A 230,686-nucleotide genomic window follows, 5' to 3' on the forward strand; every position below is an offset into this window, starting at 1 on the left:
TGCGGTTTCTAGACGTTTAACTCAACTTGAAGAGCGTTTAGGAGTAAGGCTTTTAAATAGAACAACACGGCGAATTAGTTTAACCAGTGAAGGTGAGGTCTACTTTGAAAATGCGGTTCGTATTTTAAAAGAGATTGATGAAATGGAGCGTTTGGTTTCAAGTAGTCGGGCAGCACCCAAAGGGGTATTGCGTGTGAATGCTCCTTTAGGCTTTGGTCGTTCTTATATTGCGCCAGCGATTTCTACATTTGCCAAAATCTATCCTGATGTCGATGTCCAACTGCATTTAACTGACCGCCCGATTAATCTGCCAGATGAAGCCATTGATGTCTCAATCCGCTTTGGCGAAATACCTGATTCACGTCTAATTGCAAAAAAATTGGCATCCAACCGCCGTTTATTATGTGCATCACCTGGCTATTTAAAAACAGCAGGGCAACCACTCACTCCTCATGATTTAACGCAGCATCAGTGTATTGTGATTCGGCAAAATGATTCTGCTTATGGCAATTGGCGGTTAAGTCATGGCAAACAAGTTGAAACCGTTAAAGTTCATGGGCAACTGAGTACGAATGATGGTGCAGTTGCATTAAATTGGGCCTTAGAAGGCTATGGTATTTTGATGCGGGCAGAGTGGGACGTAGCAAAATATTTAAGAAGTGGTAGATTAGTTCAAGTGCTAGCGGACTATGAAACACCACCAGCAGATGTCTATGCGGTGTATTTAGAGAGACTGAATCTGTCGCCTAAAGTCGCGCACTTTTTAGATCATTTACGCCAATTTTTAAATCAGCATGTCGATGGGCCAGAGCCTCATTCAAGTTGGTAACGATGGTATTAACCTCAATTAAAAAAGCCAACTTAAGGTCTAAGTTGGCTTTCAACATCATTTTCTATTTAAACGCAAATGCAATAACCGTGTTGCTGAGGTGTGGCGAATTTCATCGGTCCGTGCATTAAAATATCGTTCAGTAATGGCTTCACCTGATAAGTCTTCGACCACTTCAAATCCCATCTGCTCCACGGCCTGATGTAAATCTATTGGTTTAAATTGACCTAGTAAAGGCTCTTTCAGCAAATGGGTAAATTGTGCAACGCCCATACTTCCAAATCGCTCAATACCGTTTAATTCCTGAAAATCGGTCGAATAGTCGAGTACCACTTCACTACCGTTTACAGCAAATTCAGCAATACTTTTTAAAGTTTGCAGCGTGGTTTCGGGGTTTAAATAGTGCGTTGTGCCTAACCATGAAAAAAATGCAGGAGCAGATGAATCGTAGAGACTTCTGTTTAATGCTTCTGAAATAGACTCTTTCTCAAAGTTAATCGCAACAAATTCAACGGTAGCAGGAATATTCCCTAACTTTTTTAGCTTAGTCTGTTTGGCCGCTTGAGTATCAGGATGATCCACTTCAAAAATTTTCAAAGTAGGGTAGTGGTGTGATTCACGTAGTGCAAAAGAGTCTAGGCCAGCACCCACTAACACATATTGTTGAGTATTTTGTTGAACGGCCTGATCAAGTAAATCTTCGGCATAACGAGAGCGACCGACCACTTGTCCAGTGAGTAAACCTAAAGTGCGGTTTAAAACAGCAGAATTCATGACTTTAACAATAAGTGGGCTAGAGAGAAGTTTTTTCCAGCCTTTACTGGTCAGATCAAAAGCATAAGGATCTGAAAATACAGGGTTTTGTGTATTTTGAAAATGATTGGCTCGTAATGCAGCAGCGGCTTCAGCAGTACGGCTTGATTGTCCTTCTTTCATCTTTATCCTGTTTTTTTATTTCTTGAAGATATTCAACGAAAAAGGCAGTGCATTTCATGAAAACCTAAAATACACTGCCTCTTTCTTACAACGGATTTGATCGAAATTACAAATTAGTAAGTATTCGTCGTTTGATACGTCACTTCATAATCTTTCAAATCTACTTTTTTCAAACGTTGTTTAAGTTTTTTCAATGACCAAGGCCACGCAGCAAAGTTACGACCGTTGGCATCAAGGTAATAACTCTTACATCCGCCACTATTAAATACGGTTGTTTGCAGGTGTTTTTGAACCAAGTCATTGTGCTTTTTAATCACATCAGATTTAACATTTAACTTGCTAATTCCTTTGTTTTTAATTTTCAATAAGCCATCTACGATATAGTCGAGCTGTGCTTCTGCCAAACCAATGAAAGAATCATAGACCAATACGTTTGGACCCAAAACTAAAAATGCATTCGGTACATTTTCAATATTGGTCCCTAAGTAAGCCTCTGGTGAAGTATTTTTCCATAAATCATTTAAACGTTGTCCTTTTTCATTAAACACACGTTTACCGATTGGTGGGTGAGATACTTCAAAGCCTGTACCCCAAATAATCACATCAACTTCGTGGCGTTCACCATTGGCAGCAACCACTGTGTTGCCTTCTACTTTCACTAAACCATGTGGAATAAGTGTGGTATTCGGTGCTTGTAGAGCAGGGTAATAGTTGTTAGCAAACAAGATACGTTTACAGCCGATATCAAAGTTTGGCGTTACGTTTTTACGTAGCACTGGGTCATTAATTTGCAATTTAAGTAATTGCTTACCCAATACATTTACTGGTTTGAGCGCAAGAGGGTTACGTAAACCAAAGTTAATTGCATTCAGTGTTAACGCTACACTTTTACGCCAGCTCGCCTGAATAGCCGGATATTTAGCAATCACTGATTTACTAAATTCGCCCAAGTCTGTATCTGGTTTTGGTAATACCCAAGGTGCTGTACGTTGGAACACAAACAGTTCTTTCGCTTTTGGTTGAATTTGTGGCACAAACTGAATAGCAGATGCACCAGTACCAATCACGGCAATGCGTTTACCAGTTAAATCATAATCATGGTTCCATTTTGCTGAATGGAACATTTCGCCTTTAAATGTTTCTAAGCCCTCAAGACGTGGAATTTGAGCTTCAGTAATTGGACCTGTGGCAAAAATAACGGTTTTAGATAAATATTGACCAGTAGTGGTGTCAAGTACCCACACATGACGTGAGTCATCCCACGCTGCGTTAAGCAACTCGTTGTTAAACTCAATTTTAGAGGTAACATTAAACTCGTTACTCACATCTTCCAGATAACTTAAGATTTCTGGTTGGCGCGCAAATAAATGGCTCCATTTTGCACTTGGTGCAAATGAGTAAGAATAAAGAGCAGAAGGTACATCACACCCACAACCCGGGTAGGTGTTCTCACGCCATGTTCCACCTACACGGCCAGCTTTTTCAATAATTTTATAATTGGTATAACCAACTTGATCTAGGCGAATGGCAGCAGCGATCCCTGAAATGCCCGCACCCACAATAAAAGTATCGAAAATATGGCTTGGTGATTTGACAGCTTTTTTTGCTGATGCATTTGTTTTCATTTGCGCAGTCATATGTGTACTACCTATAAATTTCTTATTTAAATAATTTGTACGATGTGCCAAGGAACTTGGTATACAAGCTTGGGGATGCACGTTTCATAAGCCAGAATAACTTCGCATCAATTTGAGGAATGGTATACATCTCATCCTGATCAAGGCGATTAAGGGTTAATCTTGCAACATCATCACTTGTGGTCAGCGCATAGTTCATCAGTGCATGGTCTGCCAGCTTTGAATAGCGTCCGGGAATTCGACCATTTTTAATGATATTGGTAGGTACCAGCGTCGGGCAGAGCACGTTCACCTTAATGTTAAACTTACGCAGTTCGGCAGAAAGCGTTTCTGAAAGCGCACGTACGCCAGCTTTAGTCACGTTATAAGCAGTCATTTCTGGGGCAGCCGTGTAAGATGCCGCAGATGCCACATTAATAATCGCGCCGTAACCTAACTTTTTAAACTTGGGAACAAATGCGTGACAACCATGAATAACACCCCAAAGGTTAATATTCATGACCCAGTTCCAGTCTTCTAGGCTGAGTTCGTCAAATTTACCACCCAAACCCACACCAGCATTATTAATGACAAGAGTTACAGGGTGCCCAAGCAAGATTTCAGCAGTTTCAGCGAGATGGTTAACCTGTTCAGCATTACCCACATCACAGCGCATAGCAAAAGCTTTGGCGCCTTCTTGTTCAAGAAGTTTTACTGTTTCTTCAGCAGCTTCGAGATTAATATCTGCACAGACTACGCTGCCACCACGTTTCGCAAGTTCAATTGCAAAACTTCTACCAATCCCACTGCCTGCACCCGTCACTACGGCATAAGCTTTTTGGCTTGGTTTAACTTTCTTTTTGCCAAATAAAATCATGATTCATCCATAAATAGCTTGAAGAGATACCAGCTACCTCTTTGATAGCTGGAAATGCAGGACGATTAAGACATGCGTACTGGTGGGGTAAATTCTTTAACAAAGTAAGGAGCAATTGCGCCGCCTTCGGTCAGCAATTTCTTTTTGTAATACTCAAGATATTCAGTTGTATCATGATCATTTGGATGAAAGTCTGGGCGTAAGTAGTCAAGAATTTGACCAATCGTACTGCCGAAAACTCCATCTTTTGGACCAAAGATTAAGCCTACACCGCGACGAGCATCTTTCCAGAATTTCAAAGTCAGCATCTCTTGTGGCTTTCTTAACACAGGCACAAATAATGTAGTCGCAGGGATTAAACCTAAAATGGTAAATAGCGCGAGGAAGAAACCAGACGCACGTAGTGCATAACTACCATTTAAAAGTTGATAGACATCGTAGGCAATATCTTTATGCTCAGACTCTTCAAGCATATGCCACATCCACAATGCACGGCTTTTTTCATCATCTGAATAGTAGAAGTTCTTTTCGTGCTTCATCATGTATTCAGCAAGTACCGCAGTAAAATGCTCAATACCTGCCATCATTGATAATTTGAGTGGCTGTGGAAACTTTAAGAAAACATACTTAAAGAAGTTTGAGCCAAGAAAACGATATAGCGCGACAGGATATTCAGCATCTTGAAGGGCATCGTTATATTCATTGTGCAATTTAGAATGAATTGCTTCTTGGCCAATCAACGACGTTACTCGCTGCTTTAATATTGGATCTTTGATAAATTCACGGTGATGGCGAGCGGTTTCAATCACCAGATCTTCGCCATAAGTTAAAAACACCGAAAGTGTGGCAAAAAACAAAGTAGCAAATTGATTGTCCATATAGAATCTGACATCAATTTCTTTACCATCAAAACCAATATTTAAATGTCTGATTGGAATTGAACTTTTGCTAGCAAAATCTGGTAGCTCAATTTCACGCTGAAATTTAAGCTTGTTGAATGATTTTTTAACTGCGGTCGAGATCATGGCGACACCCTGAGGCAAAGTAGTGGTGCATTTTGATGAAAATCAATAAACTCAATGATCAACAAAGCACTGTAAAATTCCATTTTCAAAAACAGATAATTCTCTGCATTGACTACGGTGTTGTTGCTCCGTTATTTGTTTGATTATTTGGCTGAATAACGGAAGAAGAACCGAGGCAGACAAGAGCTGCTGAATGACTCTTCTTTAATTTTTTCATATTAATCTGACATTATGTTCGGATTCAATTCGGGTAAATTCTTAAATATATAAAAGTATTTTATAGACATTCTTTGTGATAATAATTTTAAATAAATTGATTTTATCTTTTTGAAAAATAATAAATTAAATTTATTCCTAATCTCTGGAAATAATAAATTAAAACATCAATTGATTGATAAATTGAGATCTGTTTTTCTCAGTTTTTCACTTAAGTTTGACAACTATTCGGATTTTGTTTTTTTATTTCTACCTAGTCAGATTACATGCTAATCTGACTTTATGTTCGGATTATTAATTAGATCGTATGACTACGCGTAAACCACGTCAAACTCGAGCTAAAGTCACTGTCGACACGATTATTGAAGCAGGTTTTATTGCCGTGGCACTTCATGGACCGAGTGGAACCACGACACGTCATATTGCAGAAATTGCAGGAGTGAGTGTCGGGTCTTTATACGAATATTTTAAAAATAAAGAAGAAATTTATGATGCGATGAATCACTTTTTTGTTCGGGAAATTCTGGACATGATTACAGAGCTTACACCGACAATTTTACAGTTGGAGTTAGAGCCTGTCATCGAAATGATTTTTTATACTTTTAGTGATTTATTAAAGAAAAATAATGACCGTTATTTGACTGTTTTACGTTATGCAGGAGAATTGCAGTACGACAAATACATTCCCAAAATTGAACAGGCTTTAATGGAAGTGATCATGAAATATATGATGCATAATCCAAAATACCTAAAAATCAATAATTTGCCTGTAATTACCTATATTTGTATCAATAGTGGAATTTTTAATGTCGCACGGCATCTTATTTTGCCAAACCCTTATATTAGTTTTGATGAAATGGTGCAGGGGCTAACTACTATGATTATGAGCTATATCAATACAGAGATGGCTCGTTCAGAAGAGCACTGAGCAGAGTTAGAATTTTTATAAGTCCAAGTAACGATAAAAAGCCCTCACATAAACTTTATGTGAGGGCTTAGTTGCATTATGGCATGGTTGGAACTTCTTCAGGACGCATATCGAAAATCAAAATTTCGGCGTTATCACCATTGGTAAACGATAAGCTTCCACCGTCACGAATACGTGCTGCGTCGCCAGTATTAAAAGTTTTACCATTTACATCAACACGACCTTTGGCAACGTGTAGGTACACATAACGACCCTCAGGAATTACAAATTCAGCAGTTTCTTCACCATCAAAAAGACCTGAGTAAATATTAATGTCTTGTTTGATCGATAAAGTTTTCTCACCACCTTTTGGTGAGATGATCAAATGCAATTTACCGCGTTTGTCTGCTTCATCAATATGAACTTGTTGATAGCCTGGCTCTGTATTCACTTCATTTGGAACAACCCAAATTTGCAAGAAATGAACACCTTCTTGAGCTGAATGGTTAAATTCACTATGAGCAACACCACGACCTGCACTCATCAGCTGAATATCGCCTGGTACAATTACAGAACCTGTACCCATCGAGTCTTTATGCTCTAATGCGCCTTCAAGCACATAGGAAATAATTTCCATATTGCGGTGAGGGTGAGTACCAAAGCCTTTAGATGGAGCAACGTTATCATCGTTAATTACAAGGAGGTCCGAAAAACCGACTTGTTTAGGATCCCAATAGTTAGCAAATGAAAAGCTATGTTTTGATTGTAACCAACCATGATGTGCTGCACCACGCTCGTGAGATAAACGCATATCAAACATGATGTATTCTCCTCATTTAATTTTTTATCTGAGTGCATTTTATCGTAGCGTTTATGGGAATAAATCTCTGAAAATAGAAAGCTTGGTGTGATTTATGGAACGATGAAACTTGAACGTAATTTTGCTAGTCCACCAATAGGGTCAAAGGAGAAAAAATATTTTTTAAATAAGATGAAGATTTCTTTGAGATGAATTTTTACTTTTAAAGCTAAACATGCAACATAGAAATTAGTCGCTAAAGAAACAATTTTAAAGAAAAGTAAATTAACGAAAATAGTTCCTCTTTATTTCATTTAAAGCTTAGCAAATAAAAAGAAATTTCAAGCCGTATACACATTTGTCTATGCTCTATCTTTAAAATAACTTAAGAGTTAAAACCGATAAAAAGATAATATTAAAAATAACTAAAATAAGCTCTTATTAAACAAAGTTACTTTTCAATGGAAAAGTTTAGTATTTATTAGTTTTTTTAATGATATTTTTAAAATAACTTTTATTTTCAATAATTTGAATAAGAGTGTGTTATTGTAAATAAATGTGAAAATATTCACAAAGCTATAATTTTTTGTTAAGATCATTAACATTAAAAACATAGAGATAATAATAATGATCAATAAAGTATTAATAGTGTTGTGTGTGAGTATCGTCTTTGTATTAGGGTATTGGGCTTATTTAGATACTCAAAATAAAAGACATCAAGAGCTAATGCAGATCATACAAGAAGCTGAAAAAAACCTGCAAAGTATCGAACGAAATCCGAATCATGCTCATCACAGCAATTTAGCTTCTTTTCATATGCAACAATATATAGGCGAGAAAAAAATTATTTTCTAGCAATAACGAGCTATAAATTTCTAACTTTTTACAGTGTCATTGGTCATATCTTTTCATAAATTTTGATCATGTTTCTGTTGAATCTGTTAAACTTATTGAACGTATAGTAAAAAAGCTGCATAGGGGTTATGCAGCTTTTTTGTGTTTCAAGAGGGGCTGTGGTTGTTTGCTATGTATAAAGCTAGAAATCAAATGAGTGGCATATTTGTTGCTTCTTAAATTTGAGATTCTTGTTTATAGGACTGAACAGAAAAACAATATTGTTCAGCGACCTACATAGACGTAAATATTCCACAGTTCAGATTTTGCATAGAGGCTACTTATGGCGGCGCCCAATTCTTCGGCAGGCTGGTTAGAGCGTTTATTTAAGCTAAGCGACAATAAAACCACTTTCCGAACTGAAGTTCTTGCTGGTGTAACTACATTCTTAACGATGTGTTACATCATTATTGTCAATCCACTCATTTTATCTGAAACCGGCATGGATCATGGTGCCGTATTCGTTGCAACCTGTTTGGCAGCAGCAATCGGATGTTTAGTAATGGGGATCATTGCTAATTATCCAATCGCACTGGCCCCTGGTATGGGTTTAAACGCTTACTTTACCTACTCGGTTTGTATGGGGATGGGTGTGCCATGGCAAACAGCTTTAGCCGCTGTTTTTGTTTCAGGCCTTGTCTTTCTTGCAATTAGCTTCTTTAAAATTCGTGAAGCGATTGTTAATGCGATTCCAATGTCACTTAAGTTTGCAATCGGTGGTGGTATTGGTTTGTTCCTAGCACTGATTGCACTAAAAAATGCTGGAATCATTGTTGATAACCAAGCGACCTTAGTCGGTTTGGGCGATATCAAACAGCCTACAGTATTATTAGCGCTATTCGGATTTTTAATGATTGTGGTTTTACACCAGTTAAAGGTTCGCGGTGCAATCATTATTAGTATTTTAGTGGTTACGGCCATCGCTACTGCTTTAGGTTTAAATGAATTTAAGGGTGTAGTGGGTCAAATTCCTTCAATTGCACCAACATTCATGCAAATGGACTTTGAAGGTCTATTTACAGCAAGTATGGTCGGCGTCATTTTCGTATTCTTTATTGTCGACTTGTTTGACAGTACAGGTACTTTGGTTGGTGTTTCACACCGTGCAGGTCTTTTACAAGACGGTAAATTACCTCGTTTGAAGAAAGCATTATTTGCAGACTCTACTGCAATCGTTGCAGGTGCCGCATTAGGTACATCTTCAACTACACCATATATCGAATCAGCTTCAGGTGTAGCAGCAGGCGGACGTACTGGTTTAACTGCTGTTGTGGTTGCAGTCTTATTTATCTGCTGTTTATTTTTAGCACCTCTTGCTCAATCTGTACCAGGTTTTGCAACGGCGCCAGCTTTATTGTTCATTGGTGTGTTGATGATCCAAGGAATCACTCACATTGATTGGGATGATATTACTGAAGCTGTTCCAGCATTTTTAACCATTGTATTTATGCCATTCACCTATTCAATTGCTGATGGTATTGCAATGGGCTTTATTAGCTATGCATTAGTTAAATTATTCACGGGTAAGGCAAAAACTGTACCGTACATGGTATGGATTATTGCTGCGCTTTGGGTATTTAAATTTATCGTGTTTGGCGGTTAATATGATTTTTTATAATTTTCTTCTTGAGCTATCTTAGACATAGTTTTCAATAAGAAGAAAATTATAAAAGGGTGTGATTTTGACCACACCCTTTTTTCTTTAGACGTGGAGTTAATATGAATCAAGTCGAGCTGATTCGCGCCTTACCAAAAGCCGAATTGCATGTGCATATTGAAGGGACTTTCGAACCTGAATTAATGTTTGCAATTGCCCAGCGCAATCAGATTCAGATTCCTTACAAATCTGTTGAAGAAGTAAAGCAAGCTTATAACTTTCATAATCTTCAATCATTCTTAGATATTTACTATGCTGGCGCGAATGTTCTTGTACATGAACAAGACTTCTATGATTTAGCATGGGCTTATTTTGAGAAATGTGCCGAAGATCATGTCGTTCACACAGAAATGTTCTTTGATCCGCAAACCCATACAGACCGTGGTGTTGCGTTCTCAACTGTGATTAATGGTTTAAAACGTGCTTGTGTAGATGCCAAAGCTAAGTTTGGTATCAGCTCTCAACTGATTATGTGTTTTTTACGTCATTTAAGTGAAGAAGCTGCATTTGAAACGCTTGAACAAGCGCTGCCGTTTAAGCAAGATATTATTGCTGTAGGCCTTGATTCAAGTGAAGTAGGGCATCCGCCAGCTAAATTTGAACGTGTTTTTGCTAAGGCGCGTGAAGAAGGCTTCTTAATCGTGGCTCATGCTGGTGAAGAAGGTCCTCCTGAATATGTATGGGAAGCTTTAGATCTACTTAAAGTGAATCGTATTGATCATGGTGTGCGTTCTGAAGAAGACGAACAATTAATGACGCGTTTAATTAATGAAAAAATGCCATTAACGGTTTGTCCTTTAAGTAATTTAAAGCTATGTGTTGTTAAGGATATGAAAGATCATAATATCCGCCGTCTTTTACAAAAAGGCGTACATGTGACGGTTAACTCAGATGATCCTTCATATTTTGGTGGATATATGAATGATAATTTCTTTGCCATCCAGCAAGCATTAGACTTAAACAATGATGAATTGAAACAACTCGCAATTAATTCTTTTGAAGCTTCTTTCATTTCAGATGAAGAGAAACAAAAGTGGATTGCAGAAATCCAAAAAATCTAAATAAAAAAACCGCCTATCTCGGGCGGTTTTTTTATATATCAGGTTTATTTAGGCTGTTTGGTCATACTATTTAAAATATTGTCTTTATCAATAAAGTGATGTTTCAAGGCTGCAAGTACATGCCCTACAATAAGAAAACCTGCAAACCAAGAAATATAAATATGTAATGGTTTAACAACAGCTAAAAGCTCTGGGTTATCTTGCACTAAACGTGGAATTTCAAACAAATATAAAACAGGGGCAGGGTGACCAGCACTCCAACTAAACAAGCAACCCGTAACAGGTAAAGCAACCAAAATCACATAAAGGAATAGATGACCAACGTGTGCCAGAGTTTTCATCATCGGTGACATGGTGTCAGGTAGTTTTGGAGCTGGATGTGTATAGCGCCATAAAATCCGGATAATGACTAAAAAGATAATTGTGGTTGCAATGTTCTTGTGCAACGTAATCACATCACCTTTAAAGCTGCCATCAACGTCATAGCTTAAAAAATTTCCACTATAAAAGCCAATAACCCATGCGACGATGAAAATAATTGCCATCACCCAATGCAGAATTTGTGCTGTACGGGTGTAATACTGAGAGGAAGCAGTAGGCATAAAAGACCCTTTTTTTGTCGTTTTGATTTGTGATTTTAGGGGAAAGCACAGATTTTGAGAAATGTTTTATATGTGACAGAGCGTGCTAAAAACAGAACGTTTTACTCCAAAAAGCATTTGATGAGCTGAATTTCACTCGGCAAAATAGTTTGCATAAATGCATCAAATTATTTGTTTCTTCTAAAGTTGAGTTTAGGCACAATACGCGCTGCCAACGTTCAATCAAAGGAAAAAATGATGAAAAAATTGATGCTCGCTCTAGCGCCAGTTGTTTTAGCTTTAACAGCATGTGCAACAACTACAGGCACTGGTACAGGTGCTGCTTCTGCACAAACCACAACTCAACAATTAGGCGTTGCTGCGTTAAAGGTTGCTGTAAATGCGAAATGTATTACAGAGATTAATAATGTTGCAGCTTGGAAAACAGCAACAAAATATATGACTGCTGAGCAACGTGATAGCATCCAAACGAATGTGTGTGGTTGTGTGAGCGAAAAAGCTCCAAACAGTGTGACAGCAGTAGAATTAGCTGCAGCTGCACTTGATGTAAATACACGTGCTACAATCGTAAACCAAGTGGTTTCTAAAACTGTAAACGCTTGTGTGGCAGAAGCTTTACAAAAGTAATTAATAAATTATGTGTTAAAGAAGGCTGATTACTATTGATCAGCCTCTTTTATTTAAAGGTAGTGAGTTGATGTTTATTGCTGGTGTAGATGAGGCGGGACGGGGGCCTTTAGTAGGTTCGGTTGTGGCAGCAGCCGTTATTTTAGATCCGAATAATCCAATTTTAGGATTAAATGATTCTAAAAAATTAACTGAAAAGAAACGTGAAAAGTTGTTTATTGAAATACAAGAAAAAGCCTTAGCTTGGTCAATTGCTGAAGCAACTCATGCTGAAATTGATGAGCTAAATATTTTACAGGCGACTTTTTTGGCTATGCAACGCGCTGTTGATGGCTTGAAAACTCAACCTCAAAAAGTGATCGTTGATGGTAATCAAATTCCGAAAGGAATTATTATTCCTTGTGAAGCCATTATTGGTGGAGATGCAAGCCATGCTGAAATTAGTGCAGCAAGTATCTTGGCAAAAGTGACACGAGATCGACAAATGGCAGAATTAGATCAGCAATATCCGTTATTTGGTTTTGCCAAACATAAAGGATATCCAACCAAAGCACATTTTGAAGCGATTGCCGTGCATGGCGTGATTGATCAGCATCGTCGTAGTTACGCACCTGTTAAACGTGCTTTAGGTCTATAAATACAACCACTTAAAAAATTTAAAGCGACTATAAAGTCGCTTTAATTAGGGAGAGAACAACTTCATACTAACGATTGAAGTTTTTCTGTGCATAATTATCATCTTCATAAGAAACTTGATAATCTTGATCAAGATGTTGAAGGTGTTCATGCATTGCACGTTCATGTTGAATACGTTGATAAATTTCTTCGCGATGAACAGAAACCTCTTTTGGTGCATTCACACCAATACGAACCTGGTTTCCTTTGACGCCAAGCACAGTAACACTGACTTGATCCCCAATCATTAATGTTTCCCCGACACGGCGGGTCAGAATCAGCATGTTTATCTCCTTGCTAAACGCTTAAAACTGCAATATTGGTACCCAAATAAAAAGCTCAACCTCAGTTTTCAGTCAGATTCTAACAGAAATATGAGAACAAAGTCATATTTTGATAATCTCTGCCAAAAACTTTCCGTTTAATATAACAGAGCCGCTATAAAAAAAACTATAGCGGCTCTGTGTTTTCTTTGATTATTGTCGGACAAGTAAACATTTTTTAATGAATTCTTGACCGGTTGGTAAAATTAAGCGCGGGCGCTGCTTTCACCATGTTCACGATCCAAACCAAAAGCGGTATGTAAGCAGCGAACAGCAAGTTCAAGGTATTTCTCGTCGATAATCACAGAAACTTTAATTTCAGAAGTTGAAATCATAAGAATGTTGATACCTTCATCAGCAAGGGCAGTGAACATTTTGCTCGCTACACCTGCGTGTGAACGCATACCTACACCAACGATAGACACTTTAACGATGTCATCACGTGTTGAAACTTCACGTGCGCCAATATTTTTAGCAGTTTCGTTTAAGATTTTTTCAGCTTTCGCTAAATCAACACGGTTTACTGTGAATGTGAAATCTGTAGTGCCATCTTCTTCAACATTTTGCACTATCATATCGACTTCGATATTGGCATCACTTACTGGTGATAAGATTTTAGAAGCAATGCCTGGTTCATCAGGTACACCTAAAATCGTTAATTTTGCTTCGTCACGGTTAAAAGCAATACCTGCAATAATTGGCTGTTCCATAGTATCTTCTGCCTCAGTAGTAATGAGTGTACCAACATTTTCTTTAAATTCGTCGTCAAAAACGCCGTCGTCGTCATTATCAAAGCTTGATAATACACGTAAAGGAACTTGATATTTCCCGGCAAACTCTACTGAGCGAATTTGTAAAACTTTAGAACCTAATGATGCCATTTCTAGCATTTCTTCAAAAGAAATACGGTCGATTTTTTTGGCTTTAGGAGCAACGCGAGGGTCAGTAGTGTAAACACCATCTACATCAGTGTAAATCTGGCATTCGTCAGCTTTTAAAGCAGCAGCAAGAGCAACACCAGAAGTATCTGAACCACCTCGACCTAGTGTTGTGGTATTTCCATTAGCATCAAAGCCTTGGAAACCAGCAACCACAATAACACGGCCTGCATCTAGGTCATTGGTCATGACATCTGTATCAATAGACTCGATACGCGCCTTGGTAAATGCACTGTCAGTTTTAATACCGACTTGACGTCCGGTATAGGATTTAGCTTCCACACCAATCGAATTAAGTGCCATAGCTAACATGGAAATCGTCACCTGTTCACCGGTTGAAACCATTTGGTCTAACTCACGTGGGTCAGGTGTTTCGGTAATGGCTTTAGCGAGAGCAAGTAAGCGGTTTGTTTCACCACTCATTGCAGATACGACCACAACAACCTTGTGACCGTGATCATGCCAACGCTTCACACGACGAGCAACATTTAAAATGCGCTCGGGGGTACCCATAGAAGTACCGCCATATTTTTGAACGATTAATGCCATAGTTGTTCCATATAAGCCATGACCCTGAGAGGCTTTTCAGGGTCAGTTACACAAAAAGTGAAGTCTTATTTTTGTTCAAGCCATGCAGGCAATGCTGCGATAACTTGTCCAAACTTCTCGTTAAGTGGCGCGCCACCTTGTGCTAAGTCAGGTTTACCACCACCTTTACCACCTAACTCGGTTGCTAGATGTTTGATGATGTCACCTGCTTTTAGAGTTGCAGTGTATTGTGATGCAACTGAAGCAAGTAGGCTGACTTTGTCACCCTCTACACCAGCTAACACAATAACTGCATTCTCTAATTTCGATTTAACACTGTCGTGTAAGTTGCGAAGTGATTTTGCATCTACACCTTGAACAGTGGTAATAAGCGTTTGACGACCAGCAATGGTTTGTACCTGATCAATCAATTCTGACGCTTGGAAGTTTGCCAATTTCTGATTGAGCTGTTCAATCTGCTTTTGTAATGCAGAAACCAATTCAACATTGGCTTGTACACGCTCAACAGTTTGGTCTTTCTGTGCTTTTAATAAGCCATTAATGTGCTGGATATCAGCATCAGTTTTTTGTACTACATCTAGCGCTTTAGTACCTGTAACAGCTTCAATACGACGTACACCAGCAGCTACACCACCTTCAGAAGTGATTTTGAATAAACCAATATCACCTGTACGTTTAACGTGGATACCACCACAAAGTTCAATTGAGAAGTTTTTCTCATCAATAATTGAACCCATAGAAAGTACACGTACTTCATCACCATATTTTTCACCGAACAACATCATGGCACCTTTAGCTTTTGCAGCCTCGATATCAAGAAGTTCGGTTGTTACAGCACTATTTGCAATAATTTCTGCATTCACTAAGCGCTCAACTTGTTGTAACTGTTCAAAAGTTACAGGTTGGTCATTAGCAAAGTCGAAACGTAAGATATCGCTTGCAACTAGAGAACCTTTTTGTTGTACATGTGAACCTAAGATTTGACGAAGGGCAGCATGTAATAAGTGAGTTGCAGAGTGGTTACGTGCAGTTGCCTCACGAATGTCTGCTTTAACAATCGCTTCAACGTTTTGATCTGCTTTAAGGCTACCAACGGTCACAATACCTTGATGAACAAAGGCACCGCCTGACTTTTTAGTATCTTGAACTTCAAAAATACCAGTTTCGTTTTTGAAGATACCAGTATCACCAATCTGACCACCACTTTCAGCATAGAAAGGAGTTTGGTTTAAAACGATAAGTGCTTCATCACCTTCAGAAACTTCGTCAACTTGTACGCCATCTTTATAGATCGCTACAATTTGACCTTGACCAGTGGTGTTGATGTAACCATCAAACTGAGTTTCGCCTTCAACTTTTACAATGTTGTTGTAGTCGACTGCAAACTTACCAGCATCACGAGCACGTTGACGCTGTGCTGCCATTTCTACTTCAAAACCAGCTTCATCAATAATAAAGTCACGTTCACGTGCAATATCAGCAGTTAAGTCTGTCGGGAAGCCGTAAGTGTCGTAAAGTTTAAATACAGTGGCACCAGGAATCGTCTTATCTTTTAATTGAGCAAGCTCACCTTCAAGTAGTTTTAAGCCTTGCTCAAGTGTTTTAGCAAACTGTTCTTCTTCACGAATTAAAGTTGCTTCAATCACATCTTTACGAGCTGCAAGCTCTGGATATGCATCACCCATAACTTCAATTAAAGGTTGCAACATTTTGTAGAAGAACGTACCAGTTGCACCAAGTTTATTACCGTGACGCACAGCGCGGCGGATAATACGGCGAAGTACATAACCGCGACCTTCATTACTTGGATTTACACCATCAGCAATGAGGAAACAGCATGAGCGCGCATGGTCTGCAACAACACGTAAAGAAGGCTGACCTTGGTCTTCAATACCAATAATATTTGCAGCAGCTTTTAATAGGTGTTGGAACAGGTCAATATCATAGTTTGAATTAACATGTTGCAATACAGCAGAGATACGCTCTAAGCCCATACCTGTATCAACAGACGGAGCAGGAAGAGGGTGAAGCACGCCATCAGCAGTACGGTTAAACTGCATGAAAACGTTGTTCCAGATTTCAATGAAACGGTCACCGTCTTCTTCAGGTGAGCCTGGTAAACCACCCCAAATGTGATCACCATGGTCAAAGAAAATCTCAGAACATGGGCCACATGGGCCAGTATCACCCATTGCCCAGAAGTTATCAGATGCGTATTTTTCGCCCTTATTATCACCAATACGGATAATACGTTCTGGTGCTAAACCGATTTCTTTGTTCCAGATATCGTAAGCTTCGTCATCGGTGTGGTAAACCGTGGCATAAAGTTTATCTTTTGGTAAAGCAAGCCATTGTTCGCTGGTTAAAAATTCCCATGCGAATTTAAGCGCATCACGTTTGAAATAATCACCAAATGAAAAATTACCTAACATTTCAAAGAATGTATGGTGACGTGCAGTGTAGCCAACGTTGTCTAAGTCATTGTGTTTACCGCCAGCGCGTACACATTTTTGAGATGTAGTTGCACGCACATAGTCACGTTTCTCAAGACCTAAAAAGCAGTCTTTAAACTGGTTCATCCCAGCATTTGTAAATAATAAAGTTGGGTCGTTGGCAGGAACAAGAGAACTCGACGCGACACGTGTATGCCCTTGCGTTTCAAAGTAGCGCAAAAATGCTTCACGAATTTCAGCAGATGTCATTAAACGAGTACTCACAACCAAGTCACTCCATATTTTCGAATTTGGCTAAATGTATCAATGCCTGTTTGTTTTATGCCAAACCTTGCATGTGATACGGGGCTTATTTTTTAAAAACGCTAAATTGTAGCGGAAAAACCCCACCGAACCAACGATTTTAAAAGGAATATCTTACAAAACTGTGATTTGGCTAAAAATCTATATTCAATTGGCCTTGACGTGCTTTACTATATGCCTTCTTTAGTTTGTAGTTTTGTTGATAAGGATAGGTCATGCAACGTATCGCCATTAATGGGTTTGGTCGGATTGGACGTAATGTTTTACGCGCCTGGTTCGAAAGCCCAAAACAATTTCATTTTGAAATCGTGGCGATTAACGATATAGCAGATGTCCAGACATTAGTGCATTTATTTAAATATGATTCTACGCACGGCCGCTTCAATGGAAATCTAGATATATTCATTGAAAATGAAAAAGTTTTTTTGAATATTCAGTCAAATCAACGAACGCTAAAAGTTGAGGTTTTAAAGCAGAAACAACCTGAACTTTTACCATGGTCTAGTTTAGATATTGATGTGGTACTTGAGTGTACAGGACTGTTCCGTTCTCATGCGGATGCGACACGTCATCTACAAGCAGGGGCGAAGCGGGTCATTATTGGGGCTGCACCTTTTGATCATGTTGACGCAGCCATTGTTTATGGTGTGAACCATAATGAAGTCAAAGTGACTGATCAGATCATATCAAGTGTTTCATGTACTACGCAGGCTTTAGTTCCATTAGTCAAAATCATTGATGATGCTTTTGGTATTGAAACAGCACTTATGACAGAAATTCATGCGGTAACGGCAGATCAATCTGTTCTTGACCACGCACATCGTGATTTACGGCGTGCTAGAGCTTCAGGGCAAAATATTATCCCGACCACATCTAGTGCACTCGGCGCATTAAAGCGTGTTATGCCTAAAATGGAAGACCGTATTGATGGTTATTCAATCCGGGTGCCGACTATTAATGTGGCTGCAATTGACTTAACTTTTATCGCGCAATCTCCAATTACTGTGCATCACATTAATGAAATACTAATTAAAGCTTCTCAAACAGATTATGCAGAAATTATGGCGGTAACAGATGAGCCATTAGTTTCGAGTGATTTCAATCATTCACCTTATTCACTCATCGTTGATTTAACTCAGACGATGGTAGTTGGCCATCAAGCTAAAGTATTTGCTTGGTACGATAATGAATGGGGCTATGCAAATCGATTATTAGATTTGTGCGATTCTTTCTAAATATGATTTTAAATCATTTAAGGGTGTTAAATTAACACCCTTTTTATGGTTGTTAATTTCTAATATGAAAAGTTCAAATAATTAAAATTCTAAATATTAGTATTGTGTAAAATTATATCTATTTGTATGATTCGCAAACATTAAAATTTTAATTATAGAGTTCATATGAAATTTAACTCAAAAAGAATAAGTGGTTTTTTAATTTTTACATCTACTATTATTTTAGCTGCTTGCGGTGGTGAAGGCTCAGATCAGAATACCCATGATCAAGCCGAAAATAATTTAGAAAAAGAAGACAAAATTTACCAAGTCTATTATCAACCTTCTGATATTTCTTCAAGTATCTACAGTGATTCTTTTGAAATTACTCAATATTCAATTAAGAATAATGAAATCTTTTTTGCAAAGTCACATAACCAACCGCTAGAAACTGAACTTTTAACTGAACAGAAAGTTTTAAATAAAGGGACGTTACAAACACATACTGTGAAAAGGTTAACATCTAGCAGTTGGACTTATGAATTAACGCCTGATTTGAAAGAAAATTTAAAGTTTGAAATTGTGAAGTTGGATGGTGAAAATATCTTTGATCGTGTATTACCTGGCTATAAAGAAAATAAAAATTTAGAAACAGGCCTTCACAATCAACTTGATAAAAATTTAATAGATTTCTACCAAAATTATAAGAATGTTAGGTTTCCAAAAAATAGTTATTGTTATCGTTTAAAAGAAACTCAATGGAATCAATCTTATATTTCTTATATATCTAGTTTTAATTCAAATCCTTCGTTTAGTGAGAAAAAGCAGTCAATTATCGAAAGATATAATAACTTAGGCCAAGATAAAAAGTATTTTAGGCTTCTAAATTCGCAGTGGTATGGTTATAACTTAACTGTTTTAGAAAACTTAGAAACTGGTGATATTCAAAGCGCATTGGGAAATAATAATAACCAGTCTGCTTTTTTTATTAATTTTATATCAAGTAGTCGGTGGGATGCTGATAGAAATTTAGCGTATGAAAAGTCTCATCTGTATTCTATAGAAGATAACCCGCTTAATAATATGCATTCATTAATTGCTTTCAGACAAAAGATAAAAATCGCAAATCTTGAAAAAGGTTGCTTTGCGTTTAATACTCAAGCAGCTCAAGCTATTCAAAGATTAAATCTGGTTAACTGGCAACAAGGAGATAGCTCAGATATTGGCCCATTCTTTGGTCGAAGAACTTTTGTCTATGATATGAGTGAATGAGAATAAAGTATTGAATATTATTATTAATTCATTAAATCTTCTTTTTGACTTTAGAGTTTATTAAGAAAGATTTATGCAAATTGTCAGGTGCATGGCACAAAGTATCATGCTACACTAAGAGAAATCGGGTGTGTTCCCGATTTTTTTATGTGGGGTCGTTCCACGTTGATCAGATTTTAGGCTTGAAATATGACCATTTCAGAGACATGGTTGCTGCCTGACGGGGTAGCAGATGTATTGCCGGAACAGGCGCAAGTCATTGAAAAACTTCGCCGTGAAGCTTTAGATTTCCTCGCGGTACGAGGTTATCAATTGGTATATACACCATTTATCGAATACATCGAATCGTTGTCTTCATTATCAGAATCAAATCAAGACTTAGATTTAGTAACTTTTAAGGTCATTGATCAGCTCTCAGGCCGTTTACTCGGTGTTCGTGCTGATATGACGCCACAAGTTGCACGTATCGATGCACATGTAAGACCAGTTGAAGGCGTTGCACGTTACTGTTATTCAGGGACTGTATTACATACTAAACCACAAAATTTCAATGCCACACGTGCACCTCTCCAATTAGGTGCAGAGTTATACGGGCATGACAGTATCGAAGCTGATGTCGAAATGGTCGATGTTATGCTGGGGCTGATCGAGAATATCTACACTTTACAAGGCGCACATCTAGATTTGGGCCATGTAGGGTTGTTCCGCAGTTTAGTAAAATGTGCTGGACTGTCAAAAAATGAAGAGCATGAGCTTTCAGATCTTTATCAAAGAAAAGCGTTACCAGAGTTAGCTGAATTTACTCAAAACCTGAATATGGGTTCTGATTTCTATGCGCTTGGTCGCTATTCTAGTGATCTAGAAGCATTACAGTCGAATTTAAGTGCAAACATCTTACAAGATGCTGAATTTAAGTCAGCATTAGATGCACTTAAAACGACACATGCGCAAATTAAAGGCCGTTGGCCAAATCTCAATATCGGTATTGATGTTGTAGAGCTACGTAGTTATCACTATCACACTGGTTTGATGTATGCGGTCTATGCACCGAATCGTGCTGCGCCTTTAGCACAGGGTGGCCGTTATGATGGTATTGGTGAGCACTTTGGCCGCGCACGTCCTGCTACTGGATTTAGTTGTGATTTATATGCCTTAGGTGCAAATCAGTTCGCCGAAATCGAAACTGTTGTTGCTCCAAAAGGCTCAGAACAGGATTTACTCTCAGCAATTTCGAATGCACGCGCTCAAGGTTTACGTGTCGTTCAATTGTTAGGTAATGATGATTTAAGTTCTATTCCATATGCGACCCATCAATTCGTGTCGCAAAATGGACAATGGAATATTGAAAAGATTTAATCGCCAGCGGTAAATTTTTACTGGTGGTTTCCAATTTTAACAGCATGATGTAATGAGGCTATTATGGGCAAAAATGTTGTGGTACTTGGTACCCAATGGGGCGACGAAGGTAAAGGTAAAATCGTCGACCTGCTCACAGATCAAGCGGCTGCGGTAGTACGTTATCAAGGCGGACATAACGCAGGTCATACTCTTGTCGTAGGTGGTAAAAAGACTGTATTGCACCTCATTCCATCAGGCATTTTACGTGAAAACGTATTGTGCTTAATTGGTAATGGTGTAGTACTTTCACCAGCCGCGTTAATTGAAGAAATGGGAATTTTGGAAGCGGAAGGTGTTCCTGTTAAAGAACGTCTACGTATTTCTCCAAACTGTCCACTCATTTTGCCTAACCACATTGCACTTGATCAGGCACGTGAGAAGAAACGTGGTAATGCTAAAATCGGTACTACAGGTCGTGGTATTGGTCCTGCATACGAAGATAAAGTGGCTCGCCGTGCAGTGCGTGTTGCTGACCTTGTTCGTGGTGGTGCAGCGCTTGAAGAAAAACTCCAAGAAATGCTTGAGTTGCATAACTTCCAGTTAACTCAGTTCTACGGTGTAGAAGCTGTTAAATTTGAAGATGTATTGGCTCTTTGCAACCAATGGCGTGAAGTGCTTGCTCCATTAGTGATTGATGTTACTAAAGTGTTGCATGACTATCGCAAAGAAGGTAAGGCGGTAATGTTTGAAGGAGCTCAAGGCTCACTTCTTGATATCGATCACGGTACTTATCCGTATGTTACAAGTTCAAATACAACTGCTGGTGGCGTAAGCTCTGGTTCAGGTATGGGACCTTTACACCTTGATTATGTATTGGGTATTACTAAGGCTTATACAACACGTGTAGGTGCTGGTCCATTCCCAACTGAATTGGTTTACGATGCAGCGACTGATTCTGGTGACCCAATTGGTAAACACTTAGGCACAGTTGGTCATGAATTTGGTGCTTCTACTGGCCGTCAACGTCGTTGTGGTTGGTTTGATGCTGAAATTCTTCGCCGTTCTGTAGATGTAAACTCACTTTCAGGTATTTGCTTAACTAAACTTGACGTTTTAGATGGTTTGGAAGAAGTAAAAATCTGTGTGGGTTATGAAAATACAGATTCAGGTTGTGTAGGTTCTTCAGATGCAGTTTCTTTCGAATGCTTGAAGCCAATCTATGAAACTATGCCTGGTTGGAGCGAGTCGACTGTTGGTTTAACTAGTATCGATCAATTACCAGCAAATGCTTTAGCTTATGTTAAGCGTATTGAACAATTAATCGAATGTCCGATTGATATTGTTTCAACTGGTCCAGACCGTGCAGAAACAATTGTTTTACGTCATCCATTCTCTGCTTAATTAGCAAAGATTAAAAAGGCCTCCTAAAAGGGGGCTTTTTTATACCCGACTAAAGTGCAGTTTTCGTTTTATTAGATCCAGATTAAAACGTTATATATAGATCAGGAAGGATGGGCTCAGGATGAAGCTGCAACCAACTATTTCAAAAACAATTTTTTATTCTTTTTTATTTGCTATTGGTGGTTCACCCACGCTGGCAATGTTGATTATTTATGGACAGGAATATCATGAAGACTTCTTTATGACTGCGTTTATGAGCTTGTCGGTTTTGTTCGCATGTGTGTTAATTCCTGTCGTATTCATACAAAATAGTTATTTACTCTGGAAAAAGGAAAGTCCTAATCTTGAAGAGAAAGTTAAGACCTTAAGTCATGTTTATCTGGGTTTAAATGTAATCTGTTTGATTTTCTGGATTTATTTGATGACGTTATCTGCTTGATCGTTACATAAATACTATGATCATGGAGAAATGAGACATTCAAAGCGTGACTGGTATTTCTTATAATAAGTGCAAAAGAATAAACAGCTTTTTATCGATTTAGGTGATCCGTGTTATGAATAAAAAACTCTTTTTAAGCTTGTGTGCAGCAAGCGTGATGACCATTTCTGGCTGTGCAACCGTAGCGGACATGGCAGGTGCAGATACTGCAACCTTGAATGCTCAATCTGCTCAAGGTTTTAATAAGATGGTGCAGGAAGCACGTGGTAAGGGTGCTCTCGATACAAGTTCTAGTACATATAACCGTATTAATGCTGTATTCAACCGTTTAAAACCATATGCGAACCAGATGAATCAGACTGGTCAACCATTTGGCTGGCAGTTAGCGGTGTTGAAATCAGATACGATTAATGCTTACGTTGCACCTGGTGGCAAGGTAGTGTTCTATACAGGTATTGTGAATAAATTGAACCTGACAGATGCTGAAATTGCAGCTGTTATGGGACATGAAATGACACATGCTTTAGAAGAGCATGCAAAAAGCAAAATCGGTGCACAAGCTTTAACTGATTTAGCTCTAGGCATCGGTTTAAGCTATGCGGGTAATAACGTAGGCCAGCTTGGTACTGCTGCCGCTCAGTTAGGTACACAAGTGGGTGTGGGCTTACCATATTCTCGTAGCTTGGAAAGTCGTGCTGACCAAGGTGGTTTAATGTTGATGGCGCGCGCAGGCTATAATCCAAATGCAGCGATTACACTTTGGGAAAAAATGAATAAGCTTGAAGGTGGCGGTGGTTCATCATTCTTGTCTACTCACCCATCTAACTCACAACGTATTGGTGATATGCGTAAAAACTTACCTGCGGCAATGGCAGTTTATAATAGCCGTAAATAAGATATAAATTTTATATAGATAAAGAAAACGGATGCTTAAGCATCCGTTTTTTATTTAAGGAGCAGGGTTGGGCTGTTGGGTATGGATGGCCTCAATACCTTTTAGAACTTCACTTGGTAGTTCAATCTCAAATGCCTGAATATTTTCTTTGAGTTGATCTAAATTAGTGGCACCAATAATTGTGCTGGTCACAAAGAATTGTTGCTTAATAAAAGCTAAGGCCATTTGAGTTAAGCTTAGCCCATGCTTTTCTGCTAGCTGTGCGTATTGTTCAGTCGCCCATTCGCTTTGAGGGTTGCTGTAGCGGCTAAAGCGAGGGAATAGTGTTACACGAGCATTGGCGGGACGCGCACCATTTCTAAACTTACCCGTTAAGTAACCAAAAGCCAGAGGAGAGTAGGCGAGCAAGCCGACATCTTCATATTTAGCAATTTCTGACATACCTATTTCATAAGTGCGGTTAAGCAGGCTATATGGGTTTTGAACACTTACAAATTTACTGACACCTAGCTTTTCGGCCAAATGTAAAAATTTCATGGTGCCCCACGGGGTTTCATTTGATAAACCAATATAGCGAATGCGCCCGCGATTAATCTCTTCTTGTAGAGCAAGTAATGTTTCTTCTAGAGGTGTTGTGTCGTAATCATTTTCAGCTTGCTGATTGCCATAAGCGAGCGTACCAAAAAAGTTGGTATGACGTTCAGGCCAATGCAATTGATAAAGATCGATATAGTCCGTTTGGAAGCGTTTAAGTGAACCATCTAGAGCTTTGGCAATATGGTCACTGTTAAAGCGCGTATGGCCTTCTCGAATGTGTGTTCCTCCAAAGCCCGGACCTGCAATTTTAGATGCGAGAAAGACTTTGTCACGTTGTCTATGCTGGGCAAACCAATTACCAATAATCGTTTCAGTTGCACCATAAGTTTCAGGTTTTGGTGGAACGGAATACATCTCAGCCGTATCCCAAAAATATAAACCATGGGCCAAGGCGTAATTGAGTTGTTCAAAAGCTTCTTGTTGGGAGTTTTGCTCACCAAATGTCATGGTGCCTAAACAAATTTCTGGAAGTTTAAGGCCTGTGCGACTAAGTGGGTTAAATTGCATACAGCGGAATCCTTGGAAATTTTGAGTTAGCCTAACGGAGAATATGTATTCAACTTAAATCATAAAATTAGAATAGTTTGTAAGTTTTGTGTATTAACTCATTGTTGCATATAAAAAAAGCAAACCGAAGTTTGCTTTTTATTAAAAATTTAATGAATATTATTCTTCATCATCGTAGTCATCATCAGAAACAGTGTTTTCTTCTAATGATGCATCAAAAATAAGAATGGCTTTACCATCAGTTTGGATCATACCTTGATCTTCTAAGGTTTTGAGTACACGACCAACCATCTCACGTGAACATCCAACAATACGGCCAATTTCTTGACGAGTAATACGAATTTGACGACCATTCGGCAAAATCATTGCTTCTGGTTGAGAAGATAGATCGATTAAGCAACGTGCAATACGACCAGACACATCAATGAACGCAAGATCTGTCATTTTACGAGTCGTATTTTTTAGACGGCGAACTAATTGTGCAAAAACAGCATAGCTTAAGTCTGGGTATTGTTTGCTAAGTTCGTGGAAGTTGTCATAAGAGATCTCTGCAATTTCACAGACATCACGAGTTCGAACTTCGGCTGTACGTTGAGGGTTCGGTTCGAAAAGCCCCATTTCCCCAAAGAAATCGCCCGGATTTAAATACGCAACAACAATTTCACGTTCGTCATCTTCACGTAAAATAATTGAAACTGAGCCTTTTAAAATTAAATATAAAGATTTTGACTCTGTTCCGGCATCAACAATTGTGGTTCGTTTTGGATATCTGTTGATGTGAGCACGTTTTAACAATGCTTTAACGGATTCAGGTAGTTGCCCCGGAGATAAAGCATCTGTGCTGAGTTGTGAAAAATTTGAAGTCATGCTTAATATGTTCCGAATAGGGTAAACAATTCACACAAGCTCGAGATGAGCCATTACACAGAAGAGATGAAATTCCTTATCAACTCATTTTATGTTAGTGTACAAAACAAGGGCCTGTTGACATTTCACAGATGGTTGCAACATAAGACAATTCTTTTAGACGTACCAAATAAGAACTATGAAATTTAGCCATTCTAAATAAATAGATCTTAACAATGGAACGTACAAAATAACTTGGTCTTGCGCTATGCCTGCGCTGCTTTAATTGCAACTCAGATTATGGCTGAAATTTCACAAACTTTATTACAAAACTGGACAAAGGATTGCCATTGTCTGGGTTTTGCGTCTTATTTGGATTAATTTTTAGCTATAACGCAATCCATAGATGAAATGTCAACAGACCCTGCTTAAATTTATAATTTTTTTTGGGTAGTTGCAATGCAAACAAGTGTACATTGGCTAGAGAATGTTGCTTTTGAAGCGAAATCGGATAGTGGGCATAGTGTCATCATGGACGGCTCACCTGAGTATGGTGGTGAAAACCGTGGTCCACGTCCTATGGAATTGATATTAATGGGACTTGGTGGGTGTGCTTCGTTTGATATTGTGACTATTTTAAAGAAATCTCGCCAAGATGTGACGAATGTTGTATGTAATTTAAAAGCTGAGCGCGCTGACGCAATTCCGGCTGTGTTTACTAAAATCCACTTACATTTTGTGGTAACTGGTAAAGCTGTGAAAGAAAAGCAGGTTGCAAAAGCAGTTGAATTGTCTGCCGAGAAATATTGTTCAGCAAGTAAAATGCTTTCCGATGGTGGTGTTGAAATTACACATGACTTCGAAATTATTGAAGCGGAATAAGGCATTTTTTTGCTAGCTAGAAATTAAAAAAAGCTGACATTAGAGTTGGCTTTTTTTATTGTCAAAAATAACTAAAAAATAATAGGGAGAAGAAAGGTGAATATTCGTTCTGCTAAATCAAAAGATACTCAAGCTATATGTGATCTACTTAAACAGATGGGATACCCACAGCCTTTTGCTCTTATTCAAGAAAAGTTTGAGATACTCCATAATGACTCTAATTCACAAATTTTGATTGCTGAAGAGAGGGGTAAAATTTATGGTTTTTTATCTCTCTACTTTATTCCGCAAATTGCCTTACAAGGTGACTTTGCCAAAATATGCTATCTGTGTGTTGATGAGAATATGCGTAGCAAAGGTGTAGGGCATTTACTCGTAAAGGAGGCTGAGCAACAAGCCAGACGCCGAGGGTGTGATCGAATGGAACTGCATTCAGGAATGCAAAGACCTTTGGCACATCAATTTTACCTAAGAGAAGGCTATGTCGAAGCGCCAAAGTATTTTCGTAAAGCTTTAAATTAACGAGCTGTATTTAGAAAAAGCTGAGGATCTACCCGAGCATTATTAAGGCTCATGCCCCAATGCAGGTGTGGGCCTGTCACGCGTCCTGTTTTGCCTACTAAACCTAACGTTTCTCCTTGACGGATATGTTGGCCTTTCTCTACTTTAATTGCGCTTAAATGGCAGAACATGCTGACTAAGCCTTGGCCATGATCAATCAATACAGTTTGTCCATTAAAAAAATAAGATCCAGTTTGAATAACCACACCATCTGCGGGCGCAATAACTTTTTGCCCTACTGGCGCAGGAATATCTAAACCTGAGTGAGGCGCGCGTTCCTCGCCGTTAAAGAAGCGTTTTCTTCCAAAAGAGTTGCTAAATTTCCCTGAAGTCGGGCGTATAAATGTGGGTAGGGTTTGCCATGAGCTCTGTGTAAATGAGGTATACACATCATTTTGTTCTTTTGCTTCTTGAGCGTAGCGGTCTAATTGACTTTGATTAGGGTTCACATAATCTTGGTTCGTGACTTTAATCCGTTGTTCTGCGTAAGGATAAGACTTAACTTCTATTTGAATCGGGGCTTTATTTGTGTCGAGTTGAATACTGCCGATTGGAGTAGATAAAGGAATACCAAGTACAGCATAGCGCTGCTGACCTTCTTGGCTAATTAAAACAGGCTTTTGTTGAAAAGTGACCTGAGTAATATCAGTACTTAGAGGAACAACTGCAATTCCACCAGGTCGTCTGGAGTCTTGTGGGAGCTGAGCGATTGCCAGTGCCGAAGTAAAAAGACAAGTTGTTGTTAATATAATATGTTTAAAGTGCATTTTTCATTTCAAAACGAGTAGGAAACTAGCAAGATAAACTAAAGCTTAATTACTAAATTCTCAATGAAGACTTTGTGAAAAGCGTAGTAAGAATAAGCATGAATCTAAATATTCAAGCATTTTAATAAAATGTAGCTGAACTGTACTTGAAATATATACAAAACAATCCCATATTATAATGGAGTTTTACTCATTGTTGTTTTTATAACACTATGAAAAATATATAAAAATTCATTTGAAATTCGAAGAAGTGTTCCCATCTATTAGACAAGTACAAATTTGTTGTGAGGAATAACAAGAATGCGTTTTGAGAAATTTACAAACCGCTTGCAGCAAGCCCTCTCAGATGCTCAATCTTTAGCGATGGGTAAAGACCATACCGCTATCGCAGGTATTCATATTTTGTCTACCTTGTTAGAAGAGCCATCAAATATTAGTTTGTTGCAACAAGCAGGTGCACGGTTACCTGAACTTAAACAAAAACTTGAACAGGCTATAAAAGATGCGCCGACAATTGCCAACCCAACGGGTGATGTCAACTTAAACCCAGAAGCCGTTAAAGCGCTTAATTTGGCAGACAGATATGCGCAAAAGGCAGGTGATGAATTTTTATCAACTGACTGGGTTTTATTAGGTTTGGCAGAGACAGGCGAAACTAAAAATATTTTAAGTGCGGTAGGTGTAACTCCCGACAGCTTACGCAAAGTAATTGAACATATTCGAGGTAATGACAAAGTCATGAGTAATAATCACGAAGACCAACGTGACTCACTTAATAAATATACGATTGATTTAACAGAGCGTGCTTTATCTGGAAAACTTGATCCTGTCATTGGGCGTGACGATGAAATTCGCCGTACCATTCAGGTTTTATCGCGTCGTACCAAAAACAACCCTGTTCTTATTGGTGAGCCGGGTGTAGGTAAAACCGCTATTGTTGAAGGTTTGGCACAGCGTATTGTGAATGGTGAAGTGCCAGAGGGATTAAAAAATAAACGTGTTTTATCCCTTGATTTAGGTTCATTACTGGCTGGTGCTAAATATCGTGGTGAGTTTGAAGAACGTTTAAAAGCTGTCTTAAAAGACTTAGCAAAACACGAAGGCGAAATCATCCTGTTTATTGATGAGTTACATACACTCGTAGGGGCAGGTAAAGGCGATGGCGCAATGGATGCAGGGAATATGTTAAAACCTGCATTGGCTCGTGGTGAATTGCGCTGTGTGGGTGCGACGACCTTAGATGAATATCGTCAATATATTGAAAAAGATGCAGCTTTAGAGCGTCGTTTCCAGAAAGTACTGGTTGATGAACCAAGTGTTGAAGATACGATTGCAATTTTACGTGGACTTAAAGAAAAATATGCCACTCACCATGGTGTACAAATTTTAGACTCTGCGATTATTGCTGCGGCGAAAATGTCTCATCGTTACATCACCGATCGTCAATTACCAGACAAGGCAATTGATTTGATTGATGAGGCAGCTTCTCGTATTAAAATGGAGATTGACTCTAAACCTGAAGCACTTGATAAGCTAGATCGCCGTTTAATCCAGTTGAAAATGCAATTGGAAGCTGTGAAAAAAGATGAAGATGTCGGCAGTAAAGCTGAAGTCACTCATCTTGAAAAACAGATTGCTGAAGTCGAGAAAGAATACAATGATCTTGAAGAAATCTGGAAGTCTGAAAAAACTTTGGTAGAAGGTACTAAACAGGCTCAGGTGGAACTTGATAAAGCGCGTATTGCTTTTGAGAAAGCTCAGCGTGAAGGTGATTTGGCTGAGGCAGCACGTTTACAGTATGGCGTAATTCCAGAGTTGCAAAAACAACTGGAGCAAGATGAAGTTGCAGAAGAGAACGAAGAGCCAAAACTCATTCGTACTAAAGTGACTGAAAATGAAATTGCTGAAGTTGTTAGTGCTGCGACAGGTATCCCGGTTGCTAAAATGATGCAAGGCGAGCGTGAAAAACTTCTTAATATGGAAGAGTTTTTACATGACCGTGTTGTAGGGCAAGATGAAGCAGTTGTTGCAGTGTCTAATGCAGTACGCCGTTCACGTGCCGGTTTGTCTGACCCGAATCGTCCTAGCGGATCATTCTTGTTCTTGGGTCCAACAGGTGTTGGTAAAACTGAGTTGACCAAAGCACTTGCTAACTTCTTGTTTGACAGTGATGATGCCATGATTCGTATCGACATGAGTGAATTCATGGAAAAGCATTCGGTTAGCCGTTTGGTTGGTGCGCCTCCAGGATATGTGGGTTATGAAGAAGGTGGTGTTTTAACTGAAGCTGTTCGCCGTAAGCCATATAGCGTGGTGTTGTTTGATGAGGTTGAAAAAGCACATCCGGATGTATTCAATATCTTGCTCCAAGTATTGGACGATGGCCGCTTAACAGACTCACAAGGTCGAGTAGTAGACTTTAAAAATACGGTAATTGTGATGACTTCGAACTTAGGTTCACAGGATGTACGTGAGCTAGGTGAGGGTGCAACAGACGATGAAGTGCGTACCATTGTAATGAATGCGGTAAGTCAGCATTTCCGTCCGGAATTTATTAACCGGATTGATGAGCTTGTGATTTTCCATTCACTCAAAAAAGCACAAATTCGAGGCATTGCCGATATTCAGTTGGATCGATTACGTTCGCGTCTTGTTGATCGTGACATGAGTCTAACTGTAGATGATACCGCTTTTGATTTATTGATTGATGCTGGTTTCGATCCTGTCTATGGCGCGCGTCCATTGAAACGTGCGATTCAACAACAGATTGAAAACACATTAGCACAAAAAATCTTGTCGGGTGATTTTGTCGCAGGTGATACTATTCTAGTTAAAGGCGAAAATGGGCATTTAGTCTTCGATAAAATGAAACTCAGTTAAGCTTTTTCTGCTAAAACCGAAAAGAGAATATGGAAACATATTCTCTTTTTTTATGTTGAATCAGTTTTTATGGTTGATGTGAGTAAAGCAATTATGGCATCTGAAACTTTCTGAGTTAATGTCTTTAACTTTTGTTCTGAGTGACCAGATAAAAAATAACGATAATGATAAATATGCTGTTGGTAAGAAATGCAAATAAAAAAGGTGCCCACAGGTTTTTCTGGGGTTTCACTTCCGCCAGATTTTAATAGCCCAGTACAACTGACAATAATATCAGCTTGTTGAAATAAGCTTTGACCCAGCCTACACATTTCCTCTGTGACTTGCGGTGACTCTGCTGTGTAAGTCTCTATTAACTTTGGATCGATATTTAAAATACTAATTTTAATGCTTGGGTCGTAGCTAACTAAGCCACCTAGTAAAATATCTGCACCACTATTTTTATGAATAGAAAACTGACTTGTTAAATAACCCGAACTCGCACTCTCAATAAAAGCAATTTTGAGCTGGCGATCTTCTAATAGTTGGCAGCACTGCTGAAGCATTATTTCACCTCGAATGGTGTTTATTTATAAATAAAATCAATTTACAGATAAATTATAAAATTACAGTAAGTGATTTAGCAGTGTCGTACAAGTCTGAGATAAAAATCTATAAAACAACTTGAATATTCACTAAATGCTTGTGTAATAGTTCAGGTTTTAAAATGATCAATGTTAATTGTCGGGAAGTCTATTTATAACATTGCGACATGTTTAAAAAATTGTTAATTTTGTTCGATATAACGAACAATAACAATTTAGGATAAATGCAATGAACAATAAACAAGGACCTGCGCTGTGTATTTTAGGTTTTATTTCGCTAATACCCATCAATGTATGGGCTGCACAGCCTCTAAGTGAAGGGGCCTTAGCAACACAAACAGGGGCAGTAAATGCAGCTTTACCTGTGATTATTGCGAAAGCTCAAGACGATGCTAAGAAACCAATGATAGAACAACAACAAGCACGTCAGGTGTTAGGGGATAATTATTTACAACAAGTTCGATGGGATGCACTTAGAACAAGTGTACTTTCACCTTATCAAGAACAAAAACAAAATCATGTTATCGATAGTAAGGAAAAGAAGAAACTAGAAATGATGGCATTACCGGAAAGAGCAGACCGATTTACCAAATATGATTTTGAATCAAAAAATTTTCATGGCGAGGTTATTATTACCGTGAAGTAATAATAACCTCTAGTCTTATTAATATTGATCTAGACCAGGATGCTGAATTTTCCATGCACGGTGGATTTTCTGATTACGTTTAAAATCAGGGCCAATGGTTTCAGAAGTGATTTCTTCAACCTGAAAAATAGCTTCGATCTCTTCATCCATTTCAAAACCACGATAGTTGTTTGAGAAATAGAGCGTTCCTTCACTATTTAAACGGTTCATTGCACGTTTAATGAGTGAAACATGGTCGCGTTGGACATCGAAAGTACCGTAGAACTTTTTCGAGTTTGAGAATGTCGGTGGATCAATAAAAATAAGATCGTATTGTTCATGACCTTCTTTTAACCATTCAAAACAGTCACTCGCAAAGAACATGTGCTGTTCATCTGCATGATCTACAGTTAGGCCATTTAAAACGAAGTTTTCTTTTGACCAACTCAAGTAGGTATTAGATAAGTCTACACTTGTCGTGCTTGCAGCACCGCCTAAAGCAGCATGTAAGCTTGCTGTAGAGGTGTAGCTATATAAGTTTAAGAAGTGCTTACCACGAGCTTCTTGTGCGATACGTAAACGCATTTGACGGTGGTCAAGGAATAAACCTGTATCTAGGTAATCTGTCAGGTTAACTAAAATTTTAGCTTTACCTTCCTGAACGATAAAACGTTTTGAAGCTGTGCTTTGTTTCGTATATTGATTTGTACCAGTTTGGCGCGCACGTGTCTTAATGAAGATAGCATCGCGGTTTAAACCGGTAACAGCACGAATTGCAGCGAGTGCTAAATTAAAACGTTTTTTTGCTTTTTCAGGATCGATCGTTTTTGGTGGTGCATATTCCTGAACGTGTAAGCGATCGCCATATAAATCTACAGCGACATTAAAGTCAGGTAAGTCTGCATCATACAAACGTAAGCAATAAACATTTTCTTTCGTTGCCCATTTTTTCAAGGCAGTCATATTTTTTTGCAAACGGTTAGCAAAATCTTGAGCTTCTTCCATTTCAATAGGTTGAGCTTGCCAAGTTGCTAAGAATGGCTGAGTTACTTTTTCTGGCTTAATTGAACCAAAACGAATGTAAATCGGTAACTTACCATTCATTAAACGTAAAGTTTCAGGTGCTTCAAACGCTAAAACATCGGCTTGCTCAATTTGCGCTGCAATAATTGCGGCATATTGATTAGGGAAATGTTTTTGTAAAAGCGCAGATAAACCTAAGTATAGAGAGCGGTTAGATGCTTTATCACCTAAACGTTCACCATATGGAGGGTTAGTCACAATAAATGCAGTTTTGCCTTCAGCTGAAAAATCAGGCCAGTCCGCTAAAGTACGTTCTTCAATTTGAATTTGACCTAATACTTTTTCAAAGCCTGCCGCAATAATATTTTCACGGGTGGCTTTTACAGCTTCCCAGTCTGCATCGTAGGCATAAAACTTAGGTAAAGGTAATTCAAGCGCCTTTTCATGACGTTCTGCTGCTTCAGCTTTAAGTGAAAGCCAAAGTTCGCGGTCATGACCATGCCAGCCATTAAAGCCAAAACGGCGAACAAGGCCTGGTGCACGGTCAGTTAAAATCATTAATGCTTCAATAATAAATGTACCTGAACCGCACATCGGGTCGAGCACAATCTCTGGCTTACGTTGTTGAAGCTGAGCTTTTTGTAAAATTGCCGCAGCAAGGTTTTCTTTAATTGGCGCATCCGTCATATAACGACGGTAACCACGTTTATGTAATGAATCACCTGATAAATCTAGGCAATATGTATGCTCAGTTTTACCTGCTAAAACATATAACGTAATTTCTGGTTGTTTAGTATCAATGCTCGGACGACGACCTACAGCTTCCATAAAGGAATCGACAACACCATCTTTTGCTCTAAGTGTTGCAAATTGAGTGTTAACCTTAATTTCACGTTCAGCATGTAAGCGAATAGCGAAGGTACTTTGTGGTGCAAAAATAAGTGACCAATCAAAGCTAATCGCACCTTCATAAAGCTCTTCTGCTACATCACGCGCATCATGTGTATGTTCGAGTTCATAAGTATGAATAGGCAATAAAACACGAGAAGCAAGACGCGACCACATACAAATGCGATAAGCATGTTCAAGCGTTCCTTCAATGATTAAACGTCCTGCTTTACGTTCTGTCACTTTGGTGCCAAGCTGTTCTATTTCTTCTTGTAAGAGGGCTTCTAAACCATCAGCACAAGTAATCCAATAGTGGTTTAAACGTAAAGAGGTATTCATAAACTCGATTGACCAAAACATATAAATATTAACGATGCAAAGTTTAACTTATTTTGATGTGTAAAGGTTTTTAAATTATTGCAACCTATCATAATCCAACCAATAAACTGATTTTTAAAGATTAATACAGTAAAAGTGGTATGTATTTTGCTAAGTCAATCCTATCAATGGTTATTTATTTAACAAACACAGCTATTTTTTAACCATTTTTATTATTTTAGATTAATGGGGTAATTATAAATGAAAGACATGATGGGGAATGGTTTTGTTTCTAATGCAGATGCTTTCTCAGTAGCTACACAAATATATGTACGCATGCGTAGGGTGACAGGGCGGGTAATAGATGCCCTGTATGTGGTTCAAAATAAAGATTATGCAAAATATGTTATTGGGCTTGCACTAGAGTCGGACGACGACGAATTAAAACGATGCGTTGAACGATTAAAATCGTTGGTTGACACAATACCGGAGCTTTCTCAAAAAGAAAAAATTACTGTTGTTAACGATGATGAAGATTCAGAAATCAGTGCCGAAGACATTTATCGAGCACAAGTTCCACATCATTATATTGGTGCCTTGAGATAATCTAGATCAAGGTCCTAAATTTTCTGGTTAATTTAGGGCCTTATTCTGTAAAGTTCTTCTGCGAAAAGAGCGGAATTCAGCTACACTATGCACGTTTTCGCGATTCGACCCATAGGAATCCATTATGCATATTGCAGCGTTGCATCAACCGAGCCAGGTTCAGCTCAATCAAGACGGAAATTTAAAACATTTTTTAACCATTGAGGGGCTTTCAAAAGAAAACCTCACTAAGATTTTAGATACCGCACAAAGCTTTTTAGATGATAATAATAATTTAATTAACCGTCCGCTCTTAGAGGGATTGACGGTTATGAATCTCTTCTTTGAAAACTCCACCCGTACCCGTACTACTTTTGAAGCAGCAGCAAAACGTTTGTCTGCCAATGTACTGAACATTGATATTGCACGTTCAAGCACTTCAAAAGGTGAAACTCTACGCGATACGCTCTGGAACCTTGAAGCAATGGCTGCAGACATTTTTGTTGTTCGCCATTCATCTTCGGGTGCTGCACATTTTATTGCTAAAGATGTATGTCCTAAGGTCGCGATTATTAATGCAGGGGATGGACGTCATGCGCATCCAACGCAAGCGATGCTTGATATGCTGACCATTCGCCGTGAAACTAAAAAACCATTTGAAGATTTAAGCGTTGCCATTATCGGGGACATTAAACACTCTCGCGTTGCACGTTCGGATGTGGCTGCATTACAAACTCTAGGTTGTAAAGATATTCGTGTGATTGCACCGAATACATTATTGCCAGTGGGCTTTTCGGAATATGGCGAGCACGTTCGCTTATTCAACAAGATGGATGAAGGCATTACTGGTTGTGATGTGATTATTGCTTTACGTATTCAAAACGAGCGTATTGACTCTCCAGCATTATCTTCACAGTCTGAATTCTACAGAATGTATGGCTTAAACAAAGAACGTCTTGGTTTAGCTAAACCAGACTGCATTGTGATGCATCCGGGACCAATGAATCGTGGTGTAGAAATTGATTCAAGTGTTGCTGATGGAGATCAGTCGGTTATTTTGAAACAAGTAACCAATGGCATTGCAGTTCGTATGGCCGTATTGGCGTTATCGATGCAAGGCCAACTCCAAGAGCAAGGTTTAATTGAAGCGATTACGTTGTAAGGAATGGATCACATGAGTATTGTAAAAATTGAAAATGTACGTGTGTTAGACCCAATCCAAAAAACAGACAGCGTACAAACTGTATATATTGAAAATGGCAAGTTGGTTGCTCCAGTAGAGCAAGTGGAGCAAACCATTGACGGCCAAGGCAAATGGTTAATGCCAACCATGGTTGATTTGTGCGCGCGTTTGCGTGAACCGGGTCAACAACAACATGGGACATTGAAATCGGAAGGTAAGGCAGCACGTGCCAATGGTATTTTGCATGTTATTACACCACCTGATTCAAAGCCGATTGTACAAGACAACGGTGCTCTCATTCATGGCTTGATTGAAAAGGCATGGCATGATGGGGGCATTCACATGCATATCATTGGTGCTCAGACCCAAGGTTTAAATGGTAAGCAACCAGCAAACATGGCGGGCCTGAAAAAAGGTGGTTGTACTGCTGTTTCTAATGCGAATGCTGCTTTTGAAAATGACGATGTAGTTATTCGTACCTTGGAATATGCAGCGGGTCTTGGTCTAACGGTTGTGTTTTATGCTGAAGAGCCACAGATTGCTAAAGACGGATGTGCACACGAAGGCTTTATTGCTTCTCGCCAAGGTTTGCCAATGATTCCGGCAATTGCTGAAACTGTGGCGATTGCGAAATATTTGCTTATGATTGAAGCAACTGGCGTAAAAGCTCACTTTGGTTTGTTATCTTGTGGTGCATCGGTTGAATTAATCCGCGCAGCAAAAGCAAAAGGTTTACCTGTGACTGCCGATGTAGCAATGCATCAGTTGCATTTAACTGAACACTTAACTGATGGTTTCAATTCGCTAGCACATGTTCGTCCACCATTGCGTTCTGAGCAAGATAAAGAACTTTTACGTCAAGGTTTAAAAGAGGGCGTGATTGATGCAATTTGTACGCATCACGAACCTTTAAGCAGCTCCGCAAAAATGGCACCATTTGCTGAAACTCAACCGGGCATTACTGCTTTTGATACTTATGTATCTTTAGGCATTCAACTCATTAATGAAGGCTTATTTGAACCTTTAGAGTGGGTGGAGAAAGTGACTAGCGTACCTGCGCAGGTTGCCAATATGACTACGCGTTGGAAAGATGAAGCAGGATGGGTGTTAGTCGATCCTGAATTAAGCTGGACAGTAAGCAAAGACACGATTTTATCGCAAGGGAAAAATACTCCATTGTTGGGCCAAAACCTTAGCGGTAAAGTACTTCAAACTTTTGCTAACTGATAAAGCGGTTATTTAAAGTAAATTTAAAATATAAACAGGTAGATCAATAAGATCTGCCTGTTTTGTAAAGACTAGATGCAAATTTGTATATAAATTATTTAAAAAACAATAAAAGATTGAACGCAGATTAGAATAAAAAACTATCAGCAAAGAGAAGTATTTGAATAATCAAAAGTTGCTGGTTACGACGTATAAAATTCGGGAGAATAACCAATGTCGATAAACCCTATAGAACTGCTTAAAGAAAAAGTATCATCAACAATATTAGATAATCAGGATGGATACCTAGGCGAAAAATCGAATGCTTTATCTAAGTTTTATCCAATTTTACTTTCATTATTAGCTGCTAAACCTGATCTTATTGGACAATTAAAAAACAGTTTGGCTCCTTCGTTATCTGACCTTTTTTCTCATAATGACCAAATCAAGAATACTGTACTGACTCATTTAAGTGGTACAGCACCAAATAATGAAATCGAAAGCACACTCAACAGTGCAATTAAACCTAGTCTTAATGCAATTTCGGACGTTGCCGGAAATGATCAACAGAGTATTGTAAATTATTTACGTCAGCATGCAGATACTATTCGTTCGCATTTACCGGGATGGGCAGTAGGTCTATTAGCTCCTTTAGGACTTGGTGCAGGTTTATCTTCAGTTCCACATGCAACTTCAGCAGCCCCACCATTAGCTGCAGCCAGTGAAAAAACAGGAAAATCTCGTGGGTTCCTCCCTATTATTGCCTTAATTATTTTGGGTCTTATCATTGCTTGGTTGTGGCGTTCTTGTCAGCATAAAGAAGCTGTGCCAGCACCAGAACCAACGGCTGCCAGTGGTGTTGAGGCTACTACCGCAGCTGCACCTGCGAGCTTAAATTTAAGCACAGATGATAAAGGTGCTGTGAGCCAGTGTCAGGCAGGTATTGGCGATCAAGGATTCTTAGCAACACTACAAACTCAAGTTAAGCAGGTTTTCTCATCAACTCAAGACTGTAACGTTGATACTAGTCAAACATATGCAGCTGGATTTACAGATAAAGATGCACTTGCTGGCGTGCTTGGTGCCTTAAAAGGTGTGCCAAATGCATCTTTAGAATGGATAGGTGACAAAATTACTTTGAAAGCAGGTGATGCAGCAGCGTTAGCAGCATTAACCGCAAAAGTAAAAGCTCTTGTTCCTCACACTGAAGTTGTTTCTACTGCACCAGAAACAGCTGAACAATCTGTAAGTAATAGCTTAACTGCTTCGCAAACTGCTCTAGGCTCAATTGATCCGAATAATGTCGATGTAAATGCATTAGTAAAAGCACTTAACTTGCAAATCATTAACTTTGCGAGTGGCTCAAGCGATATTCCAGCAGACAACAAAGCTATTCTTGATCAAGCTGCAACACTTTTAAATAAAGTCAGTGGTGTGAAATTAAATGTGGGTGGTCACACTGACTCGACGGGTAATGCAGCAGCAAATAAAGCTTTATCACAACGCCGTGCTCAAGCAGTAGTCGACTATTTAACATCTAAGGGTGTAGATGGGTCTAAATTAGTTGCACAAGGTCATGGCTCTGATCAACCAGTTGCAGAGAACACGACAGAAGAAGGACGTTTTAAAAACCGTCGTATCGAGTTTTCAGTAGCTCAATAATGCTCTGATGAATTAAAAATTAGTTATTTTAATTTGAAAAAAGCTTCTCATTTTGAGAAGCTTTTTTGTTGAAACAAATAGTGTTGGATTGATATGAAAATCAGTTTGGTGGGAAGTGGGCGAGTTGCCTTTCATTTGGCAAAAGTACTTTTGGCTCAAGGTCATCACATCGTACAAGTCTATGCGCGTGATTTTGAGAAGACCCAGAAATTTGCAGAGAAAATCCAAGCAAAAGCCTGTCAGTCTCTTCGAGAATTTCAACCGACTGATCTTATCATTTTAGCGGTTTCAGATAGCGCGATTGCAGAGCTTGCAAAGCAGATTCATGAATTGCTTCCTGAAACACTTATGGTTCACACCTCTGGTAGCACAGATATTGAAGTTATCAGTCATGTGCATAAAAAAGCAGGGGTATTTTATCCATTACAGACATTTAGCTTTGAAAGAGACGTCGATTGGCAAGCCACACCATTATTTGTTGAAGCGGTAACAGATGCCGATCAAAAACTACTTTTAAATTTAGCAAATAGCCTAAGCAGTCGAGTATATCAATATACCTCAAAACAACGTTTAACTTTGCATTTAGCGGCTGTATTCGCTTGTAACTTTAGTAACTATTGTTTTGATATGGCAAAGCAGGTAGTAGATAAAGAGCAGGTCGACTTTAGCTTGCTCTATCCTTTAATTATAGAAACAGCTAAAAAAGCGACTGAAAATGATCCTAAGCAAATGCAAACTGGGCCTGCTGTAAGAGGAGATCAGAATATCTTGGCAATGCATCAAGACTTATTAGCTCAAGCAGAGCGGGATGATTTAAAACAGGTCTATCAACTTTTAAGTGATGGCATCGTGAAGCGCCATCACTCGGACTAAAGCTTGCTCAAAATTAAGGTTCGCCGTTATTGCCCCAATTTAAGAAACCCGCACGTTGATTTAAACGTTCAAAATATTGGTCGACATGCTTAAGTGTTGGATGGTCAAAAGGAGTGGCCTTCCAGCGCTGTACAGATAGACCAATTGGAATATCGGCCAAGCTAAATTGTGAACCAGCAACATAGGCTTGGGTTTTTGCAAGCTGTTGATCGAGAATCTGCATATGATGATTCCAGTCATCAATACCTTGTTGTAATAAGTTTGGATCTTGATGATCTGGTGAATGTCTCAACAGAGACATAATTGTATAAGTCCAGCTGTTATTCAGCTCGATTGCTTGCCAATCAATCCATTGGTCAACAAAGAATCTTTCTTTCGTTTGAGTAGGGTAAAGCTGATGTTCTTTATCATACGCATTTGCCAAATAACGGATAATACTGTTGGACTGCCAAAGAACTAAATCGCCATCTAAAACAACAGGAATTTGACCGTTTGGGTTTAATTGTAAATATTCAGGTGATTGAGCAGAGCGAAAGCCTCGTCCCCAATCTTCTCTTTCATATTCAAGATTTAATTCTTCGCACAACCATAAGACTTTGCGAACATTAATGGAATTATTACGTCCTAAAATTTTTAACATAGTATTTTCTGACTTCTCGTGAGTTTAAGTAATTAGTTGTTGAAGCGTTCATTTTTATATTTTTAACATGATTTATGAATATTAATAAGTCTAGAGAATAGCTAAAGTGACATTTAAAGAAAATTATAACGATTGAGAGCTTTTTATTTTAGGGGGGGGATAAAGGAAGATAATATACCTCAAGAGGGGGATGATGGTAATTAGAAGTAAAATAAGTATCTGCTTGTTACGTTGTCTGTATCCGCTTTTAGTAGGTAATAAAAAACCGCACTTCACTTCGGCGGTTCATTGAATTTTGTTTATTTACATTTGTTCTCTGGCTTGTCTAATTGCTCGCGCAGCCATTCAGAATCCTCCTGTAGATTTTCTTTAGTATATCCCATTGTTCTAACCTCTTCTGAGGCTGATTCATATTCTTTAAATCTACTTAAGATAAAGTCAAAAAGTTCAATATTTTCTTTCCATCCTTTGCAATCAAGAGCTTTGAGTTTATTAGACCTAACAAGATCTTCTTGCTCAGTTTTTGCTTCTGTGGAAATGATTTGATTTCTGTCCGATTGTGTTTGAATGTATCGTTCCATTAACTTGTAATATTTAAGTTCAAAGTCTTCTTGAGTTGAGGCAAAGCAGCCACTTGAGACAATTATGCAAATTAGAAATGCGAAAAGCTTCATTGTTATTTTCTGTCTAGTTAAAATGGTGGTTATTATTATATTTATATAACTAATAATTCAAAAGTTATTTTCATTTAAATCTTTATACTCAGTTAATTTTTAATTCTACTTATTCACTAGATTGGTTTTAAAATAAAAAAGGCCTAGTAATAAACTAGGCCTTTTTTATTATTTACTTTATCTTTTTAAAGATAAAGTCATTAATCTTATGACCTGACTCAATACCACGGCGTTCAAACTTAGTCACTGGGCGCCACTCTGGACGTGGATAGCTATTGCCTTTACCCGCCAAGTTTTCAAGGTCTGGACGGTTGTCTAAAATATCAAGCATCCATTCAGCATACGGTTCCCAGTCTGTTGCTGCGTGGAATGTACCACCCAGCTCAAGTTTCTGTTCAACCAATTGCATACGCTCGTGAATAACAAAACGACGTTTGAAATGACGTTTCTTTTGCCAAGGGTCTGGGAAGTAAAGTTGTACACAGTTAATACTGTTGTCTGGCATTTCACGTAAAACCTGAATCGCGTCTGCATCAAGTACACGTAAGTTTTTAAGTTCCGCCATACCTGCTTCATAAAGACACTGAGCAATACCAGGTACGTGAACTTCAATACCCACATAGTTGCGTTCAGGGTTTGCTTTTGCCATAAGCACTAATGAACGACCCATACCAAAACCGATTTCAACAGTTAAAGGACGTTCTGGATGTTCGAAGTGCTGACGTAAGTCACCAACAGGATATTCCAAAATTAAATCGCGATGTTGTTCTAATGCCGTGCGTTGAGACGTATTAAGTGGTGCTGAACGACGCATAAACGTCACAATTTCACGGTGTTCAGGCAAATTGTCTAAGTCTGCAATTTGCGTTTCTAACTGATCGATCGACATAACCTTGGCAATATTGAAATTCAAATGCGGTATTTTAAGTCTTCATGTGGTCAAGTCAAATGTTTCGGTGTTTTTCTTCATGTAGATGTCATGTTCAATATTTAATCTAAGAATCTATATAAATTTCAAATGAACATATTTACTCATGAAAACTTTTCAATTACGCACACTTTCTGTGCTATTAGGGGCACTTGGTGCTTTTACATATAGTCCTTGGGCACAAGCACAGCTCATGTTTAGTCAATATGTTGACGGCAGTAGTAACCGCAAAGGTTTGGAAATTTATAATCCAGATGGGACTACAGTTAATTTAGCCGACTATGAAATTCAACAATTTAATAATGGCGGTACAGCAAAAACAGCAACTTTCCGTTTACAAGGATCGTTAACCAGTAAGCAGAAGTTTTTGGTAGGCCGTTCTGAGTTGCAGGCTGAACTTGGTAGTAAAGTCAATCAGGTCGCTGCATTATCTTTTAATGGTGATGATGCCGTTGTGCTTGTGTACAAAGGCATACCTGTAGACCGTTTTGGGCGTATTGGTGAGCGTCCGGAAGCTGGATGGGGAACAGCCGTTTCAAGCCTCGGAAATAGTTTTAAGCGTATTGAAACTGAGAACCCAGTTTTAAGTATTGATGCAACCACTACATTTGATTTGGACCGTTCATGGTTGGCTTGGACAAACCGAAATGACTTTTCAAATTTATCGGGTTCTACAACACAGCCACCTGTTGAAACGGTGAGTTGTTCAAGCTCGGATACACCAATTGCTGATTTAGCAACCGCAGCACAAAACCAGACTTATACCGTACGTGGGGTGATTACAGCTGACTATCGTTATGCCAATGGCTTCTCTGGTTTTTATGTTCAGACACCAGACACAAAAGCACGTGCAAATGTCAGTAATGCTATTTTTGTTTATGTTCCAAATAGCAGCGTTGTAAAAGGTGGTCAAGTTGGCGATGAAGTTATTTTGCGTGGTCGTTTAACGACTTATCAAAATCAGCTACAGATCGATCAATTACAACAAGATATTCAAACTTGTAATAGCAATATGGTAAATCAGGTTCAGCCGATTAGCCTCGAACTTCCGTTTACTAGTTTAACAGGTGGTTCAACCCATTCTCCGCAGCGTTATCAAGGTATGTTGGTTAAATTACCTCAGACTTTAACGGTAAGCGAGAATTACAATTATGGTCGCTATGGTGAATTATCTCTAAGCTTAGGGCGTTTATATATTCCGACTAATTTATATCCGGCGTTATCTCCTGAAGCTAAAGCCCTTGCTCAGAAAAATTTATTGTCGAAAATTATTTTTGATGACGGCTATAACAATCAAAACCGTACTCCGTGGTTACCGACAAATTTTAGCGCTGCCAATACGCTACGTTCGGGTTATCAACTTAAAAATGCTGAAGGTATTTTAGAATATCGTTTTAATGGTTGGCGTGTGCAACCAGTGCTTGGACGCAATCAACCTGAAGTAATTACTCAAACAAACCCGCGTCAAAGTATCATTACCAAAAATGCCAATCACATCCGTGTAGCTTCATTTAACGTTTTGAACTATGACAATGGTGCAACTGGTTTCCCAACAGAGCGTGGTGCAACCACACAAGCTGAGTTTGATAAACAGCACCGTAAAATTGTGAGTGCTCTCAAAGAAATTGATGCTGATGTGTACGGTTTAATGGAAATTGCGAACAATGGTTATGGTCCGAACAGTGCAATTGCTCATTTAACCAATGCTTTAGGTAGTGATTGGAAATACGTTGTTCCTGAAAACTTAGATCGTTTAGGTGGTGATGCGATTGCGGTTGCTATTATTTATAACAGCAAGCGTGTTAAACCTTTGAATAAACCTGTTGTGCTTGATTTGGGTGACAAGAACCGAACAACATTGGCGCAAAGTTTCCAAGCAGTTCGTGGTAATAAAACGTTTACCGTTATTCCAAATCACTTGAAATCGAAAAGTTGTAGTGGGGTGGATGCTAGCTCTACTGATGCAGACCAAAAAGATGGTCAAGGCTGTTGGAACCCGACTCGTGTGAAAGCAGTAGATCAAATTGTGCAGTGGTTAGCTAAAAATCCGACTCAAGTGCCTAAGCAAAATGCTTTACTTGTAGGGGATATGAATAGCTATGCAAAAGAAGAACCTATTTTGTCATTTGAAAAAGCAAACTACAAAGTTTTGCTGAATGACGCTAAGGTAGGGCAAGGGACTCAGGCATATAGCTATGTGTTTGGTGTTGCGAGTGATACCAACGGCAATGGTGGAGCAGGTAACTTAGATCATGCAATTGCTGATGCAGCTCTATATCCAAAAGTAGTCAGAACCTTTGCATGGCATATCAATGCAGATGAGCCAACCGTTTTAGACTACAACGAAGAATATAAAACGGATGAGCAAAAGGCATTGTTCTATGGTGAAGATGCTTATCGTTCTTCGGATCATGATCCGGTAATTGTTGATCTGGATTTAAATGGTAAAGATTCAAGCCAGCCTGATGATGATAAGAAAAATGGTATTTTTGATTTCTTAACTGAATTAATGAATTGGATTAGCCAGCTTTTTAAACGTAATTAATAGAAAAATTGCGTGACGTAAATGTGTTTTATCATATTTTAAACAATCGTCACGCAAGACAACTTGCAAGGAATAAATTTTTCAAGAATATTAGATGGTGTAAGTATTTTATAAGTTTACGCTTTTTTACAATTAAAGAATTGTGCAAACCTTGCAGGTTTTCTAGAAGCAATTTAAAACGTTAATATGAGATAACAAGGATCAGATATGAAATTATATTATTCGCCAGGCGCATGTTCTTTAGCTGCACATATTATTTTAAATGAAATTAATGTTGATTTTGACTTAGAACGAGTAAATTTAAAAACACATAAAACAGAAAAAGGTGCTGATTATTACGAGATTAATCCAAAAGGATATGTACCAGCTTTAGAAATTAACCCTGGTTTAATGTTAACTGAGAACGTGGCGATTTTACCTTTCCTTGCTCAGCACGATCCTAAGCAGGATTTAATTCCGCCATCGGGTATGGGCCGTGCGAAAGTATTGGAATGGTTGGGTTATTTGAACTCTGAATTGCATGATGCTTATGCAGTTTTCTTTGGGGCACCGTTAACAAGTGATGAAAAAACCAAAGCTTATGCTGAAATCGACCGTCTTTTAAAATATATCGATAACTATTTGTCTGAATCTGATTACGATTATTTGGTAAATGATAATTTTGGTCCAGCAGATGCTTATCTATTTGTTTTAACAAATTGGTCAAACTCAATTGAGCATGACTTAACACTGTATAAGCACATTATTGCATTACGCAATAAAGTTGCTGAGCGTCAATCTGTACAAATTGCGATGCGTGATGAAGGCTTAATTTCATAAAAGATTTTAAGAGCCAAAAAAAGCCCCTAATCAATAGGGGCTTTTTTATACTAAAGACGATTAGTGTTGAGCGTCTTTTTTCACTTCAGCAGCGGTATTTTCAACAGCTTGAGCTGTATCAGCAGTCGCTTTACGTGCAGTCGCTTCTGTTTCAGCTGCAGCTTTAGCAGTCGCATCAGCAGCGTGATCGGTTGCAGCATCGATCTTCTCAGCAGCATTATCAGTTGCAGTTGCAATATCGTCAGCAGCTTTATCACCAGCAGATTTGATATCAGCACTTGCTTGTTGAGCAGCATTTTCTAAGTGTTCACCTGTAGTCGCGCCAGTTTCTGGAGCTTTATCTTTATTACAACCAACAAGGGCAACAGTCGCAGCAAGACCTAAAGCAACAAGTAATTTATTCATTGTGTTTTTCCTTCTAATTCATGGCATCCAAATATGGATGTCTAAAATATAAACATAAAGTAAATGATTAATAAAGATCGAAAATTGTTAAAAAGTTGTAACTCTAGTATTAAAAAAGCCTAGCATTTTGTAATGCTAGGCTTGAAATAAATAATAATGATTTTGACCGATTTTATTGCCCAGAACGGATGATGTAATCAAACGCTGAGAGCGATGCTTTAGCACCTTCACCTGTAGCAATAATGATTTGCTTGTAAGGTACAGTGGTACAGTCACCCGCAGCAAATACACCTTGCACATTGGTTTCGTTGCGGTCATTCACAATAATCTCGCCACGGTTGGTTAACTCAACTTCACTGTCTTTTAAGAAGTCAGTGTTTGGCAATAAACCAATCTGTACAAAGATCCCTGCAAGCTCGACCACATGCTCTTCATCAGTCGCACGGTCTTTATATTTAAGACCAGTCACTTGTGAACCGTCGCCTAACACTTCGGTACTTAAGGCATTCATAATCACCGTTGTGTTTGGCAAGCTATGCAATTTGTTTTGCAACACTTGGTCTGCACGAAGTTTGGTATCGAATTCAACCAGAGTGACATGCTCAACAATCCCCGCAAGGTCAATTGCAGCTTCAACACCCGAGTTACCGCCACCAATCACAGCAACACGTTTGCCTTTGAATAATGGACCATCACAGTGTGGGCAGTACGCGACACCACGGGTACGGTATTCTTGCTCACCCGGTACATTCATCTCTCTCCAACGTGCACCTGTAGAAAGGATCACAGTTTTCGATTCAAGTTTTGCACCGTTTTCAAGTTCAACTTCAACCAGACCATTTTCAGTCTGGTTGGCACCCGTGATTTTGCTGACACGTTGCAGGTTCATGATATCAACATCATATTCACGGACATGTGCTTCCATCTCGGCAGCAAACTTAGGACCTTGAGTCTTTTGCACAGACGTGAAGTTTTCAATGTCCATGGTGTCCATCACCTGACCACCGAAGCGTTCCGCCACGATACCCGTGTTAATGCCTTTACGTGCAGCATAGATCGCAGCTGTTGCGCCCGCAGGACCACCACCAATCACCAATACATCAAAAGCATCTTTGGCATTGAGTGCTGCTGCGTCTTTTTCAGCAGAGTTGGTGTCGAGTTTTGCCACTATCTCTTCAAGGGTCATACGACCTTGACCAATGTGCTCGTTGTCTTGGAATACCATCGGTACAGCCATGATTTTGCGTTGTTCGACTTCATCTTGGAAGAATGAACCGTCAATCATGGTTGCTGTGGTGTTCGGGTTATAAATGGCAATCAGGTTAAGCGCCTGTACCACGTCCGGACAGTTATGACAGCTTAAGGATACAAATACATCAAAGTTTGCTTTGAGGTTTAAACCTTTAATCTGGTTGAGCACTTCATCAGACACTTTAGGTGCATAGCCAGACACTTGTAACAGTGCCAAGATCAAAGACGTAAACTCATGACCCATAGGTAAGCCTGCAAAGAACACACGAGGTTGTTCACCTGCTTTAGCCACACCAAAGCTTGGACGACGTGTATTGTTACCGTCAAAACGGGCAGTCACCTTGTCAGAAAGCTCAGCGATTTCACTTACCAACTCTTTAATTTGAGCTGCTTTGTCTGATTCATCTAAAGCAGCAACTAATTCGATTGGACTTTCTAGACGTTCTAAGTAAGCTTTTAATTGAGTTTTAATGTTTTGATCTAACATCTGTTTTTACTCCAATGCATCCAAATTCTTTCAATAGATGCATAGTACGTGAAAACATAAAATAGGTGAAACAGTATGTTTTTATGTATTTGATCGGTTTTTTGAATTATCAAAAACATTCATAAATAAGATCAATAATCTATCTCTCAAATATGCTTTTTTATGTTTTGTAGTGTTTTAAAGTGAAAGTATTTAAAAATTTATATATGTTATATGGCTGTAAAGATTTTATGTCATAACATTAAAAGGTACTTTCATGTCATTGCAACGCGGCATTTATCAGCATTATAAAGGTAATCTCTATCAAGTTTTTTCTGTGGCAAAACACAGTGAGACTGAAGAAGAGTTAGTCGTTTATCAGTGTCTTTATGGTGACTATTCAACTTGGGTACGTCCTCTAGATATGTTTACAGAAACGGTTCAAATGGCTGATGGAAGTATCGTGCCGCGTTTTAAGTTAATTCAAAGCACTTAACGCAAACGATTTTTATATAAAATAACGATTTTAAAGGGTGAATATATGCCAAATACTTTTTTCTTACAAAGAGTTGCCGATTTATATGACACCTTTAAACGACATGATGCACAGCAGGCAGACCGTTTGCTGCGGTATCGTAATATTGAGGCGGAGTCTGCAAAATTACTATCGCAATTTATTCGGATGCAGCAAGCTAAATCAATTTTAGAAATTGGGACTTCAACAGGTTATTCTACTTTATGGCTTGCCGAGGCGGCACAAGCAACTCACGGTAAAGTAACCACGCTTGAAATTGATGCCAATCGAAGTAATGAGGCGAAACGCCATGCGGCTGAACTGGCATTAGATGAATTGGTTGATTTCTGGGTGGGAGATGCAGCCGACTATTTAAAAGAAGCTCAGGAAACTTTCGATTTTATTTTGTTAGATGCTGAGCGTCCTGCTTATGAGAATTATTGGCCAGATTTAAAACGGCTGATGAAGCCAAAAGGTGGCGTACTCATTATTGATAATGTCATTTCACATGCGGCTGAAGTCAGTTCATTCTTAGCTTTAATTAAAAAAGATGAAAATTTTATGAGCAGTATTTTACCCGTAGGCGCTGGTTTATGCATTGTAGTGGCAAGGTAAGCCATTTAAAAATATGATTTATTCATTCACAAAGGCCTGTTCAAAGCAGGCCTTATTTTATTAGGTTATGAAGCATTCACTAAAGATAGGCGAGTAAAGTGTAAATCGAATTCTAAATATTTATGTACAAAAGCAGCTTTGTCTGTTGATCGTAATAAGTTGTCATAAATAAATTCTGGTACAGGATGATAAAGTTCGCCTGAACCATCGCTATAAAATATTTTTAGATGACGTGAAGTCGCATTGTATTTCCATGAAGTGACTGCCACAGTATTCGCCATAAATTTTTCCCCTTTTATTTCATATTACTTAAGCTCAAAAAACATCGGTTATTTATTCGACATTACTCAAACTTCATGTAATGGGGAAGGGCATAATTGTAAAAGTATCAGTAGAAAATGTGATGTGCTTATTCAAAACAAAAGAACCATCCGATGAGGGATGGTTCTTTGAGTTTTTAAAATCTAATAAGAGATTAGATTTTACCAACTAGGTCGATAGATGGAGCAAGAGTAGCTTCGCCTTCTTTCCATTTAGCTGGGCAAACTTCACCTGGGTGAGCGTGTACGTATTGAGCAGCTTTTACTTTACGAAGAAGTTCAGACGCGTCACGGCCGATACCACCAGCGTTGAGTTCAACGATTTGGATTTTACCTTCTGGATCGATAACGAAAGTACCACGGTCAGCTAAACCTTCAGATTCGATAAGAACGTCGAAGTTTTTAGAAAGAGTCCAAGTTGGGTCACCAACTAATGGATATTGGATTTTTTTGATTTCTTCAGAAGTGTCGTGCCAAGCTTTGTGAGTGAAGTGTGTATCAGTAGATACAGCATAAATTTCAACACCAAGTTTTTGGAATTCAGCGTAGTTGTCAGCTAAGTCACCAAGTTCAGTTGGACAAACGAAAGTGAAGTCAGCTGGATAGAAGAATACAACAGACCATTTACCTTTAAGGTTAGTTTCGTTAACTTCAACAAATTGGCCGTTGTGGTAAGCAGTTGCTTGGAATGGTTTAACTTCAGTATTAATCAAGCTCATCATTGTCTCCATGATTGAGGTTTATATTTAAACTTGTTTACGAGATGTAGAATAAATAAAAATTCTTTATTGGGGAAATAGTATTTTTACATGACTAAAATCGGAAAATCGAATAAGTGATAAATTTACGATTTTTAAGTCCCCAAACACTGTATTCGATTTGACTGCAAAAACATGTAAATCAAATGACAGTTATCGTAAAAGAAACTTGCCTAACAACATGAAGTCTCGTTAGTCAAAATTCAAGGGTAAAATTTTAAAAAATTAAAAATATATAAAAAACCAACTGTTTTACCTTATGGTCATTAGAGCGTAAAATAGAGGATTGTTGTATTTTCAGGAAAATTTGTCTGTGCAGAATGATTTAAATATTGATCAGTGGGTGATGGCAAGAGATCGTTACCGTTTAAATCGTTTGCGTAAAGATAAAAAAGCCAATACAGCAGAGATTGAAAAATTATTTGAACAATCTAATGCCAAAGTAAGGCAGCGATTTGAACGTCTCCCTAAAATCAAATTGAATCAGGATTTACCTGTTTCTCAATATGCAGACCGTTTAATTGATGCGATTCAAAAGCATCAAGTGATTATTGTGGCAGGTGAGACGGGTTCAGGTAAAACCACTCAGCTTCCTCAAATTGCAATGCTAGCGGGCCGTGGTTTAACGGGGATGATTGGTCATACTCAGCCACGTCGTTTAGCTGCACGTAGTGTTTCTCAGCGTATTGCAGAAGAAGTCGGCGAAAAGCTTGGCGAGTCTATTGGTTTTAAAATCCGCTTTAATGAACAAGGTTCGCAGGACTCTATCGTACGGTTAATGACCGACGGTATTTTGCTTGCCGAGTTAGGTAATGACCGTTATTTGTCTAAATATGACACGATCATTATTGATGAAGCGCACGAACGCTCACTCAATATCGATTTTATTATGGGCTATTTAAAACAGTTACTGCCAAAACGCCCAGACCTAAAAGTTATCGTGACTTCGGCAACTTTAGATGTAAATCGCTTTAGTAATTACTTTAATGACGCACCTATTTTTGAAGTAGAAGGGCGTAGTTATCCTGTCGAAGTACTTTATCGCCCAATTTCAGAAATGAATATTGGTGGCAGTGATGACGATGAGTTTGATGATTTTGAAGAAAACCTTCCTCGTGCAGTTGTACAGGCCGTAGAAGAATGCTTTGCTGATGCAGAAGCAAAAGGTCACCCAGAACATGCCGATATTCTAATTTTCTCAAGCACAGAGCAAGAAATTCGAGAATTGCAGGAAACCTTGCAAAAGTACGGGCCAAGACACACCGAAATTTTACCTTTGTATGCGCGCTTAGCTGTTTCTGAACAACAAAAGATTTTTAGTCCGGCTGGAAAAGGCCGTCGTATTATTATTGCGACCAACGTGGCCGAAACAGCTCTTACTGTTCCAAATATTCGCTATGTGATTGATAGCGGTTTTGCTCGTATATCACGTTATAACTACCGTTCACGCGTACAACGTTTACCAATTGAAGCAATTTCTCAAGCCGCAGCTAATCAGCGTAAAGGGCGTTGTGGTCGTATTGCTCCGGGTGTGTGTATCCGTTTATACAGCGAAGAAGACTTTTTAAGTCGTCCTGAATTTACCGAACCTGAAATTAAACGAACCAACTTAGCATCTGTTATTTTGCAAATGCAGAGTTTAGGGTTAGGTGAGTTAGAAAACTTCGATTTTATTGAGCCGCCAGATTTCCGCCTAGTCAATGATGGCCGTAAGTTACTGATTGAGTTAGGCGCACTTAATGAGAAGAAAAACGAACTGACTAAAGTCGGTCAAATGATGGCTCGTATGCCAATTGACCCGCGACTCGCTCGTATGATTGTGGGCGGTGCTCATTTTGGCGTACTCAAAGAAATCTTAATTGTAGTAAGTGCTTTAGCTGTTCAGGACCCGCGTGAGCGTCCGGCAGATAAACAAATGCAAGCTGACCAAAAGCATGCATTATTCAAAGAAGCGGATTCAGATTTTCTGTTTTATTTAAAACTTTGGGAGACTTTAAATCCTAAAGGCGAAGCAGGAATGTCTGAAAATAAACGGCGTCAATTTGCCAAGCAGCATTTCTTAAGCTGGTTGCGTTTACGTGAATGGAAACAGACACATCAGCAATTGGTTGAGTTAGCCGAAGGCTTAAAACTGAGCTTTAATGAAAAACCTGCGAATTATGAAAACTTGCATCGTGCATTGCTGACAGGTTTATTATCCTTCATTGCCAATAAAACTGATGAACGTAATACCTTTATGGCGGTGCGTCAGCAAAAGGCCAAAGTTTTCCCTGCAAGTACGCTGCATAAAACCAATACCTCTTGGGTGATGGCTTTTGAGATGGTCGAAACCTCTCAAGTTTACTTACGTACTTTAGCCAAAATTGACCCTGAATGGATTTTGCTTGCTGCACGCGACTTATTGAAATATCACTATTTCGAGCCACATTGGTCTAAGAAAGCGGGAATCGTCAATGCGTATGCGCAAATTTCTTTATTTGGTTTAATTATTGAGCCAAAACGGTTAATTAATTTTGAGAAAGTTGACCAACCTGCTGCTCATGAGATTTTCTTACGCGATGCATTAACTACGGGTAACTTGGGTACAGTTCCACCATTTTTAAAACACAACTTACTTAAACTTGAAGAAGTAGAGCGAGTTGAAGATAAATTGCGTCGCCGCGATTTAGTGGTGGATGAAGAAACAATTTATCAGTTTTATGCGTCGAAAATTCCTGAGGAAATCGCGAGTCGCCGTAGTTTTGAAGACTGGCGTGCGACAGTAGAAGCAAATAATCCTCGTTATTTATTTATTGACGATGATGCGCTCTGGCTCAATGATCGGCCAACAACTCAGCAATTTCCAGATCATTTGCACAATGGTCAGCTACGTTTAGCAACGACATATCATTTTGACCCGAGCCACGACGAAGATGGTGCCACTGTTCAAATTCCTGTACAGGCGCTGCCTCAAGTTGATGAAAATATATGGTCATGGGGAATTCCAGGTTGGCGCCAAGATTTAATTGAGGCTTTACTCAAGGCTTTACCTAAAGACAAGCGTCGTAATGTGGTGCCAATTCCTGATACAGCTCGTAAGCTCATGCAAGGGGTTGATGCAGTACATTTACGTGAACATATTTTTAGTTATTTAGCTTTTGCCTTGCGTGGTGAGCAAATTACTGAAAAAGATTTCTCGTTTGAACGTATTGATCCATATTTGGTGCCTTTCATTAAAGTAATTGATGAAAAAGGTAAGCTGATTGCGAAAGGTCGTGATTTACCTGAGTTAAAAGCACGTTGCCGCGTAGAAACACATCGTCCAGTTAAACAGCAAAAAGGTGAGTTTAAAAACTTTCCTGAAAACTTTACTTTTGAGGCCTCTCATAAAGTCACGGGCGTTGTAGTAAAGCAATATCAGGCTTTAGTTCCGACCAAGGCTTTTGCTGACCTCGAAGCTAAAGATGAGTCGGGCATTGTTATTCAAACGTTTAACGATCAGGCTGAGGCGATTAAACAGCATCGTGAAGGGATTATTCGTCTAGTCCATATGCAACTTGGTGATTTAGTTCGTCAGTTGAAAAAGCAGATTTCAAAACCGCTCGCGTTGGCTTATTCACCTTTGGGCGATAAAGCTAAGCTTGAGCAGATGTTGGTCTATGCAACGTTGCAGATGGCAATTACGACTTTGCCAATTAACGCTGATGAATTTAATAAGCTGCTAGATCAGGTCAAAAAGCAATTTTTGAGTTATGGTCAGCAAGCACTTGAGCAATTAAGTGATATTTATATTCAGTGGCAGCAAATCCGTCGTCAGCTTTTAGTACTTGATTCAGGCGTGTTTGGACGCAGTATTGATGATATTGAAGACCAGTTAGATCTCATGTCACTTGGTAATTTTGTTTACTGCCAACCAGTCGATCTTTGGCAGGAATACCCGCGTTATTTAAAAGCACTGCTATTGCGTTTAGATCGATTGCCAAATAATCTACAGCGAGATCATGCTGCAATTGACGATGTCGATCCATGGATGGACAAGGTGTTTAAATTCAAAAACGATCCAAAAATCAAAGAATTGTATTTGATGTTGGAAGAATTTCGCATTTCTTTATTTTCTCAACCGATGAAAACCAAGATGCCTATTTCGCCAACTCGACTGCAAAAGTTATGGGATCGTTTGGGAATCAGTTAAGATAGATCGGGGTCTGTTTATGCTGTTGTTTAGCCTACAACGCAATTTATAAATGAAAGATTAACAGACCCTATTCATTTTTTTAGGAGTTTTACATGGGCATTCGTATCACAGGTACTGGGTTATTTCACCCAACAGAAATCATTTCTAATGAAGAACTGGCCGACAGTTTAAATGCTTATGTGGAACAATATAACCAAGAGAATGCAGAGAAAATTGCAGCAGGTGAGCTAGAAGAGTTACGTGGTTCTAGTGCTGAATTTATTGAAAAAGCGTCTGGTATTAAGCGCCGTTACGTGATTGAGAAATCAGGTATCCTCGATCCAAATCGTTTGCGTCCTCGTTTGTCTGAACGTTCAAATGATGAACTTTCACTTCAAGCAGAGTGGGGTGTTATTGCTGCGAAACAGGCAATGGAAAATGCAGATGTAACTGCTGAAGATATCGATGTTGTAATTTTGGCATGTTCAAACATGCAGCGTGCTTATCCAGCTGTAGCGATTGAAATTCAATCGGCACTTGGCATTCAAGGTTATGCCTACGACATGAACGTTGCATGTTCAGCTGCTACTTTTGGTTTGAAACAAGCAGCTGATGCAATTCGATCAGGTGCTCGCCGTGTTTTATTAGTGAACGTTGAGATTACATCGGGTCACCTAGACTACCGTAACCGTGATTGTCACTTCATTTTTGGTGATGTTGCTACAGCTTCTATTATTGAAGAAACAATTACTAAGACTGGTTTTGAAATCTTAGATATTCATTTATTTACTCAATTTTCAAACAACATTCGCAATAACTTCGGTTTCTTAAACCGTAGCGAAGATGCAGTGGTTGACGACAAGTTATTCCGTCAAGATGGCCGCAAAGTATTTAAAGATGTTTGTCCGTTAGTGGCTAAAATCATTAATGCGCAGTTGGAGAAAATGCAGTTAACTGCAAACGATATTAAGCGTTTCTGGTTACACCAAGCCAATGCCAACATGAATGAACTAATCTTGAAATATGTTGCTGGTAAAGAAGCTGATTTAAGCCGTGCACCAATTATTTTAGATGAGTTTGCAAATACCTCTTCAGCAGGCGTTATTATTGCTTTACACCGTACAGGCAACGAAGTGAATGATGGCGAGTATGGCGTGATTTCATCTTTCGGCGCTGGTTATTCAGTAGGTTCGATTGTTGTACAAAAGCATGTTGCTTAAGCTACAAGATTAATTAAAAAAACGCTCGTAAGAGCGTTTTTTTATGAGCGAAATAATATAAAAAAGCGGGCCAAAATTAGCCCGCTTAGATTGAATTAAAAGTTATTAAAACTTTTTGGTGTAGTTTACAAACAGGCGATCTTCATCAAAATCATTGCCATGTTTAACGTTGTAATCAATCCGAATGTATTGCAGAGCAACACCTTTTAAGAATGGCTGCTGAAACGCATAATTTAAAATCACATTCGACTCGGTTTCATGGTTTTTCTCACCATTGGCTGTTTTAAAGTCATGGCCATAAACATATTTCACCATCGCATTTAAACCCGGTACATAGTCTTTAAAGTCATAGCCGTACATGACATGGTAAGACTTTTCATCTTCTTTAAAGAATCCAGTTGCGTTCCAGTTAATGAAATACGTCTCTGGTAAGAAACCATCTGGTAATGGATAAGCCGACTCACCCATAATTTGTTGATAACCTAAACCAAATGTATGATTTTTTACTTTGAGTGTTTCTAGCACTCCAATGTTTTGCGCATCAATATCAAAAGTATTGCCATCATCTTTTGCATTGAAATATTTAAATTTAGAGGTGAGGGCAAAATTAGGTTGTTTCCAATTATGCTCAAGCCCTACATAGTGTTTGTTGTAGAGATCTTCTAAATTACCAAAGTAGTATTCGCCCTTTAAAGACGGCGTAAATTGATAGCGCAGATCTATGTAATTTAAGCCATCAGATTCTTTGGTCATTCCATTTGCCGTGAACGAAAACTTTTTAAAATCTTCTTCGTTTCGTGGTGAGACTTTTTCAACCCGACCAATTTCAGCATAGAGCTGATCTGAAAGTTGCGATTTAAGATTGGTTCCCCAATATGAAGCAAGCAATTGTCGGCTTGCATCCACAGCCGTTACAGGTAAATCGAGCCAGAGTTCACCGACACTTAAAAGGGTTTTGTCATATCCCAGTTTTAAAGTGGCGCCGTATTTTAAGAAGTCTGATGCTTGAGATTGTGTTTCCTTATTAAAAGGCAAAACCGTGTCTGCGACGTGTTTATCTGAACTTAAGCGAACTGCGTATTGAACAGAAGCATCGGCACCAATCGTAATGGGCTTATCTGCAATTTGCAGAGGGGTGTCATGCATTTTCGATTTATAAAATAATGATGCTGCCTGAGACCAACTGCCAGTATCTTTTAAGGCATCATTATCAAAATTACGGTTGATGTAGGCGTTTTTTAAAGTGAACTTCCATTCATCTTCACTTTGTTGAGCTGTATCTGCTGCCCATAAACTTGGGCTAGTCAATAAACCTAATAATGTGGCTATTGCTAAATTACATGGTTTAAAGCGGTGTAATAATTCCATAATCCATTTCCAAAAATATGCGCCAGTCCTCGGCGCATTTATGTTTACTGCTGGGTAAGCGTGTTTTGAGGGTTAAAAGTTGATGGCGTTTGTGCGGCAACAGAGGCTTTGAGATTAACCATAAATATTGCAAGTGCAGCAATCACACCTGGAATTGCAATCGCTAAGAAATTCATTTGGTGAGGAAGCTCAAGAGTGAGTAGGGCTCCGGTTAAAACTGGTCCAATAATCGCGCCAATACGGCCAATTCCAGATGCCCAGCCCATGCCTGTTGAACGAAGTGCCGTTGGATAGAACTGTGCAACGAAGGTGTAGAGTAAGATTTGTGAACCAATTGTGGCGGCACCAGCAATCGCAATCAGGCTATATAAAATAAATTGTGGACTATTGATGCCAAGCAGAATTAAAGCTGCTGATCCCACAATAAACATGATCGTAATAACAGGTTTTAAATGGAATCTGTCTGCTAAAGCACCGCCACCAATTGCACCGACCATACCGCCAATATTGAGTGCAAACAGGAATAGCATGCTCGCACCTAATGAGTAGCCCGCTTGCAGCATGAGTTTAGGTAACCAGCTTCCTAAGGCATACACCATGAGTAAGCACATAAAGAAAGCAATCCAGAACATAAATGTGCTGAAGGTACGGCCTTGTTGGAAAAGCGCACGGACAGGTGCATCTGTGGTTGTGCTTTCGTTTAACACCAGTTGTGTATTGGCGTTTACCTGCGTTTCTGGCGCAATTTTACAAACAATACTTTTTGCCTGCTCGCTATGGTTTGATTTCACTAAAAAGGTGAGAGACTCTGGCAAAAATTTCCAAATGAGTGGGAGCAATAACAGGGGAATACCCGCAATTAAAAACATGATTTGCCAGCCCATATCTTTAACCAGCCATGCGCCGAGTAGTGCTGATGTCATGCCGCCAATTGCATAGCCACTAAACATGATTGCCACTAATGTACTGCGGATTTTTTTTGGTGCGTATTCGGTCATAAGCGCAACGACGTTTGGCATAACGCCACCAATCCCAAGGCCTGCAATAAAGCGTAAAATAGCAAACTCAGTTGGTCCTTTGGCAAAGGCACCAATAAAGGTAAATCCACTAAATAAGGTGACACAAATCAGGATGGTTTTTTTACGTCCCAGTTTGTCTGAAAGTGTGCCGAAAATCATGGCACCAAACATCATACCGAATAGAGCAGCACTGGCGAGTAAACCAGCTTCTACCGCAGTTAATGACCATTGCTGCATTAACAGAGGAAGAGCAACCCCATAAATAACTAAATCATATCCATCAAAAATAATAATAAGTAAGCACCATATTAAAACTTTCCAATGAAAAGATGTAAAACTGGCTTTATCAATTAACTCATTAATATTTACCTTGCTCGTATCCATTTTCTTCACCTCCAATTTGTGAAGCATCGCGTTATTTTTTAATAAACTATTTTGTTATTGAGTTGGAGTCAAAAACCTAATTGATATATCTTTATGTCTTTAAGGTATTGTGCTTTTATTGATTTAATTATTTGAAAAATATATATTTATTTTTGTTGATTTAGCTAATTTTGTTGTATGTTTAAAATAGGGTTAAATATTGTATTATGAGAATTTTAAGGATTTTATAGATGTTTTTTTATAGATTTTATTGATAATAATCACTCTTAAAAATATCGTTAAATTTATATTATGAATTGAAGTGAAAATATAAAAACAAAATACTAAAGTCTATTATTTAATTATTTTAGAGATTCATCTTAAAAATGAAATTTAATTTATATTTAATAAAAATCGCCAAATCAGAATTAGCAAATTATTTGCATCCTGATTTGGCGATTGAGGCTTTATTTTAGTTTGGGTTTTTAGAGAAAAAACTTAATTTGTAGCTGGCGTTGAGCGTGGTGTGAGAATGAAATGGGCGATTACACCAATACAAATACCCCAAAAGACTGAGCTTAATCCAAGAAAATGCATGCCCGATGCTGTGGCTAAAAAGGTAATAAGTGCAGCATCGCGTTGACTATCATTTTTCATGGCAACAGAAATATTGGTGGCAATAGCACCTAGCAAAGCTAAACCTGCCAGTGCTGCAACCAACTCTTTAGGAAGTAAGCTAAATAGCATGACAATACTGCCAGCAAATAAGCCACCTAAAATATAAAAAATTCCGTTGGCGATTCCTGCGATGTAACGCTTTTCTTTCAGTTCATGTGCATCTTTGCCCATGCATAAAGCTGCGGTAATTGAGGCAAGCACAATCGTAATACCGCCGACGCAGGCAACAGCTAAAGAGGCAATACTGGTGACAGTAATAATAGGTTTGGCTGGGGTGTCGTAACCGCTGAGTTTCATTATCGCCATACCCGGTAAAAATTGGCCGGTTAGGCTGACTAAAATGAGAGGAACAGCAAGGTTGAGTGTTGAGTTCCATGTCCATTCGGGGCTAATCCACTGTGGAATAGCTAAATTAAAACTTACATCAACCGGATTCATTTTGCCCAAAATGAGGCTTAATAAAACTCCAGCAGCTAACACCCAAATCATGGTGTAGCGCGGCATTAAACGTTTGGCAATTAAAAAGACGATGAGCATACTAAAGACAATAAAAGGCATACTATCAGACGCGGTAAATAGACCAATACCAAATTGAAAAAGAATACCAGCCATCATGCCTGCAGCGACATCTTGGGGAATCCACTTTAGTAATTTATCGAAGTAACCTGTAACTCCAATTAAAAAAATAACGATGGCAGAAGTAATATAGGCGGCTACCGCTTCATTCAGTGAGACATTTGGAAATAGGGTAACTAACAGGGCAGTACCTGGTGCAGACCATGCGGTTATGACCGGCGTTTTATATTTAATTGAAAGATAAATACCTGAAACGGCGGCACCAATTGAAATTCCCCAAATCCATGACACCATCATATCGGTAGACACATGAGCACGCTGAGCAGCTTGGAAAAAAATAATCAGTGGGCCTGAGTAAGAAATTAAAACCGCAAGAAAGCCAGCAACTGTTGCTGATATGGACCAGTCATTTTTTAATGTCTTTAACAGGGTTGCCATGTGTGATTGCCTCCATGCAAATCATGTTATTTACCCAATCATGCAAAAAGATCAGGGTTAACCCTGATCTCCACCTCCGACTGAAATAACCGAGCCAGTCATATATGATGCTTCGTCTGATGCAAGAAATAAAATTGCATTGACTTGTTCTTGAATTGTGCCATAACGGCCCATAAATGTTCGATCTATTGTTTGATCAACCACTTGCTGCATCCAGTCTTTTTCATTTTGACTTAATGGATTGGCATTGCGTGGTACTTTCCGAGGTGGTGCTTCGGTTCCACCAGTCGCAACAGCATTGACACGAATTCCGTCTTTGGCATGTTCAAAAGCAAGCGATGCTGTTAAAGCATTTACACCACCTTTAGATGCCGAGTAGGGAATACGGTTAATGCCACGGGTTGCAATTGAAGATACATTTACTATTACACCCGCTTGTTGCTTAATCATGGCGGGTAGCACAGCGCGGCAACACCATAAAGTTGGAAACAATGAGCGATTGACTTCCTTAATGATCTCTTCTTCGGAAAACTCTTCAAAAGGTTTCATCCAGATCGCGCCGCCTACATTATTAATCAGGATATCTACCCGACCATAGTGTTCAATGGCTTTTGCAACAACCGCTTGTGCACCTGCATAGGTTTCAAGGTCGGCATTAATCGTGACAGCATCGCCACCTGCACTCTGAATTTCTTTGAGAACGTCTTCAACATATTCAGAGCGGTCCGCCATGACGACTTGTCCACCTTCAGCTGCAACTTGTAGTGCCACGCCACGACCAATGCCTTGAGCACTACCCGTTACAATCACGACCTTATCGGTAAATCTTTGACGGTTTGACATAGATAACTTCTCCACCTTGAATTAGTTTGCAGAGAATTTTTCAAACAAGAAATTAGCAGGTTTGATATTTTCAGTTTCTAACCAGCCACGGACAGCCTCTACCATTGGTACTGGGCCACATAGGTAAACATCGACGTCGCCACCGTTTAACCATTCACTTTCAATATGACCCGTTACATAGCCTTTGCGTTCATGGTTGCTCTCTGGGCTTGCGACCACAGTTCGATATTCAAACCATGGGAATTTCGTCTGCAATTCATTAAGTTTATCTAAAGCAACCAAATCAAAATCATTGGTTACGCCAAAGACTAAACGAACAGGTTGTTCTGAACCTTTTTCTTCAAGCACTTGTAACATCGACATAAATGGGGCAATCCCAGTACCGCCTGCGAGCATCAGTACTGGACGCGCTACATTACGTAAATAGAAGCTACCGAATGGACCAGTAAATGTCATTTTGTCGCCAGCTTTAGCATTTTTACTTAAGAATTCACTCATTTTACCGTTCGGTACGTTACGGACCACAAAGCCCGTTAAGCGATTGCCCGGTTTTGAGCTAAATGAATATGAACGTGTTTCGCCAGTTTCAGGAATTGCAACATTCACATACTGACCTGCAAGGAAATGAATATCCGGTTGGCCATCATCAAGTTGAATATCAAATGTGATGGTTGAGTCTGATAAGTTTTCAACGCGGGCTAAAGTACCTTGGAAGCTATGAATTTCTGTTTTGCAAACATCTGAAGATGCTTGAATCTGAAATACGGCGTCTGAAGTTGGTCGACATTGGCAAGCAAGAATATAGCCTTGCTCAGCTTCTTCTGGTGTTAATGCATCTTCAATATAGCTTTCTTCTGGCATGTCATAATGACCTGACTCGCAAAATGCGCGGCAAGTTCCACATGCACCATCACGGCAATCCAAAGGAATATTAATTTTTTGGCGATAGGCTGCGTCAGATAGGGTTTCGCCTTGAGCTACGTTAATAAAACGTGTAACACCATCTTCAAATTGAAGTGCAACATTGTGGTTTGACATGGCATGTATCCTACAAAATATTTGAAACTTTTACCCTCAGCCAACAGTCCGTTTAGCTGAGGGGGTATGTCTTAGAGGTGATAAATATCAATGATTTGATTGATGTAGTCATTTTTCAAAACGACATACTTGCTCAAGATTTTTGGTTGATCACCTGAAAAATCGATCACATAACGTGACATACCGAAATAGCTGTAATTTGTCTTGTAACGGAAACTCAAGGTATTCCAGTTAAAGCGAACAGTAACTTTATCTCCATCGCGATCGAGAACTTCAACGTTGGCAATATTGTGGCTTGTGCGTGTGTCTGGCATGGTTGCAGATGAGCGTTCGGTTTTAATACGGAACACACGATCTTCTAAACCTTGACGGTCTGGATAATAAATAAGTGAAATTTCAGATTGCGGATCTTCAGTTAATCTATCGTCGTCATCCCAAGCTGGCATCCAGAAAGAAGCTTCTGGCGCATAGCATTCAAGCCAGTCATCCCATTGTTCATCATCTAAAAAGCGAGCTTCACGATAAAGAAACTGAGCAATATTTTCTAAAGTTGCTTTGTCTTGAGTACTCATGCTGTTTCTCCCTGATCAGCAATTTCTTTCTCTGATGCAATCGCGTGTTTCATGGTCTTTAACCAATATTGATGCTGGGCCAGATACAGGCCTTCATCTTCAGTTTTAATCCCACTTAACATGGGTTTTAAACCAATCTCGTTTGCTGCATCGTCCGGTCCATAAATCCAGTGTTTTGAACCACGACACATGTCATTCCATTCAAGGGCAATACCTGCGTAGCCTGCCTGACAAGCGCGGAACTCTTCTAAATCGTCTGGTGTTGCCATGCCTGAAGCATTAAAGAAATCCTCATATTGACGGATACGGCGTGCACGAGCTTCAGGTGCTTCACCTTTAGGCGCGATACAGTAAATGGTGACTTCGGTTCGATTGACTGAAAGTGGGCGAAGTACACGAATTTGTGAACCGAATTGATCCATCAAATAAACATTTGGATACAGACAAAGATTACGTGAACGCTCAATCATCCATTTCGACATCGCTTCACCGTATTTTTCGGTGTATTCATCTGCTTTTGGGAAGTTAGGACGGTCTTCTGGGTTTGCCCATTGTGTCCAAAGCAACATGTGACCATTTTCAAAGCCATACGAGCCACCGCCTTGTTTACCCCAAGAACCTGCACTCATCGCGCGGATGTTATCGGCAGCTTGAGTTTCTTTACGGTGTTGAGTCGTTGCTGCATAGTTCCAGTGAACAGCAGAAACATGGTAACCATCGGCACCATTTTCAGCAGTGAGTTTCCAGTTGCCTTCGTAGGTATAGGTAGATGAACCACGTAAAACTTCCAAACCATGTTCAGACTGGTCAACAATCATGTCGATGATTTTGGTGGTTTCTCCCAAGAATTCTTCAAGTGAAGGAACATCGGGATTTAAGCTACCAAATAAGAAACCTTTGTAACTCTCAAAACGCGCCACTTTTTTAAGGTCGTGTGAGCCATCTTGGTTAAAACAGTCAGAATAGCCTGCTTCACTTGGATCTTTAACCTTAAGCAATTTACCTGAGTTGTTAAAAGTCCAGCCGTGGAAAGGGCAGGTATACGTTGCTTTATTACCACGCTTGTAACGGCAAAGTTGTGCTCCGCGGTGTGAACACGCATTGATCATGGCATTCAATTCACCGTTACGGTTGCGGGCAATAATGACCGGCTGACGACCAATGTGAGTGGTGTAGTAGTCATTATTATTTGGAATTTGGCTTTCGTGTGCTAAGTAAACCCAATTACCTTCGAAGATATATTTCATTTCGAGGTCAAATAGGGCTTCGTCAGTAAACACTGAGCGATGAAGTTTAAATTCACCTGTATCGATATTATCGACAAGTAATTCATCAATACGGTCAAGATGGCTAGTATTGATTACAGGAATACGTGGCATGTCCGTTCTCCGACTTTCCAAAAGTGTGGAAGTCACCAAGGCCTTAGCTACGGTCTAAAAGGTCTTGATATCCTAATATTGTCAATGAAGCGCATGAGTGCGCTGGGTGTTTAACCGTGAATTGATGAAGATGAATAACTGGAAGATTGGCAAGAAGGCTTGTTCACAAAGCAATTCATCACTTCATCGGTTTGTTGCTTGTATATACCTTAAAAGAATGGTTAAACTGTGTCTAAGACTGAATTTGCATTTTTTTATATCTTAAAGGTATGGATACCTTATGGAACTAAGACATTTACGGTATTTTGTGGCTGTTGTTGAAGAGCAGAGCTTTACAAAAGCTGCGGAAAAACTATTTATTGCTCAACCACCTTTGAGTCGACAGATTCAAAATTTGGAAAGTGAGCTTGGAATTCAACTGTTTGAGCGTGGAAGCCGTCCTTTACAAACTACACAAGCAGGGCATTTCTTTTACCAGCACGCCGTTAAACTTTTGTCGAATGCTGAAGAAATAAAAAGTATGACCAAGCGTATTGGTCTCATCGAAAGAAGTATGACCATTGGTTTTGTTGGGTCTTTACTCTATGGTTTGCTACCTCGAATCATTTATTTATTTCGCCAGCAGCAACCTCATTTGAATATTCAGCTCATGGAGTTAAGTACAACCGAACAGCTACAGGCATTAAAAGAAGGACGTATTGATGTCGGTTTTGGACGTTTAAGAATTAGTGATCCTGCTGTGAGACGAATTCTTTTACGTAAAGAGCGTTTGGTGGTTGCTGCACATACCAGCCATCCAATTGCACAGCGCACGGAAGGGGTATATCTAGCTGACTTGATTGATGAAAAGATGTTTATGTATCCCACTTCACCGAAACCCAATTTTTCGACCCAGCTTTTGAATATTTTTGCCGAGCATAGTTTGGTTCCAAAAAATATGCATGAAATACGAGAAATTCAACTGGCTTTGGGCTTAGTGGCAGCGGGAGAAGGGATCTGTATTATTCCGGCAAGTGCCGATACCATTCGATTTCCACACTTAAACTATATTCCGATTTTAGATAACGGCGCGGTCAGCCCAATTTTTATTACAGCACGGGCAATGGACAGAAGTGAAGATTTACAGTCACTGTTTGATTGTATTTATCAGGTTTATGACTTAGAAGGGATACCTTATCAACGGACAGTTTTTACACTCGATCAGAACCCGATAGATGATTCAAATGGCGTCGATTTTTAAATAACGGAAGTGCATAGCCTCAAAAGATGAAGCTATGCGTTGAAGTAGTTCAGAAAGCCCAAATCAGTTTTAGCCAGCTGGTATGGCCTTCGGGACGATATTCGACTTCGGTTTCTTTTAGAAATTTAGCTTCAATAGACCAGTTTTTATCGGCATATTGAATGCCAGGACCAATTGCAAAAGCCTGTCCTTTAAACCCAATGTTACTTCCGTTTACTTTGTCATCTGTGGTTTGTTTAAAAGCATAGCCTTCAACAGCCACTTTGAGTTTTGGGCTAATGCGATAACCCAAGCTATAGTCACCCGCAATGTATTGTCCAGACTGGTAGTCAGTCGCGTCGTTACGTGTATTCCAGCTATAAGACAGTTTAGTAGATAGATCTAAACCTGCTGCGTTGGCATAACTATAGGCAATAATCGGTCGAATGGTGTGATAGTTTTTCCCGAGATTAGCTTCAACTGGATGTGTCGTACTTGGAGTGTCATATTCACCTGTTGCCAGCACAGTTTCTAGGGCTGCAATCCAGTGATGATTTCCTTGATGCCAGCCGAGCATACCGCCCAAAATCAAGTCTCCGAGACCTTGGTTTGAGTCAGCCATTCCATTTACTTTGAGTCTTAGATCAACCAATGGCTGGGCTGCATACAACCCGAGTTGTCCATCCATAATTTTTTGATCGGTCATCCAGACCAACCGTGGAACCACGGCGTTGACATCAACATGGAACTGATCGGGACCATTTTGAAACTCTGATGCGTGATAATTTTGATAATAACTGAGTAGATAAACCCCGGCAGGTGGTAAGGCACCCGCCATCATACCTTCGGCACCTAAGGCAAAAGAGTCCGAGCCGTTTTCTGTCGCAAATGCAGAAGGAAGGTAAAGGGCGCTGATTACACCACATATGATTGCAGCAATTTTGTTATTCATAGAATGTCCTATTCTGTGTTGTTTGGCTTGTCACTAAAAAACGTTATTCCTTAACGGTCTTTAAAAAATTAAGTCTGTTTAATCTAAAAATTTGGGATGCAGAACTCCTGTGAGCCTTGTATTTTCTTTCTAAATTACAAATACAAAGCTCATTTGAAAAAGCGGAGTGCTTAAAAAATTATCTTTAAATATGTTTAAATAAAGCCGAACGCGATTGTCCAGCAGCACCATCGGCTGCACTTAAGAAGCGTTCAGTGTGAATGTCCCGTTCGAATAAGCGACTTTGCATGAGTGTTGAAATTGCCGAGTCGATCATGATTGGTGGGCCGCACAAATACGCTTTGTGTCCACCACATCGATTTTCAAAGTAATCGGCAACAGCCTCATGCACAAACCCAGTAAATCCAGTCCATTGGTCTTCTGGTTTTGGTGCATTCAGGGCAGGGATATAGCGAAAGTTCGGATAGTCTTTTACGAGCTGTTCAAACAATTCTCGGTTGTATAGCTCTGCCAAGTCTCGTGCTCCTTGGAAGAGGTAAATCGTGCGACTATCTCCAGACTCAAGTAAATCTAGAATCATCGATTGTGGACTTGAAAGACCTGAACCACCCGCAATGAAAATGGCATTTTGATCATCTGACTTGCGTACGAAAAATTGACCATAAGGGCCTGAAATATCAAGCTGATCGCCCGTGGCAAGTTGTTCATGCACATAAGTCGTCGCTGCACCGCTTTCAACTTTACGAATATGCAGCTCAACAATACCCACTTCACTTGGTGAATTGGCAATTGAAAACGCTCGAGTTCCTTCAATGTTTGGGAACTGGACATTGATATATTGGCCAGCTTGGAATTCGATTGGCCGATCTAGTTGTAGTCGGATTCCTTTAATGGTTGGCGATAAGTCTTTTATTTCAATTACGGTCGCTTGATAGTCTTGAACCAAATGACCTAAGAAATCTGGGTCTTCATCAACATCGGCTTCAATGATCATGTCGGACTGTGGTTTACAGCAACAGGCAAGCACTTTATTTTCATCACGTTCAATATCCATGAGCGCAAATGGCGAGGCTTCACCAACATCGTAAAAACCGTCGGTGACTTGAACCTTACATGTCCCGCAAGTGCCATGACCACAGGCAAAGGGTAACCAAACGCCTTGACGTAAAGCGGCATCTAAAATGGTTTGGTCTTCTTCTACTTCAATCGTTGTTCCGATCGGCTCAATGGTGACTTGATAACTCATGACACACCTCCGAATTAAACGTAGCTGTCGTTATAGCCATTTAATTCTGGCGTAACGAAACGAAGCAATGACTTATGCCCAAAACCAAGCTCTGCCAAGCTTTGTGTATTCTCTGGATTGATTGGTTGACCATCTAAAGTGTATTGCACTTTTGACCAATCAATTTTGGCAAAATCTGGATGTTGGGCAAAACCACCTGTAATTTGTTGCTCAATCAACTGTCCCAAAGTTTGTTGAGGTGAGGCAAGCATGGCATGTGCCGAGCAAAAAAGTGTGTGATGATCCCAACCCACGTAAAGTAAGAATTGATCGCCATAATTTTTTTGCAGATCAAGTGGTTCAAATTGATAGTTGTTGTGTATCGCGCGAACAGTCATGTTCAATCTCCTTATTTCCTATCAGGCAGCTTGATGACTGCCTGAACAATTCCTTGTACTTAAGCTGCGTTGCCTTTCCATTTTTTCCAGCGCTGTTGGTCTGGTGAGCCTTCAATATCTAGATTGTCGGCACCGACATTCATGCGGTAATAATCACGGAGCATAGTTTCGAGGTCACCGCCACCACAGTTACCTTGCAAAATTTGATTTACAGGTAGCCATGCTTGTATATATTTCTCAGGTTCGCGCTCGAAAATGTCATGACAACCATCTGAACAGGTGTGGTAGCGTTCGCCTTGGTAAATGGTATGGCGATAACTGAACTGAGTCGGATCATCGCCCATTTCGGTAAAAGTCATTGGAATCTGACAAACCTGACAAAGCTGTGGTAAACCTGCGCTGTAGAAGCGTTTACCCTCGGCTTCCATTTTGCGAGCCAGCTCCCATTTTGGACGGTAGTATTTATCGAAAGTGTCTGGATATTTAGCCGATAACCAATCCATTTCTTCGTCGGTTGGAATCCAAGTATGGAAACCAGCAGCATGACCAAAGTTATAGAAAATCCACCATGCCTGATGTGAGACGTGCTCTTTTTCTTTCACAATCACATCGCTATATTTCGGCATACGAATGCCATAGCGGCTTAAATCTTTAAATAGCGCACCGCCTGCCTGTTCAAAATAAACTTCCCAAGCTTCTTTCCAAGACATCACTTTGTTTGGCAGCATGTAATCCATCATCATGCCCACAATTGAAAGCAAACGCGTCCCACGCCAGAACCATTTATCAATCCATTCCTGCACAATCGGCACGTTGTCTTCATGTTGTTCGAGCAAGAATTTCACGATTTCAAGACCGAGTGTCATGTGACGCGCTTCATCTGACTGCGCACTAAAACCAAAGGTCACGGTTGCCATATCGCCGTTATAAGCTGCACCCGACATAAACGGAACAAACAGTAAGTTGGTAAGTACATATTCAAAAGCAAAACTAATGGCTAATAAAAATTCGAAAGGGCCAGCAGAACGGGCATCTTCAAAAAATGATTTAGGCACAGACAAATACCAAACGCGGTCATGCATGTGTGCCCAATCCTGAAAACCATCAAAGAACTTGTTGTAATGGCTCATGGCATGAATTTGAGTCTGTACATGACGCAGCTCATCAATCGACTGCATCTGAGATGCAATACGTGCTCCAATACCACTAAATTGGCGACCTACATGGGCATAGCCTTGATAAGCCTGATATTCAAGGGGGGTCACCGCTGTTAAAAAGAGTTTGATCGCATTTAAGTAGCGTTCATTGCTGACATTCATCTGACCATTGTTTTGAGCAAAGGCATCAAAAATGGCATAAAGTTTTTTCTCTTTTTCTGCCTGATATTTCCAGTAAGCATCCATAGTTAAACGGAATGGATCTTCCCATTTAGACCAGTCAGTAATTTTGATACCTTCAAACTCTTCATAAGGGAAGGCATCTTTACGGTCAGCATAGGAAAAGTCCCAGTCCAGATCACGGGTTAATGCGCGGTAACGATCTTTAGCATTTAATTTTTTGCTGGTTTCTTTCGTTTGAGTTGTCATGATTGATCATCCTTAAATCTTTGTTAAACAACGTCTATGTTGTGATTAATTCCAGTGAAGGCGGAAAGTATCGTCATCTTCTTCGACATTGCCGCCCAGCGTAATCATGTTGAGTTGTAACGATTGGATGTCCCAATCTTGGCCTAGTTTTTCAGATACGGTTTCAGCTTTAATCACCAAATCAGTTTCACTTTCAATTCGGATCATGGCGGGTAAATACTGAATTGAAGCTTCAGGGTTATCTTCTTCAATCGCTTCAAGGATGTAGCGTGAAGTATCGTTGTCTTGTAACGCGAGATAGACTTTAGACATGTTGCTTCTCCTTAAGCATTTGCAAGTTCTGGTTGTAGGCCGAGTTTTTTTGCACGTTCAATAACGGCTTGTTCTGCTTGATCAACTGCATCTGCTGTTAAGGCTGCTATTGCCCACGGTGTAAAAGCTGCTTTTACTTGAGTTAGAGACTCAGTGAACCATTCATTTAATAGCTGTTTGTTGTGATCGGACTCTGCTGCGGCAGTTTTAATGACGGTGTCTGACCACTTACGTAAATCACCTAAAGTATCTTTCATAAATTCAGTCAGCATGGCTAAGTCACGAGCATTTTGAGTGACTAACCAATGATCAAACTGTTGATAGACAAGCTCTGTCACAAAGCCGTCAATCACAAGGTTCTGTAATAAGAAAAGTTTGAAGTAGTCTTGCTCGGTGAGGCTTTCTTCACACAGACGGCGTAGGCCTTGCCATGCAGGGTGTTGCATCCAAGTCTGTTTTGCCTGTCGTAATGAATCGCCGCTATTACCATCTAAAGCTAAGCCAATCCGTGAGATGTACTGCGCTATACCTAAATGATCCATTGCGGCATAAATACAAGCTTGGGTTAGCACGGTGCCATAACCATAGGCACTGCCAGACATCATGTGTAAGTTTGCAGTTTGTTCAATGTGGCGAAATGGCAATAGGTACTCAATGACCTTAGCTTTGACTTCGTCAGACAAATGTTCTGCAAGCTGACGTTTTTCAAAAAAAGCAAAATTACTTTCGGCGGTGTCTTGTAACCGCGCACGGTGCTGAACATAAGTTCCATAATAGAATTGACGTGGATCTTTAAATGCATACCAATCTTGCATTTGCAGGGCAGTATGGGTTTTATCATTTAAGGTCTTTTCAGGTTTCCACAAAGGACGATAGTGAAAGTTAGTTTCTGCCTGTACATCGAAACTTACTTCTTGATATCGAGTTGCTGGCTTACTACCAAATCGTCTTTCGATATAGGCATAGTTCTGGCGGATAGGTTCGACATTTGACGTTTTGATTTCTAAAGTCATGGCTTTATCTCCTTATATTTTTACATCTGATCATCATGATCGTTGCTATTACGTTGCGTGCCGACTAAGGTTGCTTCAGTGCCATAGCGCCATTTTTCTTCCTGAGCATCATTAAAAGCTTGCTGCTCTTGGGTCATTTCAACCACTTGATTGGTCTTACAAAAATCATTAAATGCATGTTTAGGCAAAACCAGTTCCACAAATAGACTGGGGTCGTGAATGGCAAAATCGAATTCGATAAACTCTGCGTTTAAGTCGCCAGTAACCCGAATATATTTGGTTAATGCTTCGACTTGAGGTTGCGTCATGCTGTACTCCATCAAGACATGGTCTTGAAATTGATGAATGCTCCTTGCTCTCGCTATAAGCTTTACAAAAGCTATGCCAACTTTATTTTTACTATTAAAAACAATAAATTAGGATTTTTTATAAAAGTTCAGCATTTTTAAAATTCACCATTTCATGAATTTTTTTGAATGGTGAAATAGAGATATTCATGATTTGATGAAGAGGGTCGTAAAAATTTCTTTTTAAATTGTTTGGGGCTTTAAAAGGAGAGATTTAGAAATACTTTTTTAGTATGAAGTTATGTCTTTAAGGTACTAGGACATTTATCTGGTTCTTCGATAAGATGAGATAACACCCAAATGTGTTTAATGGATTAAAACAGATCACTCATGGCTCGAGTAAAATACGATACAACGGGACGATACGCAGATCATCCGCAAGAAATTCACGATTTGCTGTCTAAACTGCACTTTGATACTGCCCACGGCCAAATCTGGTTTGATGAATATCGGATGCTGCTTTTACACACCAGCATTATGGGATATTTGCGTAAAGACTTAGCACACATGATTGGGCTTGAGCGGACTAAGCGTTTCTTTATTCGATTAGGGTATCAAGCAGGGTTAAAAGATGCAGAAGTTACAACAAAAATGCGTCCCGATTTAAATGAACACGATGCTTTTATGGCAGGCCCACAAATGCATGCGATTCGTGGAATGGTGCAAGTACAGGCCAACCAGCTCAATTTAAGCCACGATAAAAAACAGTTTTATGCCGATTTAAACTGGCTTAACTCTTTTGAAGCCGATGTGCATTTAGAGCATTTTGGTCCGAGTGATGAACCTTCATGTTGGATGTTACTTGGCTATGCGTGCGGCTACAGTAGTTTTGCGACGGGCATGACCATTATTTATCAAGAAATAGAATGTAAAGCTTGCGGCGATGAGCATTGCCGTATTATTGGTAAGCCTTTAGAAGAGTGGGAAAATGCTGATGAACTGATTCAGTTCATGTCTCCCGAACCCATGGAAAAAGAACTGATTGCGTTGCAGGCTGAACTTTTTGAACTTAAAAAATCAATTTATAGCGACAGTGAAGCCGATTACCAATTATTTAGTTCTGTGGGTAAGTCAGCATCTTATAAACAGGTCTGTGCATTATTAACAAAAGCAGCAGGTTCGAAAGTTTCTATTTTGCTACAAGGTGAAACCGGCGTTGGTAAAGAAGCTTTTGCTCGAGGAGTTCATGCAAATAGCCAAAGAAAAGACCAACCTTTTATTGCAGTAAACTGTGCAGCGATTCCACCAGAGTTAATTGAGTCTGAGTTATTTGGGGTAGAAAAAGGGGCTTATACAGGAGCGCATCAATCTCGCTTGGGGAAGTTTGAACGAGCCAATGGTGGTACGATTTTTTTAGATGAAGTGATTGAGCTTTCTCCTCGTGCACAAGCAGCACTATTACGCATTTTGCAGGAAGGTGAATTTGAGCGAGTAGGAGATTCACAGACACGTATTTTAGATGTCCGTGTAATTACAGCAACCAATGAAGATCTTGAGCAGGCTGTAAAAACAGGGCGATTTCGCGCAGATTTATATTATCGCTTAAATATTTTCCCAGTGCAGATCCCGCCTTTGCGAGAGCGCCGTGAAGATATTCCTTTATTGGTTGAACACTTTCTTCATCGCTTTGAAAAAATGTACGGCAAAACCATTCAGGGTGTAAGTGAAAAGACCAAAGTTTTTATGCAGCAATATGAATGGCCGGGAAATATTCGTGAGTTGGAAAACTTATTAGAAAGGGCTGTTTTATTAACGGATGATCAGCAGCTGATTAAGTTAAATGCCATTTTCCCACAGATCAAGCATGACCCTGAGCAGGCTGTAGCTGTTGAAACTGACTTTGAGCAATTATTAAAGGCAGAGTTTAATTTAGAAGAACATGAGAAGCAGTTAATTTTAACGGCTTTAAAAAAGGCAAATCATAATGTGTCTGAAGCGGCACGTTTATTGGGAATATCTCGGGCAGCATTAGATTATCGAATTAAAAAATTTCAGCTTTGAGTCAATATCAACAAACACAAAATAAAGGCCTAACTTTAAACGTTAGGCCTTATTGATTATTGCACTTTCGCTGGGAAACCATCTTCTTCAAGTGCTTCGGTAATTTTATCGACGCTTTCACTGCTTTCAACAGTCACGATTTTGGTCGCTAAATCTACATCTACTTTTGCATTTGGATCGACGTCCTGAATCGTCGCAGTCACGCCACGAGCGCAGCCACCACAAGTCATATTTTCAATAAGTAGTTTCATGTTCATACTCCATCAAGAATGAGATATTTGTTTGGATAACACTGAGTCTAAACCTTGTCATGATTGTAAGGTCAAGACCAAATTTTTAAAAAAATATGCTTGACCTTCCCATGATGGGAATCTGTATGCTCAATACAGAATATTAAATTTTGCAGATTTGTAGAGGTGTTTGATGGACTCAAAAACCACAAAATTGCCAGCATATAGTGAAACACTTCCAATCGAAGGCATGACTTGTGCCTCCTGTGTAGGACGTGTCGAAAAAGCACTTAAGAAAGTTGAAAATATTGAGATTGCCAACGTTAACTTGGCAACAGAAAAAGCGGTTGTTTATTCAAATCAACCGATTCAGCGTGAAGCACTGGTTAAAGCAGTTGAACGAGCAGGTTATGATGTTCCTAAAGCTTCGCCAGTTGAGTTATCTATTGAGGGTATGACTTGTGCATCTTGTGTTGCACGTGTTGAAAAAGCCCTTAAAAAAGTAGACGGCGTTCAAGAAGCCACAGTCAACTTAGCAACAGAGCAAGCTTGGGTGCAGGCAGATGCATCAGTCAATGTTGAAGACCTAATTCGTGCTGTTAAAAAAGCAGGTTATGACGCGAAAGCATCTGAAAAAAATCAAGATGAGCAGCTCGACAAAAAAGCATCAGAGTTAGATCAGCTTAAAAAAGATTTGATCATTTCGATTGTGTTGGCCTTACCTGTGTTTATTCTGGAAATGGGTTCACATCTCATTCCAGCTTTTCACATGTGGATCATGGACACGATTGGTCAATACAATAGCTGGCTTTTACAGTTTGCTTTGACCACATTAGTTCTCGTTTTTCCAGGTCGCCGTTTTTACCAAAAAGGGATTCCAGCCATATGGCGTTTAGCGCCAGACATGAACTCGCTGGTTGCTGTTGGAACCTTAGCAGCCTATAGCTTTTCAGTTGTGGCAACTTTTATACCGCAGGTATTACCCCAAGGTACCGTCAATGTTTACTTTGAAGCGGCTGCCGTTATTGTCAGTTTAATTTTACTCGGACGTTATTTTGAAGCCAAAGCTAAAGGACGTACTTCGCAAGCGATTCAACATTTGGTAGGAATGCAGCCCAAAACAGCTCGTATTCAACGTGACGGTCAAGTGGTTGAAGTTGCTGTTGCCGAAGTGGTCAGTGGAACTATTGTAGAAATTCGGCCGGGTGAACGTGTGCCAGTCGATGGTGAAGTGGTTGAAGGGCACAGCTACATTGATGAATCTATGATTACGGGTGAACCTGTCCCAGTCGAAAAAGTAGTGGGACAACAGGTGGTCGGTGGTACGGTCAATCAAAACGGAACACTGAACATTCGGGCAACCGCAGTGGGTAGCTCATCTGTACTTTCACAAATTATTCGTATGGTTGAACAAGCTCAGGGTTCTAAACTTCCGATTCAGGGCTTAGTCGATAAAGTCACCATGTGGTTTGTACCTGTAGTGATGTTAATTGCTGCAATTACTTTCTTGGTTTGGTTTATTTTTGGGCCAGAACCTGCGCTCACTTTTGGATTGGTGAATGCCGTTGCAGTACTGATTATTGCATGTCCTTGTGCGATGGGACTTGCAACACCAACTTCTATTATGGTTGGTACTGGACGTGGTGCCGAGTTAGGTGTCTTGTTCCGTAAAGGTGAAGCTTTGCAGCTTTTACAAGAAGCTCAAGTAGTTGCAGTTGATAAAACGGGCACACTCACCGAAGGTAAACCGACACTCACTGACTTTAATGTGCAATCAGGTTTTGAGCGTGAACAAGTGCTGACTTTGGTTGCTTCGGTCGAAGCCAAGTCTGAACATCCCATTGCTCTTGCGATTGTTCAAGCAGCAGAGAGTGAAGGCTTAAACTTATTACCAGTAACAGCATTTAACTCGATTACAGGTTCAGGTATTGAAGCAGAAGTTTCAGGCCAGAAAGTACAAATTGGCGCAGACCGTTATATGCACCAACTTGGTTTAGATACCAGCTCATTCCAAGCGATTGCTGCTCAGTTAGGTGAAGAAGGCAAAACACCGCTTTATGTTGCTATTGATCAAAAACTTGCGGCAATTATTGCTGTGGCAGACCCCATTAAAGAAACAACCTATGCTGCGATTGAGGCCTTGCATCAATTAGGTCTCAAAGTTGCCATGATTACAGGAGACAACCGTCATACGGCGCAAGCAATTGCCAAAAAGCTGAACATTGACGAAGTTGTGGCAGAGGTTTTACCCGAGGGCAAAGTGGACACAGTCCGCCAACTGCAAAAACAGTATGGGCGCTTAGCTTTTGTTGGTGATGGTATTAACGATGCACCAGCCTTGGCACAAGCAGATGTCGGTTTAGCTATTGGTACAGGAACAGATGTTGCCATCGAAGCAGCTGATGTTGTGCTCATGTCAGGTAGTTTAAAAGGCGTACCGAATGCAATTGCATTAAGTAAAGCCACCATGCGAAATATACGTCAAAACCTGTTCTGGGCATTTGTATATAACGTAGCCCTAATTCCAATTGCAGCAGGTGCGCTATATCCAGCATTTGGCGTTTTACTCTCGCCAATGTTTGCAGCAGGGGCGATGGCACTTTCTTCGATTTTTGTTTTAGGCAATGCATTACGTTTAAAACGCTTTCATGCGCCAGTAGAGTAAGCGTGCTGAAAATCAACTTTTGGTTTAAGATCATGACAGCAGGTCTTAAACCAAATTTAATATTTGAGGTGTGAGATGAATATCGGTCAGGCATCCAAACATTCGGGCATTTCGGCGAAAATGATTCGCTACTATGAAGAAATCGGTTTACTTGAAGCAGCTCAGCGTTCTGCTTCTGGCTATCGCATCTATTCAGAAACAGACCTTAAAACTTTAAACTTTTTAAAGCATGCTCGAGAGTTAGGTTTTTCATCTGAACAGATGAAAGAGCTTATTTCACTTTGGAAAAATACTGATCGGCATAGTGCAGAGGTGAAAGCCTTAACCGTCAAACACATTGCCGAATTAAAGCAAAAAATTGCCCACCTACAAGAAATGGTTAATATTTTGCAGGCTTCTGCCGATGATTGCTGTGGCGACCAACAGGCTTCTTGTGCCATTTTAGATCATATTGAAAAAGGGGTGGGTGTAAGCTAAATCCCATAAAAATAAAAAGGTAAAATCATGATTTATACAGCTTCTTGTCTTTGTAATGGTGTTCAACTCAGCATTAATGCTGAATTAAATCCCATTATGGTTTGTCATTGTAAGCAATGCCAAAAAGCACAAGGGGCTGCTTTTGCAGCTATTACACAGGTACAGAAAACTGATTTAAACATTGTACAGGGTGAAAATCTTTTGCAAGCGTATTTTGCTTCTCCAAACAAAAAGAGAGTGTTCTGTAAAACTTGCGGTTCACCGATCTGGAGTGAACGTTTAGATAAGCCAGAAGTGGTACGCCTGAGGGTCGGACTTATTAATGAAGAAATATCGATGCCAGTCATCTCTCATGCTTTTGTCAATTCACAAGTGAAGTGGTATCCAATTTGTGATGACGCTCGCCAATATCCAAATGGGGTAGAAAACCCTTAAATATTAAGGTTAGATCGTATTTTGTTCATTTGTAAAAAAACGTGAACAAGACTAGTCATGAATAAATAATGTGCTATAACTGTACCTAAGGTAATCGTAATATCTCCTCGCTCCACAGGGAAACTTGGGACAGGGCAAAAGATACGATAAGACCTTACATATAGCTAGCAAAGAGCAAACAAGAGTTGGATAGACACAACGCTTACATTGCTCACCGTTGCAGAAAAGCCCGTGAAACGGGCTTTTTTAATGCCTGTAAAAAAGATATTTCTTATTTGGAAATATCTTATACTTTTAAACTATTTATGAAAAAGTAATGTAAAAATAATAAAATATTTCAAATATACAGACTTTTCTGTATTGCAATTTGTTTTTATTAAGGGTACATTTGGTTAACGGTTTAAAGTTCAAGTTTAATAATGAACTCATGGTCGTTGTGGGAGATCTAAGAGCCTGCATTTTCCCCAAGATGCGGGTTTTTTTTATGCCTGTAAAAAAGTAAAAATTGTAATCAGCTTAAATAAAAAATATCTAATTTACTGTTATCTAAAATATTTTAATTAGCCTACGATCTAAAGATTGCGTAGGCTTAAAGTTGTGAATACCACTTAGGAACGATATGCTAGACAAGCTTGTGCGCAAGCAAGACATGCTTTAGCACAAACTTGGCAGTGTTCATGGTCATGTTTACTGCATTCTGCTGCACAAAGTTGACAAGCGTTCGCACAAAGTTGCATGGCTGATTCTGCTAGTTCAGAGTTTCTTAGTTCTAAAGACGTACAAAGTTGACAGGTTTCTACACATGTCATGCAATGCTTGATACATTCACGCATCATGTGCACATGTTCTTCTTGCAAACATGCAGCTGCACATGTTTTGCAGGCAATCATACATTCAATACATGCTTGAATTGAGGTAGAGGTATTACAAAATAAAGAAGAGTTGGTTTCTTGTTGAGTTTCCATAAAAGTTCTCCTGTCGAAGACTATTATTAAAAAACAGAATATTGTTATCTCTTTTCATTTTATAAAATCATTTCTTTGGTGGGTGAGTTTGAAATGAAAGGTCTACAAACGCTCAATAGGGTTTAACCTCGTATAAGAATGTTACATCTAGCTACTTCAGTTATAAATTTCAAAACTACTTGCCCAGCATTAGATTTAAAATTTGATTCGATATAATACTTTTGGCTAATTTCTTATTGTGTGAAAATTGTGCAAATTATCAGTGTGAACTTTAAGGGCACACGAAATGGAAAACGTTAATCAATTTGCTCACGGAGCTGAGCATGAAGTCCACATACATTGCAAACGATCATTAAGCACTTTAATACTGAGTATGCTCGTATTAATTACAACTGGTCGTTAAAAGAAAAAGCACCTAAGGGTGCTTTTTCTATATGAGTTTAAAGTAAATACCTTTAATTAAGAGTCTATAAAGCCACGCCGTTTTTTGTAGGCTTTACGGTCATAAGAAGGGATGTTTGATTGCTGGAGATCAATCGCGAGTTGTTTCTTGCGTTGAAACTGGACTTCACTTAGAAGAGCAGCATAAATTTTGGGACGATCAGTTTTAAACTTTTCTACATCCAACGGAATCGTATCTTCATTCTTAACAATGTACAGCACAGAGCCATTGCCATTCGTTTCATAAACCGTCCAACCAACTCGTACAATGTAGAGTCCGGTTTTCTGATTCTTGCCTAAATAAGATTTAAAACCATCTGGATGAGGGCGAACATAAGCATTCATCATGCATCCTCCATCATCTGATTTATTTGATGAAAGCGACAATCAAAGAATTGATGGGGAACGGGACATCATATTCAGTAAAATCACGATTTCTAGTTGTTTATATATTGATCAATTTTCAAATTTCAAGTCAGAAAAAAGCGTTTATTAAATAAGCTAAATAAGGGTTAAATATTAAAAATAACGACTTATTTTTCTGTGAAAAAAAAGCTTGATTTAATTGTTTGGCGAGCAGAAAAAAATAGCGCTTATTCTATGTTTCTGTGATCGATTTTGCATATTTAAAATTATTGAAATAGTAAGTGAATTTGTAGTCAGGTAGAGTTAATTGTTTGTTTTAAAATTAAAAAAATAAACTTTAATATTTCTTGTTACAACCATTATGTCGACAATAGATATTCCTTTTTGACATATTTCGCCTAGCATAACTAAAGAGTTCGTTGCCTATGGTGTCATTTATGTTTATTGGACTTGTGGTCACCATTTTGTTGACTCCAGGCCCAACAAATACATTGTTAGCCTCGGCTGGAATACAAGCAGGGGTGAAGCAGTCTCTTAAACTTATTCCTGCTGAAGTGATGGGTTATCTCATTGCAATTACTTCATGGGGTGTTTTGCTTGAGTCAGTTTCACATTTTATCCCTTGGCTTCCTGCCTTATTAAAGTTAATAAGTGCAACTTTTATTCTCTACCTTGCATTTAAACTTTGGATAACATCAACAAACGACATCAAATTAGACAACCCACTGATTACGCCTAAGGCTTTATTTGTTGCAACACTTTTAAATCCTAAAGCTTTACTCTTTGCTTCTGCTATTTTTCCACATGCAGCATGGGAAGTGCTTCACGTTTATTTTGTGCATATTGCTATTTTTTTATCATTAATTACACCCATCGCATTTTTATGGATTGCTTTTGGAACCGTATTAATTTCAAACAAAGTAACTTGGTTAAACCAACGTAATTTACAACGTACGGCTGCATTTATTTTAACTTTTTTTGCGATGCCAATCGGCTATTCTGCGATTAGCTCATTTTAAACTTAACCCTTTATTTATATTAAAAAATTTAATTTTCAGGAGATTTTCATGACAAGATTAAAAGTAATTATCAAGGATCAGTTTGATAAAGAATCAATTGCTTTGGCAAAAGTTAGACCCATGAATGACCATGCGCTTGAGCTTCATAAAAGTGTTGAACATATTGAAATTAATGACGATATTATTTTACCCAATATGGATTTGCTCTATGAAAACCCTAAAGATGGCAAAATTTATCAGTTAATTGGTCCATTCAGTGAGGAATAACTCTTAAATTCAATTTAACAATAACCATGAGTAAAGTTTGTGTTTTGTATGATCTTAATAGAAGTCATTTAGTTAAGAGATGGTGAAAATTAAGCCAAACTAACGTATAGACACAATTAAAATATTGAACATCTAAAATGGTTATGGGACTATGCCTGTGTAAAAATGTGACCTAATCCACATTTTTGCATTTCAGGATTAAGTGGATTTCACTAAGCCCATTCCTTCAATGAGAAGTAGGAGTGGGCTTTTTTTATTCTTTGAATGTCTCATCTAGAGCTTGTTGAACAGCTTCAATACGTGATTTACACGCTTTATAAGCCGTAATAGATTCTTCAACAATCTTCATTAAATTATCGATATCCGGGCTTTCCTGAGATTCAAGTAATTCGGCATTTTTCTTCAAAATGTCATGACCATCTTTAAACGTTAACTCTTCATTCTTCATTTGGAATTACCTGCGTAATGTTGGCTTCAACCACACCATCTTGCATCTCAATAGCAATGGCGGGGCTTGAAATTTGATGTATAGAGTGAATCGCTTTTCCTTCTGATCTAACAATTGCATAGCCCTTGGCCTGAACATGTTTCGGGTTTTGCAAAAGAATTTCTTTCATCAAAGATTCGATTTGGGCTAATGAGAATTTAACTTGTTGCTGTGAGCTAAACTGAATACGTTCTTTCATCTGGTCAAGCAAACGATGTGCCGAGCTAAGTTGACTCTGTGCCGAAGATTTAATCTCATGAAGCAGTTGATCATTCTTGCTTTGATAGGTTGTGATTTGATGTTGAGAAAGCAGCTTAATCGTTTGTAAACTATCTACAGCTTCTTGTACACGCTCAATAATATGGTTTCGGATACCCGCAATGACTTTACTTGGTGTATCAAATGAGCGATGAGCAATTTCATCAAGAATAGTACGATCTTTCTCATGCCCGATACCTACCCAAATCGGTACGCTACGTTTGCAAAGTAGGGCGGCAAGTTCATAATCATTTAAATAAGCTAAATCATTCACCGATCCACCACCGCGAATAATCACAATCAAATCAGGTGGAAAGCTAAACGCGCTGGCCCATTGTCTTAAACCTGAACCTAAAGATTCAATCAAACTTGTTGCAGCCGTGTTTCCTTGAAAAGTAGCGGTGTGATACACAAAATGACAAACCCCATTTCGCTCAAGTGCATCTGCATCTTTTTTAAAGTCACCAAGGCCTGCAGCATTTTGAGGAGCAATGACTAAAACATTTTGAATATCAAAAGGAGTGGGAAGAAGTTTATTTTTATGGATTAAACCTTCTTGAGTAAGTCGTTCAATAATTTGCTGATAACGTTTAGCAATTTCACCCAATGTAAAGCTTGAGTCAATCTCTTCAATGTTGACCGAAAATCCATATTGAGGATCAAAACGTGCTCTAATTTTGATGAGTACATTTAAATCACTTGAAATCTCAATCCCAGTTTCACGTTCGAACTTTAAAACAATTTTACTCGCTGAAAATTTCCAGATTGTGGCTTTACAGCTGGCAATAACTTTATCAGTCTCTGCATCTTTTTCTGCGAGTTCTAAATAGTAATGACCGCCCTTAACATTTAAATTTCGAATTTCTGCTTTTACCCAAACTGGCTCATCAAAAGCCACACGTATGACTTCCTGAACTGTGCCGAGATATTCACTAAGGGAAAACTGAGGTTCAGACATACGAACTAAAAATTAAAGGGCCAAACTAGATAGTATAAAAGCCATCCAACCAAGGCAATTGTTGTCTATGAATATCGGGTTCTATTTAAAATAAATACAACAAATTAAAGAATTAAAAATTGAAATTGATAAGTGAATTTAGACTGAATGGTTAAAATGAAAAAATAATAAAAAGAGAATTGTTAATAATTACAACCGATTAAAAAATAAAGTTTGCTTTATAAAATAGATGAGCGTATAAAGCTTACTTCCAATTGCGGGGTGGAGCAGTCTGGTAGCTCGTCGGGCTCATAACCCGAAGGTCGTTGGTTCAAATCCGACTCCCGCATCCAAAAATATTATGCTCTGTGATGTACCACTTTTCATAATACGAAAATTATGAAAAGCAATTAGCTTATAAATAACCCTATATAAAGCTAAATATTAAATTCTAGACGAACTGTCCATACCCTAAATCTAGCGTTCTAATTACATACCGTAAAATCACATGAGCTCAGTGATGAGTGAATGATTGTGAATATAGTAAATGAGTGGCACATTGCCACAGCCGTAAATGGCAACGAAATTAATGTGAGGATTGTTCCTCATGTGCGTAAACAAAACTCTCTCGATGGATATCGTTGGGTCGAAGTTGGTAAAAAAATTCAACTTCAATCTGGTGAAGAAATTGAGTTAAACCAAGATGGTAAAAGCTTCTATGCCGGGTTTAATCAACTTTATCGTTTAAATACATATTGTTGATAAAACCATGGTAATAAAGCGAGAAAACCTATCTCTTTTAAAGGAGATAGGTTTTTTTATGTCTACAGGTTATATAAATAATTAAAGTTATAAAAAGGCTGAAGTGATTAAAAATAAGTGCATTATTATTTTAATTATATTTAATAACTAAATTAGCCTGCTCGCCAGAACTGGCGACCCATAACCTTAAAGTTTTTACCGTTCTCTTCTGTTACGCGTCGATCTCTAAATTTTTCATTTAAGCTATGCAAAATTAAAGAGCCATCTGCCTCTTTAAAAATCTGTTTAATCATTCCTTCGCCAGCAAAGTAAACCGCATAAATCTCGCCATCAATGACTTCTGTTTGAGAGATATCAATACCCACCAAATCACCGTCTTTAATGTAGTCGGTCATGCTATCGCCTTTAGCTTTAATAATACGCATGCATTCTTGAGCAACGCGTTTTTCTTTAAAGAATGAAGCAGGGAATGGAATTTTTCCATTAATAGCATCAAAGTGAAATTCAATAGATTCACCTGTCCCGCAAGAAAAGTTAGCTTCTACAACTTCAATCCAGACATATTGATCGGTAGATTCTGCACTTACTACAGTCGGGCTAAATACATCACTTTCTCTAAAAGAGTCTTCAGTATTCCCTGTCGTTAACCAATAACCATCCACTCCTAAAAATTGAGCAATTAAAGGAAGAAATGCGGATTTTAAATTTTTCCCTGACTCTAAAGCCTGATAGGCAGGTTGCGACATCTTTACAGCTTCTGCCACTTCAGCCTGAGTTTTTTTGGCTTTAATTCTAGAGTCTTTTAAACGGTCTTTAAGAGCCATAATGGTTACACCAGTAAACTTATAACAAATATATAACTTAAGTTATATAGAGTAAAACAACTATAGTTATTGACTAATAATAACTATAGTTATAATATCAGTTATATCTCAAGATGAATAGAGAAAATTTAAATGGTACCTAAGTCACTATTTATCGCTTTATCAAAGCTTTGAGATGGAAGCTAAATTTATTTTGTTTCTACAGGTAGCAGAATAAAAGGGAGATAGCTCAATTATTATTTGCAAACAGGCTATCAAAACAAAAATTGGAATAAAAAAAAGCCCGATTCCGTGGATCAGGCTTAATGTTCGTCGATAAAGGGTATCAAGAACATGAAGAATTTAACAAAGATTGTGAGACCTAACAAAAGTTTCCGATATACGGCAAAGCCTTATATGAACTTTTTGGTCAAAAAATTAAGGCGTGTAAAAAGCTTAAATCCACAAAATTTAATACTTTTTTACATTTTTAGAAAAGGAAATATTTGTTTATAAATTAGTGACTTAATTGCATATAGTTGGGTTCTTTATGATTGTTGTACCAGATGAAACGTTTTGAACACACATTTGTAGTCATAGCTTAGCTATATTGCTCAAAGAATGTATCAAAACCTCAAGAATAACAAACGATAAAGACGCCTTACTAACGAGTACATTGAGTTGGAGATAGTGAATGACTACAGCAATGCAGAACAGAGCTAAACAACTTAAAAATGCAAAACGTGGAGGGTATATCCCGACAATTGCCAAAGACGTAAACAAATATAAGGTACAAAAAATAAAAAGGGCACTTGAGGAGGCCAAGCAGATTGTAAATGAGCTTGAAGATGACGCATTCGAATTCGATGATCAAGTCTCTATGCAAAAAGCGATTGGTGCAATCACAGTGATTGAGTTGATTGAACAAGCCTTAAACGGTGCACACTAACAGGCTTTAGCATACAAACATTCTTTCTCGGACCCCTGAAATAAATGGGGTCAAGGATAAGTTCGTCTTGCAATTTAGCGCTGCTTTAAAGCGTTAGTGTTTTTTATTGACTGTAATAAAGAAAACGAAGGGATTAATAAACATTGAAAACCACAAGCTGGTCAACGTGATGAGTTTTCAAGTTTTACCCTTTAGCGCAGGACAAAGTCATGGAAACAGTTTCTAGCAGTGGGTTAGCCACATTTTTAAATTTTTATAGTATTGCAATTATGGTGGCTTTGGCAGTCAGCTTAGTTGTCGCAGTTGTATTGATGATGCGTTTTCCTCGTTCTCCACAAGAATGGATTTTTGCTCTCATCTGTACAGTAGTTTCAAGCCTGACAGGCGGCTCATTCATTATTATGAAATGGAACCTGCATGAATGGGTATCCGATATTTGGGGAATGATCACCCTATCTGGATTTTTCTTCATCTGTGGTTTACCGGGCTGGGCTATTGTGAGATGGATATTTAACTTCATCAATAAACAAGAAGGTAAAACGATTGTAGAGGTCATTAAAGACCTAAAAAAAGCAAAAGATGATCTCCAAAATAGCTAAAGACAGCTTTAAATATAAAGGTAGAATAAAATGAATATTGATCAATACTTAGAAAAAGTTATCAGCCGAGAAGGCGGATATGTTAACCATCCATCAGATCATGGCCATGCGACTAAATTTGGCATTACAGAAGCAGTCGCTCGATCGAACGGATATCAAGGCAACATGCAAGACTTGCCCTTAAGTATCGCCAAATCTATTTATAAGCAAAAATACTGGCTTGAACCACAGTTTGACCAGATTAATGCGATTAGCCCAGCTATTGCAGAAGAGTTACTGGATACAGCTATAAATTGTGGCATCAATTTTACAAAGCCTTTATTACAACGTGCTTTAAATCTGCTGAATAAGCAGGGGAAGGAAGGTTGGTCAAATCTTGTGGTAGATGGCCAGTACGGACCTCTTACTTTGCAAGCACTGGCTACGTACTTAAATAGACGTAATAAAGAGGGTGAAAAAGTACTCGTGCGCATTTTAAATATTATGCAAGGGCAGCATTATATTGAAATTACCGAGAACAACCCTAACTACGAAGATTTCTTTTATGGTTGGATATTAAACAGAGTAATACTCTAAAAATGTATTAGAAGAGAACATGTTTAAAGATCTAATGAGTTAAAAAGCCTAACCATGAGTTAAGGCTTTTTAACAAATAATAGGTCGAGCAATGCTTTATTGTGCGATAAGTAAAATGGCAAGTAGAAAGAAAATAGCACCACTAATTTTATTGAGCATCGAGAAATTATTTCCAGCTAACATTTTCTCTTTGAAAATCGAAGAAAAATTTGCGTAAACTAAATGAATTAAAAAACCAATAAAACAAAAGGTTAAAGAAAGAATTAAAAATTGATTTAAAATCTCTTTCTTGATATCAATAAATTGAGGGAAGAGTGCGATAAAAAATACGATTGTTTTAGGATTAAGCAAAGATGCGAATAGACCCTGATAAAACAATTTAGATTTACTTACAGCTTTATCTTTTTGTTGATCGGTCATTAACTCTTGGGTTGCAAGTTTTTTAGTGAAGTTTTTATATCCGAGATACATTAAATAAAATGCACCAATAAACTTTAAAACCGTAAAAATAGTAGGGTTGCTAGTAATAATAAGTCCTACACCGCTGGCAGAAATTACAGCAATTACAAACATACCAATAATTAAACCACTTATTCCAAACAAAGCAGTTTTGACACCATAGTTAATTGAATTTGTGACAGTAAATAAAACTCCCGGTCCTGGGCTTAATAGGGTAAGAAATGCTATTGTTATAAATACTAAAAGACCGCTCACGCTGATATATCCTATTTATCAATTGAGGCAAGATTGTGCGGTTACTTTAAATGAGAAAATAATCGTTGTATACAGAAGGTTATGTATATTTAAGCCTTAAATAGATTAAATATTTAAAATATAGTTTTGTATAAATAAATAGGGCATATAAAACTATAAAAGTGAAAGCAACATAAACACACAACGTTAAAAATTGAGCATGTTAGTATGCTAAGTCTATACCTCAAGAAATCTATAGTATGACGAAAAATGAACGGCAGTTTAAATCTGGCGAGTTTCAATTTTCCTTTTTAGCGTTTAAATATTGGGGTATATGGTTTTTAGCTTTTATTCTAATGTTATTTGCGATGTTACCTTGGGCTATTCAATGGCGCCTTGCTGACTTACTATCAAAAATAGCGTGGAAATCTTTAAGTTCTCGAAGAAAAACTACACTACGTAATTTACAAGCATGTTTTCCAGAAAAAACACCTTTGCAAATTGAGGCAAAAGCTAAACAGGTTTTTGTTGATACTTTAACGGGTGTATTTGAAGCTTTAAATGCTTGGTATTGCCCAAATTGGTTTAAAAGTCGTGTTCACATAGATGGTTTAGAAAATTTAACCAATAATCAGGAAAATGGCGTACTTTTATTAGGTACCCACAGTACGCTTTTAGATGCAGGTGGAGCGGCGTGTACTTTATTCTTTAATATGGACGTGGTTTACCGACCTCAAAACAATCCGTTTTTAGATTTTCTGATTCATCGTAGTCGTGCGCGAGTGTATAAAAACCAAATTGCTCGAGACAACATGCGTGGACTCATACAAAACCTTAAACATGGGCATGCGATATGGTATAGCCCAGATCAGGATTTTGGCTTAAAACAAGGCGTAATGGCATCATTTTTCGGTATTCAGGCAGCTACCGTTACAGCGCATCGCAGACTAATGGATATCTCAAAAGCAGCAGCCGTGCCTTTATATTTTTACCGTAGTGGTGATATTCGTAATCCGCAATATCATGTTTTAGTAGAACCTAAATTAGAAAATTTCCCGAGTGGCTGTGAAGTCAGTGACGCTGAAAGGGTAAACAAGATTATTGAAAACCAAATTCGCATTGCCCCTACACAATACATGTGGTTTCATCGACGCTTTAAAACACGTCCTGCTGGTGAACAGAAATTCTATTAATGGCGTCAGTAACTCAAGAATTAAAAGTACTTCTTTCAATTAAAATATAGAATATTAGATTTTTAATTGAAAGGATCTTTAATCAAATCAAGATGAAAGATGTTGAGTCAACACTATAAAATTTTTCTTGCTTTAATTATTTTGAATATCGATTGCAAATGATTTTGAAGCGTGTATAGTCGAGCATAACTAACAAAATATTCTTGTCATCATAAATTTCTATTTCGCAGTTTTATTTATAAGTCTTCGGTTCATTCAGATATTTAAGTTTTCACGTCTATTTTTTAGTTAAATTGGTTTCCCCAATAATAAGTTATAATATTTTAAAATTTAGGATAAATATATGTCTACTTCTACTGGTACAGTAAAATGGTTCAATGAAACTAAAGGTTTTGGTTTTATTGCGGCTGATGAAGGTAAGGATATTTTCGCTCATTTTACCGATATTCAAACACAAGGCTTTAAGGTTCTCTTAGAAGGCCAACGTGTTGAGTTTACTGTAGTACAGGGTAAAAAAGGCCCACAAGCTTCAAATATTGTGATTCTTCAGAATTCATAATTTCATAGAGCGACTAGAGTTGTTTTAAATATATTATTTAAATAGAATATGTTTAAGGCTAAAGCGCTTTAGATGAGTTTAAAAACCCACTCTATCTTGTGGGTTTTTTATAAGTTTTAATTAAACTTATCTTTAAAAATAAAAAGTAGAATAAAAATATGCTCTTAAAAGTGCTTCTAAATTTTTTTTAAAATATAAGTAATTAGGTGTATGGTACTAAAATGGATATTTGTATTGGCGGTATTTTAGACGGTCAAAAGATAGAAAATCATCATGATGTTTTTAAGATAGAAGAGCACTATTCAGACAATAGCTCTCAATATGTTAAACAGCATTTCCACTTATTTGGAAAAATTTTTACCTTTTGGGTGTGCGAAGATATTGATTTACAACAGGCAATCAGAAAAGCCGAGAGAATTTTAGCGAATAAGAAAGAAACTCTTTAGTTGTTTGAACTAGAACACTTCCGTGCCTTAATTTGGTTTAAAGATTTTCTTATTAAGTAATAGATATTTTTTATATTAGCTTAATAGAATTCGTTACAGAATTTTTTACAATACTCTTGTATATGTTACACAGCTTAACATTTTTTTTGTGGTATTTACTAACAATAGTAATACATTAGGCTTAATCTAAAGTTGTTTTATTTATTGCGCGAATAAAACAAAACCCACTTTAATAATATATCTTATTAAAGTGGGTTCTTTATTCAGACGGTCATCATTAATTCAATATACATAATTAAATTATAGATAATATTTGTTGTTATAAACCTCTCTTAAGAAAGGAAAACATTTTAAATGTTAAGTGCAGTACAACCTAATATTTGTTTTATTGGCAGTAGTAATCTAGCTTTAGCGTTAATAGGAGGGTTGGTTTTAAAAGGATTTAAAAAAGAAAAAATACACCTCATTGAAGAGAAAAAGATTAATGATACAAATGCTTTAAAGCAAAAAGAAAATGGACTAAAAAAAGCTGAAATTGTTGTTTTGCTACTAGAGCCTAAACAGTTAAAAGAGACACTTATACCGCTAAAAAAATGGTTAGCTAGTAAAATTATAGTTTCTATGATGGCGGGAGTAGATATTGCAAACTTGACTCGTTTTACGGGTTCGAAAAAAATTGTTCGTGTAATTTCAAATCCACCTGTGCTGACGCATACGGGGACACATGTGCTTATTGCTTCAGAGCAAATGGACCAGCTTGATAAAGACCTAATCGAAATGCTGTACTCTGCAACAGGTCAGACTTTTTGGGCGCCGTCTGAAACGCAGTCAGACGCAATTATTGCTTTGTCTGGTTCTGGGCCGGCTTACTTTTTCTATATTTTAGACAGCATGATAAAGACAGGGGTTTCTTTAGGACTTGATAAACAATTTGCTCTAGATTTAGCACTCCAAGCGGCTAGTGGCGCAGTTGAAATGGTCCGTAAAAGTAATGTCCCGCCAGCGGATCTGTGTGGCAAGGTGACCTTGGCTAACGGGATTACCGAATCAGCACTCAGAATGTTTGAGCTAGGAAATTTATCTGATGATATACGTTTAGCTATGAAGGCCGCATATCATCGTAGTAAAGAAATCACTTCAGAAATTATTACTGAGGTGAGTTAGCGCTTCTTTAGCAAACTAGGCCTTTAAAAAGTATTCCCAAATCACGAAGCCTAAGCCAAACCCAATAAACGAGTAGAGAGTAATAATAAAGAATACAAAACTGGCCTTATTTTTTTTCTTCAAAATGTTCATGGCGATGCCTCCAATTCAGATTAATTACATTTTGAAGAAGTGAAGGCTGTAATCATAGATACAGAATTTTTTAAAAAAAATATAACAGAGCTATGAGCTGTTATATTTTCTAGGTTTTCCCTTAATAAAGATTTTTAAATCAATAAATTAAGGAATTTCCTGTACGTGTTTAGCATTTCTATTCGATTAACATTAAATCGGCTGTATTAGCAGATTTGAGAGGGCGTAGGGCAAAGGTCGAACGGGTGTGGCGTATTCCTTTAATTGAATAAAGCTTCTTTCTTAAAAATCGTTCGTAATGGTCAGCATCTTTGACTGCTACTTTAACCAGATAATCATAGTCACCTGTGACGAGATGCGCTTCCACTACTTCAGGTATATCTGCTAATGCTTCACTGAAATTTTCTAGCATTTCGTCATCATGGCGCTCTAAAGTAATTTCAATAAAAAAGACTTCATGAATGCCAATCGCTTTTTGGTTTACGTTTACCGTATATCCTTCAATAATTTTTAAAGTTTCCAGACGTTTCAGTCGAGTCCAGCATGGAGAAGATGAAAGACCTACTTCTTCGGCCAGTTGAGCAACGGTTAAACGGCCATTTCCACGTAATGCAGATAAAATTTTCCGATCTATACGATCTAGTGTGTATTCTGTTCTGTTCAAAATATAAACCAAAGAAGAATCTTCTGATAAAAATTAATATACTTCATTTTTATGCTGTGAATGTTTAAAAATTTTAAAAAATACAGGAAACATTTTGAGTCAAAGGTACATACACTATTTCTATGCATCGAACCTTTCTGGATAGAGGTTGGGATGGAGCAAAGAGCACTGTTTCAGTAAGGGTGACTAAACAGTGCTCTTTGCGGATTTAATAAAAAGAACAAATATCCTTTTCTAAAGAATGAAATCCTCTAATGTATTAATTGCTGTTTCTAGTTGGTCGTAATGGTGAATTCTTTTATCCGCTACAGTCGAGCAGATAGAAGGATCTGGGTGAAAAAATATAGTTTTCATTCCTGCGTTATTAGCACCCTCAATATCGGCTTTATGATTATCTCCTACAAAAATACATTCATTAGGAGTACAGCCAAGTTCTTTACATGCATACTCAAATATCTGTCTATCTGGTTTTCGCATACCTACGGCTTCTGAGACGATAATTGTAGAAAAAAACTCTTTGAGACCGAGTGCATAAAAATTATTTTCTTGGAAGGGGGATTTACCATTAGAAACTAAGCCTAATTTATATCCTTTGTTATAAAGATTTTGAATTGTTTCTAGAACTTTCTCAAAAGGGCGGCAAAACTTATTAAAGTCGTTAATGTACGATTCAAGTAGGCTCTCAACACTAAAGTTTTTTATATTAAAATCTTCTAATAATTGAGAATAAACAAAATCTTTCCACACACTTCCATTGTTATCTAATTCGATAAATCTAGTTATAAAAGCTTGTTTATTTTCTTGTGATACCAATTGAAAAAAGTTTACTTGCCACTCAACAAATTTTATAAGGGATGTATTTCGGTCAAGTAGAGTTTGATCTAAATCAAATAAAATAATATTTGGCATTTTGGAGTGTTATAAAATTTTTAGATAAACACAGTATAGCTGTCTATTGGATTTAAGAATTTTCAATTTTTGTGCTTACTCTGTATTCAATCAAATAATAACTTTTATTTATCAATTGAAGAAAAACTAATCATTATTTTTTATCTAAATTTTCCTTTAATGTAATTCCATTACAAAGGAGGAGCAAGGTTATGATCACCCAGCATGATATAAATCAAAAACAATATCAAAATAAATCTCTCGACTATTTAAATAGCCAAGCTCATTCTGAAGGGGTTGAATTTAATAAATTTGTTAATGAAGTTCAGAAAATTGAAAAGGCTGTTATCCTTGATTTAGGCTGTGGTGGTGGGCATGTTTCCTACAATGTTGCTCCGCATGCCGACCTTGTTTTTGCTTACGATTTATCTCATGAAATGTTAGACACCGTGTCTAAGACGGCTAGCCAACGTAAATTAAAAAACATTTTTGTGCAGCAGGGCATTGCTGAGGACATGCCTTTTAGTGATCAGCAGTTTGATGTGGTCATTAGCCGATATTCTGCACATCACTGGCAGCATGTTCCGACGGCTATGAAAGAAATAAACCGCGTGCTTAAGCCTGATGGCATTGTTATTTTTGTAGACATTATTAGCTCTAGCTCGCCCATATTAGATACGTTTTTGCAGACGATCGAAACTATTCGAGACCCAAGTCATGTACGAAACTATAGTGTGAAAGAGTGGGTCTATTTTATCGAAGATGCAGGCTTTGATTTGGTGGGTTTAGATAAACAAACACTTTCGTTAGATTTTGATAGTTGGGTAAAGCGCATGAAAACGCCTGAAGATCAAATCAAAACTTTACGTTATTTGCAGGAAGGTTCATCTGACCTTGTTAAGAAGTATTTTAAAATCCAAAATGACGGTAGCTTTGAAAGCCATGTGGGCTATTTTGTCTTTAAGAAATTAGGATTTTAAAGCGCTGAAATGAGTAAGGGTTTTAGTAGATTAGAAATGGATTAAATATCACTAAAACTCTTTTTCCGAATAACTCGAATAATATTAAAGATGGTTATAAAACAAATTTAATATCATTCACTTGATAAAAATTAATCACCCAATTTTATTAAGGTGATTAAGTATTCAAAAGAGAGGAGGGTTATCCCATTTTCTTTATTATTAATAGACACTTATAAATAATTATTATTTAATACGCCCGCAATATTATCACTAATACTTTTAATAACTTTGTCGGGGAAATAATGCGTAATATTTTAGTAACGATTTTCACTTTATTCTTAGCAACATCAATTTATGCTGCTCAAGAGTCTAGAAATCTTCTAGAGCAAACTCAGTGTGAGAAAGCAGTGGAACTACATGGTTTTTTAAGCCGTGCTCAGCTCGATTGTAATTATCACTATTACTCAGAAGAGTTAAAGGATGCTGCCGCAAAATGTACTAAACATGACCTTGGTGAAAAATACGGTAGAGAGGTTATGAAATTTGGTATGAAGGAATTTGAGGAACGCAAGAAAGAGGATACACAGGGCCACTTTTGTCATAAGGTTTTAAAAGAGTTCCCAAAATATATTAAACAATAAAAAATAAGGTTTTAAAAACCTCTTCTAGCAAGCCGATAAAATGGATTTAATTATTCATTTTATCGGTGTATCCCCACATATAATTCCCTAATTAAACTAGATAATTAAATTTAAGAATCCACCCAATATCCGATTGACACTTGAAATCTCTCTTATTATTCTCTGCGGCGGAACGGAGGCGGGACGCTTAGTGCGTGCCAGTTCCTAGATGACTGGTCTGTCAACCCACCTCCGTTCTTTCATCATGATTTCATAAATGAATTAATTGTTTTTAAAAATAGTCTGAATAATATTTATAGCTTTTGAAAAGTTATTAAAAGGAATAGTCTTTTTAGAGAGTTGAGCATTACTACTCAAAAATTTTTCTAAACGTTTATCAAAACTATGTGAAAACCAAATCAGCTCTAATGTATTTTTTAGATTTTCTTTGGGTTTCTTGCGTGTAAATATAGACTTTAAATAACGTTGTAAAAGCCTTATTGTTCTTAAATAAAAAGGAACTTCCATTTTTAAAATTAAAGAGCATTCAAGAAGTAATGGAAGTAAGCGTTTATCGTAAGCTCCTTCTACAATCCAGCTATCTTGTAAGGCGATTTCTTGAGTACCACTTGAGATTGTTTCTTCCGAATTCTTTACAAACTCAGTTCCACTTATATTCCAGTAGATCTCATCAAACCCATAAGTTGATATCTTTAATTCATCAGCTAATTTCTTAGTGATAGTTGTTTTACCAGCGCCAGAAGGGCCTACAATACAAATTTTCATGGTTTATCTTTTTAAAGAGATATTTCAACAAAATGGTTATAAATAGAAACTAGACTAAAGTTTATAAGTCATTCATCTATTTTATCAAAGCTTAATAATTTTATTTTGTACAATAAAAACTCAATTATAATTCCGACTTGAAGGAAATAAACTCATGAAAAAACTTTTATTCATTTGTCTAATCGGTTTAGCAGTTACACAGGTTAATGCTCATTCTGGGGGTACAAACTCTAAAGGATGTCATACGAATAGCAAAACTGGTGACCATCATTGTCATTAAATAAGGGTATGAAAGAGTAAGCTGATTTCTGGTTTACTCTTTTTAATATCTTTAGTTTTATATTTTTTATGAATAATAAGAGGAAAAAGAATGGAAATGATATTGGGAGTATTTGGCTTATTGGTTTTATTTTTAATATTAAGTAAAAAACATAAGAAGAAAAATCTCACTAGTGAAAGATCAATAATCTATTTGGTTGATATTGTTGGGGAGCAATCCTATCAAGCAAATTTAAGAAAGATTGCTGGGCCTAAACAAGAAAAGTCAAAATATGTAGAAGTAATGGCTAGAGTTGTTTCTGAACCTTTTAATGCTTATGACAAGAACGCAGTTAAAATTGAAATTAACGGTTTAACAGTTGGCTATTTAAGTAGAAACGATGCCAAACTATTAGCTGGTAAAGTGATAAATAAGACTGTGCCAGCTTTAATTAATGGTGGTTGGCTTGATAACGATAGTGAAGGTAGCTATGGCGTAAAACTCGGTATTCAAAGTCTTAATGAATTAATATAACGAATTGCATTTTTAAGTTTTACTTAAATTTTAAAATCTAAAAAAATAAAAGCATTCTCTAAGGTATTAATAAATCTTTTTACTCATGTTTTTAAAGCTTTATTTGTAGCCAATATCACATTGACACCTAAAACCCCTCCGATTATCCTTTGCCTGCTGGCCACATTGCCAGTCGGCTTTGACAGGCCGCATACCCAAAGCACACGAAAAAGTCTCTCTTTTTTGTGGGCATCCCTGCGTGCCCCCTCTGCGGCGGAACGGGAGGGGGACACCTTCGGGTGTGCTGATCTTTTGGGTATCAGTCTGTCAACCTTCTCTCGTTTCGCCACCATTATTTGACAGTAATGTGGTGAAGCTTCTTTATACCCAAAGGAGTCCGCTATGCGTACTATTTCTTCTTTATTGGCCGTTGCCAAAGTCTCTTTATTCATACCACTCGAGCAATCTATAAAGCGGTTCAATCGACTCTAGGTTTTCTACAACCTTAGCTCGTTACGACTAAAAAATCATAGCAACAATAAAACCTGAGATAGCTTAGGCACATTTTTGTGCTGCTTTTGCATGCCTGTTTTTAGCACTCATTTTAAGAGTGACGGCATTTCTATCTCTTTTAGATACAACAAAAAATTATTTAAACGGTATTCCTATGCCAAATTTAGAATCTTCATTTAGAGCACTAAGAGTGCTTCATGTAGCAAAAAACTTATTTAATCAATATGGGTTTCATAAGGTCGGGGTCGACCAAATTATTGCAGAGGCCAAAGTCGCCAAGGCTACTTTTTACAACGACTTTCACTCAAAAGCACGACTCATCGAGATGTGTCTCACTTTTCAAAAAGACGCGCTCAAAGTAAAAGTGTTTTCCATTATTAATTCTTACCGTGAGCAAATGGTGCTCGATAAACTTAAGCAGATTTACCTTTTACATGCCGACTTAAATGGCTTTTATCATTTACCTTTTAAAGCAATTTTTGAAATAGAAAAGCTCTACCCAGTTGCCTATAAAGTCGTGATTGATTATAGAAACTGGTTGGTTAGCGAAATCTATAAGGTGCTTTTAACCTTAAAATCTACGGCTTCACTCCAAGATGCTTACATGTTCTTATTTATGATTGATGGGGCAATGGTTCAGCTTTTAGATAAAAATGTGGTAGATGAAAGAGGTCGGTTGTTGGATTATTTCTTTTTAAATTTTGCTTAAGCGACAAAACCTATCTAAGAAAAAGCCTCCAAACAAAGGAGGCTTTTCATTCTATATAAAAATAGCTGCTTAGCTTAATGTCGCAGGTTTTGCAGCCTGTGCCATTCCTTCAAAATATTGAACCGCAGGCGAGCGAGCCATATAAGCTAAAGCTTGCTCGGTGTCTCCCTCATGAATTGGGTTAAACTTTGGAGATACCCATCTTAACGTCGCTTTCCACAAATATTTAATGGTCGGTAAGTTGTCTGAGCGAGTGGCGGTTTTTTCAAATTCACGAATAATTTTAAAGTAGCCACGGCGCATCAATTTTTGAATATCTTCATGCTCTAAATCTTGCTTACCTAGACTACGGGCAAAGTCAGCAAGGAAGTAAATAAACAATGGGAAAACCGCCGCCATAATCACTTGGCGCGACACATAAAAACCAAATTTGTTTGTTAAAAGGTGCTCAAATAAATCGTAAGCAACACATCGATGTTCCACTTCTTCAGCCAAATGCCAACGGAACAAATCTGCCATAGCAGGGTCAGCTTGGTCCCAAGTCTTACTGTCTAGCGTCCATTGACCAATGGTTCCCGTAAAGTGCTCGATTGCAGCAATCACGCCCACTCGGAAAAGTAACCAATATTCATCAAGCTTTTCGCCTTTTAAAAAAGGTATGCCTAAAGGTTTGTCACCCAACAAAATATTAAAAACAAAATGGGCACGGTTGAGTGTTTCTTGAATGTCGTAACCATTTTCACGTAAGAAGTCCTGTGCTTTTTCATGTGCACGTGCATGAGCTGCTTCTTGACGGACAAATCCAATCACTTCTTGTTTTAGTGTTTCATCGGTAATTAAGGGCAGGGTTTTATTAAACACACGGCAAAACCAAAATTCACCAGCGGGCAAGAGCATGTTGATGCCATTGGCGACATGCGAGCATAGAGGATCATTCGGCATCCAACAGACCGATGATTCGGTAAAATCGAAATGGACCTTTCTTGCTTTAAGCTGATGATTCCCTGTGATCATATACGTCACCCTATTCATAATTGTTCATTTAATGCGAATGCACAATTTTTAGCATTAAGTAAAATTGATCACCATGTGCTTAAGGGACAAAATGAGACTCAAAAAGGTTTATAGAGATAAAAGCAGCTCTGTTAAAGATTGGGTATATTTAACACAACACGAGGGTAAGCTTTTTTATTTTAAATATGAGATAAATAAAAAAAGGCTCCTTTATAAAAAGGAGCCTTAGTTTTAGATTATTAGTAATAAACTAATTTTATTTTATTAGTAAAAAATAGCTTATTTATAAAAGCTAACTCTTTTATAGTTATATTTAGAAGTCTAGATCGCTTGCCACTGATCTTTAACTTCCTCTGAATTTTTATTCAGAATGACTTGGTCTTCTTTTACTTCCCCAATCCATCCTGTAGGAATAAGGTGATGTTGACCACTTTCGTCTCGGGTAAGCTTTAACTGATTTTCACCTTCGAGGTGATCGACTGTTCCTACTTTAGTGCCACAAGAAGCAATAACATCTGCGTGTTTTTTAATATCATTAATATTTAAAGTGTTCATTTTAGACCTCTTCTGTAGAAATAGAAAAACGGTAACAACTAAATTACTTTAAATAATGAACTAAATGTTGAGTTTTTAATAAACCTTACATGATCGGTTTATAAGTTCACTTAATGGGTGTATTTGAATAACAATGAAATAATTAGATATAAAACTAATAATATTTATCTTTTTATTACAATTTATATGTTTATTTAAACAGAAGTATTTAGATATGGTTAAATCAAGTCTTATAAATAATTATTTGCAATGAATATTAAAATACCTATAAATATGACGATATTAAGTATCTTGAGTGAATTTGAAGCTGCCTTAGCTGAAGAGAAAAGTAAGCTTCGTATAGATTTGCTCAATCAATTGGTAAGTTTAACTCACAATTTGCCTCACCCAGCTTCTGGCCAAACCTATCAACGTTGGCAACTTTTTGCTCAGATTGCTGGAGTCGACTTAAGTTTAGCTAAGCTTTTTGAGTCTCATTGCGATGCTTTAAGCATTTTGAGGGAATTAGATTATCAACAACAAATAGATGACCAGACTTGGGCTGTTTGGGCAGCAGACGGTGGACCAGCGCCATTACAAGTGAAAGATAGTCTTTGTAATGGCATAAAACCTTGGTGCTCTGGTGCGAAATTTATTCAAAAAGCTTTAATGAGTTATAAGGATCAGCAAGGGCAGGCGCAGCTTTGTATTGTTGACTTAAGTCATCCATCCATTACGACCGATTTAACCCACTGGCACGCTGTAGGCTTGCACGCAACACAGACTGCACAAGTTCATTTCGAGAATACGCCTGTTCAGATGGTTGGTCAGCCAAACAGTTATTTAAAACGCCCAGGTTTTTGGCATGGTGCAGCAGGTGTTGCGGCCTGTTGGTTTGGTGCCGCCGTTCGTCTAGCCGGTTTTTTACAAGAAAGCTGTCAGGCAAATCCGAATCCTTATAAAAAATTGTATTTAGGCGAAGTCGCTCAGCAGCTAGATATCACCAAACAGTATTTTCAATATGTGGCCAAGCTTATAGACCAGAAACCAACGCTAAGTCATGAGCGGGAAATTCGAATATTGCGTGCCCAAACAGAACAATGCTGTTTGAGTATTATTGAAAGAGTAGGGAAAGCCTTAGGCGCTCGTCCTTTTTGTGAGGATGCGACATTTGCTCAGCTCATGGCTGATCTGCCTGTGTTTATACGGCAAAGTCATGCTGCTTTTGACTATGAACAAATTGCAGAACTCTGTGTATCGGAGCAAAGCCTATGGGAACTTTAAAACATCCTTTGGTCGAAGACCGCGTTATTTTTGGTGAGGGTACGGCCAAAGAGCAATGGTTAGAGGCATTTAAAGAACAACCGTTAGCAGCTTTAGATCCTGAACTATTTCGCTCAAAAAGGGTCGTAATTGTTGCGCCACATCCTGATGATGAAATACTTGGCTGTGGTGGCTTAATGCAGCAGCTTGTTGCACTGAACTGTAAGATCCTAATTTTAGCAGTGAGTAACGGCACACAAAGTCATCCTAACTCTACAAAGTATTCTCCGGATCAGCTCAATATTCTTCGCCCGCAAGAAAGCTTGGCAGCCTTAAATTGTCTAGGGGTAGCAAAGTCAACCGAGCATATAGAACTTAATTTGTTAGATGGTCAGATTCATTTGCAAACCGAACAACTTTGGCAGAGTTTAGACCAGTTGGTTCAAGCTGACGATATTCTAATTTGTAGCTATGAATTTGATGGTCACCCAGACCATGAAGCAGTAGGTAAAACCGTACAAGCCTATGCAACCGCTAAGCAACTAATTTGTTTACACGTATTAATCTGGGCTTGGCATTGGGCAGAGCCTTTAGACCCACGCATTGATTGGCACCGAGCAAAAGCCTACCGCTTAACCGAAGAACAGCTAACAAAAAAACATCAAGCAATTTTGCAGTTTAAAACCCAACTTGAAGCAGATGAAACGACAGGTAATGCTGCGGTTCTCTCTCCAATTGCGATTAAACGTCTTTTAATGCCTTATGAGGTTTATTTGAGTGATTCATTCTCGCGTGTACTTTGAAGATTTATATCGTCATAACAGTGACCCATGGGGCTATGACGCTCATTGGTATGAAGCTCGTAAAAGACAAATTTGTCTCGCGCTGCTAACAAAACCCCGCTATCCAAAGGTTCTAGAAGTAGGCTGTTCAAATGGCCATTTAAGTTTTCATTTGGCACAAAGAGCTGAGGAGTTAGTGTGTATAGACGTCTCTGAGTGTGCCGTTCGTTTGGCTTCCGAGCGTTTAAAAGACTTTGAGCATGTCGTTATTGAAAACAGAAAAATACCCGAAGACTATTCAATTCAAAAATTTGATCTGATTTTAATTAGTGAGATGGCCTATTACTTATCCAAGGATGAATTACATCAGTTTATTGAAAAGTTAAAGCATAGTTTAAATGATGATGGTGAGATTCTGTGTTGTCACTGGCGTCATGAAATTCAAGATTTTGAGTTAAACGCCGAACAAGTGCATCAAACTTTTCAGCAACATTTCTCATTTCATCATTACCTCAGCTTAAACGACCCAGACTTTATGATTGATCTGTGGACGGCGAACACTTCCTCTTTAGCGCAGCAGGAAAAACTAAGATGAAAATAGGTATCGTTATTCCAGCGCATAACGAAGAGCACTATCTATCGGCCTGCCTGCAATCTATTCAGGTCGCCATAGATAACATCGGCGGTTATGAGGTAGAAGTGCTTGTTGTACTTGATAGCTGTACAGATCAGTCGCGGTTGATTGTCCAAAGCCATCAAATCAACTGGATTGAATGTAACTATGCATGTGTCGGCAAGGCGAGGGATTTAGGAATCCGTCATTTAATCGGGCGTGATGTAACTTGGATTGCATGTACCGATGCAGACACCGTGGTGAGTCCAGATTGGCTGCGCTATCAAATCCAGCACCAACCCACAGATGCAATTTGCGGCACTGTAACGCTAGACGATTTTAGTCATCTCTCTATAACGAAACAGCAAAAATATTTAGCGCACTATAAAGATCAGATGGACCACGAGCATATTCACGGGGCAAATTTAAGTTTTAGTGCAGAAGTCTATCTTTTGGTCGGTGGCTTTGAGCCTATTTCATGTCATGAAGACGTGTCTTTAATTAAAAAATTGATCAAGCATTGTTGCAATATTACTTGGAGTAATCTAGTTCGAGTAACCACAAGTAGTCGTTTAAATGGACGCGCACCTCAAGGTTTATCCTACTTTTTAAATAATCTCTAATGACCTAAATCATCACTTCGCCCAATATCGAAATATTCTTTAAGTTTTTAGGGTCATATTTAATATTGATAACGCTACCCACTTTATATTTATGTTGATCTTGCTTAGCAATAAGCACCTTTAGATTTTCAGTAATGACTTGGCCTTGCTCAGTTTGAAATTTCAATTTGATATAACATAAAGGGCGATATTGCACCTTAGCTAATGAGTCTTGAAAATATACGACCTCGGCAGAAGTCATCTTTCCTCGTTTATAAATTAAAAATCTTTGAACCTGACTTTTAAGAAAAAATGTCCAAGCAATATAGATAAACAATAAGCTAAACCAGACTGTTCCAATAAAAGTCAAAAAATCAGAAAATTTCACTCACTCAAACCAGAATTATTCGTTTAACGCCTTATTCTAAATGAACCGATAAGCCCGATCTAGTTTATATAATTGGTCTTCAACATAAGCAAATGAAGCTTTAAAATTAACGGATCATAATTAAATTTGGGCAGGGTATATAATTTAGTTGTTGTATTTATGACTACATATGTAAACAAACCTTATGAGAAACGTTCTTAACCCCTAAAATTCTACAAAAGAAATTTTAAAGGTGTATAGGTTTGGATTTTTTAAATTTTTTCCGTGATATTCGGGGTGAGTTAAGTCAATATCCTTGGCTAGAAATGTTGGTTTCACTCACGATTTTGATTTTATTTGCTGCAATAGCAAATTTTATTGCCAAACGCATTATTGTTCGGGGCGTTCGTCATTTAGTCACAAAACTCAAATCACCAAATCAGTCTATTTTCGCTCAGCATAGCGTTATAAAGAAATTTGCAAATATTGTTCCTGCCGTTGTGATTATGAACGGTATTGCAACGGTTCCTCACCTATCTCCGAAGTTTATTGCTTTTGTAGAGATGGCAGCGCAAGCATTCATTTTTCTTACACTCGCGCTTACGGTCAGCGAGCTGTTAAATATCTTTAATCTTATTTATCAGCGTAATCCAAAATCTAGAAACAAACCGATTAAAGGTTACTTACAACTGGTTAAACTCATTTTATTTGTTGTCTGTGGCCTCATGATTTTGGGAACATTCCTTAAAAAGGATGTGTTCACTTTACTAGCTGGTTTTGGTGCGATGGCAGCAGTATTAATGCTGGTTTTCCAAAATACCATTTTGTCTTTGGTGGCGAGTGTCCAAATTGCCTCTTATGATATGGTGCGTATTGGGGACTGGATTGAAATGCCATCACTCAATGCAGATGGTGATGTAATTGATATTTCACTGCATACGGTGACTGTTCAAAATTTTGATAAAACCTATACCACCATTCCAACCAATAAGCTCGTGACCGATACATTCAAAAACTGGCGTGGTATGAGCAATTCGGGTTGCCGTCGAATGAAGCGTTCACTTTTTATAGATCAAAGTAGCGTTCATTTCATGAGTGATGAAGAGCAACAAAAGCTCAAAGACTTTTTATTGTTAGATCAATACTTAAATGCAAAGAACTCTGAAATTGAAGAATTCAATAAGCATTTAAGCAATCAATCTCGTTACAACAAGCGCCGTCTAACCAATATTGGTACATTTAGGGCCTATGTTGAATTTTACTTGCGTCAGCACAAGGGCATTGCTCAAAATCAAACTATTATTGTTCGTCAGTTACAACCGACCAGCCAAGGTTTGCCGTTAGAAATTTATGCATTTACCAACACAATTGCATGGGTTTCTTATGAAGCAATTCAGTCAGATATTTTTGACCATTTAATTGCGATTCTTCCCGAGTTTGGTTTACGTGTTTATCAAGCACCTTCGGGTCATGATTTGCAAAGATTGACGGCAGAAATTCACCCAAGTTAAGTTTTTAAGCTACAAATAACAGCGCTTCAACAATTTTCAAAAGCTCCCAGACAGGGGCTTTTTTAATTTACTTTCACAAAAGATTATCCGGCAAACCAAATATTCTGATGATCACACATGGGACTCAAATGTTTAATGCGTAGATTGTCTTGCTCAAAATTACCAATACCTCCAGCAATATCTAATATGCCCCCTAAGCCGATCTGCTGACCTTTATAACTTAAAGTGTTTTTTTCAGCATCCCACTGAGCGCTATGTTCTGGAAAGACAATGAGTATATCTTTCACATAAAGACATCCTTGCTTTAACTCCAAGTTTCCTTTTAAGCGTGCTGAACCAGAGAAACCATCGTACTGATAGGCTGGGAGTTTCACAGCATTTGTACTGTCGTTTGCTTCTTGCTGATGGCATCCTGCAACAAGGGCAAATACAACCGTGTAAAGCAATTTATTATTAATACCCAATTTTGTTCCTATAGGGATTTGCATATATTTGATAGTAATTGTCTAAAGTTGCATATCAATCTTTAGATTGTTAAAGAAGATTTCATTCTATTACCGCTCGAACTTAAGATTTAAAGACTAAACTTTCTTATTCATGGGCTTATAAAACTTTGGATTATTATATTTTATTTATTTGTATATTGTTATCTTTTTCATAAGTGATTTAAGGCACGATATGGCGTGTCATCCTCCAAAATAATAGGGCCAAGAAACTTACACCTGCACCGAGTGCACACACGCCAAGCCAACCTGCATAAGCATAAGTCGCTGTTGTGCTGATTGCACCCAATCCGCTACCTATCGCATAAAAGAGCATGTATAGACCAACAAGACGGCTATGCGCTTCTGGACGAGTGCGAAAAATCATACTCTGATTAGTCACATGCAGAGCTTGCCCGCCTAAGTCTAGTAATACGATGCCAATTACGAGTGCCCAGAGCGAGTGAGCCATGAGTGAAAGTGGACCCCAAGCGAGCAGTAATATTAACAGTGCTGCCAAGCTTGTGCGCTGAGCATATCCACGGTCGGCCCAGTAACCTGCACGTGCAGCAGCCAAAGCACCGACCACTCCAACGAGTCCAAAAGACCCAATTACAGTATGAGAAAAGCTATAAGGCGGGGCACTTAACGGCAGTACCAATGCGCTCCAGAAAATATTAAATGCCGCGAACATGAGTAAAGCTAACACACCGCGCACTTGGAGTACTTTTTCTTGGCGCAGTAACTTGAGCATAGAAGCCAGAAGCTGCGGGTAGCGCATGGCACTAGGTTGAATATTTAAATGAGGCAGACGTTTCCAAAGGGGCAAAGCGATCATGAGCATGATGAGGGCTGCGCAAAAGTACACGCCACGCCAACCTGCTACATCACTAATTCCCCCTGAAAATACACGGGCAAGCAGTAAACCAATGAATACACCACTTTGTGCAGTACCGACCACATGGCCTTGCTCATTTGGGAGAGCAGCACTTGCAGCATAGGCAATAAGCCCTTGAGTCATGGCTGTGCCGAGTAAACCTACTGCAAGCATTCCTGCCAAAAGAATAATCGTAGAATGGGCAAAGCCAACCGCTAACAATGCAGATACTAAGGCTAGTAACTGTAGGGCCATTAATCGACGTCGATTGACCAAATCACCCAACGGCACTAAAAAGATTAAAGCTAGCGCACAACCTATTTGTGTGGCCGTCACCACACCACCAATGGCGGCATGACTAACATTAAAGTCTCTTGCCAATATGTCGAGCAAGGGCTGCGCATAATAGACATTTGCTACGCTTGCACCACTTGCTATAGCAAACAGCAAAATTACGCCACGAGGCATGCTTGGAAGCGGTTTATTGCTTTCAGTGGTTGAGGTTGAAGATGCAAGAGAAGCTTTCATTGTCCTAAATCCATTCAATCTAGTTTTAAAATGCAACTAGTTGAATGTTAGATCGACTAGTTTTAAAATGCAACTAGATAACTTATTACTGATGATCGGTTAGGAAACTCAATGGCGAACTCTACACTGATAAAAGATGAACCTTGTCCTGTTGCGCGCTGTGTCAATCTCATAGGAGATCGTTGGTCACTGCTTATTGTGCGTGATGCTTTTGATGGAATGCGCCGTTTTGGAGATTTTCAGCGGAGCTTAGGTGTTGCGAGAAATATTCTCTCTGACCGACTTAAAAAATTAGTGGATGCTGGTGTTCTTGAAATGCAAGATGCTTCGGATGGCACGGCTTATCAAGAATATGTATTAACCGCTAAAGGGGAGAGTTTATTTCCCGTGATTGTAGCTTTACGACAATGGGGAGAGCACAACTTATTTGAAAGTGGTGAGCGCCATTCGCTGTTAATTGATAAAAATACAGGTCAGCAAATTCTATTTATGGCACCAGTCGTGGCAGATGGAACAGTGCTGAAAGCTTCTAATACTCAAGTGCAAAAGGTGAAATAAAAGAAGAGAAAACAAAAATAACCTTTTTTAACTTAAATTTGGGCAGATTAATTGATAACCTTGCGCGTCAAATTAAGGTGAGATTATGAGATTTATATTCCTCTTTATAAGCGCAGTTTCAATTCAATGTTATGCAGCATCAAAAGCAATTGAACTTCATTACTGTGAAACTGTGAAAAAAGCAGCGAGTGGCGTGATGGATGCTAGACAACATGAAGTGCCCGCTAAAGAGTTACATGACATCGCCAATCATCTTGAAGAGCAACAAGCCAAACAACTTTATCTAGAGCTTATCAAATCTGCATATTCTTCAAAATTATTTGAAGACCCTCTCATTAAGTCCAAAGCTGTCGAGAACTTCCAAACCACTTGGCATGAACAATGTTTAGCAAAAGAATTAGCTAAAAATATTTGAGGGTGGTGATGAGAAAAAGATTAATTGGAAGGCACTAATAATCACATAATTAGCTTTTAAACATCCAATCTAATAAATACAGTGTGATAGTTCAATGGCACGAGGTAGAGAAACTTAAAGCCTATTTTGAAAGAATACATCGTGAGATTAGAGATCTGCGGGGTATGCCAAATATGTATTTAAAGAGTTAATCTACCATTTGAGAGATTAAGAAAATAATCTTGCCTAGTTTGAAGGCACTGTAAGCGTGGAAATTGATTGTTAACACAAAAAACTTAATGAAAGTAGGGGGGCGTAAATCTGATGATTTGAGAAAAATTAGACAGTTCGCTGAGAGGTACAAAAGTTAATTTGGTGTATCTTGTAATTAATTCTTATATGAAATATAGCTGTATTTTAAGTCGGAAAATAAAACGTTTAAGGTTTTTATTTCTTAAAACTAAATAGAGCGTCAGCATTTTAAGAAATGCATAACATACCACACTTTTAGCATATTTTAAAAAATATAATATATGTGAATTTTGAAAAAATAAACAATTTAAATTATTGAAAAATAATATTTTTTGTTTTTATTAGGCTAGGTTTTAGTATGTAAAGTGTCATTGACAGCAGGGGTATTAGTAAATATAGTTATAGATAACTCTAGAGTTATTTGACAGCTAGGGTATTTTTATCTTAAGGAGCTTCCTTATGAATTTCTCATTTGGGTTTAATGGCAAAAAACAAAAAGATCATTTAGATAGTTCTGCAAAACTATTATCGGAAGCTGTTGAATCTTATAAAAAAGCTATGCAAGATGGTGTTACTCAGTATAATGATACGAGAAAAAAAGCTGAGGAGCAGATTAACCGTGGCGGAAGAATTACAAGACATCAAATCAATCTTTGATTTCTTTTATCTTGATAATACAAAAATAAAGTCCTTTTATGCACAACTTACTGGAAATGGTTCGCTAGCTACATTTAAAAATACGAGCAATATAACAGATATTCGTAAGTTTGAAGCGTCTGGAGGTGTTCCTGGAGTTGCAAATGGTAAAGGTGGTACTGATCATTCTGCGAGTTTAGGTTCTGAACACCAATATGATGCTACATATACAATGCCGAGGGAAATGATCAATCGTTTAGATCAACTCGGATTTATTCATAGAGAATTAGATGAAAATCAACTGGGAAATCTTGTTCTTTTAGAAGGTAGATTGAGTGTAGTTGATGTATCTGTAGTTAAAGAATTTATGCAACCAGCGGCAGATTTTATGCTTGGTACCATGCCAAATAAGACTGAAGCTCACAAAAGAAAAAAAGCAGAATTAGAAAAGTCTCTAAAACCAGCATTTAGTTTTATTAAAGAAGTGCCATATGCTTTGGAAGGAAAATTATTGGTTGAAACAGGGGAGTTAGGGGAAAATAATATACCTTTTTGTCTTGAAGTCTGGATGACATTAAGCCGAAACGAGATGTCAAATGCGGGTTTAGATATCAATTTTAAGCATGGCGAGTTTTTGTCAGGTAAATGGTATGTTCTAGGAGTACTTGATGCAGTTCCATTTGATAAATTCACGTATCATACAGAAAAAAATGAAATGAAAGAGTTGATTACTCAAACAATGACTATGCTTAAGGAGCAATTTGGTAGACCTGATACAGCATTCGGCATGACTCCTATTGCGATCTTTAGGGTGCTTAATCCTACCCCTAAAATTGTCGAGAAATAGATATTAAAAACTATTAAAGACCCACCATTAGGTGGGTTATTTTATATATATGTTTTTAATTTTAACTTTTTAGTAAGATTAAGGTTTTTTATATTTGTTGAGGCTTAATTGGACAATTTAACTGATAAGGTGGCTTATGGGCAAAAATAAATTCTACTTTTTCATTCTTAGGTAGTTCAAAAGTTAAAAAGATAGGTAGTTCGGGTCTATTTGCTAGTAAATTCAAAGAGACAGTTTTTTCAATTACTATAGGCTGATAAATTTTATTTTCTTTCGTACATAAGCTTATATGGCTTTTTAAGTCATTTTGTGTTAGTTCTTTAGTCATATTAACTTGATATAAATAAATAATATTTTCTTTATTGGTGTGCTTATCTACTTCAAAGGCTGAGAATGATTTATCTATTTCAATGAAATTATAAGTAGTTATTGATTTAAGATTTTTAATTTTAATAGTATATTCTTTTTTGGAAATACTTTTGGAGAAATCTTTAGTTTGATAAATGCAGTTTCCTTTTCCACAAATAAGCTCAAAATATTTATCGTTATCTGATTCTATATAGCTGATTCCAGTTAAAATAGTCTTTTCGCCTTCTTCTTCTCCTTCATTGTAGAAATTAATCCAATTATAAATAATAGCTAATAAAATTACGGGAAATATTAAGTTAAAGGCAGACCATAAGTTTAAAATTAATGGAAAGTTTAGTTCTTTAGCTTTCAGACTACCCTCTAAAATCTTAGAGGAAATTTGATTTCTTACTTTAATTTCATTAAATAGCATACCTTTTTCAAAAAATTTATGTTTTAAATATGCTAGAAAATAATAAATTCCTTTTAGTATACTATTTTTTGTTTTAATAATTTTAAAAAATAATAATAAAGTTGAAATTACAAGACCTAACCATAATATTTGATGATAAGAGTATAAGAAACCATAATATGCATAATCTGATACTTCTACACCTAAGTGAGCTGTGGAGAAACCAGTTGAATGCATTACTCCATCAAGGTAGCTTCTACCTGATACATACCAAAAGCCAATGATGATAGAGGTTAAAAAAACTAGATTAATTTTAAATTTCATAACTTTGATGTTTGCCATGTATAAACATGAACTTCCAAAATATTTTATAAATGAATTGCTAAAATTATGATATCTTTTATCAATAGATAAATTTTGCACTATATAATATAGTAAATTAGAGTATTAAAGCTACCCCCTTCAAATAGTATCTATTTATTATTATAGATAATAGATGTGTTAATTTAATTAGTTTTAAAAATACCTTTAAAATAATAGGGGAAAATTATGAAAGCAAACAAATTCATTCAAACTGTTTTCATATCATCAAGTATATTATTAATGGGATGTAGCAAGACGGTTACACAAGAAGACTATGACAACATGATGTCTGAAAAGGAACAAAAAATAGCTGAACTAGAAGAGAAAGTAGTGTAATTACAAGATCATATTGTAAGTTTGGAATCTAAAATAGAAGAAGTGAATAATCAATTTGAAAGACTTAAATATGAAAATTGGCGTGACGTTGTTCCTGAAGCAGAATCAAGCCTTGATGATTTGAATAGCGAAATAAATAATGGAGAAGATTACTCATTTTATTAAATAAGCTTACAGCATAATTAAGAAGCACCCTAGGGTGCTTTAGCCAATCGATTTACTGCAGCTTGAATAATATCGGGTAAAAGCTCTTTTTTTAAGTCCTTCGCGATCAGCAATAATTTTTACAATATTCTCACTATTTAGAATCCAACAATCACTTGGAATGAATTGGATTTGAGGTTTTCCATCAAAATGATCAATAGTTAAAAACATCCTTTTAAACTGCACCATTCTTGTAATCACTGCTCTTACAATCTCTTCTTCATTAAATTCTGGGCTGTCGGGTGTTACTCCTCCTAACCGAGCGATCTGATCATGTAAACTTCAATAATAAGTCATGATTTGATTGTGAGTTTCCCTCTCAAGTAAATCAAAAGAAGAGGGGGTATTCGTTTGGATAGATACCTCATTTTTTTCTGTTGAGTATGATGTGGGTGCACCATACTTAGGACATGCATAAGCAAGATTGCTAAATTTTTTCTTACATTCTTTACAATTAATTAAGGCCATTTTTTCTTTCTATAAAGTGGTTCTAGAATCTATAAATTTACTTTGAAATAGTTTCAGATTAATTTTCTTGGTTATGTCAGAATAATTTTAAATATTAGTTATTAAGATCCATTAGATAAGAAACAGTCGGGCGTAGCTGATTTTTTCTAATTGAGAATCAATAAAAAAACCACCTAATTCTTTCAAATTAGGTGGTTTTTAAATTTTGGAGCGGGAAACGAGACTCGAACTCGCGACCCCAACCTTGGCAAGGTTATGCTCTACCAACTGAGCTATTCCCGCAATGTGAGCACATTATAGAGTGTTTCATTAAAGTGTCAACACTCTTGTGATCTAATTGAACGTTTAATCAGCACGACGCCAAACTGTACCTTGGCGAGTGTCTTCAAGTACCACACCTTGGTCGAGTAGAGACTGACGAATACCATCTGCTTTCGCAAAGTCTTTTGCCTTTTTCGCATCAACACGTTGTTGAATGAAATCTTCAATTTCAGCATCAGACAAAGCAAGCGCTTCTTGTCCAATATCTGATTTTAAGAAATCATCTACATTGTGTTGTACCAAACCTAAAATGTTGGTGAGGTGACGTAATGTCGAATAAAGCACAGTCGCTTGGTCAGCTTGCTCTTCTTTTACAGCACGGTTTAACTCTTTGTTCAGTTCAAACAATACAGCCATTGCTTCAGCAGTATTGAAGTCATCACACATTGCATTGTTAAAACGTTCAATAAAGCTTTGATCAAGCGTTTCAGTTGTCGTTTGACCGTACACTTGTTGGTAAGCTTTAAATGAATGATAGAAGCGAGTTAAAGAAGTTTTTGCTTCTTTAAGTGCTACATCAGAGAAGTTCACAGGACTACGATAGTGTGAAGACACAATAAAGTAGCGGATCACTTCAGGGTGGAATTTCTCCATCACGTCACGAATCGTAAAGAAGTTGCCTAAAGACTTAGACATCTTTTCACCATCAACGTTAATGAAGCCAACATGCATCCAATAGTTTACATATTGCTCACCAGTCGAAGCTTCACTTTGCGCAATTTCATTTTCATGGTGCGGGAACATTAAATCTGAACCACCACCATGAATGTCAAAGTGATTGCCTAGGCAGCAAGTCGACATTGCAGAACATTCAATGTGCCAACCCGGACGGCCATTACCCCAAGGAGATGCCCAAGACGGTTCATTTTCTTTTGCATGTTTCCAAAGTACAAAGTCAAACGGATGTTTCTTTTCCACTTCTACATCAACACGCTCACTTGCGCCAGCTTGCATATCATCAAGCTTACGGCCAGAGAGGCGACCATATTTTTCAAATTTGGTAACTTCAAAATAAACATCGCCGTTTGAAGCAGGGTAAGCAGCGCCTTTATTCACCAGATTGCCAATCATATTTTGCATCTGGTCGATATATTCAGTCGCTTTAGGTGCTTCATCTGGTGCTAAACAGCCTAGGTTCGCTGCATCTTCATTCATTGCATCGATGAAACGAGTGGTGAGTTGTTGGATTGTTTCACCATTCTCATTCGCACGTTTGATGATTTTGTCGTCAATGTCGGTAATGTTGCGAATGTAGCGAACATTCCAGCCTTGGCTACGTAAGAAACGAATAATGTAGTCAAATGCAACCATAACTCGAGCATGCCCGATATGACAGTAGTCGTAAACGGTCATACCGCAGACGTACATATCGATGTGACCTTCTTTGCGAGGTACAAATTCAACTTTTTTTCGTTGCTCAGAGTTATATAAAACAAACGGTTGCATAAGGGTTTTCAAACACTCAACAAAAACAGTGTTACATCATAACTGATGCATCATTTTTCACAAAGGTTTATGCAAGAATTTTATAAGCTTGTGAAATCTTATACATTTAAAAACGTGTAGATGATTGAGTTATGTTAGAATGCCCCCAAATCTTTTGATTAAAATCACCGATCTTCACAAGAGATCAGATCAATTATTTTGAGTCAAACTCGTATGCCCAATCCTACAGATTTCCAAAGCAGCGCATTAGCAACATTGCGTATTGAGCAACAAGCCTTAGATGTGTTAGCAACACAAATTGGTGACAGTTTTAACCGAGCTTGTGAAATATTGTTACAGTGTAAAGGTCGTGTTGTGATCACTGGCATGGGTAAGTCAGGGCATATTGGCCGTAAAATGGCTGCAACTTTCGCCTCAACTGGTACTCCATCGTTTTTTATGCATCCGGGCGAAGCTGGGCATGGCGATTTGGGAATGCTGGTTCGTGGTGATGTTTTAATTGCGATTTCCAACTCTGGAAAAAGTGATGAAATCATGATGTTGATGCCTTTAATCAAACATCTTGGCGTTCCTCTTATTACGATTAGCCGTGATGATAAAGGCCCAATGCCACAAAATGCTGACATCGCTTTAACTTTAGGTGAGTCTGACGAAGCGTGCCCATTAGGTTTGGCGCCTACGTCGAGTACGACAGCAACTTTAGTATTGGGTGATGCACTGGCTGTCGCTTTACTTGAAGCGCGTGGTTTTACCGCAGATGATTTTGCTCGTTCCCATCCAGCAGGTGCGTTGGGTAAACGCTTACTTTTACATGTAAAACATCTGATGCATACAGGCGATGAACTACCAAAAGTTTCACCAGATACACCAATGAATCAAGTGCTTTATGAAATTTCTAATAAACGTTTAGGCTTGACGACAATTGTAGATGAACAAGAACATTTGCTTGGTATTTTCACCGATGGTGACTTGCGCCGTTTAATTGATAAACAGCAAGGTTTTGATGTGAATTTGCCTGTTTCAGAAGTGATGACAAAAAAACCATCAACGATTTCTCAAGAAGCACGTGCGGTAGAAGCTCTACAACAGCTGAACCTGAAAAAAATTAGTCAGTTTGTGGTGGTAGATGACCAAAACAAAGTGATTGGTGTAATTAGTATGCATGACCTTATTCAGGCAGGGGTAAATTAATCAATGGCATCTTATGCATTGTTAGAACAAGCACGTCATTTACAGGCATTGGTTCTGGATGTTGATGGTATTTTGAGTGATGGCTTCGTAACCTTAACCAATAGCGGCGATGAAATTAAATCATTCGATATTCGTGATGGTTTAGGAATGAAGCTTGCACAGCAAGCAGGCATGAAAGTTATCATTATTACAGGCAGAAAAAGTAATATTGTTGAAAAACGTATGTCTGATTTAGGCGTAGACCTCGTTTTTCAAGGCCGTGAAGACAAAGGCTCAGCACTTCGTGAAGCTTGTGCGCAGTTTAATATTTTGCCGTCTGATTGCTTATATATGGGCGATGATTGGCCTGATTTATCTGCTTTTGCAATCGCAGGTATGAGTGTTACTGTGCCAAATGGTCACGAAGAAGTACGTCGCCGTGCGCATTTGGTTACGCAATCGATGGGTGGGCGTGGTGCAGTTCGTGAAGTCTGTGATATGTTGCTGATCGCAAAAGGCATTTACCAAGAACTTCTTGAAAAATATCTTGCAGTACCGCATTAATAATAAGATTACTTAAAAAGGTAGGCTATTCCTGCTCATGGATACCAGAGTTTTATCAATTGTTGCTGTAGTGGTTGCTGCTATAAGTGGTGGTTACTACTACTATAGTGGCAAGGCAAAAAAACTAGACATTGGTTCTGCGAAGAATATGACATATTCAGCGCAGGGCGTCCATTTGACTCAAACTGATGATCAAGGCAATTTGTATATTCGTGCTGAAGTTCGTCAGCTTGAACAGGATATGCAACAAAAAACATCAAAGTTGGATCAACTTAATGCCTCGATGTATAAAGATGGCAAAGTTGATGCGACATTCTTTGCAAAACAGGCAAATGGCTACGATGATAACCGTAAAGTTATTTTATCGGGTGATGTGGTCGCAACTAAACTGGCACCACAAGGGAAGATTGAATTCCAAACTGATGAGTTAACCGGATATCCAAAAACCCGAGAAATTGAAACAGATCACCAAGTGGTTGTTCAATCTCCGCAAGCCGAGTTTGTCAGCAAAGGGTTAAAAGCTAATTTGAATAATGGTCAGTACGAATTTTTTAATATTCGAGGAAAGTATGCACCAAAGTCTTAATTTAAAACGTTCTTCAGCTTTCCTAAAACAAGCTGCGGTAATTACATTCGTTGCTTTATCATCTGCTTCGACTTTTGCTTTACCGTCTGACCGTAATCAACAAATTTCGTTAGTGGCAGACCGTGCAACTTATAATGAGAAAACGGGTTTAACGACTTATACGGGTAATGTCGTGATTGAGCAAGGGACGATGAAGCTTCAAGCCGACTCAATTGTTGCTACGCTAAACTCTAAACGTGAAATTCAAACGATTACTGCCAAAGGTAGACCGTCTAAATTTCAACAGCAAATTAGTGCTGACAAGGGCGTTGCACGAGGCGAGGGTCAAACCATTGTTTATAATGCAGATACAGGCATTATTACTTTGACTGGTGGTGCATATCTATATCAAGATGGTTCAAGCATCCGCGGTAACTCATTGAAATATAGTATGAACAAAGGTGATGTTGAAGCTCAAGGTTCATCATCAAACCGTGTTCAAATTATTATTCCGCCATCAACTTCAAAAAGTTTCCCAGGAGCGCGTGACTAATGCAACAAGCTCTTCAACCCCAAACTTTGTGTATTAAGCACTTAGCAAAAAACTATAGTAAACGTTGGGTCGTCAAAGACGTATCTTTTAGTATGCAAAGTGGACAGATTGTTGGTTTGCTTGGCCCTAACGGTGCAGGAAAAACAACAAGCTTCTATATGGTTGTTGGGCTAGTGCGTATGGACAAAGGTGAAATTCACCTTGATGATCTTGATATGTCCGATTTGGCAATGCATGAACGGGCACGTAAAGGAATCGGATATCTTCCGCAAGAAGCTTCTATCTTTAGAAAGCTGACAATTGCTGAAAATATTATGTCTATTTTAGAAACACGCAAAGATTTAAATAAACAACAGCGCCAACAACGTCTTACTGAATTGTTGAATGACTTTAAAATCAGTCATATTAAAGATTCATTGGGAATGAGTGTGTCTGGTGGTGAGCGCCGCCGTGCTGAAATTGCACGTGCATTGGCTGCTGATCCTAAGTTTATGTTACTTGATGAACCGTTTGCCGGTGTCGATCCAATTTCGGTAGGTGATATTAAAGATATTATCCAGACCTTAAAAGATCGTGGTATTGGTGTGCTTATCACAGACCATAACGTACGTGAAACTTTGGCGATCTGTGAACGTGCATATATTGTGAGCGAAGGTGCGGTAATTGCAGAAGGCACTCCACAAGAAATTCTGGATAACGAACAGGTACGTAAAGTCTACTTAGGTGACGATTTTACAGTTTAAATAAAAAAGTTAATCTATTTGGCTAAAAAGAGGTCAATGCTTCTTTTTAGCTTTTTTGTATTTAATTATTAAAAACAATAAATTATACGGTTCACTTGATGAAAAAATAATGTGTGAATTATTCCTGCATTTATGCTTCTTTATGCAAAAAAATATGTAGAATGTAAAAGCTTTTAAACGATAACAAACAAGATCAACAAGACAAGCATGATTGGATATAACCAGAGAAGAGTAAAAAGGACATGTAAAAAGCCAGCTTTCCTGAAAGGGTTGATGCTTTTAACTTCACTGCATGTACCTATGGTGATATATGCCGCTAAACCAAGTGAGCAATATCACACATTAAAAGACAACTTATCACAACTTTTTGCCCCTAAAAGTAGTGATGAATTTAAAGTCGCTAAGATGCAAGAGTTGAGTAATTTTAGGCTAGATCGTTCTAGAGTGCAGGAGTTTCCGACTGTTCAACTCAATGATAGAGCAGCTTCATCTTATTCAAATTTGCCATCAAGGAAAATGACTCTGCAGGAAGCGGTGAAAATCGCCATCCAGCGTAACCCTGATATTTCCCAAGCCATTTCAACTTTAGCTGGCCAAAATGCTGGTATTGATGTTGCGAAGGCAGGTTATTATCCTCAAATTTCAGGTGGTATTACCACAGGTGACTTGAGTAGTGGCGAGCGTGGTCGGCAGTTATTGACTTTAAACGCAACTCAAATGCTTTATGATTTTGGTAAAGTCAAATCAGGTGTATCGGTTGAGAAGGCCAAACTCCAAGTCGAACAGGCGAATGTGTTGGTCAGTATTGATGATATTGCACTTGATGTGGCTCAGTCGATTATCAATATTCAGCGCTATCTCCAATTAAATAAAATTGCCGAGCAGCAAATTGCAGGTATTCAACGAATTCAGGAAATCGCTAATTTACGTGCAAATGCTGGTATTAGTAGTCAGGCTGACCCGATCCAAGCTCAGTCTTATTTACAAGCTGCGCAGTCCGGCTTGATTGCACAGCAATCTTTATTACGTCAGTACCAACAACATTTAAGAACATTGTTGGGTGGTGATGTTTCACGTACAGGTTGGATTATTTCAGATGATTTGGTGAAAGTATCTGATTTATATGGCGAGCCTGAGTTTAATACCATTCCAAAAATGATCGCGGCACAAGCGGGCATTGAAGTGGCTAAAGCTCAAAAGGAACAGACCCGTTTAACACGTTATCCAACTTTGGCAGTGAAAGGCTCGGTGAGTCAGGCCATTAATGGAAAAAACCCAAACAATGATGAAGACGACGGTTTATATAGTTCCATCATGCTTGAAGCCACCAGTCAGTTTTATCAAGGTGGGGCAGTTTCTTCCCAAGTAAAAATGGCAAGTTATGCAGAGGAAGCCGCTAAATCTAAAGTGAATTCTGTGTATCTGGATGTGCTTGATCAGATCAGAACTAGTCGTGAACAAATTGAAAATAAACAACGTCAAATGCAGGTTTTAGCCAACCGCCAAGCGACAACAGTTCGTACACGCGAACTTTATCAAGAGCAGTACAAACTCGGTACCCGTTCATTGGTTGACTTATTGAATGCTGAACAGGCGATTCATAGTGCCAATTCGGAACTTGAAACTGCACGTTATGACATCTACAGCAGTATTGTTCAGTACATTGCAGCAACAGGACGTTCCCGCCAAGCTTATGACTTAAATAATATTTCAATTCAGGGGTTCGAAGTACAACCATGATGACAAAAATAAATTACCAGCCCTGGTTACAGGCGGTCTTAACGATTGCTAAACATTATAGAATTGAGCCTTCAGAAGAAAGAATTCGTTTACAACTTGACTGGAACCAAAATCAAAACCTTGATGATGTTTTGCAGTTAATGACCCGTCAGGTTGGACTCAATTTACGTAAAGTACCTTTTTCATTAGATTTACTTAATCCATGGCGTTTACCTGTCATGGTCGAGTTTAATGACGGACAAGTTGGTGTAATTGATAAGGCCGATACTCAAGGAAATGTCAGTATTCAGTTTAGTGGAGATCACGGCCTTTCCCAAAATTTAAGCTTAGATGTCTTAAAAACAACAATTAAGAATGTCTACATCCTACGTCCTGAAACGTCTATTCCCGATGCGCGTATTGACGAATATATCAAACCATACGAAGCAAGCTGGTTCTGGTCGATTGTTTTAAGAGACTGGAAACGCTACGTTGATATTATGTTTGCCTCACTAATTGCCAACGTATTGGCACTGGCAACCATTATTTTCTCAATGCAAGTGTATGACCGTGTTGTTCCATCTCAGTCTATCCCGACTCTATGGGTGCTGGCAGGTGGTGTACTCATTGCAGCACTTTTTGAGTTTACCTTGCGTATATCACGAGTGTACTTATCCGATATTATTGGTAAGCGTGCTGACTTACGGGTATCTGATCGTGTATTTGGTCATGCCTTACGCATCAAAAATAAAGACCGTTCAAAGTCTACCGGTAGTTTTATTTCCCAGATTCGTGAACTCGAAGGTGTGCGTGAACTGGTGACTTCAACCACCATTAGTGCAATTGCCGATTTCCCGTTCTTTTTCCTGTTCCTGATTATTTTTGCGATTATTGGTGGGAAACTGTTTTGGGTGATGCTGCTGGTTGTGCCACTTATGCTTTTGCCGGGTATTCTGGCACAGAAGAAGTTAGCACAACTCGCACAAGAGGGCATGAGAGAGTCTTCAATCCGTAACGCCATTCTTGTTGAAGCGGTACAAGGTATTGAAGACATTAAGCTATTACGTGCTGAGTCTCGCTTCCAAAACCAATGGAACCACATGAACGAAGTTTCAGCCGATATCGGGATGAGACAGCGTAAAATCGTCGGTACTTTAATGGCATGGACTCAAATGCTTCAGGGCTTAACCTATGCAATTGTGGTGTTGGTAGGATGTTTTGCCGTGATGGAAGGTGAAATGACTACAGGTGCGTTAGTGGCTTGTTCAATTCTATCTTCACGTATGTTGGCACCGATTGCACAGATTACAGGTGTTTTAGGTCGTTTACAGCAAGCAAAAGTTGCCAAACAAAGCCTTGATGAACTTATGCAACGTCCGATCGATCAGGCTGACCGTTCGCATCTGGTACACAAAGCAGTTTTAAATGGCGACTACGAATTAAAAAATGTCTTGTTCCAATATGGCGAAGAAGACCCAAAACCAAGTTTGGCAATCCGTCATTTAAAAATTCGTGCTGGTGAAAAAATTGCCATATTGGGGCGTAACGGTGCAGGTAAGTCGACACTGCTCCAGCTTCTATCTGGTATGCAAGTTCCAACTCAAGGCGCAGTACATTTAGATGGTCTGGATCTTTCACTAATTGATCCGTCTGATGTACGTCGTGATATGGGTTTACTTAACCAGAATGCGCATCTTTTCTACGGTACGATTCGTGAAAACCTCACTTTAGGCGCGCCGCTTGCAACGGATGAAGAGATTCTTCGTGCGTTAGTAGTGACTGGTGCATTACCTTTTGTTCAAGAGAAAAAAGAAGGGCTAGATCACCTGATTTTAGAAGGTGGTGTTGGTTTCTCTGGTGGTCAGAAACAAGCATTGTTACTGGCTCGTCTATTGATTCGTCAACCTAACATTTTATTGTTAGACGAACCGACAGCAGCCATTGATGACGTGGCAGAGAAACAACTGATTGATCATTTAAAAGGTTGGCTGGCACATCGGACCTTGGTCGTTGCGACCCACCGCCGCGCTGTTTTAGAACTGGTGGACCGCATTATTGTCGTGAATGAAGGCAAAATCGTGATGGACGGTCCAAGAGATCAGGTACTCAATCAATCAACAGCCCAACAAAAACAAGTGAGCCAAGGGGGTAATTCATGAGCGAACCACAACAAGAACAACAACTCACCCGTTCAATGAATGTATCTTATAGTGAGCCACCCTTACCACGTGCCAGTCTAGTGATCTGGATTGTGGGCATTGGCTTGGTTATTTTCTTTATCTGGGCCTGGGTATTTAAACTTGAAGAAGTTTCTACTGGTACAGGTAAAGTCATTCCATCATCTAAAGAGCAAGTCATCCAGTCTTTAGAAGGCGGTATCTTAACCAAGCTGAATGTACAAGAAGGTGACATCGTTCAAAAAGGCGAAATTCTTGCGCAGCTCGATCCAACCCGTTTTGCCTCTAATGTTGGTGAATCAAGATCTTTACTAATCTCTGCTCAGGCGACAGCAGCGCGTTTGCGTGCGGAAGTAAACGGTACACCTTTGGTTTTTCCTGAAATTGTGATGAAAGAACCAAAGTTAGTACAAGAAGAAACTGCATTATATCGCTCGCGTCGTGCTGATCTTGAACAAACCCTTGCAGGTTTAAGACAGGCGTTGCAACTTGTGCAACAAGAACTGGCGATGACAGAACCGCTGGTTGCTAAAGGTGCAGCAAGTGAGGTTGAGGTTTTACGTTTACGTCGTGAAGCAAATGATTTGCAAAATAAAATGAATGATGCACAGAACCAGTATTATGTGAAAGCGCGTGAAGAGTTATCGAAAGCCAATACCGATAGCGAAACGCAGCAACAAATTGTACTGGGTCGTAGTGACAGTTTAGACCGTGCAGTGTTCAGAGCACCGGTGCGTGGTGTGGTTAAAGAAATTGCAGTCACTACTCGTGGTGGTGTTGTTCCACAAAACGGTAAACTAATGACTATTGTACCGATTGATGAGCAATTGCTTATTGAAGCGCGTATTTTACCGCGCGACATTGCCTTTATTCGTCCGGGGCAAGAGGCACTGGTTAAGATCACGGCCTATGACTACTCAATTTATGGTGGTTTAAAAGGGAAGGTTACCGTTATTTCACCAGACACCATTCGTGATGAAGTGAAACAGGACCAATTCTATTATCGTGTTTATATCCGCACTGATTCCGACAAACTTTACAATAAAGAGGGTAAAGCGTTTGGTATTACACCGGGTATGGTGGCAACAGTAGATATTCGTACTGGTCAAAAAACAGTACTTGATTACTTACTTAAACCATTTAATAAAGCCAAAGAAGCATTACGAGAAAGATAATAAAAAAGCCCCGAGATTCGGGGCTTTTTTTATAGGTTTGATTCTATTAAATTCACGTTATAATTTGATTTTTATTATGCTTTATCTTATTTATGGCTTTTACGATTGCATCACAGATTACATTTGAAGAAGAAATTAAAAAAAGTAGATTTCAGGCGATCGCTGCGCCAGTAGAAAATGAACAGCAGGTTAAAGAATTTTTAGAATACAACAAGGATATCTCGACCACTCACCAATGTTGGGCTTGGAAAATTGGGCATAACGTACGCTTTAACGATGATGGTGAACCGTCAGGAACAGCAGGCCGTCCAATCTTGGCGACTATTGAAGGGAATGACCTGACGAATATTATTGTGATGGTTAACCGCTGGTATGGCGGTATAAAACTGGGAACGGGTGGCCTTGTTAGAGCATACGGTGGCTGTGCTGGACAATGTTTATTATTGGCTGAACGTATTGAACTCATTGCAAAGAAGACGATTCACTTTTCTTGTCATTTTAATGAGTGGGCGATATTTCAATATGAACTGAATCAACAACAGATTGAATATCAGGAAACCTACACGGCAACAGGGGTAGATATCGAAGCGAGACTACAGATACATCAAATTGAACCGCTCGCCTTAAAACTCAGAGACGTAACACGTGGTCGTGAAGAATTAAAAATTGAAGAGGAATTAACTGATGACTGATTCCTTACTGAAATATCGTGAGCAACATAAGCACCGCTTAAACTATATGCCATGGTTATATTGGACTTTAAAACCTAAAAACCGTGCTTGGGCTGAAGAGTGGCAAAAGGAATATCAAGCTTATTTAATGGATATGGAAACAGTTGAGATTGGTGAAAATTGTTTTATTTCACCGTTAGCACATATTTTTGCTGAACCAGGCCGCAAAATTATTATTGGGGATAATAGTTTTATTGCGGCTGATTGCACATTGCATGGACCACTCGAGATCGGCAATGAAGTCGCGATTAACCATCATTGTATTTTAGATGGGGGACGAATGGGCATAAAATTGCATGACCAAGTCCGTATTGCCGCGTATTGTCATTTATATGCATTTGACCATGGGATGCAACTAGACCGTCCACTTTACCAGCAGCCAGTTACGTCCAAAGGAATCGAAATTGAGCAAGATGTTTGGTTGGGTGCACATGTGGGGATCAAAGACGGTATTAAAATCGGTAAACATGCTGTAGTCGGGATGAATAGTATGGTGACTAAAGATGTTGAGCCGTACCATATTGTCGGCGGAAATCCCGCAAAATTTATTCGCTTAAGAGAATAATGCAGTCTTAAGAATGTAATAAAATGTTTGATCTTTAAACAAAAAAGTTGGTTTTTATACATAAACCTTAACATACCAATTTTTATCTATGTTAAGTTAAAGCTAAGTTTTAATAATAATCTCCAAGGCAATAGACCTGAAGAAGAGAGGCTAACATGAACCGTGTTATTGCGTGTATTGACTCATCACCGTGTATTAATGCTATTGCTGATGCAGCAGCATGGGTTGCTAAAGCGACCGGACGGGAACTTGTATTATTACAAATTCTGGACTATTACCCAGCCAGTTACCATCTTGGTGAAATTAGTGGGGTAATCGGCTTTGAAAGCAATGCAATGCTGCTAAAAGAGTTAGCTGAGCTAGAGCAAAAACAAAGTGAACTCGCGTTAGATTATAGTAATAATTTACTCCGCCATATTTCTGATCTTATTCAAGAAAAACACGGAATTACCAGTTCAAAAATTCAAGAAAAAGGTGATTTTTTAGAACAAAGTTTTAATCTCTTACATGAAAATGACATCGTTATTTTAGGTCGAGTCGGGGAAAGAGCAGCCGAGAAACACAAACCAATCGGTAGCAATGTTGAAAACTTCATCCGCGGTGCGAACTGTACTGTTTTGACCATTGGTGAAAACTTTAAAGTGCCAACACGATTTATCTTTGCTTATGAATATTCGCCAACTTGTCAAAAAATGATGCGCCGTATTGCCCAAAGTGACTTATTGCGAACACTGCAATGTCATTTGGTGTATGTAGGTGATCATCCAGAAATATTAAATGAACCAGAACATTATCTTAAACAAGCGGGTCTAGATGTAGTCACCGTTTACCGTTATGGTGATGTCGCACAAAATATTTTAGAGTACCAACAAGAACACGGTATTCAAATTATTGTGTTAGGGGCATTTAGTCATAGCAAAATTCACCAATTCTTCTTGGGAAGTATTGCGACAACTATATTCCGAAACGCGACTGTACCATTACTTGTGGCTAAATGATGAGATTTGCATATAGTTATCCGCAAATCTTGTGGATAACTATATGGAAAAGCAACAGTAATAAAAGTAATTAATTGATTATAAATAATAAAATAAAAAAGATGATTTTTTAACCATTATTTCACAATTGCAATTGCGAAGCCATCATGACCTTTTGAGCCAACTGTTTGCAGAGCTGTACAAGACAAGATTTGCGGATGATTTTCTAAAGCTTTAAACATTTCACGGATGCCTTCAATACTCGGTTTTTTATTCTCAGGATTTAAAATATCACCTGCACGAATTACATTGTCGAGTACGATAATCGTACCTGATCTTGAGAATTTCAGACTCAATTCTAAATATTCAGGATAACCCTGTTTATCTGCATCAATGAAAATAAAATCAAAAGGTTCAATAGATTGCGGATCAATCGCAGAAAGGATATCTGCAGCACGGCCAGCTCGAAGATCAACTTTTACAGGAAGATTGGCATGATCGATATTTTTCTGTGCCATTTCTGCGTGAGTAGCACGGCCTTCTATGGTGAGTAAGTAACCGTCTTCAGGTAAGGCACGGCCTAACCAGATGGTACTATATGCAGCAAAAGTTCCGATTTCTAAGACTCGTTTGCATTTATTCATTTGAATAAGCATCTGCAAGAACATTCCTTGGTTAGGAGCCACTGCAAGATGATTTGAAAAGCCGTGTTCGTCGGTATTCTTTAATGCATATTCGAGTCGCGGATCTTCGGGAATTAAATGTGAATCGATATATTGGTCAATGTCTGTCCACATCTGCTGCATAATCAAATTTACCTATATGTTGATCGGGCTATTTTAAACGTTTATGCATAGAGTGCAAAAATCTTCGTTTCAAGAAATTTTGGTTGATTGGGAAATGAACAATAAAAAAAACTCCTTTCAGTTGAAAGGAGTTTTTTATTAGAAATTACACATCGAACTGTTGCGGGTGAGGTCAGGTCCCCAAGTACGATAGCCTTGAGTATCGATATGAATCTGCCCGGAACTATATAGACCAATACCCATATTTAAGCTTTGACCATGCTGAGCCCAGAACTGACAAAGTTTAAACTTGGTATTTTCGATAAATGCATAATCTTGAGCTTGGGGGAACTCAGGACCAATACGGAAATCGATTGCCGAGTTAAATAAATGTTTAGATGAGCTTGCGCCACCTGCACATTCATTTAAAGGTAAATCTCGGTAAACCGAGGTCACTTCAAAGTCGGTAAGAACTTTTGCTGCAACTAAATATTTAAATACGCGTAGGGTAGATAAAGAATTTCCCCATAGCTCACGATTAGGTACAGCATATTCAGAGCGGCCACATTTTTGCCAATCACGTGCTGAACGTAATAACTCAAAGCTTGGCACAATACCTGCAACATTATTTCGGGTTAAGAATTTTTCGTATTCACGAACACGTTGGTAATTTTCACCAGAACTTAACCAACTTCGATAAGATGCAGGCTCAACTTTAGGGGGAATTGGGCGCTCGATAATAACGCGCTCTTGTGGAATAAAGATTCGTTTACCACTTGGAGAGGTTTTGCCTGTTGTTGTGTGTTGGGGAGAGCTGACACAACCTACCATAACCGCTGGGATTATGCATAAGGGCACCAGACTCTGCAAAAACTTCCGCATAAGAAAAATTAAGCACTTATAAATATTGCGGGTATTTTAATGCAAAACAGTGCACAAATTACGAGGAATTTGCAATGAAATGTTTGAATAGGGTATAAAAAAAGATCAGCGATTGCTGATCTTTTTGAAATTACTTTTCAAGATATTGTAATTTATCAGGTTTGCCGTTCCATTCTTCACGGTCAGCTGGTTGATCGCCAATTTGAGTAATGTTAGGCCATTTTTGAGAAAGTTCAGCATTTAATTCAATAAATACTTCTTGACCTTCAGGTAACTCATCTTCAGAGAAAATTGCATTTGCCGGGCACTCTGGTTCACATAATGCACAGTCAATACATTCATCCGGATTAATCACTAGGAAATTCGGACCTTCGTAAAAACAGTCTACAGGACAAACTTCTACGCAATCTTGGTATTTACATTTAATACAATTTTCAGTGACAACAAAGGTCATGGCGACAGCTACCTAAAAAATATGGTTTCATTTCGAATAGCTTATTTTAGGCAAAAAAGGGGTAAACAAACAATTGCTTTTATTGATATTCTTTATTCATGCATATGAAGATAAGTTAATACGTTGATAATCAAACATATCTTGTAAACCCAGCAGAGCGTAGTCTATAAAATTAAAATAATAATATATTTTATAAAACAATAACTTAAAAAATATTTTATTTAATTATTTAGATGTCATTTAAGTCAAGGCATCTATTTTAATAAATACCTTAACTTTTCATTTTTTGTTTTACAAATTTTGATTTACGGCTTTTTTGCTTAGAAAATCTTAAATTTTTAGAGCTAAAGCTTACATAGTAAATGAATATCTTCAGGTTCGAGCTGCCAAAGTTGTTGATCTGGAGCATTTAACGGTTGCGCGCCATGCTTCATATAGAAGTCTACAGTGCGTCGACTTGGGGTTGCTGAAATATACAGTTGGTCTGCACCGAGTTGCTTGGCTGACTCTTTTGCGGCTTGCATAAGCTTAGCACCAATGCCTTGACCTTGTTGGTCAGCATCCACATAGAAATAATGGAGTAATTTAGCGTGAGGATAGTCTGTTATCACTTGGTTTGAGACTACGCTCACGCCAACGAGCTTTTCAGAGGCGTCAAATGCACCTACAAATATTGAACCTTGTGCATAGAGTTGTTTGAGTTTAGGTGGGTCATTTTCTAGATGATATGAGTCCCAATTTTGTACATCAAAAAAACAATCAACCAATTCTAGCTTTTGCTGTTTTTGTATGTAGTTTTGAGTAATTAATTCACGGCGGCTAATCTGCTGCCAAATAAGATCAATTTCTGAACTTTGCAAAGATCTTAAGATCATATAAATATTATTCTCCGATATGAATAAGCAGACCTAAGCCTGCTTATTCGAACGTGCTTTATTAAGATTTGAGTGCAGCTTTTAACTCGTAGAGTTGTTCAAGCGCCTGACGAGGCGATAAGTTGTCGACTTCAATTTGCTTAAGCAAATCTAGAGCAGGGGATGAAACTTCGATCTCGACAACTTTCTCTATGATTTGTGAACCAGAGTTTGCATCTGGTGGAGCAAACAAATCATTTTGAAAGCTGGTTTGTAGATGTTGCTGCTGCTGTTTTTCTAAAATACGTAAACGCTTCTGTGCTTCTTTAATAACATTGGCAGGAATACCCGCCAATTTTGCGACCTGTAAACCATGACTTTGACTCGCAGGGCCTTGCTGAACTTTATGCAATAAAATCAGATTGCCATTCAGTTCTTGCGCCGTGACATGATAGTTATCGATTCCTGCTTCACTACCAAGTTCGGTCAACTCAAAATAATGAGTGGCGAATAAACATAAACATTTTACGCGCTTGGTTAAATCGACCACACATGCCCATGCTAAAGATAAACCGTCATACGTACTGGTTCCGCGGCCAACCTCATCCATTAACACCAACGACTGGTTGGTGGCATGGTGAAGAATTTGCGAAGTTTCAGTCATCTCAACCATAAAGGTAGATTTGCCTGTAGATAAATCATCGGCTGAACCAATACGGGTAAAAATTCGGTCAATTGGACCAAGTTTGACCGCTTTAGCCGGAACATAGCTACCGCAATAAGCAAGTAAACTGATTAATGCCGTTTGGCGCATGAAGGTTGATTTACCGCCCATGTTTGGACCGGTAATAATGGCCATGCGGTGTTGAGCATCAAGGAAAGTATCATTTGGGGTAAATGGTGCTTTATTTAATGCTTCAACGACAGGATGACGACCAGCCTGAATTTTAATGCCCGTTTCCGGAGTAAATTCAGGGCGTGCCCAATTGTTTAAACGTGCTTGATGAGCAAAGTTTGCAATGACATCAATTTGAGCAATTGCCGAGCTCATCATTTGTAGGTGAGCGATATTTTCGCGCAGGTTTTCAAGCAAAGCTTCGAATAATGCTTTTTCACGAGAGAGTGCACGCGACTCGCTCGACAGGACCTTATCTTCAAAACTCTTAAGTTCAGGGGTAATGTAGCGTTCAGCATTCTTTAAAGTTTGACGACGGATATAGTCGGCTGGTGCTTGTTCTGCTTGAGCACGAGTGAGTTCGATGTAGTAACCGCTTACACGGTTATAACCGATTTTAAGGGTATTAATGCCTGTACGTTCACGCTCTTTAATTTCTAGATCAATTAAGAATTGACCTGCATGATCACGAATTTGGCGTAATTCATCAAGCTCAGCATCATATCCTTCTGCAATTACATTGCCATCACGAAGTAATACAGGTGGGTTTTCAACAATAGCTGCCATCAAATGCTGATGAAGCGCTTTGAAGTCTCCAAGTTCTTCATCTAGTTGAACTAATAATTTAGATTTCTTCGCTTGAATGACTGGAGTTAACGCTGTTCTTAAAGCTGGAATTTGTGCGCATGCATGACGAAGTTGCACCAAATCACGTGGTCGCGCACTGCCTAGCGCAACGCGGCTAAGCACACGTTCAATATCGCCAATTTCTTTAAGCACTAAACGAACTGGGTTTTCGTGATATCCCTGAATGAGTTGCTCAATCGCATCTAAACGAGCATCAAGCAATGCAGTATCACGCACAGGTTGCATGAGTGTACGGCTTAATAGACGGCCACCCATTGCAGTTTGGCAATCATTTACCAGTTGAAATAATGATGTTCCGTGTTCAAATAATGGCTCGATAATTTCTAAGTTGCGACGTGTAATTGGGTCGAGCGCAATAAAGTCGGTACTTTGTTCAAGTTGGATTGAGCGAATATGCGGTAATGCAGTTTTTTGGGTTTCTTTTGCATAGTGAATAAGCGCAGCGGCAGCAGCTTTGGCTAAAGGTAATGGGTCTAAACCAAAACCTGAAAGGGTTGATACCGTAAACTGGTCACATAAGGTTTTTTGTGCATTATTTAGATTGAAGTCTACATTTGGACGTTTAGTAACAGGGCAATCTAAATGCTTTTTAATTTGTTCGATAATATTGGTGTCGACCAAATCTTCATCAATCAAGATCTCACTTGGCATTAAACGCGCAAGTTCAATAGGTAATTGTTCTGGCTTGTAATCTTGTTGTTGAACTTTAAAAATGCCTGCACTTAAGTCGAGTAAAGCAAAACCGATCTGGTTTTGATGAATGCACAATGAAACGAGATTAGATGATTGATAACTGCTGAGTAATGCATCATCAGTTAATGTACCCGGGGTCAGAATACGAACAACTTTACGTTCAACAGGGCCTTTGCCTGTTACTTCTCCAACTTGCTCGCAAATGGCTACCGTGCGCCCAGCTTTAACAAGTCGCGCCAAATAACCTTCGGCTGAATGATAGGGAACACCCGCCATTGGAATAGGTCGGCCACTGGCTTTGCCACGATGGGTTAATGTGATGCCTAAAAGCTTGGCTGCTAAATGAGCATCTTCAAAGAAGAGTTCATAAAAGTCACCCATACGGTAGAACAGCAACGCATGTTGATAGTCCGTTTTAACTTTGAGATATTGCTGCATCATAGGTGTGTGAGAAGATAAGTCAGCCATGATTTCAGCGCTATTCATGCGTATTAAACCCTTAAAAAATCAGTAATATTTTACGTTTGGTCATCTAACCAATTTCAAGTCTTTTAAAAATGAATGTCATTCAAGAAAAGAACACAACTGGATGAACTTTGAAAATTGGCATCCATAGTATAAAGCGAATTGGAGTCACTCCAGATGTGTAATGGTAACAAATTTGAGTTATTGAAAAAAAGAGTAGTGGAGCTCTGAAGTATAAGACCAATAAGTTGACTTCAAATTGTGGCTTAAGTGGTCTGAGGTCAAGTTTTTTTAAAGATACTTAAGCAATATGGTTTGCGTAACTTCAAACAAATACTGAAATATGTCGAATCAGAGTATGAATTGCCTACGTCAGTCATTGTCTCGTGCAAAAGTATGCTGAATATAAATAGAGGAGTCATTCATGGGTACGCGTTCAACCATTATGGATACCAATAGCTTTCGTCCAGAACATGCTGCTGAGCTGGACCATGCTACCCGAAAACTGACAGATAAAAGAAATAAAATTTTAGGTGAATCCTATCGCTTGTTTTATCGTAATCCCGTGCATCTGGTAAAAGGTCGGGGGCAATATTTATGGGATGCAGCAGGTCATCAATATCTGGATGTTTACAACAATGTTGCCAGCATTGGTCATTGTCATCCTGCGGTCATTGAGGCGGTAAATGAGCAAATGAAAATGCTCAATACCCATACCCGTTATTTACATGAAAATATTTTGGATTATACCGAAGAACTCTTACAAACCACTCCCGATGAAATTGACCGTGCCATGTATATGTGTACGGGTTCGGAAGCGAATGATTTAGCGATTCGTATTGCCCGTGAATATAGCGGTGGTACAGGAATTATTGTGTCTCAAGAGTCGTATCATGGGACCAGTAGCTTAACCTCAGGATGCTCTCCAGCACTGGGAACTGAACAACCTTTAGATGATACAACTCGCCTAGTTCCAGCACCTGATTATTATCGGATTCAAACTGATGATTTAGGTGAATGGTTCGCGCAGCAGATCCAGCAACAAATTGATGATATGAATGCAAAAGGCATCAAGTTTGCAGGTTTTTTAGCGGACTCAATATTTTCTTCTGACGGTGTCATGCCTAATCCTGTTGGGTTCTTACAAAAAGCGGTTGATGTCGTGCATGCCAATGGTGGTATCTTTATTGCTGATGAAGTACAGCCAGGTTTCGCACGCACTGGCGATTCTTTCTGGGGCTTTGGCCGTCACAACGTTGTACCTGATGTAATTACAACAGGTAAACCAATGGGTAATGGTGTTCCAGTGTCAGGGCTTTTAGCCAAGAGTGAAGTCCTCGCCGCTTTTAGCGATAAAATTCCATATTTTAATACCTTTGGTGGTAATCCTGTTTCTATGGCAGCCGCTCAGGCTGTACTTAAAGTGATTCAGGAAGAAGAATTGCAAACCCATAGCAAATATGTGGGAGGACTACTTCTAAAAGAACTCACTAAACTTATGGATAAACATGAAGTGGTTGGTGATGTACGTGGCGCTGGTTTATTTATAGGGTTTGAACTGGTTAAAGACAGAACCACTAAAGAGCCGAATAAAGCATTAGCTTTGAACCTTATTGAAGAGCTCAGAAATACTCATCGAGTTTTAACCTCAGTTGCAGGTCCTTATGGCAACGTATTGAAACTGCGCCCACCTTTGGCTTTCCAAACAAAAGATATTGATTGGTTAGTCGGTGCTTTAGATCAAGCCTTAACAAAATTAAAGTAAGACCTTTTATAAAAAATACCCTTCAAGTTGGATGTTAAATCTAATTTGAAGGGTATTTTCTTGTCTAATTTGCTCAGCTATTAAAATGAAGGCCTTTATTCAAGACCTGTATTTGGAATGTTTTAGTGTCTTAATTGACGTGGTGTAACACCAAACCAGCGCTTAAATGCACGAGATAAAGCGCTTACTTCTGAATAACCTAATAAGAATGCCATTTCTGAAATTGGAATATTTTTCTGCTTAATATAATGTTCGGCCAACTCACAACGGACCTGATCGACTAAATGGGTGAAGGTCAGTCCTTCATTTTTTAAACGGCGGGTAAGGGTGCAACTCGTTAAACCGATATCATGAGCGATTTTTTCAAGGTTTGGTTCACCTTCACTGAGTTCAAGTTGTATGTGAGAGCGTACTTGATCTGCAAGACATTGACTTGGTGAAGCGCGATTGAGTAGGTGCAACGTATCTAGAATCACTGTTAATAAAATAGAATCGCGTCCCGGCATAGTATGCTGGACGTCTTTTTTTGAAATGATGATGGAGTTAAATGGTTGATCAAAATAAACAGGCGCGTTAAATAATTTGCTATGTTCTTGCCAGAATTCAGGTCGAGTATGCTCAAAGTGAATTGCGCGTGGTGAATAATGAGGGCCCATCACTTCACGGATCACATTCATAAACATGCCCATGGTCAGTTCTGCATCTTGGCGTCGAGTTAAAATCGCGCCGTGTTGAACCTGATAATCTATGCGCCAGCTATCTCCTAAATCGACCATCCGATTGAGGGTATCTTTCTGATGCAAATAAAAGTTATTGGTCATGTTCATGAGTGCAGATTCTAAGGTGTTTGAGCAAAGACCAATGTACCCAATGAGCCCTAAGGATTTCGGTTGAAACTGTTGACCATAATGCAAACCAAAATTATCACAACCTGAAACCAATGCTGCCTGTTCTAGCACCTTGCAATAATTGGGTAGTTGTAAACTCAAAGTTGGGCTGATTAGAAGTTCAGGATTAATACCACTAATTCCTAAAACACGATCAACATCTGCACCTTTTTGATGAATAAACTCGCTTAATCCAGAGGCGGCTGCAGACAATACACCTTGATTACACATTTTTGAATCGACAAGATGAGCTGGATTGAGATGTAACATGTCAAGTCTCATGATATTTATTCCTAACTATTATTATATTAAGCAAAAGCCATACCAGTTTTTGCTTACGTCCATGATTTTTTGTGGTTAAAACTATTTATAAAATAATGGTTTATATGTTGCTGTTTTAAGTTTCAGATTTGACTCTTTAAGAAGACATCAATCATTGTATTTAATGTTGGGTAGCGAACTAAAAGAAGGCAGAAAATGCATTAGAGATAGGCAAAAAGGGCAGAACTAATACAAGAAATTAAGCGGCTTCTCATGCATACAACATGTATTGTAGGCATGAGAAAATAAGTGAAATACTAATTTTTTGTAGTTTTCGCCGTTTGCGCACCATAACTTAAACTGGCCATTGAAGGTCTAAATTGACCTGTATTGGCATCGCGACCTTGTAGTAAAAACTTAGGATTAGCGTGACCATAGCTCTGTACAGCCTGCTGAGAAAACTTTCCGATATCAGAAGTCGGACTGCGCAATCGGTTGATAATCAGAACCTTCTGAGTCGCCGCAAAATCTTGCATCATATTTTGATCGCCTTCACTGTCACCCGCGATAAAAATTGGCCCGTAACCATATTTAGAGACTAAAAAATGCTGGATGGTTGCGGTTTTGCCTTTACCTTGAGTTTGCGCATAGCCATGACGAAACTCGGGTAAAATTCGATTTTGTGTATCTCGTTCTAACTCCATGGCGTAGGCATTTTTTTCATTAATGTTATAGCCGATCTCTGGATTAGAAATAATTTCCTTAATTACATCAATAAAAGATGCCGAACAGACATAGACATCAATGCCATTGTCCTGAAAGGCCTTAAATAGATTTTGCATTTCACGGTATGGTCTTAAACCATTTTCCCAAGTGATTTTCACAACACCTGCTTGGCCCGAAAGCGCTGCTGGGGACGTCCATGTCACGGGTCCAATCGGTTGCTGCATTTGCCAAGCTACCGTTGCTTTCACCAAATTACGGACTTGTTGTTCGGTGAGCCCAGTAAATAAATAAGTGACCCACGGATATGCAACTTCATGATCAAACGTGTCTCCAATCGCCGCATATAGATATCTCATTTTAGTAATGAAATCGAGATAATGTGGATCTTGTTTAATTTGATCGAGACTTTGCTTGCCTTTTAGACCGCTATAGTGGTGGTAAAGCCATGAGTAGCTGGCAATAATATCTGGGGCAATTTTATCAATATTAACGGCTTGGCCTTGCTGGTTATTGTAGGTCGCTTCAAAATTTTGCGAGCTAATTCCTTTACGAATAATTTGATTAAGCTGTTCTGGCGTGACATTAAAGGCTAAATGTTCAAGCTGATAAATTAAAGTTGCTTCTTCGATGTCTAAAAATACCGAAGTATTGTCAAAGTCAGTGACAATATACGGGCGCTTGTCAGGATTATAGTTTGGGCTATCTTTTCCATAGGTAGCAATTAATTGATTCAGTTGGTCAAAGTTAAAAGCATCCCATTGACCTTTTTGGATATATTCCTTTTTGGGAATAGCGACTGCGGGAGATGTGCTTTGTAGAGGGTTATAGTTACATGCGCTTAGAGCAATCATACTTGCCAGACTACTGGTGAGTAATAGTGCTTTGGCAACTTTGCTCAGTTGATGGGTAGCTTGCATAAACCCTTCCTTTAAATTCTATAAAATTTAAAAACTAAAAATTGAAAATGAAGAAAAGCGATCTAAACCACTTTTCAAATTCCGACAGGCATTTGTCCGTTTAGATATTTTTTACAGAGACGCACAGTTTCATTGGACCATTGATCGCCAAGACTTTGAGCCATTTCTGTTTGTGCGTGAGAACCATTCCAAGCCATCATTTGAATGCGGCGTTGCATGATAAAAGTCGGGATCATTTCATATTCTTCAGACTGAATATGACCTACGCGTTCGTAGCCTTTTAACCAGTAATCAACCCAATGAGGCGCATTTGCATAGTGTTCATTGAAGCTAATCGCAGCGGCGAGATCATGCATAAACCAGCTCATGCCGCAGTCATCAAAATCGATCACACCGATACGTTCTTGTTGTAGTAATAAATTGGTTAAACGCAAATCGGCATGAATTAGGCCATAGCGTTCTTGGGTTTTACCAAAGAAATTTAAATCTTTCGAAATTTGTGTAATGGCTTCTTCAATCACGCTGTGATCTTGTGGTCTTAAATGAGGTGCATTTTTCCAGTTTCCCCAGTGTCCATCCGCACCGATCATGGTTTCATGATTCCAGACAATACGTTGAAAGTTTTTAGGCGCTTGCCATGTCTTACTATGTACGTGCAGCTTTGCAGTAATTTGTCCTAGTTGCTCAAATGCAGTGGGGTCAACTTCAACAGTTGGCATATCGCCCTCAACCCAGTTGAAAAGTACCGCATAACGATAAATATCATTCGATAGTTTTAAAGTGATGACGCGCTCACCAGATTGATCTGCAATCGCAACAGGAACTTGAATACCACTCGCATTTAAGGCATCTAACCATTCAAGCTCACTTTGTATATCGAGTTTGCTGTGGTAGTTGGGGCGGTGAATTCGAAGTGCATATCGGGCAGATCCAGTCGAAATCTGAAAGGTTGCATTTTCAGACTGACACAGCAGTTTGACCTGTCCTTGATAGTCTGATGGATATTGCTTAATTGCTTGTTCTGCCAGTATTTGTAATTGAACTTGGCTTAAAAATTCATTTTGTTCTACAGACATAACCCATCTCCTCAATTTAATTTTTAAACACGTTCTGTGTTGAGATGCCGTCGATCTTATAAAAGAAAAAATGAATCAACTTGACTTCAAGTGGTCGGGGAGATGTTTTGCTGTCAAGTTTTATGAATATCTTTTGCGCAACTATTGGTGGTGTAAATTTAGTCGATAAGGCAATACGACAATGAAAGAGTCTGAATTAAGCGTAGATGTTGGTGCTCTACAACAGGACGCAGAGTATTTTGCAAAACGTCAGTTAAAAAAGGGGGCAGTAGGTTGGTTACTTTTAGTGGGGCTAGGTGTCTCTTACGTCATTTCGGGTGACTTTGCAGGTTGGAATTTTGGGCTGGCACAAGGCGGCTGGGGAGGACTCTTTATTGCAACAGTCATCGTCGCGTTTATGTATCTTTGCATGAGCTTTGTGATGTCTGAGATGTCAACGATGTTGCCCACTGCCGGCGGTGGCTATAGTTTTGCCCGCGTTGCATTTGGTCCTTTTGGAGGCTACCTCACAGGGACTGCGATTTTAATTGAATATGCAATTGCACCTGCTGCGATTGCCGTATTTATCGGTTCATATTGCGAATCACTCTTTGGATTGGGCGGTTGGGCTGTTTATTTAATTTGCTATTTAGTTTTTATGGGCATTCATCTTAAAGGTGCAGGTGAAGCGCTTAAAATCATGTTTGGAATTACCGCCGTTGCTTGTATTGCACTGGTCGTATTCATTGTTGCGATGCTTCCACATTTTGACAGTGCACGATTGTTTGATATTCCAGTCAGCGCTCATGCAGGTGCAAGTCAATTTTTACCGTTTGGCTATATGGGAATATGGGCAGCAGTACCTTATGCCATCTGGTTTTTTCTTGCGGTTGAAGGGGTACCACTGGCAGCCGAAGAAGCAAAAGATCCAGTACGTTCGTTACCACGCGGTTTGATTGGTTCAATGTTGATATTGGCATCGTTTGCACTTTTAATCTTATTTTTGGGAGCAGGTGCAGCGGGTTCAAATGCATTAAAAAATTCGGGAGCACCTTTAGTTGATGCACTCATTGCGGTATATGGTCAGCACACATGGTTGGCAAGCTTTGTTAACTTTGTAGGTCTTGCTGGTCTGGTCGCAAGTTTTTTCTCAATTATTTATGCCTATTCACGTCAGATTTTTGCATTGTCACGTGCGGGATATTTGCCAAAAAACTTATCACTTACCAATGAAAATAAAGCGCCATATTGGGCCATTATCATTCCGGGCATTATTGGCTTTTTGCTCTCTTTGACAGGTGAGGGTGACTTACTCATTTTAATGGCAGTATTCGGCGCAACAATTTCTTATGTGTTGATGATGCTTTCACATATCAAATTGCGTTTATCTCGTCCTGAATTACCACGCCCTTATAAAACGCCTGGTGGAATGTGGACGTCTTGTATTGCCTTAGTTCTTGCTGCTGTTGCTGTAGTGGCAGGGTTAATGGTTAATCCAAAAGTTTGGTTATTGGCTGCGCTGATTTATGTCGGATTTATACTCTATTACTTGTTATACAGCCGTCATCATTTGGTGAAAGGTACGCCTGAACAAGAGTTCGCCATGATTGATGACTGAGTTTGATTGCGATAAAAATAAAGAGGCTTCGGCCTCTTTTTTAAGCTTTATATTTCTGTACAAAAGAATATAAAAACAGCAAGTAATACTTACTCAAGTATCATTTTAATATGATTGATATTTATACAATATAGTTACCAGATCACACGGATATGAACTCATGAAATTTCTAAAATTTCTAACTTTTAGCACCATTCTTACTTTATCCGCACATAGTTATGCGACAGTGGGCGGTGGACAAAAAATTGAAGTATTGGGCTATCAGCAAAAAGAGAAGAAACTTTATGTATTAAGACACTACGAAGATGGTCGAGGACGTCTACCACAACTCTATTATTATCTATTAAATAGTAAATCACCTGATAAACTGATTGAAGTTAAATCTCTCTATATCAATCCAAAAACACATAAGATTGATTATGATCAAGATAGTAGAGCATTTGATAAAGCTCTAAATAAAATTAAAAAGAATTTAACCCCATTAGTCGTAAGTAATAGTAAGACCTTAAAAATTCAAACATTAAAAACTCATCAGAATCAAGTATCGGCTTGGTTTGATCCTTCAGGAAAGATCACGCAATATAAAACAGAATATGTTGTAAAATCGCCGTCTTTACAAAGTAAGCCTCATGTTGCGGTTCATTACACCAAAGCTATAAAAATTTCCCAAAATTATAGCGTGCCTAAACACAATAAGAGGTTGGTTGTCGTTAAATATCTGGGGGTTCCAGAAGAAACAGGTTACGATATTGAAGACCCTGTTTTACTGCTTCCTGTGAAAAAATAAGTTTAAGAGCAAATTATTTTCTTGGTTCAAAGCGGCAGCAGTAGGGCATCACTATCTAGATGTTCACAATAATATTGCCGGCATTGGTCATTGTCATTTTGCGGTCATTGAAGCGCTAAATAAGCACAAGGAAATATTCACTTGTTACTTAGATTGATTCATTCAAGGTCGAGTTGGTCGTCATCTTTGGTGACTTTAATTTTTAACTTCTTATATTTCCGTTTATTGGGGTCAATTGCAGAATTTATAACTTCATCTGAAAAAGCTGAACATAACATCAATTTTGCATATGCTCGGTAACCTATCAAAATTCTTCGTAGTGGATAGTCTGTTCTTGTAGAGTAATAGTCGATTCTGGAGTTCAATTCTTGTAGCAGAGTCTGCTGTGACATTGGAATAATTTCTGTAAGAGGTGTATGCAGCATATAGTGATTTATCTACTGTAAGAAGAATTATTTTGAAAATGTTATAAATTTTAGATAAATCAATATTTATATTACATATCAAAGCATTTTAGATATGCAAAATATATATTTATTCTCTTTAAATTTAAGGAGATATGCTGCAAACATAAATTTTTGATGATGCTGTAAAGATAATAGTAACAACTCTTTTTAAAGCCACAGTGCACTATGTGTTATAGTCAATTTCGATTAATTATTGGCATTAAAATGGATATCTGTATTGGCGGTATACTTGATGGGAAAAAAAGAAAAGACGATCAAAATCATTTCAGAGTAGATAGTCATTATTCTGATCATGGCTCCGAATATAATAAAGAGCATTTTCATCTACATGGGCAGCTTCATACATTTTGGATAAGTGAAGAGATTGATTTTTGTGATGCACAAAGAAGAGTTGAATTAATATTAAATAAAAGATTAGAACTTGTTTAAATTAAAATAAATATATGTATTAGTATTTTTTAGATTCAATGTGGAAAATGAATAAAACGTTTTAATTAATATGATATTAAACAAAAGCTCTATTTAATATAGAGCTTTTGAGCTATCAATTATTTTATTCCTTTTTTTCTTCATTATTATTTTCTTTAGGATTATTTTCTTCTTCAGGCGATTGTACAGGTTTTTCAGTTTTATCCTCATTAGGTTGCACATTGGAATCATTTTGGTTTTGTGTGGTTTTTTTTGAAAATTCTTTGAAATCAGACATTTTAAACTTCTTAATAATAGTAAGGAAGCTTTATGGTAGGCCTTTAATTCGCTTACATTGCGGTGATTATGAGAACTCTATGTAGAGATATGTGCCTGAAAGTGCTTAATTCTCGACATAATGTTTCTTTGAACCAAATAGACTGTTGATATATAAGTGGAAGCAAATTTTAATCAAATACAAGAGTTAACATATAGCTAGAGAGCTATTGTTTTCAATGGTTTTTTGATAATTATAATTTATTTAAATATATTATTTTAATTTCTTAATTGTAGGAAATATTTTTAATTAAAGTGGGGGATTCGATCTGTAAATATATTTATACAACATAAAGATACAGTTTTACATGCATACTCAATCAAATTAATTAAAAAATGAGGGAAATATGGATGATGAAATGAAAAAATATTTTGATGTGGCTGAAAGTGTTTACAATAATATTCACTTTAAAAATCAGTCCTCTAAGGATTTAATTGACTGTCTGAATAGACTGTTAATTGAAATTAAAAAAGAAGCAGCTATAAACAATTTACAATTAAAATATCCTGTTATTGATTTTGAAAGTTGTTTAAATAGGCCAATGAAAGAGCGTATTGTTAAAATTGATTTAAGCCTTCTCCCTAATTTTGATAATGAACATGAATTTATTCTTTGGTTGGCGGGATTTGTAAAAAGTATTTCTGTATCTAGGAGTTATTATTTTTAAATAACGGTACGAAAATAAATATTTTTTAAATGTGTTGTATAAATATTTATTTGGCGTATACTCGATTTAACTAGAAAAAAAGACTTATTAGTAAATCCTCTTTTAGTATCGTAGTTTTATTCATAATCCTTCGTTTTTTTAAGATCTTAAACTCAATTCGTTATTATTTTTTCAAAGTTTAATGAGTCATAAAATGTGACTTTATATTATTAAAAATCAAAGGATATATTATGTCTAATACAGCAATCGGTACAGTGAAATGGTTTAATGAAACTAAAGGTTTTGGTTTTATTCAACAAGATACAGGCCCAGACGTTTTTGCACATTTTAAAGAAATCAGTAGCTCTGGGTTTAAAACCTTATATGAAGGTCAACGTGTTAGTTTTAATATAGCTCAAGGACAAAAAGGTCTTACAGCTACTAATATTATTGCCCAATAATATTTTGAAAATAAAAAAGCATCTTAGGTGCTTTTTTTGTTTTTAGTATATTAATCATAAAGATAATTTTAAATAAATTAAAAATATAAATTATTATAATGATAAACAACAATATCATATTCAGATACACTTGCGTTGTATCTATATAAAGGTAAAAGGACTATGTTAACTAAGTGCTAGATAATCATCTACACAACATTAAATAGGAGAGACTCTAATGTCTCAACAAAACCAAGTTAAAAGCGATCAAGACAAATCAAAAGAGCAACAACAGCAACAGCAAGATGGTAAAGAGTTTGAGCCTAAAAGCCCTGATCAGAATGCTGTAGAAAAAGTGGATCAAAATGATAAAAATGAGAAAAAATAATATTATAATAAATTTATTTTTTCTTAAATGATGGGTTGGTAGAAAGAATAATGATTCTTTTTGCCAATTTATAAAATTAAGAGGAATGTTTTTAATATGTCTTTTATTATAATAATTTTTATTTTGTTTGTTTTTGCTTATATTTTGTTTAAATTTTTTTCTAAAGTTAGTCTAGAACTTCCCGAAAGTACCCTAAAAATAGCTGGTAAAATATTTACAGAGAACAAAAACTTTTTTGAGCATGAAATAATTGTAACTTTATACCAAGAAGAACTGATAACTTTAGTCGGTAACCAAAATGGTGGTAGGACTAAGGTTTTTAAAAATGCTGTAATATGCCTAGAAAAAGAAACAGATAAAATTGCTGTCTATATAGATACTTTAAGAGTTGGATATCTTAATAAAATAAATGCCTCAAGTTTTGTTAATTTTTTAGAAATAAAAGGTTTCAGTGATAAGGATGCTTTTGAGGTTGATGCAGTTATAATAAGTGAAAAATCAAGCAAATGGAGTGTGAAGCTAGATATACCGTATGATATGAAAAAGTTTAGATTTGATAAGTATTAATTTTTAATGACCATTTAATAAATGTTGCTATAAGATATATTTTGGAACACTTTTTTAGTATTTAAAATAGAAAAAGAGATCATAATAATTATATCAATAATAAGAAGGACAAATGAAATGGAACTTAGAGCCGTAAAAATGCATAAAATGTTTAGAGATTTTCATGAAGAAAAGGAACGTGGCTATATAGGGGAATATGATGAAAAACATAACCTTGTAGCAATATATAATACGTTTAAAGAAAAAATGCAGAAAATAGAAGGAACTTATCAATGGGTTTTACCCTCATCGGGTGAGGTTTTTTTTGTTGAGGAAGATCCGCTATATAGTCGTTAGTGAATTTTGCCTCCTACTTTAAGCAGGGAAAGGCCTGTTTATAAATCCCAATTTAACAATAAGTTGCTAATTATTTATCCTTACTTTTTAATGATCTATTTTAAAACAAATGTCATTTTGTGTGCTTGACTGTAAGAGGGTTGGACACTATCCTTTGCGTGCTGGCCTACATTGCCAGTCGGTTTTGACGGACCGCTTCTCAGAGCATTAAAAGAGCTTTCTTTTAGTGTTTAGCCCCTCGTGCCCCCCTCTAAGGTGGAACGGGAGGGGGGACACCCTCGGGTGTGCTGGCCTCTGAGACCAGTCCGTCAACCCCTCTTTCGTTCTGCCACCATAATTTTAATGTTTCGGCAGAACTCCCAATAAAAAGGAGTTGGCTTTGCACATCCATTATTTCTTGGCTCTCAATGCCAAAAGCTATAACAACACAGCTTAAAAATTTAAAGCAGCTTGATCACCCTAAGGTTCTCAGGCTTTAAGTCATTACGGCTCAAAAAACTTATTTGAACAATAAAGCTTGAGATGTGCCAAGCACAGTCTTTACGGCTTTGCTGTGCCTTTTTTTCTCCCAGAAAGGGCACACGTTTTTTATCTCATTTATATACAACAAGAATTTTTATAACGGTAAAACTATGCCAAAGTTAGTTCTCTCAACACGCGCTATTCAAGTTATTAATACGTCGATTGATTTATTTCAGCATCACGGCTTTCATACGGTTGGGGTCGACAGAATTGTTAAAGAGTCAAAAATTACCAAAGCGACCTTTTATAACTTTTTTCATTCAAAAGAGCGGTTTATTGAAATTTGTCTGATCGTACAAAAAGAACGTTTAAAAGAAAAAGTGGTTTCAATTGTTGAATACGACCAAGGTTCAAACGTGAAGGAAAAACTTAAGAAACTTTATTTCTTACATACCGATTTAGAGGGACTGTACTATTTATTGTTTAAAGCCATGTTTGAAACAAAACTGACCCATCCAAAAGCCTATCAAACCGCGTTGAGATATAGAACGTGGCTCATTAATGAAATCTATAGTCAGCTTAGAGCATTCAAGAAAGATGCGACTTTTCAAGACGCTAAGCTATTTCTATATATGATTGAAGGCATAATTATTCAGCTTTTAAGTTCAGATGGGGCAGTCGATCGGGAAAAGGTGTTGGATTGTTTTCTCATCTCTATGATCAATCATCATTAGTTAACGAGCTCGCTTTTAAAAAGATCACCTCTTCGGACTCTTTCGGTCAATGTCGGCGCTTCTAGTTTCTTCGTTCCCATGCTTTATTTATCTCCATTCAAATGTTAATAAGATGAATACTAACCCCGAGGTGCGTACCTTATATGATCGGGAAATAAATATTATATTAAGGCTTATCTCTATTGGATCCAGAACTTTCGAGATTTTATTTACTCAGCTAATTTTGAATTTGGTTCCATCAATGTAAGTAATACTCTTTTTACATGACCAAACTCTTTTTTAGGGATGCAGCCATACAATTTACACAGGATGAAGAATGAATAATTTGAATTTTAAAACTCTAAAGAAGTATTGGCTGCGATTCGTGGGTATTGCTGTAATCGCGGGCTCCTTAGTATTGGCATTTGCTTGGGTTGCTGGTCTATTTGGACATCGCACCACAAGCAAAACTTTTTTGGGAGACTCATTAAATAACTTTGATCCCGGATATCGACGTGCACACGGTAAGGGTATTTGTTTTGATGGTACTTACCACAGTAATGGTGCGGCGGCGGCACTCTCTAAAGCCACTGTATTTGCCAAGTCTGATATACCAGCAATTGGTCGATTTTCTATTGGAAGTGGTAACCCGCATGCAGCAGATAATTCTACAGCAACAGTGAGTATGGCTTTATTACTTTCCGCAGCTGATCATTCACAATGGCGCATGAAATTAAACAACTTTCCCTATTTCCCTACGCGAAATGCTGAAGGTTTTTTAGCGCAGCAAAAAGCATTTAAACCAGTTCCAGCTACTGGCAAACCTGATCCAGCCCTTGTTGAGGCTTTCTTAAAAGAATATCCAGAAGCGCGTAAGTCTATTGAGCAAAAGGCGAAGATGCCATTAACCGGTAGTTTCAGTGGCGCAGAATTTTATGTCGTAAATGCTTTTATATTGCGGGCCGCCAATGGACAAGAACAGCCAGTCCGTTGGTCTATGCGTCCTCATTCAAAATTTATTAGTCTGACGAAAGAACAACGTGATCAAGCCGGCCATGATTTCTTATTTAAAGACATCAAAAAACGTTTAGCTGAAGGGCCGCTATATTGGGATTTAGTTTTGCAACTTGCCGAGCCGGGAGACCCAGTGAATGACCCGTCTCAACCTTGGCCAAAAGAACGCAAAGAAGTGATAGCAGGAACATTGGAAGTCAAAAATGTAACTGAACAGGTAAATGGTGTTTGCCGTGACATTAACTTTGACCCAACACTAGTTCCACCAGGAATTGAGTTATCAGATGATCCCGTACTCGCCGCACGAGCAGGCATCTATTCACAATCTTACAATGCTCGCTTACGTGAAATTGGATTTGGCAAAGCAACGGATGCCGTGGGCAAATAGGAGAGATCAGCCATGCAAAACAAATCTAACAATAATGCTCCACGTCATTTTAATTTGACTGCTCGAATACTACATTGGCTTATGGCGGTAGCGATTTTGGCCATGCTATTTATTGGTGTGGGAATGACAACCTCAATCACTTGGCGTCCGTGGTTAATCGATATCCATCGTCCTTTAGGAATCGCAATCTTATTATTGGTCATCTTAAGATTAATAAATCGACTCTATTTTCCAATTCCACCTTTGCCGCCGACTGTACCACGCTGGCAGGCGTTTATTGCCCACGCATCACATTGGCTGCTCTATCTTTTGATGTTTAGTTTGCCATTGCTCGGATGGGCTACGCTATCAGCAGGTAATTGGCCTGTAACTTTATTTCCGGGTTGGGATCTTCCACCTATAGCACCCACTAACTCTACACTTTACGCTTGGTTCCGTACTCTACACGGAATTTTGGCTTGGCTACTATTTGCTGTGGTTATTGGTCATCTGTCTGCTGCGTTGTTACATGCATGGATTTATCGCGATGGCGTATTCTCAAGTATGGCTTTAGGTTCTTCTAAACCATCAAGTAATGGATCTTCTGCTGAAAAGAAGAATGCTGATTGAGAGGAATTATTTAGCTCAGATCAGGCGGTTGAGAGGGAAAAGATTCTCGATTGTTTTTTTAATCATCTGCTTGAATCTAAAAATAATTTAAATAATAGAATGTATGGTTTGCTTGTTTTTTGTTAGATGAGCAGACCATAGACCCCGTGCAATAAGGTGAGTTCATTACTCAGCTAGAATCAAATCATCCGATCTAACTTTTTGTTTATATTATAAAAAAATAATATTTTGACTTTATTGGCATATTATTGCTATTTTATTTTACGTTAATCGTAAATTGATTACGTATTGCATAATTAAAATGAATTAATTTAAAGCATGTCATGGAGAAGGGAATACCATGAAAGAAGTTGCATTAAGTGATTTGATCAATCAGCAGAAAGTTGGAAGCTATCAAAAATTTATTCTGATCACCTGTTTATTACTCATGATTATGGATGGCTATGACATTCAGTCTATGGCTTACGCAGCCCCAATGATTATAGAAGAATGGGGCGTTCAAAAATCCATGCTAGGGATTGTGTTTAGCGCCAGCTTATTTGGTTTGTTTGTTGGATCATTTTTATTAAGTTCACTCTCTGATCGGTTTGGCCGCCGTCCCATCTTACTGATCTCAACCTTTATGTTCTCGGTATTGATGCTGGTGACGCCACATGTGGGCAATATTGAGCAATTGACTGCAATCCGCTTTGTTACAGGAATTTTTTTAGGAGGTATCATGCCAAATGTTATGGCTTATAGCTCCGAAATTGTTCCATTCAAATCTCGTATTTTCACCATGATGGTCATTTCTTGTGGCTATACGGTAGGGGCAATGTTAGGGGGCGGTATATCCGCCTTATTAGTTCCTTGGGGAGGCTGGCAGGCAATTTTCTATTTTGGTGGTATTGTTCCTTTAATTATTTTCTTTATCACATACTTTAAGTTACCAGAATCTTTATATTTTTTGAGTGAAGATAATAAAAATACTCCTAAAATTTTATTTTGGTTAAAGAAGTTCTATCCGGCCTTAACATTTAATTCAGAAATAAAAATTATTAATAACACTGAAGTTGAGGTTAAAAAGTCGCCGCTTGAGTTGTTTAAAAATCAGCGCGCGTTTTTTACCTATTCCATCTGGATCATTAGTATCTTAAATATGATCAGTCTATATTTTCTGGCGAACTGGCTCCCGACTTTGGCCAAAGAGTCAGGACTTTCATTAAATCAGGCATTGATGATCGGTTCCACTCTACAATTAGGCGGTACGATTGGTAGTGTGGTGATGGGCCTTAAAATCGATAAGACAGGATTTTATAAAGTATTAATTCCTGTTTTTTTGGTTGCAGTGATAAGTGTTGCTTTAATTGGCTATGCTGTTAGCCATATTGTTTTACTATTTATTATCATTTTTATTGCTGGCTTTGCCATTGTTGGTGGGCAACCTGCCATTAATGCACTGTCTGCCAGTTATTACCCAGTTTCACTTCGTACTACAGGAGTGGGCTGGAGTATCGGAATTGCCCGTTTGGGTTCGGTCATTGGGCCGTTATTTGGTGGGTATCTTTCTCAATTTCTGGTCATTACCCATTTATTTGTGATTGCTGCAATACCTTCGCTACTCGTCATTATTATGCTGATGATTCAAGCTAAGTACCGATCATAAAAACTATTACATCCATCATGCACATATTGACTGTAATTATGATCGGTAAGTAGATATAAGAAGTTGATTACTGCTACTTCATGAGCTATTTAACTCGATACCACGTTTGGTTTCGACCAATTGCAGAGATACCAATATATCCACGCGCGGTAAGTTTTTCGCCATCTGGGGATACTGTTAAGCTAAAGCGATAGGTTTTATCAGACTGTGGGTCGAGGATAGATCCCTTGTCATATTTATTTTGACCGACACTTTTTAAATTTTTGACGATGGTTAAACCAATCAAAGATTTATTTTTATAAGTACCTTCACACATCGTACATTTGTTGGCTTCACTTGGAACAAGTATTTTTTCGATGTTTGCAGAGAGGTTGCCATTTTTATCTTGGTTAAATCTTACCAGCGCCCTAGGCTGATTGGTTGCATCATCAATGGTTTTCCAAACACTGCCATGTAATTTGTCCGATGCAAATGAATGAACCGAATAAAAGCTAAGTAAAAGTAAGAGTAAATATTTTTTCATATCAATGTTTTCTCGAATTAAAAATAAATGGTTTTAAGGGCCAGAATTATTCATTTTAAATTTAACTTCACAATTTTCTTAGTATTGAATCTATAAGCTAAATAATATGCAAAGTTATAATCTATTTGTTTGGATATTATTTTGATCGGTTTTTTTATGCAATTGCGAGAATGGACAGAATGATTAAGCAAGGTTTAAAAGCAGATTATAAATTACTGATAATTTTTAGAAGTAGTGGGGTGAGTAAACTGCATACAGTTTGATAAATAATGACAAAATTTACGCTTAGGAGAAATAAAAAACATCCACTACTTTTTAAATTAATTAGATTGCGTGTAACTCATCACAAATTATAAAAATAATATGCAAATCATGTGATTAGTATAGATTGACACTGTGCAATATTAAGTCTTATAACTAAATAATCCTGAAAGCTGTTTCTTTAATAGGAACAGAAAAAACACAATATAAAGATGAATAGACATTAGAACAAAAAGTTAAGGAGAGAAGAAATGAAAGTCATTAGACATGCTTTATTTTCTCTGATGGGAATGTTGACAATAAATAGTGCGGATGCTGGCAATGCATCTACATCGTTAAGGGTCAGTTTAACCATTCTAGAAACTTGTGAAGTTTCCACACAAGGAAACTTAGATTTTGGTTCGGTTGAACGTGCTCAGCCAGTTCCTACTGCAAGAACTGATGTAACTGTGCAATGCAGCAAAAATACACCCTATCAATTGGCTGTAACCTCTGACAATAACTTTGAACTTAAATCTGCTAACAGCCCAGCATCTGTTGCATATGTACTGTATCAAGATGCGGGCTATACTCAAATTTGGGGAGGAGCGGCAGGTAAAATACCTTCACGAATCGCGACAGGAATGAAAGAAAATATTCCTATTCATGGAGCGATCATATCAACTACGAATGTTCAGGCGACTAAGTATGAAGATTGGGTTCGTGTGAATGTTATATATTAATCGTGAAAAACAAAATAATCATAAATATCAAAAACTAATTCATAAAAAATCTGTTTTTAGGGCAGAATAGAATATTTTAAAAAGCTACACCAAATTATGGTGTAGCCAGCTGCTTTGATAGAACTAAGCACCACGCATTAGTGCTGCTACTGCTTTTTCCAGAAATTGTAGAGTCACTGGTTTGAGCCAAGTACCGTCAGCAAGGCCTGGTTCACTTTGCATTGCTGTACGGATTTTTTCTTGAGTACTTGGGTTTTTGCCAGCATAGCCTTGTAGCATAGAGAGCCATTGTTGTGCCAAATGCTTTGCTCCATCACTATCAGGTGTGACCTCGGCATCAATCAATTTTTCAATATCGACCAATAATTGAGGCCATTTTTTCATCTCACGAATGTAATTTTCTTTTAGGAAAGTAAACTCATCGTCAGATAAATAACGGGCAAAAATACTCAGCTTACTCTCAGAAAAAGCTTTAAGTAAAAACTCAACAACTTCTGGCGTTACGCCTAATTTTTCCTGAAATTCAGGCTCGGCTGAGTTTATGGCATTTAGTTTAACTAACCATTCTGGGTTAGCTCGCGTATTGTGCTCAAGAGTTTTCATCCACTTACGAGCCAAGTCTTGAGCGGCTTCGCTATTAGATGGTTCGCCAGCATTAAATAGTGCATTTGCTGCTTGAGTTAACTCTTGCCATTCTTGGTGGCTTTTAGTGCCTGCTTGTAAGAAAGTCAGTTTTTCAAGCTCTTCTTTTGTAAAGTATTTTTCAAACATCGCTATAAGCTCCAGTGTTTTTAGCCAATCCTCCAAACCAAGCTCTTCACCACTTATGATCTGAGATTTAAGTTTGCTGAGCTGATTTCGCAATTTCTTTTGCTCTGTCAGCCTTTGATCAATTGCTTGAATCTGCTGATCAATAATCGGTAAAAGTGCAAGATTGGGGTCTTCAAGAACCGTATGGATTTCGGCTAACGACATTCCCAGTCCTCGTAATGCTTGAATCTGATGCAAACGAGTAATGTCTTTACGGGTGTATAGTCGATAACCAGCATCGGAACGGACCGAAGGCTGAAGTAAACCGATATCGTCATAGTGATGAAGAGCACGGACAGTAAGTCCTGTTTGCTTAGCCAATTCACCAACTTTTAACAGCATCTTTTTAGCTCCTTCTTCCTTAGGCGTGTTTTATGCTAGGGGCTTACGTTACGTGAGGGTCAACTACTTTAAATCATATTTTTCATTATTTTTGCTTTGGTAGATATCCGAATTTATTTGATCCGTTTTCGGAATATCTTAAGAGATTAGTTAAGCCAGTTTTTCTTGGATAAAAATGATTTCAAGCCATTCCCGTCATGGAGTGGCAATATATTTAACAAATCAACAGCAATCGATATTCACCATCTTTTTCAACAGGTGCTCGGTGAACACAAGGTAAAACCTTTTGAGTTGGATGATCTACTGCTAAACGCCAAATATGTCCCGTACCTAAATTTACAGGTTGAGCATTGGGTTTAGGCTGATAATGCAAATCAAAAAAATACTCTGCCAAAAAAGCTTCAAATTCAGCATCAGAGCCGTCATGTAATTCTTTGAGCTTTTCTCTAATTTCTGGAATTAAAACTTTTTGTTCAACTTGATCATTGGGCACAATATCGCTAGCAGCGCCGTGATAGGTACATAAGAATGTATCGGTTTCAATGGGGGAGCGATCAACATGGAATGAATATACATCGGTTGAAATGAAATCTAGTTCTTCATCGCGTTCATAATATTTAAGTAAATTAAGTACAGGTGATGCACCAAATTCAGTTAACAGCTCGATATCTTCTAAAATAATTGCTCTTGCAAGATTACCTTTTTCTGAAAGTTGCAGGACTAACAGGTCTTCAATAGAAACTTCTGTAATATTTTCTTTTAACTGAAGCTTATTCACAATTTCTTTAAAGTCGCCCACCAAATTTCTGTGCCAGCAAATCGCATTTGTCTCTCCTTGAAACTTTGTATTTACAAGTTCAGGGAAACTAGACACTTTTCTAATTTGGTTGCTGTCAGAAAATGCGTTCTTCATAGGAGAGTTAAATAAACCAGAAGCTGAGTCGCATAATATACACTGAGCTATCTATAGTGGCTAAATGATATTTCTCATTAAATAAGTTAATTGCTATTAGTATTGAAACCTTGTGTAGCCCAGTAGAGGCATGTATCGTTAGGGAACAATATTTTAAAATAATAGAGTGTTTGAAAAGCAAGTCTGTTCAATTCAAGCGCTGGACTGTACCACCACAAAAACAACACCGATCTCAGGAGGAGTCGTATAAACAACAAGGGAATAAAACATGAAGTTTTATTGGTGAATATTGATAAGGCAAATCAATGATCAAGATTGGGGTTTATGAAGAAATATTTTACGGTTGATTTATTTATGTTAGCTTCGTCTTACTTTAAAAAACACAAGAAAAATTACCGTACCGTAAAAGATCAGCAGCTTACAATCGCAGCAAAAGCAAACATCTTTATTTGTATTATTTTTTGTTTGTTTTGGACCATATATTTTGCATTTTCACAAATGTGGTTAATTGTTTATATGGACATCTTTTTTACACTGATCTCCATATTTAGCCTTTTTCTCATTTATATAAACCGCATTTCAGCGGGTATTCTCCTCTCACAATCGGTTCTTCTCGTTTTTCCAGTCGTTTTTTGCCTATTTTTTGATATAGCTACCGTTGATCGTCCACAGGTAGCTCATTTGTTTTTACCCGCTGGGGCGATATTGGGATATTTAAATTACCGCAGAGACCCAAGTTATTTACAATTCATTTTAATTTTATTGTCTATTGGGTGTTTTATATTTTTTAGTGGCAGCTCTTTTAATCTTGAGAGTGCTATACCGCTATCTGAAGATATTCGTGATCATGGCGGATGGATTGCAACTTGTGTTGCGACACTCATGATTTGCATTTCAATTTATACCATGCAATTAGAGATAGAAATAGAAAACAGCATGGTAAAAGACTTACGCTTAGCGCTTGCTAAACAACAGTTTGAGCTTTTTTATCAACCACAAGTCAATGCCTCTGAAACACTGATAGGCGCGGAAGCTTTATTAAGATGGCATCATCCTGTTTCAGGATATATTCCTACAAAAGATTTTATTCCATCGGCACAAAGTTTTGGCTTAATGCCAGAGATCGGGGAATGGGTATTGGCTCAAGCCTGCAAAGTTTTACAAGAGTGGAGTAAAAAAGCCGAGACCAAAGATTTTACACTTTCAATTAATATTAGTGCTGATCACTTTATGCAACCAAACTTTGAGAAAACTGTAATTGGGGTGATTCAGAAATATGAGGTCAATCCATCTCGGCTCATACTAGAAATTACTGAAAATATTGCTTTAACGAATTGTGTAAGCATGGTCGAAAAAATGAACTTTTTATCTAAACAAGGAGTTCAGCTTTCTCTTGATGATTTTGGTACAGGTTATTCATCTTTAAGCTATCTACAAAAAATGCCCATCAGTCAAATCAAAATTGATCGTAGCTTTGTACAGGCAGCTTTGGATGATAAACGCAGTAATAAATTAGTCACTGGTATTATTAAAATTGGACTGGATTTAAACCTTCGCGTGTTAGTAGAAGGCATCGAAACGACAGAACAATTTAGTGCTTTTAAAAGTAATGGATGTACTGAGTTTCAAGGCTATTTGTGGGGCTGTCCGATGCCTTTAAATGATTTCTTAGAACAGATAGCCCATTTCAAAAAATAGGCAAAAGGGTAATTAACAATCTTAATTTAACAGCAGAACTCTAAATATAAGAGATCTGCCTTACATTAAGTTTATTAATCAAACTTAGTAACGTCTGGTACTGACTCTAAATAATCAAAGAATTGCTGTATTTGTTCTTCTGTTACACGTGCTGTAGAAATAGGTGGTAACTCATCTCTACCAAAGAATCCAACTTCGGGTGTTTCAATACTTGGTGTGAGTTCACCATCAATAATTTCACACCAGAAGAAAGCCTTATACACATGTAAAAACATCGGAGGGTGTGGGTGCTTGGTTCTATCTGTTAAAGCCAATAACTTAATCGCCTTAACTCGTAAACCTGTCTCTTCAATAACTTCTTTTTCAGCATTTTCCGATGCTGAGTAACCTACGTCAGCCCATCCACCCGGAACAGACCATCGCCCATCTCCGATTTCTTTTGCTAATAATAATTTATTTTCTTTAAAAACAACTGCTCTGACATCTAATTTCGGAGTGGCATAACCTACATCTTGGAGCACGTTATTAATAAAATTTTCTGTTTTGATTTCTTTTAATTCTAATAAATACTCAATGTGCCCTAAGAGTTGTTCATAACGTTCTTTGTCATAAACATCTTTTGAATAATGTAAACCTGTTTGAGCAATACCAGTAATTTTATTTAAAGTTTCTAACCACTTCACTGAGTCATTCATTGCAACAGATGCCTTCAAGCTTATATCTTTTAGCTATGGTAAAACATACTCAGGCGAAGCACTATTAAACAGTTGTTAACTGAAATTTCAAGCAAAGCCTTGAGAGGTCTTTACGATCAATGATTCAGAAATTTTTTATCTAACTATTCATAGAGTCAATTGCTTGAAGTATTCCAGTAAACAATATTGCCAATTTTGATTCAGGCTGTGGTTCATTTCCATTTGCAGTAAATACTGCACAAACTTTATGACCTTTTTGAGTTTTCCCAATAACAGAAAAATTGATTACTCCATATTCGGAGCCACCTTTAAAACCAATTTTTTGCCAATTTAAATTCTTAAAGAGCGGATTTAAAGAACTGTTTAGAGCAGGGGCATCTTGTACATTTTCAAGAAGAGGGCAAATCTCATTGGCTGACATATACCATTCAACATCCTGCCAAGTAGGCGATTTTCCAATATTATTAACGCTCGGTAGTGGGAGGGGGTCTAGTTCAGAGAGTACTTCTAAACGGGTAGATTTTGTCCCAATTTTATATTTATTTCTTAATTTTTCATTGGCTGGATCAATGAGTTGAAATAACTCTCTTGTCGTCAGTATCGGTGAGTTTCTTGGAGATAAAGCTTCTATAGTGGGCTTTTTTAATACCTCTATAAGGCTATCGGTTGCTGTATTATCACTTGTTTGTATCATTAATTGAGCAAGAATTTCTAGATTTACAGGCGTGCTAGCAGGTAGTGTTTGTAGAACTCCTGTGGGCAATGAGCGATTTTTTTCCTTAAGGTAAACAATATTTTCTCTTTTTAATTCACCTTTTTTTATAGCTTCTTCATAAGCCTTTAAAACGAGCAATTTAAAAGTAGAACCCACAGCCATTGGAGTTTTATCGTTTTCAATAACGATAGGTTTGTTATCTACCATAATTAAAAGAGATGTTTTACCGATTGCATTCTCATGCAGGCGTTTAACCATTTCATCTAGGCTAACTGTCTTAAAATGAGGAGCACTAAACCAAAGGCTACTAATTTGTCCTTGCTGGTCTAAACTAATTGAAACTGGTAATTCAGCTTTTTCGAAATAAATAAGCCCAGATCCATTAGAAATATTAATACTTTTTAGTGTTCCCAAAGATACTTTTAAATCATCAATGATTTTTTGAATTTGTACGATGGAAACTTTTTCTAAAAAATCGGCGTTGAATAAAGAGGGTTCTATAGGTTTATCTTCAAAAATGAGTAAAAGTTTATTAGATAAGTTATCCATTTTTTGTTCTTTAGCTGCGTGAGTAGTAGGAATAATAATAGGAGAAACACTCATGGACATGACGCCTATAGCAAAAAATAAAGCTCTAGTTTTATACATTTTCTTGGTTAGAAAATTCTTCATTGAATGTCCTCATTGATTAAAAAATCATAATTTTTTATAAATATTTTTAAACGAATAGGCTATTTTGAGCCATCAATATTATTATTACTAATAAAAATTCACTCTTCATATAAATTTGACTTAATCATGAGCGGTAAACCAAGACTACTTAATAAACTAGTTCGAGAATTTGGTACATTCTTAGTTTCTAAATTAACAAGCTCAATAAATTCTTTATTAAATTGTTTTCTAGGATATTTTTCTAAAATTTCATTTCTAAAAGAGACGGGGAGTCTATATAGACCGTCACTAATCACATCACATGATGCACCTTGCTGTAATAGCGTAATTTCTGCTGGGTCAGAGTGATCTATATAGCCGTTCATATGTAAGCAGATAGCATCTTTAATAACTCCACTTTTCTTCTCATCAAAGCTATGTTCTTTGGCCTTTAGTTCAAATTGTTTAGCACTTTCATAGGTAAAACAGTTACAACCTTTACTATGAATATGTTGCTCAGTTAAGCCAATATCATGAAAAAGTGAGGCTATTAAAAGTGACTCATCATCAAATTGCTGTTTTTGTATATGGCCTAGAGCAGCGCCCCAGAAATAGGTGCGCCATGAATGATTATAGATAGATATATCTGCTTTAGCCTCTAGTTCATCAAGCGCGACTTTAACCATTTGAGTATCTGGTATTACGATCTGATCGATATCAAAATCATGAGAAGTTTTGAATCGAAAGTAATTTATTTTTATAGAAGCCATAACACTTGGCAGCATAATTTTTTGAATTAACTTAACTTTCTCTTTGAAGCTGAGCTGACCATTTGTAGCTTGCATCCAGTGATACGAACCAATTCTTTTAGTTTTCATTATTAGATCTCATTTTAGAGTAATTACTCTAAAATATTATCATAGATGATTTTTTGCAAGTTTTCTCTTTTAAGACATCATTAGTCTTTTGATTGTTATGTTTTTTTAAGTATTAACAACTAACAGGAATCTCATAAGTTACAAATTCGTATTTTGGGCCTGTAGATTTTGAAACTACTTTCCCTCCTAGAGATTCTGCAATTTTTCGACTTGGAGCGTTAGCTTCAGCAACTGGATAAATAAAATAGTCTGGTTTAACAAAGTCTATTGCCCACTTAGCGACTGCTGATACAGCTTCTCTTCCATAACCATGATAATGATAATCTTCGCTTATCCATATACCTAACTCTGGATGAGGAGTTTGCATACGATGGAGGCCAACAAGGCCTATAAATATTTGAGTATGTACATCTCTTATAACAAATATAATTTCAGATCCAGTTTCGAAGTTTTTTAACCAAGCATTCCAAGTTTGATCAAACTCATGTCTTGGTTGAGGGTCCCACGCCATATAGCGTGTCAGAGTAGGCGTAATACAGTTATATGTCTCATCGGCATCTTCTGCCGTAAAAGGAGTTAGATTGAGTCTTTCAGTAGAGATGCTCACTTCATGTAAATCCATAATCTTCCTTATATAAATTACTTAAGTTTAATTGTTATTAAAAATATATTATTCATAGTAGGGTTAAAATAAATAATAAACTATCACTAATAATAGCTATAAAAAAATTTTAGTTTTGAATGTTAAAAATAGAGGAACACATTCATGAACTATCCATAAAATGTGTTTAAACACACTGATGGTATACTTTATTGGAATAGACAAAGATGGGAGAAAATAGTGTCTTACGCATGTCTATGTTGTGGTTATCTTACATTTGATGACTTAGCCTATGATTCGTTTGAAATCTGTCCAATTTGTTTTTGGGAAGATGATAATGTTCAAAATGAAGATCCTGATTATATGGGTGGGGCAAATGGCATTAGCTTAAATATGGCTAAACAAAATTTTCAATTATTTGGAGCAATAAAAAAAGAATTGATACCGTATGTCCGTAAACCTATTGAAAAGGAAATACCTTGATAAATAAATATACTTGTATGAATGGGATGGAATAAAATTATATATTTACATCCTATGTAATAAGGTTTTATCAATTTTATTGGAAATTCTTAAAGCAGAAAAATAGCCATTTGTCTTTATTTTAGTCTTTTATAAACCCCAATTTAACAATAAATTTTAATTATTTATCCTTACTTTTTAATGATCTATTTTAAAGCAAATGTCATTTTGTGTGCTTGACTGCAAAGGGGTTGGGCACTATTCTTTGCCTGCTGGCCTACATTGCCAGTCGGTTGTCGCAGACCGAATCAAACGAGCATTAAAAGTTTCATACTTTTAGTGTTGAGCCCTCGTGCCCCCTCTATGGCGGAACGGAGGGGGACACCTTCGGGTGTGCTGGCCTCGTTTGACCAGTCTGCGAACCCCTTTCGTTCTGCCACCATAATTCTAATGTCTGGCAGAACTCCCAATAAAAAGGAGTTGGCTTTGCACATCCATTATTTCTTGGCAGCCTTTGCCAAAAGCTATAACGACACAGCTTAAACGTTTAAAGCAGTTTGATCTCCGTAAGGTTTCAGGCTTTAAATTACTTCGTCTTAAAACTTAATCAACAATAAAACTTGAGATGTGCCAAGCACAGTCTTACGGGCTTTGCTGTGCCTTTTTTCTCCCAAAAAAGTATCTCATTTAGTAACAACAAGAATTTATAACGGTAAAACTATGCCAAAGTTAGTGCTTTCTTCCCGTGCCATACAAGTCATCAATAAGTCGATTGATTTATTTCACCATCACGGCTTTCATACCGTTGGGGTAGATAGAATCGTTAAAGAGTCAAAAATTCCGAAAGCCACTTTTTATAATTATTTTCACTCTAAAGAGCGATTTGTTGAAATCTGTTTGATCGTACAAAAAGAACGTTTAAAAGAAAAAGTAGTTTCAATTGCTCAGTACGACCAAGGTACAAACGTGAAGGATAAACTCAAGAAACTTTATTACCTACACACCGATTTAGAGGGGATGTATTACCTATTATTTAAAGCAATTTTTGAAACTAAACTGGCCTATCCAAAAGCCTATATAACGGCAGTGAGATATAGAACATGGCTGCTTAATGAAATTTATAGCCAGCTTATAAAACTCAAAACCGATGCTACCTTTCAAGACGCTAAGCTATTTTTATATATGATTGAAGGTGCAATTATTCAGCTTCTAAGTTTGGATGTGGCAATCGAGCGGGAGAGAGTGCTTGAGTGTTTTTTGCTGGGGTTCGGGTGATTTAATATAGAAATTTTAAAGAATATAGTTTTTACAGCGACATAGGTTGTCGTTTAAATTTCATCCTAACTTGTAGTTACTAAAGATCTAGATTTAAATAATATTATATGTTTTTAAATTTTATTTAAGTGTTAATAATCATGGGGCAAAGTTATGAACTTTAAACGGAAATTTTTTAGAAAAATTCCAGTAACAATTTCAGCTTTAGAGCAGACCTTTTTTATTGGAGTTCCATGTTCACAGTTTTCAAATGATGTTTTATATAAGTTAGGGATAATTGATAAGCAACTTCCATTATCAGAGGGAATAACATTTCTCCCTGCTAAAATAGGTAAGTTTTCTACTATAAATGCTGATGGGAAAGTTATTATACGTAAGGACTTGCCAAAAGAAACTTTTTATCAAGAAATTTTTTATACGTGGAAAGAATGGCATGGGCCAGATCAAATTGAAAAGGAAGGAAGTAAATTAATTGCTAGAGAGCGTTATCAACGTCAACGTTTGGATGCACCAGATGTTCGAGTAACTGTTTCAAATATTGATGATGAATTATTTTTTCTTATCAAGTGTGAACCTAATGAAGAACATTTGCTACATAAATTAAATCTAGCATTGGAAATATTTAATGAGTTTGATGTTCATATTAATTCAAGAAATGGTTTAATAACATTACCTCACAATTTAAAGGCAGTGGATTGGATCATTTTAAAGTCTGGAACAATAACTGCTGAAGAAATTCAAGAAGCTATAGAGAAAAGTATTTCTCAGAAACTTAAAAAAACTATTCGACCTGTAATTCTCCAAAGATTAAATTATATTAGTAGTTTTTCTCCAGATGAAACAGTAATAGGAGTAGCTGGATATAGTGGGTATATTATCCATAATTTCCCAAATTTAGATATTTCAGTTCTTGAATCAGAGTTTCCAGATAATGCGACTTATATTTTTGATTATAAAAAATGGGAACCGTTATCAAAATTATCTAAAACTGAAATTATTCGAAATGGTTTAGAAAAAGCTAGAGTTATCCATGATGAATATTGGGAAGAAAAAATTCGTAAATTACTTAATCCAAGAAGTGAGAGTAATGAGAATAATAAAAACTAGTTTACTTAATTTTTTGATTGGTAGATTTTTTAGTCGAGTTAAAAATGAGTTCAATATCTATAGAAGCTTATAATGCTATTGTAAATAGGGGAAAGATACCTGAGGTAACAGCTCCTCCTCCCATACTTGCGATATGGCCTGAACCTTTATATATACGTGATAAATGGTGGATGCGCGTATGTAAATTAATGCCAGATATGTCTTTGAAGTGGAGTAAATCACATCCACCTGAATTATTTGATAGTTTGGAGGTTGCTTTAAAAGTCGCTAGACAAAGAAATGCACAATTATTGGAAACTATTGCTAATTTAGCATTTAGCTTAGTTCAACAGCAATCAATTACAATGAAGGTAACGAAAGAGGTGCAGAAAAAAGAGAGATTAATTAATGAAGAAAGATTGATGTTGCAAGAAGCCAAGGAAAGGGCTTATAAAATGAAAAGAGCTGAAATTAATGATTTAATACTCCCTGATAAATCAGAAAAATTTCGACAAATATTACATAAACAACTTACGACTATGCCTTATCTTACAAGAGTGGTAGTCACTGATAAGAAGAAGAAATTTATTCTTGAACGATCAAAAAAAAATAAATTCGAATGGTCAAAACCAATTTTAGCTAAAGCAAAAACTTTAGAGTTTGCTTATAAAGCTACTATTGCCGAAGGTTTTGATTTAGATCCAGAAGCCCCTTGGGGGAAGACTAAGGCCACTATAAGAGATTTACTATTACCTAGCGCAAATAAACTTTTGCAACTCGCAAGTGTGCAGCGATTATTATCGGAAGCTAAGTTAAAAGGACAATATGTTTTAGTTTGTAATGGATATGTCTTTTGGTATGAGGAGAATGGCAATATTGGTTGGACTGTTAAACAAACAGATTCAAGTCTTAATGGAAAAAAAGGTAATACGTTATGGTTAGAAGGTGAAATTGAATCAAAAAATCATGGACGATTAATAATTCTACCTTATATAAAATCTAATGGTGAGCTTGTAAAAGGGCATACTAAAAATGGCCCCAATGATGGTCCTGCAAAACCAAGACATCCAAGCCAATATGTTTCTTTACCTTTTCATATCTTAAAAGATGATTTAATGATATGTCTATTGGGAGACTTGCCTTATGAATAACACCAATAAAAAATTGCTGCTTTGATTAAACGATCAGTTTATAGCTCTTAGATTGTCATGAAATTTTAACTTGATATTTAACAATGATAATTTTAGAATCCGCCCAACTAATTTTTAGGAGCTTCAATGTGAGTACTTGCTCGAGTGACAATAGTCGATCGGTAATAGTCTAAGTATCCACTGAAGTCCTGATAGACCTCTTTTTGTGGATGCAAGAAGAGGTTTTTTTATTTCCATCTTTTCATTTCTATTATTAACCGATGATCTAATCATGTTGGGTTCTAGTACTTGCATGTGCTCCATGACTTATGGGAGTGATGCCAATGTTATTTACTTTAAAGAAACGCTCACTTATTTCTGGTTTCTGTTTATTCACATTATCTAATGCAAGCTATAGTGGACGACCTATGGTTGTTGACGATGCCGCTCTTGTTTCTCCAAAAACTTGTCAGCTAGAAACATGGGCACAGCATAACTCTGACAGCAAAGAATATTGGGCAACACCAGCCTGTAATTTTGGTGGCAATTTTGAATTTGCTGTAGGGATGGGGAGAGTAAATGATGATACTGAGCATGTCAGTTATGCAACTCTACAAGGTAAGACCTTATTAAAGCCTTTAGAAACGAATGATTGGGGAATCGGCTTTTCTTTTGGCACTCAAATCAATACTAAGGATTCTTCAAAGAAAAACTGGACGGTTAATATTCCTTTAAGTCTTTCTATTTTGGATGATAAGTTTTTAATCCATGCCAATATGGGATGGTTACGTGAAAATACCACACATAAAAATCAAACCACGTGGGGAATTGGAACCGAAACACAACTTGCTCATCCATTAACACTCACTGCCGAAGTATATGGTAATGACCGAAATGATGCCTTTTACCAAACAGGTTTTCGATACATGGTTTATAAAGATTTTGTTCAGTTAAACGCAAGTTATGGCAACCAAATGTCTCATCATGATAATGTTTTTTTCTCTGTCGGATTTGTGTTTCTAACAAAGCCATTTTTACCTTAATGACTTAGAAATATCTTAACTATCAACAAATGTGACAGAATCTAACTTTTTATATCGTGTAAATAACGCTATCTTGTTTGGACTTGAGCACATCCTTTTGAAGTGTTCGTCTTTTCGTTAGATTTTTAGGTATTTAAAAAATGAATAAAATGCACGTAACTTTAGCGGTCATTATTGGTTTAATTGTTGGTGGTGTAATAGGCGCTCTTGGTTACTCTAAAACTGCTGCACGTTATGATGCAATGACGACAGCATGTGTCATGGTAAACCAAGCAGTTGAACATGGCATCTTGAAACCAGAACAAGTGAAAGAGCTTGGTGAGCTAACAGGACAAAGCCTTAAAAAAGATTATGAGTCAGTTGCCTCTAAATTTAAATTTTCTGAAAAGCAATTAGGTAATGCATCTGAAGGTTCTAATTGTAGTCAGTTTATTGTTGGGGTAAATGCCGCACAATAACCATTTAGAAGCCCACAGTAAGTGGGCTTTTTTATAATGTTTAGTTAGGGCAGCTACAATATTAACTGAACATATCATGTATAGACTGCTATATAATGATCAATTCAAAATCTGAAATATAAGCTTGCCTAAAGGCAGGCTTTTTGTATATGTAAACAAGTCTGCTAGGAAATATGAAACGCTATTTAAAACAAACTGAATCGGCTACGACTAATTGGACAACAGAGCAAGACTGCTTTTTGATCGAAAATAATTCTCTCTCAATTTGCGAGCTCATCGAGCATTTACCTTTTTCTGAAGAAGAAATACGAGTGCGTCGAGCTGTTCTGGGTTTATTGAGACGAGATAAGCAAATGAAAGCATATTAATTTTACCAAATGGTAAAAATAATATGAAAATAAATGTTTCAAACTTTCTCTATTCAACCATGCATTTTTGCGGATGAGTTATCAAAACCATAATTTTTTTCGGTATTTTATTGGTGCGCTTTACATAAAGCGCTAACTACTTACAAACAAGTCTAATAAGGTTACCTTCAATTACGCGAGTTTAAGCATAATCAAATACATAAGACATTCATAGATCAGAACTTTATAACAATAGGACGGAGAGAGGTTAATGCCAAAGTATCTAGCTGTAGCCGAAAAGGTTTATAAAAATATAAAAAAAGATGGCTTATTCACTGATGACATTACTCAGAACCTTAACTGTTTAATTAGTCAGATCCGAAAAGCCATCAAGGGAACTGAGTTTAAGCTCAAGTTCAACTATATAGACTTTGAAGAAAACTTAACGAAGCCATTAAGTGAATGCAAAGTTAAAATTGATTTGAGTGTCATGCCAAAGTTTGCAAACGAAGGTGAATATCTTCTTTGGTTAGCTGGTCTTATTGAGCGAATCACAGAAGGGGGAAAGCCTAAATTGCCACCAATTTCGCACTTTTTACCACCAGGTTTTAAAATGTCGAAAGATTCGTTTCCTGTAACTGTTGCTCCTCCAAAAGAAGAGCATGCAGACATGATTATCAATTATTTTAAATCTGAGGATTTTATGAAAACCAATAAAACTCCTTCATAAAAGAATATAGAAGCGAACGTCCACCTTGCTTCTATATACTGCTGGTTTAAACTCAGCGACCGCCTTCTGGGGCGGTTTTTTTTTGACTAAATATAATTGATAACTCAATTTTTTCTTATATTTAAACTCAGATCATAGACAAGATTAATTGTATGTAAATATGCATGATTTTTATGTTTTATAATAAATAACAATGATTTAAGTTTATATTGCAATAAAGGAAAAGATACATTTTTCACATAACCAATGTGCCAAGTAACGCAATTAAACATTTAGCTGTTCATAATCTTTAAAAAAAGAGAAAGTGAATGATATGAATGAAAATGCAGAGCTTATAAAATACATTGACGTTGCTGAAAACGTCTATGAACGTGTCTATGAAAATAATCAAGTTTCCAATAATTTGATTGTTAACCTCAACCGCATCATGGCGGAAATCAAAAAACAGGCCCAAGAAAAAGATCTGAAGTTAAAATATAAGTCGATTGACTTTGAATATTGCTTGAGTTTGCCTTTGGCAGATAGAGATATAAAAATTGACCTTAGTTTGATGCCTCACTTTGAACATCGTGATGAATGCATTTTATGGCTAACCAACTTTATTGGAAAAATTAGTGTGCCTAAAAAGATGACGAGACAAAAACTAAGTTTTCATTAAAATTTTTAGATTTAAAGCGATATATGAGTCATTACTAAAAAACTAATCGTATCTATGCTTAAATAGTTATGCTTTATTCCAGATCGATATTTTATAATTAGAAAATGACAGAGCGCTTTAAAATGAAAACGTTTGCATTAACCTTTGCTGTTTTAGCTTCGTTATCCACCTATGGTCTAGCCAACGACTCTACGGGTTACGTGGGTACGGGTGGGATTCAATATCTCAAAAACTCGCAGATTGCCATGCAAAGCGAAGATCTATTCATCAGTAAAAAACTGATTAAGGTCGACTATCTTTATAAAAACTTAAGTAATAAAGACGTAACGGAAACCATCTTATTTCCGTTACCGCGCATTGATAATTTTTTTGACTCTGATTTTGCTCACACCGAAGAACTTTTAAAAAGTTTTAAAATTGTGGTGGAAGGTAAAAATATAAAGCCGGAGATGCATGTCAGAACCTTTATTCAAAAAGATGAAAAATCTCCCCTGATTGATGCTACGGATGAGTTTAAACAGTGCGGTTTTAATGAAAAAGAGATGCTAAATCCGTGGACTCGTACTAACTATGATTATGAATATTATGTAGATAAGCTAAAACAATGTAAAAAGCCACAAATACAGAAAATTTTAGCCAATTTTAAAAAAGATGATGTGATTCCGTGGTCATCTCAAGTGATCTATAGTTGGAAGCAGACTTTTAAAGCCAATGGTTTGACTAAGATTCATCATGAATACAAACCTTTGGTCGGTGGCTCTGTAGCTCTCTATCCAGATGAATATAACCAGCAATTTTGTATGGATAAACAATTTAAGCAGGGCTTAAAAAAAGCCAGTGCAGAAAATTCGCCGTTTAGTGCTTTGGGTTATATTTTGATGACGGGCGCAAATTGGGCAAAACCAATTGAAAACTTTAAGTTAACCATTGAGCGCGATAAAGACGAACTGGTTTCATTTTGTTGGGATGGGCCAGTTAAAAAAATTAGTCCAACTCAATTTCAAATGACCAAGACTAAGTTTGTACCCAAAAAAGACCTAGATATTATTTTTGTGAGAGTTAGATAACTTCATACAAGCTTCTGGTTTGACCAAATTGCCTCAATAATATTGATTGTGTGTCATGAGCTAAACATGGCACACAATAAGAAAAAGATGCTCTATGTTGCTGTCAGTAGGATTCTGAGCGTAATGATTAATTAGAGCAGCTTCTTTTTAATCCAATAATCTAAACTGAAATAACGGCCGCCTCCAAGAACAAGCAGTGCGAGAAGCATGACTAAATACGTAACGGCAAATTCAATTCCATTATTTAAAATTACAAACGAACCACTAGACGTGAGCCAGTTGTAATTGCCGTAGGTTTGTAATATTTCACGAGCTTTCTCTAACTTTTCAGCCGAGGCCAAGACCTGCATGTTTGCAAAGGGTGCATTTGGATCAGCAATCGCTTGCCATCCATTTGGTATATGGACAGTAAATATGGCAACCAACATGGTAATCATGAGCGGGATGCTAATTAAGCGAGTAAAGAGGCCAAATGTTAATAGTATTGCACCTGCTAGCTCAGCCGTTGTTGCAAGTAATGCCATTACATACGGAAAGGGAAGTCCTAAACCTCCATCTGAGTTGCCAAACCATTCTACAATATCATTGAAGTGCATTAATTTATTTGTGCCTGCCATCCAAAATATAGGAACTAAATATAATCGAAGAGCCAGAGCTGCGATGCCGTCCGCATGTTGTAGAGTTTTACCCAGTTTTTGATAATATTGAGATAAGCCATAAATAAAATTCTTCATGATAATTTCACATCCGATGCGATTGAATATTAATTAGTCGGATAAAGACTGTATTTCTTACATAAAAAAATTTTTTATTTACGGTGTAATAAAAAAGGATTTGGTCCGTCTAACTATACGTACAAATGTACAAACCGAGAATTTATCTTTAAAGGAATACTAAAATGAACAAACTCAACTCAATGACTTCAGTGGCGGCATTATTAGCACTTTCAGTTGCTGGCGCTACACAAGTGGCGGTAGCAGCAACCCATACAACAACCGAAGCACATGCAACCAAAGCAGCAGATGGAAAATGCGGTGAAGCAAAATGCGGTGCTAGCAAAATGAAAAACCACGAAAAGTCTGCCGAAGCAAAATGTGGTGCAGATAAAAAAGCAGCTGATGGTAAATGTGGAGCAACCAAAAAAGCAGCGGACGGCAAGTGCGGTGCAGATAAAAAAGTCGCTGACGGTAAGTGCGGCGCTAAGTAAACAATCTGATCATGGATGATGTCGACCTTCTGGTAAGTGTCGGCATCGTTTCCAAAAGGAGAAATCACCATGATGGATTTGTCAGGCGTAGGACTGGGTTTAAGGCGTGATTTTATAGATTCGTTTTTAGATGCAAAAACATGTCCCGATTTTATCGAAGTTGCTCCTGAAAACTGGCTAGGTTTTGGTGGACGACACGCGAAATTACTCGCACAGTGTGTTGAAAAAGCTCCATTAATTTGTCACGGCTTGTCATTGTCTATTGGCGGTCCTCATCCACTCAATCTTGAATTTATCGAAAAAATAAAAAGCTTTTTAGAACAATATGATGTCTCAATTTATTCTGAACATTTAAGTTATACAAATGATGGCGGCTATCTATATGATTTGTTGCCAATCCCCATGACTGAAGCGGCTGTTCAATATGTCGCTGAACGTATTTTACGTGTTCAAGATATTTTAGGAAGACGATTAGTCATAGAGAATGTTTCTACTTATTTAATGCCCAATGCTGAAATGAGTGAAGCGGAGTTTATCCGTGAAGTCCTTCAATATGCAGACTGTGATTTGCTTCTGGATGTAAATAATGTCTATGTCAACAGCATTAATCATGGCAGTGATGCATTTGGGTTTATTCGGGACATGCCAAAAGAGAGAATCCGTTATTTACATATTGCTGGACATGAACAAGTTCAAAAAAATTTATTAATTGATACGCATGGCGCAGAAGTTTGTGATCGCGTATGGGAACTATTGAGATATACCTATCAAGTGTGTGGTGTGAAGGCAACTTTACTTGAGCGCGACTTTAATATTCCATCATGGCAAGAGCTAGAAGAGGAACTAGCCAAAATTAAAATAATTCAACAACAGGAGAGTGGCTATGAAGGAAAATCAAATATCCTTTCAGACCATGCAACAACAGTTTTGTGACTGGATTAGAGATCCTGATTTGGAATTACCTCAAGCTCTTCCTCCCGAACGAATGCATATTTATCGAGACTTACTTTTTAATAATGTCTGTTCATTTATTGATTTAGTTTATCCCGTGGCTCGTGCGATGTTGCCAGAGTTAAGGTGGCAACAATTACTCTCGGAGTTTTTTCAAAAAGCCCAGTGCCGCTCGCCTTTGTATAATGATATTTCTCTTGAGTTTAGAGAGTATTTGACAGATCAGCAGCACCCGATATTGCAAGAATATCCTTGGTTGGCTGAGTTCTTGCAGTTTGAATGGCTTGAGTTGTATTTAGACACTGTTGAAATTGAAAAAATAGCTTTGCAGGAAAACTGTGATTGGCAGTTAACTACAAAGGTATGGGTATTGGTTTATCAATATCCCGTTTATACGTGGACAACTTTAATGACTTCAGAACAGGCCGAGCCTATGCCTGGAGCAATTATGGTCTGGCGAGATGAACAAGACAAAGTATGTATTGAACAGCTTTCGCCTTTGTTTGCTATGGTAATTGAACAGTTGACTCAAAATGTAAAGTTAACTGACCAAGATATTCATACACTCATTCAATCTGTACTCACTGATTTGTCTGAACATGATATTTATCTGCAAATTCAAGAACTAAAAGCACTTTTAACTCGAATGCGATTGATTCAAGTTCCCCATGATTTTAAAGAGGTATAAGGATGACTTCAGCCGTGGCATCAGATCATGAAGAAATAGAAGATCAGTTGCATAATCCAGCCTTTTTACAAGACTTAAGACAGCAAATGATAAAATTTGCTTTTTTACAGCTTTCCTCGCTTCCGCAAGCTGAAGATGTGGTGCAAGAAGCATTAACAAGTGCTTTCCAACATTTAGGTTCATTTAAAGGACGTGCTGCGTTTAAAACATGGGTATTCGCTATTTTAAAAAATAAAATTATTGATGTGATTCGGCAAAAATCGCGTTTGGTCTCAATGACAGAATTATTTAAAGATGAGGAAAGTGAACTGAGTATTGATGCACTGTTTGATGCTTCTGGACATTGGCACAAATATGAAGCGCCTCAAGCATGGCAAAGCCCTGAAGAAATGATGGAGCAGGCAGATTTCTGGATAATTTTTGAAGCTTGTTTAAATCATTTACCTGCCAAATATGCTCAAGTTTTTATGATGAGAGAGGTGATAGAGCTGAGTTCTAATGAGATTTGTAGCAAGTTGGAATTGTCTATCTCAAACTTTAATGTGTTGATGTATCGGAGTCGTACCCGACTACGTGAATGTTTAGAAAATAAATGGTTATTGAAGGAGGATTGTTCATGCTGACATGTCGACAAGCCACTCAACTGTTGTCTGAAAAGCAAGATAGACCATTGTTATTACGTGAGCAAAGTGGTTTACGGCTACATTTATTGACGTGCCGTTCATGCCGCCGTTATTCAAAACAGATCAAAACAATTAGTCAGCTTTCTAAAGCATTTAAAAATTTGGATGGCTAATTTTATTTAAAAATTTATTTATTGCTAGCCTAATCACGCTAACAACTCCCATACTATAAAAGTAGAGGAGTTTTTTAAGACAGGATGACACGTGAATTTAAAGAATCTTGAAGCATTTTATTGGGTGGTGACTTTAAATAGCTTCAATAAAGCGGCGACTAAATTGCAAACCACACAGCCTGCGGTATCTCAAAAAATCACAGCTCTTGAAAATGAATTAGGTTTTAAAGTTTTAGATCGAAACTATCGGCAGTTTAAGCCGACTCATAAAGGCTTAACTTTATTTAAATACGCCGAAAAATTTATGCGCCTAGAAACAGATCTGGTCGCAGAACTGACAGAAAACCAGCACCTAACGGGTACTATTCGTTTGGGAGTTTCCGAAACTATTGTTTATACATGGTTAGTTGAATATATCGAAAAGGTTCAACAAGAGTTCCCAAAAATTTCAGTCGAAATCGTGGTGGACCTTACGCCTAACTTACAAGAAGGCGTTCGGACAGGCGACTTAGACATGGCTTTTTTGCTTGGACCAACTTTAGCTTTTGAATGCATTGAACAGACTTTGTGTGACTTTGAACTAAGCTTCTTGGCTTCACCGTCGTTTAAAGGTGGAGTTGCTCAAATGTCTTTTAAAACATTAATGTCGCATACCATTTTAACTTATCCAAAAATTACCTATCCCTATAAAGAATTAAAAGCACGAATGAAAGAGCAAGGGATTGATGAACCACTTTCAATTACCAGTTATTCATTGGCAACGCTGTTGCGTTTAGCCGAGCAGGGCTTAGGTATTGCTGTGGTGCCGACCTTAACAGCACTAAAAGAAATTACTGATGGACGACTAGAAATATTAAATACGCCTATTCAGTTAAAGACGTTTCATTTCACCTCGATCTACATTCAAGGAAACGATGTTGCCTTAAAAGAGAAATTAACCGAAGTTGCGGTTAAGGTCTCTGAATGCGCTATGAAAAGACTCAATGAGCAAATTAAAAAATAAGCTGTTTTTGTGTGTCTTTTATCCCTATTTTTTCTTATTTAAAAAAGCTGTTTTGTATGTAAAACCATAAAAGCAGCTTATTAACTTCAATAAGTAAAGCTTATCCTGATTTTTTAATAATTAATAAATCATTAAAAATCAAATATTTGAATTTTTAATTTTATGTAAAAGTCTTATTGTCCGTAGGGATTAGCTATGTTTTTATTTTAGACACAAGATTTGATCACCGATTGTGTTAATTGGGGAACAGGGAATCTTTGTCATTTTAAAGGATTAAAGAATATCGTTTGGGACAAAAAAATGGTGTTCTTGGTTCAACTTGAAAATAGCGTTGTTAAGCTCAAATGGATGAGGAACGCATTAATATGTCTTTACTGAAATCTTCTTTTTTATCAGATCGCCAATGGGCCATTGTGGCCTCGATCTTTATGATGGCGACCTCTGCAATGGGGCCCGGATTTTTAACCCAAACTGCTGTATTTACAGTCAAGTTAGGCGCGGCATTTGGCTTTGCCATTTTAGTTTCCATTTTGATTGATTATGTGGTTCAACAAAATATTTGGCGAGTGGTGACACTTACTCAAATGCGTGCATCAGACATTGCCAATAAAGCATTGCCGGGTAGCGGTTATTTACTAGCATTTTTAGTGATTTTGGGCGGGTTTTTCTTTAGTGTCGGTAACATTGCCGGTGCAGCTTTAGGTTTAAATGCGCTGTTTGGCCTAGACACAAAGTGGGGCGGTATTTTAAGTGGTGCATTAGCCATTTTGATTTTTGCATCAAGAAAAGCAACGCTTGCCATGGATAAAAGCATGATCGTGTTGGGATTGCTTAAAATCCTCCTGATTATTATCGTTGCTGTCATTGTGATGCCTCCAGTTGGGCAAGCTGTACATCAAACCTTTGCTCCAGATCAGATCGACTTTGCCATTATTACCACCATTGTTGGCGGTACGGTTGGTGGCTATATCTGTTATGCGGGTGCACACCGTTTACTCGATAAAGGTGCTGTTGGCCCTGAAAATATTGATGAAGTTGCTAAAGCTGCGACCAAGGGCATTGTTGTGGTCGGCATCATGCGCTATGTGTTGTTCTTGGCTTTTTTAGGTGTGGTGGTGAGCGGTGCAACGATTGATTTAGCTAGCCATGACGCCAATCCAGCAGCTCAAGCATTCCAATATGCAGCGGGTACATTTGGTTTTAAATTATTTGGTTTAATTTTCTGGGCAGCAGGGATTAGTAGCACCATTGGCGCAGCATATACTTCGGTGTCATTCTTTACTGCGTTTAAAAAGAACTTAACACCAAAGCAAACCAACTATACGACCATTACCTTTATCGCATTGGCTTTATTGCTCTATGTGTTATTGGGCGCAACTCCGGCAGGTCTACTCATTTTTGTAGGTGGTTTTAACGGTTTAGTGTTGCCAATTGGTCTTACAATTTTTGTGTATGTTGCTGCATGCCGTAAAGATTTAATGGGTAATTATAACTATCCAAAATGGTTGCTTATTTTAGGTGGATTAACATGTCTATTGACGTGGTGGATGGGCTATATGTCGTTTACGACTGTGTTTAACTATTTGACCAAGCTTTAAGCCAGACTGCGTGAAGTGATAAAGGAATAATGCCATGTTTGTAGATTTAAATAGTGATTTGGGTGAAAGCTTTGGCTCATGGAAAATGGGTAATGATGACCAGATTTTACCTGTCGTGACCAGTGCCAATATTGCTTGTGGCTTTCATGCGGGCGACCCACTCGGCATTTTAAAAACGGTTCGTAAAGCTGTTGAGCTTGGTGTGACTATTGGGGCCCACGTGTCTTACCCAGACCTTGTAGGCTTTGGCCGCCGTAATATGGATTTGTCACGTGACGAATTGATTGCCGATGTGCTTTACCAAATTTCTGCACTCGATGGCTTGGCTAAAGTGGCAGGCTCAAAAGTGCAATACGTTAAACCACATGGCGCGCTCTACAACACCATTGCCCATGACCAATCTCAAGCAGAAGCCGTGATTGATGCCATTAAAATGTATAACCCCGAATTGGTTTTAGTGGCTTTGGCAGGTTCTAACTTAGTCGAACAGGCACGAGCTGCGGGTTTAAAAGTTGTGTCTGAAGCATTTGCAGACCGTGCTTATAACAGTGATGGCTCATTGGTGTCCCGCCGTCTAGAAGGTGCGGTTTTACACGACTCGGCATTTGTTGCGAGCCGTGTGGTGTCTATGCTTAAAAATGGTGGAGTTGAGTCAATTGACGGTGTATTTACTCCAATTCAGGCCGACACCATTTGCTTGCATGGCGACACAGACGGTGCGCTAGAGATGTCGGCAGCCATTAAAGCCGAGCTTGTAAAAAACAATATTGAAATCCGCCCGTTTGTAAACAAAGCATAAGGATGAGCACCATGTATAAGGATATTAAAGTCGACCCAGCTCAGCTTGAAGCCGCTTTAGATGCGCGTTTAAAAATTCGTGCAGGTTTTGATAAACCGACAGCAGGCATGGCTGCGGGCATGACGCAGGTCAACATGATTTCGGTGCCAAAAGAGTGGGCATATGACTTTTTGCTTTACGCACACCGTAACCCGCAAAGCTGCCCAGTGCTTGATGTGCTCGAAGAAGGTATCTATGCAACTAAGCTTGCAGCAGACTCAGACATTCGAACCGACTTTCCGCGTTATCGCATTTGGAAAGATGGCGAAATGGTCGATGAAGTGACCGATGCGAGCGAGATTTACAACGCCCATCCTGATTTGGTGACTTTCTTAATTGGCTGTAGTTTTTCGTTTGAAACAGCTTTGCAAGAAGCGGGCATAGAAGTTCGCCATATTCATGACGATACCAATGTACCGATGTATCTGAGCAATATTCAGTGCCAACCGGCAGGGCGTATTTCAGGAAACATGGTGGTTTCTATGCGACCAATTCCATCGCATCAAATTAGTGAAGCGGTAAAAATTACCTCACGTATGCCAAGTGTGCATGGTGCACCTGTACATATTGGGCACCCAGAAAGCTTAGGAATTTTGGATGTAAATAAGCCAGACTTTGGCGATGCTTCTCGTATTGAAGCGGGTGAAATTCCAGTGTTTTGGGCCTGTGGCGTAACACCGCAAGCTGCCGTCATGAACTCGAAAATTCCTTTTGCGATTAGTCATGCACCGGGTCACATGTTTATTACCGACATTCCTGACCATGCTTGGATTGGCTAACTGGACTAAAGAAGAATTAAAAAGGATAAGCAAATGCGTTTTTTATCGGTAAACGCCGACTGTTTCCTGATTGAGCTTGCGAGCTTAGAGGAAACTTTGGCGTTGTACAATAAATTGCAAAATACGCAATTGAATGGAGTTAAAGACTTAGTCCCCGCTGCAAAAACAATTTTGGTTTTCTTTAATGAGATCGAAACCAATTTTAAAACGCTGGTTGCTTCAATTCAGAGTCTCAAAATTGATTCTGGATTTGAGCGTAGCGGCCAAGAAGTGATTGTGCCGATTTGCTATAACGGCGAAGACCTCGCTCAAGTTGCAGAGCTACAAGGGCTGACTGTTGCAGATGTGATTAGAAAACATCACCAAAGCGTGTGGAATGTGGCTTTTATTGGTTTTGCGCCGGGCTTTGCTTATATGAGCAGTTCCGATAAGCCTTTTACCGATATTCCTCGCTTAACGGTTCCGCGTAAAAAAATACCGTCAGGTTCTTTGGGCCTGGCTGGAAAATACTCTGGTATTTACCCGAAAGACAGTCCGGGTGGTTGGCAGCTGATGGGTACCACATCAGAAAAAATGTGGGATTTAGAGCGTAAAAACCCTGCGTTACTGTTACCGGGCATGACTGTATATTTTGAAGATGTGACGCATAATCCAACCATTGTGAATGTACCGCAGAAAATTACACGTAAGGTTGAGCTGAAACAATCGGTGCCACTATTTACGATCACTGCGCCAAGTTTACAAATGCTCATTCAAGATGAAGGGCGCTTAAACCAGACCAATATTGGGGTTGGCGTAGCGGGTGCAATGGATTTATCTGCCATGCACAGTGCTAACCGTATTGTCGGTAATCCAACCGATACACCTGTCATTGAAGTTTTAAATGGTGGCTTAAAAGCAAAGATGCAACATGCAGGTGTTATTGCGGTGGCTGGGGCCATCTCAAACATTCGTGTGAAATTTGCGGATGGTCAAACCGCAGACTTTGCAAGCTATCAACCGATTGATTTGGATGAAGGCGATGAATTTCAAATTCAACCACCAACAGCAGGCTTAAGAAACTATCTGGCCGTTCGTGGTGGTATAGACGTTGAACCAGTACTCAATAGTGCCTCGTTTGACAGCTTGGCGGTGTTAGGGCCAGAGCCTTTAAAACTTGGAGATACCATTTATCAAGGGCAAGTAAAGGCAACCAATATTAGCGTAAATGAAGTTGGTAAAACCGATTTGCCACAAGCTGGCGAAGTCGTTGAGCTAGATATTGTGATGGGCCCACGTACCGATTGGTTCGAACAAGACAGTATTGAACAGCTATGTCAGCAAGAATGGCTGGTGACCAATGAAAGCAACCGAGTCGGGCTAAGACTTTCAGGTGCACAGCCTTTAACTCGAAAAATTACCCATGAACTGGAAAGTGAAGGCACATGTATTGGTGCTTTGCAGATTCCACCGAGTGGTCAGCCCGTTTTGTTTATGAATGATCACCCTTTAACGGGCGGATATCCGGTCATTGGCTCTGTTGCTAAACACCATTGGGACTTGGTGGCACAGATTCCAGCAGGTTGCCGCATCAAATTTAAAAAAATTGCCGAATTTACAGATTTTGAGAATGAAAGATGAATACAGAAAAATTATTGATTGCTAACCGTGGTGAAATTGCCGTTCGTATTATTCATGCTTGCCGTGATATGGGAATTTCATCAGTCGCGTTATATGCAGATGACGATATTGGCAGCATGCATGTCGAACTTGCAGATGAAGCATGGGGTTTGGCTGGTGCGACTGCTAGCGAGACTTACCTAAATATTCCAGCCATTATCGAAGTTGCAAAGAAATCGAAAGCGACCATGGTGCATCCGGGTTATGGCTTTTTATCTGAACGTGCTGAATTTGCCCAAGCCGTGATTGATGCGGGCTTAAAATGGGTAGGGCCATCACCAAGTGCCATTGAAAAACTAGGCGATAAAATTGAAGCACGTAAAATTGCTGCTTCAGTCGGTGCGCCTTTGGTTCAGGGTACGCAAGATCCACTCAATAATGCAGATGAAGCTTTAGAGTTTGCCAAACAATATGGTTTACCAATTGCCATTAAAGCCGCATTCGGTGGCGGTGGGCGTGGCTTAAAAGTCGCGTGGAAACTCGAAGAAGTGAAAGAGCTTTATGAGTCGGCAGTACGAGAGGCAAAAGCTGCTTTTGGTCGTGGTGAATGTTTTGTCGAGCAATATCTCGATAAACCGCGCCATGTAGAAGCGCAGGTGATAGCAGACCAACATGGCAATATTGTGGTACTTGGTACACGTGACTGTTCATTGCAACGCCGTAACCAAAAATTAGTCGAAGAAGCACCAGCACCATTTATTAGCGATGAGATTTATCAGCAAATTTTAAGCTCGGCAAAAAATATTTGTCAGGCTGCAAACTATGTGGGTGCGGGCACAGTTGAATATTTACTGAGCCGTGACGGCAAGCTTTCATTCTTAGAAGTAAACACTCGTTTGCAAGTCGAGCACCCTGTGACTGAAGAAACCTCAAAAGTCGACTTGGTCGTTGAGCAAATTCGCGTGGCACAGGGCCATGAGCTTTCTATTAAAGAAACACCAAAAGCACAAGGCCATGCCATTGAGTTTCGCATCAATGCCGAAGACCCTGCACGTGGTTTTATTCCAGCGTTTGGTGTGTTGAGTTTATTTGAAGCGCCGTTTGGTAACGGTGTGCGAGTCGACACAGGTGTTCGCACTGGGTCATTAGTGTCTAGTCACTTTGACTCACTCATGGCAAAGCTGATTGTCAGTGGTCCAACCCGCGAAGTTGCAATTGCTCGCGCTAAACGTGCTTTAAAGCAATTTAAAATTGAAGGCGTGGCTTCGGTTTTAGACTTTCACCGTGCGGTACTTAATGAACCTGACTTTACCGAGGAATTTAATGTACATACGCGCTGGATTGAAAATGACTTTAAACAAGAATTAAAGCCAACTAAACGTGGCATTCCAAACCATCAACAACCAATGCTGCTGAGCTACATTGAAATTGATGGCAAGTTACACCGTTTAGGTTTACCTGCGGGTATGTTTGCACAAGGCCCAGCAACGGCAGCCCAAGCACAAACAGCCGAGCCAGAAGTGAGCGCTGAGCATTTACTTGCCCCAATTAATGGTGTGATTAGCGCTTGGAAAGTCGAAAATGGGGAGCAAGTGACAGAGGGCCAAGTGGTCGCCATTATGGAAGCCATGAAAATGGAAGTGCAGGTACTGGCACATCGCAGTGGTGTTATTCAGATTGGCGCAGAGAAGGGTGTGACCTGCCATGCAGAAACCGTGATTGCGAGTATTAATTAAGTTTTGAATAAATGATTTGACTCACTTAAGCATTAGTTTAATTGGGTCAAATCGAATGCTTATTTATTCACTCGGTTTGTTATTTTTCACAGTACTCGTTAACCATTTTCAGCTTGAAAATAAGCCCTAATTGTGAGATATTTATCACAGTTTAGTGATGTGAAAATTAATCACTGTATTGAAAGCTCGCTTATGCGGGCTTTAATTTTTAGCCCAGTTTAAGCATTTCTCACTTAATGAGCTGGCAGCATAAAAATATTTGAGAATTTGGCACTCACTCAAAGGCGAATTGAAGAAAGCGAATGAAAATTCTACCTTCATCTGAATATGATCAAATTCTAAAATACAGTGTCTATTGGCTCGTCATCTCGATCGTGATTGGAGTCGTCGCGGGGTTGGCCTCGACTTTAATTTTTGTTGCTTTTGATATTTCAAACAAAGTCAGAAGTCTGCATCACTGGCTCATCTACTTTTTGCCTTTTGTGGGTTTTGGTATTGGTTATCTCATTAAAAAATATGGATCACCGATTGAGCGGGGAACCCATTTACTGATTGATGAAATTCACCAGCCTAAGTCGTTTATTCCAAAACGAATGAGCCCCATCATTTTTATTACTTCAATTTTAACGCAGCTATTTGGTGGTTCGGCAGGACGTGAAGCGCCTGCGGTTCAGCTTTCGGGTGCCTTAATTGATCATTTGAGTCATATATTAAAAGTCTCGGAAGATAACCGAAAAATCTGTTTAATCGCCAGTATTGGTGCAGGCTTTGCAGGGGTGTTTGGTTTGCCTTTGGCGGGTGCAATCTATGGGTTAGAAATTACTGCTTTGGGTAATTTAAGATACTCAGCTATTTTTCCATGTTTTGTGTCGGCGCTGATTGCATCGGCCATCCCTGAGCTATTTGATATTGTTCATCCGCATATTTTTTATGTCATTAGTGAGTTTCCGGCCATTCATTTTGGCACGCTCATGAACTTAATTGTGGCAGGTCTGATCTTTGGTTTAGTCGCACGTTTCTTTATTGCGGCCATCCATTTTGCGAGTGACGTCTTTTATAAATATGTGCGTTATTTGCCATTAAGAACGATGGCGGGTGGTATTGTCATTATGCTACTTACGTTGTTCACTGCCCATCAGCAATACAACGGTTTGGGTACAGACAAAATCATTTCATCTTTTTATGTGCCGATTGAGTTTTACGACTTTTTTAATAAGACTATTTTTACCGCCATCACTTTAGGTTCAGGTTTTAAAGGTGGTGAAATTACGCCGTTGTTTTATGTAGGTGCGACGTTAGGGAATGCATTAGGGGCGATTTTAGACCTACCAATTTCATTGCTTGCAGGATTAGGGTTAGTCAGTTTGTTTTCAGGGGCGAGTAAGGCACCGTTAACGTCTATTATTTTAGCTGTTGAGCTATTTGGAATGAATGTTGCCACTTACGCCATTATTACTTGTTTGTTGGCAGCGTTGTTTTCTGGGAATTGTGGGTTATATCGCCGTAAAAAGTTGATGGATTGATAAGAAGAAGATGTAATGGACTTAAATGTGATTTATTTTGGAGAAGTTAAAATTTGTAAATTATTTAGATTGTGTTAGTTAATCTTTGCAGGACTAATTTTTCTTATGATTAGAATAATCTGTCTATGAGCAAAATAGATATTAAGAAAATTTTAAAAATTAATAGTGTTTTTTACAAATCATAGATATAATGACTACGCCTCAGATGTTTCGTCTGATTACTGATGTTACTCAATTTAAGGTATCTATTTACTGAACTTATTCAGTGCTAGTTTTCTAGCTTGTGGGGTGAAGGTAGGTTCCGTCCTATTTGTCCCAAATAATCCTGATAGTCGAAGGTAATAGTTTATATGGTTATCCATAGATACTTCGAGTAATAAAGTGGGTCTAAACTATAAAGCCGCATATATTATATGTCTTGTACATATATTTGGGTTGCCTTCGACTATATCAATTTTATATGAATACTAAGTTTGAATTTCTTGGAAGTCCAATAAAAGACATAGATCATCTTGCAGAAATTTTAGATCTAGATATAAATGATATCTTATTTGCTGCACAATTAGATGATGCTGATCGTTATACCTCTAGGTCTATTGCAAAACCAGATGGGCGAGAGCGAATAGTTTATAATCCTAAACCTATATTTCGTAAAATACAAAGAAGAATTAAAAATAGGCTCTTTACTCAAATTTCATGGCCCGATTTTGTATTTGGTTCAATTCCAGCAGATGAAAAATCTCATGATTTTATTGAGTGTGCTCAACAGCATTGTTTAGCTCAGTCAGTCTTGAAGTTAGATATAGAAGATTTTTTCGATAATATTACAATGAGATTAGTACAAGATATATTTGAAGATTTTTTTCATTATCCAGAAGATGTATCTGAAATTTTAGCTCAGCTTTGTTGTGTGGATTTAAAAGTACCTCAAGGAGGAATAACTTCTAGTTATTTAGCTTCTATTGCTTTATTTTCTTTGGAAGAAAAGTTGTTTTTAAGACTAAAAAGTAAAAAGTTAACCTATACAAGATATGTAGATGATATTACTATTTCCTCTAAAAATAGAGATTTTAATTATGAGTCTATTATTAATATAGTTGAGAATTTATTAAATAGTATAAATTTGCCACTTAATAAAAAGAAAATTGAAGTAAATAGATTTTCCTCGACTCCCTTAAAAGTTCATAATATTAGAATAGACTTTAAAGAACCAAAGTATGATAAATCTGAAGTAAAAAATATCAGGGCAGCAATACATAGATTATCTGAGTTAGCAAAAAAGCCTAATCATAGAACACATTATTTTTATCGTATAGATTTTAATAGATGTCAAGGACTAGTAAGTAAGTTAAGACGAGTTAACCATCCTTCTTATTTGAAGTTACAAGATAGACTGAATAAAATCGCTCCGATTCCTAATAATGCTGATGTTAAGTATATAAAAGATTCAATAATTGAATTAATAAAATATTTTCCTCAGCAAAAGGGAGAGGGAAGTTATGTTTATAATAAGAGATTTTTTAAAACTCAAAGTAGAATTGGTTTTTTAAAATCTCATCCTAAAAAGATATATAATGATTTGGCAGTCCAGTTAAATACAGAGCTGCAATTATATCGGATGAGGGAAAAGTAATGAGTAGTAAGTTAAAAAAAGAAGCTGATTTAATATATACCATTATAAATATATTGTGGGGAATAACAGTCGTCATTACTTTTATTTTTTTTATTGGCAATTTTTTTGAAAAAATTAAAGGTAAATATTCTTTTAGTATTACTAATGATGGTTTGATTCAATTTATAAAACTCAATGAGCATATTTTTAATTTTTTTGTTTTTTCGACAGCAGTAACAACCTTGTTGTTGGGATGGATTACTGTTAAAATTTATTTAAGTACATATTTTACTACACATGAAAATAATTTAAATAATCAGGAAGTAAATAGATATTCTACATATCTTCAGCACTATGATAATTTTTTAATGATGATTGATATAAAAATTAATAAATTAAAATACTTGTCAGTTACTAATATTGATAAGTTGTGTTTGTATAATTTTATCTTTCCAAACGTTAAAGATGGTGTTTTATTGGTTTCGGATGATTATAGAGAACTAATTAATTTACTTGATCAATCTATAGAACATTTAAATAAAAACTTGCCAAGAAAAATAGGTTATAGCGATCATATTGATTTTTTAATAAAACAAGCAAATAAAATGGGAGTAGAATTACCATATTATGAACGGAAATACTTTTTAAAAATTGAACATGAATTATATAGTTTAATTAACCATATAAATCATAATATAAGAGTTAATGAATTAAGAGAACCTAAATATAGTATATATTAAGTATATATTTTTTTAAGGAGAAACTATGGTGAAGTTGTACTAGTAAATCTTGAAGTATATTGATTTATTAGCCTTTCTTCATTTTACCACTATAATTATTTAGCAGAGTTTAGTTAGGATATTTCATATCTAAGCTTGTATTTAGTTTTATACTTAAACAAGTATACCCTACATATCAATATTCAATAAGTTTTTAAATCCTCAAAACTTAAAAATAATTAAAAAACCAACCGCTCTACTTTAATACGATTGTCATTTCCCACGCTTGACGCCAACAAAAGCGAATACTATCCTTTGCGTGCTGGCCACATTGCCAGACGGTTTTAGCAGACCGTTTTCATCTAGAACATCAAAAAAGTAATTTTTTGGTGGTGAACTCGTTCGTCCCCCTTCGTAGCGGTAGGACGGAGGAGGGACGCCTTCGGGCGTGCCAGTTCCTAGATGACTGGTCTGCTAACCCTTCTTCGTTCTGCCACCATAATCATTTAGCAGTGATCTGGTAGAACTTCTATTTCATCTAGGAGTCCGCTATGCGTACTAATTCTTCTCAATTTTTGGCCTTTGCCAAACTCTCTCTAGCCATACCGCTTAAACAGTCTATAAATCGGTTTAATCGACTCTAGGTTTTTGCGCCTAAACATCGTTACGACTAAAAAATCATAGCAACAATAAACCAGAGATAGGCGAGCACACCATTTTGTGCCGCTTTTGCATGCCTGTTTTTAGCACTCAATTTAAGAGTGACGGCATTTCTATCTCTTTTACATACAACAAAAAATTATTTTAAGCGGTATATATGAACAATTTAGAATCTTCCTTTAGAGCACTACGAGTGTTACACACAGCAAAAGATTTATTTACTCAAGATGGGTTTAACACGGTGGGGGTTGACCGAATTATTGCTGAAGCCAAAATTCCCAAAGCTACTTTCTATAACATCTTTCATTCAAAAGCACGACTGATCGAGATGTGTCTAACTTTTCAAACGGATGCGCTCAAAGTAAAAGTTCTTTCAATTATCAATTCATACAGAGAACTTATGGTGTTCGATAAACTCAAGCAAATTTACTTTTTACATGCCAATTTAGAAGGCTTTTATCGTTTACCATTTAAAGCAATTTTTGAAATTGAAAAGTGTTATGCAACAGCTTATCAAGTGGTTGTTGCTTATAGAAACTGGTTTATAAATGAGCTTTATAAGCTGCTTCTTACTGTAAAAACTACCGCTTCAATAAAAGATGCCCACATGTTTCTATTTGCAATTGATGGGGCAATGGTTCAGCTGTTAAGTGCCAATAGCGTAGATGAACGGGATAAATTATTAGATTACTTTTTATTTATGCTATCTGAGCATTCAACTTAAATCTTAAATAAAAAAGCCCGTGATTGGGCTTTTTATTTACTTTTTAGTAATAGGATCTATAAGTTGATTGATAATAATCCCTTTATTCAGATCACAAGTAGTATCAGGTTTAACGATCCAGTTGTAGTCATTCAAATTAAGGGGATAAGCTTCTCCACTACCATAAGCAATAGTGTCACCCTCTTTATATTGTTTTGAGTCAACAATTAAAAGATGCTTATTGCTATCCCAATGAGCATCTTTAGTTGCAAAAACGGGAAAGACTCGATCACTTGCATGCATTAAATATATACAAGAGCCCTCGATTTTGATCTGTGCCTCAGAATAACTTGCATTATCAGCACCGCCAGTGTATGCAAGTTTCGGTACAATAACCTTGTTTTGAGGCTGAGGAGGATTGGTACATCCATTAAGCAAGATGACCAATCCAATTTGAAGAGTAATTAAAATATTTCGTTTATTCATATTTAATATACTCAGGTTTATAAAACTTTTCCCCAAGTTTTAAACCTAAATGAATTTTAGACCCAGCATGTCGAAAGCTGGGCTTTTTTTGTGGATATTGGTCTATTAAAACTTAAGTTTTTTAAGTCCACGACTCACACCATTTTGTAGAGCGGCTTTAATGATAGGGCCAATAAAAGGAACGCGGCCTTTAAAGCTAATGGTGTAATCCAAACGAGTTCGATTATTTCCCAAGTCAGTAAATTTCATGACACCACGGTGACCTTTAATTGGGCTAATCCCGCTCGTAATTGCATACTCGATCAGTTCATTTTCTTTATAGACTAAATTGGTTTCTACAAATGAAGGGGTCAATGGAATAGACATTTTGCGCGCAGAGCCAACACCATTACGAGCGTCTTTTCCGTTGCTAATGCGAGTCACTTTAGCAGGAGCGAAAAGTTTACTTAGGTTTTCATGCTCACTTAAAGTCGCGAAGACCTTGTCTACGGGTGCATCAAATTCTTGTACGATGTTGATTTTTTGAGTTTTTAACATCTTATTCCCTCTAGAAATTATTTTGACATTGGTAATTGTCAGAATTTGGATGTTAGCACGCTTTGGGCAATGGGGGAATTCTTCTTCGTCGGAGTTATCTTAAGTCCGAAAAAAGCATTGCGATCAATCTACAATACTTTTTGGCCTTTTCTTAATTTTTTAAAGAAGGGCTGAATCACAGACCAGTTGGTTGAAACCCAGCAAATAAAGGAACCAGCCGTCACCATTGCTGTTCCTTGCCAAAAGCTTATAGAAAGTTGTGTTTGTAAAACAAACATTGCCAAAATAGACGAAATAATCGGGGTGAAATAAGAGGCCACCACAAGCACGGTAATGTTTCCATGAATGATGCCAATGTTCCAAGCAGCATAACCAAAACCCATGGCAGCAGATGCCACTAAAAGGGTGAGGAGAGCTGGAATATCCATTGAAGGAATAGTAAAGTGTCCCGAGACAAGCAGCTTGAACCATAGAGTGAGCGCGACACCAACAAAGAAAATAGAAATTGGATTTTGCCCATTACTTAATTTTTTGGTGAGTACACAGTAAAAAGCCCAAATGATGGCGCCTGCAAATGCCAAAATATAGCTAAGTGGGTTGCTATGAAAATTATCGACAATACTATTTAGACTAAAGTCACCGCTTCCAGTTTGAATATAAATAATGCCGAAAATTGAAAGCATTAAACCCAAAATAATAAGGAAATTAAACTTTAATTCCTTAAAAATAACAAAAGCTAAAACCGTTAAACTCGGCCACAAATAGTTAACAATACTAATTTCAATTGCTTGCCTTGTTGTCTGAGAATAAGCAATCGCAAATGAAAAGCACACCTCATAAGCCACGAACAGAATTGTGCCAAATATTAAGTATTTTTTAGAGATCTGTTTAAAGTCTGGGACTTTGAAAATGGCAAGCAACAGTAGCGCACTTAAAGAATAAATAAAGGTAACACCTAGCTCAGGCCCAATGGCGGCACTGACTTGCTTCATCAGACCGACCAGAGATGCCCACATGAGAATGGCACTTAAACCAATCAATGTTGCTAGATTTTTTGACATAAAATTCAATAAATAACGGTTAAAAAAGGGTAAAAGATGAAGTTGTACTAATGAAAGGAATCAATTTTCAAGCTAAGGAATATAGGACAAATTATATAAAATATAAACAATTAAATTTATTGATTGGTTGAATCTGCTATGTTTATTTAGCATTCATATGAGTAAAGAAATTTCGAATAAAACAACATTCTTACGAGGAAAATATGGAAGTCATTAAAACGGTTGGTGTTGTTGGAGCAGGTGTAATAGGTGCAAGTTGGACGGCCTTATTTTTATATAAAGGATTTAAAGTTAATGTTTACGACCCTTATCCTATAGATGAAGCGGTCTTTAAAAAAAGAATATCTGCAAATTTAAATGATTTATTGGCTTTAGACCAAAACGCTGAACACAGTTATTCTCCGCAAGATGTACTGCTTCATCTGGAAATTTTTAATAATTTAAAAGATGCAGTTTCAGATGTAGATTTTATTCAAGAAAATGCCCCTGAACGTCTGGATGTAAAACAACAGCTATATCAAGACATCACAGCATATTGTCCTGAACATACTCTTATTGCTTCAAGTTCATCGGGCTTAAAAGTGTCTGATTTTCAAAAAGAGGCCAAACATCCTGAACGTATTTTATTAGGTCATCCTTTTAATCCGCCTCATCTCTTACCTTTGGTCGAGATCGTTGGTGGTAATCTGACTGATCCTCAAATTTTAAAACAGGCTTCTGAGTTCTATAAACAGTTGGGCAAGAATCCAATTGTTTTAAATAAAGAAGTCAAAGGGCATGTCGCAAACCGTTTGCAGGCTGCGCTATGGCGAGAAGCTTTTTCATTGGTTGAACAAGGCGTGTGCTCTGCTGAAGATGTCGATGTCGCGATTACCAGTGGGCCGGGTTTAAGATGGGCGTTATTTGGCCCCTACATTAATATGCAGCTTGCCAACCAAAAGGGCTTTAAAGAGGCGATTCATCATTTAGGCCCACCTATGACAGAATGGTGGAACGATATGCATGCATTTCAACATTCAGACGAGACAACAGAGATATTGGAAGCAGAAACCAACCAGCTATTAGCACAATATAAAGATATCGATTTATATGAAACCAGAGATAAAGGTCTGGTCGATATATTAAAGCTCAGACATAAATTAGATTTGGATTAAGTAGACAATTTATAGTCCTGCTATCTAATTGTGTTGAGAATTAGCTTTCTTATACTTCTATGAAATGCACAATTTTTAGTGCAGCTTTTTATTTTGTGTTTTAAATCGCACTCAAATTGCCCAAGTTTAGTATTACTTTTAACAAAAACCGTAATACTAAGCTGGCATGTCCTTTGCATAGTCATAACTAATTAAAAGTGATCTAGGGTTCCGATACTTACAGTATGTCTGGACCGAGAGTTCACGGTTCCTAGCGAACTACACGGAGGGATAAAAGCCCGGGAGGAAGTCTAAAACTATCCGACAGGAGTAGCTATGAACACTGCAAGTTATCATAACCATCAGGCGATTTGGACCGAACTTTTACCCGGCGGACATCACTGGTCGGGTCGTATTCAAAAAGGAACCATTCTTAGATTTACATCGCTTGGCGCTCAGGCAAATGTTTCTTTGTTTTGTGTAAATGCTGCCGATGTGCTTGAACGTTTTAACATGCCCGACAGTTTAAAAGGGCAACATACTGCCTATTTAAAAGCTTCCAATGTGCTGTACTCAGACCTAGGCCGTGTCATGGCTTCGATTGTTCACGACGACCATGGTTGGAACGATGCACTTTGTGGCCCAAGTCGACCAGAGCAAATTGAAAAGCAATTTGGTGCGCGCACATTTCAAGATGCCCGCAATGATATGTATCAAAACGGCTTAGACAGCCTGCTCATTGAAATGTGTAAATACGGACTTGCCAGCCAAGACCTGAGTGCCGCGGTTAATCTATTTTCTAAAGTTGTACCAGACGAAAACGGCGCTTTGTCTTATGTCAGTTCTGACAATACTGATCAAACCATTGAATTGCGTTTTGAAATGGACTGCCTGCTATTTTTATCTGCCGCACCGCACGGTTTAGATACCAGCCAAAGCTATCAACCTGCCGATATTCAACTCAGTTTATTTAAAGCCAATTCACTAACAGACAACGATATTTGTCGTGATGCGTGTTCGCAAAATCAGCGTGCGTTTCAAAACACAGCCCGCTACTACGCGCTTAGCAATATTTAAATCAGGAGAAGCATCATGACAGTTTTACAATCATTTGAAAAAGCAGTTTTAAATGAAGTTTGTCCTGCGGGTGAAGCGTGGATGTGCGAGGTTAAAAAGGGCCAATATTTTCGAATTATTGACCTTGAGGGAAACCAAGCGGTCGATACTTTGTTTATGAGTGCCGAAAATCCAACTGAACGTTATAGCGCAATGGACACTTTGGCTATCAACCAACAAATCTATTTAGAAAAGGGCACCAAGCTCTATAGTAACTTTGGTCGTCCAATTGCCGTTATTCATGATGATAACTGCGGGCGCCATGACACCATTGGCGGTGCCTGTTCATGTGAAAGTAATACGGTTCGCTATGCACATGAAACGTACCCTATGCATAGTTGCCGTAACAACTTTATGTATGCCTTGGCAAAACATCCCATTGCAAAAAAGCATGGCTTAAATGTGCGTCACATCGGCCCAAACATTAACTTTTTTATGAATGTGCCAGTAACGCCAGACGGTCAGCTTAAATTTGATGACGGCATTTCAGGACCGGGGAAATACGTCGAAGTTCGGGCAGAAATGGATTTAATTGTTTTAATTTCCAATTGTCCTCAGCTAAACAACCCATGTAATGCCTATAACCCAACCAAAATTCAATTGGTTGTCCGTGAAGCGGAAGGGGTGTAAGCATGTTTAAAAAAGTTCTGATTGCTAACCGCGGTGCAATTGCCTGTCGCGTAATTCGCACCCTTAAAAAACTCGGGATCGCTTCGGTTGCAGTTTACTCCGAAGCCGACCGTGATTCTTTACACGTGACTTTGGCCGATGAAGCTTTTCTGATTGGTCCTGCACCTGCGCATCAAAGCTATTTAAATATTGAAAAAATCCTTGAAGTTGCAAAACAGTCGGGAGCAGAAGCCATTCATCCGGGTTATGGTTTTTTGTCTGAAAATGCCGAGTTTTGTGATTTGTGCGAAAGCCAAGGTATAGCTTTTATTGGACCAACTTCAAGCCAAATGCTCGATTTTGGTTTAAAACATACTGCGCGTGAGCTGGCTATTAAAAGCAATGTGCCTCTACTGCCGGGCAGTTCACTACTTACCGATGAAGCCGACGCCTTGACCGAAGCTGCCCATATTGGTTATCCAGTCATGCTGAAAAGTACCGCGGGTGGCGGTGGTATTGGCATGCGTCTGGTCTGGAACGAAACCGAGTTAAAAGATGCCTATCAAACCGTGTCTTATTTGGCGCAAGTCAATTTTAAAGATGCAGGTTTATATTTAGAAAAATTTGTACAACATGCACGCCATATCGAAGTTCAAATTTTTGGTGATGGGCAAGGGCAAGTTTTAGCGTTGGGTGAGCGTGATTGTTCGGTACAACGCCGTAATCAAAAGGTGATTGAAGAAACACCCGCGCCACACTTAAATGAACAGCAACGTGACTATCTTCAAAAAGTTGCGATTCAACTCATGCAGTCGGTGAACTATCGCTCAGCAGGTACGGTTGAGTTTGTTATGGACACCGAAACCCAAGAATTTTATTTCTTAGAGGTTAACACGCGTTTGCAAGTCGAGCACGGTGTGACCGAGCAAGTATTTGGTGTTGATTTAGTTGAATGGATGGTTACACTGGCAAGCGGTGACTGGTCAGCACCGACTAAAAAGTTAGAGCCAACAGGACACTCCATTCAAGTTCGTCTTTATGCCGAAGACCCAATTAAACAGTTCCAACCAAGTGCAGGCTTACTCACGCATGTTAAATTTGACCCGCAAGCCCGAGTAGAAACATGGGTAGAAACGGGTTCAACGGTGTCGTCTTTTTATGACCCCATGATTGCCAAAATCATTGTAACTGCTGCAACACGGGACCAAGCCATACAGGCAATGAGCGCTAGTCTTGCCAACACGCAAGTCGCTGGTATCGAAACCAATTTGGAATATTTGCAAAACATTATTGCTTGCAATGTGTTTGCTTTAGGTACTCAAACCACTCGATTTTTAAATACGTTTGAATGGAAAACTCAGAAAGTTGAGGTATTGCAGGCTGGCATTCAAACTGCCATTCAAGACGTAACAGGCCGATTAGGTTATTGGGATGTTGGTGTGCCGCCATCAGGTGCGATTGATCCACTCAGTTTAACTGTGGCAAACCAGCTTTTAGCCAATGAGCCAAATACCGCAGGGCTTGAATGTACCTTGCAAGGGCCAACTTTAAAGTTTCACTGCGACAGCCAAATTGTCATTACAGGCGGTGACATGCCTTCAAAACTTGATGGCGAACTTGTGCCGATGTGGCAAACCATCAATGTGAAAAAAGGCCAGATTTTAAAATGTGGGATTATCCGTTCAGGTTGCCGTAGCTATATAGGCGTGAAAGGTGGCTTTGAGGTTCCTGACTATTTAGGTTCACAGGCGACTTTTACTTTGGGGCAGTTTGGTGGGCACGCAGGCCGTAATTTATTAATTGGCGATATGCTGCCGATTACTGAATATTCCGCTCAATCGACTACAGCTTTAGCTCAAGCGCAAATTCCTAGCTTTACCCAAAACTGGGAAATTGCCGTGATGTATGGGCCACATGGCGCACCTGATTTTTTCACCAAACAAGATATTGATACCTTCTTTGCCAATGAGTTTGAAATTCACTATAACTCAAGCCGGACAGGCATTCGTTTAATTGGCCCAAAACCAGAGTGGGCACGTGAAGACGGTGGTGAGGCAGGCTTACATCCATCCAATATTCACGATAATGCTTATGCGATTGGGGCAATTGATTTTACGGGCGATATGCCAATTATTTTGGGTCCAGATGGTCCGAGCTTAGGTGGCTTTGTCTGTCCTGCGGTAGTGATTCATTCCGAGCTTTGGAAAATCGGGCAGCTAAAAGCAGGCGATAAGGTCAAATTTGTACCTGTGAGTTATGCGCAAGCAAAAGCACTCGATCAAAAATATCATCAAAGCTTAACTGCGGCTGATACAACTCGTATTGATTTCAACCCAGCCATTCAAGCAGAACCCGACACTTTAAAAGATGCAGTTTTAGCTACTTTAGAAGGTAAAACTGATTTACCAAGCGTGACCTATCGACCAGCAGGAAATAGCTATTTGTTGGTGGAATATGGTGAGTTAGTGCTCGACCTAAATTTACGTTTCCGTATTCATGCGCTCATGCAATGGGTTAAAGATCAAAACATTCAGGGTATTATCGATTTAACACCGGGTATTCGTTCACTACAAATTCATTTTGATTCAATTCAACTCGATCAACTGGAGCTTTTACAGAAACTTCAACAAGCAGAAGCCGAGTTACCCGATATTCAAAATATGCAGGTGTCTTCAAGGACTGTCTATTTGCCTTTAGCTTGGGAAGATTCGCAAACTCAACTTGCCACCGAGCGTTATACGCAAATTGTTCGCCCAGATGCGCCGTGGTGCCCAGATAACGTCGAGTTTATTCGTCGTATTAATGGCTTAGCTTCCAAGCAAGCAGTTAAAGATGTGGTCTATAGTGCGAACTATTTAGTAATGGGGTTAGGCGATGTGTATTTAGGTGCACCCGTGGCGACACCGCTCGACCCACGCCAACGTTTAGTCACCACAAAATATAATCCTGCACGAACTTGGACACCTGAAAATGCCGTCGGCATTGGCGGGGCTTATATGTGTGTGTACGGTATGGAAGGACCGGGTGGTTACCAGTTTGTTGGCCGTACTACTCAAATGTGGAGTCGTTATCGTAAAAATGCCGACTTCGAAGATGGCAAACCGTGGTTATTACGCTTTTTTGACCAAGTTAAGTTTTATGAAGTTTCTGAGGCTGAACTTCTGCAAATGCGTGAAGACTTTAAGGCGGGCCGACTACAACTTCGCATTGAAGATGGTGTACTCAACCTAAAAGAATACAACGAATTTTTAAAAACACATCAAGATAGCATTCAAGCCTTTAAAGATACACAGCAAGCTAACTTTGAGGCTGAGCGCCGCCGTTGGCACGAAGCGGGCTTGCAAGAATATATCTCTGAAAGCCTAGATGCTGTAGATGAGGGCGAAACCGTAGTTATTCCTGAAGGGGGGTGTGCAGTCGAATCACACATGCCAGGCTCAATCTGGAAAATCGAATGTGCATCGGGGGATATTGTTGAAGAAGGCGCAACCCTTGCGGTAATTGAGGCAATGAAAATTGAAATTCCGATTATTGCGCCAGAACGCATGAAAGTAGAAACCATTACCATTGAAAAAGGGCAAACCGTAAAAACAGGACAAGTGCTATTTACCTTGGCACCTGTGGCCTAAATTAAAAAGAGAGCATTAATATCAATGCTCTCTTTAAACCTTATGCTTCGGTCAAATGCTTTAATACTTTATGACCATGTTCAACAGCTTCTAATTTAATTTTTGACTCTGGGTTACCTGATAAAGGCGAAACGTCATAAAGCAAGTAAGTGGCGCTTAACTGCATTTGCGTATATTGAATTGAATATTGAACCGCTTTCAAAAAGCTATCAATTAAGTTTTCCCGATCATTCACCATATCGGCTTCTTTTTGCCCGACTGTCATACTAATAATGACTTTTTTATCTTTTAATTTGTCGCCTTGAGAGCCATAAGCAAACTGATAAGTAAAAACTTCATCAAACCATAATTTCAAAATTGCCGGCATATTAAACCAGAACATTGGATATTGCAGAATAATGGTGTCATGGCGTAGCAACGCTTCTTGTTCAGCGCTGACGTCAATTTTATAGTCTGGATAAAGCTGGAAAATATCTCGGACTTCAAGGTCCGGATAGGTTTTTATAAGTTCATTCACTATCGTTTTATTTGCAATTGATTGAGCGTAGTAGGGATGGGCCAAAATAAGTAAAGCCATAATAATGCCTTGTAGCTATAAAAATCATAGTCACTATAATTTTTATAGTATGGGTGTACAATAACTATCAAAGTTGATAGGTGGCGTTAAAAATGGCAAATACTGAAAATAAATGTGAAATCACCATGAATGGAAAAACGTATCCATGTCATATCAGTATGGCTATGGATTTGGTGGGTGGAAAATGGAAAGGTGTTATTTTGTATTATTTAAAAGATGGGCCAAAACGTTTTAATGAAATCAATCAATTAATGCCCACCATCACAGAAATGACCTTAAGCCTTCAACTTAAACAATTAGAGCAAAGTGGTTTAATCTCCAGAACCGTTTATGGTGAAAAAGCACCGATTAAAGTGGTCTATGAAATGACTGAATTAGGCCAGTCTTTTAAGCCTGTTTTAGAGTCTTTATCGGTATGGGCACATACGATGATTGGTTCTACTTATAGTCTAGAGAACAAATAAAAAAGACCGCTTATGCGGTCTTTTTAGAATCTTCATGCAAACTAAAATGTGTTTCGATACGGTTAATAAACTCTAGAAATTCATTGTTTCCATCTACATCTGTGCAACTTTCAATAATTTCCTCACAAGTGGTTGTGTGCCATAATTTCTCAATTAAATTAGTTTTTTTAACTGCAATATATTTTATTAATTCGGTATGTAATAAGACCTTCTGATCAGCATAATCATTAGGTGAAAAAACAACTTCTCCATTTGTTATGCGCGAAATAACATTTTTATGAAGATAATTTTCACATTCTCTTTTTTTCGTTAGATGGAAGACAACATGTGAATATCTTTTTTGAGTCTCTATATTCTTCTGATATTTATCACAGTTCTGCCCATCATTGTCTGAGTCAAAGAATACAGCCCATGGTTTTTGAAGCGTTTCAATTAATTTATAATTTACCCAATGTTTTAAATTATCGCTGCCACCGCTTATTAATAACTGAATATCCCTCGCTTTAATATAATCTCTTTGAATAAGAGAATTTTCTGCGAATTTTTGAAAAGATATGTTGTAGGAATACAACATCTGATACTCCCTCCACAAATATGTAACCTTTGCATTGTGTATCATTTATCGAGCCAAAAGGGTGTATTCCTAGATCATGACTAATCTTATCTAATATTTGGTTTGTATCTGCATGTTCTATAATGTGATTTTTATCAACTTTATTGATATAACGTAAGCTTGCCAGTGGTAATAAACCTGCTAATGCTGGTGTATGAGTTGTAACTAAAATCTGCGTTTTGGGAGATAGAGATAATTCTAATAATGCTTTGATAAGCATTTCTTGATAATTAGGATGTTGTGATGTTTCTGGTTCTTCAATTGCATATATTATTGACCTATTTCTAGCTTCTTTGAATTTTTTTTCAGCCTCAGCTCTGAAGAAATTTAATAAAATTAGTCTACGGACACCACTACCTCTTTTATTAACTGGTATTCCTAACTCTGATGTTAAAGTCATAGAAAAAATTGAATCCCATTTGGGATCTTTAGAAAAATTAGGTATCAAATCCTTGGCTAGGTTTGAATCCATTTCCCCAAGTTTATTTAACGTTCTCTTTGCTACATCTTCTACATTTGTCCGTATATATTCTTGTATTTCAGTTAACTTGGGCTGAATTTCAGAAAGAGCTGCTTTTATTGCTAATTTCATTGGATCTTGAACTTCGCTATCTTGATCGCTACTGTTTCTATCAGACTTAAATAATGCAAATATAGGTAAAAAACTTTTTATATTTTCCCATAAGTTTTTTGCATCTTCTTTGTTCAGTGAAATTTCTTTAGTTTGGAAAGTTAGAGCCTCGGAAGAAAAAAGAAACTTTCTTAAGCAGGTATTAGAGCGCTGGTCATCTACTTGAGTAATATCTAACCCTTTAGTTTTTATTAAGCTTTTTAACTCAGCATTTTTAAGTGTAATTAAACTATTTAGATCAGGATTTGATGGATAATTAGCGATAATTGAAACTTCGGTTGTGATTTTTTGATTTACACGGAAAGTTTTTTTGATCTCTAAAAATGAATCATTATTTAAAAGATATTCACTTTCTAAAGTAGTCTGAGAAGTGGCATCTAAACTTAAACTTTCAGGGAAGTCCTTAAATACACATGTGATAGAAGTATTTTGTTCTTCTGTAGCAAAGATGCACCGATCATTTTTCTCAAAACTTGAATTTTCAAAAAAAATATCTAAGGCTTCAAATATTGTGGACTTACCAGCATCATTTTTTCCTATAATTCCTGTTAAACATTCATCAATTAAAATTGTATGTTTTAAATGATAGCCCCTAAAGTTTTCCAAAACTATTGAAATTAATTCCATATGATTTTGACTTCATTATTTATTGTTAGATTAATCTAGCCTAAAATTTATACTATTTCTATCTAGTTAAATTATTTTATAAAAATTTTATACTTCTAAAATTATATATGCTGTTTAGCTTGATTTATTAATTTAGCCCCATCCCTGTGCATGGGGCTTTTTTCTGCCCAAAAAACACTCATAAATACCGCTCAAATCCATCAAAACCTACCTTAAAAACTGGCACATTTTCTGCATCTCTTATCAGTAATACAAAAACTGAATTTGGTAATACCAAACTAGAGGTGCGAAATGAACGATGTAAAACCTGTGGTTCAACCAAAGCCAACTTTAAAAGCCTTTTTAGTCGAATTGCTTAGTGTACGTGCAGGCGTATATATCAAGCAAAACAATCAGCCGCCTAAAACAAAAGGATAAGACTGTGGCAAAACAAAAGTTGGCTCGAATCAGTATTACCGTACCTGAAACGACACTTAACGCACTCGACCAAAAAATTGTTGAGCAGAACTATGAAAGTCGCTCGCAAGCCATTGTCGACATGATTAATAAACACTTAATTGCAGAGCAAGCACAGGCCAATGAAGTCATGGTGGGCACCTTAACGCTGCTTTATGACGCAAGCCAAATGACCTTGCGTAATCAATTGGTCGATTTACAGCAACAGTTTTTAGCACAGGTGATTAGCTCACTTCATATCCAGCTCGACCAACAAAAGATATTGCAAGTCATGTTAATGCAGGGCGCGAGTTCTGAGCTTAGACAAATTAGCCAGCAATTTATTGTGCTTAAAGGGGTAATCAAAGGACATCTAGAACTGATGGATGCCGTCATGCCGCCTATACAGCAAAATGACTAAATGAGGAGTAGCGTGTTGAAAAATTTATGGACAATTCAAGACTGGAAAACAGCATATCAAAACGGGCAAATCCATCTTGCAGATCTGATTGGCTACGTTGCAGAAATTAAAAATGATGATAATGCGTGGATTGAAATTGCATCGAACGAGCAGATTCAATCGCAAATTGATATTTTAAAAGACCAGAATATTGCTGACTTACCTTTATATGGTTTGCCATTTGCAGTTAAAGACAACATTGATGTCACTGGCTTTCATACGACTGCTGCCTGTAAAGAGATTCAATATTTAGCTAAGCAAGACGCTGCCGTAGTTGCCAAGCTAAAAAAAGCAGGGGCGATTGTGGTTGGAAAAACTAATCTCGATCAGTTTGCGACTGGACTGGTTGGCGTTCGCTCTCCATACGGTGCAGTAAAAAATAGTTTTAACCCTGAATATATTAGTGGTGGTTCAAGCTCAGGTTCGTCAGTGGTGGTCGCCAACGGTATTGTGCCTTTTAGTTTGGGGACAGACACGGCGGGGTCAGGCCGTGTTCCTGCTGGCCATAACAATATTGTGGGCCTTAAACCGACAAAAGGCTGGTTTTCTACCACAGGTCTAATTCCTGCCTGTCGGACTATTGATGTCATTTCTATTTTTGCGCTGCATATTGATGACGCGTGGACCGTTGCCAGTTTAATGCAGGGCTACGATGAAACAGATGAATATTCACGAGTGCATCCAGCCAATGTACCGACTCAGTTTTCTAAACGAAAAATAGCTATTCCAGCTCAGCTTGAGTTTTATGGTGATCTTGAATCTGAACAAGCTTTTTTAGTGGCAATTGAGCGCGTAAAAAAACTGGGTTATGAAATTGAGAGTATTGATTTCAGTGCGTTTAATGAGCTTGCTGCCGCACTATATAACGATGCTTGGGTGGCAGAAAGAACAGTTGCCGTTGAACGCATGACAACACGTGAAAAGGCTCATCCAGTCATTGCCCAGATTATTGCGCAGGCAGATAAATTCAAGGCAACAGATGCACTTCAAGCCGAATATAACCGCGCCGTACTAGCTCGAAAAATTAATGTGGCATTACAACCTTTTGATGCCTTGATGGTTCCGACAGCGCCAACCATTTATACCATTGCCGAAGTTGAAGCCGACCCATTGACTAAAAATGCACACATGGGGGCCTATACCAACTTTGTTAATTTTGCTGATCTTTCGGCTTTAGCTTTACCAAATGTACTCCGTGAAGACGGCTTACCAAGTGGGGTAACCTTTATTGCACCTGCTTGGCACGATCAGGCACTTGCTAATTTTGCGCAGCTTTGGCAAGCCAAAACATCGCTGAGTTTAGCTAAATCAACTCAACATTATCAAAAAAGTATAAACATCCACTCAAATCATTCAGTGCAGCTAGCTGTGGTGGGAGCGCACTTAACAGGCATGCCGCTTAATTTTCAGCTCACTAGTCGCAATGCCACTTTGCTTAAGAAAACCAAGACAGCAGATGCTTATAAACTCTTTGCCTTAAAAAATACCACGCCACCAAAACCGGGGCTGCAATGCGACGTGACAGGTACGTCAATTGACGTCGAAGTGTGGGATGTTCCCTTAGCAAATTTTGGAGCCATTGTGGCTGAAGTGCCTGCACCACTTGGTATTGGGAACCTGAAACTAAAAGATGGAACATGGATCAAAGGCTTTATTTGCGAAGCTTATGCCATTCAAGATGCAACCGATATTAGCCATTTTGGAGGCTGGCGAGCCTATATACAGTCACTCAATCAAACCGCTCAAAGTGTTAGTAAAAATGTTGGGGAAGTTTCTATATGATTAAAAAAGCGTTGTTATCCGTATCTATTTTATCGGCAGTTGTATTGGGTGGGTGTGACAATACCGCTAAAGTGCCCGAGGCCAAACAAGACACTCAGGCATCCACAAATACAAAACCAATTACCATTGGATATAGTGATTGGCCGGGCTGGGTGGCTTGGCAAGTGGCTATTGAGAAAGGCTGGTTAAAAGAAGCAGGCTTAAATGTAGAATTTAAATGGTTTGATTATTCGGCTTCTCTTTCGGCCTTTTCGGCAAATCAGCTCGACGCTGTGTTGGTCACCAATGGCGATAACTTGGTAACTGCTTCGGGTGGCACGCAAGGCATGATGATCATGGCAACAGATTATTCTGCGGGCAATGATGTCATTATTGCAAAAGAGGGCATTAATACCATTCAAGACTTAAAAGGAAAATCAATCGGTGTCGAAAAAGGCCTGGTTGACCATCTTTTGTTAGCAACAGCTTTGACTGACCATAACATTAAAGCGAATGAGGTGAAGCTAGTAAACTCAGCCACTAACCAATTACCCCAAGTGTTTAATAGCCCTGATATTTCCGCGATTGCTGTTTGGCAACCTGTTGCAGGTCAGGCATTAAAAGCAGTGGCAGGCTCTAAAATTATCTATACCTCTAAAGACAAGCCGGGTTTAATTTACGACACCTTAACAGTCAACATGAGTCATTTAACTGCTCATCAAGAGGAATGGAAAAAAGTCATTCAGGTGTGGGATAAAACCGTTAAATATATTAATGACCCTGCAACCCATGCCGATGCGGTTAAAATTATGGCAAACCGTTCAGGGGTCGACCCAAAGCAATATGAGTTGATGGTCAGCGGTACGCATTTATTAGATATCAATGCCAATAAAAAAGTATTTGCTAAATCTCAAGGTTTTGACTCAATTTATGGCTCTAGCTATCACGTCAATAAATTTAATGTCGAAAACGGTATTTATAAAACTGAACAAAATGTAGATGGGCTGATTTATCCAACACTCATCGAACAACTCAAATAAGCCCAATCAATAAAAAAGCCCAAGTTGAACTTGGGCTTTTTAATGCCTTTCTTATTTTTCTGTACTGACCTGAGTCATACGTGGAATTTTTGGTAAGTCTTGTAAAGCAGGGTCAAGCTCATCTTCTTCAGCGTGAACTAAATAATCTACCCGTGAACGGAGCTGTTTAAACTCAGGTGTACTCATCAAATCGAGTGAGCGTGGGCGAGGTAAATTAACTTCAATAATTTCTTTAATTTCACCGGGATTGGCTTTGAGTGCCACAATTCGGTCAGCAAGTAAAATGGCTTCGTCCATGTCATGGGTCACAAAAATAATGGTGATATCAATGTTTTGCCATAAATCCATCAAGTGCTTTTGCATTTTTTGACGTGTGTGTGGGTCGAGTGCACCAAAAGGTTCATCCATGAGTAAAATTTTTGGTTGATTAACCAGTGCTCTAGCAATTGCAACGCGCTGTTTCATACCACCAGAAAGTTGGTGTGGATACTGATTTTCATACTTTTCCAAACCAATAATATTAATCCATTCAAGTGCTTGCGCCTCTGCTGTCATTTGACTAGCGCCGCGCATTTGCGGACCAAACATCACGTTTTCTTTTACAGTTTTCCACGGAAAAAGGGTATAGCCCTGAAATACCATGCCACGTTCAGGGCATGGGCCCGTAATGCATTCGCCGTCTACTAAAATTTCTCCACTATGGTATGGGTCTAAACCTGCAATAACACGGCTCAGTGTTGATTTACCGCAGCCAGAAGGACCAATCACGCAAATAAATTCTCTTTTATGAATTTTTAAATCGAGCTTATTTAAAACAGTGCGTTCGCTTTGACCATGCTTAAACACTTGGCTCAGTTGTTTAGCTTCTAAAATAACAGGACGTTCATAAATTTTTTGAAAGTGTTCATGCGCGTTAAATGTTGAATCGTTCATTATTTTGCTCCTACTTTCCAAGTGAACATCCGCTCACCTAACTTCATTAATAGCCAATCACAGACCAGACCAATCACGCCAATAATCAAAATAGCTGCATAGACATTGTCAAAGTTTTGATAGCGAGCCTGTTGGGTAATAAACCATGTAATACCCGAGGTCGTACCGATCAACTCGGAAACAATTAAATAGGTCCATGCCCAGCCCAATAGCACACGTAAGTCGCGGTAAATATCAGGTAGGGCAGCAGGAATTACCACATGAAATAAACTTTTGAGCTTATTGGTGCCAAGCGTATAGCCAGCTTCAATTAAGCTTCGATCTACCATTCGGGTGGTATTGGCAATAATGAGAATTTGCTGAAATAGCGTACCAATCACAATAATCGCAATTTTAGGCGCGTCATTAATCCCTAAAATTGCCACTGCAAGTGCACCAAACGCAGGTGCAGGTAAGTAACGGAAAAACTCAACAAACGGTTCTGTTAATAGAGATATCCGCTTAGAAAAACCACACAAAATACCCAGTGGAATCCCGATTAATGAAGAGATAAAAAAAGCTGAAAAAACCAGTTTGATACTGTGCCATAAACTTTGATGAAACCACGGCGAATCAGGTTGTTCAGGTGGCGTGGTAAAGGCGGTGACCAAAGCCTTAGCGACTTCATGGGGAGCGGGTAAATAAATTGGATTGACTAAAATACCTTGTGGTGGTGCAGAATTTCGATTGACTGCATTTTGTGCTTCGAGATAGAACACATTTTTATCAATGCGACTTCCTACTTGTAAGTAAGAAACACTTCCCGAACTCGTGATTTGTACTTGAGGATGCCAAACAAAAGGTAAGTAACTGATTGCGCACCAAAGACATATTGGAATAACGAAAGAACAAATACTAAGAATCAGCTTGTTCTTTCGCGTAAATTCCTTTGCAACATAACCCATATTGAGAGCTCCCCATTTTTATCAGTATTACGATTTTCATAAAACGTAATATTGTTAAGCAAAATAGGTGCCATCTTTAAAGTGCTCTAGATGACTTAAGACGAGGGAATTAAAGTTTCATGTAAATACACCCAATAACACTTTTTATCTTCTACTTTGATGCAGGCTGTGGATGTACGTACTGTCTCGGTTTCATCGGTTTGCTGATGTTCTTGGTATTGCACCCAGCAATAATTTTCAAATTCGTATAAAGCTGTACTCTTAATAATGTCGATTTTTAAAGAAGGCTTCTTCCCGATATTCTGGCTAAATAAACTATTCACTTCGGCTAAACCAATACTCTGACCTTGAACCGTAACCATCTTAAAATTTTGATCAAAGCTATCTAAAAGCGGGCTCAGAGTTTGCTCTGCATTTTTTCCTGTAAATACATTTTCTATTAAAACATGTAGGTCAATGACACTTTGAAGGGCTTGATCCATTTGATTAGGCATGGGTTTTCTCCTTTAAAACGGGAATGAGTGAAATTAAACAGAGCAAAGCTGCAATTAAAAAAGTATGTTGATAACGAAGCAAATCGCTTGAGCTAGACATCAAGTTATATATCGAAATGAGAACGACAGTACCGACACTAAATGAAACTTGTCGATTAATATTCCAGAGCACACTTCCTTGTAATAAATCTTGGCCTGAAAAATCAATCAATGAGCTAATTTGGGCAATGTTGGCGCTCAGACCGCCACCCATACCCATCAATAAATAAGAAATCACTAAAAAGCTTAAAGGGCTTGTGTTTGAAATACAAAACAAAAGAAATATGCCAAAGCTATGTAGGGTTATTCCAATAATAAGAAGAGACTTTTTTCCTAACCGTTGATAGAGCAGGCCACCACTAATCATGGCAGTGAGTGCCCCAGTTGCATAGAGCAACATGAATAAACCAGTTTGTTTTGCATTAAAGCCAAAGTTAAGCTGTAAATTAAAAATATTGAGTAAATTAACGCCTGTAAAAATACCCGGAACGGCGTAATAGACAATAAATGCATTACGTAAATTTTTATTTTTTAATAACTCAAGATTAAGAACAGGATGGGAAATTTTTTTCGCATGTCGAATATAAAAAATAAGCAATCCGACTGAAGTTAGAAAACTAATTATAGCGAATGAGGCGTTATGGTAATCACTATAAAATGAAAAGGAGAGTAATAAAGATAACAGACTTATATTAAAAATAACTAACCCTTTTATGTCTGGTTTTTCACTCGCCACATTCTCTGTTTTTTTAATCCAGAACCATGCTAGGGCTGATGCAAGTAAAGAAAAAGGAAGGTTAGATAAGAATACCCATCGCCAATTCAATGAATCAATAATCACACCGCCAATCGCAGGCGAAAAAGCTGGTGCAATCAGAGCAATTGCCATAATTAATGTAGAAATGCGTTGGCGTTCTTGGTTGGGGAATAATGCATATACGAGTGCTTGCCCGACTGGAATTAATAAACCTCCAGCTACGCCTTGAATAAATCGCCAAAAAATTAAGCTATAAATCGATTCACTAAAGCCAATAAAGCAAATGCTGATCGAAAATAACAGCATCGAATAACACAATAACTTTTGGTTCCCAAGTTTGGTGGCTAACCATAAACTCATGGGCATAATTAAAATGAGGCCGAGAATATACGCATTTGTTACCCAAGCGACCATAAATTGGCTAACTGAAAATGACGATGCAATATTAGGCAATGCAATTGCGGACATAAAAATGTTGATGCAATCAATAAAGAACCCAAGTAAAAATACTGTCGCTATTTTATATCGATAAGACATACCTACCTCCGTGCAGGCAGGGTAAGATCCAGCTCTTTTATTGTCGATGCAAGCGAAGTAAAATCATTGTTTGATAATTTTAAACAATTGGCTTAATTGTGCAAAAAAACCTCAAGCAAATAACCAGTTTTTTACAAGTCGTTGATTCCGGTTCTTTTACCAAGGCTGCTGAAATTTTAGGCTTAAGCCGATCAATGGTGAGTATTGATATAAAACAATTAGAAAAGCAGCTAAATACAAGTCTATTAATTCGCAACACCCGTAATATTGCATTAACTGAAATTGGTCAGCATTTTTATGAGGATTTTAAACAAATCCAACTTCAGATTGATGAGGCATTTGAGCGAAGCCAACACTTAGGTACAAGCATTACAGGCACTTTACGGTTTTCGTCTACCAATGAATTTGGCCAACGTTTCATTTTGCCTTTACTTCCTGAGTTTTGTCGGCTTTACCCACATTTACGTTTACAGTATTCATTTAATTCATCTCTCGATGATTTAGTGACTGAAAAATTAGATCTGGTTATTCGACTAGGGAATTTAAAAAACTCATCTCTAAAAACTCGAAAAATTGGGGAATATCCAATTTATATTGTTGCTACTCCACAATTTATACAAAACCATCCCGTAGAAAATATATCTGATTTAGCAAATGTTCCGTGGATTGGTCACACATTATTGAACTGGCAAGATTCACAATATATTTTGGAAAATAGTTTAGGTGAGCAGTATTCATTACCTTTTATTCGAAGTCAGTATGAATCAAACTCGGTAACAGCCATTCATCAAATGGCTCTCTCATCTTTAGGTATTGCGATTTGCCCAGCATGGTTAGTTGATGAAGATATTCAACAAAACCGGTTAATTCGATTATTTCCCGATTTCTCATTACCGCTACAAAATATTCAATTACTTTATCCTAATACTTCTAATTTATCGGCCAAAACGAGAGCATTTATAGACTTTTTGGTGTCCCATCTTTCTTTTAGATAAACTAAAAAGTATGTAAGTCATGGAAGATAAGCTATTTTATATAAATAGACAATTCTGTCTGTTTTTTATAAAATATCGATGATTATGACTCAGTTTTTATAATAATGATGTCCCATAAAATATTTCAAATTTTAGATAGTTTAGGGTTGGTCGCACATAACCGCGTTCTTCATGTGCAATTTTCTAACCCATCATTAAACAATCAAGTTTTCTTACAACGCATCGAGGGCGAACATACGCTCAACCAGGGTAGCGTTGCTGAGTTACTGTGTCTGTCGACAAATGCACATATTGCATTAAAACAATTTATTGGCTGTCAGGTTGCCGTCGATCAAATCACTGACATGGGCCAGTTCTTTAGAACCACGGGCATTATTACTGAAGCAAGCCAAGGTCAAAGCGACGGTTCTCTCACCATTTATAACTTAACCTTAAAAGACCCAACTGCACTTTGGCATAAACGCCGTAATAGCCGCGTGTTTATGAATAAAAGCGTGCGCGATATTAGCGAAATTCTGTTTAAGGAATGGCAGGAGAAAAGCCCGTTATTTGCTTCAAGCTTAACACTCGACACATCTGGTTTAGCTAAAGATTATGATGTGCGTCCGTTTGTGATGCAGTCAAACGAAAGCGATTATGACTTTTTAACCCGTTTGTGGCGTAGCGAAGGCATTAACTGGTTGGTCGATGAGTCACAGCTTTTTGTCGCTGATCCGAATGCTTCTATTCAGCCACAAGTCTTACGTTTAATTGACGATAACCAAAACTATCAGGCGCTTGAACGCCGTACCCTACGTTACCAACGCAGCAGTGCCACAGAACAGTTCGATACCATTACCCAAGTTAAAGCTGAGCGCCGTTTACAACCAACCTCGGTACATGTGCAACGTTGGCAAGCCGATGCGCTGCAACAAGAAGAAGGTAGCGGCAGCGTACAAGGCACGCAAAAGCACAGCGAACACTATGACAATGCCAGCCTAAACCTTGAAGATGCATGGCACGTTAGCCCCGCTTGGATGCAGGACTTAAACGGTGAAGACCAAGCCACCGCTTCTGGTAATAGCCAGATTGAACAGCTTAACCAGCACATCAATGCTTACCATCACCTGAGTTCTAAACAGTTTACGGTTTTAGGTAACGTCCGTGATGTACAGGTCGGTTACTGGTTTGCACTGAATGACCATCCTGAACTCGACCAACATGATAGTGCCGATAAAGAGTTCTTAATCTTAAGCAAGCACTACTATAACCAGAATAATTTACCGAAAGAATTACAACAGCAACTCGAACGCTTGTTGCCAAAAGACAAACTCAAGGCTGCCCAGCTCGATAGCCAAAACCCAGAGCAACGCCACTTTGCTGAACTGAATGTTGTTCGACGCAATATTAAAGCTGTCCCTGAATATAGCCCGTTAGAACACCGACCAGCTGCTTACCCGCAGCGCGCTAGAGTGGTGGGATTAGAGGGCGAAAGCATTCATGTCGACCAATGGGGACGTATTAAAGTTCGCTTCCTGTTTACCCGAGCTGATGACCATAGTCATGACGGTGGAGCAGGAAGTAACGACAATGACACCGACTCGGCTTGGGTCGATGTACTCACCCCATGGGCAGGCGCGGGTTATGGCGCACGCTTCTTGCCTCGTGTCGGTGAGATCGTGGTGATTGACTTCTTTGACGGCAACATTGACCGTCCGTTTGTGGTAGGACGTATTCACGAAGCTGAACGGCATCCAACGCAGTTCGACCAGAAAGGCCAGCTACCTGATACCAAGAAACTGAGCGGCATCCGCTCAGAAGAAGTGAATGGTAAGGGCTTTAACCAGCTACGTTTTGATGACACCACAGGTCAAATCAGTGCCCAGCTACAAAGTAGCCATGCCGCAAGCCAATTAAATCTCGGTAACTTAAGCCATCCAAAAGACAAGGCAGAGGGTGATGGCCGAGGTGAAGGTTTTGAACTCAGAACAGACCAGTGGGGTGCGGTAAGAGCTGGCAGTGGCTTACTCGTTAGTACTCACAAACAAGACCAAGCTCAAGGTGTACATCTAGATGCAAATGAGGCCAAACAACAAATCGAAGGGGGCCTCAACAATGCCAAGGCACTCAGTGAAGTTGCTAAAAATCAGCAAACTGATCCATTGGAAGTTCTTGAGAACTTAAAAACGTTCATAGAGCAAATTGAAGAAAAAGATCAAGACAAAGCTGCCGCTTTTAAGCAAGCCTTGATGATACTAACTGCACCTAACAGTATTGCTCTAGCCAGTAATGAAGACATTCACCTCAGCGCAGATGCTCAGTTAAGTCAGACTGCTGGTGATAGCATTAACCTGTCTACTCAAAAGAACCTTATTGCACATGCTCAAAACAAGATCAGCCTTTTTGCAGCTCAAGAAGGGGCGAGACTCTATGCAGGCAAAGGTAAAGTCGAGATACAAGCACAAGGTGATGGAGCAGATTTAATTGCCCGTAAAGCTGTTCAGGTGATTTCGACCGAAGACAAAATTGAAATTAGTGCTTCTAAAGAAATCGTTATTACGGCGGGTGGATCTCAAATCAAGATTAATGGCTCGGGAATTTTCCCTGTCACTGGTGGCAAGTTTGAAGTAAAAGCTGGGCAGCATTTGTTTATGGGGGGAGGGAGTGCTTCCAATACTTTACCTGCTTTGCCTCAGTTGAATATGTCGCCTAAAGAGCTTGAACTTAAGTACGTATATGACGATTTAAAGCCAGTAGCTCAAGCACCTTATAAACTTATATTTCAGGATGGCTCAATACAAGAAGGTATTCTGGATAGTAGTGGTTATGCAAAAGTCCAAGTCCCTGCTGATAAAGTCCAGCCAAAAGTCTATTACGGTTTTAGCAATATGGAGGCTAAACCTGATCAGCTCAAACAGCAGAATAGCTTTAAAGATAAAAAAGTGATGAGTATTGTGGCAGCAGAACAATTGATCGAACAATATAACAAGCAAGAACTTGACCACTTATTAGATGAATATTTCCCTGATGAAATACAAGCCATGATCGATGGGCAGGGTGTTGAGTACGATGATCATATCAATGATTATGTAGAAAAAGATTTAGAACAGCAAAATAATCCAGATGATGCTATTGCTGATCATGCAGAAGAAATCCCATTGAATGAACAAGCGGCTACACATGTGGGTCTTGGGGAGGATTTATGAGTACGGCCATTGCAAAAACACCAGCCAAAACGATTAGAGTGACTAAGAAAGGAGAACAATCGGCAGCAGACTGGATAAAAGGTGTATTAGACGGGAGTGGATCAAGCCCGGCACAAATTATCGTAGCTGTTGTGATTGGTTGTATCCCTTTCGTGGGGCAAGGAGTTGATGTCGGAAATGTTATTGTTTCAATTGTCAAAATTGCAGAAAACCCGAATAACAAAGATAACTGGTTTGATCTGGTCTTTAATTTAATTGCGTTTGTTCCTGTTGCTGGAGATGGTCTTAAAATTGTATTTAAGCAACTGCGCTCAGGTAAGGCTATGGGGGCAATATTAGATGCAATTCCAAGTAAAGCAATGCGTGGTAACGTTGAAAAATGGTTTCGTAACTTAAACTGGAATGCTTATACCAAAGAGTTGCAAACAACCAGCAATAAAATAATTGATGGCCTAATTGATGTTTTTGATAGCTGGATGACACGAGCAGTCTTGGGCCAAGCGCGATTAAAGACCCTTGTGTTGCAACTCAGACAAATGAAAAAAGTTGCGAACAAGCAAATTGAAATGGTAATGAAAGACCTGCAATTAGCCCATAAAAAAGCTTTGGCAACACCGTATCCAAATACCACAGCGAAGGCACCCATCCATACATCGGGTTCAAATAAACCTAATTCTACGTCTGCTCCTCGGACACAGCAGAATGGTCAGGTTCTTAAAAATACCAGTGGTAATACAGCGAAGACAGGAAGCAAGAATACATCAACCAAAAGAGAATCAAAAAAGCGAAGTAATCAGGAATTAGGTTCGGGTGGTGAACACATCACGGATTACTATTTTGTGAAGCGGAAAAAGAACCGCAGCAAAATTAATAATAATGGTGTGCTGTATGAATATCATGATACTGGGCACAATGGTATTGACCATGTCTGGCACAGTAATAGTATTGGGCATAAGTACCGTGTTACAGATAGTAAATCGACGAATTTAGCCAGCCATAAAAAACTGATGACCCCTAAAGCTGCAATGGCTGCTTTAAGAATGGGGTTAGATGTTTACATGAAATCTGATCAGGAAAGTAAAGCTAAACGGTCGGTCGGCACGACAGTGGCTGATGGTGTGCAAATGTCACATCTTTGGATATCTAAAAAAATTAGCAGTGCACAAATTATTCCAAGCCATAGTTCATTAATAACACAAATTAAAGCATGGGAAAGAGTTAGATTTAAAGCGAGTACTGAAAAAAGAGTGGGTAAAACAGTTGCAGTACAGTGTCCTTATGATCGTAGTCTGGTGACTATCACGGGAAACTTATTTGATCACCATAGTCATTGTAAAGGGCTAGATAAACCTAAATGTACCCGTACAGTGACTGCACACGCAATTACTTTAGAATTTGTTATGCCAAATGAAATGCTGGAGCGTTAAGAATGTCAATAACAGTCAATGATCAAGAAATAGATTGGCAAAAATGGCTAGACTTGGAAATTACTGATGAGAATGAATTTAGAGATAATCATTTATTAAAACAAGATTATCATGAAAACTTTGATGAGCTTGTAAATGGTTTGTATTCAGTTACAGATGGCTTTAGCAATTATAAAAATGAAAAGAAGTTTGGTGGCTATATTGCTTCGGGACGAAGACGAATAATTGATGCTTTAGATTTAATGTCTTTACATTATTCTGCTGGTGGGGATGTCAGTTTTATCAAGGAGCTTTATCCTTACTTACTGAATTGGATGGAAGAATATGCTGAAACCAGTCATTTATATAATTTAAGTCCTGATGCCGATGGTCGCTATGTCTGGCATATCAGTTTAGGAACAGAAGACTACTGGTATGTTGCTTTACGTTTGATTTGTTTTGGTTTATTGACGGGTTATACTGATCAAATGTATCGGATTATGCCGATTATTGACTATGTTGAAGCCACTCCAGAAGGGCAGGAAAAAGACGGTTTAATCGAACGTCTTGTTGCTCCATTTGTAGCGGACCGTGGCACTCCACCAGATGAAGCCAGAAGACATTTGCCTTATCGAAAGTTAATTAAGGTGTTTAATGCCGCGCCAGAGCAACGACCTGCTTTAATGCTGCAATATTTAGAAAGCTGGTATGAAGCAAGCCGTCGAGAACCTTATCATGACCAACATCCACAAACTGATCTTAGATCAGGTGTTAGTTATTATGGCTATTGGTCATGGGAAGCGGCAGCGGTGACATGGTTATTAGGTATAGATGATGCTTTATATCGTGAGCATGAGTTCTATCCAAAAGACTTAGTGGATTATGCTCGAAGCCAGTATACGGTTCTAGGTGAACATGGAAATATAGATGGAGAAGCTAACCGTTTACGTTGTGAAGCTGGTCAACCTTGTCCACAGTCTGGTGAATGGTATAGTCCAGCGAATGACATGCAAAAGCGTCATTTTAATCAGGGCGAAATTATGCCAGAAATTAAAGATAACTCTTGGGGCGAAACCATTTGGTATTTAGATCTAGAAAATTAATAATATTTATTTTTTGATCTTTTAATATAGGGCCTATCTAACTGATAGGCTTTTTCATTTCTGGAATCATGTTTATGATGAATTAAATAATTGAGCTACAACCATCCGACCAGATGGACAGAAAATAGATTGGCTCACTTATGGAAGTGGACATGTCTATGGCGTAGCTTTAAATGGTGAAGATGTTGTTAGCTTTGAACGTGATGATTTACATAGAGAGACATTACGACACTATGCAAATGGACTTAGCCAACAACAACGTTATGATGAAGTCGGGCGCTTAACTCAGCAATTAATGTTGAATGGGCATGATAAAGGCTATCAGGCCCAAACTAAAAATAATGCCATCCAGCATACCAACCAATTGATTGAACGCTTATATCACTACGATAAAACAGGTGAGTTAACGCTCATTAAGGATACTCGCCGTGGGGCTATTCATTATAAATATGATCCTGTTGGGCGTTTATTAGAAGCGACCAGTAAACTTGGGAAAGAGACTTTTAATTTTGACCCGGCAAGTAATATTTTAGATCGATATAACAGTACCAAAGATCAATCCGCACAGCACATTTCTAGTGAAAAAGGTTATAGCTATAACCGTTTAGTCAATAACGTCGTACAAGAATATCTTGACCAACAATATCAATATGATGCTTTTGGGCAATTGATTCGACAAAAGTCATCACAAGGTGATTTAAATCTTGAGTGGGATGTATTGGGACGTCTTATTCGTAGCCGAAATAATCAATACACGGTGGATTATCGTTACGATGCTTTAGGTCGACGTATTCAAAAAAGAAGTAAACATCACCATACTGGACAAGAGCAGAACATTATTTATGGTTGGGATGGTGATACTTTAGCTTATGAATCTAGCGCTGATATAACTAAACACTATTTCTACGAAAAAGATAGTTTCGTGCCTTTGTTGCAAGCGGCGTATCATCACTCAATTGAACTACATCAAACCCAAGACTGGACAGAAAAAACATATAGCATTTATAAAGCCCCTCTTTGGAATACAGTAAAACAAAGTCAAGGTTTTGATGATGTATGGTTCTATCACTGTGACCATTTAGGTACACCGCAAGAAATGAGTAACCTGACAGGCGCCATTGTCTGGAAAGCTCAATATAAAGCTTGGGGTGAGTGTAAGGTTGAACAAGCTAAGTCAGATTTCTTTGAAAAGTCAGAAATTATTAGCAATAACATCCGTTTTCAAGGTCAGTATTTTGATGGCGAAATAGGGCTTCATTACAACCGTTATCGTTATTATTCGCCGTATGTAGGGTGGTTTATTAGTAAAGACCCGATTGGATTATTGGGTGGCTATAATCATTATCAATACGGTCCTAATCCTATTGGGTGGATTGATACTCTTGGTTTGGAGCGTATGCCAACTTGGATGCCGACTAAACAAGGTTATCAACGTCAGCATATCATTCCATATAGTCTCAAAGGTCATGAGGTGTTTGCTAAATCAAATATGGATATAAATTCTGCTTCAAACATGATGTATATGCCTGTATGCGAAGGAATTGATAAAAATGATAAACTGGGATTACATCGTGGATGGACTAAAGAATATTCAGAATATAATAGACGTGTTCAGAGAAAATTAGATGCGATCCAGATGAAATCAAGAGGTCAAAATTGGGATTATAGAGATTACCAAAGAGAAGTTCAAAAGTTACAGCAAGAGCAATAGGAACACAAACAGGAAAGTATACTTGTGCTTTACCATTGAAAAGAAAGTAAGATGAGGAATTATTTGTGAATTTTTATACAATTTATCCGTCTGAGTATATTGATAGAGATTTTTCTTTTGATTTGAAAGGGAAGCAAGAAATTACTGTTGACTATCTTAAATTTGACTTGAGTAATCAGTTTTTAAAAAATCCTAGAATAAATTTAGATTGTGATAATATTTTTTCTGATCAATTAAGTGAAATATTAGAGACTGATTTTTATTATTCATCTTGTGGAATTTCACTATTTTCAAAAAGATTTTTTAATGAAATGAAAGAAATTCTTGAAGATGAGTGTGATTTCTATAAGTGCTATGTGAGGAATGAAGAGGTAGATATTTATGCTATGTATATTAAGAGAAAAAACAATTTATTAGATGAGGGTGACTTCATAAAAAAAGATCTTGTAACAGATGACTTTTTTATTGCTAGAGATACGGATAAACCTTATATCTATATAGTAAGTCAAAAAATTGTGGATATTATTAATAAATTTAAATTAAAAATGAATTTCTTAGAATACTAAAATATTAACAATTTTAAAATTGAATTAATAGCGTAAGTTTTTAATTCACTTTGTATCTTTATTACGTTTATTATCTTCATCGTCTCTTGTATTCATATGGTTAAGTTTTTCTTTACAAAATAGACAGATGTTTCTGTATTTTATAAAATAATGCCAATCCTGACAAAGTTTTCATAAAAAAGATGTTATCTCATATACATAGAATTCTAGAAGATTTGGGTATCAGCTCGCAAAAGCGCGTGCTTCATGTTCAGTTTTCTAATCCATCGTTGAATACTCAAGTCTTTTTACAAAGTATTGAAGGACAGCATAAGCTAAATGAAGGACTAACTGCCGATTTATTTTGTCTTTCTACCAGTGCCCATATTTCATTAAAACAATTTATTGGTTGTCAGGTTGCAGTCGATCAAGTAACTGATCAAGGACAATTATTTAGAACTACAGGAATTATTACCGAAGCCAGTCAGGGGCAGAGTGATGGTTCATTAACTTTGTATAAACTGAGATTACAAGATCCAACTGCGCTATGGCATAAACGCCGCAATAGTCGTGTGTTTACGAATAAGAGTGTACGGAACATCACTGAAATTCTATTTACAGAATGGCAGAACAAAAGCCCGTTGTTTGCTTCTGGTTTAACTTTGGATTTAAAAGGTCTAACCGAAGACTACGATGTTCGACCTTTTATCATGCAAAGTAACGAAACGGATTATGAGTTTTTAACTCGACTTTGGCGTAGTGAAGGCATTAACTGGTTAATTGATGAAGCGCAGTTGTTTGCCACTGATAGCTTAGATGAGATTCAACCGCAAAAATTACGTTTAATTGATAATAATGAATCATATTTAGCATTAGACCGAAGAAATATTCGTTATCACCGCAGTAGTGCTGTTGAACAACAAGACAGTATGACGAGCCTTGTGCCAACTCGAAGCTTGCAAGCTACAGCCGTGCATGTACAACGCTGGCAGGCTGATGCTTTAAGTCAAGAAGAAGGCATGGGTAGTGTTCAGTCAAAGCATATTCATAGTGCTAATCAGGATAATGCGAGTTTAAGTTTAGAACAGGCATGGCATATCAGTCCTGCTTGGATGCAAGACTTAAATGGGGAAGACCAAGCCACTGCATCAGGCCACCAGCAGCTTGAAAAACTCAACAATAACCTATCTGATTATTATGAGTCTCAATCAAAATATTTCCGTGCACAAACTACGGTACGTGATGTGCAAGTTGGCTATTGGTTTGAATTGAATGAACATCCCGAAATAGATACGCATAACGGATCAGACAAAGAATTTCTGATTATTGGGAAAAGCTTCTATCTGCAAAATAATTTGCCCAAGGATTTGCAACAGCAAATCAATCAACTTTTTAGTCAAAGCCAATGGCAAAACAATCAATCAGGGCCAAATGACCAGACTGAGCGTCAGAGTAGTGAGCTCATCTTGTCGCGTAGAAATATTAAAACTGTTCCTGAGTATAACCCATTAGAGCACCGACCAGCAGCTCACCCGCAGCGCGCTAGAGTGGTGGGGCTGGAAGGTGAAAGCATTCATGTCGACCAGTGGGGACGTATTAAAGTTCGCTTCTTGTTTACCCGAACTGATGACCATAGTCATGACGGTGGAGCAGGAAGTAACGACAACGACACCGACTCTGCTTGGGTAGATGTACTCACCCCGTGGGCAGGCGCGGGTTATGGTGCACGCTTCTTGCCACGTGTCGGCGAGATTGTGGTCATCGACTTCTTTGATGGCAACATTGACCGTCCATTTGTGGTGGGACGTATTCATGAGGCTGAACGTTACCCAACCCAGTTCGATCAGAAAGGCCAGCTCCCTGACACTAAAAAACTGAGCGGCATCCGCTCAGAAGAAGTGGATGGCAAAGGTTTTAACCAACTCCGTTTTGATGACACCACAGGCCAAATTAGTGCCCAGCTACAAAGTAGCCATGCAGCCAGCCAACTCAACTTGGGTAACTTAAGCCATCCAAAAGACAAAGCCGAAAGTGATGGTCGTGGTGAAGGTTTTGAGCTACGGACAGACCAGTGGGGTGCGGTAAGAGCTGGAAGTGGCTTACTCGTTACCACTCATAAACAGGACCAAGCCCAAGGTGTACCCCTTGATGCAAATGAGGCCAAACAGCAAATCGAAGGCGGCCTCAATAATGCCAAGGCACTTAGCGAAGTTGCTAAAAATCAGCAAACTGACCCCTTAGATATGCTTGAGAATATTCAGACGTTCTTAGAAGTCCTCAAACAAGAAGATCCTAAAAAAGCTGCTGAGTTTCAATCAGCAGTGATGCTGCTGGCATCTCCAAAAAGTATTGCTGTAAGTAGTAATGAAGATATACACCTCATTGCAAATGGTCAGCTTACTCAAAGTGCTGGAGATAGCATTAATATCAGTACACAAAAGAATATATTAAGTCATGCGAGCCAAAAGATTAGTCTATTTGCCGCTCAGGAGGGTGCTCGTTTTTTTGCTGGCCAAGGCAAAGTAGAAATTCAGGCTCAAGGTGATGCTTTGGATGTGATTGCTCGAAAGGGCGTACAGATTACTTCAACCGAAGACACAGTTTATATTACTAGCCCAACTGAGATTAATCTGACAGCAAACGGATCTCAAGTTAAGCTGAATGGTTCAGGTATTTTCCCTGTTACGGGCGGTAAGCTTGAGGTGAAAGCAGGACAGCATTTGTTTATGGGGGGCTCATCAATAAATCCACCTGCATTAGATTTACCAGACTGTTCGGCTAAGCAAACTCAAGCTGCTCAAAATGGTTCGGCTAAGGTGGATTTATCATGAGTTTGTCAATTTTTAATACAACTCAAAATAATGATTTAAAAGATATAGTTTCTAAAGTTGAAGAACAGTGCATCCAAATTCTGAATAAATATGGCAAGATCATTTTTTTATTAGATACTACACTGAATGATTCTATTTTTAACGGTGTAATAGATAATTTATCAAACAAAAATATTGCATATATTCCTTTAGCGCATAAAAAAGAAATTGCAAAGTCCAACCTCTTTTTTATTTGTATTGATGATAAAAAAGTATTTGAGCAAGTCAAAGAAGATTTATTACAAAATCTATCGAGAAACAAAAATATTACGAATGATTGCTATTTTGTTCATGGGTATGGCGTGGCGAAGACACGCTCACTTGAGGAATTGCGAGATCAGATAAAAACTAAATTAGTGATTTCTGATCAAGATAAAAAAATTCTTTTCCGTTGGTATGATCCTAGAGTCATGATCTACTTGGATGAGATTTTTAAAACAGAATATGTAGGTGGCTTATTAAATGGCTTTAAAGAATGGCATTTTTTGCATCCAAAAGGTCTATTTAGCTTTAAGTCTTACGATGAGTCGCGATCAATCTTGAATCTAACAAAAGTGAACCTTGAGCAATCTATAGAATTGGATTTAATTGAAATTGCTAATAATGTATTTCAACAATTAAATGAATTTGAACAAGTTGATCTAATAAAAATTCATCCAGTTGAAATCCATCAAAATCTTAAAGAGGCTTACTACGATTTTGGTATTCAAAATCATTTAGATTTAGTTACATATGGTCTTTACAGCCAAATTATACATAAAAATTTTATAGAGCATCCCATGGTAACCAATGTGCTCTACGACCATTGTGTAATGAATAAAATGTCTTTTACGGACGCTATGAATTATGTAACGAAAGACTTATATGAACAAATAGCTAAAGAATTAAATGGATAAAAAGATGTCAGAAAATCAAAAAATGATATTGGGTAAGTCAAAATCAAATAATTTATTGAATGAGATTATTGCTCAGCAAAAACAGAAGCAGAGTCAAATTCCTGTTATAGGAAAAACCAAAGCAGTGGGCGATATGCGCAACCCAACAGTTGCTAAAAATATTAATAAGAAGATTGAAGAAAGTGAAATTGCAAAATCAGCGAAACAGTCAACTGCTGCAAACATGCAAAATAGTAGTGCGGGGCAGGCCCAGAAAGAGTGTTCAAATTTTTGTCGTAAAAAAGGCTTCAATATTTTACCTTTACGATACACCGTTGTTAAAGATAATCCACCTGCTTTACCTGCAACCTTGGGTAAAAATGTCAAAGATATTCAGTTAAGCCATCTCAAATATGCAGTTGAGATGATTGATACTGGTTATATCTATCGCTTAGTAAAAAGAACATCTGGAGCTTTGGAGTGGGCTGGATATAAAGTTACTCCAAATGGACATTTGTCTTATTTTCCTGTGGGTAAAGAAGCACCTAAAAGTGTTCCAGAGTTCGCATGTAAAGGAGCAGGTCATAGTTTTAATTCATCTGTGATAGCTGTAGAAAGTAACCCTAAAGATGAGGCGAAGATTGCATATATTATTCATACGCATGTGCCTATGAGTAAGGCCAAAATATCTGAATATGAAAAAAATGCAGAGAAGTTTGTGTCAGAAGGGAAATGGCAGAAAGTTTTAATCAGTGCTGGAAGTACACAGGAGCATTGTATTGCAGCAGGCCAGTTTAAAACCACGGTTTATAATATAAAGAGTTTTGGCGAAAATCGTATTGATGCAACGCTGAATAAATTTAAAAATGAACCAAAGTCACTTGCTTGTATGGCATTGTATGATCCAGTTGGTATTACGAGAAAGTTGAACGAGAGCCGTAATAGTCAGTTTGGTAAATTAACAAAATATCTTGCCAAAAATGAAGAAAAGATTAGCAACGAGCACCGACTGCAATCTTCTCAGCTCGTTGATAGTATTAAAATGATTGTTGAGAATAAGTTAATTAATCAGCAATTAAGCGCTCGAAGTCAAGTTGCTGATCTGACTGCAAAATTAGAATATGCCAAAGATAAAATGCCAAAATTTGGTTCGATGGATCAGAGAGAATATTTAAGTAAGGTTCAAGAAATTTGGGATCGTGCACCTACTGCTGAAAAAGATAAATTTCTCCAGCAACGGAATAAAAAATTTGCAGAGGGCGAGCAAAAGTTAAAAGAAAAAATCATAACCCAATCTAAAGCTGAAGCTAAATTAGCATGGGAAACTAAATATTCTACAAAAATTAATTGGGATGCTAAAAAAGCTTTTGATAAAGAAGTAAAAAAGCTAACTAATGAGGGCCTTAAACTTGCTCAAACTTATGCAAGTGATCATATCAAGTGGCTTAAATCTAAGCAGTTGCTGAATGCATTTTATGTTTATGATCAAACAATCTTAAAAGAATATGGTGCATTGTTTCATGTACATGCTTTAGCTGTAATGGATGGAATGACAGGATGTGATGAGGGACAAGCATTAATGGAAAAATGGTTGGGGGTTGAAAAAATTTCTGACGATAATCTATATATGCGGGCAGTCACCTATAACCAAAAAAATTTAATTGATCAGTATAATGCAAAAAGCTCTGAGATTACTTCTTTAACTTGGGATCAGACACAATCCAGTTTAAAAAGCTTAATTGCTGCATTTGTCAGTGCCGACCAGCTTTGGGAGCAATGGTTAGCGGACCCAAACAATAAAGTTAATGATCTGAAATGGTATAACCCTGCCAAAGCTTTACCTTGGATCTCAGAGATTACACGTAGTGTAGCCAAATGGAGCCTACAATATAATGCAAGTCCTTTGATTGCAAAGAAACTTTCAAGGGTTTCTTTTATTGCCTATGCTCATAGTTCGTTATTAACAGACAAAGTGCCTAAATGGTCTTTGCTCTATAATATTGATTTAAAAATGACGAATGCAGGTGCTCAACTGAATGCAACCGAGATTCAAAAACGTTGGAAAAATGCAGGGCAGAATACCGCAGCACAAAAAATTAAAGAGATTTTAAGTAAGTCTTCGACAAGTGTAGCGCTGAGAATTTCGGGGATTGTTGCTTTATTCGAGTTAATGAATTTGGGAACGCAAGCTAGTCTTTTCGCTGGGGATAAAAATTGGGAAAATGGCTTTAAAGTAACAGCTGGATTGTTGGCATCTACAGCAGCTGTTTTAGACGTAGCTGGTGGAGGAATTGCAGCATTAAGTTTTGAAGAAAAAGCGAATAAAATTAAGCGTTTTGGTGCATGGTTTGCTATTGGCGGTGCAACATTTAGTTTAATTGCTGATACTACAGCATTTGGTAAAGAACTTATGGGTGACAAAAATGGCTGGTTGGCAATTGTATTAGGCGTTAAAGTCTTAGCTTCAATAGGGGTCGTTGCAGTCGGTTTTGGAATGTTGACATTGCTGCCTTCACTACAAGGTACTTCACTTGTTAGAAGAATTGAGTCAATGGTACTAATGGACAAATTATTAAGATTGGGTCTGGTTCGTGCTGTGGCTTGGCTAAATTGGGCTGGGTTGGCTTTGACTGTAATTGAGATTATTTTGAGAAATTATTACTACACAGAAAATGAACTGCAAAAATGGTGTAAAAAGTCAGTATTTGGGACTGAAGCGGGGAAATATGAATCTTTCGAAGATGAAGAAGAAGCATTTAGTAAAGCTATGGTGAGTATTTAAGATGAGTAAAATGCTAGTGGTTGAAAGTTGTGTTCGAAACTTAAAAGTTGAAGACTCCAGAATCCATCCATTTAGAAACATCGAAAAACAAGCAGCAGGTACAGCTGTGGTTGGAGCTTTAACTGCAAGCAGTAGTTTGGCAACCAATGCTCCTATTATGATGATGGCAGCAAGAGGAGAAGCTGCTAAATCTTTTACTTGTGAGGTGGGCGAATATAGAGTAATTGGCCAGTTTACAACAGTACAATTTAAGAATGGCGATGAACTGGTTTGGGTAATTAGTGAAGAAAAAGAGCAGGGACGACATTTGGTTTATGCAACCCTAGACCCCAAAACTGGATTATTGCATATGATTAATGAGATGGGGCGTTCTTTAAAATGTGGCTATATTAGTATTATTAAAACAGCAATAGTCTTGGGATTGTTCTCTATATTTATCATTAACTGTATTGTATTAGTGACTTGGTTTATTTCCGAAAATGGTTTGGGATATAGTCTTTTTGAATATTTTACACTTTTTATTATCCCTCCATTTCTTTTTTCTTTCATACTTGTACTTTGTACTTTCCTTTTTTCTCGTGATCAGAAACAGGCCTGTCGACTATCAGAACAAGTTTTTGCGATATTAGGCTTTGAAGATGTTAAAAATCAAGATTTCTTTGGAACTGCAGATCATTTTAAGGAAAATGGGCATACTTTCAAACGTAGTGTGATGTATTACCGTAGAAGTTTAAAAGGAAAAGATCCTTATCCAGAGGATTATTTTGATAAGAAATGATAAAAATCGAAGGCCGTGTAAGGAATCTTCAAATTGAAGATTCTAAAATTCATCTTTTAAAAAATATAGAGAAGCAAGCTGTTGGTTTGGCAATGCTAAGTACTTTAGCAAGTAGTAGCGCATTGATGACTAATGCACCGATTCTGATGATGGCTGCAAGAGGAATTGATGCTAAAACTTTTACTTGTGAAGTGAGTGGTTATAAGGTTATAGGGCAATTTACTACCGTCCAGTTTCAAGAAAATGATCCACTTGTTATTGTAGTTAGTGATGAAAAAGAACAGGAACAGCATTTAGCTTATTCTATATTGGATCCTCGGACGGGTCTATTATATATGTTATATGAAATGGGGAGGTCACTTAAAAACTCTTATAAAAATATTTGGCAGCTAGTTTTTATTTGGTCTATAAGTGCTAGTATTATTTTTACGGGACTATTTTTTATATTTGATATTTTTTCTGGAAAAGAAATTTTCAATTTTTCTTATTTAATTGAAAATCTAAAATTATTTTTCTTAATTCTTTGTGTACTTTTAATTTTCTTTAGTTTATTTATGAATCTTGTTTTTAGAAGAAGCTTTAAACAAGCTGCTGAGTTATCAGAGAAAATCTTTTCTATTTTAGGTTTTAAAAATGTAGATGAACAAGATTTTTATAACGATTTTATTATTAAAGATGGAGTACATGTCAGTGTTATGGAGTATCGAAAAAATTTAAAAGGCCCAGATCCATACCCAGAAGATTATTTTAGTAAGAATACAACAAGCGAATAAGTAGTGGAACTTAAATTAAACCTTAAGCTAGTTAAAGGTCCAATACATTCTTTAGAAAAAGCAAATTCTAAAATTCCAGTAAATCAGAATATTGGTGGAATTGCGGCTGGGACCGCTTTTGCTGGTGTGCTCGCTGAGAGTAGTTCGTTGTTGACCAGTGCACCTATATTAGTAATGGCCGCTAAGGCTAAGGATGGTATAACTTTTATTGGTGAAGTAGAGGGATATCCAGTAATCGGACAATTTACGACAGCACGTTTTGAAGAAAATGATGAGTTGATTGCCGTAATTAGCGAAAAACCTGTAGATGGACGTTATCAGGTCTATGCAATTATCGACCCTAAATCAGGCTTATTGTATATGATTTATGAGATGGGGCGTTCAGTAAAAATGGGTTATAAAGCCATTTTTAAGCAAACTTATTATTTTACATTGTTGTCATGGGGTTTTCTCTTAATTTTTATTTTATTTTATTTTATTTTTAATTTTTCTTATTCTGTGAATACCATTTTATATTTTCTAGAGATTGTTGGCATTACTTTATTTGTTACTGTAGCAATTTCTGGTTTTGTTAATTATTTTGGTTATAGGAAATCGTATGAAAATTTTGGAGCATTATCGGAGCAAATATTTGAAAAGCTAGGATTTGAATATCCAAAAGAACAGGATTTCTATAATGATTTTTTAACTGATGATGGTGTTCAGATTAGTGTAATGAAGTATAGAAAAAATTTAAAAGGTCTAGATCCATACCCAGAAGATTATTTTAGTAAGAATACAACAAGCGAATAAGTAGTGGAACATAAATTAAACCTTAAGTTAGTTAAAGGTCCAATATATTCTTTAGAAAAAGCAAAGTCTAAAATTCCCGTAAATCAGAATATTGGTGGAATTGCGGCTGGAACTGCTTTTGCAGGTGTACTTGCTGGAAGTAGCTCCTTACTCACAAGCTCACCTATTTTATTAATGGCTGGAAAAGCAAAAGATGGGATAACTTTTATAGGTGAAATAGATGGATATCCAGTCATAGGGCAATTTACCACAGCACGTTTTGAAGAAAATGAAGAATTGATTGCTGTAATTAGCGAAAAACCTGTGGATGGACGTCATCAAGTTTATGCAATTGTCGATCAAAAATCTGGTTTATTATATATGATTTATGAGATGGGCCGTTCAGTGAAAATGGGTTATAAAGCGATTGTGATGCAGACCTATTATTTCACCCTTATTTGTTGGGGAGGGATATCAATAATATTTTTACTCTTTTATATTTTTGATTTTAATTATTCTTGGGAATCTTTTGGGGATTTAATAAAGTGGTTATTTATGGGGTTGTTTCTTTGTATAGCGCAAATGGCTTTTATTAATTATTTTGCTTATCGAAAATCATATGAGAATTTTGGCAATTTATCTGAACAAATATTTGAAAAATTAGGTTTTGAAAATCCTAAAGAGCAGGATTTTTATAATGATTATTTAATTAATGATGGAATCAACATCAGTGTTATGGATTATAGAAAAAACTTAAAAGGTAAAGACCCTTATCCAGCAGATTATTTTGATAAGAAAAATTTTTGAAGTAAAAGGTTATTTAATGAGGCTTAGATTATTTGTCATTACCCTAATATTAGTTACGTCTGCATGCAGTCAACAGAAAGAAGAATACACTCACGGAGGTTTGACTAAAGATTATAAAGATGTGTCTGAATATAAGTCTAAACATGAACTAGAAAAGGCTGCAAAAGCAAATGATGCTGAGGCTATTTTTGTATTGGCATCTATGTATGCCACAGGCGAAGGTGAAAAATTTGATCAAAAGAAAGCATTAGAACTATTTGAGAAATCTGCACAATTAGGCTCCTCAAATGCCATGCTTCAATTAGGACTGATTTATCGAAATGGCAATCAAGTTGTAAAAAAGGATGATCAAAAAGCTTTAATGTGGTTTCAAGAAGGAGCTAAAAAAGGAAACCCTTCCGCAATTCACAATGTTGGGCTGGCATATTACAAAGGTTTAAATGTAAAACAGGATAGAGCAAAAGCGTTTACATATTTTATTCGATCTGCTGAGTTAGGACTCATACAATCCCAGACAGTAGTTGCTGCTCAATTATATGGTGGGGATGGCGTTAAAAAGGATATCAAAGCATCTTTTAAATGGATATTAAAAGCTGCTGAACAGGGAGATCTTGAGTCACAAAATAATGTAGGTTTGGCTTATGAGCGAGGTGAGGGGGTAGAGCAAGATCCACTTAAAGCACTTGTTTGGTTTAAGCGTGCGGCTGATCATGGACATGCGTTAGCGCAATATAATACTGCTCTTAAATATTATAATGGTGCAGGTATGAAACAAAATTTAGATGAGTCAATACGATATGCAGAAATGGCTGTACGCAATGGAAATAAGGCTGGAATAGAGTTGTTATTTAATATTTATTCGGATGATAGTAGTTCAAGATATAATCCTGAGAAAGCTAATTATTGGAAGTCTAAAATCTAAATTTATACTTAAATAAAAGGCTCTTTTGAATAGAAGAGCCTTTCCAAACTTAAGAATCGCAATATCCTTTAAAAATATAAAGTCAAATAGTTTAATTTTCTTGATATCGAATATGGTTTTGAGCTATGCAAGAGCTTGACCCTAAAGGAAAGATAGTTATTCACAAATCTATGGGCTTTATTGGTTCTACTTGCTCTCACAAAGTGAAATGAAAAATATACTAAATAGACCGATTAGTCTTGACAATTTTATTTTTATTAATTTTTGAGTTTTCACTTTCATAAATTTGAAATGTATCTTTTACAATCATTTAATCTATTTATCTTTTTTATTAAATAAAATCTTTTTAAGAAAATGTTTCATAAATCTTAACTAAGTGATATTTATGATAATTTTCAGTTTGGTTTTAATTTTTATTTAATCTATAAAAAACAGTAACTTATTTTTAATTACAAAAAATAACAATATTATATTTTTATAAGAATAACTTTATTAAGCTATATTTTATAAGCATCTTAACTATTTGCTTTTGGTTTAAGTTGATATGATTTTTATATAAAATATGTTTGTTTATATGATAAACTGCGTCTAAATTTTTTGAATATAAGGTTTTTAGACTGATTTTTTAATGTTTTAAGAATATTAACTTTTCGGTAAAACCTTGAATAAATAAGAAAACAGAGGAATGAAAGTTGTGTTGAAACGAAGTATTTTGATACTTTTTTTGACTGGAAACATTATCGGTCTATCATATGCTCAAGCAGCAGAACTAGAGCCTGTAAAACTTAAAAAAAGTTGTATTAAGAAGAACCCTCTAGCAGACGGTCAAAATGATCCTGAGCTATTGAATATTTTTAAACAAGTTTGTGATAGCGATAATACAACTCAAAAAAATGATTTATTAGCTAAAGCTGCTATGCGGTTTTATGAAACCAATCAACCAGTTAAAGCATTGAATTTAGCAAATCAATTGCAAAGTCAAAATATACGCGGTTCCTTAATAACAGATGTCTTGTTTTTATCTGGTGTGAGCATTGCAAATAACTCTTTACAGCAAATGCGTACTCAGGAACTGAGATATTTAAGCAATGATGTGACTTATCCTCCTGCAAAGCAGTTAATTGAAAATATTCATACTGCTATGCCTGCTCCGGCTCCATCGAGCTTTAAAGCGAGTTCAGAAAGTAGCTCAGATGATAAAGAAAAAAGAAGTTATAAAAAACAGTATGTAACGCGTAATAAAGCGAGTACTTCTAAATCGTCAAACAAACGAGTATCAAGCCCAACTAAGACGGCTACCGTAAAACCTAAAACTGCACCTGCAGCTACTGTGAATAAATCAAAAAGTTCGCCTTTTGACCCTTTAATTAAATAATCCGGAATAGAATCTTATGGCTAAGAGAGAGAGCGTACAAAAGAAGCTTCAGCGAATTCGACCTCCACGTGTTCAACTTACATATGATGTCGAAATTGGTGATGCAAAAGAAGCAAAAGAGCTACCATTCGTTGTAGGTGTGATGGGTGATTTTTCGGCTGCATCTGAGCTTGAGCGTACAAAATTAAAAGATAAAAAATTCATTAATGTTGATTTAGATAATATTGATGAAGTTATGGAGTCATTGTCTCCAAGAGCTGCTTTCCAAGTAGATAATACGTTGACAGAAGAGGGCGGTAAGATCGCTGTTGATTTAACATTTAAGTCAATGGAAGATTTTCGTCCGGAAAATGTGGTTCAACAGGTTGATCCATTAAAGAAACTTGTGGAAGCACGTGAACGTTTAACTGACTTAAGAAACAAAATTTCTAACAGTGAACGTTTAGAAGATTTACTTGATGAAGTTCTTAAAAATACAGATCAGATTCGTAAATTAAGTGCGGAGGCTGATCATGAATAATACTCAATCTGCAGCAATGCCACTTGTTGAAAATGAACAAGTTACACTTTTAGACTCGATTGTTGAAGAAAGCCGTATTGCCCGAAATGAAGAAGAACATTCGCGTGCAAAAAGCTTAATCGGTGAGCTTGCTAAAGAAGTAATGGCAGGCACAATTACAGTTTCTGAAAATATGACTTTATCAATTGATAAGCGTATTGCAGAAATTGATGCGCTGATTTCAAGTCAATTAAGTCAGATCATGCACAATGAACAATTCCAAAAAATTGAGTCAACTTGGCGTGGTCTCTATTATTTCTGTCAAGAGACACCATCTAACCCTCTTATTAAAATTCGTATGTTAAATACGACTAAGAAAGAGTTGGTAAAAGATTTCCAAGGCGCTACAGACTTCGATCAAAGCACTTTGTTTAAAAAAATCTATGAGGAAGAATACGGATCTTTTGGTGGTGCACCATATTCAGCGCTTATTGGTGATTTTGAATTTGACCGTACGCCTTCTGATATGTATTTGCTTGAGCAAATCTCTCATGTTGCTGCAGCAGCTCATGCGCCATTTATTTCGGCCGCTAGCCCAAGCATTCTTGGTCTAGAGTCATTTACAGATATTGACCGTCCTAGAGATGTTTCAAAAATCTTTGAAACAGCTGAATATGTTCAATGGCGTTCATTTCGTGACAGTGAAGATGCTCGTTATGTTGCTTTAACATTGCCACATGTGCTTGGTCGTCTTCCTTATCATCCAAAGGAAGGAACAGCTACTGAAGGCTTCAACTTTGCTGAAGATGTTTCGGGCGCAAATCACAATGAATATTTGTGGATGAACGCTGCTTATGCTTTCGGTACTCGTTTAACAAATGCATTTGATATGCATGGTTGGTGTGCTGCAATTCGTGGTGTTGAGGGTGGTGGTTTAGTTGAAGGCTTGCCTGTACACACTTTTAAAACACAAGATGGTGAAGTGGTATTTAAATGCCCAACCGAAATTGCAATCACTGATCGCCGTGAAAAAGAATTAAGCGATTTAGGCTTTATTCCTTTAGTGCATTGTAAAAATACTGATTACGCTGCTTTCTTTGGCGCGCAATCAACTCAAAAACCTAAAAAATATGACAATGATACAGCAAATGCTAACTCTGCTTTATCGAGTCAAATTCAGTACATCATGGCCGTTTCACGCATTGCTCATTATTTAAAAGCAATGATGAGAGATAAAGTGGGTAGCTTTGCTTCTGCTGGAAATGTTGAAGCATTCTTAAATGAGTGGTTGTCACAGTATGTATTACTTGACGATGGCGCTTCTCAAGAAGCAAAAGCTCAGTACCCTCTACGTGAAGCGTCTGTAAAAGTTGTAGAAGATCCTGCTCAACCAGGTCACTACAAATCTGTGGTTTTCTTGCGACCACACTTCCAGCTGGACGAGTTGTCAGTTTCTTTACGACTTGTCACTGAGTTACCTCAGTCCTCAAATTAATAAAGGTCAGCGAAAGAATAACTTTAAATTACAAATAGGAAAGTTCTAAATGAAAGATATATACGTTGAGTTTCGCGGTAAATACAAAGTTGATGGAGAGTCTCGTGACTCTGAGCACAAAGGCTGGTTAGAAGTTAACTCTTGGTCTCATAACATTCGTCAACCTAAATCTGCTACTTCAAGTAGTGTTGGTGGTCATACTGCTGAACGTGTTGAACATTCAGATATGGTTTTTGTTAAAGATCTAGATGCAACTAGCCCGAAATTATGGGAAGCATGTTCAGCTGGTTATACATTTGATGAAGTGCAAATCGACTTCTACCGTGCAAATGGTGATAAGCGCATCAAGTACTTACAAATCAAATTGAAGCATGTTCTAGTTTCTAGTGTAACTCCAACAGTTAATGAAGAAGGTGTTCCAACAGAAGCGTTTGGTTTGAAATACGCAGCTGTTGAATGGACTTACAATCAACAAGATATTAACGGTACTGCTAAAGGTGCTGTTACTAAGAAATGGTCACTTTCTAACAATACTGCTTCTTACGCAGCGTAATTGTTTAAGTGAATATTTGGTGGAGGCTGACTTAAAGTTAGCCTCTGCTGTCTTTAAGCATGCTTGTTGTGAACTCGAATGAATTTAGATCGGCTTTATCCATATGGATTTCGTTCAACTTTGTTTGACCGCTTAATTCCTGAAAGTGAAGATTATGCAAAAGGTCTTTCTATTCAGCAATTAAGAGAATCGGTAGCAAAAGATTTAGAAGACTTACTTAACAGTCGAGTCGCTAAATTGGATCATGTAGTTGATGATTACCCGCTAGTTAAAAAATCTATACTTCAGTTCGGTATTATTGATTTTGTGGGGCTATCTACAGCCAATCCGCTAGATCGTGACAAGATTTGCCAATCTATTGAACAGTCAATTGCAGCTCATGAACCTCGGTTAAGACAAATACGGGTAGAGATGTTGTTGGATGGGCACAATATGGGGGCATTGTGTTTAAGCATTCAGGCGTATCTAAATATTCATCCACTGTATGAACCTGTCGTTTTTGATGCATTGTTAAAACCGACAACGCAGCAATATGTAATTTCAGCGAGAACCTAGGCATAGTGGGTGTGTTGTGATAGAAGAGCTTTTACCTTTTTACGAAAAACAACTACAGGAATTTGGTCAGCAATCTCGTGAATTTGCTCAAAAATATCCGAAAATTGCTCAGCGTTTATCTTTAAATCAAGAGCAGATTGATGACCCGCATATCGAACGTCTTATACAAGCATTTTCATTAATTTCTGCTCGTATTGATAAGAAGCTTGCTGATAGTTATGACGTATTTACCCGTTCTTTATTTGAGGTGATGTTCCCTCAATACTTACGTCACTTTCCGGCTTGTTCAGTAATAAGTTTTGAAGATATAAATAAAATAAAACAGCTCACAGAAGCGCATATTGTTCCTGCTCACACAGTTTTGAAGTCACGTAGCTTTAAAGGGGTTCAGTGTGAGTTTAATACTACGCAAGAAGTCAAATTACTCCCTATAAATTTACAAACGCTAGAGTTTAAAAGCACACCTAGTGCACACATGCATTTAAGCCAAAATGCGACTTTAACTTTTAAGTTTGAAATTTTTAATCATGCTCATGTATGTTTAATAAATGAAAAACTACCTATTTATTTAGATGCAATTTCTAATTTTCCACTTCAAGTACTAGACAGTATTTTTAAAAAGGGAACAACTTTTGCCATTAAAATAGGACAGAAAATTGTTGAACTGGATAGAAATCCATTTGAGTTAACAGGTTTTTCTGAGCAAGAAAGTCTATTGCCACTCGATCAGCATACCCATCATGCTTATCGTTTGCTGATGGAGTATTTTTGTTTTCCTGAAAAATTTAATTATCTAAAACTCGATTTAGGTTTTTTAAAGCGCTTATCTCTAGAAGATAATAATTTTGAACTGCTTATACATTTTAAATTAAATTTAAATGATCAAGCTGTAGTGCGAAATTATTCTGAATTAAATGTCGCTAATTTTAAATTGTTTACTACACCAGTTATTAATTTATTTGAAAAATACGCTGAACCACAAAAAATTGTACATAAGCAATTAGAATATCCGCTGATTACAGATGCTCATCATCCTGAGTTTTATCAGGTGTATTCAATTACTGAAATGAATATGGTTCGTGAAAAAACGAGTCAAGAAGAAAGCTATGTTCCGGTGCTGCCTTTTTTTGCCATGAGTCATTATCATGCTGACACAGCACGTTTTTTCTATTCAGTGAATTATCAAAAGCTGCAGCCCAATTTTGTCGAAATGGGTTATTCAATTATTTCTAAAAATTTAAATCCTTCGTCAACACGTTCGGATTTTATTAGCACAAAACTATTATGCTCAAATCGTGACTTACCGCATGAAGCATTAGGGCAATCTAATAATATATTAAACCTTAATGATAGTAGTCTGGCTCGCCGCGCTATTGTTTTAAAAAGACCTACAAAACCTTATCAATTTGGTCAAAGCCAGAGTGAGCAGTGGCGTGTTATTTCACACCTTTCATTAAATAGTTTAGCTTTAATGAAAGGTGATGCGGTATCTCATATTAAAGAGTTACTTGCTTTATATAACTTACCTTTATCAAAAGAAAATTATCTAATTATTGAATCAATCAAACATCTGGAATTTTCACTTACTCACAAACTTGTAGATGGAAAGCCATTTCCAATGTTTTTAAGAGGAGTAAAGGCAGAGTTACAAATTGATTCATCCGTATTTAGAGGCCATAGCCTATACATTTTTAGTCAGTTATTAAGTCGTGTTTTTAATTTAAAGGTTCAAATTAATAGTTTTGTTGATTTGGTTGTTAAGGATTATTCATCTCAGCAGGAGTTATACCAATGCAGTCAGAACGTTGGTGGCAAGACTCTTCTGTAACAGCTGAGCTCTTTACAAAGCCAAAGTCTTTTGAGTTTATCCAAGCAACACGGCTATTAAGGCACGATTCAAGTCGTACAGTTAGTTCATCTTGGAGTGATCATTTTAAGTTTGAAACATCCTTTAATTTAAATTTTCCTGCTACAGAGATTGAAAATTTAGAATTAACGGACGAGCGGATCTATATCACGAATTTAATTGTTGGTCTTACGGGCATACAAGGTGCTTTACCTTATACGTATACGAATAAGATTAAGCAAGCTCCGCGTCAGCAACGAGCTGAAACTAAAGAGTTTCTAAGTTTATTTAATCATAAGCTTACCGCTCAATATGTAGATTCTAGTATTACTTATAATCTGCCGATTAGATATGAGATAGAACATAAAAATGACTATTTAGATATTCTGCATGCTTTGAATGGTTATGTGCGTTCGCAGCATCAACAAGCTGATCTTGATGAATATTTTGCAGAATTCTCAGGATTGATGCAGGGGCAAAATAATACAGTTCATGCATTAAAAACGATGCTGTCATGTATTTTTAAACATGAAATTACGATTGAAGAATTTGTACAAGAATCCTTTAAGTTAGCGAGTGATCAGTTAACAACTTTAGGTGGAAGTCAGCCGAGTCTACTTGGTGTTAATACTTTTTGTGGGGAAACCATTCAGCAAATTGATGGAAAAATTGAAATTCAAATTGGACCATTAAAACGTCAGCAATATCTCAGTTTCTTACCAAATCAAGAGTTAAGCTTAAAGCTTAAAAAACTTGTAGAAACGTGGTGTAGTCCAACTTTATCAATAGATTTACGGCTTATCTTGGATGAATCAGAAATACAACCTATTTGTCTCACTCATAAGAATCAGAGTGGGTTAGGCCAGGGTTCTTTTCTCATATCACGACAGCCCAAAGTACATAGTCATGAAACCTGCTATAGCCTTATTGGAGAGACAATATGATTAAAAAAATATTACTCTCATTCATTGCTATTTTTTCAGTAGTTAGTGGAATTATTATTTTCTACTGGCGTGATGTTCAATATAATCCCGATAAAGGAGATTTTTTCCTTTATTTCTTAGTTTTACCAGCAATAATTACATTGGTGATTTTATCACCGTGGTTAATTTATAGCGCTTATACAACGTATAAAGACAAAAAAGAGCAAGCTATAAATCAAGATAAAGATGACGTTAACTCAAAACAAACAGCGGTAACTGATCAACCATTAGAACAGCTAAATTTCAATATTTATTCTGGTTTTGCTTTACATGCTTTTGGTGAGAATGAAAGCATTATTGAGCAGCTACAAAACTTTAAAAGTCCAGAGCTGGATGATCAACTATTAAATTCTTACGGATTACCTCTTTTATCTTACCGTATTAAAGATTTGGATGAAGAGAATCTTGAGGAAAGTGATTACTCATCGCCACGACAAGTTCGTATGATGTCATTAATAAGACAGCAACTCGAACAAAATATAGAAAATTTATATCTTCTAGCTGAGCATTTAAAGCGTTCAACTTTATTTTATGAGTCGCAGCAAGCCCTTGAATATCATATGCATCCGGCATGGGTAAATCCTGAGTCTGAATATGACGATGTAGAAATGCCGATCGTAGAAGTTTATCGCTTAAATCGCTTAAATCTACACATCCTTCTTTCGCAGGATTTATTACATATCTGGAATGATGACCACAGTAATGAATTAATTTTAGAGTTTTTTACTGAAATTGGTATTCCTGCTCAAAAAATCCATATTGAATATCATTTTTTTGGAGAGCAACTGGCTTACCAAGAGTTAATGCATTTATTAAAGGGTATTCATAAAAGAGAGCATGAGATGTTCTTTTTGGTCGTGGCCGATTCGGAAATTGATCAAGATCTAATTGATGAAAAATCTTGGATGATTAAAGATTATATTCCTGCTGAATTTGCAGCAAGCTGTTTGCTCGCAGATCCTTTAGTTAAAATTCAAGAATTAGAACCGACTAAAGCACTGAAAGTGGTAGTGGGTCAACAAGATACAGCGAAGCTTTTTAATAATTTTGAATTTAATGATTTACCTCAGCATCAAGGTGATGAGCCTTATGTACTGATTTTGTCAGATCAGACCGATATAAAAGTTTCGAAGAAATTGCAGCAACACTTTCTTCAAACGCCTGTAGAACCGCATCACTATATTTATGTGAAATCGTCATTAGGGCATACCCAACATTTAGCTGATATTTATGGCTTTATGCTGAGCATGCATTTCCCTGAACATATCATTCCTTTTGTCTTTGGAGAAAATACGGTGTCAGCACATACGTTTGTGCAGAGTATCACTGAAAACTCAGAAGATGATGCGATGGTGTTGAATAACTAATTTAAACTTTGGACTTAGAACGAGAATAGAATGCATACAATTTTAGGCTACTTGTGGCAGTACATCACGAATCCTAAAGCAATTATCGCCTTGTCATTGTTCGTGGCATTGATGTCTTCATATACTTCAATTCCTCGTCATATATTCTGGGCTTTAGCAACTGCCTATGCTTTGGGTCTTATTGTTTATGGTATCTATTGGCTTATTCAACGAAGAAAGCATGCTGCTCAAGGTGAAGAGTTAGCTGAGGCGATCGAAAAAGATAACCAAGCTGAATATGGCAAAAATAAAGATAAAGAAGAGCTTCAGCTAGTTAGCCAACAAATGAAAGAATCAATTCAACTGATTCGTAAATCTAAGTTGGGTGATAAAAAAGGCAATGCTGCATTATATGAGCTTCCTTGGTATATGGTTATTGGGAACCCAGCGGCAGGTAAAAGTTCAGCTATTTATAACTCTGGTTTAAAGTTTCCTTTTGAAGAAACGCATCAGAAAATGGTATCAGCTGGCTTAAGTGGTACTCGAAATTGTGACTGGTTCTTCTCTACAGAAGGTATTTTGCTCGATACAGCGGGCCGTTATTCTGTTTATAGCGAAGATCATTCTGAGTGGTTAGGTTTCTTAAATATTTTAAAAAAGAACCGTTCTAAAGCACCAGTTAACGGTTTGATTCTAATTGTTAGTATTGCTGAGCTAATTAGCCAAAGTCCTGAAAATTCATTAAAGCTTGCTAAAAATTTACGTGCTCGTATTCAAGATCTAACTGAACGTTTAGAAGTGGTAGTACCTGTTTATTTAGTCTTTTCAAAAATGGATTTGATTGCAGGTTTTACTGAGTTTTTTGAATTTTATGAAGCTCAAGAATATAACCAAGCTTGGGGAGCAACGCTTCCATATGAGCAAAACTCTTCTCATAACGCGGTAGATTTGTTCGAAAAACATTACACTATTCTTTACGATGGTCTAAAAGGAGTGAGTTCGACTCATTTAAGTCGCCGTCATTCGCAAAATATCTCACCAAGCGTAATGACTTTCCCATTAGAATTTAAAACACTAAAACCAGCTTTAAAAAGCTTTATTGGTACACTTTTTGAAGATAACCCATATCAATTTCAACCTGTTTTCCGTGGGTTTTACTTCACCAGTGCTTTGCAGGAAGGTGTAATTGAAAGTCCAATGACTGAACAAATTGCACAAGAATTCCAGCTGACTCAAATTGCTCAAAATGATTTAAAAGACCACTCAAAAATTACTCCTAACCATGGCTATTTCTTAAATGGTCTATTTTCAGATGTTATTTTAAAAGATAAAGATCTCGTTAAGCAGCATGTAAATACGGGCAGAAAACGTCAACGTTACATTGCATTTATTGGTGCTTTAGCGGGTGTTTCAATTATTTTGGGTGTATGGGTTTGGTCTTATCGTAATAACCAGCAATTAATTGGTGAAGTTCAAGCAGATTTAAATAAAGTCGTTCAATTAGAAAGAGCCTCTGGTCAGCAACTGTCTACCCAATTAGAAGCTTTGCTGATTCTTCAAAGACGTCTACAGCAGTTAGATGAGTTTGATGAAAATAGACCACTTAAGTTTAGTTTTGGTTTATATCAGGGCAATGAGCTTCGTGAAAAGTTAAAAGCTGAATATTTAAAAGGTGTTAAGCAGATTGTGTTAACACCAACACAGCAAAATATTGCTCAATATTTGCAACGTGTAAAAAATAATGAAGCAACATTAAAAGCAAACCACACGAATGTTGAGATCAAGCAAACTGCTCAATCTCAACAATATTTGGAACCTTCAGATACCAATCCTCAAGATGCTTATAATGCATTAAAAGCTTATTTAATGATGAGCAATCCGCAATATATGGATGCTAGTCATCTAAGCGATCAGGTTACGCGTTTCTGGCGTTCTTGGTTAGATGCAAATAAAGGCCAAATGCCGCGTGCAGATATGATTCAAGAAGCTGAACAGATCTTGTCGTATGCAATGATCTTAGCAAATGATAAACAATTCCCAGTTTTAGAAGCAGATTCGCAAATTGTTGATCAAACTCGTCAAGTGCTGCTCTCTGTTGTTCGAGGGATGCCAGCGCGTGATCGTGTTTATAACGAAATAAAAATGCGTGCTGCGGTACGTTTCCCAGCACTGACTGTAAGTCAGATTGTGGGTGAGGCAAATAAAAATATTGTATTGGGTAGTTATGCATTACCAGGCGTATTTACCCAAAAAGCTTGGAATGACTATGTAGAAAAAGCAATTGAGGAAGCTGCAGATAAGCCAACAGACAGTAAAGACTGGGTGTTAAATAGTCGACAATCTGATGATTTAACTTTCTCGGGTAGTCCAGAGCAAATTAGAAAGCAGCTAACAGCGCTTTATAAGCAAGAATACATTGCTGAATGGAGAAAATTCTTAAGTGGTATTCACTATGCTAAAGCTGGCCAATTTGCTCAGCAAGTAAAAAATATTGATGTTTTAGGTGAACCGCAAAACTCTCCAATTAGAACATTAATTGAAAGAGTTGCAGTCGAAACAAATTGGGATAATCCGGTTGTTCAAGCTGAGCTTGCAGCTCCACAAAAAGGATTTATTGCATGGTTTAAACGTAAAGTTTTAAATCATGATGACAAGCAAGTTGCTAATCAAGTGGCAAACAATGCCCAAGGTGCTATTTCTCAAGAATATCAAATGTTCTACCAGTTGGTTCGCAAACGTGATGATCAACAAGGTAAGTCATTGCTTGATGAATATATGACAAATTTAGCACTCGTTCGTAGTAAGTTTAATGAGCTTAAAAATGCGGGTGAAATTGGACCTAATGCGATGACATTAGTCAAGCAAACCCTTAATGAGCAAACGTCTGTATTTAACCAAACTCAAAAAATTGTAGATGAAAAAATGGCGGTTGGTTTCAATGAAATTGATCAGCGTTTACTGCAAAAATTAGTAGTTAGCCCACTTACGCAAGCTTTTGAGAGTTTAATTACACCGACACAAGACGAAATTAATAAATTATGGGTAATGCAAGCCTATCAACCATTTACAGCAAATCTTGCTAAGAAATATCCATTTAACTCATCAGCTTCTTTACAGGCGACAAGTAGTGAAATTGGTCAAATCTTGGGTGAAAATGGTAGTATTTCTCGCTTTGTAAAAGAAAGTCTTGATCCATTTGTGATTCGTCGTGGCTATACGTTAACGTCTAAAACTTGGAAAGATTTAGGCATTAGTTTAAATCCTCAATTCGTTATGAATTTCCAAAGATATGTTGCACCAGCCAATGGTATGGCAACTGGTGAGTTGAATGCTCAAGCTCCAGCTGCTCCAGCGACTAACCAATCTAATTTCCAGTTCTACCCAATTCCAAACCCACAATTGCTTTCATATACCGTTGATATTGATGGTCAGCGTATGACTTATGAAAATGGTGTTCAGCAGTGGGTTAACTTCATTTGGCCAAACCAAGGAAGTATTCCGGGCGCTCGTATTACTGCAGTAGATTTACAAGGTCAAACGCATACGATTTTTGATGAGCCAGGTGAGTATGGTATTAACCGTTTAATTGATAGCGCTCAACGTAAGGAACAAAATGGCGGATTTGAAATGCTTTGGCGTAGTAAAACTGATCCATCATTATTTGTAAAAATGAATTTCCGTCTAATTAGCAGTAATTCAGGCAGTATTGGTTCAAGCCGTGGTTATGCAGGTATGCAACTAGTTGATAAAGTCACTGCCGACAAAGCAGCTCGTGTAGTATCTGCTCAGCAAGCGCCAGCTCAAGCTGCTCCAGCAAGAACTGAGAATCCTGTTTCAGCACTTGCTCAGCCTTCTGCGGGAGTTAAACCATGACATGGAAAATAACCTCTATGCGAAAGGAGGAGCAATAATGCAAACATTAAAAACAACTCCTTTGTATTACGGCAAAAGTCCTGCACGAGGCGACTTTTTAAAAACAAAAGGTCAGAATGCTCTAATACAGTTGCTTGATCAGTGGATTACTGAAGCATTGGAATATGCAATGCAATCAGGTAGCTTTAAACAAGCTTATAACACGTTACCTTCACTGGATTTCTTTATTGCGAATCCGAAAGAAAATATGTTTTTAGCGGCAAATTTGCTCGCAAGTGAAGATAGTTCAGGTCGATCTTTTCCAATGGTACTGAGCCATTTATTAGAAATTGATTTACCGTATGATAATTTGTTGTACGCACCATATAGCTATAAACATGTATTAGTTGATTTATTTCAAAACAATCGTGCTTTAAAAGGAATTAAAGATTCAGATCTGTTACTTGGAAAATTAGGTCACTTACAAAATCAAATTCAGGTTTTAACTGAACGCGAGTGTGTAGGTTTCTATGAAAATCATACGATGCATTCATTTGCTCAACTCATGAAGTTAAGTATTTATGAGTTAGCGCAAAGTATGATTGGGCTGGGATTATTGCTACAGCCAATTTTACAAAATGGAACGAGTCGCTTAAATAAAGTTTTAATTTTGCCTATTAATAATTCTGCTTACAGTTATGAAATAGCAGCATTTTGGGTCAGTATTATTTGTCGCTTTTTAAAAGAACATAATACTGAGGTGCTGATAGGTTTGTTACATCGAGATCAACCTGTATTATTCTTCGGTTTTCAAGGGGCTGATATTTTAGCCCTGAGCGATATTTTTACTCAGAATATGGATAGTAAACACTGGGTTTCTTTAATAGAAGCTCAGTGGATTGATACTTATTTGGAGCAGAATGCCGGTTTAGCTACGCTAGAACAATCATTATGCCAACGCCAATTAAGTTTAAATCAAGGCTTAAAACTATTTAGACAGACTTTTTTGGGTGAATAATAATGAATCAACGATATCAAACTAAACTTTCACAGCTCATAAAAGGCTGTTTTATCTATGCAATCGCTAACTATGCTTTAGCTCAGCCGATTGTCGTAGAAGGTGTGGTCCCTAACGAAGCAAGTAAACAGGCTATCTTATTAAAAATGCAATCTGTTTATGGTGCTGATCAGGTTGTAGATAAAATACAAGTGAGACCCGTAGCTGCTCCAAATGGGTGGAGTGACTCGGTGACGCGAGTGATTACCCCTGATCTTAAAAAGGTTTCGCAAGGGAAATTAAGCGTAAATGGTACTCGATTTGAGCTAAGTGGAAAAATGCTGAATCCAGCAGATATCCAGCCTACAATTCAATCTTTTCAAGGACTAGTGCAACCGCCGTATCAACTATATTCACAATTATCAGTCAATCAGGCTGAGCAGAAAATTATTGATGATGCACTTAAAAACCGAATTATTGAGTTTGAATCTGGTAGCGCAGTTTTAACTGATGCAGGTCAAAAAATTCTAGATGAGATGGCTATTGCTTTAAACAAAGTAGGTGGTAAGAAAGTCAAAATCGTAGGACATACAGATAGTTCTGGTGATGCGAATAAAAACTTAAAACTTAGCCAAGACCGCGCATTAGCAGTTAAAAACTATTTGATTAGTAAGAGTATTCCCGCCGACCATTTATCTACAGAAGGTTTAGGTTCATCTAAGCCAGTTGCAGATAACACTTCTCCAGAAGGAAGAAAGAAAAACCGTCGGATTGAGTTTACTGTTCTATAAATATAAGGAGAAGAACATGGCTAGCCCTTACATTACGATTGGATGCCCAACAACTGGTGGAGGGCAAGTCATTTCAGGAAACAGTACATTTTTAATTGATGGAATTGCAATTGCCTGTGTAGGAGATAAGGCTACTTGTCCGTTACACAAAACGGTTTCTACGATTGTATCGGGAGACCCAAATATGCTTGTCATGGGAAAATCCGCAGCACGTGTAAATGATTCATTATCATGTGGCTGTAAATTATTGCCAAAACAGAGTTTAGTTAATCAAGGATAAGGGTAGAGATATTTTTATATAGATATAAATATCTACTAAAACATATTAACGCTTGAAATGATGAGTAGTTTGTCTGATAAAGCTGAATTTTGTTAATATACAGGCATTATGATTTTAAGCATTAAATTATTTAAAAATATTGAGAGTAATGATGAGTAATTTAAAAATTTTAATTACAAAACTTTCTACAGTTGCGCGAACTGCTTTAGAAAAATCGGCTAATGCTTGTGTTATTCAACAAAATTACGAAATTGAAATTGAGCATCTATTTTTAGAATTACTTAATCAATCTTTAGAGAATGATTTAAAAATTTTATTAAAGAAATACAAAATTTCATCTGAAGCTTTAGCTGATGATTTAAAAGAAACAATTTCTCAATTACCAAAGGGTAATACTCGAACTCCTATTTTTGCTAAATCTATTGTTCGTTTGTTTGAACAAGCTTGGTTATTAGCTTCGGCTGAACAAAATCCAGTTATTCGTAGTGGTCATTTATTAGTTGCTTTATTAACTGCGCCTGATTTATATCAAATTGCAACAAGAGCTTCGAGTTTATTTGATCTTTTACCAATTGACTCAATGAAACACAAGTTTCTTGAAATTTGTGAGAAGAGTGTTGAACAACAAGATGAAACAAAAACACCTCCTGATGAGGTGGAGTCAACAGAGGCGACTGTAGCAAATACCAAAGTAGCTAAAACACCTGCACTTGATCAATATACGATTAACCTCACTGAAAAAGCAAAAAAAGGTGGTATAGATCCAGTTATTGGACGTGAATATGAAATTCGCTTAATGCTCGATATTTTAATGCGTAGACGCCAAAACAATCCGATCTTAACCGGAGAGCCAGGTGTTGGTAAAACAGCTGTAGTGGAAGGTTTGGCTTTAAAAATTGCTCAAGGTTTAGTACCAAACGCCCTAAAAAATGTCCATTTACATGTGCTGGATATGGGACTTTTACAGGCGGGTGCAAGTGTTAAAGGCGAGTTTGAAAACCGTTTAAAACAGGTTATTCAAGAAGTTCAAGCTTCTACTCATCCTATTATTTTATTTATTGATGAAGCGCATACTTTAATTGGTGCAGGTGGACAAGCAGGGCAAAATGATGCTGCAAATCTTTTAAAACCAGCACTTGCACGGGGTGAGTTGCGCACAATTGCTGCGACTACTTGGGCAGAGTACAAGCAATATTTCGAAAAAGATGCTGCATTGA

Annotated in this window: 224 protein-coding genes, 2 tRNA genes, 4 pseudogenes and 1 riboswitch (2 of these 231 only partly in view); of the genes and pseudogenes, 147 read left to right on the forward strand and 83 right to left on the reverse strand. The window is 37.8% G+C overall.

The features are described 5' to 3' along the window. Window positions 1–829, forward strand: partial view of a LysR family transcriptional regulator gene (locus RMA94_RS09985; protein WP_311082747.1) — the 3' portion only. 92 nt of this gene lie to the left of the window's left edge; only the last 829 of its 921 coding nucleotides appear in the window; its start codon lies off the left edge, out of view; its stop codon occupies window positions 827–829. 57 nt (window positions 830–886) lie between these two features. Here RMA94_RS09985 and RMA94_RS09990 read toward each other — a convergent pair whose 3' ends face one another. From RMA94_RS09990 to RMA94_RS10005, 4 genes are all read right to left on the reverse strand, one after another. Further along, the gene (locus RMA94_RS09990; RefSeq protein ID WP_311082749.1) at window positions 887–1,765 is read right to left on the reverse strand and encodes a class I SAM-dependent methyltransferase; all 879 of its coding nucleotides are present in this window, start codon (window positions 1,763–1,765) and stop codon (window positions 887–889) included. A 113-nt stretch (window positions 1,766–1,878) separates the two neighbouring features. After that, window positions 1,879–3,402 (reverse strand): NAD(P)/FAD-dependent oxidoreductase, encoded by a 1,524-nt coding sequence (locus tag RMA94_RS09995; RefSeq protein WP_311082750.1) that lies wholly within the window; start codon window positions 3,400–3,402, stop codon window positions 1,879–1,881. A gap of 22 nt (window positions 3,403–3,424) precedes the next feature. Beyond that, entirely contained in the window at window positions 3,425–4,258 is an 834-nt protein-coding gene (locus RMA94_RS10000; RefSeq protein ID WP_017386375.1) for an SDR family NAD(P)-dependent oxidoreductase, read from the reverse strand. A gap of 65 nt (window positions 4,259–4,323) precedes the next feature. After that, entirely contained in the window at window positions 4,324–5,283 is a 960-nt protein-coding gene (locus RMA94_RS10005) for a metal-dependent hydrolase (protein ID WP_005070390.1), read from the reverse strand. A gap of 523 nt (window positions 5,284–5,806) precedes the next feature. Between RMA94_RS10005 and RMA94_RS10010 the strand changes: the two genes are divergently transcribed. After that, window positions 5,807–6,427, forward strand: a complete 621-nt coding sequence (locus RMA94_RS10010; RefSeq protein WP_002163161.1) for a TetR/AcrR family transcriptional regulator — start codon at window positions 5,807–5,809, stop codon at window positions 6,425–6,427. Window positions 6,428–6,503: 76 nt separating this feature from the next. Here RMA94_RS10010 and RMA94_RS10015 read toward each other — a convergent pair whose 3' ends face one another. Continuing rightward, window positions 6,504–7,226: a pirin family protein gene (locus tag RMA94_RS10015; RefSeq protein ID WP_005070386.1), complete on the reverse strand. Its 723-nt coding sequence runs from the start codon at window positions 7,224–7,226 to the stop codon at window positions 6,504–6,506. A 606-nt stretch (window positions 7,227–7,832) separates the two neighbouring features. On the opposite strand from RMA94_RS10015, the gene RMA94_RS10020 reads away from it, so the two are divergent. From RMA94_RS10020 to RMA94_RS10030, 3 genes are all read left to right on the forward strand, one after another. Next, window positions 7,833–8,060 (forward strand): hypothetical protein, encoded by a 228-nt coding sequence (locus RMA94_RS10020; protein ID WP_069031324.1) that lies wholly within the window; start codon window positions 7,833–7,835, stop codon window positions 8,058–8,060. 322 nt (window positions 8,061–8,382) lie between these two features. After that, a complete protein-coding gene (locus RMA94_RS10025) occupies window positions 8,383–9,702 on the forward strand; it encodes an NCS2 family permease (protein ID WP_311082753.1) in 1,320 nt (439 codons plus the stop codon). Window positions 9,703–9,818: 116 nt separating this feature from the next. Beyond that, window positions 9,819–10,817, forward strand: coding sequence for an adenosine deaminase (locus RMA94_RS10030; RefSeq protein WP_032038029.1), 999 nt, complete (start codon window positions 9,819–9,821; stop codon window positions 10,815–10,817). A 44-nt stretch (window positions 10,818–10,861) separates the two neighbouring features. Here the strand turns inward: RMA94_RS10030 and RMA94_RS10035 are convergent, their stop codons facing one another. Continuing rightward, window positions 10,862–11,419, reverse strand: a complete 558-nt coding sequence (locus RMA94_RS10035; RefSeq protein ID WP_065719128.1) for a cytochrome b — start codon at window positions 11,417–11,419, stop codon at window positions 10,862–10,864. 237 nt (window positions 11,420–11,656) lie between these two features. Here RMA94_RS10035 and RMA94_RS10040 point away from each other — a divergent pair, with 237 nt between their 5' ends. Both RMA94_RS10040 and rnhB read left to right on the forward strand, forming a co-directional pair. After that, window positions 11,657–12,046, forward strand: coding sequence for a hypothetical protein (locus RMA94_RS10040; RefSeq protein WP_005076998.1), 390 nt, complete (start codon window positions 11,657–11,659; stop codon window positions 12,044–12,046). 70 nt (window positions 12,047–12,116) lie between these two features. Beyond that, window positions 12,117–12,683, forward strand: coding sequence for a ribonuclease HII (gene rnhB / locus RMA94_RS10045; RefSeq protein WP_032056751.1), 567 nt, complete (start codon window positions 12,117–12,119; stop codon window positions 12,681–12,683). A gap of 67 nt (window positions 12,684–12,750) precedes the next feature. Here rnhB and csrA read toward each other — a convergent pair whose 3' ends face one another. The 3 genes from csrA to alaS form a co-directional block, all read right to left on the reverse strand. Then, on the reverse strand, window positions 12,751–13,005 hold the full coding sequence (gene csrA, locus RMA94_RS10050) for a carbon storage regulator CsrA (protein ID WP_000906487.1): 255 nt from the start codon (window positions 13,003–13,005) through the stop codon (window positions 12,751–12,753). 245 nt (window positions 13,006–13,250) lie between these two features. After that, on the reverse strand, window positions 13,251–14,531 hold the full coding sequence (locus RMA94_RS10055) for an aspartate kinase (protein ID WP_002115333.1): 1,281 nt from the start codon (window positions 14,529–14,531) through the stop codon (window positions 13,251–13,253). A 65-nt stretch (window positions 14,532–14,596) separates the two neighbouring features. Further along, window positions 14,597–17,233, reverse strand: a complete 2,637-nt coding sequence (gene alaS / locus RMA94_RS10060; RefSeq protein ID WP_039757442.1) for an alanine--tRNA ligase — start codon at window positions 17,231–17,233, stop codon at window positions 14,597–14,599. 269 nt (window positions 17,234–17,502) lie between these two features. On the opposite strand from alaS, the gene RMA94_RS10065 reads away from it, so the two are divergent. The 6 genes from RMA94_RS10065 to RMA94_RS10090 all read left to right on the forward strand — a co-directional run bounded on the left by RMA94_RS10065 (window position 17,503) and on the right by RMA94_RS10090 (window position 23,846). After that, a complete protein-coding gene (locus RMA94_RS10065) occupies window positions 17,503–18,522 on the forward strand; it encodes a type I glyceraldehyde-3-phosphate dehydrogenase (RefSeq protein WP_311082757.1) in 1,020 nt (339 codons plus the stop codon). A gap of 165 nt (window positions 18,523–18,687) precedes the next feature. Further along, window positions 18,688–19,773, forward strand: coding sequence for a hypothetical protein (locus tag RMA94_RS10070; RefSeq protein WP_311082759.1), 1,086 nt, complete (start codon window positions 18,688–18,690; stop codon window positions 19,771–19,773). 189 nt (window positions 19,774–19,962) lie between these two features. Beyond that, a complete protein-coding gene (locus tag RMA94_RS10075; protein ID WP_311082761.1) occupies window positions 19,963–21,129 on the forward strand; it encodes an ATP phosphoribosyltransferase regulatory subunit in 1,167 nt (388 codons plus the stop codon). A gap of 63 nt (window positions 21,130–21,192) precedes the next feature. Then, on the forward strand, window positions 21,193–22,512 hold the full coding sequence (locus RMA94_RS10080; protein ID WP_086264402.1) for an adenylosuccinate synthase: 1,320 nt from the start codon (window positions 21,193–21,195) through the stop codon (window positions 22,510–22,512). A gap of 121 nt (window positions 22,513–22,633) precedes the next feature. Next, window positions 22,634–22,951, forward strand: coding sequence for a hypothetical protein (locus RMA94_RS10085; RefSeq protein WP_046812333.1), 318 nt, complete (start codon window positions 22,634–22,636; stop codon window positions 22,949–22,951). 115 nt (window positions 22,952–23,066) lie between these two features. Further along, window positions 23,067–23,846 (forward strand): M48 family metallopeptidase, encoded by a 780-nt coding sequence (locus tag RMA94_RS10090; RefSeq protein WP_311082763.1) that lies wholly within the window; start codon window positions 23,067–23,069, stop codon window positions 23,844–23,846. Between the two features lie 54 nt (window positions 23,847–23,900). On the opposite strand, the gene RMA94_RS10095 is transcribed toward RMA94_RS10090, so the two are convergent. Together RMA94_RS10095 and crp are read right to left on the reverse strand one after the other, a co-directional pair. Continuing rightward, window positions 23,901–24,950 (reverse strand): NADP(H)-dependent aldo-keto reductase, encoded by a 1,050-nt coding sequence (locus RMA94_RS10095; RefSeq protein ID WP_311082765.1) that lies wholly within the window; start codon window positions 24,948–24,950, stop codon window positions 23,901–23,903. Window positions 24,951–25,109: 159 nt separating this feature from the next. Then, complete coding sequence (gene crp / locus RMA94_RS10100) at window positions 25,110–25,817, reverse strand: cAMP-activated global transcriptional regulator CRP (RefSeq protein WP_005070320.1); 708 nt, start codon at window positions 25,815–25,817, stop codon at window positions 25,110–25,112. A 240-nt stretch (window positions 25,818–26,057) separates the two neighbouring features. Between crp and RMA94_RS10105 the strand changes: the two genes are divergently transcribed. From RMA94_RS10105 to RMA94_RS10115, 3 genes are all read left to right on the forward strand, one after another. Then, window positions 26,058–26,177, forward strand: coding sequence for a hypothetical protein (locus RMA94_RS10105; protein ID WP_002121587.1), 120 nt, complete (start codon window positions 26,058–26,060; stop codon window positions 26,175–26,177). A 78-nt stretch (window positions 26,178–26,255) separates the two neighbouring features. Continuing rightward, window positions 26,256–26,678, forward strand: a complete 423-nt coding sequence (locus tag RMA94_RS10110; protein ID WP_002121528.1) for an OsmC family protein — start codon at window positions 26,256–26,258, stop codon at window positions 26,676–26,678. A 96-nt stretch (window positions 26,679–26,774) separates the two neighbouring features. Continuing rightward, a complete protein-coding gene (locus tag RMA94_RS10115) occupies window positions 26,775–27,200 on the forward strand; it encodes a GNAT family N-acetyltransferase (protein ID WP_005076986.1) in 426 nt (141 codons plus the stop codon). On the opposite strand, the gene RMA94_RS10120 is transcribed toward RMA94_RS10115, so the two are convergent. Then, complete coding sequence (locus RMA94_RS10120) at window positions 27,197–28,006, reverse strand: M23 family metallopeptidase (protein ID WP_064785003.1); 810 nt, start codon at window positions 28,004–28,006, stop codon at window positions 27,197–27,199. The two genes, RMA94_RS10115 and RMA94_RS10120, sit on opposite strands and share 4 nt — an antisense overlap. 300 nt (window positions 28,007–28,306) lie before the next feature. Between RMA94_RS10120 and clpB the strand changes: the two genes are divergently transcribed. Next, window positions 28,307–30,886 carry an ATP-dependent chaperone ClpB gene (clpB, locus tag RMA94_RS10125; protein ID WP_005070314.1) on the forward strand — a complete coding sequence of 860 codons (2,580 nt, stop codon included), beginning with the start codon at window positions 28,307–28,309 and terminating at the stop codon, window positions 30,884–30,886. 50 nt (window positions 30,887–30,936) lie between these two features. Here clpB and RMA94_RS10130 read toward each other — a convergent pair whose 3' ends face one another. Further along, window positions 30,937–31,431, reverse strand: coding sequence for a CinA family protein (locus RMA94_RS10130; protein WP_075382588.1), 495 nt, complete (start codon window positions 31,429–31,431; stop codon window positions 30,937–30,939). 268 nt (window positions 31,432–31,699) lie between these two features. Between RMA94_RS10130 and RMA94_RS10135 the strand changes: the two genes are divergently transcribed. Further along, window positions 31,700–32,116, forward strand: a complete 417-nt coding sequence (locus RMA94_RS10135) for a hypothetical protein (RefSeq protein WP_311082766.1) — start codon at window positions 31,700–31,702, stop codon at window positions 32,114–32,116. Between the two features lie 18 nt (window positions 32,117–32,134). Here RMA94_RS10135 and rlmKL read toward each other — a convergent pair whose 3' ends face one another. Further along, window positions 32,135–34,345, reverse strand: a complete 2,211-nt coding sequence (gene rlmKL, locus RMA94_RS10140; protein ID WP_017399354.1) for a bifunctional 23S rRNA (guanine(2069)-N(7))-methyltransferase RlmK/23S rRNA (guanine(2445)-N(2))-methyltransferase RlmL — start codon at window positions 34,343–34,345, stop codon at window positions 32,135–32,137. Window positions 34,346–34,585: 240 nt separating this feature from the next. Here rlmKL and RMA94_RS10145 point away from each other — a divergent pair, with 240 nt between their 5' ends. The 5 genes from RMA94_RS10145 (at window position 34,586) to RMA94_RS10165 (ending at window position 39,833) form a co-directional block, all read left to right on the forward strand. Then, a complete protein-coding gene (locus RMA94_RS10145) occupies window positions 34,586–34,930 on the forward strand; it encodes a hypothetical protein (protein ID WP_014206195.1) in 345 nt (114 codons plus the stop codon). Window positions 34,931–35,054: 124 nt separating this feature from the next. Beyond that, window positions 35,055–36,071: an aspartate carbamoyltransferase catalytic subunit gene (locus tag RMA94_RS10150; protein WP_014206196.1), complete on the forward strand. Its 1,017-nt coding sequence runs from the start codon at window positions 35,055–35,057 to the stop codon at window positions 36,069–36,071. A gap of 12 nt (window positions 36,072–36,083) precedes the next feature. Next, window positions 36,084–37,319, forward strand: coding sequence for a dihydroorotase (locus RMA94_RS10155; protein ID WP_068562887.1), 1,236 nt, complete (start codon window positions 36,084–36,086; stop codon window positions 37,317–37,319). Window positions 37,320–37,532: 213 nt separating this feature from the next. After that, on the forward strand, window positions 37,533–38,960 hold the full coding sequence (locus RMA94_RS10160) for an OmpA family protein (protein WP_311082767.1): 1,428 nt from the start codon (window positions 37,533–37,535) through the stop codon (window positions 38,958–38,960). A 93-nt stretch (window positions 38,961–39,053) separates the two neighbouring features. Then, window positions 39,054–39,833 carry a Rossmann-like and DUF2520 domain-containing protein gene (locus tag RMA94_RS10165; protein ID WP_262451671.1) on the forward strand — a complete coding sequence of 260 codons (780 nt, stop codon included), beginning with the start codon at window positions 39,054–39,056 and terminating at the stop codon, window positions 39,831–39,833. Window positions 39,834–39,846: 13 nt separating this feature from the next. On the opposite strand, the gene RMA94_RS10170 is transcribed toward RMA94_RS10165, so the two are convergent. The 3 genes from RMA94_RS10170 to trmB all read right to left on the reverse strand — a co-directional run bounded on the left by RMA94_RS10170 (window position 39,847) and on the right by trmB (window position 42,036). Further along, the gene (locus RMA94_RS10170; RefSeq protein WP_311082768.1) at window positions 39,847–40,473 is read right to left on the reverse strand and encodes a glutathione S-transferase; all 627 of its coding nucleotides are present in this window, start codon (window positions 40,471–40,473) and stop codon (window positions 39,847–39,849) included. A 299-nt stretch (window positions 40,474–40,772) separates the two neighbouring features. Next, a complete protein-coding gene (locus RMA94_RS10175) occupies window positions 40,773–41,147 on the reverse strand; it encodes a hypothetical protein (protein WP_017386358.1) in 375 nt (124 codons plus the stop codon). A gap of 172 nt (window positions 41,148–41,319) precedes the next feature. Continuing rightward, complete coding sequence (trmB, locus tag RMA94_RS10180; RefSeq protein ID WP_002121537.1) at window positions 41,320–42,036, reverse strand: tRNA (guanosine(46)-N7)-methyltransferase TrmB; 717 nt, start codon at window positions 42,034–42,036, stop codon at window positions 41,320–41,322. A 145-nt stretch (window positions 42,037–42,181) separates the two neighbouring features. Here trmB and RMA94_RS10185 point away from each other — a divergent pair, with 145 nt between their 5' ends. Together RMA94_RS10185 and RMA94_RS10190 are read left to right on the forward strand one after the other, a co-directional pair. Further along, window positions 42,182–44,620 carry an ExeM/NucH family extracellular endonuclease gene (locus RMA94_RS10185; RefSeq protein ID WP_311082769.1) on the forward strand — a complete coding sequence of 813 codons (2,439 nt, stop codon included), beginning with the start codon at window positions 42,182–42,184 and terminating at the stop codon, window positions 44,618–44,620. 207 nt (window positions 44,621–44,827) lie between these two features. Further along, window positions 44,828–45,439, forward strand: a complete 612-nt coding sequence (locus RMA94_RS10190; RefSeq protein WP_284091672.1) for a glutathione binding-like protein — start codon at window positions 44,828–44,830, stop codon at window positions 45,437–45,439. A 60-nt stretch (window positions 45,440–45,499) separates the two neighbouring features. On the opposite strand, the gene RMA94_RS10195 is transcribed toward RMA94_RS10190, so the two are convergent. Further along, on the reverse strand, window positions 45,500–45,844 hold the full coding sequence (locus tag RMA94_RS10195) for a hypothetical protein (RefSeq protein WP_002121546.1): 345 nt from the start codon (window positions 45,842–45,844) through the stop codon (window positions 45,500–45,502). A 172-nt stretch (window positions 45,845–46,016) separates the two neighbouring features. Beyond that, the gene (gene ahpF, locus RMA94_RS10200) at window positions 46,017–47,582 is read right to left on the reverse strand and encodes an alkyl hydroperoxide reductase subunit F (protein WP_032055535.1); all 1,566 of its coding nucleotides are present in this window, start codon (window positions 47,580–47,582) and stop codon (window positions 46,017–46,019) included. 256 nt (window positions 47,583–47,838) lie between these two features. Here ahpF and RMA94_RS10205 point away from each other — a divergent pair, with 256 nt between their 5' ends. Then, window positions 47,839–48,057: a DUF1653 domain-containing protein gene (locus RMA94_RS10205; RefSeq protein WP_004702746.1), complete on the forward strand. Its 219-nt coding sequence runs from the start codon at window positions 47,839–47,841 to the stop codon at window positions 48,055–48,057. A 45-nt stretch (window positions 48,058–48,102) separates the two neighbouring features. Further along, window positions 48,103–48,690 carry an O-methyltransferase gene (locus RMA94_RS10210; protein ID WP_311082770.1) on the forward strand — a complete coding sequence of 196 codons (588 nt, stop codon included), beginning with the start codon at window positions 48,103–48,105 and terminating at the stop codon, window positions 48,688–48,690. Window positions 48,691–48,755: 65 nt separating this feature from the next. Here the strand turns inward: RMA94_RS10210 and RMA94_RS10215 are convergent, their stop codons facing one another. Next, window positions 48,756–48,971 carry a KTSC domain-containing protein gene (locus RMA94_RS10215; RefSeq protein WP_005070287.1) on the reverse strand — a complete coding sequence of 72 codons (216 nt, stop codon included), beginning with the start codon at window positions 48,969–48,971 and terminating at the stop codon, window positions 48,756–48,758. Window positions 48,972–49,165: 194 nt separating this feature from the next. Next, complete coding sequence (ahpC, locus tag RMA94_RS10220) at window positions 49,166–49,729, reverse strand: alkyl hydroperoxide reductase subunit C (protein WP_003652649.1); 564 nt, start codon at window positions 49,727–49,729, stop codon at window positions 49,166–49,168. Between the two features lie 352 nt (window positions 49,730–50,081). Here ahpC and hrpA point away from each other — a divergent pair, with 352 nt between their 5' ends. Continuing rightward, the gene (gene hrpA, locus RMA94_RS10225; RefSeq protein WP_311082771.1) at window positions 50,082–53,939 is read left to right on the forward strand and encodes an ATP-dependent RNA helicase HrpA; all 3,858 of its coding nucleotides are present in this window, start codon (window positions 50,082–50,084) and stop codon (window positions 53,937–53,939) included. Window positions 53,940–54,034: 95 nt separating this feature from the next. After that, complete coding sequence (locus tag RMA94_RS10230) at window positions 54,035–55,141, forward strand: beta-ketoacyl-ACP synthase III (RefSeq protein ID WP_151302678.1); 1,107 nt, start codon at window positions 54,035–54,037, stop codon at window positions 55,139–55,141. A gap of 105 nt (window positions 55,142–55,246) precedes the next feature. Here RMA94_RS10230 and RMA94_RS10235 read toward each other — a convergent pair whose 3' ends face one another. The 7 genes and pseudogenes from RMA94_RS10235 to benA all read right to left on the reverse strand — a co-directional run bounded on the left by RMA94_RS10235 (window position 55,247) and on the right by benA (window position 63,415). Then, entirely contained in the window at window positions 55,247–56,509 is a 1,263-nt protein-coding gene (locus tag RMA94_RS10235; protein WP_151302677.1) for an OprD family outer membrane porin, read from the reverse strand. 44 nt (window positions 56,510–56,553) lie between these two features. Next, window positions 56,554–57,912, reverse strand: a complete 1,359-nt coding sequence (locus RMA94_RS10240; RefSeq protein ID WP_049837797.1) for an aromatic acid/H+ symport family MFS transporter — start codon at window positions 57,910–57,912, stop codon at window positions 56,554–56,556. 477 nt (window positions 57,913–58,389) lie between these two features. After that, entirely contained in the window at window positions 58,390–59,583 is a 1,194-nt protein-coding gene (gene benE / locus RMA94_RS10245; protein ID WP_064785362.1) for a benzoate/H(+) symporter BenE, read from the reverse strand. Between the two features lie 57 nt (window positions 59,584–59,640). Further along, window positions 59,641–60,426, reverse strand: coding sequence for a 1,6-dihydroxycyclohexa-2,4-diene-1-carboxylate dehydrogenase (locus tag RMA94_RS10250; RefSeq protein WP_311082772.1), 786 nt, complete (start codon window positions 60,424–60,426; stop codon window positions 59,641–59,643). 21 nt (window positions 60,427–60,447) lie between these two features. After that, complete coding sequence (benC, locus tag RMA94_RS10255; protein ID WP_311082773.1) at window positions 60,448–61,464, reverse strand: benzoate 1,2-dioxygenase electron transfer component BenC; 1,017 nt, start codon at window positions 61,462–61,464, stop codon at window positions 60,448–60,450. 52 nt (window positions 61,465–61,516) lie between these two features. Beyond that, window positions 61,517–62,036, reverse strand: a pseudogene (benB, locus tag RMA94_RS10260) (benzoate 1,2-dioxygenase small subunit). After that, entirely contained in the window at window positions 62,033–63,415 is a 1,383-nt protein-coding gene (benA, locus tag RMA94_RS10265; protein ID WP_032041271.1) for a benzoate 1,2-dioxygenase large subunit, read from the reverse strand. Before benA ends, benB begins: the two are co-directional and overlap by 4 nt. A gap of 106 nt (window positions 63,416–63,521) precedes the next feature. On the opposite strand from benA, the pseudogene RMA94_RS10270 reads away from it, so the two are divergent. Both RMA94_RS10270 and RMA94_RS10275 read left to right on the forward strand, forming a co-directional pair. Next, window positions 63,522–63,651: pseudogene (locus RMA94_RS10270) on the forward strand (hypothetical protein). Window positions 63,652–63,695: 44 nt separating this feature from the next. Then, window positions 63,696–64,655 (forward strand): LysR family transcriptional regulator, encoded by a 960-nt coding sequence (locus RMA94_RS10275; RefSeq protein ID WP_039757490.1) that lies wholly within the window; start codon window positions 63,696–63,698, stop codon window positions 64,653–64,655. 49 nt (window positions 64,656–64,704) lie between these two features. On the opposite strand, the gene RMA94_RS10280 is transcribed toward RMA94_RS10275, so the two are convergent. The 7 genes from RMA94_RS10280 to RMA94_RS10310 all read right to left on the reverse strand — a co-directional run bounded on the left by RMA94_RS10280 (window position 64,705) and on the right by RMA94_RS10310 (window position 70,428). Then, a complete protein-coding gene (locus RMA94_RS10280) occupies window positions 64,705–65,586 on the reverse strand; it encodes a transporter (RefSeq protein ID WP_202745456.1) in 882 nt (293 codons plus the stop codon). A gap of 184 nt (window positions 65,587–65,770) precedes the next feature. Continuing rightward, a complete protein-coding gene (locus RMA94_RS10285) occupies window positions 65,771–66,832 on the reverse strand; it encodes an NADH:ubiquinone reductase (Na(+)-transporting) subunit F (protein WP_202745455.1) in 1,062 nt (353 codons plus the stop codon). A 14-nt stretch (window positions 66,833–66,846) separates the two neighbouring features. Further along, a complete protein-coding gene (locus RMA94_RS10290) occupies window positions 66,847–67,209 on the reverse strand; it encodes a phenol hydroxylase subunit P4 (RefSeq protein ID WP_202745454.1) in 363 nt (120 codons plus the stop codon). A 59-nt stretch (window positions 67,210–67,268) separates the two neighbouring features. Further along, window positions 67,269–68,795, reverse strand: coding sequence for an aromatic/alkene/methane monooxygenase hydroxylase/oxygenase subunit alpha (locus RMA94_RS10295; protein WP_087606504.1), 1,527 nt, complete (start codon window positions 68,793–68,795; stop codon window positions 67,269–67,271). A gap of 45 nt (window positions 68,796–68,840) precedes the next feature. Further along, entirely contained in the window at window positions 68,841–69,107 is a 267-nt protein-coding gene (locus RMA94_RS10300) for an MmoB/DmpM family protein (RefSeq protein WP_000049450.1), read from the reverse strand. Window positions 69,108–69,118: 11 nt separating this feature from the next. Further along, window positions 69,119–70,120, reverse strand: a complete 1,002-nt coding sequence (locus tag RMA94_RS10305) for an aromatic/alkene monooxygenase hydroxylase subunit beta (RefSeq protein ID WP_271649531.1) — start codon at window positions 70,118–70,120, stop codon at window positions 69,119–69,121. Window positions 70,121–70,140: 20 nt separating this feature from the next. Next, window positions 70,141–70,428: a phenol hydroxylase subunit gene (locus RMA94_RS10310; protein WP_000193471.1), complete on the reverse strand. Its 288-nt coding sequence runs from the start codon at window positions 70,426–70,428 to the stop codon at window positions 70,141–70,143. A 369-nt stretch (window positions 70,429–70,797) separates the two neighbouring features. On the opposite strand from RMA94_RS10310, the gene mobR reads away from it, so the two are divergent. Further along, the gene (gene mobR, locus RMA94_RS10320) at window positions 70,798–72,468 is read left to right on the forward strand and encodes a phenol degradation transcriptional regulator MobR (RefSeq protein ID WP_311082774.1); all 1,671 of its coding nucleotides are present in this window, start codon (window positions 70,798–70,800) and stop codon (window positions 72,466–72,468) included. Between the two features lie 56 nt (window positions 72,469–72,524). Here mobR and RMA94_RS10325 read toward each other — a convergent pair whose 3' ends face one another. Beyond that, complete coding sequence (locus RMA94_RS10325; RefSeq protein WP_001985155.1) at window positions 72,525–72,725, reverse strand: heavy-metal-associated domain-containing protein; 201 nt, start codon at window positions 72,723–72,725, stop codon at window positions 72,525–72,527. A gap of 166 nt (window positions 72,726–72,891) precedes the next feature. Here RMA94_RS10325 and RMA94_RS10330 point away from each other — a divergent pair, with 166 nt between their 5' ends. From RMA94_RS10330 to RMA94_RS10340, 3 genes are all read left to right on the forward strand, one after another. Then, window positions 72,892–75,363 carry a heavy metal translocating P-type ATPase gene (locus RMA94_RS10330; protein ID WP_311082775.1) on the forward strand — a complete coding sequence of 824 codons (2,472 nt, stop codon included), beginning with the start codon at window positions 72,892–72,894 and terminating at the stop codon, window positions 75,361–75,363. Between the two features lie 75 nt (window positions 75,364–75,438). Continuing rightward, window positions 75,439–75,840 carry a Cu(I)-responsive transcriptional regulator gene (cueR, locus tag RMA94_RS10335; RefSeq protein ID WP_001020650.1) on the forward strand — a complete coding sequence of 134 codons (402 nt, stop codon included), beginning with the start codon at window positions 75,439–75,441 and terminating at the stop codon, window positions 75,838–75,840. 27 nt (window positions 75,841–75,867) lie between these two features. Next, entirely contained in the window at window positions 75,868–76,275 is a 408-nt protein-coding gene (locus tag RMA94_RS10340) for a GFA family protein (protein ID WP_002119862.1), read from the forward strand. A 608-nt stretch (window positions 76,276–76,883) separates the two neighbouring features. On the opposite strand, the gene RMA94_RS10345 is transcribed toward RMA94_RS10340, so the two are convergent. Together RMA94_RS10345 and RMA94_RS10350 are read right to left on the reverse strand one after the other, a co-directional pair. Further along, the gene (locus RMA94_RS10345) at window positions 76,884–77,240 is read right to left on the reverse strand and encodes a four-helix bundle copper-binding protein (RefSeq protein ID WP_014206225.1); all 357 of its coding nucleotides are present in this window, start codon (window positions 77,238–77,240) and stop codon (window positions 76,884–76,886) included. Between the two features lie 459 nt (window positions 77,241–77,699). Next, window positions 77,700–78,029, reverse strand: coding sequence for a hypothetical protein (locus RMA94_RS10350; RefSeq protein WP_005070242.1), 330 nt, complete (start codon window positions 78,027–78,029; stop codon window positions 77,700–77,702). Between the two features lie 443 nt (window positions 78,030–78,472). On the opposite strand from RMA94_RS10350, the gene RMA94_RS10355 reads away from it, so the two are divergent. Both RMA94_RS10355 and RMA94_RS10360 read left to right on the forward strand, forming a co-directional pair. Further along, window positions 78,473–79,066: a LysE family translocator gene (locus RMA94_RS10355; protein WP_005076893.1), complete on the forward strand. Its 594-nt coding sequence runs from the start codon at window positions 78,473–78,475 to the stop codon at window positions 79,064–79,066. 48 nt (window positions 79,067–79,114) lie between these two features. Next, window positions 79,115–79,333 carry a hypothetical protein gene (locus RMA94_RS10360; protein WP_016141649.1) on the forward strand — a complete coding sequence of 73 codons (219 nt, stop codon included), beginning with the start codon at window positions 79,115–79,117 and terminating at the stop codon, window positions 79,331–79,333. A 253-nt stretch (window positions 79,334–79,586) separates the two neighbouring features. On the opposite strand, the gene xseB is transcribed toward RMA94_RS10360, so the two are convergent. Together xseB and xseA are read right to left on the reverse strand one after the other, a co-directional pair. After that, entirely contained in the window at window positions 79,587–79,781 is a 195-nt protein-coding gene (xseB, locus tag RMA94_RS10365; protein ID WP_002119890.1) for an exodeoxyribonuclease VII small subunit, read from the reverse strand. After that, window positions 79,771–81,036, reverse strand: a complete 1,266-nt coding sequence (gene xseA / locus RMA94_RS10370) for an exodeoxyribonuclease VII large subunit (RefSeq protein WP_068614148.1) — start codon at window positions 81,034–81,036, stop codon at window positions 79,771–79,773. Before xseA ends, xseB begins: the two co-directional genes overlap by 11 nt. 255 nt (window positions 81,037–81,291) lie before the next feature. On the opposite strand from xseA, the gene RMA94_RS10375 reads away from it, so the two are divergent. After that, window positions 81,292–81,368, forward strand: a tRNA-Met gene (locus tag RMA94_RS10375). Between the two features lie 175 nt (window positions 81,369–81,543). Continuing rightward, entirely contained in the window at window positions 81,544–81,777 is a 234-nt protein-coding gene (locus tag RMA94_RS10380; RefSeq protein ID WP_002119938.1) for a hypothetical protein, read from the forward strand. A gap of 152 nt (window positions 81,778–81,929) precedes the next feature. Here the strand turns inward: RMA94_RS10380 and RMA94_RS10385 are convergent, their stop codons facing one another. Continuing rightward, a complete protein-coding gene (locus RMA94_RS10385) occupies window positions 81,930–82,601 on the reverse strand; it encodes a LexA family transcriptional regulator (protein ID WP_002119885.1) in 672 nt (223 codons plus the stop codon). A 673-nt stretch (window positions 82,602–83,274) separates the two neighbouring features. Here RMA94_RS10385 and RMA94_RS10390 point away from each other — a divergent pair. From RMA94_RS10390 to RMA94_RS10400, 3 genes are all read left to right on the forward strand, one after another. Next, window positions 83,275–83,529, forward strand: a complete 255-nt coding sequence (locus RMA94_RS10390) for a hypothetical protein (protein ID WP_002119927.1) — start codon at window positions 83,275–83,277, stop codon at window positions 83,527–83,529. 209 nt (window positions 83,530–83,738) lie between these two features. Beyond that, complete coding sequence (locus RMA94_RS10395) at window positions 83,739–84,128, forward strand: hypothetical protein (RefSeq protein WP_311082779.1); 390 nt, start codon at window positions 83,739–83,741, stop codon at window positions 84,126–84,128. A 30-nt stretch (window positions 84,129–84,158) separates the two neighbouring features. Beyond that, a complete protein-coding gene (locus RMA94_RS10400; RefSeq protein ID WP_311082781.1) occupies window positions 84,159–84,704 on the forward strand; it encodes a glycosyl hydrolase 108 family protein in 546 nt (181 codons plus the stop codon). A gap of 96 nt (window positions 84,705–84,800) precedes the next feature. On the opposite strand, the gene RMA94_RS10405 is transcribed toward RMA94_RS10400, so the two are convergent. Further along, window positions 84,801–85,418: a LysE family translocator gene (locus tag RMA94_RS10405; protein WP_063098453.1), complete on the reverse strand. Its 618-nt coding sequence runs from the start codon at window positions 85,416–85,418 to the stop codon at window positions 84,801–84,803. A 239-nt stretch (window positions 85,419–85,657) separates the two neighbouring features. On the opposite strand from RMA94_RS10405, the gene RMA94_RS10410 reads away from it, so the two are divergent. From RMA94_RS10410 to RMA94_RS10425, 4 genes are all read left to right on the forward strand, one after another. Beyond that, window positions 85,658–86,590 (forward strand): lauroyl acyltransferase, encoded by a 933-nt coding sequence (locus RMA94_RS10410; protein ID WP_032056596.1) that lies wholly within the window; start codon window positions 85,658–85,660, stop codon window positions 86,588–86,590. A gap of 343 nt (window positions 86,591–86,933) precedes the next feature. Beyond that, window positions 86,934–87,149, forward strand: a complete 216-nt coding sequence (locus RMA94_RS10415) for a cold-shock protein (RefSeq protein WP_005070223.1) — start codon at window positions 86,934–86,936, stop codon at window positions 87,147–87,149. Between the two features lie 221 nt (window positions 87,150–87,370). Then, window positions 87,371–87,595, forward strand: a complete 225-nt coding sequence (locus tag RMA94_RS10420) for a hypothetical protein (protein WP_069122680.1) — start codon at window positions 87,371–87,373, stop codon at window positions 87,593–87,595. Between the two features lie 354 nt (window positions 87,596–87,949). Further along, a complete protein-coding gene (locus RMA94_RS10425) occupies window positions 87,950–88,759 on the forward strand; it encodes a pyrroline-5-carboxylate reductase (protein WP_233731848.1) in 810 nt (269 codons plus the stop codon). A gap of 15 nt (window positions 88,760–88,774) precedes the next feature. On the opposite strand, the gene RMA94_RS10430 is transcribed toward RMA94_RS10425, so the two are convergent. The 3 genes from RMA94_RS10430 to RMA94_RS10440 form a co-directional block, all read right to left on the reverse strand. Beyond that, window positions 88,775–88,891: a hypothetical protein gene (locus RMA94_RS10430; protein ID WP_002117441.1), complete on the reverse strand. Its 117-nt coding sequence runs from the start codon at window positions 88,889–88,891 to the stop codon at window positions 88,775–88,777. Between the two features lie 178 nt (window positions 88,892–89,069). Continuing rightward, window positions 89,070–89,555 carry an Lrp/AsnC family transcriptional regulator gene (locus RMA94_RS10435; protein WP_031944142.1) on the reverse strand — a complete coding sequence of 162 codons (486 nt, stop codon included), beginning with the start codon at window positions 89,553–89,555 and terminating at the stop codon, window positions 89,070–89,072. A gap of 234 nt (window positions 89,556–89,789) precedes the next feature. Next, on the reverse strand, window positions 89,790–90,464 hold the full coding sequence (locus RMA94_RS10440; RefSeq protein WP_025466697.1) for an HAD family hydrolase: 675 nt from the start codon (window positions 90,462–90,464) through the stop codon (window positions 89,790–89,792). Between the two features lie 191 nt (window positions 90,465–90,655). Here RMA94_RS10440 and RMA94_RS10445 point away from each other — a divergent pair, with 191 nt between their 5' ends. Beyond that, window positions 90,656–91,423 carry a methyltransferase domain-containing protein gene (locus tag RMA94_RS10445; RefSeq protein ID WP_311082786.1) on the forward strand — a complete coding sequence of 256 codons (768 nt, stop codon included), beginning with the start codon at window positions 90,656–90,658 and terminating at the stop codon, window positions 91,421–91,423. 284 nt (window positions 91,424–91,707) lie between these two features. Further along, window positions 91,708–92,046 (forward strand): hypothetical protein, encoded by a 339-nt coding sequence (locus RMA94_RS10450; protein WP_017481398.1) that lies wholly within the window; start codon window positions 91,708–91,710, stop codon window positions 92,044–92,046. Window positions 92,047–92,307: 261 nt separating this feature from the next. Here the strand turns inward: RMA94_RS10450 and RMA94_RS10455 are convergent, their stop codons facing one another. After that, entirely contained in the window at window positions 92,308–92,811 is a 504-nt protein-coding gene (locus RMA94_RS10455; RefSeq protein WP_033850525.1) for an AAA family ATPase, read from the reverse strand. 154 nt (window positions 92,812–92,965) lie between these two features. On the opposite strand from RMA94_RS10455, the gene RMA94_RS10460 reads away from it, so the two are divergent. The 3 genes from RMA94_RS10460 (at window position 92,966) to RMA94_RS10470 (ending at window position 94,805) form a co-directional block, all read left to right on the forward strand. After that, window positions 92,966–93,091, forward strand: coding sequence for a YHYH domain-containing protein (locus RMA94_RS10460; RefSeq protein WP_005076872.1), 126 nt, complete (start codon window positions 92,966–92,968; stop codon window positions 93,089–93,091). Window positions 93,092–93,181: 90 nt separating this feature from the next. Continuing rightward, on the forward strand, window positions 93,182–93,604 hold the full coding sequence (locus RMA94_RS10465; RefSeq protein WP_032056591.1) for a hypothetical protein: 423 nt from the start codon (window positions 93,182–93,184) through the stop codon (window positions 93,602–93,604). Window positions 93,605–94,250: 646 nt separating this feature from the next. Further along, window positions 94,251–94,805, forward strand: coding sequence for a TetR/AcrR family transcriptional regulator (locus RMA94_RS10470; protein WP_086266320.1), 555 nt, complete (start codon window positions 94,251–94,253; stop codon window positions 94,803–94,805). A gap of 69 nt (window positions 94,806–94,874) precedes the next feature. Here RMA94_RS10470 and RMA94_RS10475 read toward each other — a convergent pair whose 3' ends face one another. Both RMA94_RS10475 and RMA94_RS10485 read right to left on the reverse strand, forming a co-directional pair. Then, the gene (locus RMA94_RS10475) at window positions 94,875–95,819 is read right to left on the reverse strand and encodes a metal-dependent hydrolase (protein WP_311082792.1); all 945 of its coding nucleotides are present in this window, start codon (window positions 95,817–95,819) and stop codon (window positions 94,875–94,877) included. Between the two features lie 321 nt (window positions 95,820–96,140). Further along, a complete protein-coding gene (locus tag RMA94_RS10485) occupies window positions 96,141–96,374 on the reverse strand; it encodes a DUF2171 domain-containing protein (protein ID WP_014206240.1) in 234 nt (77 codons plus the stop codon). A 249-nt stretch (window positions 96,375–96,623) separates the two neighbouring features. Between RMA94_RS10485 and RMA94_RS10490 the strand changes: the two genes are divergently transcribed. Genes RMA94_RS10490 through RMA94_RS10505 form a run of 4 tightly spaced genes read left to right on the forward strand, consistent with a single transcriptional unit; the run spans window position 96,624 to window position 99,634 of the window. Then, a complete protein-coding gene (locus tag RMA94_RS10490; protein WP_311082795.1) occupies window positions 96,624–97,637 on the forward strand; it encodes an acyl-CoA dehydrogenase in 1,014 nt (337 codons plus the stop codon). Next, window positions 97,625–98,419 (forward strand): PIG-L family deacetylase, encoded by a 795-nt coding sequence (locus RMA94_RS10495; RefSeq protein ID WP_311082797.1) that lies wholly within the window; start codon window positions 97,625–97,627, stop codon window positions 98,417–98,419. The genes RMA94_RS10490 and RMA94_RS10495 overlap by 13 nt, the downstream gene beginning before the upstream one ends. After that, window positions 98,394–98,993 (forward strand): class I SAM-dependent methyltransferase, encoded by a 600-nt coding sequence (locus RMA94_RS10500; RefSeq protein WP_311082799.1) that lies wholly within the window; start codon window positions 98,394–98,396, stop codon window positions 98,991–98,993. The genes RMA94_RS10495 and RMA94_RS10500 overlap by 26 nt, the downstream gene beginning before the upstream one ends. Further along, window positions 98,990–99,634 carry a glycosyltransferase family A protein gene (locus RMA94_RS10505; RefSeq protein WP_311082800.1) on the forward strand — a complete coding sequence of 215 codons (645 nt, stop codon included), beginning with the start codon at window positions 98,990–98,992 and terminating at the stop codon, window positions 99,632–99,634. The genes RMA94_RS10500 and RMA94_RS10505 overlap by 4 nt, the downstream gene beginning before the upstream one ends. Before the next feature lie 4 nt (window positions 99,635–99,638). Here the strand turns inward: RMA94_RS10505 and RMA94_RS10510 are convergent, their stop codons facing one another. Further along, on the reverse strand, window positions 99,639–100,001 hold the full coding sequence (locus RMA94_RS10510; protein WP_311082801.1) for a DUF3592 domain-containing protein: 363 nt from the start codon (window positions 99,999–100,001) through the stop codon (window positions 99,639–99,641). A gap of 242 nt (window positions 100,002–100,243) precedes the next feature. Here RMA94_RS10510 and RMA94_RS10515 point away from each other — a divergent pair, with 242 nt between their 5' ends. Continuing rightward, a complete protein-coding gene (locus tag RMA94_RS10515; RefSeq protein WP_005070199.1) occupies window positions 100,244–101,491 on the forward strand; it encodes a mechanosensitive ion channel family protein in 1,248 nt (415 codons plus the stop codon). Between the two features lie 83 nt (window positions 101,492–101,574). Here the strand turns inward: RMA94_RS10515 and RMA94_RS10520 are convergent, their stop codons facing one another. Continuing rightward, the gene (locus RMA94_RS10520; RefSeq protein ID WP_032038435.1) at window positions 101,575–101,979 is read right to left on the reverse strand and encodes a hypothetical protein; all 405 of its coding nucleotides are present in this window, start codon (window positions 101,977–101,979) and stop codon (window positions 101,575–101,577) included. 178 nt (window positions 101,980–102,157) lie between these two features. Continuing rightward, window positions 102,158–103,378, reverse strand: a complete 1,221-nt coding sequence (locus RMA94_RS10525) for an MFS transporter (RefSeq protein ID WP_311082803.1) — start codon at window positions 103,376–103,378, stop codon at window positions 102,158–102,160. A gap of 111 nt (window positions 103,379–103,489) precedes the next feature. On the opposite strand from RMA94_RS10525, the gene RMA94_RS10530 reads away from it, so the two are divergent. From RMA94_RS10530 to RMA94_RS10545, 4 genes are all read left to right on the forward strand, one after another. Then, a complete protein-coding gene (locus RMA94_RS10530; protein WP_311082804.1) occupies window positions 103,490–103,936 on the forward strand; it encodes a helix-turn-helix domain-containing protein in 447 nt (148 codons plus the stop codon). Between the two features lie 85 nt (window positions 103,937–104,021). Next, window positions 104,022–104,351 carry a hypothetical protein gene (locus tag RMA94_RS10535; protein WP_311082805.1) on the forward strand — a complete coding sequence of 110 codons (330 nt, stop codon included), beginning with the start codon at window positions 104,022–104,024 and terminating at the stop codon, window positions 104,349–104,351. A 690-nt stretch (window positions 104,352–105,041) separates the two neighbouring features. Then, window positions 105,042–105,239, forward strand: coding sequence for a hypothetical protein (locus RMA94_RS10540; RefSeq protein ID WP_311082806.1), 198 nt, complete (start codon window positions 105,042–105,044; stop codon window positions 105,237–105,239). Beyond that, window positions 105,202–106,065, forward strand: a complete 864-nt coding sequence (locus RMA94_RS10545; protein ID WP_311082808.1) for a hypothetical protein — start codon at window positions 105,202–105,204, stop codon at window positions 106,063–106,065. The genes RMA94_RS10540 and RMA94_RS10545 overlap by 38 nt, the downstream gene beginning before the upstream one ends. 88 nt (window positions 106,066–106,153) lie before the next feature. Here the strand turns inward: RMA94_RS10545 and RMA94_RS10550 are convergent, their stop codons facing one another. Beyond that, window positions 106,154–107,167 (reverse strand): hypothetical protein, encoded by a 1,014-nt coding sequence (locus RMA94_RS10550; protein ID WP_311082810.1) that lies wholly within the window; start codon window positions 107,165–107,167, stop codon window positions 106,154–106,156. Window positions 107,168–107,374: 207 nt separating this feature from the next. Here RMA94_RS10550 and RMA94_RS10555 point away from each other — a divergent pair, with 207 nt between their 5' ends. Next, window positions 107,375–107,524: a hypothetical protein gene (locus tag RMA94_RS10555; RefSeq protein WP_311082811.1), complete on the forward strand. Its 150-nt coding sequence runs from the start codon at window positions 107,375–107,377 to the stop codon at window positions 107,522–107,524. Between the two features lie 878 nt (window positions 107,525–108,402). Here the strand turns inward: RMA94_RS10555 and RMA94_RS10560 are convergent. Further along, window positions 108,403–108,478 (reverse strand) — tRNA-Gly (locus tag RMA94_RS10560). A gap of 63 nt (window positions 108,479–108,541) precedes the next feature. Continuing rightward, window positions 108,542–109,963, reverse strand: a complete 1,422-nt coding sequence (gene cysS / locus RMA94_RS10565) for a cysteine--tRNA ligase (RefSeq protein WP_005076856.1) — start codon at window positions 109,961–109,963, stop codon at window positions 108,542–108,544. Window positions 109,964–110,176: 213 nt separating this feature from the next. Here cysS and RMA94_RS10570 point away from each other — a divergent pair, with 213 nt between their 5' ends. The 11 genes from RMA94_RS10570 (at window position 110,177) to RMA94_RS10625 (ending at window position 120,923) form a co-directional block, all read left to right on the forward strand. Continuing rightward, on the forward strand, window positions 110,177–111,154 hold the full coding sequence (locus tag RMA94_RS10570; protein WP_002122342.1) for an SIS domain-containing protein: 978 nt from the start codon (window positions 110,177–110,179) through the stop codon (window positions 111,152–111,154). Between the two features lie 3 nt (window positions 111,155–111,157). Next, window positions 111,158–111,697 (forward strand): HAD family hydrolase, encoded by a 540-nt coding sequence (locus tag RMA94_RS10575; protein WP_002122322.1) that lies wholly within the window; start codon window positions 111,158–111,160, stop codon window positions 111,695–111,697. 37 nt (window positions 111,698–111,734) lie between these two features. Continuing rightward, complete coding sequence (lptC, locus tag RMA94_RS10580) at window positions 111,735–112,283, forward strand: LPS export ABC transporter periplasmic protein LptC (protein WP_005070181.1); 549 nt, start codon at window positions 111,735–111,737, stop codon at window positions 112,281–112,283. Next, window positions 112,267–112,815 (forward strand): lipopolysaccharide transport periplasmic protein LptA, encoded by a 549-nt coding sequence (lptA, locus tag RMA94_RS10585; RefSeq protein WP_002122334.1) that lies wholly within the window; start codon window positions 112,267–112,269, stop codon window positions 112,813–112,815. Before lptC ends, lptA begins: the two co-directional genes overlap by 17 nt. Continuing rightward, window positions 112,815–113,558 carry an LPS export ABC transporter ATP-binding protein gene (lptB, locus tag RMA94_RS10590; RefSeq protein WP_002122331.1) on the forward strand — a complete coding sequence of 248 codons (744 nt, stop codon included), beginning with the start codon at window positions 112,815–112,817 and terminating at the stop codon, window positions 113,556–113,558. Before lptA ends, lptB begins: the two co-directional genes overlap by 1 nt. Window positions 113,559–113,831: 273 nt before the next feature. Continuing rightward, window positions 113,832–115,298, forward strand: coding sequence for a TolC family protein (locus tag RMA94_RS19390; RefSeq protein ID WP_005076852.1), 1,467 nt, complete (start codon window positions 113,832–113,834; stop codon window positions 115,296–115,298). Then, complete coding sequence (locus RMA94_RS10605) at window positions 115,295–117,436, forward strand: type I secretion system permease/ATPase (protein WP_005802602.1); 2,142 nt, start codon at window positions 115,295–115,297, stop codon at window positions 117,434–117,436. Before RMA94_RS19390 ends, RMA94_RS10605 begins: the two co-directional genes overlap by 4 nt. After that, window positions 117,433–118,629 carry an HlyD family efflux transporter periplasmic adaptor subunit gene (locus tag RMA94_RS10610; protein WP_005076849.1) on the forward strand — a complete coding sequence of 399 codons (1,197 nt, stop codon included), beginning with the start codon at window positions 117,433–117,435 and terminating at the stop codon, window positions 118,627–118,629. Before RMA94_RS10605 ends, RMA94_RS10610 begins: the two co-directional genes overlap by 4 nt. 92 nt (window positions 118,630–118,721) lie before the next feature. Beyond that, complete coding sequence (locus tag RMA94_RS10615) at window positions 118,722–119,321, forward strand: YigZ family protein (protein WP_032003907.1); 600 nt, start codon at window positions 118,722–118,724, stop codon at window positions 119,319–119,321. After that, window positions 119,314–119,925 carry a DapH/DapD/GlmU-related protein gene (locus RMA94_RS10620; protein ID WP_274861321.1) on the forward strand — a complete coding sequence of 204 codons (612 nt, stop codon included), beginning with the start codon at window positions 119,314–119,316 and terminating at the stop codon, window positions 119,923–119,925. Before RMA94_RS10615 ends, RMA94_RS10620 begins: the two co-directional genes overlap by 8 nt. A gap of 155 nt (window positions 119,926–120,080) precedes the next feature. Next, window positions 120,081–120,923 (forward strand): universal stress protein, encoded by an 843-nt coding sequence (locus tag RMA94_RS10625; protein ID WP_002115820.1) that lies wholly within the window; start codon window positions 120,081–120,083, stop codon window positions 120,921–120,923. Between the two features lie 116 nt (window positions 120,924–121,039). On the opposite strand, the gene RMA94_RS10630 is transcribed toward RMA94_RS10625, so the two are convergent. The 5 genes from RMA94_RS10630 to mutS all read right to left on the reverse strand — a co-directional run bounded on the left by RMA94_RS10630 (window position 121,040) and on the right by mutS (window position 126,599). Next, the gene (locus RMA94_RS10630; protein WP_017399972.1) at window positions 121,040–121,708 is read right to left on the reverse strand and encodes an O-methyltransferase; all 669 of its coding nucleotides are present in this window, start codon (window positions 121,706–121,708) and stop codon (window positions 121,040–121,042) included. 138 nt (window positions 121,709–121,846) lie between these two features. Then, window positions 121,847–122,569 carry a D-Ala-D-Ala carboxypeptidase family metallohydrolase gene (locus RMA94_RS10635; protein ID WP_005802595.1) on the reverse strand — a complete coding sequence of 241 codons (723 nt, stop codon included), beginning with the start codon at window positions 122,567–122,569 and terminating at the stop codon, window positions 121,847–121,849. 130 nt (window positions 122,570–122,699) lie between these two features. Continuing rightward, window positions 122,700–123,023 (reverse strand): ferredoxin FdxA, encoded by a 324-nt coding sequence (fdxA, locus tag RMA94_RS10640; protein ID WP_002051033.1) that lies wholly within the window; start codon window positions 123,021–123,023, stop codon window positions 122,700–122,702. Between the two features lie 344 nt (window positions 123,024–123,367). Next, complete coding sequence (locus RMA94_RS10645) at window positions 123,368–123,898, reverse strand: GNAT family N-acetyltransferase (protein WP_014206263.1); 531 nt, start codon at window positions 123,896–123,898, stop codon at window positions 123,368–123,370. Window positions 123,899–123,959: 61 nt separating this feature from the next. Then, window positions 123,960–126,599, reverse strand: coding sequence for a DNA mismatch repair protein MutS (gene mutS / locus RMA94_RS10650; RefSeq protein ID WP_002115830.1), 2,640 nt, complete (start codon window positions 126,597–126,599; stop codon window positions 123,960–123,962). Between the two features lie 403 nt (window positions 126,600–127,002). On the opposite strand from mutS, the gene RMA94_RS10655 reads away from it, so the two are divergent. After that, a complete protein-coding gene (locus tag RMA94_RS10655) occupies window positions 127,003–128,343 on the forward strand; it encodes an aspartate aminotransferase family protein (RefSeq protein ID WP_167563858.1) in 1,341 nt (446 codons plus the stop codon). A 122-nt stretch (window positions 128,344–128,465) separates the two neighbouring features. Here RMA94_RS10655 and RMA94_RS10660 read toward each other — a convergent pair whose 3' ends face one another. From RMA94_RS10660 to RMA94_RS10670, 3 genes are all read right to left on the reverse strand, one after another. Further along, window positions 128,466–129,500, reverse strand: coding sequence for an AraC family transcriptional regulator (locus tag RMA94_RS10660; protein WP_311084025.1), 1,035 nt, complete (start codon window positions 129,498–129,500; stop codon window positions 128,466–128,468). Window positions 129,501–129,808: 308 nt separating this feature from the next. Continuing rightward, entirely contained in the window at window positions 129,809–131,134 is a 1,326-nt protein-coding gene (locus RMA94_RS10665) for a haloacid dehalogenase-like hydrolase (RefSeq protein WP_311082822.1), read from the reverse strand. Window positions 131,135–131,208: 74 nt separating this feature from the next. Further along, complete coding sequence (locus tag RMA94_RS10670; RefSeq protein WP_311082824.1) at window positions 131,209–132,210, reverse strand: phosphotransferase; 1,002 nt, start codon at window positions 132,208–132,210, stop codon at window positions 131,209–131,211. Between the two features lie 181 nt (window positions 132,211–132,391). Here RMA94_RS10670 and eat point away from each other — a divergent pair, with 181 nt between their 5' ends. Further along, window positions 132,392–133,807, forward strand: coding sequence for an ethanolamine permease (gene eat / locus RMA94_RS10675; RefSeq protein WP_130118601.1), 1,416 nt, complete (start codon window positions 132,392–132,394; stop codon window positions 133,805–133,807). A 160-nt stretch (window positions 133,808–133,967) separates the two neighbouring features. Next, entirely contained in the window at window positions 133,968–134,594 is a 627-nt protein-coding gene (locus tag RMA94_RS10680; RefSeq protein ID WP_213074723.1) for a hypothetical protein, read from the forward strand. A gap of 158 nt (window positions 134,595–134,752) precedes the next feature. Here the strand turns inward: RMA94_RS10680 and RMA94_RS10685 are convergent, their stop codons facing one another. The 3 genes from RMA94_RS10685 to RMA94_RS10695 all read right to left on the reverse strand — a co-directional run bounded on the left by RMA94_RS10685 (window position 134,753) and on the right by RMA94_RS10695 (window position 135,767). Then, the gene (locus tag RMA94_RS10685; RefSeq protein WP_024436173.1) at window positions 134,753–134,986 is read right to left on the reverse strand and encodes a hypothetical protein; all 234 of its coding nucleotides are present in this window, start codon (window positions 134,984–134,986) and stop codon (window positions 134,753–134,755) included. A 340-nt stretch (window positions 134,987–135,326) separates the two neighbouring features. Continuing rightward, a complete protein-coding gene (locus RMA94_RS10690; protein WP_130118600.1) occupies window positions 135,327–135,443 on the reverse strand; it encodes a hypothetical protein in 117 nt (38 codons plus the stop codon). A gap of 171 nt (window positions 135,444–135,614) precedes the next feature. Further along, on the reverse strand, window positions 135,615–135,767 hold the full coding sequence (locus RMA94_RS10695) for a hypothetical protein (RefSeq protein WP_081404189.1): 153 nt from the start codon (window positions 135,765–135,767) through the stop codon (window positions 135,615–135,617). Window positions 135,768–136,152: 385 nt separating this feature from the next. Between RMA94_RS10695 and RMA94_RS10700 the strand changes: the two genes are divergently transcribed. From RMA94_RS10700 to RMA94_RS10745, 9 genes are all read left to right on the forward strand, one after another. Continuing rightward, on the forward strand, window positions 136,153–136,473 hold the full coding sequence (locus RMA94_RS10700; RefSeq protein ID WP_032038393.1) for a hypothetical protein: 321 nt from the start codon (window positions 136,153–136,155) through the stop codon (window positions 136,471–136,473). A gap of 230 nt (window positions 136,474–136,703) precedes the next feature. Next, window positions 136,704–136,913 (forward strand): cold-shock protein, encoded by a 210-nt coding sequence (locus RMA94_RS10705; RefSeq protein ID WP_014206275.1) that lies wholly within the window; start codon window positions 136,704–136,706, stop codon window positions 136,911–136,913. Between the two features lie 217 nt (window positions 136,914–137,130). Further along, window positions 137,131–137,280: a hypothetical protein gene (locus RMA94_RS10710; RefSeq protein WP_081410639.1), complete on the forward strand. Its 150-nt coding sequence runs from the start codon at window positions 137,131–137,133 to the stop codon at window positions 137,278–137,280. Window positions 137,281–137,376: 96 nt separating this feature from the next. Further along, window positions 137,377–137,847, forward strand: a complete 471-nt coding sequence (locus tag RMA94_RS10715) for a hypothetical protein (RefSeq protein WP_060465929.1) — start codon at window positions 137,377–137,379, stop codon at window positions 137,845–137,847. 147 nt (window positions 137,848–137,994) lie between these two features. Beyond that, window positions 137,995–138,183 carry a hypothetical protein gene (locus RMA94_RS10720; protein ID WP_014206277.1) on the forward strand — a complete coding sequence of 63 codons (189 nt, stop codon included), beginning with the start codon at window positions 137,995–137,997 and terminating at the stop codon, window positions 138,181–138,183. A 632-nt stretch (window positions 138,184–138,815) separates the two neighbouring features. Beyond that, complete coding sequence (locus RMA94_RS10725; protein WP_060465928.1) at window positions 138,816–139,379, forward strand: TetR/AcrR family transcriptional regulator; 564 nt, start codon at window positions 138,816–138,818, stop codon at window positions 139,377–139,379. A gap of 316 nt (window positions 139,380–139,695) precedes the next feature. Next, window positions 139,696–140,760, forward strand: a complete 1,065-nt coding sequence (locus tag RMA94_RS10730; RefSeq protein ID WP_005070134.1) for a catalase family peroxidase — start codon at window positions 139,696–139,698, stop codon at window positions 140,758–140,760. A gap of 12 nt (window positions 140,761–140,772) precedes the next feature. Beyond that, on the forward strand, window positions 140,773–141,369 hold the full coding sequence (locus RMA94_RS10735) for a cytochrome b (protein WP_060465927.1): 597 nt from the start codon (window positions 140,773–140,775) through the stop codon (window positions 141,367–141,369). A gap of 340 nt (window positions 141,370–141,709) precedes the next feature. Then, window positions 141,710–143,014: an MFS transporter gene (locus tag RMA94_RS10745; RefSeq protein ID WP_060465926.1), complete on the forward strand. Its 1,305-nt coding sequence runs from the start codon at window positions 141,710–141,712 to the stop codon at window positions 143,012–143,014. Between the two features lie 85 nt (window positions 143,015–143,099). Here RMA94_RS10745 and RMA94_RS10750 read toward each other — a convergent pair whose 3' ends face one another. Continuing rightward, a complete protein-coding gene (locus tag RMA94_RS10750) occupies window positions 143,100–143,537 on the reverse strand; it encodes a DUF2147 domain-containing protein (RefSeq protein WP_005076813.1) in 438 nt (145 codons plus the stop codon). A 512-nt stretch (window positions 143,538–144,049) separates the two neighbouring features. On the opposite strand from RMA94_RS10750, the gene RMA94_RS10755 reads away from it, so the two are divergent. Next, the gene (locus RMA94_RS10755) at window positions 144,050–144,520 is read left to right on the forward strand and encodes a spore coat U domain-containing protein (protein WP_002163230.1); all 471 of its coding nucleotides are present in this window, start codon (window positions 144,050–144,052) and stop codon (window positions 144,518–144,520) included. A 123-nt stretch (window positions 144,521–144,643) separates the two neighbouring features. On the opposite strand, the gene RMA94_RS10760 is transcribed toward RMA94_RS10755, so the two are convergent. Further along, window positions 144,644–145,672, reverse strand: a complete 1,029-nt coding sequence (locus RMA94_RS10760; protein WP_311082836.1) for a MerR family transcriptional regulator — start codon at window positions 145,670–145,672, stop codon at window positions 144,644–144,646. Window positions 145,673–145,886: 214 nt separating this feature from the next. After that, a complete protein-coding gene (locus tag RMA94_RS10765; RefSeq protein ID WP_311082837.1) occupies window positions 145,887–146,585 on the reverse strand; it encodes a DUF1826 domain-containing protein in 699 nt (232 codons plus the stop codon). Between the two features lie 324 nt (window positions 146,586–146,909). Between RMA94_RS10765 and RMA94_RS10770 the strand changes: the two genes are divergently transcribed. Next, the gene (locus tag RMA94_RS10770; RefSeq protein WP_202745427.1) at window positions 146,910–148,283 is read left to right on the forward strand and encodes an EAL domain-containing protein; all 1,374 of its coding nucleotides are present in this window, start codon (window positions 146,910–146,912) and stop codon (window positions 148,281–148,283) included. Between the two features lie 74 nt (window positions 148,284–148,357). On the opposite strand, the gene RMA94_RS10775 is transcribed toward RMA94_RS10770, so the two are convergent. The 4 genes from RMA94_RS10775 to RMA94_RS10790 form a co-directional block, all read right to left on the reverse strand. Next, a complete protein-coding gene (locus RMA94_RS10775; RefSeq protein WP_151302657.1) occupies window positions 148,358–148,978 on the reverse strand; it encodes an NUDIX hydrolase in 621 nt (206 codons plus the stop codon). A gap of 139 nt (window positions 148,979–149,117) precedes the next feature. Further along, window positions 149,118–150,365, reverse strand: coding sequence for a serine hydrolase (locus RMA94_RS10780; protein WP_202745426.1), 1,248 nt, complete (start codon window positions 150,363–150,365; stop codon window positions 149,118–149,120). Between the two features lie 98 nt (window positions 150,366–150,463). After that, a complete protein-coding gene (locus RMA94_RS10785; protein ID WP_202745425.1) occupies window positions 150,464–151,222 on the reverse strand; it encodes an HD domain-containing protein in 759 nt (252 codons plus the stop codon). Between the two features lie 112 nt (window positions 151,223–151,334). Next, a complete protein-coding gene (locus RMA94_RS10790; protein ID WP_032003264.1) occupies window positions 151,335–151,844 on the reverse strand; it encodes a GNAT family N-acetyltransferase in 510 nt (169 codons plus the stop codon). Window positions 151,845–152,063: 219 nt separating this feature from the next. Between RMA94_RS10790 and RMA94_RS10795 the strand changes: the two genes are divergently transcribed. The 10 genes from RMA94_RS10795 to RMA94_RS10840 all read left to right on the forward strand — a co-directional run bounded on the left by RMA94_RS10795 (window position 152,064) and on the right by RMA94_RS10840 (window position 160,079). Continuing rightward, window positions 152,064–152,306 (forward strand): CPCC family cysteine-rich protein, encoded by a 243-nt coding sequence (locus RMA94_RS10795; protein ID WP_202745424.1) that lies wholly within the window; start codon window positions 152,064–152,066, stop codon window positions 152,304–152,306. Between the two features lie 699 nt (window positions 152,307–153,005). Next, window positions 153,006–153,560: a TetR/AcrR family transcriptional regulator gene (locus RMA94_RS10800; RefSeq protein ID WP_311082841.1), complete on the forward strand. Its 555-nt coding sequence runs from the start codon at window positions 153,006–153,008 to the stop codon at window positions 153,558–153,560. A gap of 153 nt (window positions 153,561–153,713) precedes the next feature. After that, on the forward strand, window positions 153,714–154,667 hold the full coding sequence (locus RMA94_RS10805; RefSeq protein ID WP_311082842.1) for a hypothetical protein: 954 nt from the start codon (window positions 153,714–153,716) through the stop codon (window positions 154,665–154,667). Window positions 154,668–154,711: 44 nt separating this feature from the next. Beyond that, entirely contained in the window at window positions 154,712–155,797 is a 1,086-nt protein-coding gene (locus tag RMA94_RS10810) for a hypothetical protein (protein WP_311082843.1), read from the forward strand. Window positions 155,798–156,114: 317 nt separating this feature from the next. Further along, window positions 156,115–156,819 carry a hypothetical protein gene (locus tag RMA94_RS10815; RefSeq protein ID WP_311082844.1) on the forward strand — a complete coding sequence of 235 codons (705 nt, stop codon included), beginning with the start codon at window positions 156,115–156,117 and terminating at the stop codon, window positions 156,817–156,819. Window positions 156,820–156,959: 140 nt separating this feature from the next. Further along, window positions 156,960–157,277: a hypothetical protein gene (locus tag RMA94_RS10820; RefSeq protein WP_005070099.1), complete on the forward strand. Its 318-nt coding sequence runs from the start codon at window positions 156,960–156,962 to the stop codon at window positions 157,275–157,277. Window positions 157,278–157,450: 173 nt separating this feature from the next. Next, window positions 157,451–157,645: a hypothetical protein gene (locus RMA94_RS10825; RefSeq protein WP_033850438.1), complete on the forward strand. Its 195-nt coding sequence runs from the start codon at window positions 157,451–157,453 to the stop codon at window positions 157,643–157,645. A 250-nt stretch (window positions 157,646–157,895) separates the two neighbouring features. Further along, complete coding sequence (locus tag RMA94_RS10830; RefSeq protein ID WP_032063571.1) at window positions 157,896–158,354, forward strand: hypothetical protein; 459 nt, start codon at window positions 157,896–157,898, stop codon at window positions 158,352–158,354. Between the two features lie 313 nt (window positions 158,355–158,667). Further along, window positions 158,668–159,012 (forward strand): hypothetical protein, encoded by a 345-nt coding sequence (locus tag RMA94_RS10835; RefSeq protein ID WP_019767862.1) that lies wholly within the window; start codon window positions 158,668–158,670, stop codon window positions 159,010–159,012. Window positions 159,013–159,134: 122 nt separating this feature from the next. Beyond that, the gene (locus RMA94_RS10840; protein ID WP_311082845.1) at window positions 159,135–160,079 is read left to right on the forward strand and encodes a DUF4424 family protein; all 945 of its coding nucleotides are present in this window, start codon (window positions 159,135–159,137) and stop codon (window positions 160,077–160,079) included. 131 nt (window positions 160,080–160,210) lie between these two features. On the opposite strand, the gene RMA94_RS10845 is transcribed toward RMA94_RS10840, so the two are convergent. Further along, window positions 160,211–160,813, reverse strand: a complete 603-nt coding sequence (locus RMA94_RS10845) for a DoxX family protein (RefSeq protein WP_311082846.1) — start codon at window positions 160,811–160,813, stop codon at window positions 160,211–160,213. A 164-nt stretch (window positions 160,814–160,977) separates the two neighbouring features. On the opposite strand from RMA94_RS10845, the gene RMA94_RS10850 reads away from it, so the two are divergent. The 15 genes from RMA94_RS10850 to RMA94_RS10920 all read left to right on the forward strand — a co-directional run bounded on the left by RMA94_RS10850 (window position 160,978) and on the right by RMA94_RS10920 (window position 176,512). After that, window positions 160,978–161,286 carry a hypothetical protein gene (locus RMA94_RS10850; RefSeq protein WP_004642275.1) on the forward strand — a complete coding sequence of 103 codons (309 nt, stop codon included), beginning with the start codon at window positions 160,978–160,980 and terminating at the stop codon, window positions 161,284–161,286. Window positions 161,287–161,355: 69 nt separating this feature from the next. Further along, window positions 161,356–162,219: a DUF692 domain-containing protein gene (locus RMA94_RS10855; protein WP_182917415.1), complete on the forward strand. Its 864-nt coding sequence runs from the start codon at window positions 161,356–161,358 to the stop codon at window positions 162,217–162,219. Beyond that, complete coding sequence (locus RMA94_RS10860) at window positions 162,170–162,925, forward strand: putative DNA-binding domain-containing protein (protein WP_311082851.1); 756 nt, start codon at window positions 162,170–162,172, stop codon at window positions 162,923–162,925. Before RMA94_RS10855 ends, RMA94_RS10860 begins: the two co-directional genes overlap by 50 nt. Before the next feature lie 2 nt (window positions 162,926–162,927). Further along, entirely contained in the window at window positions 162,928–163,548 is a 621-nt protein-coding gene (locus tag RMA94_RS10865) for an RNA polymerase factor sigma-70 (RefSeq protein WP_174725357.1), read from the forward strand. Next, window positions 163,542–163,721: a zf-HC2 domain-containing protein gene (locus RMA94_RS10870; protein WP_311082855.1), complete on the forward strand. Its 180-nt coding sequence runs from the start codon at window positions 163,542–163,544 to the stop codon at window positions 163,719–163,721. Before RMA94_RS10865 ends, RMA94_RS10870 begins: the two co-directional genes overlap by 7 nt. Window positions 163,722–163,812: 91 nt before the next feature. Then, the gene (mumR, locus tag RMA94_RS10875; RefSeq protein WP_016141501.1) at window positions 163,813–164,724 is read left to right on the forward strand and encodes a LysR family transcriptional regulator MumR; all 912 of its coding nucleotides are present in this window, start codon (window positions 163,813–163,815) and stop codon (window positions 164,722–164,724) included. A 344-nt stretch (window positions 164,725–165,068) separates the two neighbouring features. Continuing rightward, window positions 165,069–166,322: an NRAMP family divalent metal transporter gene (locus RMA94_RS10880; protein ID WP_014206320.1), complete on the forward strand. Its 1,254-nt coding sequence runs from the start codon at window positions 165,069–165,071 to the stop codon at window positions 166,320–166,322. 34 nt (window positions 166,323–166,356) lie between these two features. Further along, window positions 166,357–167,121, forward strand: coding sequence for a LamB/YcsF family protein (locus tag RMA94_RS10885; RefSeq protein WP_206216130.1), 765 nt, complete (start codon window positions 166,357–166,359; stop codon window positions 167,119–167,121). Between the two features lie 2 nt (window positions 167,122–167,123). Then, on the forward strand, window positions 167,124–167,939 hold the full coding sequence (locus RMA94_RS10890; protein ID WP_311082856.1) for a putative hydro-lyase: 816 nt from the start codon (window positions 167,124–167,126) through the stop codon (window positions 167,937–167,939). A gap of 33 nt (window positions 167,940–167,972) precedes the next feature. Next, entirely contained in the window at window positions 167,973–169,559 is a 1,587-nt protein-coding gene (locus RMA94_RS10895) for an urea amidolyase family protein (protein ID WP_311082858.1), read from the forward strand. After that, a complete protein-coding gene (locus RMA94_RS10900; RefSeq protein WP_311082859.1) occupies window positions 169,556–171,274 on the forward strand; it encodes a biotin carboxylase N-terminal domain-containing protein in 1,719 nt (572 codons plus the stop codon). Before RMA94_RS10895 ends, RMA94_RS10900 begins: the two co-directional genes overlap by 4 nt. 302 nt (window positions 171,275–171,576) lie before the next feature. Continuing rightward, the gene (locus tag RMA94_RS10905) at window positions 171,577–172,797 is read left to right on the forward strand and encodes a chloride channel protein (protein ID WP_064786392.1); all 1,221 of its coding nucleotides are present in this window, start codon (window positions 171,577–171,579) and stop codon (window positions 172,795–172,797) included. 460 nt (window positions 172,798–173,257) lie between these two features. Then, entirely contained in the window at window positions 173,258–174,430 is a 1,173-nt protein-coding gene (locus RMA94_RS10910) for a reverse transcriptase family protein (protein WP_311082863.1), read from the forward strand. Beyond that, entirely contained in the window at window positions 174,430–175,149 is a 720-nt protein-coding gene (locus RMA94_RS10915; RefSeq protein ID WP_311082865.1) for a retron Ec48 family effector membrane protein, read from the forward strand. The genes RMA94_RS10910 and RMA94_RS10915 overlap by 1 nt, the downstream gene beginning before the upstream one ends. 796 nt (window positions 175,150–175,945) lie before the next feature. Beyond that, window positions 175,946–176,512 (forward strand): TetR/AcrR family transcriptional regulator, encoded by a 567-nt coding sequence (locus RMA94_RS10920; protein WP_311082867.1) that lies wholly within the window; start codon window positions 175,946–175,948, stop codon window positions 176,510–176,512. A 36-nt stretch (window positions 176,513–176,548) separates the two neighbouring features. On the opposite strand, the gene RMA94_RS10925 is transcribed toward RMA94_RS10920, so the two are convergent. The 3 genes from RMA94_RS10925 to yddG form a co-directional block, all read right to left on the reverse strand. Then, window positions 176,549–176,977 (reverse strand): hypothetical protein, encoded by a 429-nt coding sequence (locus RMA94_RS10925; RefSeq protein ID WP_311082869.1) that lies wholly within the window; start codon window positions 176,975–176,977, stop codon window positions 176,549–176,551. Between the two features lie 105 nt (window positions 176,978–177,082). Continuing rightward, complete coding sequence (locus RMA94_RS10930; RefSeq protein ID WP_002114206.1) at window positions 177,083–177,514, reverse strand: SRPBCC family protein; 432 nt, start codon at window positions 177,512–177,514, stop codon at window positions 177,083–177,085. Between the two features lie 128 nt (window positions 177,515–177,642). After that, window positions 177,643–178,575: an aromatic amino acid DMT transporter YddG gene (gene yddG / locus RMA94_RS10935; RefSeq protein WP_311082872.1), complete on the reverse strand. Its 933-nt coding sequence runs from the start codon at window positions 178,573–178,575 to the stop codon at window positions 177,643–177,645. A 203-nt stretch (window positions 178,576–178,778) separates the two neighbouring features. Here yddG and RMA94_RS10940 point away from each other — a divergent pair, with 203 nt between their 5' ends. The 4 genes from RMA94_RS10940 to uca all read left to right on the forward strand — a co-directional run bounded on the left by RMA94_RS10940 (window position 178,779) and on the right by uca (window position 185,062). Then, the gene (locus RMA94_RS10940) at window positions 178,779–179,729 is read left to right on the forward strand and encodes a 3-hydroxyacyl-CoA dehydrogenase NAD-binding domain-containing protein (protein ID WP_311082874.1); all 951 of its coding nucleotides are present in this window, start codon (window positions 178,779–178,781) and stop codon (window positions 179,727–179,729) included. A gap of 191 nt (window positions 179,730–179,920) precedes the next feature. Next, a riboswitch (guanidine-I (ykkC/yxkD leader) is annotated at window positions 179,921–180,016 on the forward strand. A gap of 28 nt (window positions 180,017–180,044) precedes the next feature. Then, window positions 180,045–180,785: an urea amidolyase associated protein UAAP1 gene (locus RMA94_RS10945; protein WP_311082875.1), complete on the forward strand. Its 741-nt coding sequence runs from the start codon at window positions 180,045–180,047 to the stop codon at window positions 180,783–180,785. Window positions 180,786–180,800: 15 nt separating this feature from the next. Further along, window positions 180,801–181,454: an urea amidolyase associated protein UAAP2 gene (locus RMA94_RS10950; protein WP_000217380.1), complete on the forward strand. Its 654-nt coding sequence runs from the start codon at window positions 180,801–180,803 to the stop codon at window positions 181,452–181,454. A 2-nt stretch (window positions 181,455–181,456) separates the two neighbouring features. After that, window positions 181,457–185,062 (forward strand): urea carboxylase, encoded by a 3,606-nt coding sequence (gene uca, locus RMA94_RS10955; protein ID WP_311082877.1) that lies wholly within the window; start codon window positions 181,457–181,459, stop codon window positions 185,060–185,062. A 40-nt stretch (window positions 185,063–185,102) separates the two neighbouring features. Here the strand turns inward: uca and RMA94_RS10960 are convergent, their stop codons facing one another. Then, window positions 185,103–185,639 carry an NAD(P)H-dependent oxidoreductase gene (locus tag RMA94_RS10960; protein WP_017481482.1) on the reverse strand — a complete coding sequence of 179 codons (537 nt, stop codon included), beginning with the start codon at window positions 185,637–185,639 and terminating at the stop codon, window positions 185,103–185,105. 92 nt (window positions 185,640–185,731) lie between these two features. Between RMA94_RS10960 and RMA94_RS10965 the strand changes: the two genes are divergently transcribed. Beyond that, window positions 185,732–186,103, forward strand: coding sequence for a helix-turn-helix domain-containing protein (locus tag RMA94_RS10965; RefSeq protein WP_017481483.1), 372 nt, complete (start codon window positions 185,732–185,734; stop codon window positions 186,101–186,103). Window positions 186,104–186,113: 10 nt separating this feature from the next. Here the strand turns inward: RMA94_RS10965 and RMA94_RS10970 are convergent, their stop codons facing one another. Then, a complete protein-coding gene (locus RMA94_RS10970; protein WP_311082881.1) occupies window positions 186,114–186,677 on the reverse strand; it encodes a hypothetical protein in 564 nt (187 codons plus the stop codon). Beyond that, window positions 186,607–187,974 (reverse strand): ATP-binding protein, encoded by a 1,368-nt coding sequence (locus RMA94_RS10975; RefSeq protein WP_311082884.1) that lies wholly within the window; start codon window positions 187,972–187,974, stop codon window positions 186,607–186,609. Before RMA94_RS10975 ends, RMA94_RS10970 begins: the two co-directional genes overlap by 71 nt. Before the next feature lie 291 nt (window positions 187,975–188,265). Between RMA94_RS10975 and RMA94_RS10980 the strand changes: the two genes are divergently transcribed. Genes RMA94_RS10980 through RMA94_RS10995 form a run of 4 tightly spaced genes read left to right on the forward strand, consistent with a single transcriptional unit; the run spans window position 188,266 to window position 191,670 of the window. After that, entirely contained in the window at window positions 188,266–188,391 is a 126-nt protein-coding gene (locus RMA94_RS10980) for a hypothetical protein (protein WP_001000625.1), read from the forward strand. Between the two features lie 4 nt (window positions 188,392–188,395). Continuing rightward, entirely contained in the window at window positions 188,396–188,830 is a 435-nt protein-coding gene (locus RMA94_RS10985) for a CopG family ribbon-helix-helix protein (RefSeq protein ID WP_001118705.1), read from the forward strand. A gap of 12 nt (window positions 188,831–188,842) precedes the next feature. Next, on the forward strand, window positions 188,843–190,651 hold the full coding sequence (gene atzF, locus RMA94_RS10990; protein ID WP_311082886.1) for an allophanate hydrolase: 1,809 nt from the start codon (window positions 188,843–188,845) through the stop codon (window positions 190,649–190,651). Next, on the forward strand, window positions 190,648–191,670 hold the full coding sequence (locus RMA94_RS10995) for an ABC transporter substrate-binding protein (RefSeq protein WP_086400028.1): 1,023 nt from the start codon (window positions 190,648–190,650) through the stop codon (window positions 191,668–191,670). The genes atzF and RMA94_RS10995 overlap by 4 nt, the downstream gene beginning before the upstream one ends. Window positions 191,671–191,721: 51 nt before the next feature. Here the strand turns inward: RMA94_RS10995 and RMA94_RS11000 are convergent, their stop codons facing one another. The 4 genes from RMA94_RS11000 to RMA94_RS11015 form a co-directional block, all read right to left on the reverse strand. Further along, on the reverse strand, window positions 191,722–192,603 hold the full coding sequence (locus RMA94_RS11000; RefSeq protein WP_311082888.1) for an ABC transporter ATP-binding protein: 882 nt from the start codon (window positions 192,601–192,603) through the stop codon (window positions 191,722–191,724). After that, complete coding sequence (locus tag RMA94_RS11005) at window positions 192,603–193,547, reverse strand: ABC transporter permease (RefSeq protein ID WP_009389057.1); 945 nt, start codon at window positions 193,545–193,547, stop codon at window positions 192,603–192,605. Before RMA94_RS11005 ends, RMA94_RS11000 begins: the two co-directional genes overlap by 1 nt. A gap of 95 nt (window positions 193,548–193,642) precedes the next feature. Then, window positions 193,643–194,041, reverse strand: a complete 399-nt coding sequence (locus RMA94_RS11010) for a hypothetical protein (RefSeq protein ID WP_311082891.1) — start codon at window positions 194,039–194,041, stop codon at window positions 193,643–193,645. After that, window positions 194,034–195,374 (reverse strand): MFS transporter, encoded by a 1,341-nt coding sequence (locus tag RMA94_RS11015; RefSeq protein ID WP_311082894.1) that lies wholly within the window; start codon window positions 195,372–195,374, stop codon window positions 194,034–194,036. Before RMA94_RS11015 ends, RMA94_RS11010 begins: the two co-directional genes overlap by 8 nt. A gap of 98 nt (window positions 195,375–195,472) precedes the next feature. On the opposite strand from RMA94_RS11015, the gene RMA94_RS11020 reads away from it, so the two are divergent. The 27 genes and pseudogenes from RMA94_RS11020 to tssH all read left to right on the forward strand — a co-directional run. Then, window positions 195,473–196,369: a LysR family transcriptional regulator gene (locus RMA94_RS11020; RefSeq protein ID WP_075382687.1), complete on the forward strand. Its 897-nt coding sequence runs from the start codon at window positions 195,473–195,475 to the stop codon at window positions 196,367–196,369. Window positions 196,370–196,473: 104 nt separating this feature from the next. Continuing rightward, entirely contained in the window at window positions 196,474–199,554 is a 3,081-nt protein-coding gene (locus RMA94_RS11025) for a type VI secretion system Vgr family protein (RefSeq protein ID WP_284091054.1), read from the forward strand. Then, window positions 199,551–200,981 carry a hypothetical protein gene (locus RMA94_RS11030; RefSeq protein WP_284091052.1) on the forward strand — a complete coding sequence of 477 codons (1,431 nt, stop codon included), beginning with the start codon at window positions 199,551–199,553 and terminating at the stop codon, window positions 200,979–200,981. The genes RMA94_RS11025 and RMA94_RS11030 overlap by 4 nt, the downstream gene beginning before the upstream one ends. A gap of 2 nt (window positions 200,982–200,983) precedes the next feature. Continuing rightward, on the forward strand, window positions 200,984–202,063 hold the full coding sequence (locus RMA94_RS11035) for a PoNe immunity protein domain-containing protein (RefSeq protein ID WP_075382690.1): 1,080 nt from the start codon (window positions 200,984–200,986) through the stop codon (window positions 202,061–202,063). Between the two features lie 61 nt (window positions 202,064–202,124). Further along, window positions 202,125–203,774, forward strand: a pseudogene (locus RMA94_RS11040) (RHS repeat-associated core domain-containing protein); the annotation flags it as partial. 65 nt (window positions 203,775–203,839) lie between these two features. Next, window positions 203,840–204,178 (forward strand): annotated as a pseudogene (locus RMA94_RS11045) (hypothetical protein); the annotation flags it as partial. Window positions 204,179–204,522: 344 nt separating this feature from the next. Next, window positions 204,523–207,150 carry a type VI secretion system Vgr family protein gene (locus RMA94_RS11050; protein ID WP_205666245.1) on the forward strand — a complete coding sequence of 876 codons (2,628 nt, stop codon included), beginning with the start codon at window positions 204,523–204,525 and terminating at the stop codon, window positions 207,148–207,150. After that, window positions 207,147–208,085: a hypothetical protein gene (locus tag RMA94_RS11055; protein WP_311082898.1), complete on the forward strand. Its 939-nt coding sequence runs from the start codon at window positions 207,147–207,149 to the stop codon at window positions 208,083–208,085. Before RMA94_RS11050 ends, RMA94_RS11055 begins: the two co-directional genes overlap by 4 nt. A 4-nt stretch (window positions 208,086–208,089) precedes the next feature. Beyond that, complete coding sequence (locus RMA94_RS11060) at window positions 208,090–210,846, forward strand: T6SS effector BTH_I2691 family protein (RefSeq protein WP_311082900.1); 2,757 nt, start codon at window positions 208,090–208,092, stop codon at window positions 210,844–210,846. 1 nt (window position 210,847) lies between these two features. Continuing rightward, window positions 210,848–211,624 carry a putative type VI secretion system effector gene (locus RMA94_RS11065; RefSeq protein ID WP_404976529.1) on the forward strand — a complete coding sequence of 259 codons (777 nt, stop codon included), beginning with the start codon at window positions 210,848–210,850 and terminating at the stop codon, window positions 211,622–211,624. Continuing rightward, complete coding sequence (locus tag RMA94_RS11070; protein ID WP_311082902.1) at window positions 211,621–212,397, forward strand: putative type VI secretion system effector; 777 nt, start codon at window positions 211,621–211,623, stop codon at window positions 212,395–212,397. Before RMA94_RS11065 ends, RMA94_RS11070 begins: the two co-directional genes overlap by 4 nt. Before the next feature lie 3 nt (window positions 212,398–212,400). Next, entirely contained in the window at window positions 212,401–213,189 is a 789-nt protein-coding gene (locus RMA94_RS11075) for a putative type VI secretion system effector (RefSeq protein WP_075382693.1), read from the forward strand. 3 nt (window positions 213,190–213,192) lie between these two features. Further along, window positions 213,193–213,975: a putative type VI secretion system effector gene (locus RMA94_RS11080; protein WP_311082904.1), complete on the forward strand. Its 783-nt coding sequence runs from the start codon at window positions 213,193–213,195 to the stop codon at window positions 213,973–213,975. 16 nt (window positions 213,976–213,991) lie between these two features. After that, on the forward strand, window positions 213,992–214,897 hold the full coding sequence (locus RMA94_RS11085) for a tetratricopeptide repeat protein (RefSeq protein ID WP_130172976.1): 906 nt from the start codon (window positions 213,992–213,994) through the stop codon (window positions 214,895–214,897). A gap of 685 nt (window positions 214,898–215,582) precedes the next feature. Next, on the forward strand, window positions 215,583–216,272 hold the full coding sequence (locus RMA94_RS11090) for a hypothetical protein (RefSeq protein WP_075382696.1): 690 nt from the start codon (window positions 215,583–215,585) through the stop codon (window positions 216,270–216,272). A gap of 16 nt (window positions 216,273–216,288) precedes the next feature. Beyond that, window positions 216,289–216,792 (forward strand): type VI secretion system contractile sheath small subunit, encoded by a 504-nt coding sequence (tssB, locus tag RMA94_RS11095; protein WP_005041656.1) that lies wholly within the window; start codon window positions 216,289–216,291, stop codon window positions 216,790–216,792. Then, entirely contained in the window at window positions 216,785–218,266 is a 1,482-nt protein-coding gene (gene tssC / locus RMA94_RS11100; protein ID WP_068526972.1) for a type VI secretion system contractile sheath large subunit, read from the forward strand. Before tssB ends, tssC begins: the two co-directional genes overlap by 8 nt. A 49-nt stretch (window positions 218,267–218,315) precedes the next feature. Further along, window positions 218,316–218,819 (forward strand): type VI secretion system tube protein Hcp, encoded by a 504-nt coding sequence (locus tag RMA94_RS11105; protein ID WP_000653195.1) that lies wholly within the window; start codon window positions 218,316–218,318, stop codon window positions 218,817–218,819. Window positions 218,820–218,897: 78 nt separating this feature from the next. Further along, window positions 218,898–219,374, forward strand: coding sequence for a type VI secretion system baseplate subunit TssE (gene tssE, locus RMA94_RS11110; protein WP_002048404.1), 477 nt, complete (start codon window positions 218,898–218,900; stop codon window positions 219,372–219,374). 16 nt (window positions 219,375–219,390) lie between these two features. Continuing rightward, the gene (gene tssF / locus RMA94_RS11115; RefSeq protein ID WP_311082906.1) at window positions 219,391–221,202 is read left to right on the forward strand and encodes a type VI secretion system baseplate subunit TssF; all 1,812 of its coding nucleotides are present in this window, start codon (window positions 219,391–219,393) and stop codon (window positions 221,200–221,202) included. After that, window positions 221,166–222,164 (forward strand): type VI secretion system baseplate subunit TssG, encoded by a 999-nt coding sequence (gene tssG, locus RMA94_RS11120; protein ID WP_311082908.1) that lies wholly within the window; start codon window positions 221,166–221,168, stop codon window positions 222,162–222,164. The genes tssF and tssG overlap by 37 nt, the downstream gene beginning before the upstream one ends. Then, window positions 222,161–223,570 carry a hypothetical protein gene (locus tag RMA94_RS11125; protein WP_075382698.1) on the forward strand — a complete coding sequence of 470 codons (1,410 nt, stop codon included), beginning with the start codon at window positions 222,161–222,163 and terminating at the stop codon, window positions 223,568–223,570. The genes tssG and RMA94_RS11125 overlap by 4 nt, the downstream gene beginning before the upstream one ends. A gap of 30 nt (window positions 223,571–223,600) precedes the next feature. Then, window positions 223,601–227,422: a type VI secretion system membrane subunit TssM gene (tssM, locus tag RMA94_RS11130; protein WP_311082912.1), complete on the forward strand. Its 3,822-nt coding sequence runs from the start codon at window positions 223,601–223,603 to the stop codon at window positions 227,420–227,422. Window positions 227,423–227,459: 37 nt separating this feature from the next. Beyond that, window positions 227,460–228,419: a type VI secretion system-associated protein TagF gene (gene tagF / locus RMA94_RS11135; protein ID WP_005076739.1), complete on the forward strand. Its 960-nt coding sequence runs from the start codon at window positions 227,460–227,462 to the stop codon at window positions 228,417–228,419. A 2-nt stretch (window positions 228,420–228,421) separates the two neighbouring features. Further along, a complete protein-coding gene (locus tag RMA94_RS11140) occupies window positions 228,422–229,189 on the forward strand; it encodes an OmpA family protein (protein WP_005076738.1) in 768 nt (255 codons plus the stop codon). A gap of 16 nt (window positions 229,190–229,205) precedes the next feature. Further along, window positions 229,206–229,469, forward strand: coding sequence for a PAAR domain-containing protein (locus tag RMA94_RS11145; RefSeq protein ID WP_004793184.1), 264 nt, complete (start codon window positions 229,206–229,208; stop codon window positions 229,467–229,469). 148 nt (window positions 229,470–229,617) lie between these two features. Next, window positions 229,618–230,686, forward strand: partial view of a type VI secretion system ATPase TssH gene (gene tssH / locus RMA94_RS11150; protein ID WP_078224492.1) — the start only. 1,613 nt of this gene lie beyond the right edge of the window; the window shows 1,069 of its 2,682 coding nt (coding positions 1–1,069); the start codon lies at window positions 229,618–229,620; its stop codon lies off the right edge, out of view.

The sequence above is a fragment of the Acinetobacter sp. V115_6 genome, assembly GCF_031799025.1.
In the GTDB taxonomy this organism is placed as follows: Bacteria; Pseudomonadota; Gammaproteobacteria; order Pseudomonadales; family Moraxellaceae; genus Acinetobacter; species Acinetobacter pittii.

Coding starts and splice junctions, on each gene's coding strand:
- RMA94_RS10760 (WP_311082836.1), bottom strand. CDS start 145,672: ATGCTGTTAAAAGTTGGTGAATTGGCTAAGCAAACAGGACTTACTGTC.
- RMA94_RS10810 (WP_311082843.1), top strand. CDS start 154,712: ATGAGTTCAATATCTATAGAAGCTTATAATGCTATTGTAAATAGGGGA.
- RMA94_RS11000 (WP_311082888.1), bottom strand. CDS start 192,603: ATGAACGATTCAACATTTAACGCGCATGAACACTTTCAAAAAATTTAT.
- RMA94_RS10230 (WP_151302678.1), top strand. CDS start 54,035: ATGGGCATTCGTATCACAGGTACTGGGTTATTTCACCCAACAGAAATC.
- lptB (WP_002122331.1), top strand. CDS start 112,815: ATGCAACAAGCTCTTCAACCCCAAACTTTGTGTATTAAGCACTTAGCA.
- RMA94_RS10745 (WP_060465926.1), top strand. CDS start 141,710: ATGAAAGAAGTTGCATTAAGTGATTTGATCAATCAGCAGAAAGTTGGA.
- RMA94_RS10165 (WP_262451671.1), top strand. CDS start 39,054: ATGAAAATCAGTTTGGTGGGAAGTGGGCGAGTTGCCTTTCATTTGGCA.
- RMA94_RS10940 (WP_311082874.1), top strand. CDS start 178,779: ATGGAAGTCATTAAAACGGTTGGTGTTGTTGGAGCAGGTGTAATAGGT.
- csrA (WP_000906487.1), bottom strand. CDS start 13,005: ATGCTGATTCTGACCCGCCGTGTCGGGGAAACATTAATGATTGGGGAT.
- RMA94_RS10695 (WP_081404189.1), bottom strand. CDS start 135,767: ATGTCTGATTTCAAAGAATTTTCAAAAAAAACCACACAAAACCAAAAT.
- RMA94_RS10980 (WP_001000625.1), top strand. CDS start 188,266: ATGAACGATGTAAAACCTGTGGTTCAACCAAAGCCAACTTTAAAAGCC.
- RMA94_RS10195 (WP_002121546.1), bottom strand. CDS start 45,844: ATGAATAAATTACTTGTTGCTTTAGGTCTTGCTGCGACTGTTGCCCTT.
- RMA94_RS10440 (WP_025466697.1), bottom strand. CDS start 90,464: ATGCCAAATATTATTTTATTTGATTTAGATCAAACTCTACTTGACCGA.
- RMA94_RS10975 (WP_311082884.1), bottom strand. CDS start 187,974: ATGGAATTAATTTCAATAGTTTTGGAAAACTTTAGGGGCTATCATTTA.
- RMA94_RS10155 (WP_068562887.1), top strand. CDS start 36,084: ATGAGTATTGTAAAAATTGAAAATGTACGTGTGTTAGACCCAATCCAA.
- tssB (WP_005041656.1), top strand. CDS start 216,289: ATGGCTAAGAGAGAGAGCGTACAAAAGAAGCTTCAGCGAATTCGACCT.
- RMA94_RS10460 (WP_005076872.1), top strand. CDS start 92,966: ATGAAAAAACTTTTATTCATTTGTCTAATCGGTTTAGCAGTTACACAG.
- RMA94_RS10395 (WP_311082779.1), top strand. CDS start 83,739: ATGGAAACAGTTTCTAGCAGTGGGTTAGCCACATTTTTAAATTTTTAT.
- RMA94_RS10485 (WP_014206240.1), bottom strand. CDS start 96,374: ATGAACACTTTAAATATTAATGATATTAAAAAACACGCAGATGTTATT.
- RMA94_RS10295 (WP_087606504.1), bottom strand. CDS start 68,795: ATGACAACTCAAACGAAAGAAACCAGCAAAAAATTAAATGCTAAAGAT.
- RMA94_RS10285 (WP_202745455.1), bottom strand. CDS start 66,832: ATGAGTTATCAAGTCACCATTGAGCCGATCGGAACAACGATTGAAGTA.
- RMA94_RS10205 (WP_004702746.1), top strand. CDS start 47,839: ATGTCATTGCAACGCGGCATTTATCAGCATTATAAAGGTAATCTCTAT.
- RMA94_RS10090 (WP_311082763.1), top strand. CDS start 23,067: ATGAATAAAAAACTCTTTTTAAGCTTGTGTGCAGCAAGCGTGATGACC.
- RMA94_RS19390 (WP_005076852.1), top strand. CDS start 113,832: ATGCTTTTAACTTCACTGCATGTACCTATGGTGATATATGCCGCTAAA.
- RMA94_RS10845 (WP_311082846.1), bottom strand. CDS start 160,813: ATGAAGAATTTTATTTATGGCTTATCTCAATATTATCAAAAACTGGGT.
- RMA94_RS10430 (WP_002117441.1), bottom strand. CDS start 88,891: ATGAACATTTTGAAGAAAAAAAATAAGGCCAGTTTTGTATTCTTTATT.
- RMA94_RS10605 (WP_005802602.1), top strand. CDS start 115,295: ATGATGACAAAAATAAATTACCAGCCCTGGTTACAGGCGGTCTTAACG.
- RMA94_RS10530 (WP_311082804.1), top strand. CDS start 103,490: ATGGCGAACTCTACACTGATAAAAGATGAACCTTGTCCTGTTGCGCGC.
- RMA94_RS10120 (WP_064785003.1), bottom strand. CDS start 28,006: ATGCACTTTAAACATATTATATTAACAACAACTTGTCTTTTTACTTCG.
- RMA94_RS10275 (WP_039757490.1), top strand. CDS start 63,696: ATGGAACTAAGACATTTACGGTATTTTGTGGCTGTTGTTGAAGAGCAG.
- RMA94_RS10770 (WP_202745427.1), top strand. CDS start 146,910: ATGAAGAAATATTTTACGGTTGATTTATTTATGTTAGCTTCGTCTTAC.
- RMA94_RS10160 (WP_311082767.1), top strand. CDS start 37,533: ATGTCGATAAACCCTATAGAACTGCTTAAAGAAAAAGTATCATCAACA.
- RMA94_RS10830 (WP_032063571.1), top strand. CDS start 157,896: ATGCCAAAGTATCTAGCTGTAGCCGAAAAGGTTTATAAAAATATAAAA.
- RMA94_RS11010 (WP_311082891.1), bottom strand. CDS start 194,041: ATGCCTAATCAAATGGATCAAGCCCTTCAAAGTGTCATTGACCTACAT.
- RMA94_RS10855 (WP_182917415.1), top strand. CDS start 161,356: ATGATGGATTTGTCAGGCGTAGGACTGGGTTTAAGGCGTGATTTTATA.
- RMA94_RS10150 (WP_014206196.1), top strand. CDS start 35,055: ATGCATATTGCAGCGTTGCATCAACCGAGCCAGGTTCAGCTCAATCAA.
- RMA94_RS11105 (WP_000653195.1), top strand. CDS start 218,316: ATGAAAGATATATACGTTGAGTTTCGCGGTAAATACAAAGTTGATGGA.
- RMA94_RS10145 (WP_014206195.1), top strand. CDS start 34,586: ATGAAAGACATGATGGGGAATGGTTTTGTTTCTAATGCAGATGCTTTC.
- RMA94_RS11125 (WP_075382698.1), top strand. CDS start 222,161: ATGATTAAAAAAATATTACTCTCATTCATTGCTATTTTTTCAGTAGTT.
- RMA94_RS10925 (WP_311082869.1), bottom strand. CDS start 176,977: ATGAATAAACGAAATATTTTAATTACTCTTCAAATTGGATTGGTCATC.
- RMA94_RS10400 (WP_311082781.1), top strand. CDS start 84,159: ATGAATATTGATCAATACTTAGAAAAAGTTATCAGCCGAGAAGGCGGA.
- RMA94_RS10310 (WP_000193471.1), bottom strand. CDS start 70,428: ATGACGCAACCTCAAGTCGAAGCATTAACCAAATATATTCGGGTTACT.
- RMA94_RS10820 (WP_005070099.1), top strand. CDS start 156,960: ATGAATAAAATGCACGTAACTTTAGCGGTCATTATTGGTTTAATTGTT.
- RMA94_RS10910 (WP_311082863.1), top strand. CDS start 173,258: ATGAATACTAAGTTTGAATTTCTTGGAAGTCCAATAAAAGACATAGAT.
- RMA94_RS10835 (WP_019767862.1), top strand. CDS start 158,668: ATGAATGAAAATGCAGAGCTTATAAAATACATTGACGTTGCTGAAAAC.
- trmB (WP_002121537.1), bottom strand. CDS start 42,036: ATGTCGATCGATCAGTTAGAAACGCAAATTGCAGACTTAGACAATTTG.
- RMA94_RS11025 (WP_284091054.1), top strand. CDS start 196,474: ATGATGTCCCATAAAATATTTCAAATTTTAGATAGTTTAGGGTTGGTC.
- RMA94_RS10235 (WP_151302677.1), bottom strand. CDS start 56,509: ATGGAATTATTACACCGCTTTAAACCATGTAATTTAGCAATAGCCACA.
- RMA94_RS11065 (WP_404976529.1), top strand. CDS start 210,848: ATGAGTAAAATGCTAGTGGTTGAAAGTTGTGTTCGAAACTTAAAAGTT.
- RMA94_RS10425 (WP_233731848.1), top strand. CDS start 87,950: ATGTTAAGTGCAGTACAACCTAATATTTGTTTTATTGGCAGTAGTAAT.
- RMA94_RS10130 (WP_075382588.1), bottom strand. CDS start 31,431: ATGCTTCAGCAGTGCTGCCAACTATTAGAAGATCGCCAGCTCAAAATT.
- RMA94_RS10960 (WP_017481482.1), bottom strand. CDS start 185,639: ATGGCTTTACTTATTTTGGCCCATCCCTACTACGCTCAATCAATTGCA.
- RMA94_RS10445 (WP_311082786.1), top strand. CDS start 90,656: ATGATCACCCAGCATGATATAAATCAAAAACAATATCAAAATAAATCT.
- RMA94_RS10575 (WP_002122322.1), top strand. CDS start 111,158: ATGGCATCTTATGCATTGTTAGAACAAGCACGTCATTTACAGGCATTG.
- RMA94_RS10540 (WP_311082806.1), top strand. CDS start 105,042: ATGAATTTCTCATTTGGGTTTAATGGCAAAAAACAAAAAGATCATTTA.
- tssM (WP_311082912.1), top strand. CDS start 223,601: ATGCATACAATTTTAGGCTACTTGTGGCAGTACATCACGAATCCTAAA.
- RMA94_RS10905 (WP_064786392.1), top strand. CDS start 171,577: ATGAAAATTCTACCTTCATCTGAATATGATCAAATTCTAAAATACAGT.
- fdxA (WP_002051033.1), bottom strand. CDS start 123,023: ATGACCTTTGTTGTCACTGAAAATTGTATTAAATGTAAATACCAAGAT.
- RMA94_RS10995 (WP_086400028.1), top strand. CDS start 190,648: ATGATTAAAAAAGCGTTGTTATCCGTATCTATTTTATCGGCAGTTGTA.
- RMA94_RS10215 (WP_005070287.1), bottom strand. CDS start 48,971: ATGGCGAATACTGTGGCAGTCACTTCATGGAAATACAATGCGACTTCA.
- RMA94_RS10950 (WP_000217380.1), top strand. CDS start 180,801: ATGACAGTTTTACAATCATTTGAAAAAGCAGTTTTAAATGAAGTTTGT.
- RMA94_RS11070 (WP_311082902.1), top strand. CDS start 211,621: ATGATAAAAATCGAAGGCCGTGTAAGGAATCTTCAAATTGAAGATTCT.
- RMA94_RS11005 (WP_009389057.1), bottom strand. CDS start 193,547: ATGGGTTATGTTGCAAAGGAATTTACGCGAAAGAACAAGCTGATTCTT.
- RMA94_RS10895 (WP_311082858.1), top strand. CDS start 167,973: ATGCGTTTTTTATCGGTAAACGCCGACTGTTTCCTGATTGAGCTTGCG.
- RMA94_RS10470 (WP_086266320.1), top strand. CDS start 94,251: ATGCCAAATTTAGAATCTTCATTTAGAGCACTAAGAGTGCTTCATGTA.
- RMA94_RS10385 (WP_002119885.1), bottom strand. CDS start 82,601: ATGGCTCTTAAAGACCGTTTAAAAGACTCTAGAATTAAAGCCAAAAAA.
- RMA94_RS10490 (WP_311082795.1), top strand. CDS start 96,624: ATGAATATTAAAATACCTATAAATATGACGATATTAAGTATCTTGAGT.
- RMA94_RS10715 (WP_060465929.1), top strand. CDS start 137,377: ATGTCTTTTATTATAATAATTTTTATTTTGTTTGTTTTTGCTTATATT.
- RMA94_RS10015 (WP_005070386.1), bottom strand. CDS start 7,226: ATGTTTGATATGCGTTTATCTCACGAGCGTGGTGCAGCACATCATGGT.
- RMA94_RS10070 (WP_311082759.1), top strand. CDS start 18,688: ATGAAATTTAACTCAAAAAGAATAAGTGGTTTTTTAATTTTTACATCT.
- RMA94_RS11140 (WP_005076738.1), top strand. CDS start 228,422: ATGAATCAACGATATCAAACTAAACTTTCACAGCTCATAAAAGGCTGT.
- RMA94_RS10625 (WP_002115820.1), top strand. CDS start 120,081: ATGAACCGTGTTATTGCGTGTATTGACTCATCACCGTGTATTAATGCT.
- RMA94_RS10280 (WP_202745456.1), bottom strand. CDS start 65,586: ATGAATAACAAAATTGCTGCAATCATATGTGGTGTAATCAGCGCCCTT.
- RMA94_RS10800 (WP_311082841.1), top strand. CDS start 153,006: ATGCCAAAGTTAGTGCTTTCTTCCCGTGCCATACAAGTCATCAATAAG.
- rnhB (WP_032056751.1), top strand. CDS start 12,117: ATGTTTATTGCTGGTGTAGATGAGGCGGGACGGGGGCCTTTAGTAGGT.
- RMA94_RS10185 (WP_311082769.1), top strand. CDS start 42,182: ATGAAAACTTTTCAATTACGCACACTTTCTGTGCTATTAGGGGCACTT.
- RMA94_RS10635 (WP_005802595.1), bottom strand. CDS start 122,569: ATGCGGAAGTTTTTGCAGAGTCTGGTGCCCTTATGCATAATCCCAGCG.
- RMA94_RS10055 (WP_002115333.1), bottom strand. CDS start 14,531: ATGGCATTAATCGTTCAAAAATATGGCGGTACTTCTATGGGTACCCCC.
- RMA94_RS10865 (WP_174725357.1), top strand. CDS start 162,928: ATGACTTCAGCCGTGGCATCAGATCATGAAGAAATAGAAGATCAGTTG.
- yddG (WP_311082872.1), bottom strand. CDS start 178,575: ATGTCAAAAAATCTAGCAACATTGATTGGTTTAAGTGCCATTCTCATG.
- RMA94_RS10710 (WP_081410639.1), top strand. CDS start 137,131: ATGTCTCAACAAAACCAAGTTAAAAGCGATCAAGACAAATCAAAAGAG.
- uca (WP_311082877.1), top strand. CDS start 181,457: ATGTTTAAAAAAGTTCTGATTGCTAACCGCGGTGCAATTGCCTGTCGC.
- RMA94_RS10170 (WP_311082768.1), bottom strand. CDS start 40,473: ATGTTAAAAATTTTAGGACGTAATAATTCCATTAATGTTCGCAAAGTC.
- cueR (WP_001020650.1), top strand. CDS start 75,439: ATGAATATCGGTCAGGCATCCAAACATTCGGGCATTTCGGCGAAAATG.
- xseA (WP_068614148.1), bottom strand. CDS start 81,036: ATGTCTGAACCTCAGTTTTCCCTTAGTGAATATCTCGGCACAGTTCAG.
- RMA94_RS10360 (WP_016141649.1), top strand. CDS start 79,115: ATGACAAGATTAAAAGTAATTATCAAGGATCAGTTTGATAAAGAATCA.
- RMA94_RS10725 (WP_060465928.1), top strand. CDS start 138,816: ATGCCAAAGTTAGTTCTCTCAACACGCGCTATTCAAGTTATTAATACG.
- lptC (WP_005070181.1), top strand. CDS start 111,735: ATGGATACCAGAGTTTTATCAATTGTTGCTGTAGTGGTTGCTGCTATA.
- mobR (WP_311082774.1), top strand. CDS start 70,798: ATGGCTCGAGTAAAATACGATACAACGGGACGATACGCAGATCATCCG.
- RMA94_RS11060 (WP_311082900.1), top strand. CDS start 208,090: ATGTCAGAAAATCAAAAAATGATATTGGGTAAGTCAAAATCAAATAAT.
- RMA94_RS10355 (WP_005076893.1), top strand. CDS start 78,473: ATGGTGTCATTTATGTTTATTGGACTTGTGGTCACCATTTTGTTGACT.
- RMA94_RS10970 (WP_311082881.1), bottom strand. CDS start 186,677: ATGTTGTATTCCTACAACATATCTTTTCAAAAATTCGCAGAAAATTCT.
- RMA94_RS10645 (WP_014206263.1), bottom strand. CDS start 123,898: ATGATCTTAAGATCTTTGCAAAGTTCAGAAATTGATCTTATTTGGCAG.
- RMA94_RS10900 (WP_311082859.1), top strand. CDS start 169,556: ATGAATACAGAAAAATTATTGATTGCTAACCGTGGTGAAATTGCCGTT.
- RMA94_RS10785 (WP_202745425.1), bottom strand. CDS start 151,222: ATGAAAACTAAAAGAATTGGTTCGTATCACTGGATGCAAGCTACAAAT.
- RMA94_RS10535 (WP_311082805.1), top strand. CDS start 104,022: ATGAGATTTATATTCCTCTTTATAAGCGCAGTTTCAATTCAATGTTAT.
- RMA94_RS10680 (WP_213074723.1), top strand. CDS start 133,968: ATGAAATTTCTAAAATTTCTAACTTTTAGCACCATTCTTACTTTATCC.
- RMA94_RS10135 (WP_311082766.1), top strand. CDS start 31,700: ATGAACAATAAACAAGGACCTGCGCTGTGTATTTTAGGTTTTATTTCG.
- RMA94_RS10330 (WP_311082775.1), top strand. CDS start 72,892: ATGGACTCAAAAACCACAAAATTGCCAGCATATAGTGAAACACTTCCA.
- RMA94_RS09995 (WP_311082750.1), bottom strand. CDS start 3,402: ATGACTGCGCAAATGAAAACAAATGCATCAGCAAAAAAAGCTGTCAAA.
- RMA94_RS10750 (WP_005076813.1), bottom strand. CDS start 143,537: ATGAAAAAATATTTACTCTTACTTTTACTTAGCTTTTATTCGGTTCAT.
- RMA94_RS10630 (WP_017399972.1), bottom strand. CDS start 121,708: ATGCAGCAGATGTGGACAGACATTGACCAATATATCGATTCACATTTA.
- RMA94_RS11050 (WP_205666245.1), top strand. CDS start 204,523: ATGTTATCTCATATACATAGAATTCTAGAAGATTTGGGTATCAGCTCG.
- RMA94_RS10840 (WP_311082845.1), top strand. CDS start 159,135: ATGAAAACGTTTGCATTAACCTTTGCTGTTTTAGCTTCGTTATCCACC.
- RMA94_RS10790 (WP_032003264.1), bottom strand. CDS start 151,844: ATGGATTTACATGAAGTGAGCATCTCTACTGAAAGACTCAATCTAACT.
- RMA94_RS10655 (WP_167563858.1), top strand. CDS start 127,003: ATGGGTACGCGTTCAACCATTATGGATACCAATAGCTTTCGTCCAGAA.
- RMA94_RS10075 (WP_311082761.1), top strand. CDS start 19,963: ATGACCATTTCAGAGACATGGTTGCTGCCTGACGGGGTAGCAGATGTA.
- RMA94_RS10190 (WP_284091672.1), top strand. CDS start 44,828: ATGAAATTATATTATTCGCCAGGCGCATGTTCTTTAGCTGCACATATT.
- RMA94_RS10495 (WP_311082797.1), top strand. CDS start 97,625: ATGGGAACTTTAAAACATCCTTTGGTCGAAGACCGCGTTATTTTTGGT.
- RMA94_RS10475 (WP_311082792.1), bottom strand. CDS start 95,819: ATGATCACAGGGAATCATCAGCTTAAAGCAAGAAAGGTCCATTTCGAT.
- RMA94_RS10095 (WP_311082765.1), bottom strand. CDS start 24,950: ATGCAATTTAACCCACTTAGTCGCACAGGCCTTAAACTTCCAGAAATT.
- rlmKL (WP_017399354.1), bottom strand. CDS start 34,345: ATGAATACCTCTTTACGTTTAAACCACTATTGGATTACTTGTGCTGAT.
- RMA94_RS10325 (WP_001985155.1), bottom strand. CDS start 72,725: ATGAACATGAAACTACTTATTGAAAATATGACTTGTGGTGGCTGCGCT.
- xseB (WP_002119890.1), bottom strand. CDS start 79,781: ATGAAGAATGAAGAGTTAACGTTTAAAGATGGTCATGACATTTTGAAG.
- cysS (WP_005076856.1), bottom strand. CDS start 109,963: ATGCAACCGTTTGTTTTATATAACTCTGAGCAACGAAAAAAAGTTGAA.
- RMA94_RS10860 (WP_311082851.1), top strand. CDS start 162,170: ATGAAGGAAAATCAAATATCCTTTCAGACCATGCAACAACAGTTTTGT.
- mutS (WP_002115830.1), bottom strand. CDS start 126,599: ATGAATAGCGCTGAAATCATGGCTGACTTATCTTCTCACACACCTATG.
- alaS (WP_039757442.1), bottom strand. CDS start 17,233: ATGACATCTGCTGAAATTCGTGAAGCATTTTTGCGCTACTTTGAAACG.
- tagF (WP_005076739.1), top strand. CDS start 227,460: ATGCAAACATTAAAAACAACTCCTTTGTATTACGGCAAAAGTCCTGCA.
- RMA94_RS10685 (WP_024436173.1), bottom strand. CDS start 134,986: ATGTCACAGCAGACTCTGCTACAAGAATTGAACTCCAGAATCGACTAT.
- RMA94_RS10965 (WP_017481483.1), top strand. CDS start 185,732: ATGGCAAATACTGAAAATAAATGTGAAATCACCATGAATGGAAAAACG.
- RMA94_RS11030 (WP_284091052.1), top strand. CDS start 199,551: ATGAGTACGGCCATTGCAAAAACACCAGCCAAAACGATTAGAGTGACT.
- RMA94_RS10010 (WP_002163161.1), top strand. CDS start 5,807: ATGACTACGCGTAAACCACGTCAAACTCGAGCTAAAGTCACTGTCGAC.
- lptA (WP_002122334.1), top strand. CDS start 112,267: ATGCACCAAAGTCTTAATTTAAAACGTTCTTCAGCTTTCCTAAAACAA.
- RMA94_RS10870 (WP_311082855.1), top strand. CDS start 163,542: ATGCTGACATGTCGACAAGCCACTCAACTGTTGTCTGAAAAGCAAGAT.
- RMA94_RS10300 (WP_000049450.1), bottom strand. CDS start 69,107: ATGTCTAAAGTCTATCTCGCGTTACAAGACAACGATACTTCACGCTAC.
- ahpF (WP_032055535.1), bottom strand. CDS start 47,582: ATGTTAGATCAAAACATTAAAACTCAATTAAAAGCTTACTTAGAACGT.
- RMA94_RS10775 (WP_151302657.1), bottom strand. CDS start 148,978: ATGAATGACTCAGTGAAGTGGTTAGAAACTTTAAATAAAATTACTGGT.
- RMA94_RS10850 (WP_004642275.1), top strand. CDS start 160,978: ATGAACAAACTCAACTCAATGACTTCAGTGGCGGCATTATTAGCACTT.
- RMA94_RS10610 (WP_005076849.1), top strand. CDS start 117,433: ATGAGCGAACCACAACAAGAACAACAACTCACCCGTTCAATGAATGTA.
- RMA94_RS10305 (WP_271649531.1), bottom strand. CDS start 70,120: ATGACTTTAGAAATCAAAACGTCAAATGTCGAACCTATCCGCCAGAAC.
- benE (WP_064785362.1), bottom strand. CDS start 59,583: ATGGCAACCCTGTTAAAGACATTAAAAAATGACTGGTCCATATCAGCA.
- RMA94_RS10920 (WP_311082867.1), top strand. CDS start 175,946: ATGAACAATTTAGAATCTTCCTTTAGAGCACTACGAGTGTTACACACA.
- tssC (WP_068526972.1), top strand. CDS start 216,785: ATGAATAATACTCAATCTGCAGCAATGCCACTTGTTGAAAATGAACAA.
- benC (WP_311082773.1), bottom strand. CDS start 61,464: ATGTCAAACCACAATGTTGCACTTCAATTTGAAGATGGTGTTACACGT.
- RMA94_RS10930 (WP_002114206.1), bottom strand. CDS start 177,514: ATGTTAAAAACTCAAAAAATCAACATCGTACAAGAATTTGATGCACCC.
- RMA94_RS10250 (WP_311082772.1), bottom strand. CDS start 60,426: ATGTCAAACCGTCAAAGATTTACCGATAAGGTCGTGATTGTAACGGGT.
- RMA94_RS10805 (WP_311082842.1), top strand. CDS start 153,714: ATGAACTTTAAACGGAAATTTTTTAGAAAAATTCCAGTAACAATTTCA.
- benA (WP_032041271.1), bottom strand. CDS start 63,415: ATGCCACGTATTCCTGTAATCAATACTAGCCATCTTGACCGTATTGAT.
- tssE (WP_002048404.1), top strand. CDS start 218,898: ATGAATTTAGATCGGCTTTATCCATATGGATTTCGTTCAACTTTGTTT.
- RMA94_RS10700 (WP_032038393.1), top strand. CDS start 136,153: ATGGATGATGAAATGAAAAAATATTTTGATGTGGCTGAAAGTGTTTAC.
- RMA94_RS10945 (WP_311082875.1), top strand. CDS start 180,045: ATGAACACTGCAAGTTATCATAACCATCAGGCGATTTGGACCGAACTT.
- RMA94_RS10380 (WP_002119938.1), top strand. CDS start 81,544: ATGATTGTGAATATAGTAAATGAGTGGCACATTGCCACAGCCGTAAAT.
- RMA94_RS10620 (WP_274861321.1), top strand. CDS start 119,314: ATGACTGATTCCTTACTGAAATATCGTGAGCAACATAAGCACCGCTTA.
- RMA94_RS10735 (WP_060465927.1), top strand. CDS start 140,773: ATGCAAAACAAATCTAACAATAATGCTCCACGTCATTTTAATTTGACT.
- RMA94_RS10815 (WP_311082844.1), top strand. CDS start 156,115: ATGCCAATGTTATTTACTTTAAAGAAACGCTCACTTATTTCTGGTTTC.
- RMA94_RS10020 (WP_069031324.1), top strand. CDS start 7,833: ATGATCAATAAAGTATTAATAGTGTTGTGTGTGAGTATCGTCTTTGTA.
- RMA94_RS10410 (WP_032056596.1), top strand. CDS start 85,658: ATGACGAAAAATGAACGGCAGTTTAAATCTGGCGAGTTTCAATTTTCC.
- RMA94_RS10670 (WP_311082824.1), bottom strand. CDS start 132,210: ATGTCTGTAGAACAAAATGAATTTTTAAGCCAAGTTCAATTACAAATA.
- RMA94_RS11090 (WP_075382696.1), top strand. CDS start 215,583: ATGAAAGTTGTGTTGAAACGAAGTATTTTGATACTTTTTTTGACTGGA.
- RMA94_RS10035 (WP_065719128.1), bottom strand. CDS start 11,419: ATGCCTACTGCTTCCTCTCAGTATTACACCCGTACAGCACAAATTCTG.
- crp (WP_005070320.1), bottom strand. CDS start 25,817: ATGACTTCAAATTTTTCACAACTCAGCACAGATGCTTTATCTCCGGGG.
- RMA94_RS10505 (WP_311082800.1), top strand. CDS start 98,990: ATGAAAATAGGTATCGTTATTCCAGCGCATAACGAAGAGCACTATCTA.
- RMA94_RS10780 (WP_202745426.1), bottom strand. CDS start 150,365: ATGAAGAATTTTCTAACCAAGAAAATGTATAAAACTAGAGCTTTATTT.
- RMA94_RS10890 (WP_311082856.1), top strand. CDS start 167,124: ATGAGCACCATGTATAAGGATATTAAAGTCGACCCAGCTCAGCTTGAA.
- RMA94_RS10085 (WP_046812333.1), top strand. CDS start 22,634: ATGAAGCTGCAACCAACTATTTCAAAAACAATTTTTTATTCTTTTTTA.
- RMA94_RS10420 (WP_069122680.1), top strand. CDS start 87,371: ATGGATATTTGTATTGGCGGTATTTTAGACGGTCAAAAGATAGAAAAT.
- RMA94_RS11035 (WP_075382690.1), top strand. CDS start 200,984: ATGTCAATAACAGTCAATGATCAAGAAATAGATTGGCAAAAATGGCTA.
- RMA94_RS10755 (WP_002163230.1), top strand. CDS start 144,050: ATGAAAGTCATTAGACATGCTTTATTTTCTCTGATGGGAATGTTGACA.
- RMA94_RS10550 (WP_311082810.1), bottom strand. CDS start 107,167: ATGGCAAACATCAAAGTTATGAAATTTAAAATTAATCTAGTTTTTTTA.
- RMA94_RS10555 (WP_311082811.1), top strand. CDS start 107,375: ATGAAAGCAAACAAATTCATTCAAACTGTTTTCATATCATCAAGTATA.
- RMA94_RS10525 (WP_311082803.1), bottom strand. CDS start 103,378: ATGAAAGCTTCTCTTGCATCTTCAACCTCAACCACTGAAAGCAATAAA.
- RMA94_RS10415 (WP_005070223.1), top strand. CDS start 86,934: ATGTCTACTTCTACTGGTACAGTAAAATGGTTCAATGAAACTAAAGGT.
- RMA94_RS10465 (WP_032056591.1), top strand. CDS start 93,182: ATGGAAATGATATTGGGAGTATTTGGCTTATTGGTTTTATTTTTAATA.
- RMA94_RS10880 (WP_014206320.1), top strand. CDS start 165,069: ATGGATGAGGAACGCATTAATATGTCTTTACTGAAATCTTCTTTTTTA.
- RMA94_RS10110 (WP_002121528.1), top strand. CDS start 26,256: ATGCAAACAAGTGTACATTGGCTAGAGAATGTTGCTTTTGAAGCGAAA.
- RMA94_RS10885 (WP_206216130.1), top strand. CDS start 166,357: ATGTTTGTAGATTTAAATAGTGATTTGGGTGAAAGCTTTGGCTCATGG.
- RMA94_RS10345 (WP_014206225.1), bottom strand. CDS start 77,240: ATGGAAACTCAACAAGAAACCAACTCTTCTTTATTTTGTAATACCTCT.
- RMA94_RS11015 (WP_311082894.1), bottom strand. CDS start 195,374: ATGTCTTATCGATATAAAATAGCGACAGTATTTTTACTTGGGTTCTTT.
- RMA94_RS10065 (WP_311082757.1), top strand. CDS start 17,503: ATGCAACGTATCGCCATTAATGGGTTTGGTCGGATTGGACGTAATGTT.
- RMA94_RS10665 (WP_311082822.1), bottom strand. CDS start 131,134: ATGCAAGCTACCCATCAACTGAGCAAAGTTGCCAAAGCACTATTACTC.
- RMA94_RS10080 (WP_086264402.1), top strand. CDS start 21,193: ATGGGCAAAAATGTTGTGGTACTTGGTACCCAATGGGGCGACGAAGGT.
- RMA94_RS10390 (WP_002119927.1), top strand. CDS start 83,275: ATGACTACAGCAATGCAGAACAGAGCTAAACAACTTAAAAATGCAAAA.
- RMA94_RS10450 (WP_017481398.1), top strand. CDS start 91,708: ATGCGTAATATTTTAGTAACGATTTTCACTTTATTCTTAGCAACATCA.
- clpB (WP_005070314.1), top strand. CDS start 28,307: ATGCGTTTTGAGAAATTTACAAACCGCTTGCAGCAAGCCCTCTCAGAT.
- RMA94_RS09990 (WP_311082749.1), bottom strand. CDS start 1,765: ATGAAAGAAGGACAATCAAGCCGTACTGCTGAAGCCGCTGCTGCATTA.
- RMA94_RS10720 (WP_014206277.1), top strand. CDS start 137,995: ATGTTTAGAGATTTTCATGAAGAAAAGGAACGTGGCTATATAGGGGAA.
- RMA94_RS10660 (WP_311084025.1), bottom strand. CDS start 129,500: ATGTTACATCTCAATCCAGCTCATCTTGTCGATTCAAAAATGTGTAAT.
- RMA94_RS10825 (WP_033850438.1), top strand. CDS start 157,451: ATGAAACGCTATTTAAAACAAACTGAATCGGCTACGACTAATTGGACA.
- RMA94_RS10350 (WP_005070242.1), bottom strand. CDS start 78,029: ATGATGAATGCTTATGTTCGCCCTCATCCAGATGGTTTTAAATCTTAT.
- RMA94_RS10730 (WP_005070134.1), top strand. CDS start 139,696: ATGAATAATTTGAATTTTAAAACTCTAAAGAAGTATTGGCTGCGATTC.
- tssG (WP_311082908.1), top strand. CDS start 221,166: ATGCAGTCAGAACGTTGGTGGCAAGACTCTTCTGTAACAGCTGAGCTC.
- RMA94_RS10570 (WP_002122342.1), top strand. CDS start 110,177: ATGCCCAATCCTACAGATTTCCAAAGCAGCGCATTAGCAACATTGCGT.
- RMA94_RS10615 (WP_032003907.1), top strand. CDS start 118,722: ATGGCTTTTACGATTGCATCACAGATTACATTTGAAGAAGAAATTAAA.
- RMA94_RS10520 (WP_032038435.1), bottom strand. CDS start 101,979: ATGCAAATCCCTATAGGAACAAAATTGGGTATTAATAATAAATTGCTT.
- RMA94_RS10000 (WP_017386375.1), bottom strand. CDS start 4,258: ATGATTTTATTTGGCAAAAAGAAAGTTAAACCAAGCCAAAAAGCTTAT.
- RMA94_RS10340 (WP_002119862.1), top strand. CDS start 75,868: ATGATTTATACAGCTTCTTGTCTTTGTAATGGTGTTCAACTCAGCATT.
- RMA94_RS11085 (WP_130172976.1), top strand. CDS start 213,992: ATGAGGCTTAGATTATTTGTCATTACCCTAATATTAGTTACGTCTGCA.
- RMA94_RS10210 (WP_311082770.1), top strand. CDS start 48,103: ATGCCAAATACTTTTTTCTTACAAAGAGTTGCCGATTTATATGACACC.
- RMA94_RS10915 (WP_311082865.1), top strand. CDS start 174,430: ATGAGTAGTAAGTTAAAAAAAGAAGCTGATTTAATATATACCATTATA.
- RMA94_RS10025 (WP_311082753.1), top strand. CDS start 8,383: ATGGCGGCGCCCAATTCTTCGGCAGGCTGGTTAGAGCGTTTATTTAAG.
- RMA94_RS11145 (WP_004793184.1), top strand. CDS start 229,206: ATGGCTAGCCCTTACATTACGATTGGATGCCCAACAACTGGTGGAGGG.
- RMA94_RS10705 (WP_014206275.1), top strand. CDS start 136,704: ATGTCTAATACAGCAATCGGTACAGTGAAATGGTTTAATGAAACTAAA.
- RMA94_RS10030 (WP_032038029.1), top strand. CDS start 9,819: ATGAATCAAGTCGAGCTGATTCGCGCCTTACCAAAAGCCGAATTGCAT.
- eat (WP_130118601.1), top strand. CDS start 132,392: ATGAAAGAGTCTGAATTAAGCGTAGATGTTGGTGCTCTACAACAGGAC.
- RMA94_RS10240 (WP_049837797.1), bottom strand. CDS start 57,912: ATGGATACGAGCAAGGTAAATATTAATGAGTTAATTGATAAAGCCAGT.
- RMA94_RS10455 (WP_033850525.1), bottom strand. CDS start 92,811: ATGAAAATTTGTATTGTAGGCCCTTCTGGCGCTGGTAAAACAACTATC.
- ahpC (WP_003652649.1), bottom strand. CDS start 49,729: ATGAGCTTGATTAATACTGAAGTTAAACCATTCCAAGCAACTGCTTAC.
- RMA94_RS10005 (WP_005070390.1), bottom strand. CDS start 5,283: ATGATCTCGACCGCAGTTAAAAAATCATTCAACAAGCTTAAATTTCAG.
- RMA94_RS10290 (WP_202745454.1), bottom strand. CDS start 67,209: ATGACTGTTCGCGCGATACACAACAACTATCAATTTGAACCACTTGAT.
- RMA94_RS10040 (WP_005076998.1), top strand. CDS start 11,657: ATGAAAAAATTGATGCTCGCTCTAGCGCCAGTTGTTTTAGCTTTAACA.
- RMA94_RS10175 (WP_017386358.1), bottom strand. CDS start 41,147: ATGAAGCTTTTCGCATTTCTAATTTGCATAATTGTCTCAAGTGGCTGC.
- RMA94_RS11055 (WP_311082898.1), top strand. CDS start 207,147: ATGAGTTTGTCAATTTTTAATACAACTCAAAATAATGATTTAAAAGAT.
- RMA94_RS10765 (WP_311082837.1), bottom strand. CDS start 146,585: ATGAAGAACGCATTTTCTGACAGCAACCAAATTAGAAAAGTGTCTAGT.